The sequence below is a fragment of the Vulcanithermus mediatlanticus genome (genome assembly GCF_055385885.1).
In genome coordinates this window covers 1,819,090-2,042,290 of the sequence record NZ_AP042385.1, presented here as the reverse complement: position 1 = coordinate 2,042,290, position 223,201 = coordinate 1,819,090, and the positions used below count along the sequence as shown (strand labels likewise).

Sequence of the window (223,201 nt, the reverse complement as noted above, 5' to 3'; positions counted from 1 at the left end):
CATCGCGAAGGCTCTCTTTTCCGGAAAGGCCAGCGTCGAGGGGGTTGAGGTTCTCGGTCAGGGCCGCACCCTGCGCCTGGCCTGGCGCGACGTGGTCGTCCGAATTGGTCTGAAGCCGCTGGTGGTTTCGCTCGAGGTCGCCGGACGCCCGGGGCTCCGGTACCAGGCGGGGCGGGTGGCCGGCGAGCTGCGAATCGGCGGCCCGGGCTACAGCCTCTTGTTCAAAGGGAATGGCCGAGAGGTTGCGATCGCGGGACGGGTGCTCGGGTTCCCGGGCCTTCCGTTGGGCCTGGGCCGGGTTTCGGGGGCCGTTGGGCTGGATGGTCGCTGGACCTTCACCCTTGAGGCAGCCCAGCTTTCGTTCGCCGGTCAGGGCCAGGGTCTGACGGGTGAGGTGCGGCTTTCGGGGAAGGCCGGGCACGGGGCCATCGCTCTCGGCGCCGGCGGCGTGCAGGGGCAGGCGGAGACCCAGGGCCTAGAGCTCCTGGGTGGGCGCTTGGATCTGGCGCTGGCCGGAGCGGCGATCGACGCCGACTGGCGTGGACCGTACGGTGCGGCCTCGGCGCGAGCGACGCTCTCGGGGTTTTCGCTTTCGCGGCTCGAACTGTGGGTTCAGGGGCTGGACCTGGCGCGCGTACCCTGGGTTCACCGGTATCTCCCCCAGCTTCGGGGCCGCCTGAGCGGGGGCGGAATCTTCCAGGACGGAACGGGCCTCTTCCAGTTCGGGGCGGAAAATTTGGGAAAGGTCGGCGAGGGGTACCCCTTCTCACTCCTGGTTCGCCTCGAGGGCCAGGCGCCTCCGAGCGGCACGGTGGTTTGGGGAACGTTGCGCGCGGATTACCGGATCCAAAAGGGCCGGGTATTCCTCCAGGCCGAGGCCAATGACTTCCCCCTCGATCTGCCGCTGGCCCTGGGGCTTGGCGAGCTCGACTTCAGCGCCCGAATGACCGGTGCTTTTAAGGTCAGCCTACCCCTCAACGACCCGGCCCGGCTGAGCCTCGACCTTGCCGCCGAGCGTCTGCGCCTTGGGACCCCGAAGGGCACGCTCACCGGAACCCTGGCCCTGGTTTATGACCGGGGGACCTTGCGCTTGCGATCGCTCGACCTCGAGGGGGCCGGGACCTGGCGGGGCGCCGGCAGCTGGCGGCCCGGTCAGGGAGGCGACTTGCGGCTCGTTTTTCGAGACACCGATTTCTCCCCTTTCCTGAGGATCTTCCCGGCGCTCAAACCCTACCGCATCGAGGTTCGGGGCGACCTCGATGCCAGGCTGGCCGGGCAGGCCCTCGGGCTCAAAGGCAAACTCGCTTATTCGGTTGAAGGGGTGGAGGGTGAACTCGAATTCACCCTCGACCAGGACCAGCCGGGTGATCTCCGGCTTCGCGGCAGCGGCCGGGTGCGCTCGCCGGTCACCAGCCGCTTTGAGCTTTGGGGCCAGGGCCGCTGGCGGGCCTTTCGCCTTACGCTCACGGGCGATCTCGACGCGCCGCTTTTGGCCCCGATCGATCGGGTGACGGCGGAGTTTCGCTACCCCTCGACGCGTCTTTTGGTGCGAGCGGGGAAGGCCAGGCTCGAGGGCGTGCTCAGTCCGCTGGATCTTCGCCTCGAGGGCCTTTTGCCGCTTGAGTATCCCGAGTATTACCTGGCTTCCGGCGAGGCCCGGAGCCAGGTGCGGATGCGCCTGGCGAGCGACGGCCGTTACCACGTGGACGGCGAGGTCGAGGTCTTGCGCGCGGTCCTTTCGGTTCCCGAAAGCCGCCTGCCCCGGTCGAAAAGGGCTGCCAAGGGGTCGCGCATCGTTTTCGATGGTCTGAGGCTTTATTCGCGGGGCGGGATCGTGGTCAACGAAGCGCTGGCTCAAGGTGAGCTTGCGGGTGAGGTCTTCTTGAGCGGGCCCCTCGATGACCCCTACTTGAGCGGCCGGGCGATGGCGTTGAGCGGGAGCTTTTTGCTGCTCAGCCGGCGCTTTACCTTGCTCGAGGGCTGGGCCGAGTTCTTCCCCGAACTCGGTCTCTATCCCCGCATCTACGTCCGGGCCAGGACCGAGACCCCCAAGGGGCCGCTCTACCTGGTGGCCGAAGGGCACTTCGTACGAGAAGGGCAGACGCTGCGCCTGGCCTTCGACCCTTGCCTCGCTCGCCAGCCGGTGCGGACCCTGGAGGCCTGCAAGATCCTGCCCCAGGAAGAATCGGCGAAACTCCTCCTCGGGCTTGGCGAGGGCGAGGTTGCCCAGCAGGCTGCGGACGTGGCGGTCAAGAATCTCCTCATCGGCCAGCTGGAAAAGGAACTCGCCCGCTCGCTGGGCCTCGACCTCTTGCAGATCGAAACCTCGGTCTTCAACGGCGGGGGGTTTGAGGCCACGACGTTTACGGTGGGGAAGTACGTGACCCCGGAACTCTTCCTGGCCTACCGGCTCGACCTCAAGGCCGGGTCGCGGTTTTACGCCAGTTACCGCCAGGACGGGCTGCAGTTTGAGTTCTCGACCGATCTTTCTCCGAACCCGAGCCCCACCTTCTCGCTTTCCTATGCGCTCACCCCCGATGTCGCCTTCTTTACCCGGCTCTCTGAGTCGGAGCTTAAGCTTGGTTTAGAGTGGAAACCTTAGCCAATAGAGAGCAGGTTCGTTAAAATGAAACTCGGGGGGTGGTGATGATGAGCAAGACCGAGGGCATTCCGGAAGTGGAGGCTTTGAAGGCCGATCTGGCGAAGATCCGCGAAGATCTGTCGCGTTTAAAGGATGTGCTCAAGGAGAGCGGGCGCGAAGAACTCGCCGCGGCCCGGGAACGGCTTGAGCGCGAGGCGAAGAAGCTGATGGAGGAGCTGAAGCGCTCAAGCGCTAAGGTGACCGATGAAGGCCGGCGGCAGATCGAGCGCATCGAACGCGAGATCGAATCCCACCCGCTGCAAAGCCTGGGCCTGGCCTTTGGCATCGGGCTGCTCCTGGGCGTTCTCTTTGGCCGGAGGGCGTGATGTGCGCCGGTTCATTCGACTGCTCTCGGCTTTGTTGAATTATCTCAGGCTCGAGGCCCGGGAGCTCGGGCAGGGTGTGGTCCGGGTGACCTGGGCCGTTTTGATGCTGGTCGTGGCCGCGATGCTCGTGTTCGTCGGCCTCGCCTTCCTGGTCGCCGCCGCCTATTTTGCGGCCACGACCGTCGTGGCCAGGCCGCTGGCGGCGCTGATCGCCGCAGGTGCGGCTTTGATCCTCGCCGCCCTGGTCTTTGCCCTTGCCCGCCGGCAGGTGAGGCGCTAGGGCGCAACGATCAACGGGCTGCCGGCGGGCGCAGCCCCCGGGTCCGGTTCACTTTCCGACGCAGAAGTTCTTGAAGACCCGCTCGAGGACCGCGGGAACCACCGCCTTGCCGGTGATTCGGGCCAGCGCCTCGAGGGCGGCTTCGATCGAAAGTCCCATCAGGTCGTCAGGCGCGCCGAGCGCCGCCTCGAGGTGCGTCTTGGCTTCACGCAGGGCCTCGGCCTGGCGGTCCGAGGTGAGCCAGGCCTCCTCCTCGGCGGCTTCGGCGTAAAGCCGCTGGCGGATTTCGTGCTTCAGGGCCTCGATGCCCTGACCGGTTTTGGCCGAGACCGGGAGGTAGGCCGCGTCCTCCCAGGCGGCGGGAAGGTCGGCCTTGCTGGCGATGCGCAGGACCCGCCCCTCGGGAAAGGCGGGCTCGGGCGGTTTGGGGGCCGACCGATCGGCGATCCAGAGGATCAGGTCGGCCGATTCGCTGAGCTCGAGGGCCATCTCCACGCCGGCGCGCTCGATGGGGTCGTCGGTTTCCCGGATCCCGGCGGTGTCGACGAGGGCGATGGGCACGCCGTCGATTTCCATGGGGGCCTCGAGGTAGTCGCGGGTGGTTCCGGGGAGGGGGGTGACGATGGCCCGTTCGTAACCGAGCAGCGCGTTCAAAAGGCTCGACTTGCCCGCGTTCGGCGGACCGAGGAGGGCGAGCTTGGCCCCGTGCTGGGCGATTTTGGCCGCCTTTTCGGTTTTGAGGAGACTGTCGATGGCCGAGATGGTGGCCTTGAGGGTCCTTTCCGCCCGGTGGGGTTCCACCCCCTCCTCCGGGTAGTCGAGGAGCGCCTGGATGTGGGCCAGAAGGTCGATGAGCTGGTGCTCGATGGCCTCGATGCGCTGGGTGAGCGACCGCGACAACCCCTTTCGCGCCTGGCGACGGGCAGCCTCCGAACGGGCCTCGATGAGGGCGAGGACGCTTTCGGCCTGGGCCAGGTCCATCTTCCCGTTCAAATAGGCGCGGAGGGTGAACTCCCCTGGCTCGGCGAGCCGGGCCCCGGCCGCGAGGAGCACCGCCAGCCCCCGTCGCAGGACCGCCGGCGACCCGTGGAGCTGGAACTCGACGCTGTCTTCCCCGGTGTAGGAACGGGGGGCCCGGAAGACGAGCACCAGGCCCTCGTCGATGACCTCACCGCTTTGGGGGTCGATGAGCTCGCCGTAGGCGAAGCGGCCCCCGGCCATCCTCGAGGGCGACCGGCCCCGCCACACCCTGGAGGCGATCTCCAGCGCATTCGGCCCTGAAAGGCGCAGGATGCCGATCGCCCCTTTGCCCGCCGGCGTGGCGATGGCCGCGATGGTGTCGGATCTGGACCGCATCGCCTAGGCAAAGGCCTGGCTCGCCGCCTCCGCCGTGGCTTCGATCAGCGCCGGCTCGTGGGCGACGGAAAGGAACGCCGCTTCGTAGGCGCTGGCGGGCCAGTAGACCCCCCGCTGCAAAAGGCCGTGGAAAAACCGCGAGAAGAGCCGGGTATCGGTGGTTTGCGCCTCCTCGTAGCTTTCCACCGGTGACTCGGTGAAAAAGACGGTGAGCATGGACCCGACCCGGTTGATGCGGTGCGGGACCCCGGCGCCGCTGAGGGCAGCCGTCAGCGCAGTCTCCAGCTGCTGGCCGAGGGTCTCCAGGCGCTGGTAGAACTCGGGGTGCTCGGCGAGCAGGCGGAGGGTGGCGGTGCCGGCGGCCATGGCCAGAGGGTTGCCCGAAAGGGTGCCGGCCTGGTAGACCGGGCCCAGGGGGGCCAGGTGCTCCATGATCCGGGCGGGGCCGGCATAGGCCGCCGAGGGGAGACCGCCGCCCATGATCTTGCCGAGGGTGATGAGGTCGGGCTCGAGGCGGTAGCGCTCGGTGGCGCCGCCAAACGCGAGGCGGAAGCCGGTCATCACCTCGTCGACGATGAGCAGGGCGCCATATTCGCGCGTGAGGTCGCGGAGGGCCTCGAGGAACGCCGCTTTGGGCGGGATGACCCCGCTGTTGCCGACCACGGGCTCGAAGATCACGGCAGCGATCGCCTCGCCGTGGGTTTTGAAGAGGGCCTTAAGGCTTTCCGGATCGTTGTAGCGGGCCACCAGGGTGAGGCGGGCGTAGCTTTCGGGAACCCCGGAGGATGAGGGGTGGCCGAAGGTGAGGGCGCCCGAGCCGGCCTCGACCAAAAGCCCGTCGGCGTGGCCGTGGTAGTTGCCCCGGAACTTGACCACCAGGTCGCGACCGGTATAACCCCGGGCCAGCCGCAGGGCGCTCATGGTCGCTTCGGTCCCCGAGTTCACGAAGCGGATCCGTTCGGCCATGGGGTAGGCCTTTTGGATCAGCCGGGCCAGCTCGAGTTCATCCGGGTGGGGGGCGCCGAACGATAACCCCCGGCCCGCGGCTTTTTGCACCGCCTCGACCACCGCCTCGTGGGCGTGCCCGAGGATCATGGGCCCCCAGGAGAGGACGTAATCCACGTAACGGTTCCCCTCGACGTCCCACACATAGGGGCCCTGACCGCGAACCAAAAAACGAGGGGTTCCGCCGACCGCCCCGTAGGCGCGGACCGGGCTTGACACTCCGCCGGGCAGGAGCTTTTGCGCCTGTTCGAAGAGCTCTCTGTTCGTCACCACGGCCTTAGTCTAAGCGGCGGTTGTGGCTCGCGCTACGCGTCGGGGGGCCGGCGCCTTAGACTGAAGACATGCGCTTGACTCGTGAGCAACTTATGGCCCTGGAAGATCGGGCCTTGGCGCCCTACGCGGTCCGCTCATCGGAGAGCCGGGGTCGGGCCCACCCCGAGCCGGAGTCGCGCTACCGAACCCCCTTTCAAAAGGACCGCGACCGGGTCATCCACACCACCGCCTTTCGTCGGCTCGAGTACAAGACCCAGGTGTTCGCCAATTACGAGGGCGACTACTACCGCACCCGTCTGACCCATACCCTCGAGGTCGCCCAGGTGGCCCGCAGCCTGGCCCGGGCGCTCGGGCTGAACGAGGACCTTGCCGAAACCGTGGCCCTCGCCCACGACCTCGGGCACCCGCCTTTCGGCCATGCCGGGGAGCGGGTTCTGGCTGAGCTCATGGCCGGGCACGGCGGCTTTGACCACAACGCTCAGTCGCTTCGGATCGTGACCCATCTGGAACGCCGCTATCCCGGGTTCCGCGGCCTCAACCTCACCTGGGAGGTTCGCGAGGGCATCGCCAAGCACGAGACCAGCTACGACGTCCCGAACCCGGACTTCGACCCCGAGATGCGGCCCAGCCTCGAGGCCCAGATCGTTAACCTGGCTGACGAGATCGCCTACAACGCCCACGATCTGGACGATGGTTTGCGCAGCGGGCTTTTGCAACCCTCCCAGCTCGGCGAGGTGAGCCTTTTGGTCGAGGTGGCCGAGGAGGCGGGCATCGATCTTCTTCGGCTCGGCGAGTTCGAACGCCGGGTCCTGATCCGCGAGCTGCTCGGGTACATGATCACCGACGTGGTGGAGGCCACCCACGCCCGGATCGAGGCGGCTGGGGTGGGTACGCTGGAGGATGTCAGGCGTGCGACGACGCCGCTCGCCGGTTATTCGCAACCAGCGCGGAAAAAGATTTCGGAGCTGCGGGCGTTCCTCTATCACAACTTCTATCACCACTACCGGGTGGTGCGGCAGGTTGGGAAGGCCCGCCACGTTTTGATCCGGCTGTTCGAGGCCTACGTCGAGATGCCCCAGATGCTTCCGCCCACGGTCCAGCAAGCGGTCGAAGAGGAGGGGCTCCACCGGGCGGTCTGCGACTACATCGCGGGCATGACCGATCGCTTTGCGCTGGAGGAGTACGCGCGGCTCTTTGACCCCTACGGACGTTGATCCGGCCACCAAAGCGCCATGGCCTTGATGGGCAGGCCGATCTCGATGGCTTCGGTTTTTTCGCCCTCGATCCGGAAGAGGGTTTTCGCGCCCCGGCGCACGGCGTAGATCACGCCTTCAGGTGTTTCCGCCAGGTCGACGAGGGCAAGCCCCGTGCCGTTGTGGTTGGGCAGGGGGTGGCTTGAGAGGAGGGCCCGTTTGGGCGAGACCTTGCGGATGCGGTAGGCGTCCTGATCGTAGATGAGCACGTTGCCGTCACTGGCCGGGCCGAGTCCGGTGAGCAGCCGGGGCGCCGGGTTTTCCGGCCCCTGAGCGAGGACGATACGGTCCAGGTAGTTGCCGTTTTCATCGAGGCGCTGGACCTCCCGGCGTCCGTAGTCGAGGACGAAGAGCGACCCGCCGCTTTGCGTCATGGCCCGGGCATCTTCGAAACTGCCCTTGCCCTTTCCGGCACCGCCGAAACGCACCTCGGCGTGGCCCTCGAGGTCGAGCCGGGTGATGCTCTGATTGTCGGCGTCCAGGACGTAGACCTTCTGCGCCGAATCGGCAGTGATGGCGATGGGGCGGAGGAACTCGCCGAGTTTCAGGCCGTAGCTGCCGTAGCTCGCGATCGGGTCGCCGCTTGGGGTGTAGCGGGTGAGCATTCCCCCTCTTTCGCCCGGGTTGTACGACAGGGCCCAGATCGCCCCACTGGCGTCGATGGCGACATCATCCACCGGGCTTTGGCCGAAGGCCTTGATCGGACGGAAGGCGGGGTCGAGGATCCGGATCGGGGTGTCCGCATCGTCCACGGCCAGGACCAAAAAGAGCGACGCTTCCGGCAGTGGCGGGCTCTCCGGTGGGGAGGCGAGGGCCTCGATGACCTCATCGATGCTGGGGCGTTCGTCGGGGTTTTTGGAGAGCATGCGCATGACCAGGTCGTTGATGCGAGGGGGGACCTTGGGGTTTTTCTGGATTGGGGGCACGGGACGGGCGTTGATGTGCTTTTGCACCACCTCGCCATAGCTTCCCCCGAACGGCGGTTCTCCGACCAGGGCTTCGTAGAGGACCACGCCCAGGCTGTAGATGTCGCTCTTGTCCTCGAGGGGCTCGCTCTTTGCTTGCTCAGGGCTCATGTAGGTCGGGGTGCCGACCCGGGAGCCCAGGTGGGTGAGTTTGGGGTGCTCGCGGCCCGAGGCGATTCCGAAGTCCATGAGACGAACGCCCGAAGGGTCGACCTTGCCCTTTTGCAGGGCTTCGCGCTTGATCATGATGTTGCTGGGCTTGATGTCGCGATGGATGATTCCCTGGGCGTGGATGTGCTTGAGGGCCCGGGCCACCGGGAGCAGGATCTGGAGGGCGAGCTCGGGGGTGAGCTTGCGTTGTTCGATCAGCTGCTCCAGGCTCACCCCGTCGACGAGTTCCATGGCGATGAAGTGCGTTTCTCCCGCTTTGCCGTGCTCGTAGACCTTGATCACGTTGGGATGATCGAGCCGCTTGAGGACTTCGGCCTCGCGGTGCAGGCGGCGCAAAAACCTGGGTTCGTGGGCGTAACGGTCCTGGGGAATCTTCAAAGCGGCCATCAGGCCGTCGGCCTTGCGTTTGGCTCGATAGACCGTGGCCATGCCGCCGCTACCGATCCGGCCCAGGATCTGGTAGCGGGCCTCGAGGGGCTCGCGCTCTGAGGGGGGAAGGAGCCGTTTTCTGCGGCGAACCAAGAGACCTTCTCCGCTACGGCGGGGCATGAGGACGATCGCGCCCCCGAGCATCACCAAGGCCAGCATGCCCCACCAGGCGCCGCCGACGGCGGCGAGAAAGGCCAAGTTGGCGAGGAGGACGAGCGCGCTGACCACCGCCAGCAGCAATGGGTTGAGCTCGAAAAACAGGCCCAAGGAAACGAGGAAGAAGATGATCGCGAGGGCGAACGGGGACATGGCAGTTCCATCTTAACGGTCACGACCGTGCTCGCTAGGCAAGAACCAGTACAATATTTGCGAGCCATGTTCAGAGCGTTGCGACATCCTCATTTCAAACGCCTGTTTTTTGCAGCCTTGGTCAACGAATCCGGGAATAAGATTCACCGGATTGCCTTGATGGTGCTCGTCTACACCCTGACCGAAAGCGCGGGGACGGTGGCCTTGATCATGAGCGCCGAGCTGGTCGTGAGCGCGGTCTTTGCCCCGATACTCACGGCCTGGGCCGACACCCTCGAGCGCCGCCGGGTGCTGGTTGGGGTTCAGCTCGGTCAGGCTGCGCTCGTGATCTGGATTCCCATCATCGGCGAGCGATCACTGTTGCTCCTTTGGCTTTTGGTCTTTGCCGTCCAGGTCCTCCAGAGCGTCGAGCGGCCCCTGATCGCGGCCGCCACCCCCGAGCTCGTTCCCGAGTCCTCGCTCGACCACGCGAACGGGCTAATCTCCTTTGCCGAACGTTTTTCCGAGGTCGCGTTCGTGGGGCTGGCCGGTTTGCTGGTGGCTGCCGTGGGTCCGGAGCCGGCCTTTTACATCGACGCCGTCACCTTCGTCACCTCGGCGACGTTGCTTTCGGGCCTGCCCTCGCTCCGGCCGCCGCAAACCGATTCCAACGGGTATTGGGGGCGGGTGGTGGAAGGTTACCGCTATCTCCTGAGCGTGGTCCCGCTCAGACGCACCACACTGGCCCTGGCCAGCGCCGCGCTCTTTGGGTCGGTAGAGAACGTCCTCGGTGTGGTCTTGGCCCTCGGGGTCTTGAAGGTGGGTTCTGCTGGTTACGGGGTGATCGAGATGGCCATGGCCGCGGGGGCGGTTGCCGGCGCCCTCCTCATTGCTTCTCTCCTCGACCGCTATCGCCGGGGACGGGTGTTCTTAATCTCCATGCTGGTGTTTGGATTTTTCATCGCCTCGGTCGGGGCCTGGCCGATCTTTTGGTGGGTCATGGTCGCCTATTTTCTGAGCGGGCTTTTGAACATGGGCTTTTTGATCCCCGCCCGGGGGATTCTCCAGACCCACACCCCGCCCGAGCTGCGGGCCAGGATCTTCGGGGCGGTTGGGTCGGCGGCCCAGACCGCCGTTTTGGTGGGCGTGGTGTTTGGCGGCGCCATCGCCGATGTGATCGGGGTGACGACCACCTACCTCCTCGCCGGAATCTGGGTGAGTTTGGTAGCGCTGGCCATGTCCCTGACCGGCGGTTTGGAGCCGGCCGCCGAGAGCAGCGAGCTTTCTTAAGCGCCCCGCCCATGGCGGGGCCCGGGAAGCGTTGGGCGACCGGCGGTCGCAGGGCGGACCGCGGGCGCTTGCTCAGCCCGCCTTGAGCCAGCCGGCTGCCTCGGTGGCGTGGTAGGTGAGGATGAACGCTGCGCCCGCCCGGCGCAGCCCAGTCAGCGTTTCCAGCACCACCCGGCGTTCGTCGATCCACCCCGCTTGCGCCGCGGCTTTGATCATGCTGTACTCGCCCGAGACCAGGTACGCCCCGATCGGCTTGGAAAACTCTTCTTTCAGCAGCCGGATCAGGTCGAGGTAGGCCATCGCCGGTTTGACCATGAGCATATCGGCGCCCTCGGCGTCGTCGATCGCGGCTTCCCTGCGGGCGTCCCAAGTCCCGGCTGCGGGGTCCATTTGGTAGCTGGCGCGGTCTCCGAAGGCCGGGGCGCTCTCCGCCGCCTCCCTGAAGGGCCCGTAGAAGGCCGAGGCGAACTTGACGGCGTAGGAGAGGATGGGGGTGTGGGCATAGCCGGACTCGTCGAGCGCGCGCCGGATGGCGGCGACCTGCCCGTCCATCATCGCGCTGGGGGCGATGATGTCGGCGCCGGCACGGGCCTGGCTCACCGCGGTCTTGGCCAAAAGCGCCAGGGTGGCGTCGTTGTCCACCGTGTGGCCGCTGACGACGCCGCAGTGGCCGTGGGACGTGTACTCGCAAAGGCAGGTATCGGCGATGAGCAAGAGTTCCGGAAGCTGCTGCTTAAGGTGCCGGAGAGCCTGCTGAACCACCCCTTCTTCGTCGTAGGCTCCCTGCCCGAGGTCATCCTTGGCCTCGTCGGGGAGCACGCCGAAGAGGATCACCCCGCCGACGCCGGCCTCGTACGCTTTCTGGGCGGCCTCGAGGAGGCTCTCCAACGAATGGCGCCACTGGCCGGGCATGGAGGCGATCGGCACCGGATCCTTGCCCAGGTGGACGAAGAGGGGCTGGATGAGGTTCCTCGGTTCGACGGACACTTCGCGCACCAGCCGGCGGATCTTGGCGTGCATTCGAAGTCTGCGAGGGCGTTCCATGACATGCCCAGTTTACGGCAACACCTATAATGGGAGGTCGGAGGGACGATGAACCTAAAGAAGCTCATGAAGGAAGCGCAGCGTGCCCAAGCTCGAGCCGCGGAGATCCAGGAAAAGCTCGAGCAGACGGAAGTGGTGGGGCGCGCCGGGGGCGGACTGGTGGAGGTTGTTGCCAACGGCCACGGTCGTGTGCGAGCGGTGAAAATTCAGCCCGAGGCCGTGGATCCCGATGACGTGGAAGCGCTGGAGGACCTGGTTCTCCTTGCGATCCAGGACGCCCAGGCCAAGGCGAGCGCGCTGGCCCAGGAGGAAATGGCCGGCACGCTCGGGCAGCTCGGCGGGCTCTTGGGAGGGGGCTTTTGAAGTACCCGCGGCCTCTGGCCGAGCTTTCAAGGGCGCTGGCACGGCTCCCGGGTGTTGGACCGAAAACCGCGCAGCGACTCGCGCTTTTTTTGTCGCTCAATCCGGAAACGGCCGAGGTCCTGGAGCGTGCTTTGCTCGAGGTCCGCTCGAAGATCGGCTTTTGCCGGCACTGTGGCAACTTGGCCGAGGGCGAGCTCTGTCCGATCTGTCTCGATGACACCCGGGATCGCGGTCTGATCGCGGTGGTGGAGACCCCGGCGGAGGTGGTCGCGCTTGAGCGCAGTGGCGAGTTCCACGGGCTCTACCACGTCCTTGGCGGCGTGCTCAACCCGCTGGAGGGGGTCGGTCCGGAGCAACTTCGCATCGAAGCGTTGCTGGAGCGTTTGGACGGGGTGCGGGAGGTGCTGGTGGCCACGTCGATGACGGTGGAAGGCGAGGCGACGGCAGCTTATTTGGCCGAGGTCTTAAAGGGAAGGGGCGTCCGGGTCACCCGACCCGCCTACGGGCTGCCGGCGGGCGGAAGTCTGGACTATGTCGACGAAGTGACCCTTGGCCGGGCGCTCGCCCATCGCCGGCCGGTGTCAGAAGGCTAACGGGGGCGCGGCATGCACGGTCTGGTTGAGTTGGCGAGGATTCCTTCGGTGTTGAGGGTGGTGGTCACCGGGCCTGATGGTTTGGTCATCGAAGCCGCAGGGGCGAAGGGACCAGACCCCGAGTTTCTCGCCGCCGAGATTGCGGGACTGGCCCGGGCCATGGGGGGCTTTGCCGAGGCTCTGCGCGACCCCCTTCGCCGCTTCGTGGTGACGCTTGGCGAGCGGGAGCTGCTGGTGGTCTGCGAGGGGGATGTCTGCCTGGGGGCGCTGATCCGCCGGGGCCCGGAGCGCAAACGCGTTGGCCAGGAACTGAGCCGTCTGGCCTCGGCCCTGGCGCGCGAGTACGGAGGTGAGGGTCGGTGAGTCTGACCGAAGTTCTGGCCCCGCTCTCGGAAACCCCGGGTGTGGAGGCCTGGGTGCTGGTGGGCGAGGAAGGGTTCCCGCTCGAGGCCTTTTCCCGGAGCAGCCAGAGGGAGCTCGGGGCTCTGGCCGGGGTGGCCTCGAGCGTCCTGGCCTCGGCCCGGGCCGTGGCCGAGGAACTGGGGCGGGGGCCTTTGGAAGAGGTGATGGTCGAGTATGACCTGGGGCCGGTGGTGCTCCTCCCGGTACGGGGCGGGGCGGTGCTCGTGGTGCTCCTCGATGCCATCGCCAGTTTGGGGCGCGTGCGCCTCGCGCTGAAGCGTTTGATCCCCGAGCTCAAGGAGGCCCTGGCATGAGCGAGCTGAAGATCGATATCGATCGCGAGACGGCCAAGGGGCGTTACGCCAACCTCGCGGTGATCGCCCACAGCAAGCACGAGTTCATCATTGACTTCGCCCTGGTTCAGCCCCAGGGCGACGCTCTGGTGGTGGCCCGCGTGCTCATGAGCCCGGCCCATGCCAAGGCGTTTTTGGATTCGCTGGCCGAGAACATCCGGCGCTACGAGGCCGATCACGGCCCCATCGAGCCCGGCACGGCGCCGGGGATGCCCTGGGGCGAGGCCTGAACGTCGCGGCGGGATGCTCAGTCGCGAAGCAAGGGCAGCTCGGGGCCCTCGAGGCCCGGGAGCTCGTCGAGGCTTTGCAGGCCGAAGACCTCGAGGAAGCGCTGGGTGGTGCCGTAGAGCTTCGGCCGGCCGATGGTTGCCTTCTCGCCCACCACGCTCACCAGGCCGCGGGCCTCGAGGCCCTCGAGGACGGCGTCGGAGTTCTTGCCCCGGATGGCCTCGATCTCGGCCCGGGTAATGGGCTGCCGGTAGGCGACAATGGCCAAAACCTCAAGCGCCGCCCGGCTCAGCCGGGGCGGTCTTGGACGTAGGGCCCGGTGGACCGCGGGGTGGTGCTTTGGATGGACGACCAGGCGCCACCCGCCGGCGACCTCTTCCAGGGTCACGCCGAACGCTCCGGCCTCGAGGGTGCGGCCTAAAGACGCGAGCGCCTTTTTGACCTCGGCCTCGGGCTGCACCAACCCCCGTGAGAGTTCGGCGATCGAGACCGAACGGCCCGCCGCGAAAAGAATGGCCAGGATCTGGGCGGCGAGGGGATTCACCGTTCCTCCAAGCCGAGTACGGCCGAGATCTCGGCCTTGGGAATGGCGCCTTCACGCAGGACGTCCCCCCGGGTCAGGTCGAAGACGGTCGAGGCGACGCCGGGGGGATTCGGCCCCGCGACCACGTAGTCGACGCCGGGAAAACGCTTCGCTTCTTCGAGGGATTGAACCGGCGGTTCGCCGCTTCGGTTCAGACTGCTGGCGGCGGCTGAGCCTCCGATGCGGCGGAGCAAGGCCCGCAGCGGCTCGCTCTTTGGCAGGCGTAAGCCCACCGTTGCTTCGGCGCCGAGCCAGGGCATCGGGCGGCGGCTCGGGGCCACGATGGTGAGCGCGCCCGGCCAGAAGGTCTTCGCGAGGCGGAGGAAAGGCTTTGGATCCGGGTTGAGATCGGCCAGCGCCAAGGCGGTCTCGAGATCGGCCACCAGGAGTTGCAGCGGCTGCGACGGCGCCCGACCCTTGAGGCGGAAGAGCTTGGCGCAGGCCTCGGGGTTTTGGCTGTGGGCCAGAAGCCCCCAGACGGTGTCGGTGGGGAAGGCCACGATCCCTCCGGAGCGCAGAACTTCGGCGGCCTCTGAAAGCGCTTCTCTCATCCGGCGCTATACTATAGGACACGATGCCGGTCTACCACTATCGCGCCCGGGACCGCCACGGTCGGACGGTCGCCGCGGTGATCGAGGCGACCGACGTGAGAAGCGCGGTGCGCATCCTTCGCGAGAAGGGCTTTTACGTCACGGAAATCAAGGAGCCGCCCCGCGGCTTGCAACTTGAGATTAACCTCTCGTTTTTGGAGTCGGGACCGAGCCTGAAGGATATCGCCATCTTCAGCCGGCAGCTCGCCACGATGCTGGCTTCGGGGCTGCCGATCGTTCAGGCCTTGCAGGTGCTGGAAAAGCAGACCGAGAACAAAAAGTTTAAGGCCATCATTCGAGCCGTCCGGACCGACGTCGAGGGTGGAAGCCCATTCTCCGAGGCGCTCGCGAAGCACCGGATCTTCAGTCGCCTTTACATCAACCTGGTCCGGGCCGGGGAGGCTTCAGGCGCCCTTGATTCCATCCTCGACCGGCTGGCCACCTTCCTCGAAAAGGATCTGGCGATCCGGGGCAAGGTCAAATCGGCGATGACGTACCCGGCCGTGGTCTTCAGTTTCGCCATCTTGGTGACGTATTTCCTCCTCACCACCATCGTGCCCCAGTTCGCCCAGATCCTGACCGAACTGGGCTCGGGTCTGCCTCCGCTGACACGACTTCTGATCGCGCTCTCGGACCTCATGCGCAAAAGCGGGTTGTTTCTGCTCCTCTTGCCGGCAGCGCTTTATGGCCTTTATGTCCTCGCCTATCGCAGGCCCAAGGGTCGTCGCGTCATCGACGGTTTTAAGCTCCGCATGCCGGTCTTCGGAACCCTCGCAAAAAAGAGCGCCTTGGCGCGATTTTCCCGTACGCTCGGACTTTTGCTCTCCAGCGGCGTGAATATTGTAGAGGCGGTCGAGATCACCAAAGGTACGGCCGGAAACGCGGTCATCGAGGAGATCCTCGACGAAACCCGGGAAAACATCGAGGTCGGAGAGTCGATTCACTCGACGCTGGCCCGCTACCCAAAGGTCTTTCCGCCCATGGTCGCTTCCATGGTGGCCATCGGCGAGGAGACCGGCGCCCTCGACGCGATGCTGGAAAAGGTCGCCGATTTCTACGAGCGCGAGGTCGACGAGACGGTGAGTAGCCTGACCGCCCTCATTGAGCCGGTGATCATCATTTTCCTGGGATTGATCGTCGGTACCATTGTGGCCGGCATGTTCCTGCCCCTCTTCCAGATCATCAACACCCTCTCGGCCCAGTAGTCCCCGTCTGGGGCCCGCCTTCGCCCCGATCGAGGTAGGATGATCGGGGAGGTTTTCGATGCGTGAAGTGTATGTCGTCTCCGCGGTGCGGACGCCGATTGGCCGTTTTGGTGGGACGCTCAAGGACCTTTCGCCGGCAGATCTGGCCGCACACGCCATGCGCGCGGCCCTCGACCGGGCGGGCGTGGGCGGTGAGGCGATCGACCTCTACATCTTCGGGAACGTTTTGCGCGGTGGCCACGGCCAGCTCATCCCCCGCCAGGCGGCGTTCAAAGCCGGGATCCCCGAAGATAAGGACGGCTATGCGGTGGACATGGTGTGTTCTTCCGGCATGATGGCGGTGATGAATGCCGCCACCGCGATCCGGGCCGGTGAAGCCGACCTCGTGCTCGCGGGTGGGACCGAGTCAATGAGCCAGGCCGGCTTTGCGCTTTCTCACCGCGCGCGCTGGGGCTACAAATTCCTGCTTGGCGCTCCCGAAGAGGTGAAGGACCTCCTGCTCCACGACGGTCTCACCGACCCGATGAACGGCGAGGCCATGGGGGTCGAGACCGAGCGGCTCGCCGCCGAGTTCGGCGTGGACCGGGCGGCGCTCGACGAGGTGGCCTATCTCTCCCAAAAGCGTGCGACCGAAGCCACCGAAAAGGGGCTTTTTGCCAGCGAAATCGTTCCCATTGAGGTCAGAACGAAAAAGGGCTCCAGGGTTTTGGACCGGGATGAAGGGATCCGACCGGACACCACCCCCGAATCCCTCGCCGGGCTGCGGCCGGCGTTCAAAAAGGACGGTGTGCTGACGGCGGGGAACTCGAGCCAGATCTCCGATGGTGCCGCCGCGCTGCTCCTCGCCAGTCCGGAAGCGGTGGAAAAATACGGCCTCAAGCCCCTGGCCCGTATTCTGGGGGGTGCGTGGAGCGCGGGGACGACCTGGCGTTTTCCGGAGGCCCCGATCCCCGCGGTCAAGAAGCTGCTCGATAAACTCGGTATGACGATCCGGGATTTTGATCTCTTTGAGAACAACGAGGCCTTCGCTCTCAATAACGTGCTCTTTCACCGCTTGCTCGGTGTGCCTTTTGAAAAACTCAACGTTCACGGTGGCGCGATCGCGCTCGGGCACCCGATCGGGGCTTCCGGGGCACGGATCGTCGTCACCCTCCTCCACGCTCTGGCGAGCCGCGACGCCCAGCTGGGGCTGGCCGCAATCTGCCACGGCACGGGCGGGGCGACGGCGCTGGCGCTGGAGCGGGTGGCCAAGGATTAAGGCCAGACCGGGCCCTGTGGCGGCTTCTGCCGAGGCAGGGCGGTCAGCTGCCTTCGGCGGACATCTCCCAGTGCACGACTTCGAGGCGCTCTTCCCGCACCTCGAAGTCGCCGTTTTCCAGCAAAAAGCGAGCCGCCTTGCGCAGCGTTTCCTCGACCCAGCGCGGGTCGGCTCCGATGAGGGTGAAGCCCACGACCTCCCAGCCGTGGGCTTCGATGCCCTCCAGGCGCGCCGCTGACACCGGAAAGCGGGACTTCAGCCGCTCCATGACCGGCCGCACGAGGGCCCGCTTTTCCTTCAAGCTGCGAACCCACGGCATTTCCAGCCGGGCGGTGTAAAGGCCCACGTACGCTTTCACGGCCGAACGTGCTTGAGCGCCTCCTCCAGCCAGGCGATGAGGTCGGTGGGAGCTTCCAGACCCACGCTGAGCCGGAGCAGGCCCGGGGTCACCCCGGCTTCGCGTCTTTGGGGCTCGGGAATGTTGCTGTGGGTGGTGGTCCAGGGGTGGATGATCAGGGTTCGGACGTCGCCGACGTTTGGGGCCTGGAGCATGTTGAGGTGGGCCAGGAAGCGGCTCGCAGCCGGAAGCCCGCCCTCGAGGGTAAAGGAAACCATTGACCCGGAGAGGCGGAGATACTTCTCCGCCCGGGCCCGGGCGGCTCCCGTGGCGAGGCCGGGGTAGGCCACCCGTTCGACTTCAGGCCTTCCCGCCAGCCACTCGGCGATCATCGCCGCGGTTTGAGAGGCGCGCTCCAGACGTACGGCCAGCGTTTCCAGACCCTGGAAGATCAGGTAGGCGTTGAAGGGGGAGAGGGCCATGCCGCCGAGGCTCAGCCCGAGTTGGCGGGCGCGGGCAAGGAGTGCCGCTTCACCGAACGCTTCCCAGGCCGAAGGTCCGGTCGGGAGCGGCTGGGTGAGGGTGGGGATGTTGGACCACAGCGTGGTCGGGCGGCTGAGGAGCGCCCCACCGAGGATTGAGCCGTGGCCCGAGGCCCATTTGGTCAGGCTCTCCACCACCACGTGCGCCCCCCAGCGGAGCGGCTGGACCAGGTAGCCGGCGGCGCCGAAGGTGTTGTCGACGACGAAAACCGAACCGTTGGCCTCGGCGATCTCGGCCAGCGCCTCGAGGTCGGGAACCTCGAGCGCGGGGTTGGAGAGGGTTTCCACGAAAAGCACCCGGGTGTTTGGCCCGATCGCCGCTCGGTAATCGTCGACCGTGGCCGTTGCCGGCAGGTAACGGACCCGGATGCCGAAGGCCGAGAGGATCTGGTTGAAAAGGCCGATGGTTTGCCCGAAGAGGTTGGTGCTGGCGAGGATTTCGTCCCCGGGCCGGACCAGGGCGAGCATGGCGGTGAAGGTCGCGGCCTGGCCGCTGGCGGTGGCCAGCGCCCCGTCTGCGGCCTCGAGCGCGGCCAGGCGACGTTCCAGTGCGGTGACGGTTGGGTTTTTGGCCCGGGCGTAGACGTAGGCCGTACTCTCCTTGAAGCGGCGTTCGCCCTCCTCGAGGGTTTGAAAGGCATGGGCCACGGCGGCGTAGATGGGAAGGCCGACGATCGAATGGGGGTCTTCGGGAAGCCCGGCGAGTACGGCTTGGGTTTCGTACTCCATGCCCAAAGCATAGCAAAGGCCCCGGCATTCCCGGGGCCCATGCGGCGCAGAGTGAAACGGGCTCAGACTGTGGCTTCTTCCTTGAGCAGATTGCGCAGCACGGTGTGGAGGATGCCCCCGTTTTTGAAGTACTCGACCTCGACGGGTGTGTCGAGTCGGGCCACGACTTCGAAGGTGATTTGGCTCCCGTCCTCGCGCGTTGCCCTTACCTTGAGGGTCTTCCTTGGGGCGATGTCGGCGATGCCCTCGATATCAAAGGTTTCGCGCCCGGTGAGCCCGAGGGATTTCCAGGACTCTCCGGGCATGAACTCCAGCGGCAGCACGCCCATGCCCACCAGGTTCGAGCGGTGGATGCGCTCGAAGCTCTCGGCGATCACCGCTTTGACACCGAGCAGCGCGGTGCCCTTCGCCGCCCAGTCTCGCGACGAGCCGGTGCCGTATTCCTTCCCCGCCAGGATGACGAGCGGCGTCCCCTCGGCCTTGTACTTCATGGCCGCGTCGTAGATCCACATCTTTTCACCCTCGGGGAACTTGATGGTGTAACCGCCCTCGACGCCGTCGAGCAGGAGGTTTTTGATGCGGATGTTGGCGAAGGTGCCCCGCATCATGACTTCGTGATTGCCGCGGCGGGAACCGTAGGTGTTGAAGGCCTCGACCGGCACGCCGCGTTCGAGGAGGTAGCGGCCGGCGGGGCTGTCCTTGGGGATGGCGCCGGCGGGGGAGATGTGGTCGGTGGTGATCGAATCGCCGAAGAGGCCCAGGACCCGGGCGCCGCGGATATCCCCCGGTTCTTGGGGATTAAGGTCCATCTCCTGGAAGAAGGGCGGCTCCTGGATGTAGGTGGAGTTCGGGTCCCACTCGTAGAGCGCACCCGAAGGGGCCTCGAGCTTCTTCCAGCGCTCGTCGCCCTCAAAGACACGGGCGTATTCGCTTTTGTACATCTCGGGGTCGAGGCTCTCGCGGATGGCCTGCTGGATCTCCTCCTGGCTCGGCCAGATGTCCCGGAGGTAGACCGGGTTGCCGTTGGGGTCGTAGCCGAGGGGTTCGTTTTGCAGATCGATGTCCACCCGGCCGGCCAGCGCAAACGCGACCACCAGCATCGGCGAGGCCAGGTAGTTGGCCTTGACGTGGGGGTTGACCCGGCCTTCAAAGTTCCGGTTGCCGGAGAGCACGGCGGCCACCACCAGATCACCCTTTTCCACCGCCTCCCGGATGTCGTCGGGAAGGGGGCCAGAGTTGCCGATGCAGGTGGTGCACCCGTAGCCGACCACGTGGAAGCGCAGGGCCTCGAGGAAGGGGAGCAAGCCGCTGGCGTTCAGGTAATCGGTGACCACCTTGGAGCCCGGCGCCAGGCTCGACTTGACCCAGGGTTTGGTATCGAGCCCCGCCTCCACCGCCTTTTTGGCCAGTAGCCCGGCCCCGATCATGACCGAGGGGTTCGAGGTGTTGGTGCAGGAGGTGATGGCGGCGATGGCCAGCGAGCCGTGGGTGAGTTCGAAGGTCTCGCCATGGCGATTGACCAAAACACGCTTTTCGAGATCGTCTTTCTCAAGTCCAAAACCCCGCTCGCTAAAGGGCTTGGTGAGGTGGGCTTGAAAGCTCGACTTGAGCTCCTGGAGCCGGACCCGGTCCTGGGGACGCTTGGGGCCGGCGAGGCTTGGCTCGACGGTGGACATGTCGAGCTCGAGGTGCTCCGAGTAAACGATCGACTCGCTGCCCTCCCGGAAGAGCCCCGTGGCCCGGGTGTAGCGCTCGACCAGGTCGATGAGCCATTCGGGGCGCGCCGTAAGCCGGAGATAAGCCAAGGTTTCCTCGTCGACGGGGAAAAAGCCCATCGTGGCCCCGTATTCGGGCGCCATGTTGGCGATGGTGGCCCGGTCGGCGAGGGGAAGCTTGGAGACCCCGGGGCCGTAGAACTCGACGAACTTGCCCACCACCCCGTGCTTGCGGAGCATCTCGGTGATGGTGAGCACCAGGTCGGTGGCCGTGGCCCCCTCGGGGAGCTCACCGGTGAGCTTGAAGCCTACGACCTTGGGCGCGAGCATGTAGTAGGGCTGACCGAGCATGACCGCCTCGGCTTCGATCCCGCCGACGCCCCAGCCCAGCACGCCGAGCCCGTTGATCATCGTGGTGTGGCTGTCGGTCCCCACCAGGGAGTCGGGGAAGGCGATGGTTTCGCCGTCGCGCTTGGCGGTCATGACCACCTTGGCCAGGTGCTCGAGGTTGACCTGATGGATGATGCCCTGGCCGGGTGGGACGACGCGGAAATCGTCGAGCGCGCTCTGACCCCACTTAAGGAGCTGGTAGCGCTCGCGGTTCCGTTCATACTCGAGGTCGGTGTTCCGTAAGAGGGCATAGCCGCTCCCGAAGAAGTCGACCTGGACCGAGTGGTCGATGACCAGATCCGACGTGACCTGGGGATTGATCTTAGCGGGATCTTTGCCAAAACGGGCCATCGCGCTTCGCATCGCCGCCAGGTCCACGACCGCCGGGACACCGGTGAAGTCCTGGAGCACGACGCGAGCGGGCTTGTGGGGCACGTTGATCTCGCCTGGCTCCGGCTGCCAGCGGGCGAGGTTCACCACGTCCTCTTCGGTGACCTGGAAACCGTCGACGTTCCTGAGGATGGCCTCGAGGAGAATCCGGATCGAAAACGGAAGCTTTGAGACCTCGGCGATCCCCTGGGCCTCGAGCGCCATGACATCGTAGTAGGTCAGCTTGCCCTCGCGGGTCTCCAGTGTCTTCTTTGCGCCAAAAACATCCTTTTGCATACCGCTCCTTCCTCCCCCGGGAAAAGGGGGGTTGCCTTGAGTCGAACTGAGGGGGAAGTTTCGCTCCGGCGGGGAGCGCCCCACCGGCTACGCTCAAGTCTACCACATGGCGCGATGGTGCCTTGGTGCGAGATCGGCGGCCACTCGCCTGCGCCCGTGGGCGCTTAGAGCATCCCAGCCAGATACCCCTTTTCGCGGACGGCGCGGATGAGGTCCATGACCGTCAGGCGGTGGGGGTCGTAGGCGACAACGATCTGACCGGGGTGGCTGGTTTCGACGTTGGCCACGCCCTCGAGGGCTTTGAGCGCTTCCAGCACTTCCTGCATCTGGCTTTCGGTCTTTGCCCCGCGAACGCCAAGGAGCACGCGATTCATAGGTTCATTCTAAAACGCCCCCGGGATCGGGCCGCCTTCCCAGGCGCTTTCGGGCTAAAACCAGGGGACCGACCTGGAATTCCATCGAAGCGGCCGCCCGGGCGAGCGGGGTGGCCTCGCGGATGAAAAGGGCGACCTCGTAGACCCCGGCGTCGTGGGCGGACTTGACCAGGGCTCGCAGAAGGGCTTGGTAAGCGGTTTCGTCCGCCGCCAGGATGCGGCTTACGAGAACGGTCGCCCAGGCCCCTTGCCAGACCGCCTGCGCCAGGACGAAGCCGCGCGGTTCGCCCTGTCGCGTCTCGGCGATGAAGCTGTGGCCGCTCCTGGCGAAGTGCCGGAAGGCGGCGAGCGAGGCCTTTTCCGGCAGTTGGGGATCGAGGTGCTCGCGTTCGAAGGCTTGGATGCGGGGAAAATCCTCTTCGCTCAGGTGGCGTACGATCATACGACGAGTCTATTCCCTTCCCGCCGGACGGAGAGCCAGCGTTCCAAACCCAGCACCAGTGCGGCGGTGACGAAAAGCCAGCTGCCGATGGGACGCCGCTCGCCGTCTTGGGGAAGGGTGCTGGACTCTTTGCTGGGAAGCAGGGTTTCGCCGGGCGACTCGAGCACGTAGGCGACGTTCGCCCGAACCTGAGGCGAGAGCACGCCATCGGTCCCCAGAGGTTTGGCCGCCCTCAGGTGGGGGGCGAGGAAGTTATAGACGAGTACGGGGAAGGCGGGCATGTTGGCCAGGCGCTCGATGGGAGGAAGGTAGAGGCTCGGCCCGTTGGCATAGATCAGCCCCCGCCCCTTTCCGTCGACCGCGATCGGTTTCCACCCCGGCGGCGGGGGCGGTGGCAGCGGCAACGCGCTGCCAATCAGGCGGACGCCGCGGAGCGCAGGGTGGTCGGGGTCCCGATCGACGACGGTGGTCGTCGCACCTTCGGCGCCTTCGGGCGTGAAGTAGAGGGTTGGGACGGAGGGTGTTTCCGTGGGCCGTGCGATTCGGACCGCGAGTGGCGCTGGAGGTCGGGGCACCGGTCGGACCTCGAGGAGACGGAAGACGCGAAGCAGGGCAGGGCGGGGCTGTGGGAGAACGATCCGGGGATGGGCGCGGATCCAAAATGACCGGTCATCGAGCTCCAGGTCGCCTCCGTTTTCGAGGGCCGCGACCAGGTCGCCCGAGGCTTCGATCCTGCGCCAGGCAAAGCCCTGGGCAGGCACCTCGATGGGGTAGGCTTTGCCGTTGATCTTGACCGATCCCCGCCAGAGGCCGGGCCCGGTGTTGCCAAGGGCCACGAATCCCGGTCGCAGGGCGGTGATGCCCACGTTGCGTTCCTCGCCGGCGACGTTCAGATAAAAGGTGCGGAGGCCCAAAGGTGGCGGCGCGTCGGTGATGAGGAGCGTTTGCGCGCCCGGCAGCTGGCGCTGGCCGGTGCGAATGGCCAGGGCGAGATCGGCGCTGGCATCGCCCGGCCTGAGCGCGTCGAGCGTCGCCAGAAGATCCCGTCCCGGTGCCGGACCGAAGACCGTGGGGTTGAGCCCGGCCCGAACCACCACCGCCCGCTGGGCTTTCCCGAGCTGGGCTCGAGCCTCGTCGATGGCCCGGGTCCAGCGACCACCGGCGGCCATGGAGGCGGAGGCGTCGAGCACGATCACCCATTGCTGGGGCCGAGTTTGCCGCAGCCAGGGCTTTGCCAGCGCGGCGATGGCGGCAGCGGAGGCCAGGAGCAGCAGGAGCAGGGAGAGGTCAACCCGGCGGCTACGGCGGCCACCTCCGCTCGCCCGTTGCCAGAGAAAGAGGCCCCCGACCTCACGTAGAGGCGGGGTCCGCCTTCGGTGCAGGAGGTAGAGGATCAGCCAGACGGGGGGGATGAGGGCCAGCGTGAGCGGTTGCCAAAACCCTACCAACGCACCTCCGTGAGCCCTTCGGTGACGAGCGTGTTGTCCTGAGCCCGGGTGTAACTGAGCGAAGCACCGCTACGTTCGGCCACGAAACTCAAAAAGGCGCTCAGGCGTTGCATGAAACGCATGGTTTTTTGCAGCGATTCTCCGTTTTGCGCCAGCATGGGCGTGGTTGCGAGCAGCTGCTCGGCGGCCAGTTTCCAGGCCCGTCGATTGTCGGAAAAGCTTAGCTGCAAGGCGGTATCGGGATAAAAGTCGGCCTTGGCCCGGAACTCGGGGTTTTCACCCAGACGGGGGCCAAAGAGGGCTTCGGCCGCCGTCTTGCTCGTGGCCAGGGCCACCCGGTCTCCCAGGTTGAAGAGGTAGACCTCGCCCATCATCCCGACCTGAACGGCCTTTGCCGTTTGGCCGGCGATGGTGGTTTGGCGAAGGGCAAAGCCTCCGCTGCCCTCGGGCGTCGCGCTGGCGGCGGCCATCTGCAGCCAGGCCAGGAGGTTGGCCTCGGCCGTGAGGGCGTCGCTCGCCTCGAGGATGACCAGCAAGTCCCCGGCCGGATTCTGCATGGCCATGACCGCCGTGTTCGACTGGCCTTCGACGTTGATCAGGGCCAGCCGGTTCCCGAAGGCGGAGAGGTCGATCTGAAGCCCCATGCCGGACTGGCCGAGGAGGTTCGAGAGATATTCGCCAAGCTGGGGCAGGGGCAGGTAGAGACTCGTGACCGAGATGCCTTGCGGCAGTGCCGCAAGGGGCCAGGGCCGACCGTGATTCAGGAAGAGGGCTTTGAGGGCCCGGTCGCCCTCCGGGGCAAAGGCGAATTCACTCTTGGATACGATCCCGGCTTTTTCGATCGAAAGGGAAAAGGCGTAGCGCCTGGGGGTTTGGATGGCTTTGAGCAGGGACGGCGGCAGTCCTTCTCCCTCAAACACCGAAGAGAGCATCGGTCCGAGCGGCTCCAGGTCGAGGAAGTAGACCAGATCCCCCCCGAGTGGCAGGGAAAGCCCCTTGGGGCTCGATGGGTCGAGGAACCGCTCGAACGCGGGCTCGCTCGCGACAAGCAGCGTGTCCTGGCTGTACCCGGCGACGATCGCCGACCCCGACTCGCTGGGGTAGTGCTTTACCGTCCACGCCCCTTCTTTTTGGGCGTCTTTGAGGAGCGTTTTGACGGTTTCAAATATCCGGCTCCGGTCTTTGGGCGAAGGTCGGGCCAGGGCCAAAAAGGTGCCGTCGGGGTAGGCCACAGCCAGCCCTTCCTGCCCTACGAGGTCGATGCTCATAAGCTTCAGCAACGGTCGAATCTCGCTGAGGTCGGATGGCGCGTCGTTTGCGAATTCGTTGATGAGGTCGTCGAGCGTGAGCTGCTGCCGCTTGAGTTCGATTTGGAAATCGATGAGGAAGGCCTTTTTAATCGCTAGGTTGCGGGCATACAGCCCTGTCACCGCACCGGTCGGGACCAGGGCAGGCAAGCTGGCCGCCAGTGCGGCGCCGGCGAAGAGGAGCATGCTCAGGAGGATACGTATGATTTTCATCTCACCGTATTGTAGCTGAGATGGCTAGAGGTAGTGGGGCGCAATGCCGCGCTCGCCGCGTCGGAGCTTTTCGATCGCGATCCAGGCCAGCGCCATCCCGGATGGGGGCGAGTCCACGAGGTGGCAGCCCGGGAGCTCGGCATACGCCCTGGCGTCGAGTTTGGCCGGTGGCTTGAGAACCTCGATTGTTTCGCCCACTTCGTAAAGTCCGGCGTAGCGAAGGCCGTTGCGCGCCGTGATCGCGGGCGCGACCCGTCCTCTCTTGCGCGCCGCGATCGCCATGAGGGTGTCGACACCGACCAGGGGGACCCCGAGGGATCGGGCAAAGCCCTGGGCGAAGGCGAGCCCCACGCGAACCCCCGTGTACGAGCCCGGACCCTGCCCCACGGCCACGGCGTCGATATCCGCGGGTCGGAGACGATGTTGGGAAAGGAACGTCTCGGCCCACCCCACGATGGCCTCGCCATGGCGTCGTTCCAGGTGGACGCTGAGCTCGGCGTGGGGAAGACCGAGAACCAGGTAGGGGGTCGCGGTGTCGAGGGCCAGGACCAGCATCAACCCGACGCTACACCATGCCCCTTCGGTTTGGGGAGGGGTGATGGTCCGGGCGGAAATCGATAGAGTGAAACCATGACCTTCCAGCGCTTTTCCGAGTATCTCTCCGAGATCGAATCGGTCTCGGCGCGGTTGGAAATTATCCGCTTGCTCTCGGGTCTTTTTCGCTCGCTCGATGCCCGCGAGCTCCCCGAGGCCGTGCTTTTGCTCACCGGGAAGGTCGCCCCTTCGTTCGAGGGGCTCGAGTTCGGCGTCGCCGAGCGGGAGGCCGCCAAGGCCCTGGCGCTCGTCCTCGGCATGGAGGAGAAGGCCGTTTTGTCCCGGGTGCGAGAGTCCGGCGACATTGGCGGTCTGGCGATGCAGCTTTTGCCTGAGCGAGAGGGAACGCTTTCGATTGGCGAGGTTTACGCTGCCTTGCGTGCCCTCGCCGAGGATTCCGGCGTCGGTTCACAGCAACGCAAGCGTGAGCGTTTGGGAAAGCTGCTCGAAAGTTCCAGCCCCCTCGAGGCCCGCTACATTCTCAGAATCGTGACCGGAAAACTGCGGCTCGGCGTTGGCGAAGCGACGATCCTCGAGGCCCTCGCCGAGGCCATCCTGGGGTCCCGGAAAAAGCGCCCGTTGCTCGAACGCGCCTACAACCTGACTTCGGACCTGGCCTATGTTGCCCGTCTGGCGCCTGAGGGCGAGGAGGCGCTCAAGCGGGTCAAGGTGACGGTCGGAAAGCCAGTCAGGATGATGCTCGCTGAACGCCTGCCGGGGGCCGGCGCCATCATCGAGAAACTCGGGCCCCATCTGGCCGAGTTCAAGTATGACGGCGAGCGGGTCCAGATCCATTACAACGGCGAGCGTTTCTGGGTTTTTTCCCGGCGAACCGAGAACATTACCCACCAATATCCCGACTTGCTCGAAGCCCTGGCTGGAGTGGTCACGAGGTCATTCATCCTCGAGGCCGAGGCCGTGGTGATCGACCCGGAGAGCGGGGAGATGCGCCCCTTCCAGTACGTTTTAAACCGCAAGGTCAAACATCTGACTCCCGAGCTCGTGGCCCGTTACCCGGTCAAGGCCTTCGCCTTCGAGCTCCTCTACCTCGACGGCGAGCCCTTGGTGGACCTGCCCTATGAGACCAGGCGTCAGCGACTGGAGGCCTTCCTTCCTCGAAGCGAGCGCTTCGAGATCGCGACCGGGCGTCGCATTGCCACCATCGATGAGCTCGAGGCCTTCTTCGAGCAGGCCTTGGATTCGGGGTGCGAGGGGCTGATGTGCAAGCGGCTCGACGCCGGATACGAAGCGGGAAAACGAGGCTTCAAGTGGGTGAAATTCAAGGGCGAGCTGGGAGGACGTCTGCCCGACACCTTCGACACGGTCGTGGTGGGGGCCTGGTGGGGTCGCGGGCGCCGGAGCGGAACCTTTGGCAGTTTGCTGGTGGCGACCTATAACCCGGAAGCCGGTCGTTTTGAAACCGTGAGCAAACTGGGCTCGGGATTTACCGATGAAGACCTGCTGAGTGCCCTGCCAGATCGGCTCCTGCCCCACCGAGTTGAAGCCCCGCCCCCCCGGGTTCAGGCGCTTTTGACTCCCGATGTGTGGTTTGAGCCCGCGGTGGTGGTGGAGGTGGAAGCCCAGGAGATTACCCTGAGCCCCAACCATACCTGCGCCTACGGCGCCATCAAGGCCGACCGGGGGCTTGCGCTGCGCTTTCCCCGTTTTGTTCGTTTTCGTGACGATAAGGGGGCGACCGAGGCCACGACCTCGGAGGAGGTGGCCGCCCTCTACCGCAGGCAGTGGGCGTAAAGCCCCGGTCCTTTTGTGGGAGAATGGTTCGCATGCAGAGGACACTCTTTGGGGTACTGGTCGTCGTCGCACTGGTTGTGATCGGCGGTGTGTGGTTCTTGGGTCGCTCCAAAGCCCCGGCGGGCACCGCTTCCGGCGGTATTCAAAACCCGGATCCGTTGCTCCAGGCCCGGATCGTTTACGGCGCCCCGGACGCGCCGGTCACCGTGGTGGATTTTTCCAACTACCGGTGCCCGCACTGCCGAAACCACGCCCTCAATGCGCTGCCCAAGATCTTCGCCCGGTACGTCGATTCCGGTAAGGTCCGTTACGTTTTCCGGGCGCTGCCCTTTTCCGGTCAGACCGACGTGTTCGATATGAGCGTCGCTTCCGCCTGCGTCTACGAGCAAGATCCCGAGAGGTTCGTGGCCTACCACGAACTGCTCTTCCGGGCGGTTGACGATTGGGCTGGCAAAACCGGGGAGGCGTTGATCGGGCGGGCGCTGGACTATGCGCGGCAGCTCAGCCTGGACACCGGTCGGCTCAAAGCGTGCATCGAGGAGGGCAAGACCCGCGAGGAGGTCGCCTTCGATCAAAAACTTGCGGCCTCGCTCGGAGTTGACGGTACGCCCACCTTCTTCATTAACGGCAAGAAATACGTTGGATTCATGCCGTTTGAGAAATGGCAAACGATCCTCGGCCCATGAAGCCTCGCCTTGCGTGTTTTGCGGCTGGCTGGTAGGGTGTATGGGTGTGCGCACGACCACGACCGTGCGCCGGGGAGGAAACGATGAAACAAGGTTTGCATCCGAAGCTGGTTCCGGCCCGGATTATTTGCGGGTGCGGCAACGTCATCGAAACCTATTCGACCAAGCCCGAGATCCACGTCGAGGTGTGCTCGGCCTGCCACCCGTTTTTTACCGGCCAGCAGCGCTTCGTGGATACCGAGGGGCGCGTGGAGCGCTTCCAGCGCCGTTACGGAGACTCCTACAAGAAAAACCTCAAGAAGCGTTCGTGAAACCGGGGCCCTTTGGGCCCCGGCGTTTTGGGGCTGATCGATGCCACACGGTAGGATGAGCGGCGGCTGGGTCGAGATCGTCGTCGGCCCCATGTTTTCCGGAAAATCAGAAGAGCTCATTCGCCGGGTTAAGCGGGCCTTGATCGCGGGCCAAAAGGTCCAGGTGTTCAAGCCCCGGCTCGATAACCGCTATCACGATGTCGACGTGGTGAGCCACGATGGGCGGCGGGTTGAGGCGATCGCGGTGGAAAACGCTGCCGCGCTCGAGGCCGCGCTCTCGGATCCGCTTCCGGATGTGGTGGCGGTGGATGAAGTGCAGTTTTTCGACGCTGCGATCGTGCCCGTGGTGACCTCGCTGGCTGACGCTGGCGTTCGCGTGATCCTGGGCGGCCTCGATCTCGACTTTAGGGGCGAGCCCTTCGGCGTCGTCCCCGAGCTCCTGGCCCGGGCCGAGTTCGTCGAGAAGCTCACCGCGGTTTGCGTGCGCTGCGGAGCGCCTGCGACCCGTACGCAGCGACTCATCGAGGGGCAGCCGGCCTTCGAAGACGATCCCATTATCCTGGTCGGCGCCGAGGAAACCTACGAGGCCCGCTGCCGGAAGTGCCACGTGGTACGAAAAAGGGCGTAGAAGATGACGCCCATCCCCATACTGACGGGCCCGACGGCGACGGGGAAGAGCCGTCTGGCGCTCAAGCTGGCGGAGCGCTTTGGTCTGGAGATTATTAATGCCGATGCCACCCTTTTCTACCGGGGGCTGGACATTGGGACCGCGAAACCCACCCGCGAGGAGCGCGAGCGGATTCCCCATCACCTGATCGATGTTTTGGACCCGGACCAGGCGGTGAGCGTCGTCTGGTTCGTTCAGGCCGCCGAGCGTGCCATAGAGGCGGTTTTGCGCCGGGGGCGGATTCCCCTGGTCGTGGGTGGGAGCGGCTATTACATCCGCGCCCTTTCGCACGGGTTTTACCGGGTTCCCCCGCCCGATCCGGAGTTGACCCGGGCCCTCGAGGTCGAACTCGCCGAGAAGGGGTTCGCCCGACTCCACCAAGAGCTTGCCCGCGTGTCTCCCCAGGATGCGATGCGGGTTAAGGGCAATGCTCGCAGGCTTTTGCGGGCGCTCTTCGTGCTGCGCAAGACGGGCCGTCCGCCCGCCGAGCTCCCCTGGGCTTCACCCCGGTTTGCCTACCGTAAGCTCATCCTCTGGCCAGAGCGCGAGCGCTTGCTCCCCGTGATCCAGGCCAGGGCCCTGGCCCAGTTCGAAGCCGGTCTGGTCGAAGAGGTGCGCGGCCTGCTCGCGCGTTACCCGCATATGCCGACGGCCATTCAGACCATCGGCTACAAAGAGGTCGTTCGCTACTTGCGCGGTGAGATGAGCCTGGAGGCGGCGATCGAAGAGGATTGGCGCGCCGTCTGGCGCTACGCCAAACGCCAATACACCTGGTTCCGTCGCGAACCCGGTGACGTGGTTTACCTGCCCCGAATGGGCGATGAAGCCTGGGACGGCCTTCTTGCCTGGTGGATCGAGGGTTGGGCAGGGGCGAAGGCGCGGGACGGGGCGTGATATTGGCGCTATGCTGAGGGTGTGGAGGCCCGTTATCGCTACGCTTCACGATGGGTTTGGAAGCTGCGGCGTCTAGGGCAGCCCGTACCCGTACCTGTTCTGCCTGAGTGGCGAGACGGGCGATTTTTCTACGAAGATGGGCGGCTTGGGCTTTGGGAATGGCGTTATCCGTTCCCGCCCGACGGCCGGCCACTGGTTGCGATTGATATCGAGACCACCGGTCTTTCGCCGGCCCACGATGGGATTACGGAGTTTGCACTGGTACGAAGAGAGGGCGCGCACTGGGTTCGCTTTCAAAGCTTCGTTCAACCGGGGAGGCCCATCCCGCCCCGAATCCAGGCGTTGACCGGCATTCGTGAGAACGATGTTTGCGATGCTCCCACCATCGAGGAGGTTTTGGAAACGGCGAGGCCGCTTTTAGAGGACGCCACCTGGGTGATCCAAAACGCCCCCTTTGATCTCGGCTTTCTCCGGCCCCATTTGCGCAGGGTTGGGTATAAGATAGAACCCAAGGTGATAGATACACTGGGCTGGGCCCGGAAGGGGTTACCAGGGGTACGAAGGTATGGGCTTGGATCGTTGGTGGAGGTACTGCTTATCCCCGTAGCGCGCCGGCACCGAGCGCTTGCTGATGCCGAGGCAGCCATGCAGGTGGCCCACGAGCTCTACTACATCCTGAGCTCGGGAACGGCGCTTCCTTTGGAGGCACTATGAATGAGGCGAGGTATACGGTGACCTCAGCGTGTATCGGGAGCGGGAGCCTCAGGCTCACGCCCTCTTTACGACGGGTGTTTGGCGAAGCGTCCCAGGTGCAGGTTATGGGACCCGATGGCGAAACCTATGACCTGAGGGTGGACCGCGAGGCTGGAATGGTTACCGGTGCCCACGCGCTCTTTGAGGCGCTTGAGCTTGCGCCCAACCAGCAACTGAGACTCGTTCGTGAAGGGGAAGTGGTGAGCGTCGAGGTGGTCGGCCGACGGGTCCGTTCCAGGCCGGCCAGCGAGCAACGGGCAAAGGTGCTGAGCGGGGCGGTCTCCAAGCGCCAGGAAAAACCTGCCCCACCGTCGAAGCGGGTCGAGGTCACCCCGTATCCTCGTCAGGTCCTCTATCCCCAGCAAGCGGCGCCCCCGCCTTATGTTCAAGCGCTCAAGACCATAGGTCTGGAAGCTGCGGCAAAGGGGTCGTTCTGGCACCTTCGTTCCCGAATGGGGCGTAAGGCCTACACCGTCGTTGCTTGCCGTGAAGGTGAGCTGGACCCCAAGCAACTGCTCGAGGCTCAGCGGCAGCAGCAAGCGACCTACGCGCTCCTCGTAACGGCGGGCCGCTCGGCCGAGACCATCCCTCATCTCGCGGTGGCGAGCGAGGAAGCGCTCCACCGCCTTGCCGAGTTGCACCGGGCGTTTCCCCTGGGTCCTTTGGAACTCGAGCGGCTGCTCGCCAAAGGGCGAATTACCCTCGACGACCTCGAGGCCCTCGAACGCGAAGTCGAGGCGTTGCTCGGCGAGCGCGCCGCGTTTTCGGCCACCCTGCTCGGGCTTTCATCGTTCCGCAAAGGGCAGGTCTTTCTCCTGGAAGACCTCGTGGCCGAGGTGGGGGACGCACTCCCCGGAGATGTGGCCTCGCGCATGCTGGAGGTCCTTTCCGGGCCACCCTTTTTCGCCCTTCGCGCCATCGCTCCGGGCGAGTTTCAAATGCAGGTGGGTGTGGACGAGCTCCTGATGGGCCTGGCTGCGTACGCGGAACGTCTCAAGGTCCGTTTGCCGGTGTAGGACTCGGTTGGAAGACCCAGTCAAAGCTCTGCTGGGCCCGGGCCTTCAGCTGCGCCACGGCCTGCCAGTCGGGTGCGGCGCCCGAAGTGATGAAGTCGACGATTTCGCCCGGGTCGGGGTTGGTGGGCAGCACCGGCGCTTTGGTCTCCTCGAGGAATCCAAGCACCTTGGGATCGTAGTTAATTCCCAGGTAAGGCGTTCCCGCATTCGCGGCCAGGATGAGGCCGTGCAGGCGGGCGCTCACCACGTAGCTCGCCGAAGCGAGCAGGTAGTGAACGCGTCTGGGGTCGCCGCTCGCTTCCTTGGGCAGGCCGGTGAAGGCCTCGAAGGTTTCTTCGTCGGCCCCCGGTTGCATGGCGAGGACCAGAACGTCATAGCCGAGCTTCAGCAGCCGGTAGCTGGCGACGACCAGGGGTTTGGTGGGAACACCATATCTTGGGACCACGACGACCAGGCCCGGCTCGCGCCCCACGGGCGGCGGGGGGAGCAAAAGCGCCGGGTCCGCCCCGAGCCGCGCTCTCAGCCCCAGGCTCTGCGCGTACTCAAGCGAGCGCTGGTCCCGGACGATGATCATATGTTCGCCGATCGTGCGGGTGACCGCGCGCTCACCTTCGGGCGAGAGGGGCCCCAGCGATTGGTTGAAGACGATTGGCGTCGCTCCCAGCCGCCTGGCCCAGCGAAAGATCTGTAGGTAATACCAGAGGCTCCGCCGGCTGGTCCGATCCTGCAGCAACCCACCGCCGCCGAGAAGCAGCGTGTCCATTCTTCGAAAGGCGACGAGCAATCCGAGGGGGTTGAGACGGTGGGTGGTCTGGACCTTGAGGGCCGCGCGAGTGAGCCCGGGGTTTGCGCTCAGCACCAGCGGCTTCAGCCGCCTTCGCCGAAGCTCCTGAATGATCGCAGAGAGTATGGCTTCGTCGCCCGCGTTCTTGTAGCCGTAGTATCCAGCTATTCCCACAACCATTTGCGCGCCCACCGAAAGAGGACTAAAGCGAGTAACCCCAGGATAAGCCCGGCCACGATTCCATTCAAACTCCGGATGAGGGAGACCACGAGGGGGGTGTGGTAGTGGGCGAAGCTATCGAGGATCGAAGCTTCGGCGATCACGGCGATCACGATCAGCAGATTGCGGATCCAGTTGGGGATGGGTGCGAGCAGGGCGAAGACGGCGGTGGCGTGGCCAAAGATCTCTTTGAACCTGGGTCGGATCATCAGCGCCTGGAGTTGGTCGCGGAGAAGGAGCTCGATCTGGGGGACGAACGGCGCGTCGTTGCCACGGCGGAGCAGGGCGATAGCGAAGGCGGCCAGAGCGAGCCCGAGGACCATGGCCTCGACGAGGCGTATCGGTTGGTTGAGGCGCTGGACGAGGGTCTCGCGCCAACTGTCTTTTGGAAGCTGTGAAAGCAACACCAGTGCCGGGGGGATGATCAGCAAAAGGCCAACGCCTCGGAAGGTCGCAAGCGCCAGCATGCTGGCCTGGGTGCTTCCCAGAGCGCTCATGAAGATGGCCCCGAGGAGCGTGTAGCCAAGGGCCCTGAGCCAGGTGACGATGTTCCGGGGCCGGCCGAGAAATCCCAGCGCGGGAAAAGTCAGCCCGGCCAGGAGCGGCCCCGCCTGGTCCTGTCCGTAACCGAAGGCCACCACCAGCAGCCCCGCGGTCACGATCGCCGCCAGTCGGGCCGGGAAAGCGAGGGAGAGGAGAATCAGACCGGCGACCAGACCCGGCCAGGCCCATAGCCGCCACCCCGAGGGCGAAAACACGAGGGGTTTGGGCGGACCGAGCGAGATCCCCGCACGCTCGAGGCCGGCTTTGAGCTCGCCGAGGAAGCGTTCGGTGTCGGTGGCCTTGGGGTAGGGGCGGAAGTAGAGCAACCGGTGGCCCCGTTCCCGGGCGGCGAGGACGTATTTACGGGCAGCGACATCGGGCGCTAGGTTGAGCTGGTAGGCGGGGTTGAGGCTAAACAGGCGGAGAACTTCGTGGTTCTTGGTGAAGGCCCCGAGCCCCAGCTGGGGGGCGCCCTCGATGAACGCCACCGGGAGGGAAAAGCTCTGACTGGCCTGGCCGAGCCGGTCCGGCCAGCCGAGAGCCTCGTTTCCTGCGAAGGCAATGGCACGAGCCTCCGGGGGGATGGTGACCGGCCAGGGTCGGTAACGATGGTTTTGCGGCCGGTAAACGATGTAAAAGCCCATACGGTAGGCGGTCCGCAACGATTCGTTGTTGGGGCCGATTGGAATCGAGGCGATGTCTCGAGGAAAGCCGATCCAGGTGTTTCCCTGCCAGAAGACCCGGTGCTGGGGAAGGGGAATGGCTTCGACCCCCGATACCGTCGTGTAGTGCCAGCCCGCGAGGAAGCCCGCGGTGGGGAAGGCGGCGGCGAGCGTCGAGCCAGCGACGTAGAGCCCAGCCCCGCGGTTGACGCGATCGTTGACGGTTTCTTCGTAGATGCCGATGCCGGTAACCCCGGCTTCGCGGTAGTGGCGCAGGAGCGTTTGCGGGGGAAGGCCCTGGGTCCGCGCCTGGTCCAAAAGAGCCCGTCCGTCGATGACGATGGCCACCGTGTCGTTCTTTTCCGCGCTGTAACGGGTCCAGAGGCTCGGAAGGCTGAGAAGCGCCGATACAAAAAGGACCGCGTGCAGGAATCGCTTCACGATGCGGCCTCCAGGGCGTGCCGCAGCCGTAGAGCGAGGACCTCGAGGGCCGGCGTGTTCATACCCCCGTGGGGAATGATGAGGTCGGCGTAGCGCTTGCTCGGTTCGACGAAGGTCAGGTGCATGGGGCGGACGGTATCGAGGTACTGCTTGACCACCGATTCAACGCTTCGACCCCGCTCCTCGATGTCGCGAATGAGCCGCCGGATGAACCGCACGTCGGGGTCGGCGTCGACGAACACCTTGAGGTCCATTCGGGCCCTGAGTTCGGGGTCAAAAAGGGCGAGGATGCCCTCGACCACGATCACCGGGCCGGGGTCAACGCGCTGGGTCTGGGGGAGGCGGCGGTGCTCGGTGAACGAATATAGGGGCATTTCGACCGGATGTCCGGCGATGAGGGCGTCGAGATGGGCGAGTAGGAGGTCGTTGTCAAAAGCGTCTGGGTGATCGTAATTGGTTTTCTGCCGCTCTTCGAAAGGAAGGTGCCCCAGGTCACGGTAGTAGTTATCCATGGGGAGGATGGCCACGCGTGGCCCCACGATCTGACGGACGCGCTCGACCACGGTGGTTTTACCGCTTCCTGAGCCACCGGCGATTCCGAGTACGAATGGCATCTGGCCTCCGTAGAATCGGCCGCCCGAGGGGCGGCCGGGGGTTCAGGCTTCGCTGCAGGTACTCAGCCCCAAAATTCGATAAAGGGGACAGAACTTCACCCACGCCGTGAGAACGAGGATCAGGCCCACGATCCCCAGGACCCACGCCGTTGTGGCCTGGACCCAGCCGAGGAGCACTGCGAGCAACAGGACCGCCCCGATGATGAAGCGGATGATGCGATCGGTGTTGCCGACGTTACACGACATACCATCACCCCCGTATCCCATCATACCCCGGCAATGCTGAACCCGGACAGACACATGTGAGACCGAATCGATAAGAATGTGGGGACCACTCCAGGAGAGAGGAGGTCCCCACGTATGCAGCTTACAACGGTTGGCCGGGAGGTATGGAGGGGGGCGAGGAAAGCCCAGGTGCTCCAGGAGGCTGGAGCGGGCGACCCCACGGTCCAAGACCGTCTGCGAAAGCTCAAACAAGTCGAGGCGTTCCGGAAACACAAGGTGGGCTGGTCCGAGATCCAGTCCCTGGTGGGAATCAGCCGAGCCACCTACTACCGCTGGAAAAAGCGACTCAGGGAAGAAGGCCTCAAAGGCCTTGGGCCCAGATCCAAACGCCCAAGGCGGTTGCGACGAAAGCTCCACTGGACGCCCGAACTTCTCATTGCGATTGAAACTTTGAGGAAGCAAAACCCCACCTGGGGCCGCTGGCCGATCTGGCTGGCCTTGGGGAAGCAAGGCTTTGGGGTTAGCGAACGCACCGTGGGCCGCATCCTGGCCCACCTGGGAGCGCACCGTCGTGTTGAAAGCGTGGCCGCCTTCCTGGCCCGGGCGAGACGGGGGAAGGTGAAGCGAAGGCCCAGGCGCCCCTACGCCAGGAGGAAACCCAAAAGCTACGTCGCCTCCTCACCCGGCGACCTGGTTCAGGTGGACACCCTTACCGTGACCCTAGGACCCGGGGAGGTCGTCAAGCATTTTTCGGCGGTAGACCTTTACACCCGCTTTTCCCTGGCCGAGGTGCACACCCGGGCCACCGCCAACCTGGCAGCTGGCTTTCTGGCCCACCTCATCACCCAGGCCCCCTTTCCCGTCAGGGCCATTCAGGTGGACGGTGGCAGCGAGTTCATGGCCGAGTTTGAGGAAACTTGCCAACGTTTGGGTATCGAGCTCTTCGTGCTGCCCCCGAGAAGTCCCAAGCTCAATGGCCACGTGGAGCGGATGCAGCGGACCTTCAGGGAGGAGTTTTACACCCGGCCGTTGCCTTCCCGGATCCCCGAGCTCCAAAGGGAGCTCGACGCCTATCTGGACTACTACAACCGCAGGAGGCCCCATCGTGCGCTCAACGGCCTTGCGCCTCTTGAGTTCCTGGCTAGAATGCAAGCGGAGTCGGTCCCCAAAAGAGTCTCAGATGTGTTGACCGATTACAAATGCTTGACCAAAAGGGTGGCAGTGGGTAGACTCACAGCCAACGCAGGCGGCTCGCCTGCGCCCGGTCTCTTATCGAGAGCGGTGGAGGGAACCGGCCCTGTGAAGCCGCGGCAACCGGTGGGAGGAGCCACGTCGGTGCCAATGCCGGCCCGCGAACGCGGGAGCGATAAGGGAAGGGGAGATCCCCCTTCTCGTCGCAAGGGGGGAAGCTTGAAACGAACGAACAGGCCCTACACAAAACCCACCCTGCAGCCGAGCGACCTTCCCCGCGTCTTGGGGGCAGCGCTATGACCACGCTCGTCTACGAGGAATGGGGCGAGCACGAAGCCTTGTTGATCCGGCCCCGCCCGAGTGGCCCAGAGATCGAGCCGCCCGTCCCGAAAAGCGTCCGGCTCTTTCGCGAGGGGCTTTCGCTGGAGCTGGGAGGATGGCTGCCCTACGTGGACGTGCGCTTTGAGACCTACGGCCCCCGGGAGGCCAGCGCCGGGGCCACGCTCATCTTCCATGCCTTGACCGGCTCGGCGCACGCCGCCGGGACCTACCGGCCTGAAACCTTGGCCCGCCTGACGCCCCTCGAACGGGCCTTCGGCGCCAAGGGCTGGTGGAATGCCCTGGTCGGTCCGGGGAAGGCCATCGATACCGAGCGTCGGTTCGTGGTGGTCGCCAATGTGCTCGGTTCCTGTTATGGGACCACGGGGCCCCTCAGCGAGGGGCCGGATGGCGAGCCGTACGGGCCGCGTTTCCCCGCGATCACCATTCGCGATATGGCTCGCGTCCAGCGAGCGCTGCTCGATTTTCTGGGGGTGCGGCAGGTCGACGTGGTCGGTGGGAGCATGGGCGGGATGCTGGCCTTGGAGTTTGCCGTGTCCTACCCGGAGCGAACCCGCTCGCTCGCCGTGTTCGCAGCGCCCCTGCGCCACGGCGCCTGGGCCCGGGGGCTTTCAGAGCTCGGCCGCATGGCGATCCTCGAGGACCGCGAGTTCGCCTCCGGGTACTACGCCGCGCAGCCCCGCGGGCTCGCCCTTGCCCGGGCGATCGCCATGATGGGTTACCGGCATCCCCGGAGCTTCGAGCTCCGCTGGGGGCACCAGCCGCAGCAGGCGGAGAGCTATTTGCGTTACCAGGGGGATAAGTTCGTGCGCCGCTTCGACGCCAACACTTACCTCACCCTCCTCGCCGCCATGGACCGGCATGATGTGGGGCGCGGGCGCGGGGGGCTCGCCGCTGCTCTGGACCGGATCGCCCATATCCCTTCGATCATGGTTGGAATCGACAGCGACCTGCTCTATCCGGCGGAAGAGGTCAAGCGCTCGGCGCTCCTGGCCGGGTGCGAATACGCCGAGATTCGGAGCCCCCACGGCCACGACGCCTTTCTCATCGAATCCGATCAGGTGTCGCAAATCTTAACCGCTTTCGGATACTGAAGACCGCCGCGCCAGCCAGCAAGGCTCCGATGCCGATCGCCACAGACCAAGGGCGCCTGGGTTGATCGATGGAGGCCGGGACGGTGACCAGGCCCCCGCCAGGGAAAAAAAGCGTGACGGGGAGCGGCCCGCTGGCCTTGTGGGCGTCTTGGGGCAATCGGATGCGGTAGCGGGTGCGATCGCTGATCAGGCTCACGCCGTAGGGGATGGGCATCTTAGCAGTTTGCAGGTAGCCACCGGCGGTCTTCACTTCCAGAACGCCGTCCCCCATGGGGGTGACGACGATGGTGAGTGTGAGTGGTGTGTCCGTCCTAGGGTAGGCCAGCGCCAGTTCGAGGAAGTTGCCCTCCGGCGTGTGGATGACCCGGGCCTCTCGTATTTCGAGATCGCCGCCGTGGCCAAGGGCGAGGCCGAGCAGCACGACGAGGCCAAAAAGCCAGGTGCGGTTTCGGTCCTTATGTTTGCGGGCCACGGTTAAAAGCTTCCTCCGCGGGCCAGGATGTAGCGCAGGTCGGCGATGACGCCCTCGCGGTCCAAAATCGCGTCCTGACCGTAGAAGAGGCGGATGTACTGTCGGCTGTCGATGAGGGTCACGGTGGCGCTATGATCGAACAAACCCTGATCGCCTCGTTTGACGTAGATGTAGTAGCTGGCCGCGGTTTTCGCGATGGCCTTCGGCGATCCAGAAAGACCGATGAAAGCGGGGTCGAAGGCTTTGGCATAGCGGTCGGTGCTGTCGGGGCTGTCGCGCTCGGGGTCGATGGTGATCATGACCACCCGTAGGCCCTTGGGGCGCCCGAGGGCTCGGTAGATCTCGGCCAGGCGGGCCATGGTGGTGGGGCAGACATCGGGGCAGTGCGTGTAACCGAAAAAGAGCAACGCGACCTCTCCGTTGAGGTCTTTGAGGGTGAAGGGGCGGTTACCGGCGGTATAGAGCGTGAAACGTGGCGCCGGCTTCGGGTTTTGCAACACCGTGCCGTGGAACTGGAATTGGGGTCGGGACTCGTTGTTCCAGTAGAGGGCGGCGAGGCCAATCGCCACAAGGAGGATGGCCGGAATCCAGCGTCGCATCGCCGAACACTATACGCCACCGCCGTGCCCCCGGGCCTCCCTGTGGCTATACTGAAATACGGCGTGAGCCGGAATGGAAGGGAGTGACAGGTATGAAGCGAGGACTACTCATCGTCGCAGCCGTTTTTATGGGCCTGGCCATGGCCCAGGTCAGGGTTGGGATCGCCTTCGACTCGGGCGGTAAGAACGACCGGAGCTTTAACCAGATGGCCTGGGAAGGCGCGCAAAAGGCCGAGAAGGATCTCGGGGTCGAGGTCTTCGACTTCGAACCCGCCGATCCCTCCCAGGTGGGTCAGGGGATCCGGGCCTTCGCCGAGGAGGGCTTCGATCTGGTGATCGGGGTGGGCTTTGCCAATGAGCCCGGGATCACCGCCACCGCAAAGGAGTTCAAAGACGTGAACTTCGCTGTGATCGACTCGGTTAGCCCGGAGAAAGACAATGTCGCCAGCCTGGTTTTTAAAGAGCACGAGGGCTCCTTCCTGGTCGGCTATATCGCCGGGAAGCTCACCCAGACCGGGGTGGTGGCCTTCATCGGTGGCATGGACATTCCCCTGATTCACAAGTTCGAGGTCGGCTACCGCGCTGGTGTCGAGTATGCCTGCCAGGAAGACGGCATCGACTGCAAGGTGCTGGTCAACTACGTGGGGAATACCCCGCAGGCCTGGAACGACCCGGGTAAAGCCAAGGAGATCGCTGCCGCCCAGGTGGCCCAGGGCGCGGACATCATCTACTCCGCCGCCGGTGCCTCGGGCCTTGGCAACATCGACTTCATCAAACAGAAGAAGTGCCTCAAAGCCTCGGAACTCCCCTCGAACGTGAAGTTCATTCGCGATCCCTTCGCCGATGTGCCCAAGTATGCCGCCTACACCGAGGCCTGCCAGGGTGACACCCGCCCCATCTTCTTTATCGGGGTGGATGCCAACCAGAACTACCTGGGTGACACGGATAACAACCCGGAAACCCTGAACCACGGCCTGACCTCGATGCTCAAGCGGGTCGACGTGGCCACCTACTCGGTCATCAAGTCGGTGGTGCAGAACAGCTTCCAGGGCGGCGTCCACGAGTACGGCCTGGCCAACAACGGCGTGGGCTACGCTCTCGACCAGTACAACAAGGCCCTGCTCCCGAGCGCGCTGGTGGCCAAGCTCGAGGTCCTCAAGCAAAAGATCGTCCGCGGCGAAATCAAGGTGCCTTCGGCGCGGTAACCTGTGGCATCGCCAAGCTGCGCGCGGCCCGGCCGCGCGCAGCGTTTTTGATCCAGATTTTTGACGCTATCGTATACTTTGCTCGTGGCCGAGGTTGCCCTAGAACTCAAGTGCATCACCAAGCGTTATCCCCTGGTGTTGGCCAACGACTGCATCAGCTTCGACGTGCGTTGGGGTGAGGTGCACGCCGTGGTCGGGGAAAACGGTGCCGGCAAGAGCACGCTCATGAAGATCGTTTACGGGATGGTCAAGCCCGACCGGGGCGAAATCTGGGTGGACGGGAAGCGGGCCGATATCCGCTCGCCCGCGGACGCCATCGCGCTCGGGATCGGTATGGTCCACCAGCACTTCATGCTGGTGGATGTCTTTACCGTGCTGGAAAACGTCCTTCTGGGCGGGGAGCCCAAAAAGGGGCTGGCCATCGATATCGACATGGCCCGGCGGACGGTCGCGGAACTCCTGGAAGAGATTGGCTTTGAGCTCGACCTGGATGCGCGAATCGAGGATTTGCCGGTGGGGTTGCAACAGCGGGTCGAAATCTTGAAGACGCTCTACCGGAAGGCGCGGATCCTTATCCTCGACGAGCCCACCGCCGTGCTCACGCCCCAGGAATCGACCGAGCTCTTCCGCTTCCTGCGATCGTTCGTGGCCCGGGGCAACGCGGTGGTGTTCATCAGCCACAAGCTGGGGGAGGTCATGGAGGTCTCCGACCGGGTGACGGTGATTCGGGACGGCCGGGTGGTCGGGACCGTGGAGACCAAAGAGACCAGTCCCCCCGAGCTGGCCCGGATGATGGTGGGGCGCGAGGTGATCCTGACGGTGGACAAAAAGCCGGCGGAGCCGGGCGATGCGCTCCTTTCGGTCGAGGATCTCTGGGTTGAGGAAGCTGGTAAGAAGCCCCGCGTCGCCGGGGTGAGTTTCCAGGTCCGTGCGGGCGAGATCGTGGGCATCGCCGGCGTGGAGGGCAACGGTCAGAGCGAGCTGGTCGAGGCCATTACCGGCCTCCGTCCTTACCGGGGCCTTATTCGTTACCAGGGGGAGGTCATCACCCGGCCTGATGCCCGGAGGGTTCGTGAACACCGGGTCTCGCACATCCCCGAGGACCGCAACGCCCGGGGGCTGGTGCTCGATTTCCCCACCCGAGATAACGTGATCCTCGGCGATCACCACCGGCATCCGTTCACCGACACGATGGGGTTTTTCCGGGATCCCGAAATCGATCGTTACGCTCAGGAGGTGGTCGAGACCTTCGACGTTCGCCCGAGGAGTATTCAGCTTTCGGCGCGTCACTACTCGGGTGGGAACGCCCAGAAGATCATCGTGGGCCGGGAGCTCTCCCGAAAACCCAAAATTCTGATTGCCGCCCAGCCGAGCCGGGGCGTTGACATCGGCGCCATCGAGTTCATCCACCAGCGCATTGTCGAGGCCCGTGACCAGGGAATGGCGGTGTTGCTGGTGAGCGCCGACTTGAACGAGGTCATGAACCTTTCGGACCGGATCTTGGTGATGTTTGAGGGGAAGATCGTTGGCGAGGTGCGTCCCGAAGAGACCAACGAGGAGGAGATGGGGCTTTTGATGGCTGGCATCACCCCGACTCGCGCCTAAGGCGTTTGAATCTCGCCTGCGATTTGCCCGAGAACCCACAGGTCGCCGGTTTTGAGGTCGTATCGTACCCGGCGGCCTTGAATTTTCTGATCCTTGTCGCGGCTGACCACCGGATCGCCGTACAGGTAGGCCAAGCCCTGGTCCTCGAGGACCAGGGCTTGATCCGCTTCGGTCTCCCTCGGTCCCTGGCGTAAGACCACGCGGTCGAGCAGCCAGAGCTCGCCGTCCTCGAGGCGGTAGACGAGCCGGCCCGCCCGGCCCTCGAGCTTCGTTTCGCCCTCGCGGACGAAACGAAGCGGGCCCTTCAGCAAGGCGAGGCCGCGATCGTTGTCGTAACTCAGCTCGCGACCCCAGACCGTGACCTTCCCCTCGACGACGGCAACGGCGCCGTCGGCCGGTTGGGTTTGGTATCGGACCGCGTCGCGCTCGGGGTCATACGCGGCTTCGCCGTCGGTGAGGACGATCCGCGATGGGCCGCGATCCGGTTGCTCTACGAGCGCCAGGTGGCCAAAGGCCCGGGTGTCCTCGCCGAGGGTCAGCTCGACCCGATATGGGCTCGGATCGTAAAAAATAAAGCGTACGCCCTGGTCGCTGTCCTCGATCCAGGCCAGTCCGAGCTCGTCGGGGCTCGTCTTGACCACGGTGATGCGTTTGCCACGATACGTCAGGGTGGCCGTGGGGCGAAAGTCGGCCTGGGCCGTGGCCCAAAGGACGATCAGCGCCATAAAGAGCCACGGCCACCGGCGCATCAGTCCCCCTGCCTGGCGAAGCGGTCGAGGGGCAGCTCGAAGGCTTTGCCATAGAGCCGCACCCGGTGTTTGATCACGTCGTGGAGCAGGGTTCCGGCCGAGAGTGATCGCCCTTTGGCCTCATCCCGGCTCGTTGCTGGGCTGCCCACCACGATCGCCCTGCCGGTTTTGTCGTCGTAGTAGAGGGCGTCGCCGCGGGTCACCAGCTCGCCGTCTCTCAGCGTGACCCCGCCGAGAACGATGAGCGCCTTTTCCCGCACCAGGAGCCGGGCTTCCCCACCTTCGATGCGGAGCTCGCCCTCATCGCGGTGACGAATCAGGCGCACCTTCCCCGAGCTCGAGGTAAAGATGGCGAGGGCGCGGTCCTCCTCGTAGTAGACCTCGTCGGCGAAACCTTCCTGGTCGCCGCTGGTGAGGTGGACGTTGCCCCGGCTCTCCGAGGTGTCGGTATTGACGTTGAAGGTGATGGCGTCGGCCTTCAGAATCACCGTATCTTCGTCCGCCCGCTCGGGGCGTTGCTCCATGGTGACGGGCCCGGAGAGTGTTCCCTTCCCGCTTGACTCCCGGTACACGAGGCGGGTGCCCCGGGCCTCAACCCGGCCACGGCGCACCACCACCGACCCTTCGAAGGTCGCCGTTCGCTGGCCTTCAGCCGATTGCATGCTGAGGCCCTTGGGGGCTTCGAGAACCGCCTTGTCCGCCAGTATGACGAGGTTTCCCACCTGTCCCCGGATCCCTCCGGGCTCGCTCGCGGTGTAGATCCAGGGGCCGTTCCGGAGGTCGCCGCTCCGGGTGCCATTTGGGTATTCGATCACGATGGTTGAGACCGGCGACGAGCTGGCAAGCGTCAGCCAGGCGCCGAGGAGCATGACGAAAAGCGCCGTCCTAGCGCGGGCAGGTGTTTTCCTCTCCACTGGTCCAGACCTCCTTTCCCGAGCGCCAGCTGGCGTTTTTGAGCGCGAAGTCCGATTGGAACCCTTGGCCCTCGACCTCGATGCCCGGCCCTTTCAAGGTAAAACGGGGTGCGATGAACCCCCGCCGCTGAACGATCTGGACCGGTTTTCCCGGCGTGCGCTCGAGGTGAATTTCCCAGCAGGCCTCGGGCAGAAAAACCCAGGCTTCGTCCATCTGCAAGTTGTCCCAGCGATCGACTCGGACCGAGGTGGCTTTGAGCGTGAGGTCGAGCTTACCCCGGACCAGGCGCTCGCCGTCCCGGATGCCCTCGATCGTGGCGCTTTGGGTCTGAGGGTTGTAGCGAACCCGATCGGCGGCAAAGATCCACTCGGCCCTGGGGTCGGCTTCCGGGAAGAGCCGGTAGCGAACGTCCTCCAGCACCACCTCATCTGGCGCCTGCCCCCTTTCTTCATCGGCGTTCAGCCGCAGCAGGGCGCCGAGAAGGAGGGCGGCGAGGGTCGCTGCCACGAGGTATCGGGCCACGTTCTTAGCCTAATCGTGCGCGGTGAAAGCCTTATAAGACGTCCTTCCGGGTCCCCCGGGCTCGCCAGTTCATCAGGTCCTTCCGCCAGCGAAGCGCCCGCTTGAGGGGCGCGTAGAGGGGCGAGAGGGGAAGGTCGTAGGCGGGAAATCGGACCCGCACCCCGCCGAACCCCTCTTTGAAGCGATAGATCCCGTAGGCGTGCGAGGAGGGGTCGGGTATCCGGGGGACGCCCCAGAGGTCGTAGTAGCGAAAGCCGTGGGCCAGCCCCCAGCGCATGGCCGCCCAGTGCATGGCGTAAGGCGCCATGACCTCCTTCTTTTTTCGCGTGCTCCCGCCGTAGAGGTAGTCGATGCGATCCTTGAAGGCGATGAAGAGCCCTGCCGCGAGCACCTCGCCCTCGAATTCAGCCAGCGAGATGAAACTCTGGGCGTGGCGGGCGTTGAAGCGGTGGAAGACCTCGAGGTAGTAGCTCTCGTCGTGCTGGCGCAGCTTCGCCCTTTGGTTGGTTTCCTGAAAGCGCTCGAAAAAGGCCGCGAACGCCTGGTTTGCCTCAGGGTCAAAGGGCCGCACGATGCGGGTCCTGACGCCCTTGCGCGCCGAGAGGCGGATGTTATAGCGGGTCTTCGATTTCATCCGCCCGAGCACCGCCGCTTCGTCGTCGAGGAGTACCTGGAGCGAAAATTCCGGCTGGATGGTCTCCGAGCTCGAAGCGCCGGGCAGGGGGGGTGGAGGCTCGGCTTCGGGCAGCGCCAAAGGAGGCTCCACCTTTAAATAGGCCCCTTTGAGCTGGATTTTGAGGTAGCCGAGGGCCATTTCCAGCGACGCCCAGTCGTCGAAGGCGGGGCCCCGGGGCACGTAATGGAGGGTGAGGGGTCCGGCGCTCCGGCGGAGGATCTGGAGTTGGGCCAGGGGCGTTCCTTCGTGCTCGATCAAGAGCCTTTGGACCTGCCAGCCGGTGCGTTTTTTGACCTCACCCCAGCCCCAGCTTTGCAGGGCCGAGGCGTAGCGCCAGCGTTTGAGTCGCTCGTCCCACTCCTCGGATGATGTGATTTCGCGAATGTTCATCGTAGCTCCTTGAGCGCCTGCCGGATGAGGTCTTCGGTGGTGGCCTGGGGATGGGCCCTGGCGAGCTTGGCGACCACGGCCCTGACCCGGCTCTCCTTAAACCCCAGCGCGAGCAGCGCCTCGCTGGCCTCGAGGGCCGGGACCTGATCGGGCGAAATGGCCGGTGCGACCTCCGCCTCGACCTTCCCTTTGAGCTCGACGACGATGCGTTCGGCGAGGCGTTTGCCGATCCCCGGCGCTGTGGTGAGGCTTTCTAGATCTCCGCTGGCGATGGCGCCGGCGAGGGCCTCGACGCCCAGGGTCCCGAGCAGGGCCAACGCCATCCGAGGGCCGACGCCGCTCACGGAAAGGAGCCGTTCGAAGAGCGCTTGCTCGCGCCGGTCCAGGAAGCCGTAGAGGCTAAGGTCGCCCTCCCTCACGCGCAGATGGGTGTGAAAGGTGACTTCCTGGCCTTTGCTGAGCTTGGCGAGCGTCGGTTTGGTGCAATGCACGGAAAGCCCAAGCCCACCCACCCACACCACCGCGGCGTCGGATTCGATCTCGGCCACCTGGCCTTTTAAGAGACGCACCATGCCGCAGACAGTATATTGAATGGCAATGAAGATCGCCTATCAAGGGACGGAAGGCGCCTTTAGCGAGGAAGCGGCACTCGACTTTGCCCCCCAGGCCCAGCCCATCGGTTACCCGACCTTCCACCAGGTCTTCGAAGCGGTCAACGCCGGGGATGCGCACTTCGGCGTGGTTCCCGTTGAAAACGCCGTGGCCGGGAGCATCAATCAGATCTATGACCTTTTACTGGAGAGCGACCTGCACGTGGTCGGCGAGGTCATCCTGCGAATTCGCCACTGTCTGGTCGCGCCGGCGGGGACCCAGGTGGATGAGATTCGGGAGGTCATGAGCCACCCCCAGGCGCTGGCCCAGTGTGACGGATTCCTGGCCCGTCATGGCTTTTCCAGCCGGCCGGTGTTCGACACCGCCGGCGCCGCCAAGGCCCTGGCCGAGAATCCCGAGCCTGGTCTGGCTGCGATCGCGAGCGAACGGGCGGCGAAGCGCTACGGGCTTTCGGTCCTGCTGCGGGACATCGAGGATTTTGCCTTCAACTACACCCGCTTTTTCGTGCTCGGCCGGGAAGAGGCGCCGCGAGGCGAGGGGGCGTACAAAACCAGCGTGGTCTTCGCCGTGCGCCACCGGCCGGGCGGGCTTTACCTGGCGGTGGGCGCCTTTGCCGAGGCCGGGGTGAACCTGACCAAGCTCGAGTCGCGCCCGAGGAAAGACCGGCCCTGGAGCTACGTTTTCTACCTCGACTTTGAGGGGCACGTTGAGGATCCCGCCCCCTCGAAGGCACTGGTGAACCTTTTGCGCCGGGCCGCCTTCGTCAAGGTACTGGGCTCGTACCCCGCCGCGCCCGAAAACGGGACATGAGGCGCCGGTCGGGGCATGCCCCGACCGGCGCCTGGCGTTCCTCGATTTAGAGGATTCCGAGCTCGTCGACCTTCTGCACCAGCTCGCGGACGTGATTGGCGCTTGCGCGCAGGGCTTCAAGCTCGTCGGGCTTTAAGGGGACTTCCCAAACCTTCTCGACGCCGTTTTTGCCCAGGACCGCCAGCACGCCCACGAACAGCCCTTCGATGCCGTAGTGGCCCTCGAGGTGAACCGCCACCGGCAGGATGCGCTTTTCGTCTTTAAGGATCGCCTTGACCATCTCCCAGGTTGCGGCCGAAGGGGCGTAGTAGGCCGACCCGGTTTTGAGGAGGTTCACGATCTCGGCGCCGCCCTTGCGGGTGCGCTCGACGATGGCCTCGATGCGGTCGGGGGGCAAGAGCTCGGGGAGGGGAACGCCCCCGACGGTGGTCAGCCGGGGCAGGGGCACCATGCTGTCGCCGTGACCGCCGAGCACGAAGCCCTGGACATCGCGCACGCTCACCCCGAGCTCCTCGGCGATGAAGTAGCGGTAGCGCGCCGAGTCAAGAACCCCGGCCATGCCCATGATCTTGTTCTTGGGCGCCTGGGTGATCTCGGCGATGACGTAGGTGATGGCGTCGAGCGGGTTCGCGACCTGGATGATGATTGCGTCCGGAGCGTACTTCTTGATGTTCTCGGCCACGCTTTTTGCGATCTTGGCGTTGATCTCGATGAGGTCATCCCGGCTCATGCCCGGCTTCCTGGGGACGCCCGAGGTGGTTACCACGATGTCGGACCCCTCGATCTCGGCGTAGTCGTTGGTCCCGACGATCCCGACGTCATTCCCCACGACGGGCCGGGCCTCCGAGAGGTCCAGCGCCTTGCCCTGCGGCATCCCCTCGACGATGTCCACCATGACCACGTCCGCCAGGGCGCTCTCGGCAATCCGCATCCCCAGGGTCGCACCGACGTTCCCGGCACCGATGATGCTGACTTTAGGCTTTCCTATGCGTCCCATAGCACCTCCCTTTTTACCTTAGTGCATTTTGCTCAAAAGCCAACAGTACTGTCCATCGGACACGGGACATACGCCTTTGCGCCTTCGTGGGGGCATAGAATGAAGGATATGGCTAGGGTGAGCAAGTACTACGACGTCAAGCGCGACGCTTCCGGCAACCGTTACCTCGAGGTCTACGTGAGCGGTTTCCTGTTGACCCGCATCCCCCTTTTGAATAAGGGGACGGCGTTCACCCAGGGCGAGCGTACCTTGCTGGAGCTCGACGGGCTCATTCCTCCCCACGTCGCCACCATCGAGGAACAAAAGGAGCGCAACTACCGTCGTTTCCGGTTGCTGCAGACCGACTTGGAAAAGCACATCTTCCTCCGCGACCTCCAAGACCGCAACGAGGTCCTCTTCTACGCGCTTTTGGCCGAGCACCTCGAGGAGATGCTCCCCGTCATTTACACGCCGACGGTCGGCGAAGCGGTGCGGCTTTTCAGCCACATCTACCGCCTACCCCGGGGCTTGACCGTGTCCACCGAGAACATCGGCCGCATCGAGCCGGTGCTCGAGGACGTGCCGCTTGAGGACGTGCGCCTCGTCGTCGCCACCGACTCATCGGCGATTTTGGGCATCGGCGACCAGGGCTATGGCGGCATGGCCATCGCCATTGGAAAGCTCTCGATCTACACCGTCGCCGGCGGCGTGGCCCCGGATAAAACCCTGCCCGTCGAACTCGACGTCGGCACCGACCGCGAGGACCTCCTGCTCGACCCCCTCTACCTCGGCGTACGCCACCGCCGGCTGCGGGGCCAGGCCTACCTGCGCTTCATGGACCGGTTCGTCGAGGCCATCCGTGAACGCTACCCCAAGGTGATCATTCAGTGGGAAGATCTCTCGAAGGACGTTGCTTTTACCGTTTTGGAGCGCTACCGCAAGCGCATTCCCTCGTTTAATGACGACATTCAGGGCACCGGGGCGGTGGCGCTTGCGGGTTTGCTCTCGGCGGTTCGCATGAAGGGCGAAAAGCTCACCGACCAGCGCTTCGTGATCTTCGGTGCCGGGGCGGGGGGGATTGGCGTGGCTCGCGCGATCAAGGCCGGCTTGATGCGCCAGGGGCTCGACGAGATTGAGGCGCTGGCGAGGATCTTCGTCATCGACTCCAAGGGGCTTTTGCTCAAAAACCGCGCCATGGAGCCCTATAAGGCCGAGTTTGCCCACGACCCCAAGGATGTCGAGGGCTGGCGGTTTTCCGGGCGCGCGCCAGGGCTTTTGGAGACGATCCGGGGCGCCCGTGCCACCGCGCTCCTCGGCCTTTCCGGTCAGAGCGGCGCCTTCAACGAGCCGGTGGTCAAGGCGATGCTGGAGAACGATTCCCGCCCCATCATCTTTCCCCTCTCAAACCCCACCTCGAACTCGGAGGCCATTCCCGAAGACCTCATCGCCTGGACCGAAGGCAAGGCCATCGTCGCCACCGGAAGCCCTTTCCCGCCCGTGAGCTACGGGGGCCGAACCTACGTCATCGGCCAGGGCAACAACGCTTTTGTTTTCCCCGGTATCGGTTTCGGTGCGGTGCTGGCCCGGGCCCGGGAGATTACTGACGGCATGATCCTCGAGGCCGCCGATGCTTTGGCTTCGTTGGTGACCGAGGCGCACCTCGCCGAGGGAACCGTCTACCCCCATGTTCACGAGATGCGGGAGGTGAGCCAGTACGTTGCCGCTCGGGTGATTCAGCGGGCGGTGGAGGAAGGGGTGGCTCAGGACGATCGGGTCCGCGGCCTCGATATCGACGCCCTCCTCGACTACGTGCGCCAGCGCTTCTGGCATCCCCGTTACCTACCCTTTGTCAAGGCACCGACGGCGTCGTAGCCTTTTTCGGGAAAAGCCCATCGAGACAGCGCCGGCGCGCGCCACGCTGTCTCGTTTATTGAAATATTGTTTTATTGTCCGTTGCACGAACTTTTATAATAGAAGTATAAAATTGGTTGGACCTCGAGGAGGTATGGCATGAGCAAGGACCGTCCCGTGTACGTGATCAGCGTAGCTGCCGAGCTTGTCGAGATGCACCCCCAGACGCTGCGGCTTTACGAGCGAAAGGGGCTGATCCGGCCCAAGCGGAGCGCGGGGAAGACGCGTCTTTACTCGGAGCGGGACATCGAGCGATTGCGGGAGATCCGCCGGCTGACGCAGGAGCTGGGGGTGAACCTGGCCGGGGTGGAGGAGATCATGCGGCTGCGGGAAGAGCTCGAGCGTCTGCGCGAACGCTTTCTGCGCGAGCGGGAGGCCCTCAGGCAGCGATACGGCGCCTGGTATCAGCAGGCGCTTTCCGCCCCGGCGCTGCCGCCACCGAGCCAGCCGCCCGCGCCCGAGCGCCCGGTGTACGTGATCAGCGTAGCTGCCGAGCTTGTCGAGATGCACCCCCAGACGCTGCGGCTTTACGAGCGAAAGGGGCTGATCCGGCCCAAGCGGAGCGCGGGGAAGACGCGTCTTTACTCGGAGCGGGACATCGAGCGATTGCGGGAGATCCGCCGGCTGACGCAGGAGCTGGGGGTGAACCTGGCCGGGGTGGAGGAGATCATGCGGCTGCGGGAAGAGCTCGAGCGTCTGCGCGCCCGCTACCGCCTCGAGGTGCTCCGGGTCCGGACCCAGGTGGAAAAGCAGGCTGGGGCTCGCTGATATGCTTTGAACTATGAGCAAGCATCTGGAAGCCCTGATCGAACTGCTCAGGATCCCCTCGGTCTCCACCGACCCCGAGCACAAAACCGACGTGGCCCGGGCGGCCGCTTGGCTCGCCGAGCGTTTGGAGGGACTCGGCTTTGTTGCCGAGATCGTCCCCACGCCGGGCCATCCCGTGGTCTACGCCGAGCGGATGGTCAACCCCAAGGCCCCGACCGTGCTGGTGTATGGCCATTATGACGTTCAGCCCCCCGACCCTCTGGAGCTCTGGGAGAGTCCACCCTTTGAACCCGAGGTGCGGGACGGGCGAATCTACGCCCGCGGCGCCTCCGACGACAAGGGTCAGCTCTACATCCACGTCGCCGCCGCCGAGGAGCTCGGTCACAACTTGCCGGTGAACCTCAAGTTCGTGATCGAGGGCGAGGAGGAAATCGGCTCGACGAACCTCTTCCTTTTCCTGAAGGAGCGAAAAGAACAGCTCGCCGCCGACGTGGTGCTGGTGTCCGACGGGGCGATGTTCGCCCCCGGCTGGCCCACCCTGACCTACGGCTTGCGGGGCCTGGCCTATCTCGAGGTCGAGGTTGAGGGCACGAAAAGCGATCTGCATTCCGGGATCCACGGGGGCGCGGTCCCCAACGCCGCCCACGCCGCCGCCGAGATGATCGCGGCGCTGAAGAGCCCCGAGGGGTGGATTCGGATCCCCGGGTTTTACGACCGGGTGCGTCCGCTTGACCCCGAGGAGCGGGCGATGTGGATGAAGCTGCCGTTCGACGAGACGGCCTACCGGGAACAGCTGGGCGCGACCAAACTGCCGGGCGAGCCCGGTTACGGGGTGCTCGAGCGGCGCTGGGCCCGCCCCACCCTCGATGTCAACGGCATGTGGTCTGGCTGGACGGGGCCCGGCTCGAAGACGGTCATTCCTGCCAAGGCGGGCTTCAAATTTTCCATGCGGTTGGTCCCGGACCAGGATCCCGACGAGATTGCCGAGCGGGCGCGGCGCTACCTCGAGACGATCGTGCCCGAGGGCTACCGGCTCAAGGTCACGGTCCACCAGGGGGCGAGGCCGGTCCTCGTCGACCGTCACGCGCCCCCGGTTCGCATCGCGGCCAAAGCGCTGGAGGCGGCGTTCGGCCGGGAGACGATCTTCACCCGCGAAGGCGGTTCAATCCCCATCGTCGGCGCCTTTGTCGAGACGCTCGAAGCCCCGGTGGTCCTCATGGGCTTTGGGTTGCACGACGACAACCTCCATGCGCCCAATGAGAAGTTCGAGCTCGAAAACTTTGAAAAGGGGATCCAGGCGGTCACGGCCTTCCACCGCCTTTTCGCCCGGGAGGCAGGCGCGTGATCCTCACCACCACGCCGAGCGTTGAGGGGCGCAGGATCGCCGAATACCTGGGCATTGTGCACGGCGAGGCGATCCTCGGGGCCAACGTTTTTCGCGACCTGATGGCCTCGGTCCGCGATATCTTCGGGGGTCGGGCGGGCGCCTACGAGAGCGAACTCAAAAGGGCCCGTGAGACGGCCCTTGAAGAGCTCGCCGAGGCGGCCCGGGACCTCGGCGCCGACGCGGTGGTGGGGATCGACATCGACTACGAGGTCGTGGGCCAGAGCATGCTCATGGTGACCGCGAGCGGCACCGCGGTTCGGCTGGGCTGAGCGTTTCGCGGGGCCGGCGATCACCGCCCGAGTCGTGGCAACGCGGTAAGCTCCGGTCAAAGGGGGTTCAGTATGCGGACCGAACCAGCGAAGTACGGCAATACGGTGATCGCCGGCCACCTGATCGGCGGTGAGGAGGTCTTCGAAGGCCCCGAGTTCGAGGACCAAAACCCCTCGGACCTCGAGGACCTGGTGGGGATTTTCCCTGAGGGCAACGCGGGCACCCTGCGCAAGGCGATCGCCGCCGCCCGGGCGGCCTACCCCGAATGGTCGGCCACCCCGGCGCCGGTGCGGGGGGGCGTCCTCCTTAACCTGGCCAAGATCCTGGAGCGGGAAAAGGAAACCCTCGCCCGGCTCATGGTTCGGGAGGTGGGCAAGACCCTGAAAGAGGCCCGGGGCGATGTGCAGGAGGCGATCGACACCGCAGTCTTCTTTGCCAGCGAGGGGCGGCGCCTCTACGGACAAACGGTCCCGAGCGAGCTCACAAAAAAAGATCTCTTCACCTTCCGACGCCCGCTCGGGGTGGTGGGGATGATCACCGCCGGCAACTTCCCCATCGCCGTGCCCGCCTGGAAGCTCATTCCCGCGGTGTTGACCGGGAACACCGTGGTGTGGAAGCCCTCGGACGATTCGCCGGTGCTCTCCTTCGTCTTCGTCAGGCTCTTTGAGGAAGCGGGGCTGCCGCCCGGGGTGATCAACGTGGTCTTCGGCGGCGGCAAGGCCTCGACCGGGGAGGCGCTGGTGAACCTGATCGACGAGGGGCTCTTCGATAAGGTGGCTTTTACCGGGAGCACCCGGGTGGGGCGCATCATCGGTGAGAAGGCGGGACGGGCGCTCATCAAAGCGACGCTGGAGCTCGGGGGGAAAAATCCGCTGGTGGTGATGCGGGACGCCGATCTGGACCTCGCCGTTCACGGCGCGTGGTGGAGCACCTTTGCCACCGGCGGTCAGCGCTGCACCTCGGCCGGCAACATCATCGTCGACGCCCCGATCTACGAGGCGTTCAAAAAACGCTTTTTGGAGATGGCCGCCGCGACCAAAATCGGAAACCCGCTGCGCTACGAGGACGTGACCTACGGTCCCTTCATCAACCAACGCCTTTTTGAGCGCTGGCTCGAACACTACCGCTGGGGGCAGAGGGAAGGTGCTACGCTGCTCCTCGGGAAAAAGCGCATCACCTCGGATAACCCCTACCCCCACTTCGCGGGCGATCCTGAGGCCGGGCTTTTTGGCTGGCCCACGGTGTGGGAAGCCCGGCGGGGGATGACCCAGACCCGGGAGGAGATCTTCGGGCCAACGGTCAACCTGATCAAGGTCGATGGCATCGAGGAAGCGATCGAGGCCGCGAACGACCACCCCTACGGTCTTTCCTCGGCGATCTACACCCAAAACCGTCTCTGGGCCTACCAGTTCCGCACCCGCATTCAGGCCGGGATGGTCAACATCAACAACACCACCGTCGGGGCCGAGGCCCACATGCCCTTTGGCGGGGTCCGCTCAAGCGGCAATGGGGCCCGGGAATCGGGGGTCTGGGTCCTCGAGGAATACACCGTCTGGCAGGCGGTCAACGACGAGTATTCGGGGAAACTCCAGCTCGCGCAGATGGATACCGACTACACGGCCCCGAAGGCCGGCCAGGACTGGCGGCGGGTCCTCGGACTGAGCGGGTCGGAGGCGGGCGATGGCGGCGTTTGACGCTGTTGTCGTTGGGGCCGGGATCATCGGGGCGAGCGTCGCTTTTCGCTTGGCCGAACGTGGCCTTCAGGTGCTGGTCCTGGAGAAAAACTCGGCCCCGGCCATGGGCTCCACCGGAAAGAGCGCGGCCGGGGTCCGGGTCCAGTTCTCGGAGATCGCCAACGCTCGGCTTTCCTGGCAAAGCATCCAGGAATACCGGACGTTCAAGGAACGCTACGGCTTCGACGCCGGCTACCGGCCGATCGGCTACCTGTTCTTGATCCCGGCACCGAGCTGGCCCGGCTGGAAAGACGCCATGGCGCGCGTGGGGGCGATCGGCGCACCGGTCGAACTGCTCGATCTTGAGAGCGCCGGGGGCATCGTACCCTTCGTCGCCGACGGCCTCGGCGGGGCCAGCTTCGGTCCCGCCGATGGCATCATCGACCCCCACGCGGTGACGCTGGCCTATTTGCGCCTGGCCCGCGAGCACGGGGCGGTCATCGCCCTGTCCGAGGCCTTCTTGGCGGCCCGGCGCCGGGACGGGGTGTGGCGGGTTGAGACCTCGCGCGGGCGCCACGAAGCTCCGATCGTCGTGAACGCCGCTGGGGCCTGGGCCGGCAAGGTGGCCCGCAGCGCGGGATTTGAGCTTCCGATTGAGCCCGTGCGGCGTATGGTTTTCCTCACCGCGCCCGCGACAAAGCGGGCCTGGCCCATGGTGATCGACGCCGGGAGCGGGTTTTACTTCCGCCCCGAGGGGCCTCGGTTGCTCTTTGGACGTTCGAATCCCGACGAGTCGCCGGGGTTTCGGGAGGGGATGGACTGGGCCTGGCTTGAGCCCACCCTCGAGGCCGCCCTCTTTCGCTTCCCCTGGTTCGAGGGTTACGCCCTCGACCGGAAGGCGTGCTGGTGGGGCTATTACGAGGAAACACCGGATAAAAATCCGATCCTGGGCTCGATGCCGGGCCAGGAAGGCTGGTTCAACGCCGCCGGCTTCTCCGGCCACGGCGTGCAGCAAGCGGCGGCCGTGGGTGAGGCCATTGCCAGCGAGGTTCTCACCGGACACAGCCCGGAACTGGATCCGTTTCGCTACCAGCGTTTCTTGCATGGGCGCACGCTGGGGGAGGGGGCGATTGTCTGATAGAATCCATGGGCATGGATAAGGTCTTCTACGTCACCACGCCGATCTATTACGTCAACGCCGAGCCCCATATCGGGCACGCCTATTCCACCATCGTCGCCGACTTCCTGGCCCGCTTTTACCGTCTCGATGGCTACGACACCTTCTTTTTAACCGGGACCGACGAGCACGGCGAGAAGATCGCCCAGGCCGCGGCGCGCTCGGGGATGAGCCCCAAGGCGTTCGTCGACCGAGTGGCGGGGCGCTTTAAGGAGGCCTGGGCGTTGCTGGATATTTCCTACGACGACTTCATCCGCACCACCGAACCCCGGCACAAGCGGGTGGTGCAGATGGTGCTCCAGCGAGTGTACGACGCCGGTGACATTTATTACGGAGAGTACGAAGGCCACTACTGCGTGGGGTGTGAGCGCTTCCTCACCGACAAAGAACTCGTCGACGGCAAGTGCCCCGACCACGGTGTGGTTCCCGAACTGCGGCGCGAGGGCAACTACTTTTTCCGCATGGAAAAGTACCGCCCCTGGCTGCGGGAATTCCTCGCCGAGAACCCGGAGTTCATCTGGCCCGAGGGCTACCGACACGAGGTCCTGGCCATGCTCGCCGAGCCTGTGGGTGACCTTTCGATCAGCCGGCCAAAGCATCGCGTGCCCTGGGGTATCCCCCTCCCGTGGGATGAGGATCACGTCACCTACGTTTGGTTCGACGCCCTGATCAATTACCTCTCGGCGCTTGGCTATCCGGATGGCGAGCGCTACCGTCGCTACTGGCCCGCCGCCCATCACCTGGTGGGCAAGGACATCTTGAAACCGCACGCCATTTTCTGGCCGACGATGCTGAAGGCGGCGGGCATTCCCCTCTACCGGCGGCTTAATGTCGGCGGCTATCTGCTCGGGCCCGACGGCCGCAAGATGTCCAAGTCCTTGGGGAACGTGGTCGACCCCTTCGCCCTGGCCAAGAAATACGGGGCCGACGCGGTCCGCTATTACCTCCTGCGCGAGATCCCCTACGGTCACGACGGTTCGGTGGGCGAAGAGGGGCTTTTGGAACGCTACAATGCCGAACTGGCCAACGATCTCGGTAACCTCGTGCAGCGGGTCCGGGTCATGGTGCAAAAGTACGCCGGTGGCATGGTGACCCGAGTCGAACCCGGCCCCGAGGATCGCCCCCTCATCGAGGCCGCGACCTCGCTGGCCGGTTGTTGGCGGGCCTGGGTGCGGGAGATGCGATTGCACCAGGCGCTCGAGGCCACGATCGAGTTCGTCCGCCTGCTCAACCGCTACGTCAACGAGAACCGGCCCTGGGAACTGGCGAAGAAGGGGCAGACCGAGCGCCTTTCGCAGGTGCTTTATAACCTCCTCGAGGGCCTGCGCATCGCCAGCGTTTTCCTCGAGCCGGCGATGCCCACCAAGGTGGCCGAGCTGCGAAAAGCCCTGGGTCTGCCGGGTTCGACGCTCGCCGAGACCGAGCGCTTTGGGGTGCTGGCCCAGGCGACGCTGCCAAAGGAAGCGCCGGTCCTCTTCCCAAAGCCCGAAAAAGCAGTCCCCGCCCAAGAAACCAAGCCCAAGGTCGCCCCGGTGGACTACGAAGACTTCGCCAAGCTCGATCTCAGGATCGCCGAGGTCATCTCGGCCCAAAAGCACCCCAACGCCGACCGGCTTCTGGTTCTCAAACTCAAGATCGCCGACGAAGAGCGGACGGTGGTGGCCGGTCTGGCCGAGCACTACGCCCCCGAGAGCCTCGTCGGGCGTCGGGTGTTGGTGCTGGCCAATCTCAAGCCGCGTAAGCTTCGGGGCGTGGTGTCCGAGGGAATGGTGCTGGCGGCCGAGGATCCCGAGGGTCGGCTTGCCCTTTTGACCCCCGAGCGCCCGGTTCCCGCCGGGGCCAAAGTCCGCTAAGCGCCCTCGTACCAGGCCACCACGCCCGCGCCAACCGCGCTCAGGGTTTCGAGCTCCGGGGACAGGGTATAGGCGAGAAGTTCGCCCTGGCCCCGGATCACCCGGCTCGCGGCCAAGGCGGAGCCAAGCGCGTCGATGTGGGTTTGGTTCTGCTGGGCCTTGAGGTCTTGGAAGGCCGCTTCGAATTCGCCCCGGGCCAGCTGCCGCAGGTAGCTGAGGTCGGTTCGTCTGGCCCGATCGGCGAGCGCGCGGTTGATCGGCCCGTGGCCGAAGCGTCCCCCGACGTGCGAGAGGTCGACCGCGAGCAGCGGGAAAAAGGGGTGGCTCTTTTGCAGCAGGGCGAGGGCTTCGGCGAGCTCCCGCAGGGCCAGCCGGTCGTCGCTGGCGACGATGAGCGGCAGGATCTTGCTGCTGGGCCAGCGTGCTTTCACAAAGACGGCCGGAAACTCGACCGAGTGCTCTTCCTTGAAGGCCAGCGGGGTGTTGAAGAGCTCGAAGCCGATGAGCGCGTCCAGGGCTAAAAGGGCCTCGGTGTCGGCGGCGAGCTCACCCAGCGGGGTCTCGAAAGGAAGGGCCAGCGCCGCTGCGGGGGCCGCGATGGGTCGGTGGGCGACGCCGAGAATGAGGACCCGATCCGGCGGCGGCGTGTGCTTGAGCACGGCGAGGGCGGCGCCGTAGACCTCGGGGACGCGCCGGGGCTCGAGGTGGGGCATGAGCAGGGCCCGGGCGGGTCTGGGTTCGATCTCCGGGGCGAAGGCGGCGAAGGCCTCGAGGAAAGCCTCAAATCCCTCCTGGGTCTTGGGGTAGCTCATCTCGGCGAGCGCCATCGGCCGGGGGTTTTTCAAGAAGGCTTCTTCCGCGGCGCGGAGCCTGGCCTGTGTCGTCTCATCCTCTAGAAAACCGGCCTTTTCCAAGGCTTCGACCAGTTCCTGGAGCTTTTCCTTGGGAACGAGCGAGCCGCTTTCGCGGAGCAGAAGGGCCTGCAGGTCGGTAAGGTCGCGCTCGCCGTTGAGGAGGCTTGCGATGTACATCGCCTCCGGGCTGAGCACCAGCACCTCGCGAGAAACGCCGTAGGGATCCCTGAGGGCGAATCCTTCAGGGGTGGGTTGGATGTCGAGCACTCGCAGCTTGGGCTTCATACCATGATTGTATAAAAACCTTAGCTTCTTCCTGTGAATGAACGGCGCCCAGCGCCTGGGCTTCGCGGAGCGCGGCCAGTGCGGCGCCCACCAAAGGACCCGGTTTCAGCCCCAGCAGGGCCATCACGTCGTCGCCGGTCAACAGCGGTTTTTGCGAGCGCTGGGCAGTTTTGAGCTCGCTGACCACCCCGATCAGGGCCTGGAGCTGGTGCGGTTCGTCGGGGTTTGCGCGGGGGCCTCGGGTTGCCGCCCGGTCCGCGCACTGCAGCTTGAGGAGGTCGGGGAGGAACGCTTGGTGCTGGAAGACCCAGCGCCGAAGCGCGGGCCCGCCGGAGGCGGGCGGCAGCCGCATGTGGCGGCGGACGAGCTGGGTCACGCGTTGTTCGACCTGGCGGGAAAACCGCAGCCGGCGGACGATGCCTTGGGCGACCCTGGCCCCGACCTCGTCGTGGAAGAAAAAACGGTAATATCCGCGCCTTTCGTCCCACTGACGGACCAGGGGTTTGGCGACGTCGTGGAGGAGCACGGCCAGCCGCAACGAGAGATCGCTCTCCGGGAAGCGCCACCCCAGGTAGGCGAGGGCCTCGAGGGTATGCCCCCAGACATCGAGGTGGTGGTGGCCGTACTGGGCCACGCCTACGCCGGCGGCGAGCTCGGGCAGGTAAACGGCCAGGAGGCCGCTCTTTCTCAGGGCCTCAAGGCCGAAGGCCGCCCGGGGATGCATCAAGATCGCGGCCAGCTCATCCCGGACCCGCTCCCAGGCTGGCCGGCGGCGGAACCTGAGACCCTCGGCGTGCGCCTGAATCCAAGCCCAAGTTCTGGGTTCGGGGCGGAGACCGTGGGTGACCCAGAGCCGGATGCCCCGCAGCGAGCGGAGATCGTCGGCCTCGAGGTTTTCCCGGCGAACCGCGCGCAAGGTTTTGCTGACCAGATCGGATCGCGCCGGCCCGATTCCAAAGACCACCCCCCGCTGGTTCATGGCCAGGGCGTTCACGGTGTAGTCGCGACGCAAAAGATCCGCCGCGAGGCCGGTTGGGGGGAGGGGCGAGAAGTCGATGACCCCGGCGTCGGTCACCAGGCGCACAAGGCCTTCCTTAAGTTCGAAGACATGACCCCCGAGCGCTTTCCGCAGCCGTTCGGCTTCGGCGCGCGGATCCGGCACCGCGAAGTCGAGGTCTTTGGGTTTTTGCCCGAGCCAGAGATCGCGGACCGCGCCCCCGACGAGCCACCCTTCCCTCGGCCAAACCCGTGGCCGTGCGTTCAGCTTCCCCAGGGCGCGCACGGGCCCATTATAGTGAAGTCCGTGAAGATCATCGGACTCACGGGGCCCATCGGGGGTGGCAAGAGCACGGTGGCCGCGGTGTTGGCAGAGGCGGGGGTGCCGGTCATCGACGCTGACCGTCTTGCGCACGAGGCCCTCGAGGTGCGTTCGGATGAAATCTGCCGGGCCTTCCCCGAGGCCTGCACGGCCGGCACGCCGGACCGGAGCCAGCTGGCCCGGATCGTCTTCCAAAGCCCCGAGCGGAGAGCACGCCTCGAGGGCATCATCCATCCTTACGTGCAAAAGCGGATCGACGAGCTCTTGGATCGCTACCGGGCGCAGGGGGCAGGGGTGGTGGTGGTCGAGATCCCCCTGCTCTTCGAGAAGGGATGGGAGCGCCGGTTGGACGGCGTCTTGGTGGTGAACGCGCCCTGGCAGGTGCGCCGGCGCCGGTTGCTGGCGCGGGGGCTCGATCCGGAAGACGCCGAGCGACGGGAGGCGAGCCAGATGCCAGCGGAGGAAAAGGTGCGGCGCGCAACCTGGGTGATTGACAATAGCGGGGGCCTCGAGGCCCTGAAGGAAAAGACCCTGGCCTGGTTGAGGGAGGTGCTGTGAAACTCAGGCATGAATGGCTTGGCGAAATGGAAATCCCGACGCGACCCCGCCGGATCGTCTCGCTGGCCCCGAGCGTGACCGACACGCTCTTTGCCCTGGGGGTGGGCGATCTGGTGGTGGGACGGAGCGCCTTTTGCTGGCGTCCCTCGGCGGCCGAGTCGTTGCCGGTGGTCGGCAGCTACACCAAGATCCGCTGGTCGCTGCTGGAAGAGCTCGAGCCCGACCTCGTTTTCACCACCACCGCCGTGCAACACCAGGCCACGCTCGACCTCAAGGCCCGGGGTTATGCCGTTTGGCCGGTTCCCCTTCCCCAAAGCCCCTGGGGCATCATCGAAAATGTCACCCTGGTCGGCGCCTTGCTGGGCGTTGAGGCCGAGGGCGCGGCCGCCGGGTTGGCGCGGCGTTACCTGGACCTCGCGGGAAGTTTCCCCGGCCTTCGGGTCTACTTCGAGTTCGACCTCGGCGGCCCGATCACCATTGGTCGGGGCAGCTACCTCCATTCGGCGCTCGCCCACCTCGGGCTCAAAAACGTCTTCGGCGAGCATCCCGAGGCCTACTTCGCGCCGCCGATTGAGCGCGTTCCCGGCCTCGACCCTCAGCTCGTCATCTTTGAGCCCAAGCGCATTCGGAACCGAAAGGCTCAAGCAGAAGGTGTGCGCCGCTTGCTTCTCGAGCGTGGGTGGGACTATCCGGCGGTGATCACCGAGGGCGATGCGCTCGCCCATTTTGGCCCCACCTTCTTTACCTACCTCGAGCAGCTCGTGTCGCAGCTCGCCCAGGTGATCTCGGGCAACCGCTACACCTAATTCAAAAGGCCGCCGGATGGCCGGCGGCCTGATTGGCGGAGAGGGCGGGATTCGAACCCGCGGTACCCCGGTGGGGGTACACACGCTCTCCAGGCGTGCCCCTTCAACCGCTCGGGCACCTCTCCAAGCCAAAAACAGCCTAGCAAAAGGGCGAAAGAGCGTCAAACTTCTGTAATCGGTCAACACATCTGAGACTCTTTTGGGGACCGACTCCTTTTGGATCATAGCCAGGAACTCAAGAGGCGCAAGGCCGTGTAATCGGTCAACACATCTGAGACTCTTTTGGGGACCGACTCCTTTTGGATCATAGCCAGGAACTCAAGAGGCGCAAGGCCGTTGAGCGCACGATGGGGCCTCCTGCGGTTGTAGTAGTCCAGGTAGGCGTCGAGCTCCCTTTGGAGCTCGGGGATCCGGGAAGGCAACGGCCGGGTGTAAAACTCCTCCCTGAAGGTCCGCTGCATCCGCTCCACGTGGCCATTGAGCTTGGGACTTCTCGGGGGCAGCACGAAGAGCTCGATACCCAAACGTTGGCAAGTTTCCTCAAACTCGGCCATGAACTCGCTGCCCCCGTCCACCTGAATGGCCCTGACGGGAAAGGGGGCCTGGGTGATGAGGTGGGCCAGGAAGCCAGCTGCTAGGTTGGCCGTGGCCCGGGTGTGCACCTCGGCCAGGGAAAAGCGGGTGTAAAGGTCTACCGCCGAAAAATGCTTGACGACCTCCCCGGGTCCTAGGGTCACGGTAAGGGTGTCCACCTGAACCAGGTCGCCGGGTGAGGAGGCGACGTAGCTTTTGGGTTTCCTCCTGGCGTAGGGGCGCCTGGGCCTTCGCTTCACCTTCCCCCGTCTCGCCCGGGCCAGGAAGGCGGCCACGCTTTCAACACGACGGTGCGCTCCCAGGTGGGCCAGGATGCGGCCCACGGTGCGTTCGCTAACCCCAAAGCCTTGCTTCCCCAAGGCCAGCCAGATCGGCCAGCGGCCCCAGGTGGGGTTTTGCTTCCTCAAAGTTTCAATCGCAATGAGAAGTTCGGGCGTCCAGTGGAGCTTTCGTCGCAACCGCCTTGGGCGTTTGGATCTGGGCACAAGGCCTTTGAGGCCTTCTTCCCTGAGTCGCTTTTCCCAGCGGTAGTAGGTGGCCCGGCTGATTCCCACCAGGGACTGGATCTCGGACCAGTCCACCTTGTGTTTCCGGAACGCCTCGACTTGTTTGAGCTTTCGCAGACGGTCTTGGACCGTGGGGTCGCCCGCTCCAGCCTCCTGGAGCACCTGGGCTTTCCTCGCCCCCCTCCATACCTCCCGGCCAACCGTTGTAAGCTGCATACGTGGGGACCTCCTCTCTCCTGGAGTGGTCCCCACATTCTTATCGATTCGGTCTCACATGTGTCTGTCCGGGTTCAACTTCCCCGCGCTCGACCAGACGGAAGAAGGCCTCGACCACGCGTGGATCGAACTGCTTCCCGCTTTCCTCGCGAAGATACCGGAGCGCCTCTTCCCGGGACCAGGCCTTGCGGTAGGGCCGGTCCGAGGTCAGGGCGTCGAAGACGTCGGCCACGGCGAAGATGCGAGCGGCCAGGGGGATCGCTTCGCCGGCGAGGCCCCGGGGATATCCCGAGCCATCCCAGCGCTCGTGATGCGCCCAGGGGATCGCGATCGCTTTCTTGAGAAAGGGAACCTCTTTGAGCCACTCGTAGGCATAGACGGGGTGCTGTTTCATAATGGCCCACTCCTGTTCGTTCAGCGGGCCGGGCTTGAGGAGGATCCCGTCGGGGATGGCGATCTTGCCGACGTCGTGGAGGATCGCGCCCCGCCGCAGGTGTTCGAGCGCCTCTTCGGAAAGGCCCAGTTCCCGCCCGAGCTTGAGCGTGATCTCGGTGACCCGCCGGGTATGCCCGGCGGTTTCCTGGTCGCGGAGCTCGACCGCCTTGGCCCAGCCTTCGATGGTGAGATCGTAGGCGAGCTCGATGGCGGCCTTTGCCTGGTGGAGGTCTTCGAAGAGGCGTCGCTGCTCGAGGGCGATGGCGGCCTGGGTGGCGAGGGCGCTGAGGAAGTTTTCGTCCTCCAGGGAAAGCTGGAGCGGCCCCTTTCGGGAAAACAGGGCCAGGATCCCCAGCAACTCACCCTTCATCTGCAAGGGGAGGGCCCGCATGCCGATGAACCCCTCGCGCTGGACCAGGGTTTGCGGATGGAAGCCGGGCTGGACCCTGAGGTCCCTGACCTCGACCGGCTGCTTGGTGATCGCGGCCTTGCCCGTATGACCCTGGCCCAGGGGGATGATCACCCGCCCCAGCTCGAGGGCGGGGGTGTGAAACCCCTTGGCCGCGGCAAAGCGCAGTCCTTGGAACACCGGGTCGTAGAGGCGGACCGAGGCGGCGTCGATGGGCAGCATGCGCATCGCTTCTTCCAGCAGGGCTTCGATCACCGTCTGAGCGTCGGCGTTTTGTACCAGAACCTGGTCGATCCGGCGGAGTGATTCGAGCTCGGCAATCTGGCGCTCGAGTTTTTTGCGCAGCGAGAGCCGGTAAACGGCGCTGCCAACGACCTCCGCGATCTCGGCCAGGACCCTGACGTCGGCTTCGCTGAAGGTTCGGGGGTGGGGTACGGCGATGGTCATGACCCCCATCACCTCACCGCCCGCGAGCAGAGGGACCACAGCGCCGCCCCACCCTTGGGGCAGGAAGCCCTTCGAGGCGGGGTGGGTCTGAGGATCGTTTTGGAAGTCAAGCGCGAGGTAGGGTTTTTTGTGTTCGAGGACCCAGCGAATGATCGAGGGTTCGTTGGGCGAGGGGGTGGGGATGGAGACGATCCAACCCTGGCCGGCGTAGGCTTGCCAGCGCTTTTTTTCCGGGTCGTAGAGGAGGATCGAGCCCACTTCAGCGTGAATGAAGGCGAGGGTGGAGCGGAGCGCGGCCTGCAGGATCTCCCCTGGAACCTCGCTCACGCGCATGGCCTTGGCCACCTGATCCCTGGCCTCGAGGACGCGCCGCTTTTCCACGGCCTCGGTCACGTCGATCCCCACCCCGAGCAGGGCGGGGCCGTTTGGGAGCTGGATCCGAGTCGCCGAGAGGTCGAGCCAGCGGATTTCGCCGTTCTTGGTCAGGATACGGAAGGTGTAGCGAGCGGTGACTTTCTTCCCCGACATCCGGGCCCTGGCCCGGCGCCGGACCAGCGCCCGGTCCTCGGGGTGGACGAGGTCGAAGGGCGACATCTGGGCCAGTTCTTCCCGGCGGTAGCCGGTGACCCGGCTCATCTCCTCGTTGGTCCAGACAAAGCGATCGGGTTGGAAAACGTAGATGAGGGCGGGGACGGTCTCCACCAGCGCTCTGAGGCGTTCCTCGCGCTCGGAGAGCGCCGCTTTGGCTTTGACCTCTTCGGTGACGTCGCGTACGTTGAGGACGACCCCCTCGATCGAGGGGTCGTGGAGGAGGTTTTTCCCCCAGACCTCGACCCAGCGCACCCGCCCATCGGCGTCGAAGATCCGCCCCTGGAAGGTTTGGGTTTCGCCCGGGGAGGCGAGGATTCGCTTCCAGACCGCCTCCGCTTGGGGCCGGTCCTCGGGGTGAACGAAGCCGATCGCGGAGAGGCGCTGCGTACGATAACCCTCATCGCTGTAGCCCAGAACCTGGGTCACGTTCGGGCTGACGTACTTCAAGACCCCTTCGGCATCGACGATGTAAATGACGTCGGACGCGTTCTCGACCAGGGCCTGGAAGCGCCGGGCCTGGGTTTCAAAGCGGGTGATGTCGATCCAGAGCCCATGGCAGCTCTTTCGGCCGAGTTTTTGTAGCCGGGCCTCGATCCAAAGCGCTTTTTCGCCGTGTTGGCCGAGCGAAAACTTCGAGCGCATCGACGCTTCCGGCCCTCGCAAAAAGCGCCGCCAGGCTTGGCGGGTGGTCTTGGGAAGGAAACCGAGGAGGGAGTGGCCCAAAAGCGCTTCGGGGTCCCGGCCCAATATAGCGGCGAGTTCTTCGCTGAGCTCGAGGATCTTGCCTTCGAGGTCGATCCGAAAAAACCCCACCGTGAGGGCATTTGTGATGTCGGTTTCCATTCGCTTTCCATTCTACGATAGCCGGCGTTGTTACCATGTGAAGAAATGATGATGGCTGGTTTTTACCTTCGCTTGGGGCAGGGGCTCGACCCCAGGGCCAACGCCAGGGTGCACGCCCTGGCCCGGGCCTTGCTGGAAAGCCCCCCGCCCGGGGTGACCGACGTGATCCCCGGTTACGCGACCCTCTACCTCGAGTTCGACCCCCGGCGGACGAATCGGCGGGCGATCCTCAGAGGGTTGGCTCGCTTGAGTGGTGCCGAGCCCCCCGAAGGACGGGAGGTTCGCATTCCGGTTCGCTACGATGGGCCGGACCTCGACGAGGTTGCCCGCTGGGCGGGGCTTACGAACGACGAGGTCATCCGGGCCCATGCCGGGCGCAGCTACCGCGTCTTTGCCATCGGGTTTACGCCGGGCTTCCCCTTCATGGCTGAGGTCGATGCCCGGATTGCCAAGCCCCGGCGAGCGGCGCCCCGGTCGCGGGTGCCCGCCCACGCCGTGGGCATCGCCGGGCGCCAGACTGGGGTGTATCCCCTCGAGAGCCCGGGCGGGTGGAACTTGATCGGGCGAACGCTGGTCCGCATATACGATCCCAACCGGGATGCGCCTTTTTTGCTCGCGCCCGGCGACCGGGTGCGCTTCGTCCCCGAGGTCGGGGAAGCACCGGCACCGCCCGAGGCCCTCGCCCTGCTCCCCGAGACGCCGCGTCGACCGGTGCTCGAGGTTCTTTCCCCCGGCCTTTTGGATCTCGTGCTCGACCAGGGGCGTTTCATGGCCGGGCGCTTTGGCCTCGCCCGGTCGGGACCGGCGGATGCCCCTTCGGCGGCGGTGGCGAACCGCCTGGTCGGCAACCCGCCGGGAGCCCCGCTCTTGGAGATGAGCCTCCGGGGGCCCGAGATGCTGGTCCTGGCCCCGGCGGTGCTGGCTTTTGCCGGCTACGGGCTCCGCCCTTTGCGAAACGGCGAGCCGGTCCCGCCGTGGACGAGTTTCGCCGTGTTCCCGGGAGACCGGCTGAGCTTCGTCCCCGATGCCGGAGGGGTGCGGGGGTACCTGGCCGTTGCCGGCGGTTTTGAAGTCGGCCGTTTTTGGGGCAGCGCTTCCGTGGATTTAAAGGGCATGATCGGCGCCCCGCTGGTCGAGGGGGTTCGTCTTGGCCTGGCCAGGGAAGCCCCGGTGCGCCCCGGGCGTTCGTTCGTCCCGTACACCCGAGGCGCGGACCAAAACCGCCGGATCCGGATTCTCCCCGGGCCCCAGGCGACGCCCGAGGCCCTCGAGGCCCTCACCGCCGCCACCTTCGTCGTGCGCCAGGCGGATCGCATGGGCGTTCGCCTCGAGGGGCCGGAGGTCCCGGGCGGGGAGGTCACGAGCGAGGCCGTGCCCATCGGCGCCATCCAGGTGCCGCCGGGCGGCGAGCCCATTGTGCTCCTAGTGGATCGGGGCACGCTTGGCGGCTACGCCAAGCCGGCGCTGGTGCATCCTGCGGACCTGCCCCGTATGGCCCAGCTGCGGGCGGGTGACGAGGTGCGATTTGCACTGACGGGTCGCCGGACGGGCGTCGTGTTCGACTTTGACCAAGTTGAAAAAGCACCCTTCCCCGCGTAAACTCTTCGCTATGAAACTCGCCATCGTGGGGTTGGGTCGCATGGGGCAGAGCCTGCTCAAGGGGGTGCTCGAGGCAGGCCTGCTCGAGGCGAACGCGATCGGGGTGTTGGAAGCCACCCCTTCGCTCACCGAGGCCCGGGCCCGGGCGTTCGGGGTCCGCCCCCTGGAGGAAGGCGACCTCAAGTCGGCCGAGCGGGTGCTGGTGGCGGTCAAGCCCCAGGATTTCCCCGCGCTCGCGCCGAAGATCGCCCACGCCGGCGTCGGTTACATCTCGATCATGGCCGGGGTCCCCACCGGGGTGATCGCCGAGCTTTTGGGCACCCGGCGCGTGGTCCGGGCCATGCCCAACGTGGCGGCCACCATCAAGCGGAGCACGACCGTGCTCACCGCCTACCCCGAGGCCGAGGAGGCCGAAGACCTGGCGTTTGCCCGGCGCCTCTTTTCCACCGTGGGCAACGTCTACCGATTGAGCGAGCACCTTTTCGACGCCTTTACCGCCATGTCGGCCTCGGCCCCCGCTTACCTGGCGCTGATCGCCGAGGCTCTCGCCGACGGCGGGGTCAAGATGGGGATCCCCCGCGATCAGGCCCTGGCCTTCGCCGCCGAGGTCCTGGTGGCCACCGGCGAGCTCTTGCAAAGGGAGCACCCGGCGGTGCTCAAGGACCAGGTCGCAAGCCCCGGCGGCACCACGATTTTTGGGCTCGGTGCCCTCGAGGCCCGCGGGGTGAGGGCGGCGCTGATCGAGGCCGTTGAGGCCGCGACCGAGCGCGGGCGCACGCTTGGAAGGAGGGTCTAAAGGTGCCAAGACTCCCGCGCGCCTTTTTGGGGCTTGCCCTATTCTTCGCTCTGGCCCTGGGGCGGGGCGGTCCGGATGCCCGCGCCTACTTCCCCCACGCGCTCGGTATGCGCTGGGTCTACACCTCGGGTGAGGTCCAGACCTTCGTCGAGGTCAAGGCGCTCGGTGGGGTCGAGGTCTGGATGCTCGAACACCGCTACCCGAGCGGGGCGAAGATGACCGAGGCCTTCTCCTTTGGCGATGGGGTCTGGCTGCACGCCCTGGTGACCGAGGGCCGGACGCTGGTCTACGACCCGCCGATCCGGCTCTACCCAGCAGCCCCCCTCGAGGTGGGCATGAGCTGGGAAAACACGACCACCCTCGCCGGCGAGCGGGTCCTGACCCAGGCCAAGGTGGTGGCCCTGGAGGGGGTTTCGGTGCCCCTCGGCCGCTTCAACGCCTTCCGGATACGCTCGACCGTCCGCACCCTGAATGGGGGGCTGAGCACCGTCGACTATTACTTTGCGCCGGGGGTCGGGGTGGTGCGCTACGCGACCCCCGACGGCGGCGTCATCGATCTCTCCGAGTTTTCGCCTTGAGGGCGTAGCGAAGCACTTCGAAATACATCCGCATTCGGTGGAGGGCCCCTTTAAGGAACCCCCGCTTTTCCTCCTTCATCACCTGCGAAAGCCCGGTCAGGGGGAGGTATCGGGTCCGCCAGCCTCCCGCCTTCGCTGCCTGCGTGATCAGGAGCTCGACGTCGTAGCGGGCCTCCGCCAGACCCGGGACCCTCCGCAGTCGCTCGGTCGCGAGCGCGCGCTGGCCGGAAAGAAAAGGCGTGATTCTGTTCCCGATGTCGGTGAGCAGCCGCCCGCCGCGAAAAACCCCCACCGTCATGTCGGCCTCGCCCTCGAGCACCGGTTGCAAGAGCGCCTGCAGGTGATCCTTCCGCAGGCCCACCAGATCGGCGTCGAGGAGGATGACGTAGGGCGTGTGCACGTGCTTGAGGCCTTCGGCGTAGGCCCCGCCCTTGCCCGAATTCTTTTTCAGCTGGATCACCGTCGCGCCGGCGCGGGCCGCGGCGTCGGCGGTGCCGTCGGTCGAACCGTCGTCGACGACGACCACCGGAAACCCGCCCTCCCGGGCCACGCGGACGACCGCCTCGATGGTGGCCGCTTCGTTGTACGCCGGAATCAGTACCGTGGCGCTCATGGCTGGAAAAGGCGCCCCAGGTCCTGTGCGGTGATCATCACCAGCAGCAGCAGGACGAAGGCCAGGCCGATGAAGTTGACCCAGGCTTCACGCTCGGGGGTGAGCCTGCCGGGCAGGATGCGCCCCAGCACCAAGAGCAAGAGCCGCCCGCCGTCGAGCCCCGGAATGGGCAGCAGGTTGAAGACCGCGAGCGAAAGGTTGATGGTGGCTGCGAGCTGGGCCAGGGCCAAAAGACCCTGGCGCGCGGCCTCGCCGGTCATGGCCACGATGCCCACCGGCCCCACCAGATCCGGTGAGGGGCGGCCGCTGATGACGCCGGTGATGCCGCTGACGAAGGCCTTGACCATGGCGGGAAAGGCCTTGATGGTGAAGGAGACCGAAAAGGCCAGCGCCTCGGGATACGTCAGGGGCACCATCTCGACCCGGGGTCCGTAGCGGACCCCGATCTGCCTGGCGTCTTCGCGCCAGACGAGGGTCAGGGTCTCGGTTTGTCCGTCGCGCAGCACCGTGATCTTGTGCTCGCCGGGCCGGGCTTTAATCCGGGTCAGCTCGGTGTAGTCCTTGAGTGGCTGGCCGTCGATGGCCACGATCACGTCTCCCGGCAAAAGGCCGCTCGCCTCGGCCAGGCTCTGCGGCAACACCTCGATGATCTCGGCCTGGGCGGGAACGACCTTCGGCGCCCCGCGTTGGCTGAAGACGAGCCCCAAAAGAAGCCAGGCCAGGAGCAGGTTCATGAAAACGCCGCCCACCAAGATCAGCGCCTTGCCCCAAAACCCGAGGCGGGCATAGCCCTTCGGCGGGCCTTCCTCTTCCTCGACCATGCCCTCGATGAGGGCGTAGCCGCCGAGGGGGATGAGGCCGATACGCCATTCGGTCTCTTTCCAGACGAATCGCAAAAGGGCTGGTCCAAAGCCGACCGAAAAGGCCGGCACCTTCACGCCCTGGGCGCGTGCGGCCAGATAGTGCCCGAGCTCGTGGACGAAGATGCTCAGACCGATGATGACGGCAAACCAAAAAAGGCTCATACCAGCTCCCTTGCCCGTTTCCTGGCCCAGGCATCGACCTCGGCCAGTGCTTCCCAGCTTAACCGACCCGCGGGGGCTTCCTCCAGGACCTGGAACAGGATTTTGGGGATGTGCGTGAAGGGGATCGCCCCGGTGAGAAAGGCCTCGACCGCGACCTCGTCGGCGGCGTTGACCGCGACCTGGGCCAAAGACCCCCGGCGCCCGGCCTCGTAGGCCGCGAGCAGGGCGGGGAAACGCTCGGTGTCCGGGGGAAGGAACTCGAGCCGTTCGGGAATGGGCAGGTCGGAAAGCGGCGTCGGGGCCCGGTCGGGGTAGGTCAGGGCGTACTGGATGGGAAGGCGCATGTCGGTCGGCCCCAGCTGGGCTTTGAGCGAGCCGTCGACGAAGCGGACGATACCGTGCACGTAGGCCTGAGGATGGATGAGGACCTTGATCCGTTCCAGGGGGAGACGGAAGAGCTCTTTGGCCTCGAGGACCTCAAGCCCCTTGTTGAAGAGGGTCGCGGAATCGACGGTGACCTTGGCCCCCATACGCCACTTGGGGTGCTTGAGGGCCATTTCGGGCGTCACCGCGCTGAGGTCGCTGGGGCCGTGGAGAAAAGGACCGCCGGAGGCGGTGAGGATGAGTTCAGCCACGTCCTGGCCCCGCTCGCCGAGGAGTGCCTGGAAAAGGGCCGAGTGCTCGGAATCCACGGGGATGATGCTGGCCGCGGCGCTCTCGGCGATGGCCCAGAGCAAGGGCCCGGCCGCCACCATGGCTTCCTTGTTGGCCAGGGCGACGCGCTTGCCGGCCTCGAGGGCCGCCCGCACCGGCAAAAGCCCGGCCAGCCCGGGGATGGCGGCGACCACGGTCTCCACCTCCGGGTGGGCCGCCACCTCTTCCGCCGAGTCCACCCACCGCAGGTGAGGGAAGAGGGGTTTCAGCAGGGCCCGGGTCTCGGGGTGGGCATAGACGACCTCGGGGCGTGTCTTTTGAATCTGGCGCGCCAGCGCCTCGGCGTTTTTGCCGGCGGCGAGGCCGATGATGCGGGCCTTTCGCCAGCGGGCGACCTCGAGGGCCTGCCGTCCGATGGAACCGGTAGAACCGAGAATCGCGAGTTTCATGTGAAGAGCACCATGAGGTAGTAGGTGAGGGGAACCGAGAAGATGAGGCTATCGAGCCGATCTAGGATGCCGCCGTGACCGGGGAGGATGGTACCCGAGTCCTTGACCCCGCAGTAGCGCTTGAGCATGGACTCGGTGAGGTCGCCGAGCTGGGCGGCGACGGAGATCAAGAGGCTCACCAGTAAAAGCTCGACCCAGCCAAAGGGAAAGGCCCGCCGGACCAGGGCGGTGAAGACGAGAAGGGAGAGGAAGGAGGCCAGGATGCCGCCGAGCGTGCCCTCGAGGGTTTTCCCGGGGCTGATCTTGGGGGCGATCTTGATCCGCCCCCAGCGCTTGCCGACGAAAAAAGCCCCGATATCGGTGGCGAAGGTTGCGATCAGGGGCAGGGTCAGGGTCCAAACGCCCAGATTTTCGTTCGGGGCGTAGCGCAGGAGCAAGACGTAGCCCAGGGTCCAGGGGAGGTAGAGGAAGCCGAAGAGGCTGTGGACCAGTCGGGGGATGTTGGCTCCGGCCACCAGCTCGTAGATGAAAGCCCCCATCAGGGCGAGCCCCAGCGCCACCTCGCGCCAGGGGATGTCGGGGTAGCGCGCGGCCAGCTGGGGCATCGAGGCGACGAGCATGACGATGCCCCCGTAACGAAGAAAACCGAGGTTGAGCTTGATCCCCCGGTGCGCGAACATCGCCGCCAGTTCGCCGCTGCCGATCCAAACCAGGGCCACGAGCAGTGGAGCGAGCAGCGGGAGCCCGACGGCGATCACCACCACGAGCCCGGCCAGACCGATGGCAGCGGTCTTGATCCTAGCGCTGAGGGACGCCTCCGAAGCGTCGCTCCCGTTCTCGGTAGGCGGTAATGGCGCGTGCAAAGTCCTCCTCGGTAAAGTCTGGCCAGTACTTTTCCGTCACCCAGAGTTCGGAATACGCCGACTGCCAGAGCAAAAAATTGGAGACCCTGAGTTCCCCGCTGGTACGGATGACCAGGTCGGGGTCGGGGAGTTCGGGCAGGTAGAAGGCCCGGCGCAGGTTGGCTTCGTTGATCTCCAGGCCCGAGGCGGCGAGCCGTTTGATGGCCCGCAGGATCTCCTGCCGTCCTCCGTAGTTGATCGCGGTGACGAGGTGGAGGCGCTGACCGCCGACCGAGGCTTCCTCGGCGTAGCGGATGGCCTCCAAAAGCGACGGTGGCAGCCCTTCCCGCTCCCCGATGACCGAGATCTTCACCCCTTCGGTGACCAGCCTCGGCGTCTCTTCCCAGAGCACTTCCTCAAAGAGGCGAAAGAGCAGCTCGACTTCTTCCTGGGGGCGCCGCCAGTTCTCGGTCGAAAAGGCGTAGAGGGTGAGCCAGGGGACGTTGTGCTTGATGGCGGCGCGAACCACGTTGCGGATGGCTTCCCGGCCCGCGGCGTGGCCAGCGGCCCGGGGCAGCCCCCGGGCGGTGGCCCAGCGGCCGTTTCCGTCCATGATGATGGCAACGTGGCGCGGGTCCGGTTGCATCACTCGCCGAGAATTTCCTTCTCTTTTCGCTCGAGCAGCTCACCGATGCGCTCGATGTACTCGTCGGTGAGCTTTTGTACTTCGGCCTTGGCCCGATGCTCGTCGTCTTCGGAGAGGTGCTCTTCCTTGGCCTTTTTGCGCACCTCCTCAAGCGCTCCCCGCCGGATGTTGCGCACGGCGATCCTGGCTTCCTCGGCGAGCTGGTGGGCGGTGCGAACCAAATCCTTGCGGCGCTCTTCGGTGAGCGGGGGAATGTTGATGTAGATGGCGTCGCCCTTGTTGTTGGGGTTGAGGCTGAGGTCGGATTCGCGAATGGCCTTTTCGATGGCGGGCAGGGCGCCGGCGTCCCAGGCCTGGATCACCAGGGTGCGGGCGTCCGGGGCGCTGATTGACGCCAGCTGGTTGAGCGGCATTTCGCTGCCGTAGTACGACACCTTGACGTGCGCCAGGAGTTCGGGGTTGGCGCGTCCGGTGCGGAGCGAGGCCAAATGACTCTGGAAGACCTCCACCGCTTTTTCCATGTGATCTCGAGTTTCCTTGATGATCTCCTTAAACATTCCGGACCCCCCTTAACCATGGATCAGTGTACCAACCGTTTCTCCCTTGAGGATCTGCACCAGGGCGCCGCTTTGGAAAATGTCGAAGACCAGGATCGGCAACGCGGCTTCCATGCAGAGCGTCACCGCGGTGGGGTCCATGACCCCGAGGCCTTTGGAGAGGACCTCCATGTAAGCGAGGCGGTCGAACTTCACGGCGTCGGGGTGCTTCCTCGGGTCCTTATCGTATACCCCGTCGACCTTGTTCTTGGCCATGAGCACCGCCTCGGCTCCGATCTCGAGCGCCCGGAGGGCGGCGGCGGTGTCGGTGGAGAAATAGGGGTTGCCGGTGCCACCGCCGAAGATCACCACCCGCCCTTTTTCCAGGTGGCGCAACGCGCGGCGACGGATGTAGGGCTCGGCGACCTCGGTGATGGTCAGGGCGGTTTGGACCCGGGTTTCAAGGCCCTGGGCCTCGAGAGCATCCTGCAACGCCAGCGCGTTCATGATCGTGGCCAGCATGCCGATGTAATCGGCGGTGGCCCGGTCCATCCCAACCCCCTGACGTGCCCCGCGCCAGAGGTTCCCGGCCCCCACCACCACCGCGATCTCAGCCCCGGTCTCGGCCTTGGCCCGGGCGACTTCTTGCGCCAGCGCCCGCGTGGCTTCGGGGCGGATACCGAATCCGTTGCCGGAGAGAAACTCTCCCGAGAGTTTGAGCAGCACCCGTTTGTAGGCCATGCCTCACTCCTGACCGAGAAGAATGGGGCCCGATGGGCCCCATTCACTCCTCAGCGCCGAGCTCGAAGCGACAGAACCTTCGCACCACGATGTTCTCGCCGATTTTGGCGATGGCTTGCTTTAAGAGCTCGCCGACGGTGATCGAGTCGTCCTTGACGTAGGGCTGCTCGAGCAGCACCACTTCCTGGACGTACTTTTTGATCCGCCCCTCGGCGATTTTCTGCGCGATCTGTTCGGGCTTACCCTCGGCCAGCGCGGCCTTGATGTAGATCTCGCGTTCTTTTTCCAGCTCCTCAGACGGGATCTGATCAACCGAAACGTACTTCGGGGCCGCCATGGCGATGTGCATAGCGATGTTCTTGGCCAGCGACTGGAAGTCCTCGGTACGGGCGACGAAGTCGGTTTCGCAGTTGACCTCGAGCATCACCCCGAGCCGCTGGTTGTGGTGGATGTAGGAGACGATGAGGCCTTCCTGGGCCACGCGGTCGGCCTTTTTGGCCGCCTTGGCGGCGCCCCGCTCGCGCAGGAGCTGAATGGCTTTCTCTTCGTCCCAGCCCGCGTCCTCGAGGGCCTTCTTGACGTCCATCATGCCCGCCCCGGTGGCGGCGCGCAGCTTTTTGATGCGTTCGATCTGGCTCATTTCATGCCTCCTCGGTGGTTTCCTCTTCGCTCTCCTCGCTTCCGCTGCCGCCCTTGGCCTCGATCAGTGCGTCGGTGATGCGGCTGGTCACCAGCTGGATGGAGCGGATGGCGTCGTCGTTGCCGGGGATGATGTAGTCGATCAGATCCGGGTCGGCGTCGGTGTCGGCATAGGCGATCACCGGGATGCCCAGCTTCCCCGCCTCGCGAACCGCGATCTCCTCTTTCACCGGGTCGACCACGTAGAGCGCGTCCGGAAGCCGTTTGAGCTTCCGGAACCCGCCGAGATACTTTTGCAGGCGGTCGAGTTCCCGGCGCAGGCGCACCTGCTCCTTCTTGGGCCGGTCGTTGATCTCTTCGGACTCGAAGAGGGCCTCGAGTTCCTCAAGCCGCTTGACCCGGCTGGAGATGGTCTTGAAGTTGGTCAGCATGCCGCCGAGCCAGCGCTGGTTGATGTAGGGCATGCCCACGCGGTCGGCCTCGATCTGGATGATTTCCTGGGCCTGCTTTTTGGTCCCGACGTAGAGAATGACCCCGCCTCTGGACACGAGGTCGACCGCGAACTCGCAGGCCTTTTGCATGAGCGGGAGGGTTTTTTGCAGGTCGATGATGAAGATACCGCCCCGCTCGGCGTAGATGTACTTCTTCATCTTGGGGTTCCAGCGCTTGGTCTCGTGACCGAAGTGAACCCCGGCTTCCAAAAGCTCTTTGATCGTGATGTTACAAGCCATGTCACTCCTCTTCCGGGGGGCGTTGAGGTCGGCGTTCGCCGGGCGCTTTCGGTCGCTTCCGAGAGACACCCCCCTGCCCTCGGGACCTACCGGCGCACCGAAGGGGCATTATAGCACCAGGGCATAGGCAAGGCCAGCACGTTGACCCTGCGCCTGCGCTTTGCGTAGAATGCCCGTGGCCGCATGGGGCCGTAGCTCAGCGGGAGAGCACCCGCCTTGCAAGCGGGAGGTCAGGGGTTCAAATCCCCTCGGCTCCACCATCAAGCCCGGGCCTTTTGGCTCGGGGCCTTCCTTTACCAGGGGAGCTTTTTCGCTTCGTAGCGCAGGTAGCCGCCGCAGTCGCCCTCGCCAAAGCTCAGCTTGACCCGCACCGCTTTCAGCGGGCCCTTGTGGGTCAGGTTGATCCACAATGTGCGGGTTTTCTCGTCCCAGTAGAGCTGCCACGCCTGTTTTGGCGCCTCTTTGCAGGTTTCGGACCGGCCGTCGTTCATGCAGATCTTCACCAGGCCGATCTGGGTCTGGGGAAAGGGGAGGGCGTGCTTGAGCCGAATGCGGACCGGCTCGCCCCTTTGGAAGACGTACTTCACCTTAAGCCGCCAGTCAGCGCGGCGGTAGGGAAGGGCCAGGCGCAAAAGGCTTCCCTTGCGGAACGCTTTGAGGGGAAAGGGGTTGCCCTCGATAACGTAGACGCCGTTTGGGCAGTAGAGGGCTCCGGCGACGTCGTTGCTCGGCAGGAAGGTGATGGCGCTGGCCACGAGCAAAGCAAAGAGCGGCGGCACGGCTCAAGCATACCCCACCCCTTGCCAGGGAGCGGTGATGAGGCTAGGGTAGGGGCGTGCGAAAGTCTCAGCGGGTACGCACGCCAAGGCGTTTTAAACTCGCGTTGCATCCCCTCTAGCCGCTTGCGGCGAATGAAGTGCGGGTTCCAGGTGCAGTTCGATTGGGAGGGATGTGACGATAAAAGGAGTGCCGATGTTTGAGTTCGAGGATTACCCAGTGCCCGATGCGCGGGGGCGTTTTGGGGTCTATGGCGGCCGTTACGTGCCGGAAACCTTGATCCCGGCCCTTGAGAGGCTCGAGGCCGCTTATGAAGAAGCCAGGCAGGATCCTGAGTTCCGAGTCACCTTTGTCGAATATCTCCAGCGTTACGCCGGGCGACCGACGCCGCTTTATTTCGCCCGGAACCTGACCCGGCATTGGGGCGGGGCCAGGGTCTACCTCAAGCGAGAGGATTTGGCCCACACCGGCGCGCACAAGATCAATAACACCTTGGGGCAGGCGCTTTTGGCGATGCGGATGGGGAAAAAGCGGGTGATCGCCGAAACCGGGGCCGGTCAGCATGGGGTAAGCGTGGCCACGGTGGCGGCTATGTTCGGGCTCCGGGCGGTCATTTACATGGGAGCGGAGGACGTCCGCCGCCAGGCGCTGAACGTGTTCCGGATGGAGTTGCTCGGCGCCGAGGTGGTTCCGGTCCATTCGGGCACCAAAACCCTGAAGGACGCAACCAACGAGGCCATACGCGATTGGGTCACGAACGTCCGCGACACCTTCTACATCCTGGGTTCGGTGGTGGGCCCGCACCCGTACCCCCGTATGGTGCGGGACTTCCAGAGCGTGATCGGGCAGGAGCTCAGGGTTCAGCTCGCTGAGCTCGAGGGCCGCGAGGTCCCCGATGTCATCATCGCCTGCGTTGGCGGGGGATCGAACGCCATCGGCGCGTTCGCGCCCTTTGCCTACCGGAGCCCCCGTCCGCGGTTGATCGGCGTCGAGGCCGCGGGACGGGGTCTCGAAAGCGGCCACCACGCGGCCAGCATCAGCGCTGGCAGGCGCGGGGTGCTGCACGGGAGCTACATGTACCTCCTCCAGGACGAAGACGGCCAGATCTCGCCGGCGCACTCGGTCTCGGCCGGACTCGACTACCCCGGGGTCGGGCCCGAGCACAGCTACCTCGCCGACGCTGGGACGGTCGAGTACGTCTCGGTGACCGACGACGAGGCCCTCGAGGGCTTCCGCCTCCTTTCTCGCCTCGAGGGCATCATCCCCGCGCTCGAGTCGGCGCACGCGGTGGCGCACGCGGCCAAGGTGGTTCCCGAGATGGACCGCGACGCGGTGGTGGTGATCAACATCTCCGGTCGGGGCGACAAGGACGTTCGCGAGGTACAGCGACTCTTGCAGAAGGGGGGAGTTTTGTGAATCCCGTTCACGAAGCCTTTGCCAAGGCCGCTGGCGAGGGACGGGCCGCGGTCATCCCCTACCTCACCGCGGGATATCCCGATCCGGAGACTTTCTTATCGTTGGCCACGAGGCTTGCCCAGGTCGCCGACCTCTTCGAGATCGGACTGCCCTACTCCGACCCCCTCGGCGACGGGCCGGTGATCCAGCGGGCGAGCGAGACCGCGCTGGCGAAGGGCGTGCGGACGCAGAAGACCCTGGCCCTGGTGGAAGCGCTCGCACGCCGGGTCGAGGTGCCCCTCTTGCTCATGACCTACATCAACCCGGTGCTCGCCTGGGGGCCCGAGCGTTTCTTCTCGGCCTTCCGGGCGGCCGGCCTGGCCGGGGTGATCCTCCCCGACCTCCCGCCCGATCAGGATCCCGAGCTCGTGGCCGCGGCGAAGGGGGCGGGGTTGGAAACCGTCTTCCTCCTCGCCCCCACCTCGACCGACGCCCGGATCCGGACCGTGACCGGTTACACCACCGGGTTCGTCTACACCGTGAGCGTGACTGGGGTGACCGGGGCCCGCGATCGCTTGCCATCGGAACTCGCTTCACTGGTCCGGCGCATCAAGAGTGCGACTGACCTTCCGGTGGCGGTGGGGTTTGGCATCTCGGGACGGTCGACCGCGGCCCAGGCCGCGGCCGAAGCCGACGGTGTGGTGGTGGGTTCGGCGCTCATCCGCGCGATCGAGGCCGGCCGGGACCCGCTTGCGGTCCTGGGCGATGTCCGCGCGGGGGCCAAGAAAACGAGGTGAAGCGATGGAGCACTTTTTCATCGGCGACTTTGAGGTCTACCTGCTCACCGACGGCACCTTCTGGCTCGACGGCGGGGCTATGTTCGGGGTGGTGCCGAAGGCGCTGTGGTCCCGGATGGTCGAAGTCGATGAGCAAAACCGCATTCCCCTGGTCATCCGGCCGATGCTGGTTCGGGCGGGCGGGAAGTGGATCTTGGTCGAGACCGGGATCGACGAGAAGCCCGGGGAAAAGCACCGGAAGATCTACAAGATCGACCGTCGCCATAACCTGCTTTCCCAGCTCAACGCCCTGGGTCTTGCGCCGGATGATATCTCGGTGGTGGTCAATACCCACCTCCATTTCGATCACGCCGGGCTCAACACCGTCCTCGAGGACGGGCAGATCCGGCCCCTTTTCCGGCAAGCCCGCTACTTCGTCCAGCGCCAGGAGCTCTACGACGCCACCCACCCCCACGAGCGCAACCGGGGCAGTTACTTTCCGGAAAACGTCGAGCCGGTGCTGGAGGCCGGCCTTTTCGAGGTGGTCGAGGGAGAGGTGGAGATCGTCCCTGGATTCCGCCTCATTCCCCTGCCCGGACACACCCTGGGCCAGCAGGGGGTCATGTTGACCTCGGAGGGGGCGACGTTGGTCTACACCGCCGACCTCCTTCCCACCTTCGCGCACGTGAGCCTTCCTTACATCATGGCGTTCGATCTCTACCCGGTGACGACCCTCGAGGTCCGAAAACGCCTTTATCCCGAGTGGGCGGCCTCGGGCGCGGTCCTGGTGACGCCCCACGACCCAAAGCTCGGCCGGGCCCGACTCAAAGAGGGGCCGAAAGGTTGGCAGGCCGAACCGGTACGCTGAGGGCCATTAGGACCCGAGCCACCGCCTGAGGGTGCGGAGGTTTTCCTCGAAGGTCGAGGGGGGAACCTCGCTGATCATGGGGATCTTCGCCAGGCGGGGGTCCCGTACCAGCGCGGCCAGGGCCTCGCCGATCGCGCCTTGACCGAGGCTGGCATGGACGTCGCGGTGGCTGCCCAGAGGGTGCGGCGTGTCGTTGAGGTGAACGAGCTTCAGACGATCGAGGCCCACCCGGCGTGCCACGGCGTCGATCAAACCGGCAATCGGGTAGCCGGCCAGGTGGGCGTGGGCGGTGTCGAGGGCGAGGCCGAAAGGGGTTCCGTCGAGGATTTCCGCCAGGGCCTCGAGGCTGGCCCCTTGCCGCTTCCCGCCGCCGGCTGTGTTTTCCACCAGGAGCTGTGCTTGACTTGGCGCGAGTCGCCGGGCGAGGAAAAGCCCCTTTCGGATATTTTCGATCGAACCGCTCCCGGGGTGAACGACGACCATGTCCGCCCCCAGCATCCGCGCCTTTTCTAGGTCATCGGCGAGCGAGAAAACGCTTTTTTCAAAGAGTTCGCCGTCGGCACCGAGGTTGATGAGATAACTGGCGTGGATGATGACGGCTTCGATTCCGAGTGATTCCCGCTCGGCCCGGAAGCGGTCGGCCTCGCTTGGCGGAAGGGCTTTTTTACGCCACTGGCGGGGGCTTTTGGCGAAGATCTGTACCGCCCTGACCCCCAGCGCCTGGGCTTCCTCGAGTGCTCGCAAAAACCCCTTCGAACCGGCGATCGAAAAATGGAACCCGTAGATCATGGCAGGGTGTAAAGCCTCACCTCCGTTACGCCCGAGCGGTCGAGCCCGATGGCTCTGGCCGCGGCCCTCGAGAGATCGATGATTCGGCCCGGAATAAAAGGCCCCCGGTCGTTGATCCGCACCACCACCGTCTCACCGCTGTCCACCCGGTAGACCAGGACCCGGGTGCCGAAAGGAAGGCGCTTGTGGGCCGCGGTCAGGGCGTTTTGGTCGAAGCGTTCGCCGCTGGCGGTCGGCTTGCCGTGAAAGCCCGGCCCGTACCAGGAAGCAAGGCCCCGCTGGTAGAAGCGCGCCGCCTCGGGCCAGGGATAGGTAAGTACCTGCCCGACGCGGATTTCTGTGGACCGCAGGCCGTTGGCGGCCATCAGCGCGTCGGCGCTCACACCGAAGTAGAGTCCGATCCGAAACAGGGTGTCCCCGGGCCGGACCACGTGCTTGAGTGCCGGCGGGGCCGGTGGCCCCGCGCCGCTGGTCGGGCGCGGGGCGCAGGCGGTGAGCGAGAAGAGGAGTAGGGCGAGGGTAGAGAACCGGATCAGCGTGCGCATGCGAGAAAAAATTCACAAACCTATGGGCGTGACCTTGAGCTCAAATCCCCAGCCAACGCCCTCGGGGCCTGGGTCAGCACCCGGTGACCTTCCTCGGTGACCAGAACCAGATCTTCGACCCGGGCTCCGCCCACCCCGGGCACGTACACGCCAGGCTCGATGGTGATCACCATCCCCGGTTCGAGCACGCCGGCATCCCCCCGGCCCAGCCGGGGCCCCTCGTGAACGGCCAGACCGACGCCGTGCCCCAACGCGTGGATGAAGCGGTCTTCCAGGCCGTAGCTGGCGAGGACCTGGCGGGCCAGAGCGTCGAGCTCGCTGCCTTTGATCCCGGGGCGCACCGCCTCCAGCGCCGCGGCTTCGGCCTCGCTGACGGCGCGGAGAATTTGGGCCAAGGGCTCAGGCGGCTCGCCGAGGGCGTAGGTCCGGGTGGCGTCTGAGTGGTAGCCGCGGTAGGTCGCACCCCAGTCGATGGTGACGAGCTCGCCTTCGGCGAGCCTCCGCTCGCTGGCCTCGGCATGGGGATAGGCACCCCGCTCGCCCGAAGCCACGATGATGTCGAAGGCGGCGCCCTCGGCCCCGAGGCGCTTCATGCTGCACTCGAGCGCCAGGGCGATGTCTCGTTCGCTGGTGCCCGGCTTGAGCATGGGCAAGACTTCGGCCAGGGCCTGATCGGCGATGCGGGCGGCGGTGGCGATGGACTCGACTTCTTCGGTGCTTTTTCGGATTCGGAGGGGGCTGAGCGGATCTTCGAGGGGGACGAGCTCGGCAGGCCAGGCCGCTTGCAGGCGGCGATACTGGGCAAAACTCAAGGCGTCGGCCTCGAACCCGATGCGGCCGTTGGCGATCGCTTTGAGTGCCTCGGCCCAGTCGCGGGTCTTGAGGATCCGGTAGGGGAGAGGCGAGCCCTCGAGCTCGTTTTCGTAGAGCGGGCCGGCGAGCAGGGTGACGCCGTGCGCATCCACCCAGACCCAGGCGTCGTGTGGGTGGGCGAAGCCGGTGAGGTAGCGGACATTCTCAGGGCTGACGATGAGGATGGCGTTCAGGTCGCGCTCCGTGTGCAGCTTATAGAGCGTTTTGGCCCTTTCAGTGAAAATATTCACGAACTATTGCGCCTCCCTTCCTTCACAAACTCGAAACAGCAAGACGAACCAGCGCCGCGAAGGCCTCAGCACGCAAGCTGGCCCCTCCAACCAGCCCGCCATCCACATTCGGCTTGGCCATGATCGCAGCGAAGTTCTCCACCTTGACCGAGCCTCCATAGAGGATGCGGACGCGGGCCGCGTAATCGGCGTCAAACCTGCGCTGGAGGGCTTCGCGTATGGCAATGGACATCGCTTCGGCGTCCTCCGGGGTTGCGCTCCGGCCCGTTCCGATGGCCCAGACGGGTTCGTAAGCGATGACGAGGCGGGTGGGGTCATTTCCCGCCAATCCCTCAAGGCTAGCGAGCAGCTGATCGACCACATAGCGTTCGGCCTCGCCGGCCGACCGTACCTCTAAGGGCTCGCCCACACACACGATCGGGGTCAGCCCCGCTTCCGCCGCCCGCCTGGCCTTTTCGGAGACGAGCGAAGAGGTTTCGCCCCAGTACTGGCGGCGTTCGGAATGACCGACGACCGCGTAACGAGCGCCGAGGCCCACCAGCTGCCAGGCCGAAACCTCGCCGGTGTAGGCGCCCCAGCGGTGGGCGCTCACGTCCTGGCTCCCTACCCGAAGCCCGCTTTCCCGGGCCTTTTCGGCGACGACGGGAATTAAGGGGAAGGCGGGGAGCACCACCGCTTCCACCCCGGAAGGTGGCTCGGGCATGCTCTGGGAAAACTGCAAAAGCCAGGCCCGGGCCTCTTCCGGCGTGAGGTGCATTTTCCAATTGCCGGCGACGATCGGCGTCCTCATCGCCACCCTCCAACCGCCTCGACGCCGGGAAGCGTCCCCTTTTCCAGAAATTCCAAGCTGGCCCCGCCCCCGGTCGACACGTGGGTGAAGGCGTTTTCCAAACCGAGACGACGCACCGCAGCCACCGAATCGCCGCCACCGACCACTGTATAGGCACCCTGCATCGCGCTCACTGCCCGAGCCACAGCCAGGGTCCCGGCATCGAAGGGTGGGACCTCAAACACGCCCATCGGCCCGTTCCAAAAGACCGTCTTCGCCGGAGCCAGGGCTTCTGCGAAGGCTTGCTGGCTTTGGGGCCCGAGATCGAGCCCCATGAGCCCTTCTGGAATGTCGAACGCCTGGGCCACCTCAGTTTTAACGCCGGGCGCAATCTCGCTGGCGGCGACGACGTCTTCGGGGAGCACGATGCGTTTACCGAGCCGCTCGGCCTCGTCGAGGATCTCTCCGGCCAAGGCGATCTTGTCCTCTTCGACGAGGCTCTTTCCAACCCGTCCCCCCAGGGCTCGAATGAAGGTGAAGGCCATGGCGCCGCCAATCAAGAGGCCATCGACCTTGGGGAGGAGACTCTTGATCACCCCAATTTTGTCGGAGACCTTGGCCCCTCCGAGCACCACCCAGTAGGGGCGTTCGTAGCCCTCGAGGAGCCTCGCCAGGGCCGTGACCTCCTTTTCTAAAAGAAAGCCCGCATAGCTCGGCAGCTTTGCCGCCACGCCCACCACCGAAGCGTGGGCCCGGTGCGCGGCGCCAAAGGCGTCGAGAACAAAGGCCTCGCCGAGCCGGGCGTAGCGCTCGGCCAGGGCCGGGTCGTTTTTGGTTTCCCCCACTTCGAAGCGGACGTTCTCCAAAAGCGCGATTTCCCCTTCCCCTAACGTTCTGACCGCTTCCAGGGTCGCGTCGTCGCTGGGAAGGGTGGGCACGTGGCGGACCGGCCGGCCGATGAGTTCGGAAAGCCTCTCGGCCACGGGCGCGGTACTGAAGTTAGGATCGACCGCCTTGGGCCGCCCCAGGTGACTCATGAGCACCACGCTGGCCCCAGAGCGGCGGAGGTGCTCGATCGTGGGCAGGCTGGCCCGAATCCGCGCATCGTCGGCGACCTTGCCCCCTGCCAGAGGCACGTTAAAATCCACGCGCACCAAAACGCGCCGACCTTTTGCATCCAGATCCCCGAGCACGCGCATGGGTTCTCCTTTCATAAAGGGCGGCGCCGGGTTGCCCCGGGCGCCCCCCGGCTGGCATCGCCAGATTCACGCACGCTGCATCAGCCGCTCGACGAGGTCGGCCACGCGATTGGCGTAGCCCCACTCGTTGTCGTACCAGGCAAAGACCTTGACCATCGGGCCCAAAACCTTGGTGAGCTTGCCATCGACGATCGAGGAATGCGGGTTCCCGACGATATCGGTCCGCACCAGGTCCTCCTCGCTGTACTCGAGGATCCCCTTGAGCGGACCCTCGGCGGCGGCTTTAAGGGCGCCGTTCACCTCCTCCACCGTCGCTTCGCGACGCAAAATCGCGGTGATATCGGAGATGGAGCCGGTTGGCGTGGGCACGCGCAGGGCTACGCCGTCGAAAACGCCCTCGAGCTGGGGCAGGGTGAGCGCCGTCGCCTTGGCCGCGCCGGTGGTGGTGGGGATGATGTTGATCGCCGCCGCCCGGGCCCGGCGCAGATCCTTGTGGGGCAGGTCGAGGATTCGCTGGTCGTTGGTGTAGGAGTGAATGGTGGTCATCATGGCCCGCTCCACGCCGAAGGCCTCGTCGAGGACCTTCATCACCGGGGCCAGGGAGTTGGTGGTGCAGGAGGCGTTGGAGATGATCCGATGCTCCGGTCGGATCTGATCGTCGTTGACCCCAAGGACCACGGTAATGTCGGGGTTTTTCGCCGGGGCGGTGATGATGACGCGCTCGGCGCCGGCTTTGAGGTGTTTTTCTGCCCCTTCCCGGCTGGTGAAACGACCGGTGGCTTCAATGACCAGCCCAACCCCAAGCTCCGACCAGGGAAGCCGGGCCGGATCGGGTTCGGCGCTCACCTGGATCTTCCGACCGTTCACCACCAGGTGTGTCTCGTCGTAGTCAACCTCGCCGGGGAACCGGCCGTAGTTGGAATCGTACTTGAGCAAATGGGCCAGGGTCTTGTTGTCGGTGAGGTCATTGATAAGGCGAACTTCGATCCCGCGGTCGAGAAGGATCCGAAAGACCTGTCGACCGATTCTGCCAAATCCGTTGATGCCGATCTTCATAAACCACCTCCAATCAAATATTACGCTGCGAAGGCCTACTGTGCCGGTATCGAAAAGGCGCCCGGGGCCACCCCAGGCGCCGAAAAATAGCCCGCCCTGGAAAAGACCAGGCGGCGACCCCTTTTAGCGGATCTGACCGCTCATCAGCTTGTCCACCAGGCTCTGTGCCCGGGCCAGGGCGTCCTCGACGCTGGCCTTGCCAAGGACGGCCTGGGTAATGGCCTGGCCGAGAATATCGAAGCGAATCTGCTCCCACTGGGGAATCGCCGGTTCGAATTTGGCGTAGTTGGCCTGCTTCAAGACGGCCTCGAAGTTGGGGTCCTCGAGGACCCGGTCCTGAAGTTCGGGTTCGTCGGCGGCCGCCGGATTTACGGGAACGTACCCGGTCGACGCCGAGAAGATCGCCTGGGCCTGCGGGCTGACCACGAAGTTCAGGAAGTCGGCGGCGATCTTTTGCTGCTCGGGGCTGGCGGATTTAAAAACGATCAGGTTCGTTCCCTGCACCACCCCGTAGCCCGGCCGATCCCCGCTGAGGCCGGGAAGGGTGGCCAGCCCCAGATCGAACTTGGCCGCCTTCAGGTAATAGCGATAGCCGGCGGAGGTGTCGGTGGAAAAGCCAAAGGTGCCCTTGCCGAAGTTCTGGTTGATATAGCCGGAGGTAATCGCCTTACCCCAGCCCTCCTTGACGCTCCTGACCATCAGCGAAAGGGCTTTTCGCGCCGCTGGGGAGTCGACGACGATCTTATCGCCCTGGCGGTACTCGCCGCCAAAGGTGAAGAACCAATAACCGAAGGTCGAGGTGTCGGGCCGGAACCAGTAGACGGGGTTGCCGACCTTTTGCGAAAGCGTCTTCGCTGTGGCTACGAATTCATCGACGGTCCGGGGCACGGCGAGACCGTACTTGCTCAGCAGGTCGCGGTTGTAATAGAGCACCAGGACCGACTTATTGAAGGGCACCCCGTAGACCAGACCCCCAAAGCGGGCGGCGTTGACGAAGGTGGGGTTCAGTCCGCTAAGGTTGACGCCAAGGGCCTGCACAGGCACCACGGCGTTGGCCTCGAGGTAGAGCGCGATCTGGTTCTCGTAGGCCTGGGCCAAAACCGGGAGCTTCCCAGCGGCGAACGCGGCCTTGATCTTGGTGGAAAGGTCGCGGTAGCCGCCCTGGTTGATGGGGCGGATGCAGCCCTTGCCTTGCTCGCGCTTGTTGAACTCGATGGCCATGTTCTCCAGCGCCGTGCGCGGCGCGCCGCCCCGGAAGGCGTGCCAGAGCTCGGCGACCACCGGAGCGTCCTTGCACTGCGCCTTGATGACGTCCTCGGGCTTTTGCGCCAGGGCCATCGTCGCGACCAGCGCGGCCGCCAACCACCACTGAATCTTCATATGGATCACCTCCACCTTATTTGATACCACTTCGCGCGATCCCTTCGATGAACTGGCGTTGCGCGAAGAAGTACCCGACAATGATGGGTAGGACCACGAGCGTGGATGCCGCCATGAGCTGGCCGTAGTCGCTCCCGGCCTCGCCGATAAAGGCCTGCAAGCCAACCTGGACCGTGCGCATCTCCGGGCTCTGGGTCACGATCAGGGGCCAGAGCAGCGCGTTATAGGCGCCGAGAAAACTGAAAAGCCCGTAGGTTACAAGGCCGGGAACCGCCAGCGGCAGGGCGATGCGAAAGAGCATGGTGAAGTGACTGGCGCCGTCGATGCGGGCAGCCTCGAAGATATCCTGGGGGAGGGCCAGGTAGAACTGGCGCAAAAGGAAGATTCCAAACACCGAGGCCAACCAGGGGACAATCAGGGCGTAGAAGGTATCGAGCCAGCCGAGCTTGGCCAGGAGGATGTAATTGGGAATCAGCAACACCTCGCCCGGCACCATCATGGTGGCGATGAAGAGGAGGAACACCCACTCCCGGCCGGGAAAGGGGATGCGGGCAAAGGCAAAGGCCGCCATGGCGGCGATGAAGAGCCCGATGGCAACCTGGGTGCCGGCCGAAACGAAGGAGACGTAGAAGTAGCGGGAAAACGGTGCCGCGTGCCAAGCCTCCCGGAAGTTGTGGAAGACGTAACCGAAGATACCGGGGGCGATGTTGTCCCACTCCAGCCGCCAGTAGCGCCCGACCGAGCGGACCGCGTCCGGTGCCAGCGCCGGGGTAAAAGCCGCGTAGGCCTTGGGGATGAAGACCACCGCCGGCAGCTGGTCAAAGTCCTGGTCCGACGCGTTGGTGAAGGTAATCTTCACCCCGCCGTCGGTGCGGAGCACCTGGATTTTGGTCTTTGAGCTCCTGGGATCGGAAAAAGCACCCGGGGGTTTGGGAACCCTGGCCCGGGGCAGGGGGCCGTCGCCCTTTAGGGCAATAAAGAGCGTCACCTGCCGCCCCTTGGCAAAACCACCCCACCAGGGGTTTCCCCCCTCGGCGCCAAGCGCAAACGCGGCCCGCCAGTTTTGGGGTTTGGCCCGCTGGGGCACCCATACCGGCTCTGCTTGCTGCGCTTCCTGGGCGCTTTTGATGCTGGTGGTGAGCATCCAGTAAAAGGGGAATCCCATCAGCACCGCTCCCCCGGTGAGGACCATGTAAATCAAAACGCGCGCCAGCCGGAGACGAAGCCTATTCACCGTAGGTCACCCGCTTTTCCAAAACCCGCTTCTGGATGAGCGTAAACACCAGGATGAGCACGAACACCACCACCGCGATGGCCGAAGCGTAGGAGAAGTCGGAATCGCGAAAGCCCTTGTTGTAGAGGTACATGGTCACCGTCAGCGTATCGTTCAAAACCCCACCCGTAGGCGTCATGACGTAGACTTGGGTAAAGACCTGGAAGGCTCCGATCAGGCCGATAATGGCCAGGAAGAAGGTCGTCGGGGACAAAAGCGGCCAGGTGATGTGCCGTTGCAGCTGCCACCAGGAGGCCCCATCGATCATGGCCGCCTCGTAGTACGAGCGGGGGATCGACTGCAGGCCGGCCAGGAGAATCACAACGTTATAGCCGAGCAGGTTCCACACGCTCATCGCCATCACCGCCACAAAAGCCACGCTGGGACCGGCGAGAAAGCCCTCGAGGGTAAAACCGAGCCGCTTCGCCGCCAGGGCGAAGATACCGTCGGGGGTGTTCAACCAGTCGAACCCCGGCGTCCCCAAAAGCCAGTTGAGCACGCCGAACTCCGGGTGGTAGATCCACATCCATACCGCCGCGGCCGCGGTCAAGGCGGTGATGTAGGGCAGGAAGTAGAGCGTGCGGTAAAGCCCCAAAAAGCGCACCTTCTCGTTGAGCAAGACCGCGATCACCGTGCCCAGGATGATTCCGGTGGGGACGGTGAAGAGCACATACCAGAAGGTGTTTTGCAGGGCTCGCCAAAAAAGAGGGTCGGAGAAAAGGATGCGGTAGTTGTTGAGGCCGACGAACTGGCTTTTGGTCACGAAGCTCACCCGATCGAAGAGGCTGATGTAGAAAGCGAAGAAGCTGGGCAGGATGTTCCACACCAAGACCAGCGCCAGGGCCGGCCAAACGAAGCTCCAGCCCCAGAAGGCGGCCGCCGCCCGCTCGGGCAGGCGTTCGCGCAGGGCAGCGTAGGCTAGAAACGCGCTGGCGACGACACCGAGTGCGGCATACGGCGTGAGCGGCCAGAACAGGCCCACCCCCGCGAGGAGCGGGATCAACCGCCTTTTGCCCGCGGGCATGATGCCAACACCGATCAGCCCCAGGCCCGCCGCCAGCAGGGCCAAAAACCAGGCCAGCCCCTGGGTGAGGGCGCCGTCGAGCCCCACCCGAGCGGCCAGCGCCGCGAGCATCAGGAGAACACCGCTGCCCTCGAGGGCCGGCAACCAGATTGTTCGATCCACCTTCACCGGGTTCAGAGTATACCGGCTTAGAATATGTCCGTGGTCATGGAGAACCGCCGGGCGCGGCGAGACTACGAGATCCTGGACACCTACGAGGCGGGGATCGCCCTGCGCGGAACCGAGGTCAAGGCGCTTCGCGCCGGCCAGGTGGACTTTACCGGCGCCTTCGCCCGCTTTCAGGGCGACGAGCTGTGGCTGGAAAACCTCTACATCGCGCCTTACGAGAAGGGGTCCTACACCAACCACGATCCCCGGCGTCCCCGTAAGCTCTTGTTGCACCGTCACGAATTGAATAAGCTCCGCGGACGGGTGGAACAGCGGGGGCTGACACTGGTTCCGCTCAAGATCTACTTCAACGAGCGCGGGTATGCCAAGCTGTTGCTCGGGCTCGGGCGCGGGCGCCGGGCCTACGAGAAAAAGGAAGTCGACAAGAAGCGGGCCATCGAACGGGAGATCAAGGCGTGGTACGACTGATGCAATGGCACGGGCGTCTTCGCGTGGCCGGCGCGGTGCTGCTGGCGGCCTTGAGCCTGGCCATGGCCCAACCCGAAAAGCCGCTCCTCGTGGGCAGCACCCAGCTCCAGGCCAGCTATCCCTTAGACCTCGGCGTGTCCTATACCCCGGCCCGGCCCTTCGCCGAGGCCCTCGGCCTTGGGTATCTCGAGTCGGAGGGGGACGTCTATCTCATCCTCGGCGCCCGGGGCCTGCGCATTCCCATCCTCCCCACCGCCAAGGAAGCGGTCCGCGCCGATCCCCCCGCCGCCTTCGTCGAGGAAGGCCGGACCATGATTCCGGTGAAACGCGCCGCCCTGGCCCTCGGCGCGACCTACGTGGGGAGCGACGCGGGGTTACGGGTGAGCCTGCCCCCGGCCCGATTTCTGGGCCAGGTGCTGGTGACCCGGGAAACCCAGGACCGGCTGACCCTGGCCTTTTCCCGTGACGTGAACGTTGTCGCCGAAGGTCAGGGGCGATTTTTGATCCTGGGGGCGCGGGGCGAGGAGGCCTTAGTGTCGCTCAGCGGGTACCATCTCTTCGGCCTGCAGATCAGCGATGCGGCCGGTGAAGGCGGTATGCGCTTCAGCCTGCTCGGCGCCGAGGGCGTCCCCGTTCGCTTCGGGCCGATGCCGAAAGGCCTTTGGGTCGAGGTCGGGGCGCCCCTGCCAAAAGCAAAGACCCCCCGGGTCGTCCTCGACGGGGGGGTTGGGGCCTACAGCCAGAGCCTCGCTGCCTGGCTCGCTGACCGGTTGCGCCAAAGCGGCATCCAGGTTGAGGTGCTCTCCCCAGAGGCCAGCCTGCGCGACAAGGCCTCGAGGATCACCACCGCCGACGTTTTCCTCTCGCTCGAAACCGCCAAAACCACGACCGTCTACACCTACCGCAAACGCGGCCAGGCCCTGGCGCTGGCGTTCGTGCAAAACGCCCGCCGGGCGATCGCCGACCAGACGGAGGTGGGAGACCTTTCGGAACAGGTGGCCCCGGAAGCGGCCTCGCTTGATCTTGCCCAGCGCCTGGCCCAGGCACTGGGCGCGACGCAGGGTCGGGCCGAGGTGGCGCTCCTGGCCTTCGTGGCCAAGGCCGGGGCGTACCTCGAGGTCGACCCCCAAAAACCGCTCGCGGAGGTGGGGGCCAAGATCGTGAGCGCAATTCTCGACGTGATCGGGGGGACACGATGAAACGCTACCTCAGCTGGATCAACCTCGTCGGCGCCGCGCTTTTCCTCGTCGGCGGGCTGGTCTTCTACCTGGGGAGCCGGCTCCCTCGCGAGCGGCTGGAAAACCCGCCCCAGATCGTGGTCGGCGCCGAGAAGGCTCCCGAGCGCGTTCGGGTGGCGCTCTATTTCGCCAAGCCCGATGGCAGCGGTTTCGTCCTGGAACGGCGCGAGGTGGCGCTTTCGCCCGGTGAAGACCGCATCAACCGGGCGCTGGCCGAGCTCGCCAAGGGGCCGACCCGAGACGGGGCGCCGGTGATTCCGCCGGGGGAGCCGCCCCCCAGGGCGTTTGAGACCGAATCGGTGATCTACATCGACCTCCCAGGACGCTACCGCCAGCTCGGATTCGGCGTACGGGGGGAGACGCTCTTGCTCTACGGCCTTGCCAACACCGCGCTCGCGAACTCGAACGCCCAGGAGGTCCGTTTTCTCGTCGACGGTCAACCCCAGGTGGCCCTTAAACACCTCTCGCTCGCCGACCCCATACGCCGGGCACGCTGACACCCTATGCGAATCGAGCGACTTATCCTTTCTGGCTTCAAATCGTTCGCCGACCGGATCGAGATCGAGCTCTTGCCCGGGGTCACGGCGATCATCGGTCCCAACGGCTCGGGAAAGTCCAACCTCATCGAAGCGATCCGTTTCGCGGCCTCGGCCCGGGCGAGAAAGCTCCGCAGCCAGGGCCACCAGGACCTGATCTTCCAGGGAAGCGCCGATCGCCGGGCCGCGGGCTTTGCCGAGGTCACGCTGGAAATGACTGGCGAGACCCCGGTCGTGGTGCGGCGCCGGGTTTATCGGGACGGTCGGCAGGAAGTGACGCTCAACGGCCAGCGTACGAGCCTGAAACAGGTGGCGCTGGCGCTGGCTGGAAGCGGCCTCGGCCCGGGCGGGGCGGCGATCATCGGCCAGGGGGAAGTGGCCCAGGTGGTCGAGGCGCCACCCGAACGTTTGCGCGACGCGCTGGTCGAGGCGGCCGGTCTCTCCGGGGTCCGGGCTTCGGCCGAAGACGCCTGGGTTCGCCTCGAGGCCGCCCGGGAACGGCTCTCGGCGCTGGAAGCGGCGCTTTCGCAAAAACGCGAGGCGCTCTCAAGGCTCATGCGTGAAGCCGAGGAGGCCCGTCGCGTCCGGGCCCTCGAGGCCGAGCGGCTCGCGGTGCGGCGGGGGCTGCTGCAGCACAAAGAACAGCAGGCGCAGGTGGCCTTTAAGAAAGCCAAGGAAGACGCCGAACGGGCTCGCGACAAAGCCGCCGCCCTCGAGGCGCGAGCGCGCGAGATCGTCGAGGAAGCCCAGCTGATCAGCGCCCGTAGGGAGGCTCTGCGCGCCCAGCTGGGTCAGTTCGCCGAGGCCCGGGCCCGCCTCCATGCTCAGCTTGAGGGCCTCAAAGCCCAGCACTCGCTCGCCGAGGATCACCGGAGGCTGCTTGCGCGCTCGTTGGCGGAAATCGAGGCCCAGCTCGCCCGACTGCCCAAAACCCCGCCCACGCCGCCCGAAGACCCGCCCCCAGCCGACGATGAGACCGCCTTACGGGAGCGCTTCAAAGCGGTCCGGAAGGCCCTCAAAAAGGCCGAGGCCGACTTCAAACGGGCGGAAGGGCGCTATGCGGCCTACCTCCGGGCCAAGAACCGCTACGAGATTGAACTCGCGGACTACCAAAAGCGCAAGGCCGAAGCCGAGGCGCTCGACCGCCGCCTGGCCGAGGCCAGGACCCGCCTGACCGAGGCCAACGAGGCCTACGCCCAAAAAAGTGCCGAGGCGGAAGAACTCGCCCAGGCCATTCGCCGCCTGCAGGCGAGGAAGGAACGCCTCGAGGCCGAGCACAGAGCCCTGGAAGCGGAAAAGCGGCGGTTGGTGGCGGCCTTGGACGAGGGCCGGGGGCTTGCCGAAGGGCCCCGGCGCCTGCTCCAGGCCGGGCTGCCCGGAGTCTTGGGCAGCGTGGCCGGGCTGCTCGCCCTGCCACCGGAGCTGGCCCCCGCCGCCGAGGCCGCGCTCGGGGGTCGGCTTTCCTGGATCGTGGTCGAGGACGAATCGGCACTCAAGTCGGCACTGGCCTGGCTTTCGCAAAAAGGACTCCGCGCCACCGTGCTGGCCAAGACCCTGGCCCGGCCACCGGCGATCCGCCCGGTCCCGACCTCGCCCGGCATCGAGGGCCTCTTGCGCGACTTCGTGCAGGTGCCGGGAGAGGATACGCTGACCCGAACCTTGCTCCGCGAGACGCTCCTGGCCCGGGACCTCGACGCCGCCCTCGCGCTCTTTCGACAGTCGCCCCGTCGCATCGTGACACGACGGGGTGAGCTGCTCGAGCCCAGCGGGGCCGTCAGCGGCGGCCGTGCCCGCAAACACGGCGTTTTGCGGGAAAAATCACGCCTGGCCGAGGTGGAGGAGAAAATCGCCGCCACCGTTTCGGCCCTGAGGCCGCTGATCGAGGAACTGGCAACGCTCGAGCGCCGGCGCTTCGATCTCACGCCGCTGCGCCAGGAGATCGAAGCGATCCGGGCCGAGGTGCGCTACCTCGAATCGCAACGCAAGCGCCACCGGCCGGGAACGCCACCGGCCCCGCCCCAACCGCTGCCCGCCCCGTCTCGCGAACCGCTCCAGCGCCTCGAGGCCGAACTCGCCGAGATCATGCAGGCGCTGGAATCGGCCTCGCGGTGGCGCGCCTACCGGGAGGCGAGCGCGGCCTATGCCCAGCGACCGGGCCTTCTCGAAAAGAAAGGCGAACTCGAGGCCGAGCTGGCGGAGGCCCAGGCCAAGGCCGGGGCGCTCAAAAAGCTGGGGGATCGGCTCTCGTCGTCGCTGGCAGCGCTCTCGGCGCTGGAAAACCAGGCCAGGCGCGCGCTCTCGGAGTTGACGAAGGCCAAAGAGGTCTTAAAGCAAAGGGCATCGGCCTTGGAGCGGGAACACCTCGACCTCAAGGCGGCGGCCGAGAACGCGCGTCTGGTCATGGCCCGCCAGGAGGTGATCATCGAGGCGACAGGGAGCGAGCTGGCCGCCCTCCCCCCGGGCCCGGCCTCGCCGGGCGGGAAAAAGCGCCTGCGGGAGATCGAAGCGGAGCTGGCCGAGATCGGGGAAGTCAACTTCCGGGCCGAGCAGGCCCTGAAGGCCCTCGAGGCCGAGGTCGAGGGGCGTCTCGCCGAGTACCGGGAGGCCCAGGCGGCCACCCAACGCCTCGAGGCGTTTCTCTCCGAGGTCAAAAAGGAGTTCGAGGACCGGCTGGCCCAGGCCGAGCGCACCCTCGGTCAGCGCTTTGCCAGCTACACCCAACGACTGCTCTCGGGCCGGGGCGAACTGCGACGGGAAAATGGGGGGCTCAGCCTGCTGTTGGCCCCGGGCGGCAAGCGGGTTCGCCGGCTGGGCTTGCTCTCGACCGGCGAGAAGACGATGGGGGCGCTGGCGCTCCTCTTCGCCCTGGCCGAGGTCCGGGAAGGGGGGCTCCCCATCGCGCTGCTCGACGAGGTGGATGCGGCCCTTGACGAGGCCAACCTGGTTCGTTTCGCCAACTTCCTCAAGGATTTCAAGGAGAACCGGCAGATCCTGCTCGTGACCCACCAGAAGCGGACCCTCGAGGCCGCCGACGCCATCGTGGGCGTGACCAGCGTCGGCGGAGTGAGTCGCGTCTACACCCTCGACCGCCAGGCCACCGCCTGAGGGTTCAGACCGGTTCCGGGTCGTCCTCGAGTTCGTCGATGAGCGCCCTGAGGTCGCCGAGGTCCATCTTGGCGTAGATGGCGCTGGTGTTCACGCTCTTATGCCCCAAAAGCCGGGCGGTGAGGTGCAGGTCTTTGGAGGCCCGGTAAAACCGGGTGCCAGCCGTGTGGCGCAGCATGTGCGCCCCGTGGTATCGGGGAGGAAACCCGAGCTCGAGGTAATAGCGGTTCAGCCGTTTTCGGACCATATCGGCGCTCGTGCGCTGGCCGCGGGCCCGGCGCCCGCCGACGTTCACGAACACCGCGCGCACCCCGGGCGCGGCAAACCCCGCCCGAAGCGCGAGCCAGCGTTCGAGGTCGGCGACCACCCCTCGCGAGAGCGGCACGCTCCGTTGCTTGCCCCCCTTGCCCTGGCGGATCACCAGCAGTCGCTCGCCGAGGAGCAGGTCCTCGAGGTCGAGCCCCACCACCTCGCTCACCCTCAAGCCAGCCTCGCCCATCAGCCGGACCATGGCCCGGTCGCGCACGCTCGCGGCGTCGTCCCCCGAAAGCGCCTTGAGCAGCTGGCGGTAGAGCGAAAGGGGCAGGGCCGGCCGCCGCTCCTCGGGCGGGGTGGGGTCGCTGGGGGCACGGACCCCCTCGGGAACCTCGGCAATGGCCCCCGCCCAGGCCAGCGCGCGGTAGAAGGCCCGGACCCCTGCCAGATAGGTCTGCACGGTGGTAGGGGAGAGGGGGCCTGCGTTCTCGCGCAAATGTCCCCCGATGGCCAAGAGCTCGCTCACCCAGCGGTCGAGGTCGTCGGCCGTTGCCTTCAGCAGGTTGACCCGTGGTCCCCGCGCCCCCGCCGGCCAGGCCCAGGCCAAAAAGTCCCGCACGCCGACCCGGTAGGTGCGGAGGGTGCGGGGGCTGGTGGCCGATTTTTTGCGGCCTTTGAGCCGGAGGTAGACCTCTAAGAGTTCCAAAAGCCGCGCTTCGTCCCGATCCGCCGCCGCCCGGACGGCCTCGAGGCGGCGCTTTTGGGGGTCATACCAGTTCGGAAGCGGGGCCAGCACAGCCTTACTTTAACGCGAATAATCGAGCCACCGTTGACCCCGGCGCCACTTGGGGGTTGACTATCGGGGTATGGTTGCGGTCCTTTCGGCGGCCCTGCTCTGGGGGCTCGGCGGCACCCTGGCCAAGGTCTTCATGCAGAGCGTACCCCCCGGGGTGCTGATCCCCTTGCGCTTTGTGCTGAGCTTTGCCATCCTCGCTCCCGTTCTCATTCGCAACCGGCCTCGGGGCGAGGCGGGGCGCTTGGTGCTGGTCGGCCTGGCCCTGGCCGGGGCCCAGGCGTTTTATTACCTGGCGATCGATGCCACCACCGTGGCCACGGGAATCTTCCTGCAGTACCTGGCTCCGGCGCTCCTCACCGTCTACGCCCTGAGCCAGGGCGAGCGCATCCTCCCCAGGGCATTCGCGGGGGTCGCCCTGGCCCTCTTCGGCGCCTACGTCTTGGTCGCCGGCCAGGTCGGGCTTTCGATCAACCCGCTCGGGATCGGCTACGGCCTGCTCGCCGCCTTTTCCTTCGCCGCCTACGCCCAGCTCTCGTCGCGTTTGAAAAGCCCGCCGCTCGTGGCCCTGGCCGTGGCCACCGGCGTCGGCGCCCTTTTCAGCGCCCCCTGGCTGATCCTGAACCAAGGGCCCCTCCGATCGCTCGGCCTTGCCGACTGGAGCGGCGTGCTCTACCTGGTGACGCTGGGAACGGTCTTGCCTTTTGCCCTCTTTCTCTACGGGGTCCGCCAGCTGAAGCCCCGCGTCGCCACCTTGCTCGCCATGCTCGAGCCGGTGGCCGGGGCGCTCTTCGCCGTCCCCCTGGCCCATGAACCGATCACCCTGTGGACCACGCTCGGCGGCGGGCTGATCCTGCTCGGCGTTTGGCTCAACACCGAGCGGCGCTGACCCGCGGGGGCTGGCCTCCCGAAGCTAATTCGTGTTAATACTCCTTAACGCGAATTTGCTACCTTTGCATTGCCTGGCCACTCCGTATTACGCTTGAGATCGTGATTCAGGCCATCCGTGGCACACGTGACCTCTTCGGCGAAGAACTCCAGTGGCACAGGACCATCGAGGCGACTACTCGCGACGTCCTCGAGGCCGCGGGGGCGATCGAGATTCAGACGCCAATCTTCGAGGACGCCGCGGTCTTCGAAAAGGGCGTCGGCGCCACCACCGATATCGTCCAGCACGAGATGTACACCTTCACCGACCGCGGCGGCCGCCGGTTGGTCTTGCGCCCCGAAGGCACCGCCGGTGTCATGCGGGCCTTCCTCGAGCACGGCATGCAGGTCTGGCCACTCCCGGTCAAGCTCTACTACCTCGGCCCCATGTTCCGCGCCGAGCGGCCGCAAAAGGGGCGCCAACGCCAGTTCCACCAGGCGGGGTTCGAGTCGATCGGCCTCGAGGCTCCGCTGGCCGACGCCGAGGCCATCGCCTTGCTGGTCGACATCCTGAAGGCGCTGGGGCTCTCACGGTTTGAACTCAAGCTGAGCTCGCTCGGCGATCCCGAGGACCGGATCCGCTACAACGATTACCTCAGGCAGGCGCTCGCGCCTTATGCCAACGAACTCAGCGACGATTCTCGGAATCGTTTGCAAAGGAACCCCATGCGCATTCTCGACTCCAAGGCAGAAGCCGACCAGGCCGTTTTGCAAAAAGCCGGGATCCGGCCCATCCTCGAGTTCTTGGGGCCGGAAGCCCGGGCGCATTTCGAAGCGGTCCAGGCCCACCTGAATCAACTGGGCATCGACTACGTCGTCGCGCCCCACCTGGTTCGCGGCCTCGACTATTACCGCCGAACCGCCTTCGAGGTTCACCACGAGGGCCTCGGCGCCCAGTCGGCGCTCGGGGGCGGCGGACGCTACGACGGACTCACCGAGCTGCTCGGGGGGCCGAGCGTGCCCGGCATCGGCTGGGCGATCGGGATCGAACGTCTGGTTCTGGCCCTCAAGGCCGAGGGCCAGCGCCCGAGAACGCGCGAACGCCGGGCCATCTACTTCGTACCGCTCGATGAGGCCGCCGTTGGCGAGGCGCTGGTTCTTGCCCAGTCGCTCCGGCCCCGGATCCGGGCCGAGTTCGCCTACGTTCCCCGGCGTCCGGCCAAAGGGATCAAGGAGGCCGAAAAGCGAGGGGCGCGCTGGGCTTGCTTCTTGGGTGAGGCGGAACGGGCGCGCGGAACCGTCACGGTCAAGGATCTGGTGACCGGCGAGCAACACGAGCTGGCGCGGGACGCGCTCGGCCAATGGGTGGAGGGACTGTGAAACGAACCCACTACTGCGGTGCCATCGGACGCGAGCACATCGGAACCCGGGTGGTCCTCGAGGGCTGGGTGAACCGGCGGCGGGATCTCGGGGGCTTGATCTTTCTCGACCTCCGCGACCGGGAGGGGCTGGTGCAGGTGGTGATCGATCCCGATTCGCCGGCCTATGGCGAGTCGGAGAAGGTGCGCGCCGAGTACGTGGTCCGGGTGAGCGGCGAGGTGCGCGCCCGACCGGAGGACCAGGTAAACCCGCGGCTGGGGAGCGGTGCGGTCGAGGTGTTCGCCGAGGCGCTTGAGATCCTCGCACCGGCGAAAACCCCGCCCTTTGCCCTCGACGCCGGCTGGCGTGGCGAGGCGGAGGCCGCGGTCAACGAGGAACTCCGGCTCAGATACCGCTACCTCGACCTGCGTCGAAAGGCGATGTTCGAGCGGCTCCGCCTGCGCCACCGGGTGGAAAAGGCCATCTGGGACTTCCTCGACCGGGAGGGTTTCCTCTACGTCGAAACCCCGATGCTCACCCGGAGCACCCCGGAAGGGGCCCGGGACTTTTTGGTGCCCTCGAGGCTCGAGCCCGGCTCGTTCTACGCTCTGCCCCAATCGCCCCAGCTCTTCAAACAGATGCTCATGGTCTCGGGGGTCGACCGCTACTTCCAACTCGCGCGCTGCTTCCGGGATGAGGATCTGCGCAAGGACCGCCAGCCCGAGTTCACCCAGCTCGATCTGGAGATGAGCTTCGTCGACCCCGAGGACATCTACGACCTCAACGAGCGACTGCTCGCCCACGTTTTCGAGGAGGCGCTCGGGGTTGAGATTCCCCGCCCCTTCCCCCGTCTCCCCTACCGCGAGGCCATGGACCGCTACGGTTCGGATAAACCCGATGTACGCTTTGGGCTTGAGCTCGAGGACGTCAGCCGCTTTTTTGCCGAGAGCGACTTCCAGGTTTTTCGGGGGGTCCTCGAGGCGGGGGGGGTCATCAAGGCCCTCGTCGTCCCCCAAGCCCTTTCGCGCAAACAGATCACGGCGCTTGAGGACGAGGCCAAGCGCCATGGCGCCAAGGGGCTCGCCTGGGCCCGGGTCGAGGCCGGCGGGGCGAGCGGGGGCATCGCCAGGTTCGTGCCCCAGCAGCTCCTTCGGGCCCTCGAGGCCCGTCCCGGCTCCACCCTGCTCTTCGTCGCCGATGCCTGGGCCACGGCGGTCACCGCGCTGGGGGCGGTTCGGAGCCTCCTCGCCGACATGCTCGAGCTTCCCCGAGAGGGCTGGGCCTTTTTGTGGGTCGTCGACTTCCCCTTGCTGGAGTGGGATGAGGAAGCGGGGCACTGGACCTACATGCACCACCCCTTCACCATGCCCCATCCCGACGACCTCGAGCGCCTGGAAGCCGACCCGGCTTCAGCCCGCGCCCTGGCCTACGACCTGGTGCTCAACGGGGTGGAGATCGGGGGTGGCTCGATCCGCATCCACCGCCCCGACATCCAGCAGCGGGTCTTCACCCTCCTTGGCATCTCCGAGGCAGAGGCCCGGGCCAAGTTCGGATTCTTCCTCGAGGCCCTCGCCTACGGCGCGCCGCCCCACGGGGGGATCGCCTGGGGGCTTGACCGGCTGTTGGCATTGATGTCCGGAGCCCCTTCGATCCGGGAAGTCATCCCCTTTCCCAAGAACAAAACCGGGAAGGATCCGCTCACCGGCGCGCCAGGTCCGGTGGAAAAAGCGCAGCTCGACGAGCTTGGGATTCGGGTGGTCCTATGAAGGTGCCATACCTTCTGGTCGACGCATTCACCGAAACACCGGGGACGGGGAACCGGGTCGCGCTCGTGCTCGACGCCCGGGGATTCGATGAGGCCACCCTTTTACGCGTGGCCCGCAAACTTCGGGTGCGCGAGGTGGCCTTCGTGACCGGGTGGCAGGGCGACGCCTTCGACGTCCGCTTCTTTACCCCGGAAAAGGAGATCGAGTTCACCGGGGCGGCGGCGATCGCCCTGGGGCTCATGCTGGTGCGCCAGGGGCAGGCCAAAAGCGGCACCGAGAAGCTCTTTTTGCGCACCCCCGTCGACACCGTCCCGGTCGAGATCCACTACCGCGACGAGGGGCCCTTTGAGGCGGTGATTCGGGAACCGGCCCCCCGCTTCCGCGATCCCCCCACCTACACCCTTCTCCGCGAGGCCATGGCCGTCCTCGGCGGTGACGAGCGCTATTTGCACCGGGGTCTTCCCGTCGGTGTGGCGTTCACCGGGCTCTGGTCGCTCTTCATTCCGGTGGTGGCACCGGGAATGATCGATGCCCTCGAGCCCGAGATGGAAGCCCTGCGTACGCTCGCGGCCAAGGTCGGGGTCAGCACCGTGCACCCCTACACCCCCCTCGGCCCGCGAACCTACTACGCGCGGGACTTCGCGCCGGGCCTCGGTATTCCCGAAGACCCGGTGACCGGCAGCGCCAACGGGGCCCTGGCTGCCCTTCTCGCCCGGGCCGGGGTGGTGCCCCGCCGGGAGGGTGAGGTGACGATCACCGTGATGCAAGGGCACCGCATGGGCGTGCCCGGCGAGGTGAAGGCCCGGGTGGAGTACACCGCCCAGGGCGAGCCCTACGCCGTCTTCGTCGGCGGCGCCGCGGTGGAGGCCGCCCGCGGTCAGGTCGAGCTGTGAAGCCCGAGACGCGGATTCGCCTGGTCTTTATCGATGCCGACGGAACCCTGGTCGGGAGGCGGGGCGTTCCCGAGTGTGCGTGGGAGGCGATCGAGCACGCCCGGGCGAGGGGCATCCGTTTTTCGCTCTCGACGGGGCGACTGGCCAGGGGGGAAACGCTCGCCTACGCCCGGCGCCTCGACCCGTCGGGCCTGCATATCTTCCACTCCGGGGCCGCCGTGGTCACGGGTGAGGGCGCGGTGGTGCAAGACTGGCCGCTTTCCCCCACCGTGTACCACCGGGCGGTGGACTTCGCCCGGGCCCGCGGCCTGCTGCTCGAAGCCTACACATCCGTCGGCGACTTCTATACCGAGCGACAAAGCCGGCTCCACGACGATCACGCCCGCCTTCTGGGCCTGGCCTCGAGGCCCGCTGACCTGCACACGGTCCCCCTCGAGGGCCGGGTGGTTCGTCTCCAGTTCATCGCCGAGGCCGCGCGCTGGCGTCGTGAGAAGCGCGGCTTATCCCTTGAGCAGGCGGTTCTGCACGAAGCGACCGCTCCGGCGACGCCCGGCGTAATCTACGCTTCGCTCACTGCGCCTGGCGTGAACAAACGCCAGGCCGCGGCCTGGGTCGCACGAAGGCTTGGGGTTGACCTCGAGACGGAAGCGGCGGCGATCGGGGATGGACTGAATGACCTGGCCCTCATCCAGGGTGTGGCCCTCGGCATCGCGATGGCCGACGCACCGGATGAGGTCAGGTACGCCGCCAGCCTCGTTGTCCCGCCCGCCGACGCCTGCGGTCTGGCCGAGGCGATCGCGCGGGTGCTCGGGAGTTGACCGATGCGAGGACTGGTCTGCCTCGACCTCGACGGCACCTTGCTCTGGGAGGGGATTTTTGCTCCCGGCGCCTGGGAGATGCTCGAACGGCTCAGGCGTGCCGGCTACACGCTCGCCGTGTGCACCGGCCGGTTGCCGGCGGGGTTCGCCCTCGAGGCCGCCCGCCGCGTCAACGCGGGCGGCAGGCACGCGTTCGCCGACGGTGCGCTCATCGCCGACGCCTGCGGTCAGATCTTTTCCCGCCAGCCTTTGAGCCCAGAAACGACGGAACGAATCCTGACCCTTATGGAGCGCTACCGGATTCCGGCCGACATCCTGAGCGCGGCCGGACGGCGGTATCACCTCCGGGGTCTCCGCCCACCCGACCTCGAAACCCGGGTGGCCCAAAACGGAACCCCTTCGTTCCCCATTTCCCCGGATGCGCTCTTCCAGGAACCGCCGGTGGTGGTGTGGCTGAGCGGGATCGCGGCCGAACTCTGGGATGAAGCGAAATCGCTCATCGGCGATGAGGTTTACGCGGAAGTGCATGGCCCCTTTGACGGTCAGCTCCACGTGGGCCTCAAGCCCCGTGGTCGCCACAAAGGGTTTGCGCTCAGGAGCCTGGCCGAATTCTACGGGGTGCCCCTAGAGCGGACGGTCATGGTCGGCGACGGGAAGAACGACGTGTGTGCCCTCGAGGCCGCGGGGCTGGCCATCGTTCCGGAGAACGCCCATCCCGAGGCCAAGGCCGTCACCGATCGGGTGGTCGCGCCGGTCGCCGAAGGGGGGCTCTACCAGGTCGTCGGGGAACTCGCCGAAGCTTTTTCTCGATAGTCAAATATCCTTGACAAGAGGACCAGGGTCCTTTACATTATGTAAAGGAGGTTTAACATGAACCCCTGGGCCGACCCCATCTCTGTCTGGCGGGAAAAGCGCCGCATGGCTGAGGAGGCGCACCGGGAACCTGCCCTCGCCTTCCTCGCCTACACAATCGAACGCTGGAGGTTGATCATGAAGAACCGGATCAGGGTCTTAAGAACCGAGCGAGGCTGGAGCCAAGCCGAGCTCGCGCAACGGCTCGGCGTTAGCCGCCAGACCGTCATCGCGATCGAGAAAGGCAAGTACGATCCCAGCCTGCCGCTCGCCTTCCGCATCGCACGTACCTTTGGCCTGCCAATTGAAGCGGTTTTCGAGTACGAGGAGAAGGGCCATGGAAAAGAAGCCTAAACAAATTTCGCTCAACCTGACTCCACTGGTTCTCGTCGCGGTCGCCGGTCTGGCGATTTGGTGGGGTGGGCAATACGCGGCCTGGGCATTGGTCTGGGTCTATGCCTTCATCATCGTTTTCGCCGCCTTAGCCGTCAGCTTCCTGACCGTCTCGGACGCAGTTTCAGATTCGTTTTCGTGGCACATCAAAAAGACAACGGTAACGCATGCGTCGCCGATAGGAAGGCGCTTACCGCTTGCGCTCTGGGCTTTTGCTTCGATGCTGGCGTTTGGCTCCCTGGCTTGGCAGGGACACCCCCTGATGGCGGTCCCTTTGCTTTCGCTGGTGGTCTTTATCATCCCCGACGCGACCGAGCTGATCGCCGACGAGTACGTCCGCCACATACTCGCGAAGGCTTCGTCGTTGGCCGGCGCACTGGCTCTTGCCTTCGGGTTGGTGATCTCGGCTGTATCCCGGCCCTCCGCGATCGAATTGCTGGTGGCGATGTTGGGGGTGTACACACTCGTTCTTGAGTGGGCGGCCTACCGCGAACTGCGATAAACTCGGCTCATGCGTCGTGTCTTCATCGAGGAAATTGCAGCGCATGTGGGCCAGGAGGTACGCCTTTTTGGCTGGCTCTTTAACCGCCGGTCCAAGGGGAAGATTCACTTCCTCATCTTGAGAGACGGAACCGGCTTTCTGCAGGCCACGGTCTTCAAAGGAGATGTCGACGAAGCGACGTTCGAGGCAGCCGATCACCTGCCCCAAGAGAGCGCCCTCGAGGTCTGGGGTGAGGTGAAGTCGGATGCCCGCGCGCCCGGGGGCGTCGAGCTCAGCGTTCGTGGCCTCAACGTGGTTTCGAAACCTCGAGACGAGTACCCGATCACCAAAAAGGACCACGGAATCGACTTCCTGATGGATCACCGCCACCTCTGGCTCCGTCACCGCCGTCCCTGGGCGGTGATGCGGATCCGTAACGAGATCGAGCTGGCGATCCACGAGTTTTTCGCCGAACGCGGTTTTTTGCGCTTCGACGCCCCGATCCTCACCCCCTCCGCCGTGGAAGGGACCACCGAACTCTTTGAGGTCGAGCTCTTCGACGGAGAAAAGGCCTACCTCTCCCAGTCGGGTCAGCTCTACGCTGAGGTCGGCGCCATGGCCTATGGTAAGGTCTACACCTTTGGGCCGACCTTCCGCGCTGAGCGCTCTAAGACCCGCCGGCACCTGCTGGAGTTTTGGATGGTCGAGCCCGAGGTGGCCTTCATGACCCACGAGGAGAACCTCGAGCTGCAGGAGGCTCTCGTCGCCCACATCGTGGGGCGGGTCCTCGAGCGGCGGACGGCGGAGCTCGAACGCCTCGAGCGCGATCCCAAAGCCCTCGAGCCCGCAGCTCAGGGGAACTACCCCAGGCTCACCTACAAGGAAGCGGTCGACCTCTTGCAAAAGATCGCCGAGAAGGAGGGCGTGGAGCCGATTCCCTACGGCGAGGACTTCGGAGCGCCCCACGAAGCCGCCATCAGCAAGCAGTTCGACCGGCCGGTGTTCATCGAGCGCTATCCGGCTAAGATCAAGGCCTTTTATATGCAACCCGACCCCGCAGACGCCGATCTCGTGCTCAACGACGACCTCCTGGCGCCGGAGGGCTACGGGGAGATCATCGGCGGGTCGGAGCGCATCTGGGACCTCGAGCTCTTAAAGCGACGCATCGCCGAGCGCGGTTTGCCGCAAGACGTTTATGACTGGTATTTGGACCTCAGGAAGTTCGGCAGCGTTCCCCATGCCGGGTTTGGCCTCGGCCTTGAGCGCACCGTGGCCTGGATCGCGGGGCTCAAGCACGTTCGCGAGGCCATCCCCTTCCCCCGGACCTACACCCGCATGCGGCCGTAAAAGCGCGCGATTGGCCCGCTTCACCCAGGACGGCGGCCGGCCTTCGGGTGCCGAGTGAGGAAACCCCCTTGGTAAAAGCCACGGGGGGGCTTGCTATGAGGCTGCCCTACCCGATTTTTGCGGTTTCCATGACTCCGGCCATTTGGGCGAACATGCGGTGGACCCTCTGGTCGTCGGTGAGCTCGGGATGGAAGGTGGTCACCATGGCCCGTTCGCCCGCCAGGAAGACCGGGTCCCCGTGGTATTGGGCGAGCATGCGGAGCGCTTCGCCGACCCGGAGGATCACCGGCGCCCGGATAAACACCGCGTGGAAGGGCCGATCAAAGCCTTCGATCGTGAGCTCGGTTTCGAAGGATTCGACCTGTCGGCCGTAGGCGTTTCGTGCCACCGTGAGATCGAGGACCCCGAGGCGGGGCTGGTGAGGGTAGCCTTCGATCTCACGGGCCAGCCATATGGCTCCGGCACACGTGCCCCAAAGGGCGAGCCGGCCCTCGAGGTAACGCTTTCGGGCGAGTGCTTCAACCCCGTATTCGCGGGCGAGCTTGCCGATGGTGGTTGACTCGCCGCCCGGGATCACCAGCCCGGTAATTCCCTCCATATCGGCAGCACTCCGGATGCGCTTGGTGGGGAGGCCGAGCTTTTGGTAGGCCAGTTCGTGTTCCCTGAAATCGCCTTGCACCGCGAGGATTCCGATCATCTTGCTCTATCCTGCGGCGGTTTTTCTTCGGCGTCAACCGGTTTTTGTGAAGAGAGTTGGCTGTACTAGTTTGTGAATATTTTCCCGTGTTCAGCCAAAAAAAAGGACGCGGGCAACCCCGCGCCAATCTACCAGCCCCGGTTCGCCAGCCGTTCCTCTTCCGAGAGCACATCGATGTTGATGCCCACCATCGGCTCGCCCAGATCCTCGCTCACCTCGGCCAGCACCTCGGGGTCGTCGTAGTGCGTCACCGCGCGAACGATGGCCCGGGCGCGTTTCCTGGGATCCCCAGACTTGAAGATGCCGGAGCCGACGAAGACCCCCTCCATCCCCAGGTGCATCATCAGCGCCGCGTCCGCAGGCGTGGCCACGCCGCCGGCGGCGAAGTTGACGACCGGCAGCTTGCCGTGCTCGTGGACCCAGCGCACCAGCTCGAAGGGGGCTTGCAGTTCCTTGGCCGCGGCCATGAGCTCCTCGGGGCGCAGCGATTGCAGCCAGCGGATCTGCTTCCACATTCGGCGGGCATGGCGCACGGCCTCGACGACGTTTCCGGTCCCCGCTTCGCCCTTGGTTCGGATCATGGCCGCGCCCTCGGCGATCCGCCTGAGAGCCTCTCCCAGATCGCGGGCGCCGTTGACGAACGGCACCTTGAACGACCACTTATCGATGTGATGCTCCTCGTCGGCCGGGGTCAGCACCTCCGACTCGTCGATGAAGTCAACGCCCAGGGCCTCGAGGATCATCGCCTCAGCGAAGTGCCCGATCCGCACCTTGGCCATCACCGGGATGGAGACCGCTGCCATGATCTCCTTGATCTTCTTGGGGTCCGCCATTCGCGCCACGCCGCCCTGGGCACGAATATCGGCCGGGACCCGCTCCAGCGCCATGACCGCCACCGCCCCGGCTTCTTCGGCGATTTCGGCCTGTTCCGGCGTGGTGACGTCCATGATGACGCCACCCTTAAACATCTCTGCAAAGCCAGTCTTCACCTTCAGCGTGCCCTTGGCTTCCATGGATTCCTCCTCCTAATTACCTGCGCGGTAGATAGTTCATGGGGTTGACCGGGCGGCGGTTCACCCGCACCTCGAAGTGCAGATGCACACCCAGCGCACCTTTCCCCGAGGCGCCGACATATCCGATCACCTGGCCCCGCTTGACGTACTGGCCGCTGCGCACCGCCAGTTTGTTCATATGGGCATAGAGCGTCTCCACGCCATCGCCGTGGTCGATCCGGACATACCTACCGAAATAGTACCCCCAACCAGCGAACACCACCCGTCCCGACTTGGCGGCGTAGATCGGCGTGCCGCGGGGGGCTGCCATATCGATGCCGGTATGGAAGTTCGAGCCGGCGACCCAAAGGTTCCGGTATCCGAAATAACTGGTCAGCCGGAACGACCGGAGCGGCCACTGGAAGCCTTTGAGCGAAGGGCCGGGTCGGTAGCTGACCCGCCTGAGCTCGGCCTGCCGTCTCGCCCGGGCAAGCTGCAACCGGCGGCGGCGCTCGGCGAGCTGCCTGCGCTCTTCCTCGCGTTTCTTTTCCAGCCGGGCTAAAACGTCTTTGGCCTGCAGATGGGGCAAGAGGACGTAATCCCCGGGCTTTAACGCTCTGGGGTCGTCGATCCCGTTGACCTCGGCCAGCAGGCCGGGGTCGATCCCGTAGCGGAGCGCGAGATCCAGCAGCGTCTCCCCTGGCGAAAGGGCGACGATACGGCCTTTTAGCCCTTCGGGAATGAGAAGCTGGCTGCCAAGCGGAAGGTGATCGAGGCTCTCAAGGGCGGGGTTGGCCGAAACGAGCTCGAGGATCGAGAGTCGGAAGCGCTTGGCGATGCCCTCGAGGGTATCGCCCTGCTGAACCCGGTAAAGGCGGACACCCGGTGGGAGGCGCGGCCCCTCGCGCTCGGGGAGCTCGAAAGGAATTCGCAGTTCCTGACCGGGTTGAATGCGCTCGCCCTTGATGCCGCTGGCCTTTTGAATGGCCTCGACGGACGTACCGTACTGGCTTGCGAGCAGCGCGAGGCTTTCACCCGGGCGGACGATGTGGAGCGCCACCCCGCGCCGTTCGTCGCGGGGTTTGGCCGTCTGGGCCGGCGTCAGCACCACCTGCGGGCGCTCAAGCTGGGAAGCGTAGTCGGCGAGAATCTTCTCGGGCGAAAACGGCAAAGTGATGAACGCGCCGGCGAGCATGAAGGTCATCCAACTAGTTCGCGCCACGGGGTGCCTCCACAACGAGGAGTATACCTATCGCGCGGCCAGCGTGGCAAGGAATTCTGCGTTGGATTTGGTCTTTGACAAGCGCGACAGGAGCATCTCCATGGCCTCGGCGGGGTCCATATCGGCGAGAACCTTCCTGAGCAGCCACATTTTGTGAATGACCTCTTCTCCCAGGAGGAGCTCCTCGCGACGGGTCCCGGACTTGAGGATGTCGATGGCAGGGAAGATGCGGCGCTCCTCGAGTCGCCGGGAGAGATGAAGCTCCATGTTGCCCGTCCCCTTGAACTCTTCGAAGATGACGTCGTCCATCCGGCTCCCGGTCTCAACCAAAGCCGTGGCCAGGATGGTCAGGGAACCGCCTCCCCGAATGTTCCGCGCCGCGCCCAGGAACTTCTTGGGGAAGTGGAGGGCAGCGGAGTCCAGACCGCCGGAGAGCGTCCTCCCCGTGGGCGGCGTCACCAGGTTGTTGGCCCGGGCAAGGCGGGTGATCGAGTCGAGGAGGATCATCACGTGACCCCCCTCTTCGACGATCCGCTTGGCGCGTTCGTGGACGAACTCGGCGACCCGGATGTGGCTTTGCGGGGGCTCGTCGAAGGTGCTGGCGATGACCTCGACCCCTTCCACCTCCTCCCGGAAGTCGGTGACTTCCTCCGGCCGCTCGTCGATGAGGAGCACGATGACCTTGATGTCGGGCTCGTTTTGCACCACTGCCCGGGCGATCTTCTTGAGCAGGGTGGTCTTACCCGCTTTGGGCGGGGCGACGATGAGACCACGCTGCCCCCGACCGATGGGCGCGAGGAGATCGATGACCCGGGTGGCCAGCTCATCGGCGGTGGTCTCGAGGCGGATTCTGCGGTCGGGGAATTGTGGGATCAGCTCGTCGAACTTCGGTCGCTGCCTCGCCGTTTCCGGATCAACGCCGTTGATCGCCTCGACCCGGATGAGGGTGCCGTAGCGCTCGTTCTCACGCGGTGCTCGGGCTTTGCCAACCACATAGTCACCACTCCGCAGCGCGAACTGCTTGATCAGCCCAGCGGAGACGATCACGCTCCGCGAATCGAGGTTGTAGACATTCTCCTGCAAGAACCCGTAGCCATCGGGGCTGATCTCCAAATAACCGCGCGCGAGCTGCAACCCCTCGCCCTCGGCCTCCTTCTCCAACAGCGCCATCACCAGCTCGTCCTTCTTCATGCGCTTGTAATTGGGAAGGCCGACCTGAGCGGCGATGAGGTGGAGCTCGGGGAGGATCTTCGACGAAAGTTCCTGGAAGGTCAGCTGCTCTGGGCTGTTTTTTTTCCGGCTCATCTTTGCCACCACTCGTTCATCCACGTAGGTCGGATTGGGCCTGACGCCAATCGGCGAGGAAACGCTCGATGCCTTTGTCGGTGAGGGGATGCTCGACCATTTGCTTCATCACCTTGTAGGGAACGGTAGCGATGTCGGCGCCGGCGAGCGCGGCATCCACCACGTGCCTGGGGTGGCGAATGCTCGCGGCGATGATCTTGGTTGGCAGGTCGTGGATTTGAAAGATTTCGGAGATCTTTTCGATGAGGGCGATCCCATCCCACGAAATGTCGTCGACACGGCCGACGAAGGGGCTCACATACCGCGCCCCGGCTCGCGCCGCGAGCAGGGCCTGCGTGGGTGAGAACACGAGGGTAACGTTCACGGGAATCCCTTCATCGGCGAGCACCCGGGTCGCGGCAAGACCCTCCGGGGTCATCGGGACCTTGATCACCACGTAGCCGGAAAGGCGCGCGAGTTCGTGCGCCTCCCGGATCATCCCCTCGGCGTCGGTGGAAATCACTTCCGCCGAAACCGGGCCCTTCACCGTTTCGGCGATCTCGACGATCACGGCCTTCAAATCACGTCCCGACTTGGCGACCAGGGTCGGGTTCGTGGTCACACCCGCAAGCACGCCCCAGCGTACGATCTCGCGGATCTCTTCGATATTGGCAGTATCCAAGTACAGCTCCATGGCAACCTCACTATTCTCGGGAACGGAATCCGGCCAAATTGACGGGCATTTTAGGGTTTTGCTAGGATGTACCCACGGTCGCCGGACTTCCGGAGGCCAATTATAGCCCCAGAAAGGGCTTTTGTAAAGGCGACGACGGGGACGAGTACGCGTTCGAGGCCCCACAGCGAGCCCGGGATGGTGAGAGCCGGGTGGGAACCGGAGCGCGGAAAATCACCCCCGAGCCGCGGGAGGAAAGGCGAGAGCCGAGTAATGCCCGCCGGGTGCGCCCGTTACAGCGCTAAAAGAGGGCGCGGTCGCAAGACCGCGAAGCGCGGTGGTACCGCGGGGCATCGCCTCGTCCGCGCGCCGAGCGCGGGCGTTTCCCGTTCTTGGAGGTGGAGATGTTCAAGGAAGTCGGTTCGCCGAACTTTCCCCAGCTCGAGGAGGCGATCCTCGAATTCTGGAAAAAGGCGCGAATCTTTGAAAAGAGTCTCGACCAGCGCCGTGGAAAGCCGCAGTTTACCTTTTACGAAGGTCCCCCGACCGCCAACGGAAGACCCGGGGTCCACCACGCCCAGGCCAGGAGCTACAAGGATCTCTTTCCCCGATTCAAAACCATGCAGGGCTACTTCGTCCCCCGCAAAGCCGGCTGGGACACGCACGGCCTTCCCGTCGAGCTCGAGGTAGAAAAGAAGCTCGGACTCAAGAGCAAACGCGACATCGAACGCTACGGCATCGAGGCCTTCAACCGGGCCTGCAAAGCCTCGGTGCTCGAATACGAAAAGGAATGGGAGCGCTTTACCGAGCGCATCGCGTTTTGGGTCGACCTGAGCGACGCCTACTACACCTTTGACAAGCGTTACATCGAGTCGGTCTGGTGGAGCCTCGGCGAGCTTTGGAAAAAGGGGCTCATCTACAAAGACTACAAAGTCGTCCCCTATTGCCCGCGCTGCGGCACACCCCTGTCTTCGCACGAGGTCGCGGAGGGGTACAAGGAAATCAGCGATCCCTCGATCTACGTCCGCTTTCCCCTGCGGGAACCTGGAAAGCTGGGGCTCGACCAGGCAAGCCTGCTGGTCTGGACCACCACGCCCTGGACGCTCACCGGAAACGCGGCCGCCGCCGTGAACCCCGAGTTCACCTATGCCGCCTTCGAATACGAGGGCGAGACCCTCATCCTTGAGATCGGCCTCGGGCAAAAGCTCTTCGGGGACAAAGCCAGGGTGAAAAAGCGCTTTCGCGGCAGGGCGCTCGAGCGCTTGGCCTACGACCCGCCCTACCGCTTCGTCGAGGCCGACAAACCGGCGCATTATGTCGTCTTGGCCGACTACGTCACCAAGGAAGACGGCACCGGCATCGTCCACCAGGCCCCAGCCTTCGGTGCTGAAGACATGGAGGTCGCCCGGCGTTACGACTTACCGGTCCTGATCACGGTCGATGAGGAAGGGAAGATCAAGGTCGGCCCCTTCCAGGGGCGCTTCTTCCGGGATGCCAACAAAGAGATCATCCGCGACCTCAAAGACCGGGGGCTCTTGCTCATGCGCCAGGACTTCCTGCACAGCTACCCCCACTGCTGGCGGTGCAAAACGCCGCTCATGTACTACGCTACCGAAACCTGGTTCATTCAAAACACCCGCTTTAAAGAGGCGCTGCTTGAAAAGAACGAACGCATCAACTGGATCCCGCCGCACATCAAACACGGACGCTACGGTGAATGGCTCAAAAACCTCGTCGACTGGGCACTTTCGCGCAACCGCTACTGGGGCACCCCGCTTCCGGTCTGGGTGTGTGAGGCCTGTGGCCACCAGCACCTGGTGAGCTCGTTCGAAGAGTTAAAGCAGCGGTCCCAGCAGCCCATCGACCCCGAATCGCCCGATTTTGACCCTCACCGCCCCTACGTCGACCGGATCACCCTCCGCTGCGAGCATTGCGGCGGCACCATGCGCCGCGTACCTTACGTGATCGACGTTTGGTACGACTCGGGCGCCATGCCCTTTGCCCAGTTCCACTACCCGTTCGAGAACGCCGAGACCTTCCAAAAGAGCTTCCCCGCCGACTTCATCGCCGAGGCCATCGACCAAACCCGCGGCTGGTTCAACTCGCTCCACCAACTCGGCGTCATGCTCTTTGATTCCGTGGCCTACCGCAACGTGATCTGTCACGGGCACATCCTCGACGAAAAAGGCGAGAAGATGTCGAAGTCCAAGGGGAACATCGTCAACCCCTGGGAAATCATCGACACCTTCGGCGCCGATGCCCTTCGCTGGTATATCTACGTCGCCGCGCCCCCCGAAGCCTCGCGTCGTTTCGGCCCCAAGCTGGTCAAGGACGCACTGCGCGATTACTTCCTGACGCTCTGGAACGTCTACAGCTTCTTCGTCACCTACGCCAACCTCGACCGACCCCGCCTCGAAAACCGCCCGCCAGTTGAAGCCCGGCCCGAGATTGACCGCTGGTTGATCGCCCGTACGCAGCACCTGATTGAAGAGGTCACCACGGGTCTTGAGGCCTTCGACCCCACCACGCCGGCCCGGAAGCTCCGCGATTTCGTCGTCCGCGACCTTTCGCAATGGTACGTCCGGCGCAACCGGCGGCGCTTTTGGAAAAACGAGGTGGTGGAGGATCGGGAAGCCGCTTACGCCACGCTCTGGGAAACGCTGGTGACCATCACCCAGCTGACCGCCCCCTTCACCCCCTTCCTGGCCGAAGCGTTGTGGCAGAACCTGGTGCGCAGCGTGGACCAAAGCGCCCCCGAAAGCGTTCACCTCAGCGACTGGCCCCGCCCCAACGAGGCCTGGACCGACCGGGCACTCATCCGCTCGATGGAGGTGGTGCTCAAGGTCGTCGATCTGGCCCGCAGCGCACGGGCGAAGTCTGGCGTCAAAACCCGAACGCCGCTCGCCACCCTGCGCCTGGTCGCGCCCGAGCCCGAGCAGCGCGAGGCCCTGCGCCACTTCGCCGGTGAAATCGCCGACGAGCTCAACGTGAAACGGGTCGAGGTCCTCTCCCCCGAAGAAGCCGGCCTCGGCTACCGGATCAAGCCCAACCTGCCCAAACTGGGGCCCAAATACGGCAAAGCGCTCGCCTCCGTCCGAAAGGCCCTCCTCGCCATGGATCCCCAGGCGGTCGCGAGCCGGGTCCTGGCGGGGCAAACGGTTGAGGTCGAAGCCGGGGGACGCCGCATTCAGCTGCTGCCCGACGAGGTGTTAATCGAACCGACCGTCCCTGCCGGGCAGCTGGCTGAAGCCGGCGATGGCTACGTCGCGATTTTGGACACCCACGTCTCCCGTAAGCTGCAGATCGAAGGGCTTGCGCGCGATATCGTACGCATGATCCAGCAGGCCCGGAAGGAAAAGCAACTACATGTGGCCGACCGCATCGTCGTGCACTACCAGGCGAGCGGGGACTACCTCGAGGCCATCGAACGTCACCGCAACCACATCTGCGAGGAAACCCTGGCCAACGCCTGTCTCAAAGCCGCGCTCACCGAAGCCGACAGCACGAAGGTTGAGGACGAGCACGGCAGCTTTACCTTCGAAATCAGGCTCGCGGACTGAGCGGGGCCAATTCGGTGGCGGCTGGAGAACGGGCTCCAGCCGCCACTTTCCTTGGGAGGAATTCAGGAAATTTTGGACGCCTCAGAGTTTGTGACCTTTTTCTCTAGTTCTGCCTGCGCCGCCGCCAGCCGGGCCGTCAGCACCCGGAAAGGCGAAGCGGAGACATAATCAAAGCCCAGACCGGCCACGAACTTCACCGACGAGGCCTCGCCCCCATGCTCGCCACAAACACCGAGCTTGAGCCCTTCCCTCGCCGCCCGGCCTTCCCGGGCCGCGATTTCAATGAGCCGGCCGACACCGGCGGCATCCAGCCGCTCGGTGGGGTCATCGGTCAAGATGCGCCGGTCGAGATAGTCCGGGAGGAACTGGCCCGCGTCGTCGCGGGAAATGCCGAAGGTGAGCTGGGTGAGGTCGTTGGTCCCGAAGCTGAAAAAGGCCACCAGCGGCGCCAGTTCACCGGCGGTGAGCGCCGCCCGTGGGGTTTCGATCATGGTGCCGAAAGGAATCCGAAGGCCGTAGCGCTCAAAGAGCGGTTCGATCACCTCGAGCGCCGCTTCCACTTCCCTGCGGTCGGCGATCAGGGGCAGCATGAGCTCGGGTCGGGGGTCGTATCCAGCCTGGAGGAGTTCCCGAGTGGCGCTGAGCAGCGCTTCGACCTGGACCTTCAGGATCTCGGGCCGGATGAGGAGCAGGCGAATGCCCCGGAAGCCCAGCATGGGGTTCATCTCGTGGAGCAAGCGAACCTTGCGCAGCAGCTGACGCTCGCCGGGCTCGAGGGCGCCGGCGGCCGCCTTCTTCTCCAGCTCGACCAGCGGCGGGAGGAATTCATGCAGCGGCGGGTCCAAGAGCCGGATGGTGACCGGCAGCCCGTCCATGGCCTTGAGGATGCCCAGGAAATCCTCCTTTTGGAATTCGAAGATCTTCTCGAGCGCGGCCTCGGCCTCTTCCTCGTCTTCGGCAAGGATCAGCGCCCGCATCCAGCGGAGCTTTTCCTCGTCGAAGAACATGTGCTCGGTGCGAACGAGCCCGATGCCCTCTGCGCCGAGCGCCCGGGCCTTCTGGGCATCCTCCGGGGTATCGGCGTTGGCACGCACCCCCAGGCTGCGGTAACGATCGGCCCAGGTGAGCAGCTTCTCCAAGTAACCGCTGGCGCCGCCCTCGACGAGGGACACCTCGCCAACGTAAACCTGCCCGGAAGAACCATCGATGCTGATCACGTCGCCCTCACGCAGCTCAAATTCCCCCAGGAAAAAGCGCTTGGCCGAGGCCTCGATCCTGAGCGACTGTACCCCCACCACCGCCGGCACGCCCATGCCCCGGGCCACCACAGCGGCGTGGCTGGTCATACCGCCGCGGGCGGTGAGGATGCCCTTGGAGATGAACATCCCGGTGACGTCCTCGGGGCTGGTCTCGGTGCGGACCAGGATGACGTCGTACCCGCGGCCGGTCCACTCCTGGGCCGCCTGGGGGCTGAGCACGGCACGACCGACCGCTGCCCCGGGGCTCGCCGGCAGCCCGCTGGCGACCGGCGCCCTGCCATCGGTGCGATCGATCCGGGCGCGGAGCAAGGCCGGCAAGGTATCGGCGTCGACGCGCAAGAGCGCCTGGCGCTCGTCGATCAGGCCCTCCTCGACCATCTCCACCGCGATCCGCACCGCCGCCTCGGGGGTCCGCTTGCCGTTTCGGGTCTGCAGCAAATAGAGCTTTCCGCGCTCGACGGTGAACTCGAAGTCCTGCATGTCGCCGAAGTGGCGCTCGAGTTTTTCCGCCACCGCCTCGAGCTCGGCATAGAGGGAGGGGTTTTCTTCGCGCAGCACCTCGAGCGACTCCGGGGTCCGCACCCCCGCCACCACGTCCTCGCCCTGGGCGTTGCGCAGGTACTCCCCGTAGAGCCTGCGCTCGCCGGTGGCCGGGTTACGGGTGAAGGCCACCCCGGTTCCCGAGTCGTCACCGAGGTTTCCGAAGACCATCGCCTGAACGTTCACCGCGGTGCCGAGGTGGTCGGGAATCCGGTAGTGGCGGCGGTAGGCCTGGGCCCGGGGATTGTTCCAGCTTTTGAAGACGGCGAGGATCGCACCCTGGAGCTGGGCCCAGGGATCCTCGGGGAAGCTGGCGCCGCTTTCCTCGATCGCGAGGCGAAAACGTTCGGCGAGCCTTTCCAGGTCGGCGGCGGAAAAATCCACATCGCGCTCGATACCGAGCCGGGCCTTCTCGGCATCGAGGATCGAGGAAAAGCGCTGGGCGGGAATGCCGAGCACCACCTCCCCGTACATTTGGATCAAGCGGCGATAGCTGTCCCAGGCAAACCGTGGACTCTGGCTGGCTTCGGAAAGCGCAGCGACCCCCTCGCGCGTCAACCCGAGGTTGAGGATGGTGTCCATCATCCCCGGCATGCTGACCGGCGCCCCCGAACGGACCGAAACCAAAAGCGGCATCCCCGGCCCGCCAAAGCGCTTCCCGGTGGCCTGCTCGAGGGCGGCGATCCCCTCACGCACCTCGTCCCAAAGCCCCTCCGGCACCGCGCCTGTCTCCAGATACACGCGGCAGGCCTCGGTGGTCACCGTCAGGCCAGGAGGCACGGGGAATCCAAGCGCCGTCATCTCGGCCAGGGCAAACCCCTTGCCCCCTAAGAGCGTCCGGTCCAAACCGCGAGCCTGCCCAAAAAGAAACGTGTACTGCATAAGTTCCTCCCCTGGGGAATAATCCACCACTCCCCAAGTCACAGCATAGTTCGCTTTTCCTCTCTAGGCCGGGGTTTGTTCCACAGTGGCCGCTTTGAGCAGGCGGTGTTTTTCGATGAGATCTTTCAGGGTGGTGTTGGAGAGGACGGTGCGGACCGCGATGTCGACCTGGCGCCAGAGCTCCTCGGTGGCGCAGGAGCCCACCTGCCAGCAAGCGCCGGGCTCGTCGAGGCATCCCACCGGAGAAACGCTGCCCTCGAGGGCCTCCACCACCTCCAGCGCCGTAATCTCCTCCGGTGGCCTGGCCAGCCGGTAGCCGCCCTTGGCCCCCCGAACGCTGCGGATAAACCCACCCCGACGCAACGCGGAGGCGATCTGTTCCAGGTAGTGCTGGCTGATGTGCTGGGCCTCGGCCACCTCCTTCAGGGGTACGGGCTCAGGCCCGCGGGCGCCGATCTCCAGCAGTGCTCTCAAACCGTACTGGGCCCGGGTCGAAATCCACATGGCTCTATTCTAACCCGTAAATCCCGCAAGGCAATCTAGGGTTTCAAACGGGCGGCCAGGAGGGCGAGCACGAAGATCCCCCCTTCAACGACGATCACCGTGGCTCCACTCGGGATATCCAGCTGGTAGGCGAGCAAAATGCCGGCCACCGTACCCAGCACCCCGAAGGCGACCGAGATGACCGTCATCTGAAAAAGCGTCTTCGACAGGAGCCTGGCGCTGGCCGCCGGGATCACCAGCACCGCCGCCACCAGCAACAAGCCCACCACTTTCAGCGCCACCACCACCACCGCGGCCACCAGGACGGAGAAGATCTGGTCGTCGCGTTCAACGCGCACCCGATCGGCCATGGCCAGATCGCGATCGAAGGTCGCGTATGCCCATCGCCCCCAAACCAAAAGCGAAGCGAACACCAGGATAAAGAGGATGGCCGCCGCCTCGATGTCCGCCGGTCCCACGGCGAGCACCGACCCGAAGAGGTAGGTAAACGCGCTCGAGGTGTAGCTCCCTTTCAGCGCCAGCAAAATGACGCCCAGGGCCACCGAGAGCGAAAACAGCACCCCGATGGCGGTGTCGCCGGCGATCGCGGTCCGGCTTTGCAGCCAGCCGATTCCGAGCGCGATCATGACCGTAAAGGGGACGGCGATTGCAAGCGGCTCAAGACCCAAAAAGATCCCCAGCGCCACACCCCCAAGCGCCGCGTGGGCCAAGCCCGAGCCCAAAAAGCTCAGCCGGCGCTGGACCACGAACACGCCAAGATAGCTGGTCATGATCCCGACCAGAACGCCCGCGAGCAACGCCCGCTGCATGAAGGGGAGCGAGAGCGCCTCAATCATCGCGTCCCCTCCGACCCACGATGGCGCCATGGGCGTGACCGGTATGGCCAAAGGCCCGTCGCAGGCAGCGCTCGCTCAGGGCGACCGATGGAGGGCCGAAACCGATCACCCGGCGGTTCAACACCAGTACGTGGGTAGCGTGGTGATAGGCCGCGTCCCAGTCGTGGGTGATCATCATGACCGTCGCCCCGTGCTGGCTTTGAAAAGCCTCGATCATCCGGTACATGTCGGATTCACCCAGGGCGTCCATCCCGGTTGCGGGTTCGTCGAGCAAAAGGAGCCTGGGCTGGCGAACGAAGGCCCGGGCCAGGTAGAGGCGTTGGAGCTCACCGCCCGAAAGCCCCGCCAGGGGGCGGTCAGCGAGGTGCGCCCCCTGGACCGGACTGAGGGCAGCCAGCGCCTGCTCGCGCTCGTGCGCGGTCACCCGGAGCGGCCATCGCTGCCGCAGCCCGCTCACCACCAGCTCAATCCCGAGCGCCGGGAATGAACGGTCCAGGGTTTTGAACTGGGGAACAAAACCAAACCATTGCGAGGGCACCTCCTGGATCGGCCGGCCAAACAGGCGGACCCCGCCCCGGCGGGGGCGGATGAGGCCCAGGACCACCCGCAAAAGTGTGCTCTTCCCTGCCCCGTTCGGGCCGACCACGGCAACGAACGCCCCCTCGGGTACGGTAAGGCTCACCTCGTCGAGCGCCACGTACCGCCCGTAACGGACTTCCACTTCCCGAAGCTCGATGGCAGGCTCCACGGCCCCAGCATAGGCGATCTTCGCTTGACCGGGCGCGAAAACCGTTCAATGATGAAAATGCACCAGCAAGGAGGGAGGTTCATGCAAGAACACGATCCCATTCTTCCCCAGGTCAAAGCGTGGCGGGCTCGTGCTGCGCGCGAGCCGGAGTCGTTCTGGGCCCAGGCCGCCGAAGGTCTGGAATGGTTCGCCCCCTGGAAGACGGTCTTCCGCTGGGAAGGCCCGCGCTTTTCCTGGTTCGAGGGCGGCATCACCAACCTGGCGGCGAACGCCCTGGACCGGCACGTCCGTCGGGGCCAGGGCGGCCGGGCGGCGTTGGTTTTTCTCAACGAGGCCGGAGAAGAGCGAACCTTTACCTATGCCCGGCTGCTCGACCTGGTGAGCACCGCCAGCAGTGCGCTCAGGGGTCTGGGGGTGAAAAAGGGCGACCGCATCACGCTTTACATGCCCCCGATCCCGGAGGCCATCATCCTCATGCTGGCAGCAACCCGGATCGGCGCCATCCACTCGGTCGTCTTCGCCGGCTTCGGGACCGGGGCGCTGCACGCCCGCATCAAGGCCAGCGGCTCCAAATACGTTTTCACCGCCGACGTCACCTATCGTCGCGGCCAGCCCGTTCCCCTCAAGCCGATCGTGGACGAGGCCCTCGAGGGCCTCGAAGACCTGGTGGAGCGTGTGGTCGTCGTCACCCGGGAAAAGAAAACCGCGGCCAACCGAGGCCCGCGCGACATGACCTGGGATGAGTTTCTGGCCCAGGCCGGCCCCTCGGGGGATGCCCAACCGATGGAGGCCAACGAGCCGGCGTTCATCCTGGCCACTTCGGGGACCACCGGCCGCCCCAAGCTCGTGGTCCACACCCACGGCGGCTACGCGGTGGGCATCCAGGCCGCCGCCCGCTGGATCTACGACCTCCGCCCCGAGGACGTGTGGTGGGCCACCTCGGACATCGGCTGGATCGTCGGCCATTCCTACATCGTCTACGCCCCCCTCCTCATCGGGGCCACCACCATCGCCTACGAGGGCGCCTACGATCACCCCGGTCCCGATGTGTTCTGGAAGGTCATCGAACGCTACCGGGTGAGCGGGGTCTTCACCTCGCCCACACTGATCCGGATGCTGATGAAGCACGGCACCGAGGCGGCCCGCGGGTTCGACCTTTCCTCGGTTCGCCGGGTGTTCTCCGCTGGAGAAGTTCTGAACCCGCCGGCCTGGGCCTGGCTGCAAGGGGAGGTTTTCCGGGACGAGGTGCCGGTCCTCGATCACTGGTGGCAGACGGAAACCGGCGGCCCGGTGATCGCCAACCCTTACGGCGTGGCCACGCTGCCGATCCGGCCCGGCGCCGCCGGCCTGCCCCTCGCCGGCATCGACGTGGCGGTGGTTGATGCCGATGGCAACGAACTTCCCCCAGGCAAAAAGGGGATCCTGGTCATCAAACGCCCATTCCCCCACCTCACCCCGACGCTCTGGGGCGAGCCTGAGCGCTACCACGAGACCTACTGGAACCGCATTCCCGGAAAGCGACTCTACTTCACCGGCGATGCAGCCATGATCGACGAAGACGGCTACGTTCACTTCGCCGGTCGGGCCGACGAAGTGATCAAGGTGGCGGCGCACCGCATCGGCACCATCGAGGTTGAAAACGCCTTCCTCAAGCACCCTGCCGTGGCCGAAGCGGGGGTCACCGGCCGGCCGGACCCCATCCGGGGTGAGGTCATCGCCGCCTTTGTGGTGCTCAAACCGGGCCACGAGCCCAGCGAAGCGCTCAAGGGCGAGCTGCTCCAAACCGTCCGGCGCGAGCTGGGTCCGGTCGCCGTGATCGGTGATCTCTTCTTCGTCAAAAGCCTCCCCAAGACCCGTTCCGGGAAGATCATGCGCCGGGTTCTCAGGGCCATCGTGACCGAGCAAGACCCCGGCGATATGAGCACCATCGAGGAACAGGGGTCGGTGACCGAGATCCAAAGCGCCTACCGGGCGCAAAAACACGACCCCGCATGAAGCTCAGGCCACCGGCGCCACCCGGAGATACTCGGCGTCGGTGGCCTTTTCGTAGGCCATGGCCAGCGAAAAGAGGCGCTCGTCCGCCAGCGCCGGCGCGATCAGCTGAACCCCGACCGGAAGTCCGTCGACAAAACCCGCCGGCACGCTGAGGGCCGGCAGCCCGGCCAGGTTCACCGCCACGGTGTTGATGTCGCTCAGGTACATGGCCAGGGGGTCTTCGAGCTTCTCACCCAATCGAAAGGCCGGGGTCGGAGTGGTCGGGGTGACGAGGACATCGGCTTGCTCGAAGGCGGCCTCGAAATCGCGAGCGATCCGGCGACGGGCCTTGAGCGCCCTCGCGTAGTATGCGTCGTAATAGCCGGAGGAAAGGGCAAACGTACCCATGAAGATGCGGCGTTTGACCTCCAGGCCGAGCATCCGGGCCCGGGTCCGCATCATCATCTCGGTCAGGGTGCCGGCTTCCGCCCGCTCGGTAAAAAGGGTGCCATCGTATCGAGCCAGGTTGGCGCTGGCCTCGCTGGTGGCGACCAGGTAATACGCGGCCAGGGCGTATTCGAGCGAAGGCAGGCTAACCTCGACCACCCGGGCGCCCAGCCGCTCAAGCTCGGCCGTGAAGGCCAGAAGCGCCTCGGCCACACCGCGATCGTTGCCGGGACCTACGCTCTCGCGAACGATTCCAATGCGCATCCCGGAAACGGGCCACGCCAGCGCTTCCTGGAAGCGGTTTTTCACCTCAAGCGTGGTGTGATCGTGGGGATCGTAGCCGGCCATGAGGTCCATCACCCGGGCCAGATCGCGCGTGCTGCGGGCAAAGGGACCTACGGCGTCGAGGCTCGAGGCGAAAGCGATCAGGCCGTAGCGCGAGACCCGACCGTAGGTCGGCTTGAATCCGAGCACCCCGGTGAAGGCCGCGGGCTGCCGGATGCTCCCCCCGGTATCCGAGCCCAGGGCCACGGGTACGAGCCCCGCCGCCACGATCGCGGCCGACCCCCCCGAGGATCCACCCGGCACCCGCGATGGGTCCCAGGGATTCCGGGTGGGACCAAAGGCCGAGTGCTCGGTTGAGGAGCCCATGGCGAACTCGTCGAGGTTGGCCTTGCCCACCACGATCGCCCCGGCCGCCTGGAGGCGGCGGACCGCGGTCGCGGTGTAGGGAGGGACGAAGCTTTGCAAAATCTTCGAACCCGCAGTGGTTCGGAGCCCGGCGGTCACCAGGTTGTCCTTCACCGCCAGGGGCACGCCGGCGAGCGGCAGCGTCTCGCCCGCCTTCAGCCGCCGCGCCAGCGCCCGGGCGGCCTCGAGGGCGCCTTCGTTCAACGTAATCAGGGCATTGAGGCGTGAATCGACAGACCCGGTCCGCTCCAAAACCTCACCGATGAACTCCACCGGGTCCATCCGGCCCGCATTCACCGCTTTCGCAATCTCGACCGCATGCATCGCGCCCATCCTAACCGAGCCGCGTTCCCCGGCAAAGCCGGCTCAAAAGAAGAAGGCCAAAAACTGGCTCTGTGCCCAAACCAACATCCACTGGATGGGCTGACGGAACACGGTGAGGATCAGCAAAAAGCTCACCCAGCTATAGCGCTCGAGTGCCCATAGCCAGGGGTGAAAACGAAGCGGAAGCAGCGACTGGAGGATCTTCGAACCGTCGAGCGGCGGAATGGGCAGCAGATTGAAAACCGCCAGCACCAGATTAATCGTCGTGAAGTAGTAGGCGGCGAGCGCCAGGGCCCCCACGCCCGAACTCACCCCAGAAAAGGCCGCGACCACCGCACGCGGATCGAGTTGAAACAGCGCCTTCAAAAAGAGGGCCCCGAGCACGGCGAGCGCGAGATTGATCACGATCCCCGCCATCGACACCACGAAAAGCCCCAAGCGGTAGGGTCGGAACCGGGCGGGGTTGATGGGGACCGGCTTGGCCCAACCGAACCCGACGAAGAGTAAAAGCAGGGTTCCCAGAGGATCGAGGTGGGCGAGGGGATTGAGCCGCAAGCGCCCCATCCGGCGCGCGGTGTCGTCGCCGAAAAAAAGTGCGGCCAGGGCGTGTCCCAGCTCGTGAAGGACGAGGGCGAACACCAGCGCCAGCGCGATGAGCGCGAATACCAGGGGGTCCGTTCGCAGAAGGTCAATCAGCATCGCATTCCCCTAGAGACCGATGATCCGCAGCAGGGTGTTGAGGAAACCGTAGAGCCCCTGCTCCACCGCCCCCAAAACGCCGGTATAGGAGAGCACCAAAAAAACGAGCAAGAAACCGATAGGACCGTAGCTCTCAAGCCGGGAAAGGAAGCGCCGCGCCTCGTAGCCGCCGAGGGCGTGCACCACCCGCGCCCCGTCGAGGGGTGGGATGGGGAAAAGGTAGACCGCGGCGTGGCGGACCATGACCAGGGCCGCGACCTGGAGCCCGTAACTGATCTGGCCCAGGCCGAGCGCGCTCGGCAGCAAGGCGGCGATCAGTAGATAGGCAAACGCGGCCAGCAAGAACCCGAGCGGCCCCATCAGAGCCACCGCCGCCTCGCGCCGACCGTAGAGCCGGTAGGGAACGAAACGCGGCCAGCCAAAACCCAGGAGCACGAGCAGCAAAATGCCCAGTGGGTCGAAGTGAACCCTGGGCTCCAGGGTCAAAAACCCATACGTGCGCGGGGTTCGATCACCGTAACGGTCGGCGAGCCAGGCTTGGGCCAGGTTGTGCAGAACCAGCCCGAAGGCGCTCGCCGCGGTGGCGACCAGGAACACCAGGGGGTTAGGAAGAAGGCTTAGCAGTCCCATAAGCTTTTATCAGTCTACGCGCCAACGTGAGTTCTTCTTCATAGGTCCGCACCTCGCCCCGGCGCCGGGCTTCGTCGATCGCCCGCAGCACCGCCCCCACCTTGGGTCCCGGTGTCATGCCCAACGCCAGGAGGTCGCGTCCGCGAAGCTTTCGCCGCTCGCCTCGCAACCACTCGCTCCGTTTCGGGTAGCGTGCCAGGAAGGCTTGGGCCAGCGCCGGGCCGAAGCGCCGGATCACCTCCGGGTCGGCCGGGGGCTCTTTGAGCAACGCACCCGCCTCGCCGATCGCCTTCGGGAAAAACCAGCGGCGGGCCCAGGCCCTGGGGTCGCTGGCGGCCGAAGCCAGGAGGTAGAGGTAGGCCTGGGGGTCGGCGCGTGATTCGGGCCTTCCCGACTCAAGGCGCGAAAGGGCCTGCCACACCCCGGGGGTGACCTCGAGCTCGAAGACACGGGTGAGCACCCCGTGCTGCCTGTACGCTTCCAGCGCTTTCAGCGGCGAGGGTTCGGAAAGCGCCGCCAGGAGTTCATCCTTCAACCGGCTCTTCGAGGTGCGCGACAGGATCTCCGGTGACAGGGCGGCCGGGATCTGTTCGAGGGCCTCTTCCGCGAGGTGGAACCCAAGCCGCGAGGCAAGGCGCAGACCTCTCAGAACCCGGCTTGGATCCTCAACGAAGGAGACCGGAGAGAGCGGCCGCAAAACGCGCTTTTTGAGGTCCTCGATGCCGCCGTAAGGGTCAAAGAGCTGCGCCGGCGGTGGGTGGAGGCGCAAAGCCATGGCGTTGACCGTAAAATCCCGCCGCCGGAGGTCGCGCTCCATCGTGCTCGGCCGAACACTGGGGAGCGCCCCCGGGTGCGCGTAGGCTTCCTCGCGGGGAAGGGCGAGGTCGAGCACGGCACCGCCCCCGAGCCTCACCCGGGCGGTCCCGAAGGCCGGGTGGGCCTCGAACTCCCCGCCGAAGCGCTCCACGAGGGAGGCCGCGACCTCGCTGGGGTGGGCGCCCTCGAGGACCAGATCCACGTCGGGGCCGACCTCACCCAGATACGCATCCCGGACCGCCCCGCCCACCAGATAGACGGTCGCACCGGGAAACGCTTCGACGATGGCGGCGATGGCCTTCCGAGCTCCAGCCGGAAGCGCCATGGCCAGGCGCTCGGCGAGCCCCGGGGCTTCGGGAATCGCCTTTTGGTAGAGGTCGGTTCGGGTAAAAATCCCTACCACCCGTCCGCCTTCCTCGACGAGAACCCGACCGGCCCCCTCCTTGAGCGCCCGTTCGGCCTGGGAAAGCGGCGCGCCGGCGGGCAGGATCACCGCCGGCTGCATGAAGCTCTTGGCCGGCGCCCCGCCCATGCCGAGCAGCTCCGCCCGCTCCAGATCGCGACGCCTGAGCATCCCGAGCACCCGGCTCCGCTCGAAGATGGGCATGCCACCAAAGCCCCGCCTGCGCATCTCGACCAGGGCCTCGCTCACGGTGGGGTTGCCGGAAAGACCTTCGACGCCGCGGGTCATCACCTCGCCGAGCTTCGGCTCGTCGCTGGCGAACGCCGGCAGCGCGGCGACGAGTCGCTCCCGGACCGCCTCCAGCGGTATATCCACCCGGGCGAACGCCGCCCAGGGATGCCCGCCACCGCGGCCCAGCACCCGGCGCAAGAGCTGGTCGACGGCCACCTCGCCCCGGCTGCGGGCGATCACCAGCCGCTGCTGACCGAGCCTCAGGAGCAAAATCACCGCGTCGGCGCCAAAAAGGTCGGCCACGGTGTGTGCGAGCGGTGCCAGCGCCGGGACATACCCCTCCTTTTGCGCCTCGGCGATCACGACCCGTCGGGACCCGGCCGCGACCACCTGAGCCGTTTCCAAGAGTTCCTCGAGGACCTCCTTGGCCTGGGGGTCGAGCGCCCCCCGGATCCAGCTTTGGACCCGGGCCGGGTCGGCCCCCGAACGCATGAGGAAGGCGGCAGCCTCGAGGTCCTCCGGTGTGGTCCCGGCGTAGGTAAACCCACCGGTATCCTCGACCAGACCGGCGTAGGCCAGCTCGGCTTCGAAGGCCCGGAGCACGACGCCCCGGTCCTCGAGCAGCTTGGCGAGGATGGTGGTGGTCGCCCCCACCACACGGATCACGCCGCCCCCGGCCAGGATGGCCTCATCCTCAGGGGGATGGTGGTCGTAGACGAAAAAGGGCACCCGCCCGATCAGTTTGGCCAAGGGACCGATCCGGCCCGGGCTTTGGGTGTCGACCACCACCACCTCCTCGACCTTTTCCAGCGGGACCTGGCTGGCGGGGATCAACGCCAGGTGATCGCCGTAGAGATTGACCGCTTCGCGGATCCGGCCCTCGAGGCCCCCGACCTGGACCAGCACCGCCCCCGGGTGCAAATGCCGCGCCAGCACCATCGCGCCCAAAGCGTCGAAGTCGAGGTTTTCATGGCCGACAATGACTCGCACCGCACGCCTCCCCGCACCCTAAGCCAAGAGCTCCAGGAGCCGCTCCACGACGTGGAGCTTTTCCGTTGGTCTCAGGCTTTTCTTCAATACCCGGAATCCCGGCGGGTACCGCGTGACCTCCACTGGAAACGGCGTCTCCTTGAGGGAGCGCGCATCGTAGTCAAAGGGCCAGGAGGCCACCGCGATCTGGATCTGGGTGAGGTCCTCGGTGATCGATCGCACGCCGCGACGCTCGGCCAGGAGGCGCAGACGGCTGAGCCGCAAGAAGTTCTCCGCTTCTTCCGGCAGTGGGCCGTAGTCATCGATCAATGCTCGCCGGATCCGGCTCAGCTCGGCGAGCCGCTTGGCCCGGGCCAGCCGGGAATAAACGCGACTCCTGGCGATCTCGTCGGAAATATAGTCCGGCGGAAGGTAGGCCGACACCTTGAGGTCGATGGTCGCGTGCGGGGCCTTGGGTTCCGGCGTCCCCTGGAGTTTCCGCACCGCCTCGGCGACCATCTCGGCATAGACCTCCAAAGAGACGGCTCGAACGTGCCCGTGCTGCTCGGGCCCGAGCAGGTTGCCCACGCCGCGAATCTCCATATCGCGCTCGGCGAGCAGGTGGCCGGTCCCGAGGTCGGAGAGGTCGGCGATCGCCGCCAGCCGCTTCTCCGCGCTTTCGGTCAGCCTTTCGGGATGGAAGAGGTAGGCCCAGGCCTCCCGCTCGCGCCGACCTACCCGTCCCCGGAGCTGGTAGAGCTGAGCGAGCCCCAGGCGATCGGCGCGCTCGATCACGATGGTATCGGCCATGGGCACGTCAAGGCCGGACTCAACGATGGTGGTCGCGACCAGCACGTCGAAGGCACCGCGCTCGAACTCGAGCATGACCTCCTCGATCGCGCTCGCCGGCATCTGACCGTGCACCACCCCAATTCTGGCTTCGGGCACCAGACGCGAGAGCCAGCGGGTGCGCTTTTCGATCGAGGCCACCCGGTCGTGGACGTAAAAGACCTTGCCTCCACGCTCGATTTCGAAGAGGATGGCCTCGCGGACCAAAAGGGGATCAAAGGGGGCGATCACGGTGCGAATGGGCTTCCGCCCCGGCGGTGGGGTTTGGATCGAGCTGATGTCTTTGAGGCCCACGAGCGCCTGATAAAGGGTGCGGGGGATGGGGGTCGCGGAAAGGTAGAGCGTGTCCACGCCGGCCTTGAGCTCGCGAAGGCGCTCTTTCTGCGCCACGCCAAAACGATGCTCCTCGTCGACGATCAACAGCCCCAGATCCTTGAACTTCACCCCGGGCTCGAGCAAGCGGTGAGTGCCGATGACGATATCCACCGTCCCCCGGGCCAGCCCTGCCAGCACCGCCTCAACGACCGATCTCGGGGTAAAGCGGGAGAGCATCTCGACGCGCACCGGAAGTTCCCGGAAACGGTCCCGGAAGGTGCGGTAGTGCTGTTCGGCGAGGAGCGTGGTCGGAACCAGGAACACGACCTGGCGGCCGTGCCCGACCACGCGATGGGCCGCCCTCAGCGCCACTTCGGTCTTGCCAAACCCCACGTCCCCCGAAATCAGGCGGTCCATCGGCCTCGGCGCTTCCAGGTCGCGCATGACGTCCTCGAGGGCCTGCTTTTGGTCAGCGGTGAGTTCGTAGGGGAAGTTCGCCTCGATCAGCGGATCCCACTCGGCAAGCGGTGGGTAGCTGTGCCCCTTTTGGGCTTGACGCTTGGCGTAGAGCACCACCAGCCGCTGGGCCAGCGCCTCCGCCGAGCGGCGGGCACGCTCCTTGGTTCGCTTCCAGTCCTTTTTCGCGAGCGAGGAGAGTTCCGGCGGCTCGTCGGAGGTCGCCGGGTGTCGCCTGAGAAAGGGGAGGTCCTCGACCGGAACGTAGAGCTTGCCCTCATCGCGGTATTTCAGAACCAGGTAGTCCCGCTTCACGCCCAGGACCTCGCGGGTCTCAAGGCCGAGAAAGCGTCCGATGCCGTGCTCGGGGTGGATCAGATAGTCCCCCTCCGAGAGCAGGTCGGGATCGCTGATCCCCTCGCCCCGGATCCAGCCCCGGCGCACCGAGCTGGCGCCGGCAAATCCGTAGAGCAATGCCTCTGTCAGGTAGACGATGCCCGCTTCTCGGTCAACAAAGCCACCCTCGAAGGGGCCCGGAACCAATAGAAGACCTTCGAACTCGACCACGACCTCGCTGACCCGGGTGGGAAACGCCTGGAGGTGGGTGCGAAGCAGGTAGTCCCTGGCCCGGTCGTGTTTGTAGAAGAAAACAACCTTGAGGCCTTGATCCAACCACCCCCGAAGGTCGCGGACAAACCGCGAGACCTGGCCCCGGTAAGCGGCCAAGGGCTCGACCGGCAGGCTCGTTTTCGCTCCCCCCCGAATGGCGCCGTAAGCGAAAACGTCCCGCCCCTCCAGCGCCGATTCCACCTCGGGGGGAAGAAGCGAGGGTTGATCCAGGAACACCGGCCCTTGAAAAACCTCGAGGAAGGGCACGGTGGGGACGTTTTCCAAAACCTCCGCCCTCGCCCGAAGCACCCAACGCGATTCGGGCTTTCCCCCAACGACGATACGTTCGATAACGTCGCCGAAGAATTCAAGCCGGGCCTCACCGATCTCGACGACCTCGCCGAGGACCCTGACCTCGCCCTCGCGTTCGTACCCCAGCCGCCTGAGGTCCTCAAGCAGGTCCTCGCGGGGGTAGCTGGCGCCGACCTCGAAGACCGCCCTTGCCCCTCCCGGGACCACCGGCACCGGTCTGAGCGCCGATTCGAAGGCCAAAACAACGTGCCTGCCGCTGTCAATGGCCTCGAGGTCCGGCGAAAAAACGGCGCCGGCGCCGAACGCCGACAGCCCCTGGTAGAGCCCGAGCTGGAACTCGGGTACGAGCAAGAGCGCCGGCGCTCGCTGCCGGGCAAAGTGCCAGGCCCGGGCCACCTGGGGCAAGCCTGGGTAGAATCGGCGCTTTTCGTCTATCAACATGCGCTCCACTGCCACAGCCCATTCTATAGAATGGCCTTTGTGCTTCTCGTCGTCTCCAACGGCCACGCCGAAGACGCCATCGCGGCCCGGGTCGCCGCTTTGGTGAATCATCCCACCCTCGCGCTCCCGGTGATGGGCAAAGGCAGCCCTTATGAGGGTCTGGCCCAAGTCGAGCTCCTCGAGCCACGCTGGGCACCCCCCTCGGGCGGCTTTCCCTTTGCCAGCGCGAAGAATCTGATCGACGACCTCAAGGCCGGTCTCCTCACCATCGTTCCCAGGCAGATCCGGGCCGTGCAGCAGGTGCGCAGCCGTGTGAAAGCTGTCCTGGCCGTTGGGGACGCCTACGCTCTGTTTCTCGGCTGGCTCGCGAGCGCTCGCGGTCACAAACCGCTCTTCCACCTCCAGCCCTTGATCTCGGCCCACTATCTGAAAGGAAGACACTGGCTGGACCGGCTCCGGCATCTCAACGAACTCGGGGCCGAGGATTTCCTGTGGTTCGAGCGCTGGTTGCAACGAAGCGCCAGGAAAGTCTACGTCCGCGACCGCCTCACCGAATCGAGGGCGCAAAATCTTGGAATTGCCCAGGCGGTGTTCTATGGTAGCTTCGCCATGGATATGCTGGGCCCTCCGGAGCGACCTCTTGACTGCTCAAAACCGGTCATCGCCCTGCTCCCGGGAACGCGGGCGGATGCCAGCTTCAGCCTCCCCATCATGATCCAGGCGGCATCCCTCCTCCCCGAATTCGAGGCCGTGGTCGCCTGGGCGCTGCCGTGGGAAAAGGTCATGCTCCCGCCAGGCTTTTCGCTCCACATCAAAAGCCACGGCCAAGCCCTGGCGACGAACGGGAAAGTATCGGTTCGCCTTGAAAAAGGCGCGTTTTCCGCGATCCTGCACGTCGCGCGCGTGGCCATCGGAACCGCAGGAACCGCGAACGAACAGGCGGCGGGTCTCGGGATCCCCGTCGTGGGCTTTCCCACGCCGGGCCCGCAGTACACCCGCGCGTTTGCCGAACGACAGAAACGGCTGCTCGGAGATGCGCTCCATCTCGTCGCAGCAGATCCTGAAAGCATTGCCGAAGCAGCGCAACGCCTTGTAAAGCCGGGCGAGGCCCGAAAGCGGGCAAGCTCTGCCGCCAGGGAAAGGCTTTGGCCCAAAGGGGCGCTGCCACGGATCGCGTGTGAGCTCAAGGAGGCACTTTGACCCAGTCAGTGGCCTTCATCACCGACGCCCCCAGGATCGCAGGGAGCGAGATCTGGCTGCGGGATACCTTACCAATGCTCGCCGAGCTCGGATTTGAGGTCACGCTCCATTTACCTGCCCACGAAAGCTTGAGGCCCCTCATCGAACACCTCGAGGCACATTCGGTGGGCGTCCGCCCCTACCATCACCTATCCGAACCGGCAGCGAGCACCCAAAGCGCAGACCTCCGTATTCTCCAAGCGTGGTTTCCCCAAACCTATCAAAACCTGGTGGGGAGGTTAAAACGACCCTGGTGGGTTTTCGTCCACGATCAGCTCGAATACAATTACCCACTCGGTCTGCGACGGGTCTTCCGGAGCATTTATGCCGCGACAAAAGCCCGACACCTCCGAAAAGCAGACGGCGTTCTCGTGGGCACACGGTGGGCGGCTCGGCACCTTTGGCAACACTTCCGGGTTCGCGCAACGGCCATTCCGCTGGGGGTCGACCTCGATCGTTTCCATCCAGCCGAAGACTCACGCCGGGCGCACCTGAGAGAAAAATTTGGTCTGACGCGCTTTACCCTCATCAACCCCTCGCGATTCACGCTCGAAAAGAACCAATGGGCTATCGTGCAGACCGCGAGGCTCGTTCCCGAGGCCGATTTTCTCCTGGTGGGAAGTGGGGATGCACGGCGCCTCCTCGAACGCTATGTTCAGCGGTCTGGCATCACGAACGTTCGCTTTTTGGGGCACAGAACCGACATCGCCCAGCTCTATCAAGCCGCCGATGCCGTGATCTTTCCCACGCTCGGCGACAATCCAGGTCTCGTGATCCTCGAGGGCATGGCTTCAGGCCTCCCAGTGATCGCAAGCAACTTCCCGCCTCAAGCCGAAGTACTTACCGCCGAAGAAGGCTTGCTCGTGGCACCGAGGCCACATCACCTGGCCAAAGCTGTGCGCGCCCTGATCACATCCCCATCGCTCGCCAAATCGATGGGGATGCGGGGTCGGCTTCGGGCAGAGCAGAACCATGACCTCAGACAAAGTGTCATGGCGCTGGCAAAGGTTTTGCATGAGGTAAAGTGAGAGAGAATGCGCCTGTTTAGGATCGGCCTCTTCACCGACGTCTACTTCCCGAGCAAGAACGGCGTCTCTACCAGCGTATACCTCCTTTGGCGGGAACTGAGGCGGATGGGACACGACGCCTGGGTCATCGCCCCGGCCTGGCCCGAAGCCAGCGGTTCGGAGGAGGGGATCGTGCGGGTCAAGAGCGTCCCCTACCCTTTCTTCGAGGACTACCGCCTGGGCCTGCCCAGCACCAAAGCGCTGCCCAAGACCTTCGAAATCATCCACTCCCATGCTCCGCTCACCATGGGGTTTTGGGCGCTCCAGCTGGCCCAAAAATGGCACGTGCCCCACGTCTCCACCTTTCACACCCACTACGAGAAATATGCCCACTACGTCCCGGGCCTCGCCTTTCTCGACCGTTATACCCACCTGATCCCGCGCCTGGTGCGCGCCTACTACAACCGGGTCGAACTGGTGGTGACCCCGACCCACCCCGTGAAGGCCTTGGTGGAATCGTACGCCATCGAGCGACCTATACGGGTTATCCCCACCGGCATCGACACCGAGCTGTTGCAAAGCGCTCCTCGCCCGGACCCATCCCCCTGGCCCCCGGGCCGCCGCCGGTTGCTCACGGTGAGCCGGCTGGGAAAGGAAAAAAACCTCGACGTCGCGGTCAGGGCCTTCGCCGAAGTTGCCAAGCGCTTCGACGTCCACTGGGTGATCGTCGGGGAAGGCCCCGAGGAGGAATCCCTCAGGTCGCTGATCGCCCAGCTCGATCTTTCCGATCGGGTCACCTTCGTGGGTGCCGTCCCCTACGATCACATCGGCGGTTATTACCGCCAGGCGGAGCTCTTTTTGTTCGCCAGCGAAACCGAAACCCAGGGGCTCGTCCTTTGGGAAGCCCAGGCCATGGGGGTTCCGGTCGTGGCCGTTGGCGCTGAGGGAACGCTTGAAAGCGTCAGCCACGGTCGTAGCGGCTATCTCGCCCCTCCGGGCGACGCCAAGAATCTCGCCGACAAAGCGGCCCTGCTTTTAAGCGACGAATCCCGGCGCCGGCGCATGGCCGAGGCCGCCCGTCGGTTCGCCCTGCAAAGAAGCGCCACCCGCATCGCAGAGGATATGGTCGCGGCCTACGAGGAGGCTGAAGAAATTCTCAGAGCCGAGCCGCAAAAGCTCCTGCTCAGTTTCCCCTCGCTCCCAAGGGAAAATTAAGTGACCTTACGCGAGCATCCCGGCATGCCAGGGGGAAATCGGCCGCCGTTCACGTTTTCTCGGGTCGCCGCCGTGGCATGGCCGCGTCAGAGTCGTTCGAAGCGCGGTTATAATCGGCCGCGTGGTCGGAGTCTCCGTCGTGGTTCCCGCCCGCAACGAAGAAGCCTACATCGGGGCCTGCCTGGCCGCGATCTTCTCACAATCTCCCCCACCCGATGAGGTAATCGTCGTCGACAACGCCTCTTCCGACCAAACCGCAGAGCTGGCGCGTCGCATGGGGGCCCGGGTGATCCAGGTCGAAACCCCTGGCGTCCATCTGGCTCGCCAAGCCGGCCTCAACGCCGCCAAAAGCCCAGTCGTTGCCTTTACCGACGCCGATAGCCAACCGCTTTCGGGATGGATCAAAGCCATACAGGAGGCCTTTCAGGACCCGTCGGTGGTCATCAGCTACGGCCCGGTTGAGTTTTACGAGGCGCCGCTTTTGGACACTCTGCTGGCCCGCTACGGGTTTCCTCTCTTCTTGAGTTTGCTCGCGAAGTTCGGGCACCCCAACCCCGCCGGCGCCAACATGGCCGTGGTTCGGTCTAAGGCCCTCGAGGTCGGCGGCTTCGACCGCCCCTTTGCCGAGGATATCCACCTCGCGCTCAAACTGAAGGGCAGAGGGAGACTCGTCTACCGCCCCGACCAGCGGGTACGCACCTCGGGTCGGAGGCTCAAAAAGGGCCGCTGGCGAATGTACGCCCTTCACGCCAAAAACGTTTACCGCCGGTTGCGCGGACTGCCCGAAGACTACGGGAGCGATTACTTCGCCGACCGCGAGAAAGGATCCTCGAGGTGATACCCTGGCACCGACCCTGGACGGTCTTGCGCCTTGCCACCGCGCTAATGCTCACCGAGATCGTGCGAAGCGGCTTTTTCGTCGGCTTTTTCCCCTTGTTCGCGTCCGAACAGCTCTCCTTGAGCGTTTCGGTCATCGGTCTCATCGCCTCGGCACACTACCTCTCCGACGCCATCGCCAAAAGCGCCGGTGGCTGGCTCTCGGAGCGCGTGCGGCTCGGGTGGGTCATGCTGGCGGCGGGGCTGATGACCGCCCTCGCTGTGGTCACCCTTCCCCGGGGTGGCGTCGCTTGGATGATCATCCTCTCCGCGCTCTGGGGCATCACCGTCAGCCCGCTCTGGCCCTCGATCCTCACCTACGTCAGCCGCGACAGCAGGCCCGGTTGGGAGGCCCGGGGGGTGACGCTGGCCACCGCCGGGATCGGCCCCGCTTTCGGCGGCGCCATGCTCCTCACCGGCTATATCGCCCGTCAGAACCTCAACCTGGCTTACTGGCTCTTGCTCGCGGTCGCCGCACTCCTCCTCCTGGTGAGCGCGAGCCTCGCCCCACTCAAAGCGCACCCCGCCCGGCTTACGAGGTCGCGCTACGACTGGCGGCAGTTCTTGCTCCTGGTTCCGGCCGCGTTCGTTCAGACCATGGCCACCGGGCTGCTCTCGCCCATCCTCTTCCTTTTCATCAAGAAGATCGACCTTGGCATTCCAGTTCTGATCCTCATCGTTTTGGTCGGCGGTCTCGTGGCCCTTTCCGTCCTGCCGGGCGCCGCCCGCTGGACCGACCACAAAAACCCGCGCTATGTCCTGATCCCGGGGCTTTTGATCGCCGCCACCGGATTCGCTGCGATCGGGATCATCCCCATGACGCTGGGGGTTCGGCCCATCCCGCTGGCCCTCGCCGGCGCCTTGCTCGGCCTCGGTTTTGGCCTCTTTTTCCCGGGGTGGAACGGGCTCGTGGTCAAAACCCTACCCCAGGCTGACCGTGCCGCCGCCTGGGGAGCGCTGATGAGCGTGGAAGCCCTCGGTTTCGCCGTGGGGCCCACCATCGGCGGCCTCACCTGGGACCTCGGGGGGCCCGCTGGCCCCTTCGTCGCCGGCGGTTTGCTCATGGCCATCACCGGAGGGTATTACCTGTGGCAGCTCTGGCGATACTCGCGATCCTAGGCCTCGCCCTCTACCTCCTCAGCGACCTCCTGTTTCGCTGGATGGGCTGGGGCGCCCTGGCCCACGGCCCCCGGGACCGGCCCCGGGTGGCCCTGACCTTCGACGACGGACCCGATCCCATCACCACCCCCGCGTTGCTTGAGATTTTGAGTCGCCACGGGGTTCGGGCCACCTTCTTCCTCACCGGGAAACAGGCGATCGCGAATCCGGAACTGGTCGAGAAGATCCATGCCTCGGGGCACGAGATCGCATCCCACGGCCGCATCCACCGGCCGCCGATTCTCATGGCCCCCTGGACGGAATGGAGCCATACCGCCTACACTCCGCCCCACGACACCGGCCTCTACCGACCCCCCCACGGCGCCCATAGCCCCCTCACCCGCCTCATCGCGCGCCGACTCAACAGACGCATCGCACTTTGGGACGTGGAGTCGAAAGACTGGGGGCCGGAACCAGTGGAAAAACTCCTCGAGCGATTGCTGGAATACATTCACCCAGGGTCGGTCATCCTTCTCCATGACGGCGTCCCCAAAACGCCTGAGCTCGTCGATGCCCTGATCCCCAAACTCAAAGCCATGGGCTTTTCCCTCCACCCCTTCGGTGAGCTGGGAGCGCGCCCCCTCGGCTTCCGCCAGGCGCTGGCCCGGGCGCTGCAAGGCTTTGATGAACGCTACGACCAAAGCCGCGGCGTACGCAGGTGCAGGCCAAGCCACGACGGCCTCTTCCGAGCGGCCAAGGTCCGCTACTGGGGGCCGAAGATCGAGGGTGTGGCCGAGGGCGCCTGGGCCCTCGAGATTCACCTCGACAGCCGGCGGGCTTCCGCGCTCACGCCGTTCCAGGTTCTGAAGGCCTTGAGGCGGGACCTCGAGGCCATCGCCGAAATCGTCCGAGCAGATCCCGAGATCGCCCTGGTCTTCGGCCCCACGCCGCTCGAAGCCGGGGCCAGGCGGCTCGGATTTCGCACCGTCGAGCTCCGGGGGCTCCCCGGCATCATGGCCACCCTGGCGGGACACTGGTTTGAATGGCTCTACCAGGCCGACTTCAAGCCTACCCGCCTCCGGCGAAAGGCCAAGCTCATCTATATGAAGCGGGAAGAGGTCATTCAGAAGTATTCCAGGCCCTGAGCCATTCCCGCTTTCCCAGGCCCCCGGGGACCTTCTCCACCGAAAACCCCACCTCGGCGAGGGCCCGCCGAACCCAACCGGCCACCGCGTAGCTCACGAGCACACCCCCATGACGAAGCCCCCGGCGCGCTTCGGCCAGGAGATCCTTCTGCCAGGCGTCAGGGTTGGCGCTGGGGCTAAAAGGGTCATAGTAGATCGCATCGGCCCACGAAGCGGGCAGCGTCCCGGGCTGAAAAGGTACAAAGCGCACCTCGAGGCTCCAGCCCGGGCCAGCGATCGCAAAGCCCTCGGAGGCTTCCCAGGCCGCGCGTATGGCGTCTTGAACCTGGGGAAGGGTTGGGACGAGGCCGTAGTAGCGGTCGAGAATTTCCGGATGCACCGGATCGGGTTCGAACGCCAGGTATCTGAGGTTCGCCCCCCGGGCGAGGAAGCGCTCGAGCGTGACCAAAAAGTTGAGGCCGAGGCCAAAGCCGACCTCGACCACCTGGGCCTCAGGCAGGGCCGCGAGCCCGGACAGGCCGAGATACACGCGCTCGGCCTGGGAACGGGCCCCGTAATGCGAGTGGAAGGTTTGCCGGTAGCGGGGGTGGAAAAGCGAAGGGCTCCCGTCGCCGGTCCACACCAGCTTCACGACCAGAAGTCTACCCCACCCCGCGGCGTATAAAATACCGGTATGCGCCGCTGGATCACGGTCAACCTCGAGGGTCAATCGACCCAGGAAGAACCCTGGCCTAAGGACGAGATCTGGAAAGCCGGTCGTTACCGGACCGTCGAACGGCTGCTCGCGCTCAAGGCGGCGACCGCCGCCCCCCTCGCGCCCGAAAACCCCTTCGTCCTCGTCGCCGGCCCCCTGGCGGGCACCAGCTTTTCCAACGCCAACCGGCTCTCGATCGGTGCCCGGAGCCCGCTCACGGGCGGGGTCAAGGAATCGAACTCCGGGGGCACGGTGGCCTTTGCCATGGGCCAGCTGGATATCGCCGGGATTACGCTTTTAGGTCAGAGCCCTGACTGGACCGTTCTCGTCTTCTCGCCCGACGGCGTGCGTTTCGAAGACGGCCGGGAGTTCCTCGGCCAGGGCAACTACGCGGTGGTGGCCGAACTCCGGCGCCGCTACCCGAAAGCCGCGGTGGCGATCGTGGGGCCGGTGGGAGAGTATCAGGGTCTCCTGGCCGGGGTCAGCGTCACCGACACCGAAGGCCTCCCGGGACGGATCGCCGGACGCGGCGGGCTGGGGGCGGTACTGGGCGCCAAAAAGGTCAAAGCCCTGGTCTTTTATGGTGCAGGAAAAGCCCCCCGGGAAAAGAAGAAGTTCTACGAGGATCTTCGGAGCTACGCCAAGATCCTGCGGCAAAGTCCTGTCACCGGCAAGTATTACCCCGAAATCGGCACCGCGGGCATGGCCGACTACCAGAACGTCGCCGGCGGCCTGCCAGTTCGGAACTTTCGCCTCGGGCGTCTGGTGGAGGGGGAAAACCCCATCGGTGGCGAGGCGCTCCGCGCCCTCTTGCTGGCCAGAGATGGCGAGGGCAACCCCACCCACGCCTGCATGCCGGGGTGCATCATCCGCTGCTCGAACCAGTTCGCCGACCGGGATGGCCGGCTGGTGGTCAGCCCCCTCGAGTACGAGACCATCGGACTCGTCGGCTCAAACTGCGGCCTGGCTGACCTCGACGCCATCGCCCAGGTGAACGCGGCGGCCAATGACCTCGGTGTCGACACCATCGAGCTCGGGGCCACGCTGGCCGTGGCCATGGATGCGGGTCTGGCCGAGTGGGGCGATCTGAGTTGGATGCTCGAGGTCACCGAGGAATTGCGTCACGGCACGCCCGAGGGCAAAAAGTTCGCCCAGGGCACCTACCGCTTCGGCAAGGCAATCGGCCACGATCGGATTCCCACGGTGCGCAAGCAGGCCATCAGCGCCTACGACCCGAGGGTCGTCGAAGGCACGGGCGTCACCTACATGACCAGCGCCCAGGGCGCCGACCACACAGCGGGCAACCCCGCCCGGGCCGAGACCTTCGATATGGACCTCGAGGCCGTGATGAAGCTCTCCTTTGACCACCAGGTGAAGAGCGCGGCGCTCGACGCCCTGGGTCTTTGCTACATGTCAGCGGCGATCTCGGGGGAGGCCAAGGCGACGGTGGCCGACGCTATCGAGCAGCTCCACGGCGTCCGCCCGCCCGAGGGCTACATGGAATCCCTGGGACGCGAGGTCTTGCGCCTCGAGCGGGCCTTCAACCACGAGGCCGGTCTCCCCGAGATCGAGGCCCTCCCCGACTTCTTCTACCGGGAGGCGCTGCCGCCCACCAACCGGAAAGCCCGCCTCGAGCCGGGGGTCATCGCCGCCTTCTGGTCCAAGTTCCTCGGACCCAGCCAAGGATGACCAGCACCAGTGCCCCACCGAGCGCCGGGGCGTCGCCGAAGCGGACATAGGGCGTAACCGTCTGGCGAAGCGCGTACGGGGCCACCAGCACCGCCGGTCCGCCCACGGGGGCCCGGGCGACGACCCGGCCGTAGGGGTCGATGCTGGCGGTGATGCCGTCGTTGGCCGCCCTGAGGAGCCAGCGCCCGGTTTCGAGCGCCCGCATTCGGGCCATGGCCAGGTGCTGGGCCCGCCCGATCCCCACCGAAAACCAGGCGTCGTTGGAAACATTCACCAGGAGCTGTCCCCCCTGGGCGATGAGGGTCCGGGCCACCGAAGGAAAATCGGACTCGTAGCATACGTAGGCGGCGTAGACCTCGAGCGGCCGGAGGCGCATTCCGGGGCGCACCTCGCCGAGCGAGGGCAAGCCCAGCTGCGCGAAAACGAACTCATAGAGCCAGGAAAGCTCGCGTCGCCACGGGAAAAACTCGCCAAAAGGCACCAGACGCGTCTTCTCGTGAATCGCCAGGTCCCTCCCTCCCCGCCTGAGCCGGACTTGGTTTGAGGCATCGGAACCCCAGGTGCCATAGAGGGCCGTACGCGCCAGCAGCACCTCGTCTGCCCCATCGGGCCATCGGGCCACCGCCGTTTCCGGCCACACCACGAGATCAACCCCGGGATTTTGGGCAAGACCCTGCCGGGTGAGTTCAAGGTAACGCGCCCCCACCTGCCGGCCGGAGAGCTTTTCCAGCGGGCTAAGCCCGCCCTGGACCAAGAGCGCCTGCTGGTCGGCCTGAACCGGCGGCAGCGGCCAGAGCCATACCAGGCCCCAGGGGATGAGCACCCACCACCGACGATGCCAAAGGGCGTAGGCGATGAGCAACACGAGGAGTGAAAGCCCATAGACCCCGATCCAGGAAGCGATCACCCCTCCGGGCGCGTTCACCAACGAATAGCCGAGGTAGCCCCAGGGAAAGGCCAGCGTCCCCTGAGCCCAGAGGTACTCGCCGAGCACCCAAACCCCGATGGCCGCAAGAGGGGCTCGCTTTGCGAGCGCGAAAAGAGCCCCCCAGTACATGGCGAGCAGCAGCAGGAGAGGGATAAAGAGCGCGCCGCCCCAAAGCCCGAACAACCGGGTAAAGCTCGCCGGCAGCCAGGAGAGGTGCACCGCCCAAAAGCCAAGCCCCAGGAGGATGCCATAGCCAAAGCCGCGGTTTCGTGCCAGCGCCAAGGCCAGCACCACCGGCGTTAGAAAACCGAGGGGGAAGGGCACCAGGGTAAGGGCCAGAAGAATCCCGAGCCCAAGGGCAAGGCCGCTTCGCACGCCTTCGAGCATAAAAGGGGTGCCGATGAGAACGCCGAGGGCAGGGCGACGGCCTGGGGCGCCGCGGCCGCGGCAGGATCGTCAAAGCCGGTCGTACAGACGACGGGCCAGCGTTGCCACCTCGAGGTCGGAATCTCGAGCCAGCCTTAAGAGCTCGCGTCGCTCGCCGAAGGCATAGAGCGCGCGAGCGGCCGCCCGGCGGACCACCGGGCTTGGATCTTCCATTCCCATCCGGACAATGGGCATGGCGGCCGGATCTCGCAGGTTGCCGCTCACGATCAGGGCATTTCTCGCCATGGCCACGCGCCCGGTTCGGGCAAACGGCGTGCCCTCGAACCGCCGCCGGAAGGCCCGCTGAGAAAGGCCGAAAAAGGATCGCAGGTCGGGGTGGGCGAGTTCCGGATCCGGCCGCAACCGTGGCCAGGCCCCCTTCTTCGCAGCGAAGCGGTTCCAGGGGCAGGCCGATTGACAGTCGTCGCAGCCAAAGAACCAGCCACCAATCTTCGACCAGAGCGCTTCGGGAACGTCGTGGCGGTGCTCGATGGTCCAGTAGCTGATGCAAAGCCGGGCATCGAGATAGGCGCTTCCGGATTGATCCAAGGCCAAAGCCCCGGTGGGGCAAACCTCATGACAGGCCACGCAACGCCCGCAGCGCGGCGGGGCCGGGGCCCGGGGCTCGATCTCGAGGCCGGTCAGGAGCACCGCCAAAAAAGCATAGCTCCCCTCCCCTTCCCGCAGGATGAGGGTGTTCTTGCCCTGCCAGCCGATCCCGGCACGCCTGGCGAGCGTTCGCTCCAAAAGTGGACCGTGATCGACGTAGCCTTTGGCCAAAAGCCCAAGCCGGCGGGCCTCGGATTCAAGGTCCGAAAGCGCCGCCTCAAGCGCCAGGTGATAGTCGGGGCACCAGGCGTAGCGGGCCACGCGGCCGATCCGGATCCCACCTTCCGGGACTCCAGGATCCTCGTAGGCATACGGGGCCCAAAGCAAAAGCGCGCTCCTCGCCCAGGGAAAGCGAGTGGCCCGCGGGTCCATCCGCACCAACCGGGTGCGATGGAGGTAGTCCATGCCGGCATGCATGCCATTTTGCAGCCACCAAGCCAGACGCTGCCGGTCGCGCCGGGGAATCTCAAGCGGCGTCCAGGAAAAATCCAGTCCCAACCGACGCGCCGTCGCCTCGAGCCGCTCCCGGACGGCCTCACGCCGCACCCACGTCCTCCAGCACCCCGTCGAAAACCCGGGCCACGAGCCGACCGCCTTCCCAAAGCCCGAGATCGGCCAGGGCGCCGGGCGCGATCAGACCGTACTTTCGCCAGCCCGCAGCCAGGGCAGGGCCCCGGGTCATGGCGAAAAGTGCGTCCTCGAAGGTCAGCGACTCAGTGGGACTCAGCCGGTGGTGGGTGGCCTCGGCGAGCGTTTGTCCCCAGTCGGGCGGGGCAACCGGAGCGTCCGAGCCGAAAGCGAGCGGGGCGACGCGGGAAAGGCTTTTGAAGCGGTAGGCTTCATGGCGACGGTCCGGGAAAAAGCTGGCGATGAGATCGGCATCGCCAGCCAGGTGAACCGGCTGCATGGAGACGGCGAGCGGCAAGCCCCGCATCCCGGCCAGGGTTTCGTCGTCGAGATGCTGCGCGTGCTCCAGGCGAAGCGGCCTCCGGGCATGGGACCGGAGGGCCCTGAACGCCCGGACCACCCCGGCCACGGCCCGACTTCCAATGGCGTGCACGGCGAGGGTGTAACCGGCCTGGAGCGCCGAGCGCCCTTCCTCCAGGATCTCCTCCACGCTGTCCACCGCCATACCGTAGGAACCGTCCGGGTAAGCCGCCGTCATCCAGGCGGTCCGGGAGCCCAGAGCCCCGTCGGCGAAGAACTTGACGCCCCCCAAAAAGAGCCTCGAGTTCTTCCACCCCGGCTCGACTTCGCGCCACGCGCCCCGGGGAACCGCCCACCAAACCCGCACCGGAAGCTCTAGGCCAAGGGCCCAGGAAAGCGTCTCGAACGGTTCGGCGGCCATGGTGTGAACCGCGGTGTAACCACGCCGGGCAAACTCCAAAAACCCGACGAGAAGATCTTCCTTCGAAGGCTTGGGCATGACCTTGCGTAACGCCTCCAGCCCTCGCTCGACCACCCAGCCGGCTTCCCAATCGACCCAGGGCGAGCTTGGTGAGAAACCGGCCGCCCGCAAGGCGTTTTCGTTGACCCAGGCGGCGTGGAGATCGCGGGAGCGGAGCACGATGAACCGGTCGCCCCCAAGGTCATCCAGCCAGCGCCGCACCGGTTTTTCCCGGAAAAGAAAGCCGCCCCCCACCACCCAGCGCGCCCCCGGCCGGTCGGTCAGAAATGCCCGAACGCACTCCAGCACCGGGCTCGGCGCCTGCAAACCGGAGAGGTCGAGCTCCCGCATGCGAGCCCCGAACTGCAGCGGGTGGACGTGGGCGTCGGCGAGCCCCGGCGTGATCCATTCAACGCGATGGACGCGGGCGGCTGGAAATCTGGCCCGGAGCTCGGTGAGCGGTGCCACTTCACGAATCCGCCCGCCATCGATCCAGAGACCGAGCCGCTCGGTAAAGCCACGAACACCGAGGAGCTTTCCCTCAACAATCACGTCAACACCCTATACTAAGAAAGCTTTGGGACGGCGGGATTACCTCTATCGGGGAAAAATTTTGAACCTTGCCCTCGAGGACGGGCACTGGGAAGTGGTCGAGCACCGTGACGCGGTCGCGGTGCTCGCGCTCCGCGAAGGCAAGGTCCTGGCGGTGAAGCAGTACCGGGTGGCGATCGGGCGGGAAACGATCGAGCTGCCGGCCGGCCTCATCGAGCCGGGCGAGACCCCAGAAGACGCCGCGCGCCGGGAGCTGATGGAAGAAGCCGGATTCGATGCGAAACTCGAGCCCTTGCTCGGCTTTTACACCAGCCCCGGTTTTTGCGACGAGTACATCCACCTCCTCAAAGCCACCCACCTCACGCCCCAAAAACGCCCCCCGGATCCCGGTGAGGCGATCGAGGTGCTCTGGCTTGACGCCAGGGCCTTTCTCGACGGGATCCGCCGCGGCGAGATCATCACCAGCGGCCCCACGGTCGCCGGGCTTTTGACTCTGGGGATAACATGATCCTGATCAACGACATCTCAGACGCACCCAAAGGTAAGAAGATCGTGGCGATCGGCAGCTTTGACGGCGTTCACCTTGGCCACCGCGCCCTTTTGAGCCAGGCGAAACGCCTTTCCAAAGCCTCGGGCATCCCCCTTTTGGTCTACACCTTCGACCCGCCGACCAAAGTCTTCACCAAGGGCGTTCCCGTCCTCTCCACCTTGAGCGAAAAAGCTGAGCTCCTGGCCCAGGCCGGGGCCGACCTGGTCCTCGCCGTCCCCTTTAACGCTGAGTTCGCCGCCCGATCAAAAACGGGCTTCCTCGAGGACCTCAAGCGCCTTGAGCCGGAGCGAATCGTGGTGGGAGAGGATTTTCGCTTTGGCCGGGGACGCCAAGGAAGCCCCGACGACCTCCGCCAGGTCGCCCCCACCGAAACCGTCCCCCTTCTTTGCCTCCAAGGGGCCCCGGTCAAGTCGACGCGGATTCGAAAGCTCCTCGAGGCCGGCGAGGTCGAGCTGGCAAGGCACCTCCTCGGCCGGCCTTATGAGATCCGGGGCATCGTGGTCCGGGGCGAGGGGCTTGGCAAAACCCTGGGCTACCCGACCGCGAACCTGGAAACGCCACCGCAAAAGGTCCTGCCACCCGGGGTGTTCGCCGTTCGTGTCAGGCGCGGCGATGACCTTTTTGGCGGCGTGGCCAACGTCGGCACCCGCCCGACGCTACAGGGCAAGGAAAAACGTCTCGAGGTGCACATCTTCGCCCCCGTCGGTGACATCTACGGCCAGGAGCTGAGCGTCACCTTCCTCAAGCGCCTCCGCCCGGAGCAGCGCTTTGAAGGCCTAAAGGCCCTCAAAGCCCAGATCCAACGCGACATCGAGGCGGCGCACCGCCACCTCTACGGCCGAAGCACCCACTCGAATTGAGCAAGAACTACCCGCGCCGAGAACCCCGGCTCGGCGCGACCCATTCCACCATCTCGCGCTGCCCGTCGAAGCGAACGATGGCCGCCAGCCGGGCCCGGGAATACACCTGGTGCGGATGCCGGGGAATGAACGCGGTCACGACGTCGACGAAGCGGGGTTTGGCGTACTCGAGCACCACGTGCAACGGGAGCTTCAGCCGGGGGCTCACGACGATGTAGCCGAGCACCAGCATACGGGCGTCCTCTGGATACACGGCCAGTTCGCGCCCGTACTCGATGGCCCGGACCACATCGAGCTCGGTAAAACCCTCGTGGCGCATGTGGTGCGCCACGTGAGGCCCGAGGCGGTAGCGCCCTTCCCGGATGTAGGGGATGAGATCGGAAAGGCGGCGAAAACGCTTCATTGGCCCTCCCTCGAATGCCGGTCCCGCCGGTATGGGAGCGGATCGAGGCGCGCGGGATCGGCCACAGCGATGAACAAACCATACACCTCTTTGGCCCCGGCGTCCAAAAGGGCCTGGGCCGCACGGCGAAAGGTCGTCCCCGAGGTGTAGACGTCGTCGACCAAAAGCCAGGCCTCTGGACCAGACGGCCTAGCGAGGAAGACCTGCGGCAGCTCTTTGCGAAGGGTGCGACGGGTCTGGCTCGGAGTGTAACGAACCCGCCGCAGGGCCCGCCGCACCGGCAGCCCGAGGGCATCGCCGACGGCGCTCGCCAAGAGGCCCGGCGTGTATCCGCCACGCCTCCAGGCCCGCCAGAAAAAGGTGGGCACGAAGGTCACAGCCGAAAGCGGCCAGTCGGTGGCCCGCACCCTGGCGCCGAGCCGCTCGGCCACCACCTCGAGCGCCGCCCAGTGCTGGCGGTATTTCACCGCTTTCACGAGGCGTTCGAGACGGGCGTAACGTCCAAGATACACCGCGCCGCCGCGCCGCTCGGGAAAAAGCGACGCCAAGCAGGCGCTGCAAAGCCCGCGACGGTCGAGCCGAGCGCCGCAACTCGGGCAATTCAAGGCAAAGAACGCCTCGAGGTCCAACTTCATCACCGCCTATAATGATCCCGTATGGCAGGCCACAGCAAATGGGCCCAGATCAAACGGAAGAAAGCAGCCAACGACGCGAAGCGTGGCAAGTTGATCACCAAACACTTGCGTGCCATCCAAGCGGCAGCCAGGAGTGGAGGTGGCCCAGATCCCCAAGCCAACGTGGCGCTGCGAAACGCGATCGAGGCCGCGCGCCGGGACGATGTGCCCCTCGAGAACATCGAGCGCCTTCTGGCCAAGCTGCGCGGGGAAGGCGAGGGGGCAACCCAGTTTGAGGAGATCAGCTACGAAGGCTACGCCCCGGGTGGGGTGGCGGTGCTGGTGCTGGCACTGACCGATAACAGAAACCGCACCGCGGGTGAAGTCCGGCACGTCTTTGGCAAACACGGGGGTTCCCTGGGAAGCTCGGGGTCGGTCGCCTGGCAGTTCGAACGGCGCGGTCTCGTTGTGATCAAGGACACCAGCGAAGCCGCCCAGGAACTGGCGATTGAACTAGGCGCCGAGGACATCGACATCTCCGGCGACGTCCTCGAAATCTACGTGGCGCCAAGTGAGGTCTACCGGGTCGCGCAGGCGCTGGAAGAGGCCGGGAAAAAACCCGAGAGCGCCGAGATTACGATGATCCCCCAGAACACGGTGAGCCTTTCCCCCGAAGACGCGGGCAAGGTGCTCCGCCTGGTCGAGGCCCTGGAGGAACTCGACGACGTACAGAACGTCTACACCAACCTCGACCCGGAGTCGGTTCCGGTCAGCGGATGATCGTCCTCGGGGTTGACCCGGGCATTACGAACTTGGGTCTCGGGGTGGTCGGGGGTGACGCCAAAGACCCTCGGCTCCTCGAGGCCACGGTGGTGACCACCACCCCCAAGATGCCCGCCCCCCAGCGCGTGGGCAAGCTCTTCCGGGTGGTGTCGGAGGTCATCCAAACCCACCGCCCGGAGGTGGTGGCCCTCGAGGCCCAGTACTTCTACCGCCAAAACGAACGCGCGTTCCAGGTGGGCTGGGCGGTCGGCGCCGTTCTGGCAGCAGCCGATCTCGCCGGACTCCCGGTTTATGCTTACGGGCCGATGCAGATCAAAAAGGCCCTCGTTGGCGCCGGTCGGGCAAGCAAGGACCAGGTGGCCTACATGGTGCGCGTGCTCCTGAAGATGAAGCGCCCTCCTTCCCCGAGCCACGCCGCCGACGCTCTGGCGGTCGCCCTCACCCACCTCTTCCAAAACCAGATCCCACCCGAGCCCATGTAAACCCCGGTATGTGACAGTTGCCCCATCATTATCGGGAAAGTATGCTTAGCATAAAGAAACAGGAGGTGACCATGGCTCGAAAACCCGCACTGGTGGTGAGGCTCCTTGCGCTGCTTTTCCTCTTCTCGTTCCCGTTCTCATTCGCAAATTCGGTCCGGAACGCCGGTCTTGGCGGCACGATCCTACCCGGCCCTTCGGCGGCAATCTATAACCCGGCCTACGCGGCGATGCCGGACCCCTTCCCCCGGGAAGCCTGGAGCGTGCCGGTCGGCCTTTTGGGCTTCCTCATGCCCGACCGCAGCCCGCTCTACTACTTCATCGACCCCAACACCTTCATCTCCAGCTTTGACCTGCTCAGCGCCTTCGACCAGCTGACCCACCTCGACAGCTTCCTGATCAACCCGGCGAAAAGCCCCGACGAGGTTCGAATCAGCATCGACGCTGGCGGCATCACGCTCACCGACGGCCAGGGCAACCCGATCAACCTTAACTTCTTCGGCACCCAAAGCACCTCGACCCGCGAAAGCCGCTCGATCCTGACCCCTTCGCCCCTGCTTCAGTTTCCCCTGAGCACTGACCCCAACTTCTCGATCGATCTGGGCATCTTCGTGGGGCTCAATGACTTTGGCCTCGACCCCAACTCCGACCTCATCAACGCGATCCTGAACCAATCGTTGCAGCCGAACACGACCTACACCCTAAAGGCCAGCGCCACCGCGAGCGCCGGCGTCAACCTCGACTTCACCTACGCTGGCGCCCTGCCCGTGCCCCTGCCGCTCGGCGGAGAGGTCTACCTCGGCGCCCGGGGGAGGACCTTCCTCGGCCTGGCCTACGCCGACGCCAAGACCACGGTTGAGGTCACGACCGATAATAACGGCCTGCCAAATGGCAGCACCCAAACCACCGACGCCTTCTACGTGATCCCCGGGCAGGGGTACGGCTACGGGGGCCAGGTGGACGCCGGTGTGGCGGTCCAGCTCGCCGGGGCCGTTGTTGGCTTTGGCGTCACCAATCTCATGAACATGGCGACCTGGCAGGGTCAGCAACAAACCTTTGACGGCACCACCCCGACCAGCGCACCGGTGGCAAAAACCATCACCTTTACCGGTAGCGCGCCCCGGTACTTCGTTAACGGAGCCATGCCCCTACCCCTCGGGCCGATGGGCACCCTCCTCGTCGCCGCCGACGCGAGCCTTGATGCGAGCGGCACCACAAGCGCCCACGCCGGCATCGAATATGACCTCGGCCCGATCGTGCTCCGGGGTGGGGTGGGACTTGAAAACGGAACCCGCTTCGGTCTCGGCGCCGGTTTCGACCTCGGCGGAAGCACCATCGACCTGGCGCTCACCACCCACAGCGCTCCCATCAGCGGGGAAACGGTCTACGGTATCGCGATGAGCGTGGGCTTTTAGAAAGCGGGGTGAATTGCAATGAAAAAGCTCTCGATCCTGGCCCTCTTCCTGGCTCTGCTCCTCAGCGCCTGCAGCGGGCGCACGGCGTACGTGGTGAATGTCGACGTGTTGTCACTGATTGAAGCAAGCGGGGAGAGTACACAGTTTACGCTGAGCAACACGGGAAGCAACACAATCACCCTCCCATCGGCAAATGGGCAAGAACTTTCCATCCCTCTTCCTGACAACGTGATTAACGCCATTGATTCCGCCACCCTTTCGCTTGCGCTGAACGCGAGCCTTCCCAGCGGATCAACGACGATGCCAACTGTTGACGTACAGGTATGTTTCGCCCCTACTGGCACGACCGATGTTTGCGCCAATGCCTTCAAAACGTATAGCTTTCAGATCACCAGCACAGGTCCAGTTAATACCACGCCCTTCGATTTAAAGAGCATTATCTCGTCGCTGCAATCAGGGGCTGCAGTCGCCGTGAAACTCACTCTGAGCGGGAGCGGAACGGTAGACATCACAATCACCAAACTAACCCTCGAGGTCAAAGCGCACCCCTTCAACGCCATCCCCACCCAGCTGTAAGCCACGGATAGGAGGTTTTCGGTATGCGACGAACAAGACTCTTTGGGCTCGGGGCGCTCACCCTCTTCCTGCTCACCGCCTGCAACCTGCCCCCGATCACCATCGACCTCGTGTCATTGCTCCCGAGTACAGTCAAAAGTGGAGCATACAGCATCGCGGATGCAGTGGGCTCAGCAGTTCCACTGTTCACAGACAAGGACAACAACGGGCTTCCAAGCAGCGGAGATATCTTTTACGACACAACAACCTACCCAACCTGGCCAAGCAGCGATTTTCCTAATGGACTGAGCTACGTCCTGGACCTGAGCACTGGGCTCTACCTTCCCGATAACCAAGGGACACAGATTTCCCTGGGGACCGTCGCCCTCCCCGCAAGCCCAAAGCGGCTCGAGGTGAGCTATGAGGTCGATGTCGGTTTTTCCGGCACCTGCCTCCAAAGTCTTGGTGGCATCCTCACCGCCCAGCTCTACATGGCTACAACCCAAGCTGACCTCTGGAACAGCCCGCTTGGCCAAGCCCAAACGGTTGATCTGTCTCAGCTGAACCAAGGTTTAAAGGGCACCATTTCTCTCGACACTCAAAGCCTCCTGCAGGCTCTTAGCACCGGCGGCAGCCTCTACGTTGGCCTCAAGTTGACAACCCAGCAAGGCAGTCCATTAAACGCAACCTTTGATACCCAGAATTCGAGCTGCCAGACCACGGTCCTCTACGGCCAACCTTCGATCGAGGTTTGGGGCGTTAAGGTCGATGGCCAAATTAGCTACGCGTTCCGTTCACTGAAGCTCCTGGTCTACTTCTTCTAACCGGTCAGCACTAGACTTTGGCTTCATTCTGTATTATGGGCGCGAGGGAGGTGGATGGATATGCGAAGGGCGCTCATCTTCATGGTTGCCCTAGGCGCGGTGGCTTTTGCCGCGAGCGGCCAGCAAGTCTACCAGCAGTACTGCGCAGCCTGCCACCAGGCAAACGGAAAGGGGCTCCCCGGCGCCTTTCCTCCCCTAGTGGAGGAGGCTCCGGAATATGCCGCCAAAGGTGAAAAGGGGATTGATTTTCTGATCCACGTGGTCCTGTTCGGCCTGCAGGGTCAGATCACCGCCGGCGGCGCTACATATAACGGGATCATGCCCCCGTTTGGCCCCCGCCTTTCTGATGAACAAATCGCTGCCGTGCTCGACTACATCACCAAGGCCTGGGGCAACGACAAGCTTCTTCCGAAGGACTTCCAGGGCTTTAAGGCAGAAGACGTGGCCCGGGAACGTAAGAAGTCGCTCACGCCACAACAGGTCTACGCCGAGTGGAAAGCGTTGAGCGGCGAGTAGGCCCCGATCGTGAGGACGTGCGGCCCCCGCCAGGGCCGCACGTTCTTTTTTTGGAGGGAGGAGAAGACGTGACTACTGATTGAGCTTTCTCCAAACCCCGGGATTGCCACCGCCGAATCCCCTCCGCACCCCGTGACAGTTGTAACAGGGGATCAAGTCGGCATCGACGGGCCAGGTGAGTTGATAGGTCTGCGGCGTAGGGTGCGGTCCGTGACACATGAAGCAGTCGAGGTTCGCCGCCGCAGCCTGAAAGAGGCCGAAGTGAGATGCAAGGGTGGTGACATCGTAGCCGCCGGCCTGCTCCCCGGCCGCCGCTGGCCGCAACCCGTAGCCGAAGACCGCGAAAACGGTGAGCACGACCACCAGACCGAAGAGCTTTTTAACGCCGTCCATTCGTGGAGCCACCTTCATCCGACGTATCGCCCTCACCTCACTTCAGCGGGTTCACCGGATAGACCTTGATCGTCACCTGCCCGTCGTCCTTGAACACGTGGCAATCCGTACACCCCGTCTGGAAATGCAACGGGAAGAGCTTGGAGAGCTTGAGATGGCGCTTATGGATCCGCGGGGCGAGGCTGAGTGGACCCTGATGGCACGACTTACAGTCCGCGGGCACGGATTTGACCATACCGAGCTGGATGACCGGCGGATGCCCCACCTCCTTGGTGAGGGCCTCGATGGCCTTCTCGATGGGGAAACCGCCGCGGAGGTGACATCCAACACAACTGTTGGCATCAACCGCCGCTTCGACCGCCTTGGGGTAGTTGTGACAGTCGCTACAGGTCAGCTGAGGTCCGGCCGCGTGCGATTTGGTGCTGAAGTTTTCAGGGTTGATCTTGGAAGCGTCGGTTGGGGGGTGCTGGCCATGGCAATCAAAGCACTGCAACGTTGGTGCCTTTACGTGGGCTTCCTTCACCGCCACCCGACTCATCGGCACCGGAATCGACCTCGACTTCGAAGACGTCTCCGAAGCCTGCGCCAGCACGATGAAGACCAACACCCCGAGCAATCCGACCGCTAGCCAAAGGATACCTTTCCGTTTCACCCAGCCCGCCCCCTTCGCTCACTCACGATCGCCAGATCGCTACTGCTGTTTCCACACGTCCGGATTGTTCGCCCACCCCGCCGTCACATCGTGGCAGTAGAAGCAGGGCAAGGTGTCGGCGTCCGGAGGCGGGGTGCTCTGGTACGTGGAGGGCTCAGGGTGATTGCCGTGGCAGTCACCGCACTGAAGCGTCGGGGCCGCGCCGGGAGGCGGGTGATCCACCGTCGTGGTGGCCGTCTGCAAAGGCACCGAATTCAACGGCGCGCCCTGCGCGATCGCGGTGCCTCCCGTCACCCCACCGCCAGAGAACACGCCCAACAGCGCCGAGAGGCCAAACCCGACCCCGACGCCTAGGGCAATCACCATGAGCAACTTAAGCAATCCTCGAATCATCAAAACCTCCTTTCTGCCGCTTCCCATTCCATGACTCCTCCCTCGCCCCGCTTGCGAACCGCATATCTACTTCTCTTTCACCCCCTTCCTATACCCAGCTCCATACCATTTATAGAACTATTGCTAACTATAGGATAGCACCGGAATGGGAGTACGAATGACCTCAGGGCGAAACTCATTTCTTTCCTCCCTGAGTGGGTTCACCGGTCGTTGCGACAAATGGCTTCCAGACCTGATCGATGTAGTCGAGGTAAACGTAGAGCCGCCGGACGTAGTTCATCCAGGCATCCACCAGGCGGTCCATTTGAACGTCGAGTTTGTGCCTTGCCGCGATGATCAGGGCAGCGTTCCCGCCCGCCTCGGCTTTCTCAAGCGCCTGCTTCGCTTCATCGACAAAATTGGCGATCGTATCCAAACGTTGTTCGGCAAACCGCACGGCATCCAGGTAAGCGTCAAGCGTCAACGCGATGCGTGCTTTGGCCTCGTCAAAGCGGGCCCGTCGCTGCTCGAGCTCGAGTTCGGCCCGTCGGATATCGACGTAGTTCGAAACATCAAGTGGAACCGACACCCGCACGTCAAAGCCGTAGTCCCAGTTTCCACTGCCGGAGCCCGGCCGGGATGCCCGCAGACCCAGCGAAGGGCCGTCGGTGCTCGCGTTCAACAAAAGCCGTCCCTCCGGGCCACCCACGCCGGCCCAGAAAGAGACGTTCGGCATATATACGCTCCAGGCTTTCTTGAGACCCTGCTCAGCTCGTCTAAGGGCATAGAGTTCGCGCTGGTAAGCAGGAAGCGCCTCTAAATCTACCTCAGGTACCACGAAGCGCAAGGCCACAGGCTCCGCTTCGCCCTCGAGGCCATAGAGCTTCGCCGTCTCGAGGGCACGCTTGAGGTTAGCCTTTGCCTCCTCGAGGCCGAGCTCCTCCATCCGGGTGTCGCCACCCTTCGCTTTGGCTTCTTGCAATCGGATCTCAGCAAGGTCAAGGGCGATCTGGGCTTTCCACAAAGCGCCGTAAGCGAGCAATGCGTCGCGAACCCCCCGGCGACGGGCGCTTCGCACCTGCCGCCAGGCGTTTTCGGCCTGTTGCGCCTCTGAGAGCAACCGGTCCGGGGCGTATCGCCACGAGAGACTCAGCGTCGCGGAAGGCCCCAACGAATCCCTAAGCTGCAGGCCAACCCGGCCGGTGAGCCCCACCTGCTGGGCACGGTACTCGAGGTCGGTCAGGCTCGCCTGCTCTATGAGGGCATCAAGCCCTGGAGGCTCGAAGCTGAGCGCATCTTCAGGCTTGGCCGCCAAAGCCGGGACCATGGCCATCGACCCCAAAACTCCCGCTATCACCGCCAGGCATTTGACCCATCTCGTCAACATTCCAAAACTCCTCCGCGCCGTCGCCCTATGGCCTCTTCCTCAAAAGCCCCAATCCGCTGTCTCGAATACCCTTGAGCAATACCGAGGTTAGCGTACTGTGAGAAATCGAGTACAAATGCCCCCGCCGGGGAGGCCGATACATGACATCTCGGCCTTTGCCCCGCAGGGGGCAGGACATTCCTACTCTTTGCTAAGCTCTATAGTGACCGAGGAAGATGATAGGGGGGTGAAAAGGATGTTCAAGAAACTTTTCGTTACGGCACTCTTCATCGGTACGCTCGCGTTCGCGGCCAACGGTCAGCAGGTCTACCAGCAATTCTGCGCTTCCTGCCACATGGCAAACGGCGAGGGCGTTGCGGGCGCGTTCCCGCCGCTTGTTCAGGAAGTGCCGGAATACATCGAGGCAGGCACCGACGGCATCAACTACCTGATCCACGTGATCCTGTTTGGCTTGCAAGGGCAGATCACCGCGAAGGGCGTCACCTATAACAGCATGATGCCTCCGTACGCGGCCCAGCTCTCGGACGAGCAGATCGCGGCGCTCCTCGACTACATCGCCAAGGCCTGGGGCAACGACAAGCTTCTTCCGAAGGACTTCCAGGGCTTCAAGGCAGAGGACGTGGCCCGGGAACGCGCGAAGTCACTCACGCCCCAGCAGGTGTACGAAGAGTGGAAAAAGCTCGAAGGTAAGTAGACGGCCCTACCTCCTCGCTTGCACCCCCTCTGGGGGTGCATTATGCTTTTTGCGTGCGAATTTTCCTGAGCATCGCGATCGCGATGGGGCTCTTCGCCGGTGCATCCGCGGAGAGCCTGGTGGTCGGGGCCGCATCCTCACTCGGTCCGCCCCTCAAACAGCTCATCGCCGCCTTCGAACGGGAGCAAGGCACCGGGGTCAAACTGGTCCTGGCCTCATCCGGAAAATTGTTTGCGCAGATCCAAAACGGCGCACCGTTTGACATTTACATCCCCGCCGACGTTCGATATCTCCAGTCGCTCCCGCCGGGCCGGCTCAAGGCCCCGGCACGGGTCTTTGCCAAGGGTCAGCTCGCCCTTTTTTTACCCCAAAGACTCAATCTGGCGGTCCAGGATCTCACCATCCTGCGCCGCCCCGAAATTCGCAGGATCGCCGTAGCCAATCCCAAGCACGCGCCTTACGGCCGGGCAGCGATCGAAGCCCTGAAGCGCTCCCGCCTCTTCGCCGCCCTTCAAACCAAACTCGTCTACGGGCAAAACGTTGCCCAGGCGGCTCAAATGGCGGTGTTCGCCGCCGATGCCGGGCTGATCGATCTGGGATCGGCGATGAGACTCCAAGGGCAGGTTTGGGTCGTCCCTGCTTCGCTCTATGAACCGCTCGAGTATGGCGTCGGTCTCCTGAGCGAAAAACCAGCTGCCCACCGCTTCTTCGATTTCATCACCGGTCCCAAGGCCGGGCCCATCTTTCGCGCTCACGGCTTGGTCGAACCATGAGGGAAGCTCTCACGCTCAGTTTCCTGCTCGCCCTTTCGAGCACCGCCGTGCTCTTGGTGGTTGGAGGGGCGCTGGCGTACAGCTTGCGCAAGTCCTTCCCCGGCAAGCGGGTCGTCGAAAGTATTCTGCTGCTGCCGATTGCGTTGCCGCCAACCGTCATCGGCTTTTACCTGCTCATTCTCCTCGGCCCCGCGGGACCGATTCAAAAGGTGATCGGGGTCCCGCTGGCCTTTACCTTCCCCGGAATGCTTCTCGGGGCCACCCTCTTTAGCTTTCCTTTCGCTTTTACCGCCTTTCGCGAAGCTTTCCTGGCCCTCGACGACGACCTGCTGGAAACCGCCCGAACCCTGGGCGCCGGCCGCTTGCGGATCTGGCGCGAGATCATCCTGCCGCTCGTCTGGCCCGGCCTGCTCTCCGGGGCCCTGCTGGCTTTCGCCCACACCCTGGGGGAGTTCGGGGTGGTGCTGATGGTCGGCGGCAACATCCCCGGGAAAACGCAAGTCGCCTCGACATACATCTACGATCTGGTAGAAAATCTCGACTTCAAAGAGGCCAACAAAGCCTCGGCGCTCATGCTGGTGCTCGCGTTCTCGCTCATTTTCCTGACCCGGACGTTGGAGGAACGGTGGAGGTCCGTTACCGCATCACGAAACCCATCCGCCTCGAGGTAAACTTCCGCATCTCGGGGTTGACCGCCCTCCTTGGGCGCTCGGGGGAAGGCAAGACCACCACCCTGAAGGCCCTGGCGGGGTTGATTCCGGCGAGCGGCGCCCCGTATGGGGGACTCCCCCCGGAAGCCCGCCCCATCGGCTACCTTCCTCAACACCACGCGCTCTTTCCCCACATGACGGCTCTGGCCAACGTTGCCTTCCCCTTACAACACCTTCCGCCCAAGGCCCGCAAGGCCCACGCGCTCTCCCTTTTGGAGCGCTTCGGGCTCGGGGCGCTGGCTGATGCCCGCCCCGCCGAGCTCTCCGGCGGTCAGCGGCAGCGTGTCGCCCTGGCCCGTGCCCTGGCCAGGAATCCAGAGCTCTTGCTCCTCGACGAGCCCACCGCGAGCCTCGATCGCGAAGCCCGGGAGGATGTCGGCGATTTTTTGGCCTCGCTCGCCGAGGAGGAAAAAACCCGAATCCTCGTGGCCACCCACGACCCGGAGCTCGCCCAGAGTGCCCACTGGGTGGTGGTGCTCGAGAAGAATCGGGTGGTGCAGGAGGGCCCGCCCTCCGAGGTCTTTACCCACCCCGCGAACCTGGACGTGGCCCGACTGGTCGGATTCTCAAACCTTTTCCCCGGCCAAGTCTCGGGCTTTCAGGATGGATTCCTCCTGGTCGAGACCGTCGCGGGAACGCTCTGGGTTAAGGGCGAACCCTTGGCCCCGGGAACGCCGGTGACCCTCGGGGTCAGGCCCGAAGAGGTCCTCATCGTCCGCAAGGACCGTCCGCTCCGGGTCGCGCTCCGGCACAACGTGATCGCCGGGACGATCCGCCGGCTCCGACTTCAAGGTCCGTATGTCAAAGCCGAGTTCTCCGGTCCCCTAGAGCTCAAGATCCTCCTTCCCCGGCACGTTCAGGACCGACTCAAACTCAGCCCCGGTCAGGCGGTCGAGGTCACCCTCAAGCCCGCATACCTTCAGCTCTTCTCTTCGGAGTCCTTCTCTTCGCTCTCCTGAAGCCCCTTTTTAAATTCTCGGGCCGACTGACCGATGCCGCGAGCGAGCTCAGGCAGCTTTTTGGCGCCGAAGAGCAAGAGGATCAAAAGCAAAATGATCAGAATCTCCCAGATGCCAAGGTTCATTCGCCACCTCCTCCCCACGCCGGGGGGAACCTTCTCTCTCCCAGCATACCTTTACGCCAAGAACTCCCTTAGCCGATCGCGGTAAACGAGCTGGACCAGGGCGATGGCCAGAAAGACGGTGAGCAAGCTCGTCCCCCCGTAACTCACGAACGGCAACGTGATCCCAGTCGCCGGAGCAAGGCCCAAAGTCACGCCGATATTCACCAGGACCTGAAACGCGATCATGGAAAAGACGCCAACGACGACCAGCCGATCACCAAGGTGAGGCAGATCCAAAGCCAAGGAGACCAGCCGCCAGAAAAACAGGGCGTAAAGGAGCAAAAGTCCCGTCGCCCCCACGAACCCCATCTCCTCACCCAGGACGGAGAAGATAAAGTCGGTGTGCCGAAAAGGAATGAAGCCGAGCTGAGACTGCGTTCCCTGGTGATACCCCTTGCCGGAAAATCCTCCCGAGCCTATCGCGATCATCGACTGGAGGACCTGAAACCCGCTCCCCAGGGGATCGCGGGTGGGGTCGAAGGCACTCAGGATGCGTTCTTTCTGGTATGGCCGGAGCTGGGGCCAGATCACCGTGGGAAAGAGCGCCAGTGCGGCCACGAAGGCCGAGATCAAATGTTTGACCGGGAGCCCGCGGGCGAAAAACATGCCGGCCACGATCGCGGTCATCACCATGGCGCCGCCCAGGTCAGGCTCGAGGACCGTCAACCCAATCGGGGGAAGGGCGATGAGCAATGGGACGACGTAATCGCCCAGCCGGCGTAGCGGTCGGTTCACAAGCCCCCTGGCCAGGGCCAGGATGAGGGCGAGCTTTGCAAACTCCGAGGGCTGAAAACGAAGGGGCCCCACGATGAACCAAGCCCTCGCCCCGTTAATCTCGCGGCCAAAAATGAGCACCAGCAAGAGCAGGGCAACACTGAGGCCGTAGAGGACCCAGACCAAACGGTAAATGGTCTGCTTTTCCAGAAGCTGCAGCGCAGCCGCTGCCACGAGCGCAATGCCCAGCCAAAGCCCCTGACGGGCGAGAAAGGATGGCGCGGGCGCAGCGCTTGAGAGCACGAAAAGGCCAAAAAAGACCAGGCCGAGGGCCAGCGCCCAAAGCCCCCAGTCATAATCGAAGCGCAGCCTGCCCACGCTCATGGATGGACGGGAATTTCGGCAACCAAAACCGTGTTCTCGCCCCGCTCTTCGACGCGAACCTCGACCGCGCCGTCATCGGTAGGGAAATACCGTCGCAAGACCTCGAGCAGGTCAGCCTTCAAGTTCTCGATTTTTCCCGGTGAAAGCCGGGCTCGGTCGTAGGCCAAGACGAGTTTCAGCCGCTCCCGGGCCTTCTCCTTACTTCGCTTCCTGCGCCACCACATCAGCTACCCCCTCCGAGAAGCCGCCGGAGGGCGGAAAAGAAACCACGACGATCCTCAAGCGGCGGGAACGGGATTTCCTCACCGTGAATCCGGCGCGCCGTGTCCATCAGGGCTCGGGCGGAGAGGCTGTCCTGCTTGAGTACCACCGGTTCCCCCATGTTGGTCGAAACCAGGATCTGCTCGTCCTCGGGGATAATGCCGATCGGTTTCAGACCAAGGATCTCGACCACATCGTCAACGGCCAGCATGTCGCCCCGCCGAACCATGTCCGGGCGCAGTCGGTTGATCACCAGAAAGTTCTCGTTCACGTCACCGGCCTCGAGCATGCCGATGATCCGGTCAGCATCCCGGACGCTGGAAACCTCGGGGTTCACCACGACGAGGGCACCCTCTGCTGGGGCAGAGGCGGTGCGAAACCCCCGCTCGATGCCGGCGGGAGAATCGATCAGTATCCGGTCGAACCCGCCTTCCTCCAGGAGCTGGCGGATGATATCCCTGAAGACCTCGGGATCGAGCGATTCCTTGTCCTTGGTCTGGGACGCGGGCAAAAGGTAGAGGCCATCGACCCGTTTGTCGCGTACCAGTGCTTTGCGGAGCTCGACGCGACCCTCGAGGACATCGACCAGGTCAAAAACAACCCGCGACTCAAGCCCCATCACCACGTCTAGGTTGCGCAAGCCCACATCCACATCGACCACCGCCACTTTCTCACCCAATTTGGCCAGGGCCGCGCCCACATTGGCGGTGGTCGTGGTCTTGCCAACCCCACCCTTTCCCGAAGTCACCACGATGGCACGCGCCTCCACGTGTACCCCCTTTGTGGCTCTAGGATACACAGAAACGGCCGCCTGTGTCCCCAGGCTTAGACTGAGGTGATGGAACCCAAAATGACGACCCACACCAGCGTCGGACCCAAGGCCAAGGCGATTTTGGAACGCGATCGCAAGGTGGTCTCCAGCAGCTACGCGAGGCCCTACCCCTTCGTCCCCCACCGCGGTGAAGGCGTGTGGCTTTATGACGTCGACGGGAGGAAATACCTCGACTTCATGGGAGGCATCGCGGTCAACACCACCGGATATGCCCACCCCAAAGTGGTCGAGGCGGTGACCGAGCAGGCCAGGCGGTTTGCCCACGTTTGCTTTTCCGACTTTGCCCACGAACCCGCGGTGAGCCTGGCGGAACGCCTGGTCGAGAAGCTCGGTGGGGGCTATCGCGTGTATTTCGGAAATTCTGGAACCGAGGCCATCGAGGCGGCGATCAAGCTCGCCCGCTACCACACGCGCCGTCCCTACCTCCTCGCCTTCACCGGGGCCTTCCACGGCCGTACCATGGGCAGCCTCGCCCTCACCAGCTCAAACAGCAAGTACCGCGAAGGATTTGCCCCGCTTTTGCCTTACGTCATCCACGTACCCTTCCCGGACCCGTTCCGACCGCCCTTCAACGCGACCGAAGACACTGTCTCCGAAGTTGTTCTCGGCTACCTTGAGCACCTCTTCGCCACCAAGCTCCCCCCTTCCGAGGTCGCGGCCTTCTTCGTCGAACCCATCCAGGGCGAAGGCGGCTACGTACTCCCACCCCCGGGGTTTTTCAAGCGGCTCAAAACTCTCCTCGACCGTTACGGCATCCTTCTGGTCGCCGACGAGATTCAAACCGGCGCCGGGCGCACGGGGACGTTCCTGGCCATGGCCCAAGAGGGCGTCGTCCCCGACATGGTGACCCTGGCCAAGGGTTTGGCTTCGGGCTATCCCTTGAGCGCGCTCCTTTTTAGGGAAGAGCTCTCAAGTTGGCCCTCGGGCGCCCACGGCACCACGTTCGGCGGCAACCCGGTGGCGGCGGCGGCGGCCATGGCGACGCTCGACCTCCTCGAGGACGGCCTGATCGAAAACGCGCGCCGGGTAGGCGATACGCTCATGCGCGAACTCAAAACGCGGTTGACGGGACGGCCCGGCGTGGGCGACGTACGCGGCCGGGGACTCATGATCGCGATCGACTTCGTCAAAGAAGGTCGGGGCCATAACCCCGAGCTCCGAGACCGTGTCGTCAACGAAGCCTTCGCTCTCGGGCTGCTTACCCTCCCCGCCGGACCCAGCGCCCTACGGGTATCCCCGCCTTTGATCCTCTCCGAATCGGAAGCCCTGCTCGGCGCCGAACTGATCGAGCGTGCCTACGAACAGGCTCTTGAGCTGGGGTAGATCAGAAAATTTTTCTATTCTGGATAACGCCATGATACGGGTGCTGGGCATCAACGGTTCAACGCGAACGCACGGCCGAACCGCCACCTTGCTGGAAGTTGTCCTCGAGGCCGCCCGCGAAACCGGGGCCCAAACCGAGCGGATCGACCTGGCAAAAACCCCGATCCCCTATTGCGCCGCCAATTACTCCGAGGACCGTGAAAGCTGCGGCCCCGAACACTGCGTGCGCGGCGAGTGGGATGCGTGGGGGTGGGTCGCGCAAAAAATGCTCGAGGCCGACGCGCTGGTCTTCGCCACCCCCACCTACTGGTTCGCACCCTCGGCCAGGATGAAAACCCTCCTTGAGCGCATGACCTCGCTGGAAAACCAGGGTCTATTGCTGGCGGGCAAGCCCATGGCCCTGGTCGCGGTCGCGGAAGAGGACGGGGCCGCGCAGGCCATGGCCCAGCTGGCGATCCCCCTCAACTTCATGGGGCTGGCCCTGGTCCCCCTGGGCCTCGTCTACCACCACGCCCAGGCCCACCCCGAGCTGGAAAAGGACGAGGAAGCCATAGCCGATGCCCGGCGGGCCGGACGGAACCTGGTCGAGATGGCCCGCCGGCTCCGGGGCGTTGACTGGGCGGCGAACTAAACGCCCCGCGAGCTTTACGACATACCGATGCGGGAGCGACACTCGATTGTGTCCCCGCCGTGGCTTTCGCCGCAGCGGGGGACTCAGTCCCGGGGCGCAGGAACCTTCTTAAAGCCCTCCGGAATCGGGAGCACCCGCAGGTTCAGCCGGTAGCCCTGCTCGGTCTTCCGGACCAGCGGCCACCAAACGAACGTCGCCGGCCCGGCGATCTGCGTACCCTTGAGCGGGCCAAAGATCCGTGAATCCTCCGACCCTCCAAGCGTTCGGTTATCACCCATGACGAAGTAGTAACCCTCCGGGAGGTGGATGTTGCTCACGAAGCGCACCGGTCGGTCGAAGCTGGCGCGGATGACGCTCTCCGGCAAGGGGTCGAGCATCTTCACCATCGGTTTGAGGTAGTCGGGGATGTCGTCGAGGGGCAAAAAGCGCCCCGCGACCTCGAGGGCGACGATCTGCCCCCGGTACACCTGGACCACGGGGAACGAGTCGGGATAGGGCGTGAGGTAACGGGTGATATGGTCCTCGGGAACGGGATAGTCGTTCACGTAGAGCAGGCCCCGGACCACCCGCACGCGGTCGCCGGGAAGAGCGACGATGCGCTTGATAAAAAAGGGACGGAACTTAAACCCCAAAACGGGGAATGTGGCCACGGAATACGGAGCGCCGGGAGGCGGCTTGATAATCGCGATCTCTCCGCGCTTCCACTCGTCGAGCCCCAACCGGACAGCCCAGGTTCGAAACTTCGGCACCACCACCCGCTCGCCGTTTTCCAGGGTCGGGTTCATACTGCTCCCCATGACGACCACGGTGGTGAAAAGGTAGGTGGTGACGATCAGGGCGACAAGGAGCGCCTCGCCAACTTGACGAAACCAATCGTTCCATAGATAATCCCAAAACGCGCGCATCACGAACTGAGTCTAACCCTTCGGACTGAGGCTGGCGTTAGGAACGCTTATAGTATGAAGGTGTCGCTCACAGGCGCCACCTTTCTTGGCGGTTACCGGGTCCTCTACCCGATCGCAAAAGGCGCGGTCGCCACGGTCTACCTGGTCTTCGACCACCGGGGCCACCCCTACGCGCTTAAAGTGTTCCCCCGCCAGCACAAAGGCCGTGCCCAGCGGGAGTGGGAGGTCGGCCGGCGCCTCAGCCATCCCAGGATCAACGCCGTCCTCGCCCGACTCGAGGTCGAAGGCTACCCCTCGGTGCTCATGGCCCTTGCCCCGGGACTGCGGCTTTCCCAGTGGCGCGAAGCGCACCCGGACGAAGACTTTCTTCCCCTCTTCGGCCAGCTCCTGGAAGCCCTCGCCCACCTCCACGAGCGCGGCCTCGTGCACCGGGACGTGAAGCCGGAAAACTTCATCGTTGCATCCCCGACCCAGGCCAAACTCATCGATTTTGACCTCGCCGGACCGGTCGGCGAACCCCTCGGCCGCCTGCGCGTGGGGACGCCGGCGTTTCTCTCCCCGGAAGAGCTCGACGGCCATCCCCCCACGCCGGCCTCGGACATCTACGCCGCCGGAATGATCCTCCACTGGGGGATCTCGGGGGAGATCCCGCTCCACGGCCAGGCCATTTCTCCCGGTCTCTTCCCCGACGGCCGGTCCGACCTCGCCTCGTTCCTCGAGCGCATGCTGTCCCCAACCATCAAGACCCGTTTTCAGGACGCCCTCGAGGCCCTCGAGGTCTTCAGCGCGCTCGCCAATCAAGACCGGGGCTTGCCCCCGTTCCCCGAGCGTAAATAACGAACGCCGGTCGCGATCAACACCACGGCGAAGATCGCCCGCAGCTCGGCATCCGGGAAAAGGTGGGCGAGACTGCCCCCGGAGTAACTCCCGATGAAAACCCCTACGATGAGGCCGGGCAGGATCGAGCGTTCAACATTCCCCAACCGGTAGTGGGTGTAGGCCCCGACAAAGCTCGCCGGCACCATGGCGAGCAGGGCACTGCCCTGGGCCAGGTGCTGGGTCATGCCCAGCAGCAGCACCATCGAAGGCACCATCACCGTGCCCCCACCCACCCCCATCATGGCCGAGAGGAAACCGGTGACCCCGCCGGTGAGGAGCAGCACCGCGACCCGACCCCAAAGCTCCTGGGCAAGGCCCAGGGGTGGCACGTAGGGCTTGAGCAAGAGCAGGAAGGAAATCACAATGATAAAAGCGCCAAAAGCTCGCTTGAGCTTCCACTCGGGAAGACCGTTGGCATAGATGGCGCCGAACCGGGCGGTGACGATCGCGGAAAGCGCGAGCAGCACACCGGCCCACACGTCGATCGAACCCTGCATGGCGTAGGCGATAGCCCCGGCCAGGCCGGTAAACACCACCGCCACCAGACTGGTGCCGTGGGCACGATGCTGCGCCAGCCCCAGCGCCCCGACCATCAGGGGGACCATGATGACCCCACCGCCAAGTCCCACCAAACCGCCAAAAAGCCCCGCCGCCAGTCCGATGGCCAGGGCGCCGATGAACATCGGTATTTTCATCATCGAACCTCAAAGGATATCGTCACGAATGCAGGCCTTGTAGTGCCCAGGAGATACCTCCCGCAGCTCGGGCACCGCCGTCGCACACTCCGGAATCGCATACCGGCACCGCGTCCGAAACACGCACCCCGACGGCGGGTTGATCGGACTCGGAATATCCCCCTCCAGTACAATCCGCTCCCGCTTCACCGTCGGGTCCGGAATCGGTACCGCCGAAAGCAGCGCCTCCGTATAAGGGTGCTTCGGCGCCCGGTATAGCTCCCCAGCCGGCGCTAGCTCCATCACCCGCCCCAAATACATCACCGCCACTCGGTCCGAAATGTGCTCCACCACCGCCAGATCGTGGGCAATGAAGAGAAGCGTCAGCCCTAACTCCTCCTTTAAATCCTGCAAAAGGTTCACCACCTGCGCCTGAATCGATACGTCAAGCGCCGATACCGGCTCGTCAGCCACAATAAACTCCGGGTCCACCGCCAGCGCCCGCGCAATCCCAATCCGCTGCCGTTGGCCCCCGGAAAACTCGTGCGGATACCGCCGCATATGGTCCGGCGAAAGCCCCACCATCCGCAAAAGCTCCGCCACCCGCTCCACCCGCTCCTTGGCGCTCCTCACCAATCGGTGGATGATCAAAGGCTCCCCGATAATGTCCCCTACCGTCATCCGGGGGTTCAGGGAGGCAAAGGGGTCCTGGAAGATGATCTGCATCTTCCGGCGGTACGGCCGCAGTTTCCCCCGGGGCAGCTTCGCGAGATCCGTCCCACGGTAGTTGATCACACCCCCCATGGGGTCAATAAGCCGCAAAATCGTTCGCCCAACCGTCGTCTTCCCAGAACCAGACTCCCCCACTAAACCTAAAACTTCACCGCGGCGAACCGTAAAACTGACCCCGTTCACCGCCTTCACGTACCCCACCGTCCGCGACAAAATCCCACCGCGGATCGGAAACCAGGTCCGTAGGTCCCGTACCTCCAGGAGGGCCTCCCCCTTCATCCCTCAACCTCCCCCTGGATCTCCCGCCAGCGATAGCATCGCACCATGTGCCCCCCGCCAGCGTCCTCAAGCCCGGGAACCTCCCCGTCGCAAAGTCCCCCCTTCGCCCACCGGCACCTCGGGTGAAAAGTGCATCCGCTCGGTAAAAACAAAGGGTTCGGTACGTTCCCAGGAATCGCCTCCAACCGCCGCCTCCGACCCCCGCCAACGTCAACCCGCGGCACCGAGTTCAAAAGCCCCATCGTATAAGGGTGCAAAGGCCGCTTAAACGTCTCCGTAACCTCGGCCTCCTCTACCGCCCTCCCCGCGTACATCACCACCACTCGGTCCGCAATCTCCGCTACTACCCCTAAGTTGTGGGTGATGAATAAAACACTCATCCCAATCTCCTCTTGTAATTGCTTGATCAATTCCAATATCTGCGCCTGAATCGTTACGTCAAGCGCCGTGGTCGGCTCGTCGGCAATGAGAAGACTCGGGTTGCACGATAGCGCCATCGCAATCATTACCCGCTGTCGCATCCCCCCAGACATCTGGTGCGGGTAGTTCGACAAACGCTTCCGTGGCTCCGGTATCCCCACCAGCTCCAGCATCTCCGCCGCTAAGTCCAGCGCCTCCGCCTTCCCCTTCCCCTGGTGCAGCATGATCGCCTCGGCAATCTGATCCCCCACCGTGTACACCGGGTTTAAACTCGTCATCGGCTCCTGAAATATCATCGCAATGTCGTTGCCCCGAATCCGCCGCATCTCCGCCTCAGAGAGCCGAACTAGGTCCCTCTCCTTCCCGTCCTTCCCCCGAAACAGTATCTCCCCACCAACAATCCGCCCCGGAGGACTCGGTATTAACCGCATGATCGCCAGCGACGTCACCGACTTCCCAGACCCCGACTCCCCAACAACCGCCAGCGTCTCGCCCTTCTCAATGTGAAACGTTACCCCGTCAACCGCACGGACAACCCCCTCGTCCGTCCGAAACTCAACCCGTAAATCCCGTACCTCAAGTATCCTCGTCGGTCCCATCTGCTCTCCCTACCAGGCGAGCGCGAGCCCATCCGCCCGGGGCTCGCTCGCCGCGATGAACGCGCGATCCTGGTGGACGATGATCTGGCCCCGTCCAAAAGCCCCGCTTTCCGCCATGACCTGGACGCGGTGCCCGCGGTCAGCAAGGGCCAAGGCCACCGAGCGGGGCACGGCCTGCTCCAGCCACACCTCGTTCCCGGATACGAACTGCCAGCGCGGCGCGTCGAGGGCGCTTTGGGGGTTCATGCCGTAGTCCGCCATGTTGACCACCACCTGCACGTGCCCCTGCGGTTGCATCGGGCCACCCATCACGCCGAAGGGTCCGAGCGGACGGCCCTCGCGGGTGAGGAAGCCGGGGATGATGGTGTGGAAGGGGCGCTTCCTGGGGCCGGCGACGTTCGGGTGTCCCTCATCGAGCACGAAACCGGCGCCCCGGTTTTGTAGGGCGATGCCCGTGCCCGGCACCAAAATTCCCGACCCAAACCCCATGTAGTTCGATTGGATCAGGCTCACCATGAGCTCGCCGTCGGCGGCGGCCAGGTAGACGGTGCCCCCGCGAGCCAGGCCGGGTTCCGCCAAAGGAATCGCACTTTCCCCGATCAGGCTCCGCCGTTTTTCGGCGTAGGCCCTGTCGAGTAGATCCTGGTTCGAAACCTGCATGGCATCCGGGTCGGCAACGTACTCGCGAACATCGGCCAGAGCCAGCTTCATCGCTTCGATCTGAAGGTGATAGCTCTCGGCCGATTCGCGCGGCAGACGGGCGAGGTCGAAACCCTCGAGGATATTGAGCGCCATCAAGGCGGCGATCCCCTGGCCGTTTGGCGGCATCTCCCACACCGTGAGGCCCCGGTAGCTGGTTGAAATCGGATCGACCCACTCCGGGGCGTGCTCGGCGAGGTCTTCCCGGGTGAGAAGCCCGCCGGTGGCCTCCGAGAACGCAGCCATCCTTTCCGCCAGCGGTCCGGTGTAAAAGCTCTCACCGCCGCTCTGGGCCAACTCGCGCAACGTCTTCGCGTGCCAAGGGCTCCGCCAAATCTCCCCCGGCCTCGGCGCTCGCCCCGAGGGGAAGAAGACTTCCTGGAACGCCGAGTACGCCTCGCCCTCGAGCCTGAGGTAGCGCGCGGCTGCGCGCTTCCAAGCCCGTGCCGTCACCGGCGACACCGGGAAGCCCTCCTCGGCATAGCGGATGGCAGGCTCGAACAGTCGTTCAAACGGCAGTTCGCCCCAGCGTTCCCAGAGGGCGCGCCAGGCTGAAACGGCGCCGGGCACCGTGACCGGGAGCCAGCCGCTCTCGGGCATCTTCTCCAGGCCCTCGAGGCGATCGCGGGTGAGCGCCGCCGGGCTCTTTCCCGAAGCGTTCAGCCCAAAGAGCCGGCCTTCCCACACCAGGGCGAAGGCGTCCCCGCCAATACCGTTCGAAGTCGGCTCGACCACCGTCAGACAGATGGCCATGGCCACCGCGGCATCGACGGCGTTGCCACCGGCGAGCATCATCTCCATCCCGGCCAAAGCCGCGAGCGGCTGGCTCGTGGCCACCGCCCCCCGGGACCCCATCACGACCTTACGTTCAGAGGGGTAGGGGTAAGACCACAAGTTTTCCTGTCCCATAGCGAAGACCCCTTTCCACGTTCACCAGTCCCTGGGGTCGAGCGCGTCGCGCAACCCATCCCCCAACAGATTAAACGCGAGGACGGTGATAAAAATAGCGATCCCGGGCCATACCGCCATCCACGGCGCCTCGGCGAGGAAATTCTTGGCTACGTTGAGCATGCTCCCCCAGCTGGGCGCTGGCGGCTGCTGCCCGAGACCGAGGAAAGAAAGGCTGGATTCGGCGATAATGGCCGCCGCCACCGCCAGCGTGCCCTGGATCAGCAAGGGAGAAAAGGCGTTGGGGAGGACGTGCTTCAACATGATTCGGGCGTCGGAGGCTCCGAGCGCCCGCGCCGCTTGGACGAACTCCTCGACCATCACCGAGAGCACCTGCCCCCGGGCCAGACGGATGAAGGCGGGCGCGGTCGAAACGCCGATCGCGATCATGGCGTTGGTCAGGCTCGGGCCCAGCATCGCCGCCAACGCGATCGCCAAGATCAAAAAGGGGAACGCGAGCAGGGCGTCCGTGAAACGCATGATGACCTCGTCGATCCAGCCCCGGTAGTAGCCAGACAAGAGGCCCAGCGGTACGCCGAGGACCATGGCGATGGCCACCGAGACCACGCCGGCCAAAAGCGACGCCCTCGCCCCCCAGATGACCCGCGAGAGCACATCGCGTCCCAGCTCGTCGGTCCCCAGCCAGTGCTCGGGTGAAGGCGGTGCCCGCACGGCGCTCCAGTCGGTGCGAAGGGGATCGTAGGGCGCCAAATAGGGGGCAAAAACCGCCACCCCCAGGAATAAAAGCGCCAAAATCGCCCCCAGCATCGCGCCTTTTCGGCGCAGGAGCTTTCGCCAGACCCGGCTCCGGAGCGAGCGGCGCACCCCGGCGGTCATTCGCTCCCTCCCAGGCGAATGCGGGGATTAATCCAGGCATAGGCCAGATCGACCAGCAGGTTCACGAGGATATAAGCGGTTGCGGTAAAGAGCACCACCCCCTGGACCATGGGGTAATCCCGGTTGAACACCGCGTCGACGATGAGCTTGCCAAACCCGGGGATGGTGAACACCTGCTCGGTGATCACCGCCCCCGAAAGCAGCGCTCCCAGTTGCAGACCAGCCAGGGTCACGACCGGAATCAGGGCGTTCCGCAAGGCATGGCGGTAAACCACGATCCGCTCGCGCAAACCCTTGGCCCTGGCGGTACGGATATAGTCCGAGTGCAGCACCTCGAGCATCGCGCTCCGGGTCTGGCGCATGAGCGCCGCGGCCAGGCCGCTTCCCAACACGAACGCGGGCATCACCATACGCCGCAGGTTCTCACCGAGGTCCTCAAGCGGGCTCACGTACCCCGAAGCGGGCAGCCACCCCAGGCGCACAGATACGAGCAGAATCAGCATGATGCCGAGCCAGAAGTTCGGGATCGAGAGCCCGGAAAGCGCCAAAACATTGGCCAGATAATCAAAAACCGATTCCTTCCGGATGGCGGAGATCACCCCGGCCGGCAGGGCGATGGCCAGGGCAACGACCATGGAGAGCACCGCCAGCTCAATGGTCACCGGCAGCTTTTGCAAAATCACGTCGGTGACCGGCGCCTTGGTGCGGATCGACTCCCCCAAATCCCCCTTGAGCAAACGGAGCATCCAGTAGTAGTACTGGACCGGAAGGGGATCGTTCAGATGATATTTGCTCCGGATGTATGCGATGACCTCGGGATCCCGCTCTTCACCCGCGAGCACGAGCGCCGGATCCCCAGGGAGCAGCCGCTGGATCGAAAAGACCATGACGCTCACCAGGAAAAGGGTGGGGATGGCAATCATGACCCGTCTGAACAGATATGTCCCCATCGCAGACCGTTTCAAAAAACAAAAATGGAGAGTGGGGCCGCGGCCCCACTCTCGCTGTTCGCTCACTTCATCGTGACCCCGCGCAGCCGGATCAGACCGTCAGGGTAGGGGGTAAAGCCCGAAAGCCTGTTGGTGAAGGCCCAGAACCACTTGGGGTGATAGAGATAGATGATGTGGCGATCGGGAAGGTAGCGCTCGGCGGCCAGTTTGTAGTAGCGATAGCGCTCGGCGAACTCGCCCGTGCTCCGGGCCTTGTTGAGGTATTCGTCGACCTTGGGATCGCAGTAGCCGGTCTCGTTGAGGGCGGCGCCGCAGGCGTGGAAGATGTAGATGTTGCCGTCGGGGTCGATGCGACCCGACCAGCCAATCTGGAAGGCGTCGTATTTCCCCGCCTCCTGCAAATCGAGGGCGGTGGCGAATTCAACCGCGTTGAGCTTGATGTCGAAGCCGGCTTCCTTGGCCATCGACTGGATGACCTGTCCCAGCTGAATCGCCTGCGGGTTATTCGTGACCATAAGGGTGAAGCTCACCCGATCGTAGCCCGCCGCCTTGAGCAGGGCCCGGGCCCGAGCGACGTCGCGCTTTGGCATGGGGAGTTCCTTGATGTACCAGGGGCTGGTCGGCGGCACCGCCTGGTTGCCGGGAACGAACTCGCCGTTGAAGACCACCTGGTTGATGGCCTCGCGGTCGAGCGAGAGCTCAAACGCTTCCCGAACCCGGACGTCCTTGGCCAGGGGCGTGTCGAGGGGTTTGGGGTTCGACTCGTTGATGGTGATGCCCTGATAACCAAGTCCAACCGCCGAGGCCACCTTGAGACGGGCGTCCTTGCGTACCGCGCCCAGATCGGTGGGGGCAACGCGCTCGATCAGATCCAAATCGCCAGCCTGCAAGTTGGCCAGCCGGACGCTCGGATCGGGGATGGGCAGGAAGACCACCCGGTCGAACGCGAAGGCGTCTTTGTTCCAGTAGTCCTGGAACTTCTCCAATACGATCCGATCCTGAGCTACCCGCTCGACGAACTTATAGGGGCCGCTGCAGACCGGGCTGCGACCGAAGTTCTCGCCGAGTTCCCGAGCCGCCTTGGGCGAGACCATCATCCCCGCCCGGTCGGCGAGCTGGGCCAGCAAGGGGCTGAACGGCGCCTTCAAGTGGATCCGAACCGTAAAGGGGTCGACCACCTCAACCGATTCGATGGGCTTGACCTCGCTCTTGCGGTTCGAACCAGGGAGCGTCAGCGAACGCTCGAGGTTGAACTTGACCGCCTCGGCGTCGAAGGCCGTGCCGTCGTGGAACTTGACCCCCTTGCGCAGCGAAAGGGTGAGGGTTTTGCCGTCATCGGACCACGAATACCCGGTCGCGAGCTGAGGAACGATCTTGAGATCGGGGGTGATGTCGAAGAGCTTATCGCAGAGCGATGCGAAGACGATGCGGCCGACGAAGGTCCGGCCCAGATCCGGGTCGAGAATGTCGGGGTCCTCGGCCAGGCCGATCCTGAGCGTCCGGCCCTGCGCGAACACCACCAGCAAAAATGCGAGAAAAACCAGCCAGCGCCTACCTCCCATAACTAACCACCTCCACTGTCCTCACGAGGGGCATTGCCCTTGGGACCAAAGAGAAGCGATTCGACCTCCTCGATGTGCCGCCGCATGGCGTTTCGCGCCGCGTCGGCATTGCCCTCTGCCATCGCTTGAAAGATCGCCTGGTGGCCCTCGAGCGAACGCCTGGCCCTCTCCGGCGACTGGAGCGAGAGATCACGGCCCGAACGCAAATATTCCGCGAGCAGCGCCGAGACCTCCAGGGCCATCGGGTTCCCGGTCGCCCTGACCACCGTGTGGTGGAAAGCCTCGTCTTCTTCGATGGGGAATTCGCCCCGCTCGGTCCGCGCCCGTTGGCGCTCAATGATCTCTTCCAGGGCTTTGAGGTGCTCCGGGGTTGCCCGCCTCGCCGCCTCGGCGGCGAACTCGGGCTCGATCATCCGCCTGAGGTCGAAAAGGTGCCGCACGAGCTCCTTGCGAACCTCGAGCAGGGTCTCGAGCGGCTTGACCAGCGTCGCGGCGTCGAGCGCGCGAACGCGCGTGCCCTCTCCCTGACGCACCTGGACGATGCCCTTGGCCTCGAGGTAACGAATGGCGTCGCGCACCGAAACCCGGCTCACCCCCAGCATCGATGCAAGCTCACGCTCCGGCGGGAGCAGGTCGCCCGGCTTGATTTCGCCCTCGCGCATCATGCGGATCAGCTGGCTCGCGATCTCTTCGTAAATTCGACTGTGGCGAACTGGGGTGAGATGTTCCATGGATCCTCCAGTTGATGGTCCGTTGGTATGACCTTTTGCTTGACCGTACTGTATCCGCGGTTCGTCCCTTTGTCAAGAGCCGCTGCAAAGGGCGCCCGAGGGCCCCTTGCAGCGGTCAACGGGGCGTGCGATTTTTATCGCTGTTCGATCGGAACGTAGGGGCGGTCGAGCTCGCCCGTGTACTTGGCCCTCGGCCGGATCAGTCGGTTGTCTTTCTCGGTGTACTCGAGGATATGCCCCACCCAGCCCGCGATGCGCGCCACCGCGAAGACGGGGGTGAAGAACTCGGGGGGAATTCCGAGGTCCGAGTAGACCACACCCGAGTAAAAGTCGACGTTGGGGTAGATCCCCTTCGGCGCCAGCTGGCGCTCGGCCTCGCGCTCGATGGCCTCGAGAATTTCGTATTCGCGGGAGCGCCCGTGCGCCGTCGCCACCTTTTCCGCGTAGCGTTTGAGGATCCGAGCCCGGGGGTCGTAGGCCTTGTAAACACGGTGGCCCATCCCCATGATGCGCTCCTTCTTTTCCAACCGCTCGCGGAACCACTCGGGCACCTTGGCCGCATCCCCGATGCCCTGGATCATCTTCAGTACGGCCTCGTTGGCCCCACCGTGCCGCGGCCCTTTGAGCGCGCCGATCGCACCGACGATGGAGGAATAGAGATCCGAGGCCGTGGCGTGGATGACGAGCGCGGTGAAGGTTGAAGCGTTCATGCCGTGGTCGGCGTGCAGAATGAGCGCCACGTCCAGCACCCGTTCCTGCTCGGGCGAGGGGACTTCGCCGTTCAGCATGTAGTAGAAGTTCGCGGCGTGGGAAAGGTCGTCCCGGGGTTCGAGCGGGAGCTTACCCTCCCGAACGCGCTTGAGGGCCGCCACCACGGTCGGGAACTTGGCGATGAGGGCCACTCCGGTCTCGTAGAGGTTCTCCGGATCGAGATCCTCCTCCTTAGGATCGAAGAGCCCGAGCTCGCTGATGGCGGTGCGCAGCGCCGCCATGGGGTGAACGTCGCGGGGATAATCGACGAAGGAGGCCACCTTCTCGACCCGCAGCCCCCGGCGTGCCTTCAGCTTGGCCTCGAACGCGCTCAGCTCGTCCCGTGTGGGCAAGCGGCGGTGCAAAAGGAGAAAAGCCACCTCTTCGTAGCTGGATTTCTCCGCCAGCTCCTCGATGGGAATACCGAGGTAGTAAAGCTTTCCTTGCTGACCGTCGATGTAGGATAGATCGCTCTCCGTAAACACAACGCCTTCTAAACCCCTTGCGATTTCTGACATCACATCCTCCTTCCCAACCAAAAATTTTACTCCGTTTAAAGTTCAAGGACTCGGCGCCCGGCATTCGTCGATGTAGTCTACGTCGGAAAGGTCGCGAATGGACGGGGAGGCGCCGCAGACCGGGCAACGGGGATCCTTAGGGAAAGACAGCTTTTTGAACTCGGCCTCGAGGGCATCGTAAAGGAGCAGCTTCCCGGAGAGCGTCTCGCCCAGCTCGAGCAGGATCTTGAGCGCCTCGGCCGCCATGAGCGCCCCGACCGTGCCCGGGAGCACGCCGAACACGCCGGCCTCGCTGCAGGCGGGTTGGGCCTTGGGGGGCCTCGGGAAAAGGCAGCGATAGCACGGCCCGCCGCGGTGGTTGAAAACCGAGATCTGACCTTCAAAACGGAAGATCGCCCCATGCACCAGTGGTTTTCCAAAGAGCACCGCGGCGTCGTTGGCCAGGTAGCGGGTGGGGAAATTGTCGGAGGCGTCGACGATCAGATCGAATTTCGGAACCAGGCGCCGCGCGAGCTCAGGCGTGAAGCGCTCGGGGTAGGCCTCGACCTCGATGTCGGGGTTCAGCGCCAACAGCCGTGCCTTGGCCACCTCGGCCTTGGACCTTCCCACATCGGCTTCGGAGAAGAGCACCTGCCGGTTCAGGTTCGACCGGTCGACCCGGTCAAATTCGACCACCCCGATCCGCCCCACACCGGCCGCGGCGAGGTAGAGGAGCGCGGGACTCCCCAGGCCACCCGCCCCCACCACCAAAACCGAGCCGGTTTTCAGCCGACGCTGTCCCTCTTCGCCAACGCCCGGCAGCACGAAGTGCCTGGCATACCGGGCGATTTCACTCCGGCTCCACAACGACCACCACCTCCTCTCCGCTCGGCAACCGCCAAGCTCTGGCTTTGCCCTCTTGAAGCCCGACGATCAGGTAGGGCAGATCCCAGTACGCCTCTCGCCGGTCGGTCTCGCTCGGACGGGCCAGCCCCTGGGGGTGCGAGTGATAAAAGGCCAGCACCGAAAGCCCCTCGCGCTCGGCCCGCTTGAGCGTCGAGAGGAGCGCCCTGGGCTCGGCGCGATAGCCCACTTCAGGGCGAGGATGCACGTTGGGCAACGGCCAGGCGAAGCAGGCACACCCGTCCTTCCCCACCAGAGCCCCCACCGCCTCACGCGGATACGCCGACTTGGCGTGGCGCCAGATGGCGTCCCATGCCGCCCTCTTGATGCAGAGCCGAGCACGTCCCACCAGGTATACTTTACGCAAAAGGAGGCGACAACATGATTCGCACGGTTGCGCTCGTCGGACACAGCCAAAGCGGAAAGACCACGTTGGGCGAAGCGCTGCTCTTCGTCACCGGCGGCAAGGACCGCATGGGCACGGTGGAAGAGGGCACCACCACCTCCGACTACACGCCGGAGGAGAAAGCCCATCATTTCTCGATCCGTACCGCGGTCTTGCCCATCGACTACCAGGGGCACAAAATTTTTGTTCTCGACACCCCGGGCTACGCCGACTTCGTGACCGCGATTCGCGGCGCCCTTACCGCCGCCGACGGCGCGGTGGTCACGGTGAGCGCCCCGGACGGGGTTCAAATCGGGACCGAACGCGCCTGGACCGTAGCCGAGCGTCTTGACCTCCCGCGCATGGTCGTGGTCACCAAACTCGACAAAGGGGGCGACTTCTTCGCCCTGCTCGAGGACCTGCGGCAAACGCTCGGCCACATCCTCCCCGTACACTTTCCCTGGATCGAGGGCGGGCGCTGGATCGGCCTCATCGACGTCCTGCACGGCCGGGCGATCAAGTACGACGGTGAAGGGGGCCGCCAGGTGATCGAGGTCCCCCCGTCCGAGCAGGAACGCATGGCCGGTTTCCGGCAGGAGGTTTTGGAATCCATCATCGAGACCGACGAACGTCTGATGGAGGCCTATCTCGAGGGCCAAGAAATCGACGACGACGCGTTGGCCGAGGCCTTCCACCACGCGGTTCGCCAAGGGGAGCTCTACCCCGTCACCATCGCCTCCGGGAAAAACCTCTACGGTATCGAGGCCTTGCTCGAGACCTTCCTCGAGGCCTTTCCCTCGCCGAAGGAACGATTCGGCGAGGGCCCCCCGCTCGCCAAGGTTTTTAAGGTCCAGGTCGAGCCCTTCGTAGGGCAGGTGGCCTACGTACGGCTCTACCGGGGAACGCTGAACCCCGGCGACACCCTGGAGTCCGAGAACGGACCCGTGAAGCTCAACCACCTCTATGTCCCTAAGGGCCCCGAATTGATCGAGGTCGACCAGGCCGAGGGCGGCTATATCCTGGCCCTGCCCAAAGCCGACAAGCTCCACCGGGGCATGGCGCTGTGGAAGGAAAAGAAGGAACCTGTGCCGACCACCCGGCCACCAGAGCCCACCACCTACGCCGCACTGGTCCCCGCAGAAAAGACCGACGAGGCCAAGCTCGGCGAGGCGCTCAGGAAGCTCGTCGAGGAGGACCCTAGCCTGCGCTTCGTCTACGACGAGGAAACCGGCGAGATGCAGCTTTGGGGGATGGGCGATATGCACCTGGAGTGGGCCAAAGAACGTCTGGCCGACTACGGGGTCGCGGTGGAGCTCAAAACCCCGAGGATCCCTTACCGGGAGACCATCCGCAAAAAGGCCCAGGCTCAAGGGAAATATAAAAAGCAAACCGGCGGCCGCGGCCAGTACGGTGACGTGTGGCTTCGCCTGGAACCGGCCGAGGACTACGAGTTCGTGTGGGAGATCAAGGGGGGCGTCATCCCCACCAAATACAAGGAATCGGTGGAAAAGGGGATCAAGGAGGCGGCCAAATCGGGGGTCCTCGCCGGCTATCCGGTCATGGGCTTTCGGGCCGTGGTCTATGACGGCAGCTACCACGAAGTCGACTCCTCCGACCTCGCCTTCCAAGTCGCCGCCTCGATGGCCTTCAAGAACACCATGGCCAAGGCCTCACCCCTGCTCCTCGAACCGATCTATAAACTCAAGATCTTCGTGCCCCAGGACAAGGTGGGCGACATCATCTCTGACCTCCAGGGCCGCCGGGGGAAGATTTTGGGTATGGACTCTGAGGGCGCGCTGGCGGTGGTCCAGGCCGAGGCGCCGCTGGCTGAAATCCTCGAGTACAGTCGGGCCCTCCGCAGCCTCACCGGGGGCCAGGGGGCCTACTCCCTCGCCTTCTCCCACTACGCCGAGGTCCCACCGCACCTCGCCGAGCGCATCATCGCCGAAGCCGGGAACGAAGCGGCCAGCGGGTAGGCCGGAGGAAAGCGAGGGGTTTCCTTGGAGCTCAAAGCGCTGATCAACGCGCTCAATGGTGTTCTCTTCGGCCAGGAACGGACCATTAAGGCCTTGGTGGCCACCGCGATCGCCGGTGGCCATGCCCTTTTCGAGGGCCTACCGGGGCTCGGCAAAACCCTCCTGGCCGAGAGTTTCGCCCGGGCCTCGGGGCTCAGCCACAAGCGCATCCAGTTCACGCCCGACCTTCTGCCCGCCGACATCACCGGGACCGAAGTGTTCCGAAACGGGGCCTTCACCTTCGAACCCGGGCCCATCTTCGCCCAGGTGGTCCTGGCGGACGAGATCAACCGGGCGCCGCCGAAAACCCAAGCCGCCTTGCTCGAGGCCATGCAGGAAGGCATGGTGAGCACCGGCGGCACACGTCACCCGCTCCCCCAACCGTTCATGGTCCTGGCCACGGAAAACCCCATCGAGGTCGAGGGCACCTACCCCCTGCCCGAGGCCCAGCTCGACCGCTTCATGGCCAAGATCGAGATCGCCGCGCCCAGGCGCGAGGTCTGGCTCCGAATCCTTAGCGAGGAACCCGAATCACCGCCGCAGGTGGTCTCTCCAGAGGCCTTCCTCGAGGCCCGGGCCCAGGCCCAAGCGGTCAAGGTACCGAGCAGTGCCCTTGAGGCCATGATCAACACCGCCTTCCTCTCCGCCGAGGATCCAAACCTCCGCTTTGGCCTCTCGCCCCGCGGGGTCAAAGCCTGGCTCAGGCTGGCCAAGGCCTGGGCCTACCTCGAGGGCCGGGCCCACACCGAGTGGGAAGACCTGCGCACGAGCGCCACCTTTGCCCTCCCCCACCGGCTCTTCCTCACCGAGGAGGCCATGTTCGACGGGGTGCGGGTCGAGGAGGTCTTAGAGCGCCTCCTCGAGCGCAGCATGCCCAAAGCCAGGTGAGGCCGTGGCGAGAGCCAGCCGCTTTCGCATCACCCACCCTGATCAGATCCGCCGGATCGGCGAACGCCAGGCCCGGCGCGCCGGTCCGGGCGAGGGCTTTTACGACCAACGCCCTTACGTCCCCGGTGACGAGCTGCGCTTGCTCAACTGGCGGGCCTACGCGCGGACCGGCCGGCTTTATGTGCGCCAACCGATCCTAACCGGCGAGGCCAGGTTCACGCTCTGGATCGACGGCAGTGAGAGCATGCGGCTGTTTGGCAAGCTCGAATTCGCCGAGCGGGTGGCCGAGGTCTTGCGGCGGGCCGCGGTGGGCGACCGGTTACGGGTCCTCTCGCCCCAGGGGCTTAAGCGACCGGGGCGATCACTCCCCCTCGATCCCCGCGGGCCGCTGGGCATCGCCAGCCGGGGCGAGGGGACCCACATCCTCATAACCGACGCCCTCGAGGATGGGGACTGGGAAGCGCTCTTGCGAAAGCTCGCGCCCGTCCACTTGGTGGTGGTCCTGGCCCCGGAGGAGCTCCACCCCACCTTCGGCGAGGCCATCCTGCACGACGTCGAGCACCGCACCCGCCTCGAGGTGGACGCGGGCACGGTTCTGCGCTACCGCGAAGCGCTCAAAGCCCACCTCGCGCGTCTGAAACGCGCCGCCACCAGGCGCGGGAACTTCGCCCTGCTCCCGGTCGGCAGCCCCATCGTGCCCGGCCTTTTACGCCAACGCGTTATCGAACCCAGATAACGGGCTAATCGGCGTGGGGGGAGCGACCGGCGACCCGGGCTTCCCCCTCGTGGGTCAGATAAAAGGGGCGCGCGTCGGTGGAAACCAGGGTTTCCTCGGCAATCCAGGCCTTGAGGTCCTTGGGCAAAACGAACATCGCCTCGATGAAGGGGGCATCGAGGTGGCGGAGTTTGAGCTGGCGCTCCAGGATCCGGGCCTCGAGCACGCCCTCGGAGTAAGCGGAAGGGTCAAAGCCATCGGCGGCGACGATAAAGCCGTAGGTCAGGAAAAACCCGGGCACCCAGTCCCGATAGCTCCGCACGTGGCGGAACACCTCCCGTATGGTGCGATGGAGCACGGTGTGAACCTGATAGCGGTCGAGGAGGAGCATCCCTCCCTGCGTCACCACCACCCCTCCGGGGTTCAACCTGGCGCGAAGGAGCTCGTAGAACTCCCGAGTATAGAGCATCTTGGCCGGGTTATCCTCACCCACCGGATCGGTGAGGTCGAGGACGATCACGTCGAACCGTTCCTCACTCGCGGCCAGCCAGGCTCGGGCATCGGCGAAGTGGAGTTCGGTCCGGGGATCCTCAAACGCGCCCTGATGCCAGGGCTCCAGCCACTCCCTGGCCACCCGCACCAGTTCCTCGTCGATGTCCACCATCACCGCCCGCCGCACCGTGGGGTGCTTGAGGACCTCCCGCAGGGTGGCGCCTTCGCCCCCACCGACGATCAAAACCTCCCGCGGCTCGGGGTGGGCGAGCATGGCCGGGTGGACGAGCGCCTCGTGGTAGATGTATTCATCGCGCTCGGTGGACTGGACCTCGGCATCGAGCATCAGAACCTTGCCGAACCCACCGGATTCGAACAGGCAGTACTCCTGAAACGGGGTCTTCCCCGAAACCAGCACCCGGCCCATGCGCCGGATCAACGACTCGTCGGGGGTAATGTGTTCGATGAACGCCATGCCATACTGCATCAGGACCTCCCTCGCAAGCCGGCCGGCCGATCCGTGGGGCGGTGTCTACGGTAGCTGAAGGCATTCTCGCGCCGTGCCCCAAAAGCCTCGGCCAGGTGCTTGAGAACTTCGCCGGCGTCGGCTCCCTCCCGGTAGAAGTAGAGATCCAGGGTGGCCGAGGCATCGTCTTCCGGCCAGGTGTGGATCATGACCGCGGCCACGGGGCTAAGCGCGGCGGCGCTGATCCCCTGGGGGTTGAATTTATAGACCACGCTCTTGATGGTGGCATCGTCCGCCCCCAAACGGCGAACCGCGTGCCTCAGGGCGTCCTCCACCAAGCGCGGGTCCTCCAGACGCTCCACCTGGCAACCGTATATCTCACCGACCCAGCGACCACCGGCAATTTCTCCCGTCACAAGGGCCCATGCTACCACGTCCCGACCTATGCTGGGAACCATGAAGGTGCTCGTTCTTAACGCCGGATCCTCAAGCCTCAAGTTCGCCCTCACCGAAACCGAAACGAAACGCCACCTCCTTCGGGGTCAAGTCGAACGCATCGGTCGCCCGGAGGCAACGCTCCGGCTCCCCGAAGGCACGGCGGCGATCGAGGCCCCCGACCACGAGGTGGCGCTCAGAGTCATTCTCGAGCGCCTCGACCTCGATCAGGTCGACGCCATCGGCCACCGCGTGGTCCACGGGGGTGAACTCACCCAGAGCCAGATCATCGACGAAGCACTTATCGAGCGAGTCCGCGCCCTCATTCCCCTCGCCCCCCTCCACAATCCGGCGAATCTCAAGGGAATCGAAGCCGCGAGGACGCTGCTCCCCGATCTGCCCCAGGTCGCGGTCTTCGACACCGCCTTCCACCAAAGCATGCCCGAATACGCTTACCTCTATGCGCTCCCGGAACGGGCCAGGCGCGGCGGCCTGCGGCGGTACGGCTTTCACGGCACCTCACACCACTACGTGGCCCAAAGGGCAGCCGCCGTGCTCGAAAAGCCCCTCAAGGCCCTCAAACTCATCATCCTGCACCTCGGCAACGGAGCCAGCGCCTCGGCCGTGTCGGGCGGCAAGAGTGTGGACACCTCGATGGGGTTCACGCCGCTTGAGGGCCTGATCATGGGAACGAGGCCTGGCGATCTAGACCCGGGCGTGGTGCTCGCACTGGTCCGTCAATTCGGGCTGGAAGAGACCGAGCATATGCTGAGCCACGAATCGGGGCTCTTCGGGTTGTCGGGGCTCTCCCACGACCTCAGGGACCTCCACGCCGCAGCGGAGCGGGGTGACCCCAAGGCGAGCCTCGCGCTTTCGGCCTATACCTACCGGATCAGGAAGTACGTGGGCGCCTATGCCGCGGCCATGGGTGGGCTCGACGCGCTCGTCTTCACCGCCGGCGTGGGCGAGAACGACCCAATGGTGCGCGCTTCGGTCCTCGAGGGCCTGGCCTTCCTCGGCTTTCTTCTCGACCCCGAGAAAAACGCAGAGAACGCCACCTTCATCACCCGCAAAGACAGCCCCCGGGCGGCGCTCGTCATCCCGACCGATGAAGAGCTCGCCATCGCGCTCGAAACCGCCCGCGTGCTCTCGCAAGCGGCCTAGGGCCTCAGCTCGCGGGCGCGATCAGGGCCTGAAACGCCAGCATGGCCACCACCGCGAGTACCACCGCGGTGGCCATGGTCTGCCCCGAGAGGCCTTCCAGCGCGTCGGCGAGAATCTCGGAGAATACGAGCCAGAGCATGGCCCCGGCGGCAAAGCCGAAGCCCAGGGGCAAAAAGGGCGCGAATGACTGGACCAGCAAGAAGGCGGGAACGGCCATGAGCGGCTGGGGAAGGCTGCTGAAGATGCCCCAAAGGGCTGCGCTCTTCCAGGAAACCCCGCGGGCGACCAGGACCAGGGCGATGGCCAGCCCTTCGGGAACGTTGTGGGCGGCGATGGCGAGTGAAATAAACACCCCAAGTCCCTCGCCCTTTCCGAAGGCCACGCCAAGGCCGACGCCCTCGGCGAACGAATGGGCGGTCATGACCAAAACGATCATGAAGACCTTTTTCGCGTCGACAGCGGTCATCTGGCCCCATTCGAGACCGCCCTTGGCCTCGATCAGCCGGTGCGCCCAGACGATAAAAACAAGCCCCAGCAACACGCCCACGAGGACGTCGAGGGGGGCTTGGGGCAGTTCCTCGTGGACCAAGGTAAAACTCGCGGCCAGCATGAGCCCGGCGGCGACGGCGTGGAAAATCCCGAGCCAGAACCTGGAGAACTTCCGCACGAAGGCGAAGGGGACCGCGCCGAGGCCGGTCGCGAGATCGGTCAGCAACGCATAAAGAAAAACCTGCCACGCCATCGGCCGCTCCTTCCAGCTTTTTACCCGCAGTGCCCTAGCTGAGCTCGTCCTCGAGGGCGCTCAGGAGCTCGATCACCCGCTGGCCCTTGGGCGTCAGGGTGTACTCAACCCGGGGCGGGACCTCGGGGTAGGCTTGCCGCTGGATCAACCCTTGCTCGGCGAGTTCTTTAAGCCTTTCGGAGAGGGTGCGGGGACTCACCCGGGTGGCCCGCTCAAGCTGGGTAAAGCGGGTCGGCCCGACCGCCACCGCCCGCAGAATCTCCCACCCTGCTTCGCGCGAAACTGCCTTCAACACACTTTTAAACTTCGCCTCTCGGCCCATACCTGGGTCAGTATATAGAAGGCATACCACTAGAGCAACAGCAGGTCTCACAAGTTCCTACACTTCAGCGGAGGACGGGGCGCGCGCGCCCGACTTGGAAGCGCTCATTCCCATGACATACCATAAGGCGATGCCTGAGGATCCCAAGCCGGACTGGAAAGACTTTCTGGCTTTGGTGATCGCCGTCTACCAGCTCGTACTGCCGCCGATCCTCATCATTCTCTTCGCCACCGCGGCAGTCCTTTTCCTGATGCAACGACTCGGCTAAGGGAGGAACGATGCAAGGTCTCTATGAGTCTCTGCCCGAAGACTACAGGGAAAAGCTCGGCCGTCCCGGAGACTACCCCTTCACGCGGGGGGTCTACCCCCGGATGTACCTCGACCGCCTCTGGACGATGCGGCAGTACGCCGGGTTTGGCTCCGCCGAGGAAACCAACCGCCGTTTCCGCTACCTTCTGGCGCAGGGGCAAACGGGGTTGAGCGTGGCCTTCGACCTGCCGACCCAGCTCGGCCTCGATCCCGACCACCCGCTGGCCGTGGGCGAGGTGGGCCGGGTGGGGGTTTCGATCGCCACCCTCGAGGACATGGAAACCCTCTTTGCGGGCATTCCCCTCGACCGGGTGACGACCAGCATGACCATCAACGCCCCGGCCATGATGCTCCTGGCCATGTACCTCCTGGTGGCCGAAAAACAGGGTGTTTCCTGGCAACAGGTCAGCGGCACCATCCAAAACGACATCCTGAAGGAGTACATCGCCCGGGGCACCTACATCTATCCCCCGAAGCCCTCGATGCGTCTCGTAACCGACGTTTTTGAGTTTTGCGCCAGCGAGGTGCCACGATGGAACACCATCTCGATCTCCGGTTATCACATCCGCGAGGCCGGCGCCACGGCAGCCCAGGAAATCGCCTTCACCCTGGCCAACGCCAAGGCTTACGTCCGGGCCGCGGTTGAGCGGGGACTTCCCCTCGACAAATTCGCGCCCCGTCTCTCCTTTTTCTTCGCCGCCCACAACGACATCTTTGAAGAAGCGGCCAAGTTCCGTGCCGCGAGAAGGCTCTGGGCCCGGATTATGAAGGAGGAGTTCCAGGCCGAAAACCCGAGGTCGATGATGCTCCGCTTCCATACCCAAACCGGCGGCTCGACCCTCACCGCCCAGCAACCCCTCAACAACATCGTCCGCGTCGCCTACCAGGCCCTGGCGGCGGTGCTCGGGGGGACCCAGAGTCTGCACACCAACGCCTACGACGAAGCGCTCGGCCTCCCCACCGAACACAGTGCGCTCATCGCGCTCCGTACCCAGCAGATCCTGGCCTACGAATCCGGCGTCACCAAGGCCATCGACCCCCTCGGCGGTTCGTTCTACCTCGAGCACCTCACCGACCGCCTCGAGGCCGAGGCCGAGGCCATCATCGACGAGATCGAGAACCTCGGCGGCGCGGTCAGCGCCATCGAAGCCGGGTTTGTCCAAAGGGCGATCGAGGAATCCTCGTGGCGTTTCCAGCGCGAGGTCGAATCGGGGGAACGGGTCATCGTCGGGGTCAACAAGTTCACGATCGAGGAAACGGCCGAGGTGCCGATTCAAAAGATCGACCCCGAGGTCGACCGGCGCCGGGCCGAGGCCGTCAAGCGCTACCGGGCGAGCCGGGACCAAAGCGCCGTCGACGAGGCCCTGAACCGGCTTGAGGAAGCTGCCCGGCGCGATACGAACCTCTTCCCCTTTGTCCTCGAGGCCTTCCGGAAGCGGGCCACCCTGGGCGAGGTCGCCGGCACCCTGCGCCGGGTCTTTGGGGAATACCAGCCGGCCGGGTAAGCAAGAGGCCTCGATCGTTTCAAGTCGCCGTTGGGCGATTGGCCGTTGCTTTCCTTCGCCCTCGGCCCCCGCCGTGGCTTCGGCCACGGCGGGTATCAAAAACTACGGAGCTGGATCCCGCAAGAAACACGTGCCCGACGGTTTTTTCACGCTGAAACAATACCCCAAAACACAAGCAGCCCACTTATATTTTTCGCCGACCAGTACATATTTCCCTGTCAGGACCACTCGGACGGTGATAGTTTGATGAGCGAAAGGAGGCAGTATGCGCAAGCAAGTGGTCTACGCGGCGATTGGGCTTTTGGTGCTGGCCTTTTTGGGGTTTGCCGCCGAGAAAGCCCGCGACATCTATAACGGCACGCTGGAGCAACGCGTTGATGCGCTGGCCTCGATCCAGCCCGGTCTGGGCACGGTCATGATCGAATACGGTAACCGCTTCACCGACGCCTACTTCGCGGCCAAGGGCGGGAACTGGGGCCTCGCCCAGTACCAGATCAAGGAAGCGACCGAGATTCAAGAGGTGGGCGAGATCACCCGTCCCGGCAAGGCCGGACTCCTCAAAGGTTTCGAGCACACCTACCTGGACCCCCTGATGGAAGCGATCGAGGCCCAGGACTGGACGCTCTTCCAGGAACGCTTTGACGCCGCGGTGAACGGCTGCAACGGCTGCCACGCCGCCACCGGCCACCCCTACATCAAGTACACGCTGCCGGAAAAACCGGTCGAGGCTTACATCGACTTCAACTTCAAGAGCAAACCCAAGGTCAACCCCGAGGAAGGCGAAGAGGAAGGCAAGTAATCACCGGCAAACTGGCTCGCCGGCCGGGGAGCGTATCCCCGGCCTTTCCCATAAAATGCAAGGCGGAGGTGGAGTGTGAAACAACGCACCGAACGCGACTCGCTGGGTGAACTCCAGGTGCCCGCCGACGCCTACTACGGGGCCCAAACCGCCCGGGCGCTTGAAAACTTCCCCATCTCAGGTCTCCGCTTCTCGCGCACCTTCATCGAGGCCCTCGGCGCCATCAAGCACGCGGCCGCGGCGACCAACCTCGAACTCGGGCTCCTCGACGAAACGCTGGCCCGCGCCATCATGCAGGCGGCCGAGGAAGTGATCGAGGGCAAGCTCGACGACCAGTTCGTGGTGGACATCTTCCAAACCGGCTCTGGGACCTCGACCAACATGAACGCCAACGAGGTCATCGCCGGGCGGGCCAACGAGATTCTCACCGGCAAGCGCGGGGGGAAATCGCCGGTTCACCCCAACGACCACGTCAACAAGGGCCAGTCGTCCAACGACACCATCCCCACCGCCATTCACGTCGCCGCCGCCCTCGAGCTCCACCGCACCCTCTTCCCCGCCCTGCGCGGCCTGCGCGAGGCCCTGAGCGAAAAGGCCAGGGCCTGGGACGGCATCGTCAAGATCGGTCGCACCCACCTCATGGACGCCACCCCCATCCGGCTAGGGCAGGAAGTCAGCGGGTGGGCGCGCCAGGTCGAGCTCGCCATCGAGCGGCTGGAAGCGGTCCTCCCCCGCCTCTACGAGCTGGCGCAAGGCGGCACCGCGGTCGGGACCGGGATCAACACCCACCCCGAATTCGGCAGCCGGGTGGCGGAAAAGCTCAGCCAGCGGTTTGGCCTGCCCTTCCGCGAGGCCGAGAACCATTTCGAAGCCCAACACGCAAAGGATGCCGCCGCCGAGCTCGCCGGCCAGCTGAGCACGGTGGCGAGCAGCCTCATGAAGGTGGCCAACGACATCCGCTGGCTCAACTCCGGACCCCGCTGCGGCCTGGCAGAAATCCAGCTCCCCGCCGTGCAGCCGGGGTCATCGATCATGCCCGGCAAGGTCAATCCCGTGATGAGCGAGGCGTTGATGATGGTCTGTGCCCAGGTCATGGGCAACGCGACCGCTGTTCAGATCGCCAACACGCACGGCAACCTCGACCTCAACGTCATGATGCCGGTGATCGCCAAGAACCTGCTCGAGTCGATCGCCTGGCTCGGGAACGCGGTGCGCGCCTTTACCGAGAAGGCGGTCAAAGGCATGAAGGCCAACCGGGAAAAGGCCGAGAGCTACGTGGAGTGGTCGCTGGCCATGGTGACCTCGCTGGTCCCCGTTATCGGTTACGACAAGGCGGCCGAGCTGGCCAAACGCGCCATGGCCGAGAACAAGACGATCCGCGAACTGCTCCTGGAAGAAAACGTGCTCCCCGAAGACGAGGTAGCAAAACTCCTGGATCCCTCGAGCATGACCGAACCCGGCCTTCGTTGAGCCGGGACCAAGTGGGCCATTTCGCCTGGGTTCCCGCCGTGGCAAATGCCGCGGCGGGGCGCCTTGAGCGGGGGCACGGGATCCTTACCCAAGCCGCGGGCTACCCCGATTTATTTCACATTCCTGTTATGAAAAGCGGAGTAGGGTTCTGAGTGGAGGTGAAGAATGCCGTATCCATTCCAACTGCCCGAACTCGGCTATGCGTATGACGCCCTCGAACCCCACATCGATGCCCGCACGATGGAGATCCATCACACCAAGCACCACGCGGCCTACGTCAATAACCTCAACGCGGCGCTGGAGAAATACCCCGAGCTGCACAAAGCGTGTCTGAATGACCTGCTTCGAAACCTGGCGGCGCTCCCGGCCGATATCCAGACCGCGGTGCGCAACAACGGCGGGGGGCACAAGAACCACTCGCTCTTTTGGGAGATCCTGAAGCCGGGCGGGTCCAATACCCCCTCGGGTAAGCTCCAAAAAGCCATTGAGGAAACCTTTGGCGGCTTCGAGGCCTTCAAGGATCGTTTCTCCAAAGCCGCGGCCACGCGCTTTGGCTCGGGGTGGGCCTGGCTCGCGCTCGATGCCTTCGGCAAGCTGCACGTTTTCTCTACTGCGAACCAGGACAGCCCGGTCATGGAGAACTTCACGCCTATCCTCGGCCTCGATGTCTGGGAACACGCCTACTACCTCAAGTATCAAAACCGCAGGCCCGAGTACATCCAGGCCTTCTGGAACGTGGTGAACTTCGACGTCGTGGCCGAAAAGTACGAAACGGCGCTGGCCAAGCTCGGCTGAGTGTCCATTCGCGAACCGGTGCGTACGGGGGCCATGAGCCCCCGGCTTCTTTTGGTCACCGGGCGGTGCCGCGGGCTTTTCAGCGAACGCCCATGAAGCTTTCAACCTGTCGGAGCGAGCATGGCCGCCGTTCACATTTTCTAGGGCCCCCGCCGTGGCAGAAGCCACGGCGGGGACCCTAGCCTTAGGCTGGGAGCATGCGCTGGCTCACCGCCGACGAAGCCAAGGTGCTCGCCTTGCTCTGGCTCCTTTTCGCCTCGGTGCGGGGTCTGGGGCGAACCGGGCTCTTTCGCCACCTCGCGCGCCGGTTCGAAGCGGGGCGGTTCCTCGCCCTGAGGCTCGTCGTCGTGACCTTTTTCCTCTCCGCTTTGGTCACCAACGACGTGGCCCTGATCACGGTCGTACCCCTCACCCTCGAACTCAATGCCAGCGGTAAGGGGCTCATGGTGATCCTCGAAGCCCTGGCCGCCAACGCCGGATCCGCCCTCACCCCTTTCGGCAACCCGCAAAACCTCTACCTCTACTGGTACTTCCACCTCACGCCCCGCCCCTTTTTCCTCACCGTGCTGCCCTTTGTCGCTTTCTTCTTTCTTCTCCTCGCGGCAAGCTCGTTGCTGGTTCGTTCCAGATCGCTCCCTCTGGCCACACCCCCACCCGTCGCCCCCCGCGCCTCTCTCCAGCTCGTCGGGCTCTTGCTCTTGGTCTTCGTCACCCTCAAGCTGCTCCCCTTTTGGGCGGTGGGTCCAGTCCTGCTGGCGCTGGTCCTCTCCGACCCCGGCGCCCTCCGCGTCGACTACGGGCTCCTGCTGACCCTCACCGCGCTCTTTACGTTCATCAACAACCTCGAACCACGCCTACGGCTCATCTCCCAGGGCCACGTTTTCCCCCTGGCCACCCTTTCCAGCCAGATCTTGAGCAACGTCCCGGTGGCGGTCATGCTGAGCCGAGTCACGACCGACTGGCGGGCTTTGCTCCTCGGGGTGAACGCCGGCGGGTTTGGCACCCCCATCGCATCGATCGCCAACTGGATCGCCCTGAAACTCTATCTGACTTCCCAAACCGATCCTGCAAAACACCGTCGCTTTCTCCTCGCTTTCCTCGGGGCCAACGCGCTGGCCTTTGCCCTCGCCTATGGCCTGGCAAGCGCGATCCTGGGGCGGCGTTTGCCTGAACCCGGACAGACACATGTGAGACCGAATCGATAAGAATGTGGGGACCACTCCAGGAGAGAGGAGGTCCCCACGTATGCAGCTTACAACGGTTGGCCGGGAGGTATGGAGGGGGGCGAGGAAAGCCCAGGTGCTCCAGGAGGCTGGAGCGGGCGACCCCACGGTCCAAGACCGTCTGCGAAAGCTCAAACAAGTCGAGGCGTTCCGGAAACACAAGGTGGGCTGGTCCGAGATCCAGTCCCTGGTGGGAATCAGCCGAGCCACCTACTACCGCTGGAAAAAGCGACTCAGGGAAGAAGGCCTCAAAGGCCTTGGGCCCAGATCCAAACGCCCAAGGCGGTTGCGACGAAAGCTCCACTGGACGCCCGAACTTCTCATTGCGATTGAAACTTTGAGGAAGCAAAACCCCACCTGGGGCCGCTGGCCGATCTGGCTGGCCTTGGGGAAGCAAGGCTTTGGGGTTAGCGAACGCACCGTGGGCCGCATCCTGGCCCACCTGGGAGCGCACCGTCGTGTTGAAAGCGTGGCCGCCTTCCTGGCCCGGGCGAGACGGGGGAAGGTGAAGCGAAGGCCCAGGCGCCCCTACGCCAGGAGGAAACCCAAAAGCTACGTCGCCTCCTCACCCGGCGACCTGGTTCAGGTGGACACCCTTACCGTGACCCTAGGACCCGGGGAGGTCGTCAAGCATTTTTCGGCGGTAGACCTTTACACCCGCTTTTCCCTGGCCGAGGTGCACACCCGGGCCACGGCCAACCTAGCAGCTGGCTTCCTGGCCCACCTCATCACCCAGGCCCCCTTTCCCGTCAGGGCCATTCAGGTGGACGGGGGCAGCGAGTTCATGGCCGAGTTTGAGGAAACTTGCCAACGTTTGGGTATCGAGCTCTTCGTGCTGCCCCCGAGAAGTCCCAAGCTCAATGGCCACGTGGAGCGGATGCAGCGGACCTTCAGGGAGGAGTTTTACACCCGGCCGTTGCCTTCCCGGATCCCCGAGCTCCAAAGGGAGCTCGACGCCTATCTGGACTACTACAACCGCAGGAGGCCCCATCGTGCGCTCAACGGCCTTGCGCCTCTTGAGTTCCTGGCTAGAATGCAAGCGGAGTCGGTCCCCAAAAGAGTCTCAGATGTGTTGACCGATTACATTGCCTTGACGCCCGGGAGGATGCGCGTTAGATTGAGAGTCGGCCTTCGGGCCGTGGGCCCTTAGCTCAATTTGGTAGAGCAACCGACTCTTAATCGGTGGGTTGCAGGTTCGAGTCCTGCAGGGCCCACCATCTTCTTTATGATTGAGGCAATGGCACGTCTGATCCCGATTTCCGAAGAACTCATCAACGCCGACCCGCGCTTGCTCGCGCTCAAAAACGACCTCCCCCACGGTGAACCCTGGGGTTGGGCGCTGGCCCAGGCCATCCTTTCGGCCAAAACCCTGGCCAAAAAGGTCATGTCGCGGGCGCCGGCCGGGCTGCTCTCCTTAATGGACGAGGAGCTGGAAGCGCTGCGGCAGCTCCGGGAAGCCCTGCGGAAAGCCCATCCCCTTTCTGACCTCGGCACCCGGCCGGCGGTGGAAGCCGAGTGGGCGGCGCTTGAGGTCCTCGAAAAGGGCCGCGCCGAGGAACTCGTCACCCTTTACCAGAGCTTCGGCCACGCCCCTTTTGCCACCCGGGGCGCGTTCGTTTGGGACGGCGCCTTGCGAGTGGTGGCCAGACCGGATCCGGCGACGTTCGAGTGTCTCGTTGGTTACGACCAACAAATCAAACGGCTCAGGCACAATGTCGAGCGTTTTCTCTCTGGAAAACCCGGGCTCCAGACCCTGCTCTACGGGGCCCGGGGGACGGGAAAATCCACCGCCGTCCGGGCGCTGAGGACGGTCTACGAAACCTCGGGGCTGCGTCTCATCGAGCTGTTCCCGGAAGGCTTCGATTCACTGCCCGAGCTCTTCGAGGCCCTCTATGACCTCCCCCAGCGATTCATCCTCTTCAGCGACGACCTTTCATTCGATCAGGACAGCGTCGTTTTCCGAAAGTTCAAGAGCCTGCTCGAGGGCGCCCTCTTCGAACGCCCGGAAAACGTTCTGCTGATCGCAACCTCCAACCGCCGCAACCTGGTCCGGGAAACCTGGGCAGACCGCGAGGGCCCGGCCCCCTGGGAAAGCAGCGAGGAACTGCACTCGCTGGCCGACCGTTTCGGGCTGGTGCTCACCTTTCCGCCCTTCGACAAACGGCGCTACCTCGAGGCCGTCGCCTGCCACCTCGGCGGCGAACTCGACGAAGCCACGACCCAGGCGGCGCTCCGCTTCGCCCTGGAAGGCCGGGGGTTTTCCGGCCGGAGTGCCAAACAGTTCGCCGACCAATGGCGTTAGGCGACCGCCGTGGCAAATGCCACGGCGGTCGCCCACCAAAAGGCTCGCGGCTACGCGTTTAGCCGCTCGCCAGAAAGCGTCGCTGCCTTTGGAAATCGAGGGCGGCGGCGATGAAGCTCACGAACGGCGGGCTCGGCCGCATGGGCCGGCTTTTGAATTCGGGGTGCGACTGGACGCCGAGGAAGAAGGGGTGGTCGGGGAGCTCGATCGCCTCCACCAAGCCCTCGCCCCGACCCTGAAGCCCTGGCGTAACCCCGGAGACCACGAGCCCCGCCTCTTCCAGGCGCTCGACGTAGGCCGGGTTGACCTCGTAGCGGTGGCGGTGGCGCTCAGAAACCAGCGACTTGCCCCCGTACACCCGCGAGAGCAGGGTCCCCTCTCGCACCCGCATCGGCCAGTCGCCGAGCCGCATCGTCCCGCCGAGCTCCTTGACCTCGAGCTGCTCTGGCATGAGGTCGATGACCGGGTGGGGCGTGTAGGGGTCGAACTCGGTCGAGTTGGCCCGTTCAAGTCCAGCGACGTTGCGGGCGAACTCGATCACCGCCACCTGCATCCCGAGGCAGATCCCCAGGTACGGAATCCTCCGCTCACGGGCGTACTGGGCGGCGCGGATCTTGCCCTCGATGCCGCGCACGCCAAACCCGCCGGGCACCAAAATCGCGTCCACGCCGGAGAAGGCCCGGTCGAGATCCTCATGGGTGGCGAGGTCTTCGACGTCGACCCAAACGATCTCGACGTCGGCCTTATTTTTGATGCCGCCGTGGCGAAGGGCCTCCATGAGGGAGAGGTAGGCATCGGGCATCTTCACGTACTTGCCCGCCACCGCCACCCGCACCCGGTGCTCGGGCGAGCGCAGCGTCTCCACCGCATCGCGCCAGACGCCAAGGTTTGGGATGACCGGCTCCAAACCCAACTTGGCCTCGACCTTCTTGCCCAGGCCCTGTTCCTCGAGGATGAGCGGGACCTCGTAGATGAAGCCCACGTCGTAGCTGGTAAACACCGCATCCACCTCGACGTTGGTGAACAGGGCGACCTTGCGCCTCACTTCCTGGGGCACGTCGCGTTCCGAACGAAGCACGATCAGGTCGGGCTGGATACCGACCGAGCGCAGCATGGCGACCGAGTGCTGGGTCGGTTTGGTCTTGAACTCGCCGCTGGTCTTCAGATATGGCACCAGCGTCAGGTGAATGTAGAGGGTGTTCTCCACCCCCTCGTCGAAGCGCATCTGCCGGATGGCTTCCAAAAAGGGCAGGCTTTCGATGTCACCCACCGTACCCCCCACCTCGACGATGACGATCTCGGCCGCCTGTTCATGAGCCAGCGAGCGGATGCGTTCCTTAATCTCGTCGGTGATGTGGGGGATAACCTGCACCGTCTGCGACAAATAGTCACCGCGGCGCTCCTTTTGGATCACCGAGAGGTAGACCTGCCCGGTGGTGACGTTGTTCATTCGAGCCAGGTCCCGGTCCAGAAAACGCTCGTAGTGGCCGATATCCAAATCGGTCTCGGCACCATCGGCAGTCACGAAGACTTCACCGTGCTCGTAGGGACGCATGGTCCCGGCGTCGAGGTTGACGTAGGGGTCGATCTTGAGCGCACTCACACGGTAACCGCGCCCCCGGAGGATCGCGCCCAGCGAGCTCGTCACGATCCCTTTGCCCAAACTGCTCACCACGCCACCGGTCACAAAAATGTAGCGCATCCTCCTACCTCCGGGACTTCAGCATAACCCGACCACCTGCCGCCGGCACCGCTCGCCGTGCTATGCTACCCGCTGGCATGGATCGCCCACTCAAGGTCTTCTCCGGTCGTTCCAACGAAAAGCTCGCACGATCGATCGCCGAGGCCCTCGGTCTTCCGCTGGGACGGAGCACCACCGAACGTTTCGCCAACGACAACCTCTTCGTGCGCTACGAGGAATCGCTCCGGGAAGCGGACGTCTTCATCGTCCAGTCGCTCACCCCCCCGGTCCAGGACCATCTCTTCGAGCTCTTGATGATGATCGACGCCGCCAAAGGCTCCAGCGCCCACCGGGTGACCGCGGTCATACCGTATTTCTCCTACGCGCGAAGCGACAAGAAGGACGCGCCGCGGATCCCGATCACCGCGCGCCTGGTAGCCGACCTCATCGAAACCGCGGGGGCCGATCGGGTGCTGACCATGACGCTGCACTCGCCCCAGGTGCACGGATTTTTCAAGGTCCCCCTCGATCACCTCTCCGCGGAAACCGTGATCGCCAACCACTTCGCGACCCGGCTCGAGGACCTCGAGCGCGCGGTGGTCGTCGCCACCGACGCGGGCGGGATTAAGCGAGCCAGCGCCGTGGCCAAGCGACTCGACCTGCCCCTGGCCTTCATCGAGAAAGAACGCCTCTCCGATACCCAGGTCACCGCCAGAAGCCTGGTGGGCGAGGTCGAAGGTCGCATCGCCCTGATCATCGACGACGAGATCTCCACCGCCGGGTCGCTGGTGAAGGCCGCCGAGACGGTGCTCGAGGCCGGTGCCACCAGCGTGTACGCCGCGGTAACTCACGGGGTCTACGTGGGCCCGGCCATCGAGCGCATTACCGGCTCGCCAATCCTCGAGGTCGCGGCGACCGACACCTGTGCCCCGCCCGAGCCGCTGCCGGAAAAATTCAAGGTGCTCTCGGTGGGACCGCTCTTTGCCGAAGCCATCTGGCGGATCCACCGCGGGGAATCGGTTTCGGAGCTGTTCCGCTGATGCTGGATACCGCCTTTCCCGACCAGGGCAAGAAGAGGGTCAAGAAGGAACGGCGCTACGTTGGCCGGATCCCCCTCATCGTCGCCGAACCGGACCACCCACGGGGCATCGTCGTCTTCTTCCACGGTGCCGGGGCCTCAAAAGAGCGCACCGCCCGCCTCGCCGCGCCTTTCCACGCCACCGGGATGCTGACCATCCACCCCGACGCCCCTTACCACGGGGAACGGCAAGGTGGCGAAGACCCGCTGAAAGCCCGCCACCTCATCGTCAAGGCGATCGAGGAATCGATGAAGGAGTTCCCGGCACTCGCCGCCTGGGCCAGAAAGACCTACGGCCCGTTGCCGCTGGGGGTGGTGGGCGCGAGTATGGGCGGTTACGTGGTCCACGCCCTTTTGGCCAGCGGGTTCAAATTCGAGGCCGCCGCGGTGTTCATCAGCAGCGCCGAGACCCCGGCCTGGCTCCGGGGCCACCTGCCGCCCGACCACGTCGACCCCATCGACCGGGCCGCAAGCTACCCGCCAACCCCCCTTCTTCACGTCCACGGAGCCAAGGACCGGGTGGTCCCGATCGCCTCCATGGAACGCACCATCGAGGCCCTGAAACCGGCCTACGCCGGCGAGCCCGGCAAGCTGGCCAAGGTGATCTTTCCCCACCTCGGGCACGAGGTGGAACCGGAGATGGTGGCGATCGCCGCCGCCTGGTTTTGGACATGGCTGGCCTCAGGATTGGCATGATCGGCTACAAAGGAGCGGGGCCCTGGCGCACAGGGCACCCACCCTCGGCGTGGTTCCGGCGCTACCAGGACTATTTCACCACCGTCGAACTCCCTTCGACCCGGAGGCGCGTCCCCTCCAAGGCCCAGGTCCTGACCTGGAAAAAACGAGCCGGCGAAGGCTTCGTTTACAGCTTTCAGTCGCCACGCTACCTCACCTTCACACCATCGGGCGCCGAACGACGATCGCTCCGGCGCTTCCTCAAACGCCACCGGCTGCTCGGACGCGCCCGGGGCGGGGTTCGCTTCCGGCTCCCCGACGATCTCGACCCCCAGGCCTTTCAGGCCTGGCTGGCAATGCTCCGCGAACTGGACCTCCCCGGGGACTACGCCTTTGAAGGCCCGCCTGGCCTCGAGGTGCTGGCCCTCGAGGCCGGCTACGCCGCCGTCGGCCTCGGCGAGGGGCCGTTTTCCTACCTCATCGACCCGGACCCAAGCGCCCTGCCAGCCGGACCGGGCTACGTCTACTTCTCGACCTGGGAACGAGCGGAAAAGGCCCTCAGGCACGCCCGTGCTAGCGGTAGTTCGGCTTGAGGATGTACCACACACGATACGGGGTGAGGTCCACCGCCTTCCCCTTCTCGTCCTGGAGCTGGAAGCCGCCGGAGCCGAATCGCCACCGGAGCGCCACCTGCTTCCCGGCCAGGTAGAGCGTCGCCGGCCCCTGGCCAAGCTCGAGCGAAAGCCGGCCCTCCGCATCCACCACCCGGGCCCCCACCTCAACCACCACCACCGCGGCCACGAAGGCCCGCGTCCGTTCCCCGGCACGGTACCAGCGGTACCCCCCCTCTTCGAACCGGAACTCGCTCCAGTAGTCGGGCGCGAACTTCACCACCACGCGCTGGCCGGGCCTCGCCCCGGGCCCGGGGCGATACGCCGCGCCCCGGTAGCGCTTTACGCCATCGAGCCCCAGGCGTCCGAGCTCACTCCGGATCGCCCCGGCCTCGGCGTAGGCATTGTGCGGCGGCTTCCGGCGCTCGTCGCGGAAAAAGTGCTTGCGGTCATAAAGGCCATCAAAGGTCACGTAGGCCTTCTCATCCATGATCTTTTGCGCCTTGGGGCTCCCGCCCACGTGCACCAAAAACCCTCCCAGCGCGTCGGCGAGCTGGAGCAGGTAGACCCGGGCGCTCCGCACCGGACCCACGGGCCCCGCCTCGCCGCCGCGGGTTTCCAGGATCAGGCGGGTCACCCCGCCCTCAACCGGAAACTCGTAGATGCGCTGCGCCATCTCGAGCCCAGTTTGGGGAAAGCCCGCCCGGGCGTTGTCCACCGAAATCAAAAGCGGCGAATGCCAGGTAACGTCGTAGTTGCGATTCCCCTCCCCCAAGGCGGCACCCCCCTCGCTTCCGATCTGGGGTGAGGGCGGCGCCGCGCTGGGGGGAATCGGAGCCTTGATTTGGGGCGCGGATTCGGTGGGGAGCGTCCCCGGAGAAGCGGGGACCGAAGGCCCGGGCGGGAGGGGCAGGGCCGAGCGCGGCGCGGGAAGCTCAGGGGGCCGGGCTGCCGGCACGGCCTCGGGGAGCGACGGCGCGGCGGAAGCTGCCGGAGCGCGTTCGACCACAGCGGGCGCCGCTTGGGGAAGGGCAGGCTGGCTCGACGTTGGCGCCGGAGAAGTCTCAGGCTCGGGCGGGGCCTCGGAAGCCGCGGGCAGCGCGGGGGCCGGCTCCGGCTTTTCCGCCGTCGCGGGCGGGGAAGCGGCGGGAGGCGGGCTGGGCGCCGGCCCGGGCCCCACCTTCGCTGGCGGCGGCTGGATCTCCGCCTCCGGTTGTTTCGATGGCGCCTCGGGCAGCGTCGAAACCGGCGGAGAAGGCGCCTTTTCGGTCACCGTGGGGCCGGGCGGAGCAGGCGCGGGCGTTTTGACTGGAACCTCGGTCGGGGCTGTCGGTTCGGGCCGGGTCCCGGTGCTCGGTGCGGGCGTGGGCGGCGGAGCCTTGGCCGCCGTCTGCTTCGGCGCTTTCGGCGACTTGGGCGTCCGGGCGGTTCCCTGACCCGGCTTTGGCGCCTTGGGTGAGGCAACCCTCGGCGGCGCTGGGGTTTGGGCGGGGGTCGGTGACTGGGGCTCAGCCCGGCTCTTCGGCTTGGCCGGGGCCTCCGGCGTCGCCGCTGCCGGGGGCTCGGCGCGCGGGGTTGCCGGAATCTCGGGGAGCTTGGGGGCGCCCTCGAGGGCCGCGGCCGCGGGTCGCACCTCGCCGCCGGGCCCGAACTCCACGACCAGATAGCCGCTCGGTGCCACCGGGACCCGAGGGGCGACCATGGCCAAAAAGAGCAAGACCAAAAGCCCCTCGGAGATGAGTGCCAAAAGAAACGCCCTGCGCTTGACCTTCCGCTCATTCATGGCAATACGGCGATCGCGACCCTCGCAGCGCCCGCCCGGCGCAGGATGTCCAGGACCTGAACCACCCGACCATGAGGAACACGCCGGTCGGCCCGGAGTACAGCCACCTTTTTCGGTGAACGATCGAGCCGGGCCTTGACCTGGGCGAAGAGCGCCGCGTCGCTGAGGCGGCGGTTTCCGAGGTAGGCCTGTCCCTGCTCGTCGAGCACCACCACCGGCACCCCCTGGGGCTCCTCAAGACCGCTCTGCGCACTGGGCAGGTCGATGGGCAGACCGGTCTCCTGGGTAATGAAGGTCGAACTGACCATGAAAAAGATCACCAGTAGAAAGACGATATCCACCAGCGGCGCGAGGTTGATCGCCGGACTAGTGCGTCCCCGACGCCTCATAGCCCACCTCTGCCAGCACGCCCAGGAGCTCCTCCCGGCGTTGCTCGAGCTCCATGAGGATGTCGTCGACCCGCCCGGCCAGGTAGTGGTAGGCCATCAGGGTGGGGATCGCCACCACCAGGCCACCGGCGGTGGTGAAGAGCGCCTGCCCGATCCCGCCGGCGAGCAAACTGGCCGTGGTCTGCCCCTGGGCCGCGAGCACGTTGAAGGCCTGGATCATGCCGGTCACCGTCCCCAAAAGCCCAAAGAGCGGCGCGACCTGGGCGGTCACGCTCAAAACCCCAAGGCCCTTCGAAAGACGAACCTCCTCCTCCAAGAGCGCTGCCTTGAGCGCCGCGTCCACCGCCGAGACCCCGTAGGGCACGCGGGGCAGCCCGGCGAGCAAGAAGTGGCCAAGCGCTCCACCATGAACGCGCGCGGCCTCGAGCGCGGCCTCGAGTTTTCCCCGCCTGAGCGCTGCCTCCACGTCCCGCATGAGCCGCTCGCCACCGATGCGTTCACGCCTCAACGAGAGGAACCGTTCGAAGAAGACGTAGGCCGCATACAGCGTGAGCAGGAGCAAGACGACGAGGATCCAACCCCCTTGTTGCACCGTGAGCATAGCCATACGATACCCGAGTGGCGTGAGAAGTACGATATGGGCATGAGGTGGATCCGCGACGACGCGCTCAAACCGGTCGCCGAAAAAGTGCTGGCCGGGGAGCGACTCTCCTTTGAAGATGGCCTGCGCCTCTATCAAACCCGGGACCTCACCACGCTGATGCGGCTCGCCAACCGGGTTCGCGAACAACGCCACGGCGACAAGACCTACTTCGTTCACTCGCTGCGCTTTTCGCAAACCAACATCTGCTACGTAGGTTGCACATTTTGCGCCTTTGCCCGGCGCTTTGGGGAAGAGGGTGCCTGGGATTACAGCGTCGATGAGTCCATCGAATGGATCGAAGCGCGCTACCAGCCGGGCATGACCGAGATCCACATCGCCTCCGGCCACCATCCCAAGCGCCCCCTCGACTACTACGTCTCGCTGGTGGCGGCCATTCGCGAACGCTTCCCGACGCTGCAGGTCAAGGCCTTCACCGCCGCCGAGATCAGCCACATCGCCAAGGTGGCGAAGACCGATGTGAAGACCGTGCTCCAGGAACTCAAGGCCGCCGGCCTCGTCGCCCTCCCCGGCGGCGGCGCGGAGATTTTCTCTGAGCGGGTCCGCAAGGAAATCGCCCGCAGCAAGATCCCGGCCGAAACCTGGCTCGAGGTCCACCGCATCGCCCACGAGCTCGGCCTTCCCACCAACGCCACCATGCTCTATGGTCACGTAGAGACGCTCGAGGAACGCCTCGACCACATGGATCGCCTGCGGCGCCTGCAGGACGAGACCGGCGGGTTCGTAAGCTTCATCCCCCTCGCTTTCCAACCCGACGGCAACCCGCTGGCGAAAGCCCTGGGCAAGACCGAAGCCCCAAGCGCCACCGACGACCTCCGAAATCTGGCGGTCGCCCGCCTCTACCTCGATAACTTCCCCCACATCAAGGGCTACTGGGCCACGATCACCCCGGAAGTGACCCAGATCTCCCTCGACTGGGGCGTGAGCGACATCGACGGCACCCTCATCGAGGAGAAGATCGTCCACATGGCCGGGGCCAAGGCCCCCGAAGGCCTGGCCAAGGGGGCTCTGATCGAGCTCATCCAGCGGGCGGGCAGGGTTCCGATCGAGCGGGACGCCCTCTACCGCGAAATTCGCGTCTACGAGCCCGTGCCGTCATGAAACCCCGCGTCGGCCTCCCCCCCTACGCCAACGTCGCGCCGCTCAGGCACTACCTGGCCCCCCACACCTTCCGGCTGATCGAGGCCGTTCCCACCGAGCTCAACCAGGGGTTGCTCTCGGGCGAGATCGACCTTTCGCTGGTTTCGTCGGTTTTTTTCCTCGAACACCAGGATACTCTCGCCGCCCTGCCCGATTTTTCGGTCTCGGTGCTGGGGCGGGTCTACTCGGTGAACGTCTTTTCGCGGGTGCCCTTCGAGGCCATCCGAAGCCTCGCCCTCACCACCGAATCGGCCACCTCGGTCAGACTGCTCAAGCTCTTGCTCGGCCAAAACGCCACCTTCACGCCCGCAAGCGGCGGGCTTGAGCTGCTCGAGGCCTTCGACGGGGTTTTGCTCATCGGCGATCGGGCCATTCAGAGCTACGCCGCGCTACTCGATCGCCCACCGACCTCGGTCCACGAGGTCCCGGCCCGCCCCGGCGGCGTCTACGTCACCGACCTCGCCGAACGGTGGTACCAAAGGACCAAACTCCCCTTCGTCTTCGCCGTCTGGGCCTTTCGCAAGGACGATCCACCGCCTCTGGCCGTGGTCAAGGAACTCCGCCGGGCCCGGAGCCTGGGCCTTGGCCGCCTGGCCCAGGTGGCGCTCGCCGAAAGCCGCCGCCTGAATGTGAGTCCGAGGCTCCTCCAGCACTACCTCTGGAACTTCCGGTATCACCTCGAGGCCCCCGACCTCGACGGGCTGGCCGAGTTCGCCAGGGCGCTGGGCCTTTCCCTGCCGGCCCAGCTGGGCCAAGATCCCGAGTAAGGACCGGGCGCTATAATGCCGGAGAGCCCTTGCACCTCTTAGAAAACGGTGGCCCGCTCGCCGCTTTTCCCTCGTTTTCCGGGGTGCGCTGGGGGGAGGCGTGAAGGTGCGTTTGACAACCCAAGGCATGCTCGCCGGAGCCGCAGCCGGCGGGGGGCTGGCGCTCGCGCTCGAGCTGCTCCGCCGCTTGGGGATTCACCCACCGGCCACCTTCCTGATCCTGGTCATGCTCGCCGCCCTGCTCGCGACCCGCGGCAACGGCGCCGGGCTCGGAGCCGCCCTGGCCACCGTGCTCTTTATGGTCTACGCCGTCTTTATGGGATTTGCCCCCGCGGGGATCAGCCTCAACCCCGTTTACACGGTGCTTTCCATCGCCATTCTGCTGGCGGTCATCCTCCAAATCGAGCGCCAGGCCCGAAAAAACACCGAGCTCAAGGAAAACGTCATCCGTCAAAAGGCGCTCTTTGAACGGCTCTTTTCCAACGCCCCACTTCCCATCGTGATCGTTGACGCAAAGGGGAACATTCACATGGCGAACCAGGCGAGCGCCGAGGGGTTCGGCTACCGCCCAAAAGCGCTCATCGGCGAGCCGATTGAGGTCCTCCTGCCCGACGACGAAACCCTTCGCAAAGCCCACCGTAAGTACCGGGAAGATTTCATGAAAGCGCCCCAGGCCCGACCGATGGGAAAAGCCAAGCAGCTCCTGGCACGGCGCCAGAGCGGAGAACGTTTTCCGGTCGAGGTCGGGCTGGTTCCACTCGAGATCGAAGGCGAACCCTTCGTCGCCGCCTTCGTCAAGGACCTGAGCGAAATCGACCAGGTTCGGCGCGACCTCGAGGCCACCCTGGCCCAGGCCAAGGCCTTCGGGATTCGCATGCGGACCAGTCCGAGCCCGGGCTGGGAGCTCATCGGCCCGGTCGAGTCGGTGACCGGTTATCCCGCCGCATACTTTCAAAACGACCTGGGCAAGTTCCTGGCCATGGTTGACCCCAGCATCCGCGACGAGATCGAGCGCCACTTCACCGAGATCATCGAAAACGACGGCGACCTCAACCAGTTCTTCCGCTTCCAGCACGCCGACGGCGACTGGCGCTGGCTGCGCACGATCGCGCATTGCGAAAAGGGCGAGCTGGTGGTCTTCGTTCAGGACGTCACCGAGCTGGTTGAGGAGCAAACCAAGGCGCTGGCGGCAAAACGGGCCAGCGAGGAGAAAAACCGTTTCCTTTCCCGCATGAGCCACGAGCTCCGCACCCCGCTGAATGCCATTTTGGGCTTTGCCCAGCTCATGGAGATGGATGGCAAGCTCAGCGAGAGCCAGCTCGAGGCCGTCTCCCACATCCTCAAGGCGGGCAAACACCTGCTCACCCTCATCGACGAGGTCCTGGAAATCGCCAAGGCCGAATCCGGCCACGTCCACCTCTCGCTGGAGCCGGTGCAGATGGCCGAGGTGCTGAACGAAACCGTCGGGCTGGTCAAACCCATCGCGCAGCAGGAGAACATCACCCTCCACCCACCGGCGGCAGAGGCCAGGCGCCACTACGCCTTCGCCGACCGGCAGCGCCTGGTCCAGGTATTGCTCAACCTGCTGGTGAACGCGGTGCGCTACAACCACCCCGGGGGCGCGGTGTGGGTTCGCACCCGGGAAGACGACGACGAGATCGCCATCGAGGTCGAGGACACCGGCATCGGTATTCCGGCCTCGATGCGCGCGCGGGCCTTTGAACCCTTCGACCGCCTGGACCTGCCGACGAGCGAACCCGGCGGGAGCGGCCTGGGCCTCGCCATCTCCAAACGCTTCACCGAGCTCATGGGCGGGTCGCTGAGCTTTTCCAGCAAAGAGGGCCGGGGCTCGACCTTCGTCGTCCGCCTGCCCAAAGCCCAGCCGCCGCCCGAACCGGCCGATGAGCCGGGCGATCCGAACCCGGGGCAGGCGGGGGCCAAAACCGTCCTTTACATCGAGGACAACCCCGCCAACCTGAAGCTCATGCAGCGGATCCTAGCGCAGCTGACCTCGATCCGGCTCATCGCCACCACCCAGGGTCGCATGGGCATCACGCTGGCCAGGGAACACAACCCCGACCTGGTCCTTCTCGACCTCGAGCTGCCCGACATGAGCGGACTGGAAGTGCTGGCCCAGCTCAAGGGCCACCCGAAGACCCAGGCGATCCCGGTGGTGATCCTGAGCGCCAGCACCGTTCCCGAGCGCAGCGGCCGGGCGCTGGCCAGCGGCGCCTACGCCTTCCTCACCAAGCCCCTCGATGTCCGCCGCTTCATCGAGCTGACCAGCCAGATCCTCTCCGACCGGACATGACCTGTGTCATGGCCGACCGGGCCAATGCGCGCTAGGCTCGCTCTTGGAGGTATGGCTATGGAGAACACCCTCGACGTCCGAGACCTGCCGGCTGCATCGCGTCACGCCAAGATCTTCCAGGCCCTCGCCGCACTCCACCCCGGCGAACGCCTGCTGCTCATCAACGACCACGACCCCAAGCCCCTTTATTACCAGCTCCAGGCGGAACACCCGGGCCAGTTCCTTTGGAGCTACATCGAAAAGGGCCCCGAGACCTGGCGGGTCATGATCGAAAAGGTCGCCCCGGCAGCGTCGGGATCGAAGCTCGGCACCCCCAAACCCGCCTGGCTCTCGTCGCCGGTCGCACACGAACTCGACGTGCGCCCCATCCTGGCCCGAGGCGAGGAACCCTTCGAGACCATCATGCAGCACGCCCGCCAGGTGGAGGCCGGTCAGCGGCTCGTGCTCCTGGCGCCGTTCGAACCCGTTCCCCTCTACCAGGCCCTGGCCCCGCTCGGCTTTGAAGCCTGGTGCGAGCAGGAAGCGGGGCTCTACCGGGTCCACTTCTACCGCAAGGGGTAGCTCGGTAGGACGCCCACCCGGGGCATCAAGCGCCGGCCTCGAGGGCCTCGACAAGCTCTTCTAACCCCTCGATGTCGAGCTCGTAGGTGCCTCGGGTGCCCTCGATCAGCCCGCGGTCCCGTAGCTCGCTGAGGATCTGGGTGGTGGTCACGCGCGTGGTTCCGGCGAGCGAGCCGATCTCTTCCTGGGTGAGGTCGAGCCGCAGTGTAACCCAACCTTCTTTCGACTCGCTTCCAAAGCGGCGAGCGAGCACGAGGAGGACGCCCGCGACCCGCACCATCGCCGGCAGGGTGGTGCGCCTGAGCTCCTCTTCCAGCAGCTGGTTGCGCTCGGCGAGCACCGAGGCAAAAGCGAGCGCCGCTTCCGGCACCCGCCGGGCGGCCTCGAGGAACTGGTCACGGTTCACCGGGCAGACGACGGCCCGCTTGCTGATGCACACCGCTTCGCTCTTTCGCTCGCGGGCCTGAGTGAGGAAGGACTCCCCGAAAAAATCGTCGGGTCCGACGACGGCGACGACCCTCTCCCCCGCCGGGCTGGGGAGGCTGATCTTGACCCGGCCCTCGAGGAGGATAAAAAGGCTTTCGGCCGGGTCGCCGGGGCGGTAGATCGCCTCGCCCTTGCGGTAGGGGCGGGGCGGGCAGATCGAGGCAAAACCCGCCATGCTCTCGGGGTCGAGCAGCGTGCGCCAGCCGGTCTCCGGGACCACCCACACCCGACCCCGCGGCTCGGGCGCGGCCGGCTTCCGGCCAAAGGCCATGAGCACCTTGGCGAGCATGGAGGCTTGTGAAGCCATTGGGGTCAGTCTACCCCATGGGGACCTTCGTCACCTGAGACGGCCAAGACCCTGTTCGAGCCGCGCCCGGGAAAGTTCCCCCATGTACTGATCGACGATCTTGCCGCTTTTGGTAACGAAAAAGGTGGTAGGAATCGCGGCGACCCGCATGCGGTGGGCGAGGCGGCCGTCGAGGTCGAGGAGGACCCACTCGAGGTTCAACCCTTCTTTTTGCAAAAAGGCCCGCGCGGTGTCGGGGCGCTCCTGAAGGTTTACGAAGAGGAAGACCACACCCGTCTCCTTCGCCGCGTACTCGGAGAGCAGCGGCATCTCCCGACGGCAGGGAGGACACCAGCTGGCCCAGAAGTTCACCACCAAAGGGGTCCCGCGAAACTCGGCCAGGCGCACCTGCCCCCCATCCAGCCGGGGCAGCGTCCAGTCGGGCAGGGCCCTCTCGCCCTCACCCCCCCGGAACGAAAGGCCAAAAAGCGCCACCGCGACCACGAGCCCAGAAGCCAGCGGCCAAAGCGCAAGGCGCAGCTGCCCGGGCGTCCGGTGGAAAAAGTAAAGCGTGTAGGCCGCGCCAGTAAGCAGCCCCCAAAAGACGTCGAACCCCCCCTGCCAGACGTAAAAGACCGCCAGGGGCTCCTGCAAAAACGCGGCCGCGTTCTCTCCCACATACCCAAGCCGCGCCCCTAAAAGCCCGAGCAAGGCTGCGTTCCAGGCCCAGACCGCGACCCTCGGCTGTCCCTTCCTGGCCACGAGCTCGGCGACGAGCACAAAGGCCGCGATCGACAAGGCCACGTACACCCGGAAAAGCGGAACCACGAAGGGGCCGAGTTGAACGACTTCCACGGGCAAAGGCTACGGGAAAACCATGAAGCCTAGGTGAAGGCCCAGTGGGCCGGCCGAATTCCGGCCTCGACCAGCGCCTGGGCGAGGGCCTCGCGAAGGACGTCCAGGCCTTCGCCGCGGAGCGCGGAGACCGGGATACCGCCGTAGTGCTCCCGGGCCCAGTCGACATCGTAGGGGTCGGCGCGGTCCACCTTGTTGAGCGCGTGCACCAGCGGGGCCTCCACACCCAGCTCGGAAAGCAGCGCTTCCACCGCGCGCTTTCTCGCGTCGTAGCCCTCCTCCGAAACGTCGAGAACGTGCAGGAGAACGTCTGCTTCGGCGAGCTCCTCCAACGTGGCCCGAAACGCCGTAACCAAGGCCTCGGGCATGTTGCGGATGAACCCCACGGTATCGGCAAAGAGCACTTCGCCAATGCTGGGAAGGAAGCCCTTTCGCACCAGGGGCTTCAAGGTAGCGAAGAGACGATCTTCCCCGGCCTCGCCCTTTTTCGCCAGGCGGCGCGCCAGCGTGGTCTTGCCGGCGTTGGTGTAACCGACCACCGCCACGACCGGCACCCCCCGGCGGCCCCGGCGCTTCCTCGCCTCCCGCCGCCGCTTGGCGATGCGCTCGATCTCGCCTTTGAGCTGGGCGATTCTCGCCTGCAGCCGCCGGCGATCGACCTCGAGCTTGGTCTCACCCGGCCCCCGGGTCCCGATGCCGCCGCCAAGCCGGCTCATGCGCCTGCCCTGGCCCACCAACCGGGGCAAGAGGTAGCGCAGCTGGGCCAGCTCGACCTGGGCCTTGGCCTCCGGGGTGCGGGCGTTTTGGGCGAAGATGTCGAGGATCAGCTGCGTGCGGTCGAGGACTTTGAGCTGGGTGAGCTTTTCGATCTCCCGGGCCTGCGTTGGCGTGAGGTCGACGCCAAAGATCAACGTCCCGGCGTTGTTGTGATAGGCGAGCGAGACCAGCGACTCGAGCTTGCCCCGCCCCACCAGGGTCTTGGGGTCGAAGTGCGGCCGGTAAACGAGCTCCGAATGCACCACCACGCCGCCGGCGCTCCGGGCGAGCTCGGCGAGCTCAACCAGCCCCACCTCGGCCTCGGGCCCCTCACCCCGGTCGATGCCGACGAGGATCACGCGTTCACCGGCACCATCCTCCAGGGCCTGGAGCCTGGCCTGGCGACCGAGCTCTTCCTCGAGGGCCCGCACCAGCCCGCCCAGGTCGAACTCGAGGTATTGGTGGTAGGCTTTCTGGGGCAGAATGCGCCAGTCTTCCTCTTCCGAGCGGGGCGGCACCAGGTGCGCGAGATGCACCAAGCCCGGCCGGCCATCTTGAACCTCGAGTGCCACCATGGCATCCAGACGGTTGAGAAAGAGCACCGAGAGGTCAGGCCGGCTCAGACCGCCGCCCTCGAGGTGGGTGTGCACCAGGTGATACCCAGCCAGGCGCGTCTCGACCAGCGCGTGTTCGGGAATGGGGAGATCCCGGGCATCCCCGACCGCGACCCGGCGGACGTAGCCCTTCCGGTCGATCAAGAGCCCCAAAGGGCGGCCGGAGAGCTCGGTCAGCTCCGCCATCCGCTGCGCCAGCTCGGCGCTAAAGAGCCGCCCTGGCGGCACGCGCCGCCGGTAGAGCAGCGAGAGCTTTTTCAGGGTGCTTGGTTTGAGGCCTTGCGTCCTTCCGTAAACCTTTTGAATCCTCCTTCACCTCCCGGGGAATCCCCGTCGCTGTTCCTCGGCTCGCTTTATTTTAAGCGCGCCCGCGTGAGCTTTCAATGCGCGATCCAATCGCCATGACAAAGCCACCGTAGCCTCAATACCATAGAGGCATGCGCTGGCTCTGGCTCGCCCTCCTCCTCATTCCTGCCTTTGCCCAAACCCCGAAAGCGATCGTGGTTTTGGGCGCCGCCCAGTATAACGGCAGGCCTTCCCCGGTGTTCGCCGCCCGCCTGGAAGCGGCGCGCGCGCTTTTGGCGTCGGGGGCGGGCCGTCTCATCCTGGTGACCGGCGGCAAGCAAAACGGCGACCGCTATAGCGAAGGCGAAGCCGGGTGCGCCTATCTCGCCCGAAAAGGGGTGCCCAAATCCCAACTGCGCTGCGAAACCAGTAGCCGGAGTACCTGGGAAAACCTCCTGGCGGCGAGGCGGATCCTCCGCGGTTACGAGCTCGTCCTCGTCACCGACGCCCCCCACCTTCCCAGGGCGCTTTTGCTCGCGAGAAAGCTCGGCCTCAAGGTCCGCGGCTACCCGGTCCAGGGGAACTTCTCGTGGCGCTACCGCTTGCGCGAACGCCTTCTCTTCCTGGCCGCCGTCTTCGGCCTCAACCATCTTTGAGTTTGTCGAGTGAGGCCAGGTAGCTCTCCAAAAGCCCGCGAAACTGCTCGACAAAGAGCGACTTTTCCCGTCGCAGCCGCTCCATTTCCCGCTGCAGCTGCTTGAGTTGGTCCATGGCCTCTCGCAAGGCCTTTTCCTTGGCCGCCTTGGCCTCCGAGAGGATGAGCTCGGCTTCGCGCTCGGCCTGGGCCTTGACCTCGCGCGCGATCCGCTCCGCCGCCACCACCGCGCGCTTCAGCTCCGACTCCCCTTCCCTTGCCCGATCGAGTTCGGCCTCGAGCTCGGCGATTCTCTTTCGGCTGGCCTCGAGGGCCTCCTGCAGTTCGGCGACGAAATCCGCCAGGTGACCCAGGTAATCCCGGACCTCGTCGGGGTCATAGCCCCGGAGCTTGCGCTTGAACTCCTGATAGCGAATGTCCAGCGGATTAAGCCCCATCGTCCACCTCGAATACCGCCCGCCCCACCCGCACCAGCGTCGCCCCTTCCTCGACGGCGACCTCGAAGTCTTCGCTCATCCCCATCGAACGCTCGGGCAGGTCGAAGCGGTCGGCCAGAAGGGAGAGCGTTTTAAAGACCCAGCGAACCTCTTCTGGATTGTCCACTCTCGGGGCCACGGTCATCAAGCCCAAAAGCTCGAGTCGCGGCAGATCGCGCACCCGTGCCACGAGCGCGGGCAGATCTTCGGGCAGCACCCCGTGCTTTTGCGGCTCACGGGCGACGTTGACCTCGATCAAGACCGGCTGCACCCTCGTCGCACGGCGGGAGAGCGCCTCCGCGATCCGGGCGGACTCCAGCGAGTGCACCAGGGCAAAATGCCCCATCCACTTGGCCTTGTTGCGCTGCAGGGGACCGATGAAGTGAAACGGCACCTCCGGCAGGGCCTCGATCTTGGGCAGGGCTTCCTGGACCCTCGACTCACCCAGCGGGAAATTCCCAAAGGCGAGCACCCGCTCGCGAATCTCCTCGATCGTCCGCCCTTTGCTCACCACCACCAGTTTCACCCCAGCGGGATTCCGCCCCGCCCGCTTGGCCGCGGCCGCGATACGGTCGAGGACTCCGGCGAGGCTCATCCCAGGGCGGCCAAAAACGCCTTGACGAGCTGGCGGAAACGGGGACCGGTGCGCTCGGCCACGGCCAGCACCTCCGCCTCGCTGGCGTGGTGGTCGCTGTCGGGAATCGCCATGTCGGTAATGGTTGAGACCGCCACCACCCGGGCGCCGAGGTGGCGGAGCGCGATCACCTCGGGCACCGTGCTCATGCCGATGGCATCGGCTCCAAACGAACGGAGCATCCTGAGCTCGGCCCTCGAGGCGAAGCTCGGCCCCGAGATGGCCACGTAGACCCCCTCGCGCAACGGGATCCCCTCGCGAAGGGCCACCTCCCGGAAAAGACGCCTCAGCTCGGGGTCATAGGCGTCAAACATAACCGGGAAACGCGGCCCGAGCCGCTCGTCGTTCGGGCCTTTGAGCGGGTTATCCCCAATGAAGTTGATGTAGTCGGCGTGGAGCATCATATCGCCGGCGGCAAAAAGCGGATTCAGCCCACCAGCCGCCGAGGTCAGCAAGAAGGTCTTCGCCCCCAGGAAATACCCCACCCGGACCGGGAAAACCACTTCGTCCAGAGCGTAGCCCTCGTAGGGGTGCACCCGCCCCTTGTACACCGCCACCTTCCGACCGGCCAGATGTCCGAGGATCAGCTTGCCCTCGTGGCCGGGCGCGGTGGAGACGGGGAAGTTCGGCAGTTCGGCGTAAGGAATCACCGTGTCGACCTCGACCTCGTCCGCCAGGGGGCCAAGCCCCGAGCCCAGCACCAGCCCCACCTCGGGAACGAAGTCGCTCTGCGAACGAACCGCCGCCACGGCCTCCTGAATGCGCTCGTACACGTCGCCCATGCCCTTCAGTTTACTCTCACGGCCGATTCACTGGTAGAAGTTAGCATGCGAGACATGCGATACCGCTTGTTCGCACTTCTTGCCATCCTCGGTCTGGCGTTTGCCGCGCCGATCCGGGAGATCCAAGTCGTCGGCGCCGACCCGGTGCTCGCGACCCTCGCCCGAATCGCCCTGCCGGTATCGGTCGGCGACGAGGCAAAGGGCCTCTCCAGCGAAGCCCTCATCCGAGCCGTCAAGGCGACGGGCTATTTCCAGGAGGTAGAGGTCGATCTCAAGGACGGCGTGCTCACCGTACGCGTCAAGCCCAACCCGCCGATCACCTCGCTCGAGGTCCAGGCCACCGCCTTCCCCCCGAACAAGCTCGCGGACTTTCTGGCCAACCAGCTGGCCATCACCCCCGGCAGCGTTTACAACCCCAAGAAGGTCGCCGAAGCCGAACAGAAGCTCGCCGAGCTCTTCCGACAGCAAGGCTTTCCCTTCAAACCCAAGGTCAGGGGTGAAACGCGCTCTTTAGACGGGGGCGTCGCCCTCACCTTCGTGGTTGAGGAGTCGCCTCCCCTCCGCACGCTCAAGGTTCAAGGGGCCTCACTCGTCCCGAAAGACGAAATCGTCCGCTACTTCAAGCCGCTGCTCGACCTCGGTAAGTTCTCCTGGCCCCTCTACCTGCAAGCGGTGCAGCAAACGGCCCAGCGCTACGCCGAAGATGGCTACAAGGGCAGCGGGGTCGACCCAAGACGCAGCCAGCTCAAAGCCGGGGTCCTCGAGGTCCAGATCCGCGAACTCAAGGTCACCGCCGTGGATCCGGGTGACCTCGCCGAGGTGCCGGTGGCGGTCGGCGACCCCTACAACTACGACCACCTGGTCAACGCGGTGGCCGAGCTTTCACGCAAGCTGGGGCGCGAGGTCAGTTTTCAGGCCGAGGCGTTCCAGGACGGGGTCAGGATCCGCTTTCGCATCGGACAGGCCAGGTACGGCCGGATCAACACGATTGAGATCCGCGGTGCCACCGCCTTCAGCGAGGACGCGCTCAAGTCCCTGCTGGTGCTCAAGCCGGGGGACGTCTTCAACCCCCAGCTCGCGGAAGCGGATTTCGAGCGAATCTACCGCTACTACCAGGCCCAGGGCTTTGCCCTCGTCCCCAAGGCCGACTACAGCTTCCAAAATGGGGTGTACCGCCTCACCATCCGCGAAATCAAAATCGGCGGCTACACCTTGGTCTGGGAAGGACCCCACCGGACCAAGGATTTTGTGGTGCTGAGAGAGCTCCCCAAACCGGGAAGCCTCTTCTCCATCAAGGCACTTCGGGAAGGTCTGGGACGGCTCTTGCGGACCGGCATCTTCAAAACCCCCCCCGAGGTGCTCACCCAGCCGGGCGCGCGGCCGGATGAACGCCAGGTGGTGCTCAAGCTCAAGGAGAGCAAGACCCTGGTCGTGACACCCGCCATCGCCTGGTCGAGCACCTCCGGGTGGAGCGGGCAGCTCTCGCTCTCCGACAAAAACCTCTGGGGACGGGCCCACCAAGCGGACCTCGAACTCTCCTTCGTCGAGAACGACGCCGGCGACAACCTCTCGCTCAGCCTGAGCTACAAAATCCCCTGGCTCTATCTGGACTTCGCCGATTTAAAGCAGGTGCCCACCAGCATCGCCTTTGCCGCCTATTCCATCCCCTACGGCAACTTCACCCTCAACGACAACAACCAAAACCCCACCGGCTGGGAGTACACCGAGCGGCGCAGCGGTTTCAGCGCCAGCATCGGGCGGCCGCTCTTTGGGGACCCCAACTTTACCGCCACCCTGGGCCTCGAGGGCCAGTGGGTGCACACCCTGCTTGAAACCCTCATCCCACCCGCGAACCCGACCGTTGACGAGGCCACGGCAAAGAGCCTGCTCCCCCAGAGCTACGCCAACGTTTCGCTCAGCACCACCTTCGACTACGCCCGGGTCGACGACCCCGTCTACCCCACCACCGGGATGCGGGCCAGCTGGCAGGTTGGCTACGGCGTGGTCTTCCCCGCCTCCGGAGGCATCACCTACTTCGCGCCGCTTTGGGGTACCTACAAAACCTACATGCCCGAAGACGAAGCGGGCCGGGCGGTCTTCGCCGTCCGCGTGGCCGCCGGCACCCTCCTCGGCACCCCGCCCGAGAGCCGCTACTTCACCCTCGGCGGATCAGACCCGGAAATCGCCATGCTCCGGGGGTATCAGCCGAGAACGTTCAGTGGACAGCGCCTGCTCGCCGGCTCCATCGAGTACCGCTATGACTTCCGACTCTCAAGCTCCATCAGCCAAACCGTCATCGGCATTGTCTTCGCCGACGCCGGCTCGGTCTGGAACCCGGGACAAAACCCCGAGTTCCACCTCGGATACGGCGTCGGGGTACAGCTGAACCTCGGTTACGGGGCGGTAACCCTGCCAGCCATCCGGCTCGATTATGGCTTTAGCACCCAAAACCCATCCGGCGTGCTGCACTTCCGCATCGGACCCGTCTTCTAAGCGAACAGTTCGACCGCGGCCCACGCGCCCCCTGCCGCAGCGGGGGGCATCTTTATTTGGCCATCCCGATCCCCCGGGGGTAGGGTGGGTAAAATGAAGGCATGGTCCTCGAGGAAAGCCCGGACACCTTCTTCGAACGGTTCGCCGAATACGCCACCCAGCTCGACCTCCTCCCGGTGCCCGAAGGCTGGCCCTTGCTGGAAGCCCATACCCCCCTCGGCCTCATCTTCCTCTTCGACCGGGGAACACCGCCCGCGCCCCTCGGTCCCACCGACGTCCTCATTCACGGCGTGGTACGCGAGGTCCGACCCGCCGAAGGAAGGCCGAGGCTGACCCCGCGCCCGGGCGGCGCGTATACCATCTCGGGTCAGGTAAGGGGTGAACCCGAACCTGGCTTTTTCCTTTTCGATGCCGGGTTTCCCATTCTTCTCGCCTCCCAGACCCCGCTCGAGCCCGAGACCCGGATCGAGGTCGAACTCGAGCCCCCGCTGATGGCCTTCCGGAAATGAGATGCCCCAACTGCGGCCACCGGAACGACGCGCGCTTCCTCTACTGCACCCTTTGCGGGCGTGCGCTCAAACCGCTCCCCGGGAGTAAACGATTCGCCACCGTCGTCTTTTTCGACCTCTCGGGCTTTACCGCGTTCACTCACGGATACGGTCCCGACGACGCCTGGCAGCGGGTGGAGCCCATTTTGGACGCCGCCCAGCAAACCGTCACCGCCTACGGCGGCCAGGTCGAGGCCATCTACGGCGACGGTCTCCTGGCGGTCTTCGGCCTCCGCGCAAGCCCTGTCCTCAAAGCCCGCCATGCGGTCGAGGCCGCCTTGGCGATGGTGGCTCAAAACCATGAGGTCGAGGCGCGGGCCGGAGCACGTCTTCTGGCCCGGGCCGCGGTCACGAGCGGCATCGTCCTGGCCGCGCCCATGCGCAGCGAAAACGGTCGCGAGCGCCTCTTCGGCGATCCCGTCAACCGCGCCCAGCGGATCGTTCAGGCCACGCCGGCCGGGGAGGTGGTCATCGACGAAACCACCGCCGCCCTGCTCCCCGAGGCCATCTGCGAACCCCTCAAGCCACTCAAGGCCAAAGGCTTTCCCACCCCGATCAAGGCCTTCTATTTTCGTGGCTGGGGCCGGGGAGCACCCCAGCACCCCTACCCGGAACTGGCGGCCGAACTCGAAACGCGCTGGCGAACGGCCCTGGCCAGCCGCCCGACCGCCCTGGTGTTCGTCGCGCCCCCGGGATCGGGGGAACGTTCACTGATCTCAGGCTTTTTCCGTGGCGTTGAAGCGGGTCGAAAGTACTGGCTGCCACCGCTTTCGGCGGGTATTTCCCTGCGCGCCTGGTTGGGGGCGTTTTTGAAGAAGCACCCCGAAGTCGAGCACGCGCTCTTGTCCCTCCCCTTGACCTCCCACGAAGCCAGAGCGCTCGCCTTCGTCCTGGGGAAACACCGTGAGGCGCCCCCGCTGAGCCTGATCTTCCGAACCCTCGCCCAGGCGCTCGCCGTCCTCAGCCAACGGGAACCCTGGTTGCTCGTCGTCGAGAACATCCACCACGCCGCGTCCGTTTTCCGGACCTTTTTGCACGGACTCAGGAAAATCGATCGCGCCAAGCTCCTGATCATCGCCACCGCCCGAACCGGGGCCTACCCTTACGCCAAACGGATCTCACCCCTCACCCTTGAAAAGTCCCTCCGGTGGCTTCGGCAGATCAACCCCACCCTCGACGAAGAATCCTGCGCCGCCTACGCAGCCCTGGCCGACGGTCTGGCCGACCCGCTCCGCCACCTCGCCAAAACGCCGGGCGAGGCCGGCCTGGTCGCGGCCCTGCAGCCCTACTTCGACGCCGTGGGCGCCGAGGCGCGGGAAGCGCTCCTGTTCTCGGCGCTCTTGCGCGAGGTGCAACCGGCCCTGCTCGAAAGCGTCCTCGGTCTGCCGGGCGAGAAAACCCTGCAACGCCTGACCGACGAAGGCTTTTTGCAGGCCACCGGAGCGGGCGAAGGCGGGAAAACGGCCTACCGTTTCAGGACCGAAGCCTACCGGCGCGCCGCCAAAGCCCTCCTCCCCCTTTCCAAGCAGCAAAGCTGGCACCGGCAGATCGCCGACTGGCTGGCGAAAACCGGCAAGGTCGAAGCCGCCGAAAGGGTCGCCGATCACCTCGAGGCCGCCGGCGATTTCGGGCCGGCGATCCGGGTCCTCAGAGCCGCGGCCCAGCAAACCCGCGACCAGGACGTGGCCCTCCGGCTTCTCAAACGGGCCTTCTCCCTCGCCCAAAGCCCGGCTCAGCAATCGCGACTGGCCATCGACCTCGCCCGGCGCCTGCTTCCCGAGCGCCCCGGCGAGGCACTCGAGGTCCTGAACCACGCTCGGGGAACCGAGGCGCTGAAGCTTCGGGGGCTCGCCCACCTCGGGCGGGGAAACCCGGACCGGTCGAGGGCCTGCCTCGAACGCTACCTACGCGACCGCCCGAACGATCACGAAGCCCACCTGGGTCTGGGAAAAGCCTGCGCCTCACTGGGGGACCTTCCATCGGCGGCGGATCACCTTTCACGGGCCCTCGAGGCCTACCGGGGCCGGGGCGAGCGGGAAGCGGCGGCGCAAACGGCGATCGAGCTCGCGGGGGTCGCCTGGCGTGCGCGTTCTCTGGATGAGGCGATTCACCGGGTCGGTGAAGCCGAGGGGCTCGCGATTTCTCGGGAAACGAAGCTGCTCGCCAGCGCCCTCCGCGCCTCCTACGCCCTCGACCAAGGGGCCTACATCGAGGCCCAGCGCCGGCTGGAAAAACTCGCTCCCTTGCTCAAAACCCTGGCCCCTGGACCCCTTTACGCCCGAATCGCCGCCATACGGCTACGATATCTCATCGAAACCGGAAAGCTCGGGAAAGCCCTCAGCGAAGGCGAGTACGCCTGGGCGGTGAGTCCCGACCCCTGGCTCGGCGCCGTTTACGCGCTGGCCCTGGCCCTGGCCGGAAAAACGGAAGACGCCCTCCGCTTGAGCATAACCTTGGCCGGCCAAACCACCTGCCCCCACACCCAGGCCTTCCTCAACCTGGCCCAGGGGTTCGCCCAGGCCGTGGAAGGCGCGCCCATCACCGGGGCCTTCAAACGCGCCTTGAGGTATGCGCAAAAGGCCAAAAACCCCTACGCCACCTTTCTCTCGCTCGCCGCACTCGCCATCGACCACCGGGATCGGGCGCCGCAAAAGACCAGCGCCATTGCGAGCTACCTCCTCCCCCGAACCGGGCCGAACGGCTTCCTGCCGTTCTACCAGTTCGCAAGGCTCCTCAAGGCCGAGGCCAACCTCCGGCTTGGCAAGCCCGTCCTCCACCTCCTGGCGTTTGAAAGCTCCTTCGCCCCGATCGAGCTCTGGCGGCGGAGCCTGGCCGTGACCGCGGGCCGCCCGGTCCACCCCCTGCCCAAAGCCCGGCTTCTGGGCTACGGTATCCTGGGACTGTGGGCCTATAATGCCTGGAGCCAAGCATGGACCCGAGGGAGATCATCCGCAGCCGAATTAACCTCAAGGACTTCATCGGCAACTACGTCGAGTTAAAGCCGGCCGGTAAGGGCCGGTATAAGGGCCTGTGCCCCTTCCACAAGGAAAAAACGCCGTCGTTTTACGTGGACGAGGACAAGGGGCTCTTCTACTGCTTCGGCTGCAAAGCGGGCGGCGACGTGTTCTCGTTCCTGGAACGCATTGAGGGGCTCGCCTTCGCCGAAGCTCTGGAACGCCTCGCCGAACTCACCGGGGTCGAGCTGCCCCAAAAGGCGGTCAAACGCAAGGACCCGACCCTCTATGAAATCAACGCCCTGGCGCTCGCTTTCTTTCGCGAACACCTCGATGCCCGCGCCCGAGCCTACCTCGAAGGGCGGGGGATCTCCCCGGCGATGATCGAGACCTTCCAGCTCGGCTTTGCCCCCGATGGCTGGGACCATCTGACCCGCCACCTCAGGAAGGCGGGCGTCTCGCTGGAGTCGGCCGTGGCCGCGGGTGTCCTGAGCGAACGCGAGGGACGGATCTACGATCGCTTCCGGAACCGGCTGATCGTCCCCATTTTGGAACCTGGCGGACGGGTGGTCGGTTTTTCGGGGCGGACCCTCGATCCCGAAGGCCAGCCCAAGTACTTAAACAGCCCGGAGACCGAGATCTTCAAAAAGCGCGAGCTCCTTTTCGCGCTCCCTCAGGCCAAGTCCGCGATACGCGAGCGAAAGCGCGCCATCGTGGTGGAGGGGCTTTTCGACGTCATCGCCCTCCACCAGATGGGCTACCAGGAGACGGTGGCCGTGCTCGGCTCCGCGCTCACCCCCGAGCAAGCGCTGCTTTTGAAACGCCTCGGCACCGTCGACCTCTACCTGGCCTTCGACGCCGACGAAGCCGGGCGCAAGGCCACCCTGGCTGGCTTGGACCTCGAGGTCGCGCGCCGCTTTCGCGTCTATGCGGTCGTGCTCCCCGAAGGCAGCGACCCCGGCGACCTGCTCACCGCCGAGGACGGTCGGGCGCGCTTCGAAGCCGCCCTCGGCCGCGCCCTGCCCGAGGTAAACTTCCGGTTCGACGAAGCGGCGAGGGGCCGGGACCTCCAAACCCCGGAGGGCAAGCGGGCTGTGCTCGAAGCCCTGCTCCCGCGCCTGGTCGACGCCGAACCCTTCGATCCGGTGGCGGAAGCGCTCAAGGCGATCATCGTCGACCGCCTGGGGCTCAAGCCCGGGGTCCTCGAGGACCTCATCCAGAGCCGGAAACGGCGGCGGCGGGCCCCGCTCTCCACCACCGAGGTGCGGGGAATCAGTGAAAATCAGGATCAGGTTTTGCTTCTCGAGCTCGATATCGTCGCCCTGCTGCTCTCACTTCCCCCAGAAGAGATCAAGACCTGGGCTCGCTACGTCGAGGATCACACCTGGCCACCGGAGAGCTCCTTCCTGGCCGAATTCCTGCGCCTGGCCGAATCGCTGAACTACGACCCCCGGCGAATGCAGCACCGGCTTACCCAGATGGCGGTGGGGGGCACCCTCTTCGAGCGGCTGATGCTCGCGCCCAGCCTGGCCTCACCCGAGCTCCAGCGCACCCTCGATAAGGCCATGGCCCGGCTGCGGGAGGCCTATTACAAGGCCAGGCTGCGCCGGCTCAAGGAAGCGCTCCACAAAAACCCCACCCCCGCCCTTTTGCAAGAGATCCAGAGCTTACAAGAGGCCATCGAGGCCGAACGCCGCCTCTATCGCGCGGAGCTCTGAAGCGTTTACACGATCAGCATTGCATCGCCGAACGAGTAAAAGCGATAGCGCCGCCGCACCGCTTCCCGGTAGGCGTGCATCGTGCGGGCATATCCAGCGAACGCCGCGACGAGCATGAGCAGGGTCGATTTCGGCAGGTGAAAGTTGGTCAAGAGCGCGCCCACGACCTTGAATTCATAGGGCGGGTGTATAAAAAGCGCCGTTTGTCCTTCCCCGGCACGGACCTCGCCGCCCTCCCAGGCGGACTCCAGCGCCCGCACCACGGTGGTCCCCACCGCGACCACCCGCCGGCCCTCCCGCACGGCCCGGTTGACCTGGCTGGCGGTGCTGGCCGGGATGAAAAAGTGCTCCTCGTGCATCCGGTGCGACTCGATGCTCCCCTTGACCGGGCGAAACGTCCCCGGTCCGACGTGCAAAGCCAGTCGGCAGACCTGGACCCCGAGGGCCTCGATGCGCGCGAGGAGCTCGGGAGTGAAGTGAAGACCGGCCGTGGGCGCGGCCACCGAGCCCGGGCGTTTGGCGTAGACCGTCTGATAACGCTCGCTCGGTACCGCCGCTTGGATGTAGGGGGGCAGGGGGGTCTGCCCAATCTGTGCCATCTCCCGCCACACATCGCCTTCAAAACGCAGCTGGCGGGCACCGTCCGGCAAAATCGCCTCGACCCGGGCGGAAAGGCGCTCGGAAAAATGGAGCCAGTCTCCCACCTTCGCCCGCCGCCCGGGACGCACGAGCGTGCTCCAGGTGCCGGGCGCGAGCTCGCGGACGAGCAAGACCTCGAGTTTGGCCCCACTCGCCCTCCGGGCAACCATCCGCGCCGGAATCACCCGGCTCTCGTTGAGCACCACCACGTCGCCAGGGCGCAAAAACGCCGGCAGCTCGTAGACCCGGCGGTCCTCGAGGGCCCCGCTCTTCCGGTCGAGCACCATCATCCGGGCGTGATCCCTCGGCTCCACGCCCGATTGCGCGATGAGCTCACGGGGAAGCGGATAGTCGAAGGCCTCGAGATCGAGCCTGAGCGGCGAGACCACATCCGGTTTCGTTCCTAATCCATCGTTCATTCCACGACATCCAGAGCAAAGCCAAAGTGCATAAGATGGCGCGCCCGGGAGGATTCGAACCCCCGACCTACCGCTTAGAAGGCGGCTGCTCTCTCCGCTGAGCTACGGGCGCAAGTGGAGCAGGGGCGGCAGCGCCGCCCCGGTTCTGGAGCGGGAGACGGGACTCGAACCCGCGACCCTCGGCTTGGAAGGCCGATGCTCTACCAACTGAGCTACTCCCGCGTGGTCGGGGCGGCAGGATTTGAACCTGCGACATCCTGCTCCCAAAGCAGGCGCGCTGCCAGGCTGCGCTACGCCCCGTAAGGGCGGGAAGCCGGAGCTTTGGGCCGTTCCGACTCCCACAATAAACTAGCACGCACGTCCAAAAAGGGTCAACGTCGCTTACATAAAGCGTTTCCGGCGTTTATAAGCCTTCACATCCTTGAACGACTTGCGCTGGCCGGCCTTGGCCACGCCCAGGTAGAACTCTTTGACGTCGGGGTTCGTCTTGAGCTGTTCCGAGGTGCCCTCGAGGACGATCCGCCCCTGTTCCATGATGTAACCGTAGTGGGCCACCTCCAGAGCCACCGCCGCGTTTTGCTCGACCACCAGCACCGTCACCCCTTCTTCGGCATTAATCTTGGCCACGATCTCAAAGATCTCCTTCACCAGGAGCGGTGCCAGACCCAGCGAAGGCTCATCCAGCAGCAAAAGCCTGGGGTGGGCCATTAAAGCCCGACCGATGGCGAGCATCTGTTGCTCGCCGCCCGAGGTGTAACCGGCCAGTTTGTTCCGGAGCTGCCCGAGACGGGGGAAGTAGGCATAGATACGGTCGAGCTCTTCGCGGACTTTGGCGCCACGGCGGGTGATCGCACCAACCCTGAGGTTTTCTTCAACCGTAAGGTGCTTGAATACGTGACGGCCCTCGGGAACCTGAACGATGCCCAGACGAACGATGGCCTCGGGTCCCTGATTTTGAATCGGCGTTCCTTCAAAAGAGATGCGGCCATCGGTGACCTTGCCGTATTCGGGCTTGAGAAGGCCGGAAATCGCCCTCAGGGTCGTGGTCTTGCCCGCCCCGTTGGGACCCAAAAGGGCCGTAATCTGCCCGTCAGGGACCTTAATCGACACGCCCCGGAGCACCTGGATGACGTCGTGGTAGACGACCTCGATGTTGTTGACCTCGAGGAGGACCTTTCGCTCATCGCGCACACCCATCGGATGGCCTGCCTTCCCTTTTTCGCTGGGAGCGGCGAGGTGCCGCTCCCAGCACAGCACGCTTACTTGCCGTAGTGAACCTTCCGGAAGAGCTTGGACTGGAAGGGCTCGGTAATGGGAACGAACTTACCGCCCTCGGCGCGAAGCGCCCGGAGCATATCCACGCCCACGTGATCGTCCTTGCTGTAGGTGACCGGCCCAACCGCGAGCCCCGGATCGAAGGTGAGCCCCAGCAACGCCTGGTGCACGGCCTCGCGACCGGCATCCCCGGTCACCGGCTTCCCGGCTTCGTGCGCCCGGCGGATGGCCTCGATCGCGATGGCGGCGGCCAGCATCCCCGAGGGATAGTGCACGCTCTCCAACGTATCGCTCGGGCGCTTGTAGCGGGTACCGAGTTCGCGCACGAAGGCGGCACCTTTGGTGTTCTCATCGGGCATGAAGTACGAGGTCACCCAGATAAACCCTTCCGCCGCATCCCCAGCCAAGCGCAAGAGGTCCGGGCCACCGGCGTAGTGGGCGCCGGCGTGCTTGATGTTGAGCCCCAAACGCTTGGCATCCTTCACCATGGTGGCCACCGGACCGGCGACGTTCTGATAAACGATGTACTCGACGCCCTCATTGGCAAAGCGCTTCAGCGTCGCCGTGTAGTCAAGGCCCTTGGACATCTCTTGGACCTCGACGATCTCGATGCCAAGCTCTTTGGCCGCCCTTTTGGCATCCTCCACCGGGGCACGCCCAAAGGGAGAGGGGTGCACGGCGAGCGCCACCTTAGCCCCGGGTTTTTCCTTGGCGATGTACTCCAATACGGCGATCACCTGCTCCGAGTAAGAGACGATGGGGAGGAATACGTAGTTGTTGTTCGGCGGATCGATGTTGCCGATATGGTAGGAAGCCGGGATGTAGCTCATGCCCACTTCCTCAATCAGCGGCTTGAGCTGCAAGGTCCCGCCCGTCGAGTAGCCGAGGAAGACCGGGTCACCGCGTTCGATGGCCTCCTCGAAGTTCCGCTGGGTATTGGCGTTGTTGTACTGGTCGTCTCGGACCTCGCAAACGATCTTCAGCCCTCCGGTCAACCCTTCCTCGTTGGCGTACTTGCAATAATCCTCAACACCCTGCGCGTAATACTTCCCCGCATCCGAAGTCGGGCCCGTAATCGCACCCGACCACATGAGATGGACCGTCTGCCCGAATGCCAGACTCGCAGCCAAAGCTGCCATCACGGTGACCAACGTTTTCCTCATCATCCACCTCCCTGCAACACGGCCCGAGGCCGTCGTTGCCTAATACTTGAAAGGCCAGTTCTTGAAGTAGTTGCGAACCAGCCGCCACCAGTTGGCCAGACCCCTGGGTTCGAAGACCAAAAAGAGGACGATCACCAACCCGAAGGTGAGCGGACGCATCGCCGAGGCAATATCCACCCCGGGGAGGCTCATCCCCAGCGCCTTCAGCCAGTTGGCGAAATCCTCCATATTGAGGTCGAGGAGCACCAAGAACGCTGGCCCGAGGAAGCTGCCGACCATGGAACCCAGTCCCCCGACGATCGACATGGCCAAGAGCTCGATGGAAACGTTGAGCATGTAGTCCTCGATGACCACCGCCCGCGAGAGGTAGGCGTAAAGCCCCCCCGCGACCCCGGCGTAAAAAGCGCCCAGGGCAAAGGCGAAGATCTTGGTGAGCCCCGGGTGCATCCCCATGGCGTCCGCGGCCCGGTCGTTGTCGCGCACGGCGACCAACGCCCGCCCGTATTTGGTCCGAAGAAGATTGCGGAAGGCGAAGGCCAGGACGATCAGGACCACGAGGGTCACGTAGTACCAGAAGTAGTAGTGGTTCTTGTACCCGACCTTGTAGCCAGCGAAGACCACCCGAGGCATGGCGATCGCTCCACCTTGCTGCAACAGCGTGGAATGACCGACGCCCCACTCGAAGATGAGCTGGAAGGCCAGGGTGGCGATGGCGAGGTAGAGGTGCTTGATCCTGAGCGAGGGTATCCCCACAATCCCCCCGGCGATCGCCGCGGCCAAGCCACCGAGGGGAACGGTGAGCCAGAAGGGTAAGGCGGGTGCGAGCAAGGCCGCGGTATAGGCCCCGACCCCGACGAAGGCCGCATGACCGATGCTTATGAGCCCGGCGTAGCCGGTCGTGATGTTGAGACCAACAACGGCCAGCGCGTAGACCAGGATCAAATCCACGACGAACATCTGGGGTCGGGACAGGAACATCGGCAGGAGCAGCAGGGCCAAAAGGAGAAGAATCAGGGAGAGCTGCTCCGAATAGGTGGCAAAGATGGTGGTGTCCTGGCGGTAGCTCGTCCGGTAATTTCCCGTCTGCATCCAGGGATTACGCATGTTCCCTCCAAATGACGTGACCGGTAAGGACAAAGCCAGCTCGACTCATACCCGCTCGATCTCCTCGGTACCGAAAAGGCCGTACGGCTTGAACCACAAAACCAGGAGCAGCACCACGAAGGGGAAGACCCCGCCCGTACCCCCGCCGGGGACCAGGGGGTCGAGATAACCGGTGGCCAGGTTCTCCAGGATCCCGATCGCGATCCCGCCGATCACCGCGCCGGGAATGGAATCGAGCCCGCCCAGAATGACCACCGGGAATACCCGGAGTCCGATCGATACCAGGCCCCCGAGGTTGATGCCGCTCACCGTGCCGACGATGAATCCGGCTGCGGCCGCGGTGATCCCCGCCGCCGCCCAGGCGAGGGCGAAGACCTTCTCCACACTCACGCCCAGGCTCATCGCCGCCATCTGGTCGTCAGCCACGGCGCGCATGGCGATTCCGAGCGTCGAGCGCTGAAAAAACCAAGCGAACACCGCGAGAAAGATGAGGGTGAAAAACACCGCCAGGACCTGGGGGTAGCTCACCGAAATTCCGGCGAACTCGATCCCTTTTTGCGGCAGGAAGGGGGGGAAGCTGAAGTTGCCACCCCCGAACGGGGTGAGGTGAATTGCCCCCTCAAGCAGCGAGGCCAGTCCGATGGTCACCATGATGACGCTGATGATGGGCTGCCCCACCAGCGGGCGGAGGAAAACCCGCTCCACGAAGAACCCAAGCACCGCCGTGAGCAGCAGCGAAATCACCAGGGCCAGCCAGATGTTCATACCCAAATAGGCACTCAGCGCGTACACCACGAAGGCCCCCACAGCGATGAACTCCCCTTGGGCAAAGTTGATCACCCGGCTGGCTTTATAAATCAGGACGAAGCCGAGCGCCGCCAGCGCGTAGATCGAGCCAACGACAAGTCCAGAAACCACCAGCTGCACGAAGTAGCTCATCGCACCCTCCTCACGCCACGCCGGCCGTGGCCTTCTCGGCCCGGGGCACCTCGAGGATCTCCACCTCGGTCTCGACTTCCTGCACCGAACCGTCCTGGTACTTGAACACCGCTTTGAGCGACACGCGTTTTTTGTCGGAATACAAGGCCTCGACCAGGTCCTTGTACTTTTCGTGGACGAACTTGCGCCGGACCTTGCCCGTCCGGGTCAACTCATCGTCGTCGGCGTCGAGAAGTTTATAGAGCAAAACCACCCTCCGCAGGCGCAAGCCTTCGGGCAGATCTCGGTTCACCCCCTCGATCTCGGAGACGATGAGCCCCGCCACCTCGGGATTACCCGAAAGGTCCATGTAAGTTGTGTAGGCGATACCCCGTTCCTCCGCCCACTTTCCGACCGTCTGCGGGTCAATGTTGATGAAGGCCGTCAGGTAAGGCCGCTGGTTACCGAAGACCACCGCCTCCTTGATGTAGGGCGAGAACTTGAGCTTGTTCTCGATGAACTGGGGGCTAAACATCTCGCCGGCGGCGGTGTGCATCACGTCGGAAACACGGTCGATGACCACCAGGTGGCCGTCCTCGGTGAGGTAGCCGGCATCACCGGAATGGAGCCAGCCGCCCTCGAGCAGCTCCGCCGTCGCCTCGGGTTTTTTGTAATACCCGGCACACACCGCGTCCGACCTGGAGAGAATCTCGCCGCTTGAGCTGATCTGCACCTCGGTTCCCGGGATCGGCTTGCCCACGGTGTCGTAACGAACATCGCCATCGCGGTGAACGTAGGCGATACCGGTGATCTCGGTCTGGCCGTAAATCTGCTTGAGGTTGACGCCGATGGCGTGGAAAAACCGAAAGACGTCGGGGCCGAGAGCCGCTCCCCCGGTGTAGGCCCGGCGGAGGCGCAGAAAACCCAGGCGGTCTTTGAGCGGCCGGAAGAGCACGGCGTGGGCAAAGGCGTAGGCCAGTCGCAGCCCGATCGGCATCGGCCGGCCCCGCATCCGGTACTCCGCCGCCCGGTAGCCAACCTTGAGCAAGCGCTCATAAACCCAGCGGTTAAAGCGGTACGACTCGCTCATCTGCACCCAGATCCGGCTCTGGATCCCCTCCCAGACCCGCGGAGGGCTGAACATCAGGTGGGGCCCGATCTCCTTGAGGTCGTCCATCGCGGTCTCGACTTCTTCCGGAAAGTTCACGGCAAAACCACCGGTGAGCCCCATGCCGACCGTCATCATCTGCTCGCCGATCCAGGCCAGGGGCAAAAAGGAGAGGTAGTCGTCGGTCGGCTCCACCGGGTCGATCTCCTGAAGCGCGACCCCCATGTGGATCAGGTTCTTGTGGGTGATCATCGCCGCCTTTGGCTTTCCGGTGGTACCCGAGGTCAGGGAGAAGTGGGCCACGTCCTCGGGTCGGCCGGCGGCGAGGCGTTCCTCAAAGGCCTCCGGTGCCTTTTTGAGATGCCCCCGGCCCAGGTCCAAAACTTCCTCGAAGGAAATAAACCAGGGGTCATCGCGATAAGCACGCATCCCCCGGGGATCTTCGTAGATCACCTTGCGAATTTGTGGCAGCTGATCACGGATCTCGAGCAGCTTATCCGCCTGCTCCTGGTCCTCGACCAAGACCATCACCGTATCGGTGTAATCCAGGACATATGCGATCTCCGGGGGCACCGAGGAGGGGTACACGCCCACCGAAATGCCGCCAAGCCCCTGCACCGCGAGCTCGGCGTAGAGCCACTCGGGAATGTTGTCGGCGATGATGGCGAATTTCTCCCCGGGTTCAAACCCCAGCGCGAGCAGACCGTGCGCGAACTCGCGGACCTTGCCATAGTAGGTTTCAAAGGTGACCTCATTCCATATCCCAAAGTCCTTTTCGCGCAGCGCTACCCGCTCGCCTTCCCGCATCGCCCGCTCACGGAGCAGCTGTGGCAAGGTGAAGCGCTTCATCTCGTAGGAAGGCCGCAAGACCTTCATGCCGTCCCTCCCACGTAGGCCTCGAGGACCCTCGGGTTCTTGGCCACCACCTCGGGCGTGCCCTCGGCGATGACCTGTCCGAAATCGAGCACGTAGACCCGATCCGAGATATCCATTACCACCCCCAGGTCGTGCTCGATCAAAACGATGGTGGTCCCCCGCTCGGCACGGATATCGAGGATGAACCGGACCATGTCCTCTTTTTCCTCCAGGGTCATCCCGGCCATCGGCTCGTCGAGGAGCAAGAGCTTCGGCCCCAAGGTCAACGCCCGGGCCACCTCCACCCGTTTCCGCACCCCGTAAGGCAAACTGCCGACCAAGCGCTTCCGGTAAGGCTCGAGTTCCATGAAGTCGATGATCTCCTCGACGTAGGCCCGAGCCTCGACCTCTTCGCTCAAAGCACGGCCATAAAACACGGCGGCGGCGAAGAGCCCGTAGCGGAGATGGGTATGGCGTGCCAGCAACAGGTTCTCGAGCACGGTGAGGCCGGAAAAGAGCTCGATGTTTTGAAAGGCACGCGCGATGCCATAGCGGGTCGCGGTGTGGGGCGAGGCACGGGTGAGGTCGTGGCCCTCGAAGCGGATCACGCCCTCGGTGGGGTGGTAAAAACCCGAGATGCAGTTGAGCAAACTGGTCTTCCCGGCGCCATTGGGACCGATGATCGACACCAGCTCACCCTTCTCGACCGCGATCGATACCCCTGACAACGCCGCCAAGCCTCCAAACACCAACGTGAGGTTCTCAACATCCAACTGGGCCAAGGCCAACCTCCCGAGTTCGCTTTGTGGCGAAGTATATCGTCAGCCGTTTCGGACGTCAACGGATCTCTCACTTGTCGGGGAAAAAACGTTATGTTCTTGCGATCGCGTCGCGTTCTTAGGGCGTTGCCGTCTGCATAAGCATGCGCACCGCCTGCGCCAGGTCACCACCGCGCCCCGCGAGCGAGGTACCGACGAGGACCGCGTCCACCAGGCCGCGAACCGTGGCCAGGTCCTCCGGGCTGGCGTACCCGGACTCCGCCACCAGCACCCCCTCAAACCCCAGGGCCCGGGCCTGCCGCGCCAGGCGGGGTGCGGTGGTGAGATCGACCTCGAGGGTTTTGAGATTCCGGTTGTTGATGCCAACGATCCGGGCACCGGCCTCGAGGGCCAGGGTCAGCTCCACCTCATCGTGGACTTCGACCAGGGCATCGAGCCCGGCCTTTTCGACCTCGCGAAGGTAAGCCCCGGTCAACGGCCCCAAAATCCCCACGATGAGTAAGACCGCCGAGGCCCCGAGCGCCCGGGCTTCCCAGATCTGATCGGGGTGGACAACGAAGTCTTTCCGCAAAAGCGGCAGCCCCGCGACCCGGGCCGCCACGAGATCCTCGTTGCGGCCCCCGAAGTATTCCGGCTCGGTGAGCACGCTGATGGCCCTGGCACCCCCCCGGGCGTAGGCCTCGGCGGTCGCCCGGGGGTCCAGATCGGCGATCGTCCCCGCCGAGGGACTTTTGCGCTTAATCTCGGCGATCAGGCTGAGCCCGGCCTGTCGCAGCGCGCGCTCGAAGGAAGGCGGCGGCGCCTCGGGCCGGAGCCCGGTGGCGGGGCGCGAGGCGAGGACCTGGCGGAGTCGCTGCCGGGCGATTCTTCCTAAAACCCCCGGCACCTCCTCCAGCTGCGGGATCATGCCCCCACTATAACGAAAGGAAATCCTCCACCGAAAGATCGATCCCGAGCGCCTCCCGGACGAACGCCGCCAGCCGGTGGCCGAGGAATCGCTCGGGCCCCACGACCCGTTCAACGTAGGCCGAGACCTCGTTCGTCAGCGGCGCCAGGGCGAGCAGGACGTGATACGGGGCAAGGATCTCAAGCGGCAGCCGTCCGCCGCCGTAGATCACCACATCCACCGTCCTGGCCAGCGCCCGCGCCTCCGGCACGCTGGGCACGACGCGCCCCCGCTGCGCCGCTGGCAACGCCCGCACGAAGGCCTCACCCGCGGGAAGGTCGGGGCTCAGAACGTCCAGCCGCCCCACGCTTCGCAATCCGGCAGCGAGCCCCGGAATTCCAGGGCCAACCCAAAGCGCTCTCAATCCGGCAAAGCCAATTTCGGAGAGCAGGGCCTCGAGGGCCCCCGGGGCGAGGTAGGCCCCCCGGAGGCCCGCCCACTCGCAAAAGAGTGCGTCGACCCGCCCCGCTTCCCGGGCCTCGGGCTCCAGGCGGGGCAGGGACTGGGCCAGGGTCAAAGCCCACTCACCGTCGCCCACCCAGGCGCCGGCAAACCCCAGCGGGCAAAGGCCTAAAAGCGCCTTCTCCACCTGCTCGGGACGCACCGGCAGCACGCACACCTCGCGGGGGCGCAGCGCCTCGGAGAGCGCTCGGGCCCCATCCCCCTCGCCGGGCGCGAAGCAGGCGAGCGCTCTCATTCGAGACCGGCTCCCTCGTCGTCGTCGCTGCGGAAGGCAAAGCTCATCTGGGGGCTCGTACGGTGCCACACCGGTCGCCCGTCGGCGGTGACCAGGATGATGCCGCCCTCGCCACCCAGCGCTTTGGCCAGGGCCAACGCTTCATTGAGGGCGTCCTCGGGCGCCAGGTGCCGGAGCGCACTCACCGAGCGGTAGGTCACGAGCGCCCGGGCCAAAAACTCCCCTTCCCCGGTGGCGCTCGCCGCCCCGAGGCCCTTTTCGGCGTAGGTCCCGGCCCCGACCAGCGGTGTGTCGCCGATCCGCCCCACGCGCTTGTCCACGATGCCACCGGTCGAGGTCGCCGCCGCCAGCCGCCCCTGGCCATCGAGCGCCACCGCACCCACGGTGCCCGACGTCTTGAGGCCTTTCTTTCGGGCTTCACGCCAACGCGCCAAAGCCCGCTCGGTTACCAAAAGGGACGGGGGGTGATGGGGAATGCCACGTTCCCGGGCAAACACACTCGCCCCCTCGCCGCAGAGCAGAATGTGCTCCGAATTCATCACCTCGCGCGCGAGCTCGATGGGGTTTTTGACGTCGCGCACCGCGGCCACCCCGCCAAAGGCCAGGGTCTCGCCGTCCATCACCGCGGCGTCGAGCTCGGCCGCCCCCGCGCGGTTCAGAGCCGCCCCGGTGCCGGCGTTGAAGACCGGGTCGTCTTCCATCACCTTCACCGCCGCCACCACCGCATCCATCGCCGAACCGCCTTGACGGAGCACCCGCCAGCCCTCATCCCTCGCACGCTGAACGCCCTCGAGCACCGCCTCCCGCAACGCATCGGGCACACGCCCGGCACCGCCGTGTACCAAAATGACCATCAAAACACCTCCATGACGAACCCCATAGCAAAACGTGTAAAGTTCACACTCGTTCCCTGGTAGTAAGCAACTTCCCAATACGGCCGGTACCCCCGCGCGGGCAGGGCCACCCCGGCCAGGAAGACGGCGTAGGCCTGCCGCCCCAGCTCAATACGGTAAACGCCCCCGCCATCGCTCGCGGTCACGCCGATCGCCGCGCCAAATCCAAGGTAAGGCGAGACCATCGGCATCGATGCTGGAAGGATGACCACCCCCTCGGCCAAAATGCCTCCCGGCGACCCGAGGAGCAATCCGGCGCGGAGTTCGAGCCCGGGGACCTCGAGCCTCCCGCCGAGCTGGGCCATGAACTGATCGCTCCCCGCGCTGGGGACGCCGACCGAAAAGTCCAGACCGCCGGCGCGGGCCACCAAGCTGAAACCGAGGAAGAAGGCGAGGAGCCACCTCATGTTCACCATTCTCCCGAAAAACCTCCCACCTTGCCGCCAGCGATCGGCGCATCGCATCCTTTTCCCAACCTCCTTACGCGCGAACGAGTCTTTCAGACACACCGAGGCTCGACTGGCACTCGTTTGCCTTTTTTCCGGGGCCCCGCCATGGCTTTCGCCACGGTGGGGCACTTAGAAACCGACGATCTCGCGCGCCGCGCGCAAGATCTTCCCGACCTCTTCCTCACTGGGGCCTTCGGCGTAGATTCGCAACACCGGTTCGGTCCCCGAGGGCCGGAAGAGCACCCAGGCATCCTCGCCGAGGTGCCATTTGAAACCGTCAAGGTCCTCGACCTCACTCACGCGCCGGCCGGCGAGGGGGCGGGGATCGGCCAGGCGGGCCATCGCCTCGTCCCTCGCCGCCACGTCGGGCAAATGCAGATCCAGACGGTCGAAGGCGTGCTTGAAGCCGATCTCGGCCTCGATCTCCGCGAACTGAACATCCAGGGGCTTTCCGGTGTGGACCACCGACTCCAGCAGCAACAGGGCGTTGAAGATCCCGTCGCGTTCGGGCAGGTGATCGCGAACACCGATGCCCCCAGACTCCTCACCGCCGATCAGGACGTCGCCCTGTAAAAACGCCTCGGTGATGTACTTGAAACCGACGGGCGTGGTCTTCACCTCAAGCCCGAGCTTTTCCGCCAAGAGATCGATAACCTTGGAGACGGAAAAGGTCTTGACCACCCGGCCCCGGTAGCCCTTGCGGTAGAGGTGTTTGAGCAAAATGGCGAAGATCTGATGACTGTTGAAGTAGCGTCCCCCCGCCAGCACCACCCCGATACGGTCGGCATCGCCATCGGTCACCGCGGCAAACGCGGGCCCCGCCTCCGAGCGCATCACCGCCATCAGCGTCTGCAAATTGCGGGGAATGGGCTCGGGGTTCACGCCGTAAAAGAGCGGGTGGGGCACGGCGTGAAGGTCGCGGACCTCTACCCCGAGCCCCTGACGGCGCGCGAAGTCGGAGATCCATCCGCCGCCGGCGCCGCCCATGGCGTCGTGGTAGAGCACACCCCGAGAGCCACGCAGGGCCTCGAGGTCAAGCCGAGCTGCGATGTGCTCGTAGTAGGCCTTGCGCACGTCGAAGCGCTCGAGCGCCTCGCGGGCCTCCGCCTTTAGCAAGGGAGGCTTCGCGTCCAAACGGGATTCGACCTCGGCCACGATGTCGGGGGTCGCCGAGCCCCCGTAAGGCCCCTTGATCTTGAATCCGTTGTACTCAGGCGGGTTGTGGCTGGCGGTGATCATCACCCCACCCCCGGCCTCGAAGTGCCGCACCGCGAACGAGGTGACCGGGGTGGGCACGAGGCGTTTGGCCAGCTTCACCGAAAGGCCGTTCGAAGCCAGGACCAAAGCGGCCCGCTCGGCAAACATGCCGGAGAGAAAGCGGCCGTCAAACCCGACCACCACCGAGTTCGCCCCCCGATCGCGGAGGGCCCCGGCGTAGGCCTCGGCCACCCGGGCCACGTTATCGAAGGTGAAGTTGTCGGCGATCACGTCGCGCCACCCGTCGGTACCAAAGCGGATCGTCGCCATGCCCCTATCCTAAAGAAGCCGGCTGGCAAATTGGGGACGGTTGACCTAAGCTCAAGAACGTGCGGTCACGCGAGCGGGCCACGACCGAGGGCCGACTGCCCCCCACGCTGCCCTTTGGCAGGGCTTGGCTTTCCAAGCGACTGGCCAGCGAGCGCCCCGCCCCCCGGGGTCAGGTGGCCTCGGCGCTCACCGCCTTCCTCCACCGGCTCGGGGCCCCAAAAGCGAGCCTCGAGGCGGCCAGGGCGCTGGCGCACCCTCAAAGCCGCGCCGTGGTCACCGGACAACAGGCCGGACTCCTCGGAGGGCCGGCGCTCACCTTCTACAAAGCCCACACCGCGATCTCGCTGGCCAAGGCCCACCACAGCCCAAAGCGGCCGGTGGTGGCGATCTTCTGGGTGGCGTCGCAGGATCACGACACCGAAGAGGTGGCCTCGACGACACTGGTTGGCTTTGACGAAGAACCGCGCACGCTGCACCTGGCGCTGCCCCCCGCGCGGCCGGTGGGGAAAATTCCCTTCGCGCCCTACGCCGCCCAGATCGAGGCCTTCCTCAAAACGACCGGCTTTGCCTTCGAAGTGGGGACGGTGGCCGAAGTCGTCGGGGCCCTCGAGGGCGCCCGCACCTACTCGGAGGCCTTCTGCCGCCTCATGCTGCGCTACCTGGGTCCGCGGGGGCTCATTGTGCTCGATCCCATGGCCCCCGAGCTGGCGCCGCTTTTTACCCCGGTCATCGAGCACGAGCTCGAGGATCCGCTGGCCTCGAGCGAGGCCATCAACCGGGCAGGGCGAAGCCTCCGGGCGCTCGGTTTCAAGCCCGGCCTCGGCCGCGGCCAGGGGGCGACCAATGTTTTCCTCGAGGGCGACGACGGCATCCGGCGGCTCCTCCGCTACCAGGCGGGTACGTTCAGCGATGGCCAAAAGCGCTACCAAAAGCGTGACCTCCTCG

The 223,201-nt window shown here is 65.1% G+C and carries 216 protein-coding genes, 6 tRNA genes, 1 pseudogene, 1 riboswitch and 1 other annotated feature (2 of these 225 running past the window's edge); of the genes and pseudogenes, 103 read left to right on the top strand and 120 right to left on the bottom strand.

Annotated features, from left to right (window positions below; translation table 11 throughout):
- The 3 genes in view from ACZ5BT_RS11540 to ACZ5BT_RS11530 are tightly spaced (at most 44 nt apart) and all read left to right on the top strand, a layout consistent with a single transcriptional unit that may run on beyond the window.
- Positions 1–2,602: the final stretch of a translocation/assembly module TamB domain-containing protein gene (locus ACZ5BT_RS11540; protein ID WP_464884731.1), read on the top strand. Its footprint begins 5,195 nt before the window's first position; the window shows 2,602 of its 7,797 coding nt (coding positions 5,196–7,797); the start codon falls outside the window, past its left edge; the stop codon is at positions 2,600–2,602.
- 44 nt (positions 2,603–2,646) lie between these two features.
- Positions 2,647–2,967, top strand: coding sequence for an ElaB/YgaM/YqjD family protein (locus tag ACZ5BT_RS11535; protein WP_464884730.1), 321 nt, complete (start codon positions 2,647–2,649; stop codon positions 2,965–2,967).
- A 1-nt stretch (position 2,968) separates the two neighbouring features.
- On the top strand, positions 2,969–3,247 hold the full coding sequence (locus ACZ5BT_RS11530; protein WP_464884729.1) for a phage holin family protein: 279 nt from the start codon (positions 2,969–2,971) through the stop codon (positions 3,245–3,247).
- Between the two features lie 48 nt (positions 3,248–3,295).
- Here ACZ5BT_RS11530 and mnmE read toward each other — a convergent pair whose 3' ends face one another.
- Together mnmE and hemL are read right to left on the bottom strand one after the other, a co-directional pair.
- The gene (gene mnmE / locus ACZ5BT_RS11525; protein ID WP_464884728.1) at positions 3,296–4,603 is read right to left on the bottom strand and encodes a tRNA uridine-5-carboxymethylaminomethyl(34) synthesis GTPase MnmE; all 1,308 of its coding nucleotides are present in this window, start codon (positions 4,601–4,603) and stop codon (positions 3,296–3,298) included.
- Between the two features lie 3 nt (positions 4,604–4,606).
- Positions 4,607–5,881 carry a glutamate-1-semialdehyde 2,1-aminomutase gene (gene hemL / locus ACZ5BT_RS11520; RefSeq protein WP_464884727.1) on the bottom strand — a complete coding sequence of 425 codons (1,275 nt, stop codon included), beginning with the start codon at positions 5,879–5,881 and terminating at the stop codon, positions 4,607–4,609.
- A gap of 68 nt (positions 5,882–5,949) precedes the next feature.
- Between hemL and ACZ5BT_RS11515 the strand changes: the two genes are divergently transcribed.
- A complete protein-coding gene (locus ACZ5BT_RS11515) occupies positions 5,950–7,095 on the top strand; it encodes a deoxyguanosinetriphosphate triphosphohydrolase (protein WP_464884726.1) in 1,146 nt (381 codons plus the stop codon).
- On the opposite strand, the gene ACZ5BT_RS11510 is transcribed toward ACZ5BT_RS11515, so the two are convergent.
- Complete coding sequence (locus ACZ5BT_RS11510) at positions 7,083–9,008, bottom strand: protein kinase domain-containing protein (RefSeq protein WP_464884725.1); 1,926 nt, start codon at positions 9,006–9,008, stop codon at positions 7,083–7,085. The two genes, ACZ5BT_RS11515 and ACZ5BT_RS11510, sit on opposite strands and share 13 nt — an antisense overlap.
- A 66-nt stretch (positions 9,009–9,074) precedes the next feature.
- Here ACZ5BT_RS11510 and ACZ5BT_RS11505 point away from each other — a divergent pair, with 66 nt between their 5' ends.
- The gene (locus ACZ5BT_RS11505; protein WP_464884724.1) at positions 9,075–10,277 is read left to right on the top strand and encodes an MFS transporter; all 1,203 of its coding nucleotides are present in this window, start codon (positions 9,075–9,077) and stop codon (positions 10,275–10,277) included.
- 72 nt (positions 10,278–10,349) lie between these two features.
- On the opposite strand, the gene hemB is transcribed toward ACZ5BT_RS11505, so the two are convergent.
- A complete protein-coding gene (hemB, locus tag ACZ5BT_RS11500; RefSeq protein ID WP_464884723.1) occupies positions 10,350–11,321 on the bottom strand; it encodes a porphobilinogen synthase in 972 nt (323 codons plus the stop codon).
- Between the two features lie 48 nt (positions 11,322–11,369).
- Between hemB and ACZ5BT_RS11495 the strand changes: the two genes are divergently transcribed.
- From ACZ5BT_RS11495 to ACZ5BT_RS11475, 5 genes are read left to right on the top strand one after another with little or no spacing between them, the layout of a single operon-like run.
- Entirely contained in the window at positions 11,370–11,684 is a 315-nt protein-coding gene (locus ACZ5BT_RS11495; RefSeq protein ID WP_464884722.1) for a YbaB/EbfC family nucleoid-associated protein, read from the top strand.
- Positions 11,681–12,277 carry a recombination mediator RecR gene (recR, locus tag ACZ5BT_RS11490; protein WP_464884721.1) on the top strand — a complete coding sequence of 199 codons (597 nt, stop codon included), beginning with the start codon at positions 11,681–11,683 and terminating at the stop codon, positions 12,275–12,277. Before ACZ5BT_RS11495 ends, recR begins: the two co-directional genes overlap by 4 nt.
- Before the next feature lie 12 nt (positions 12,278–12,289).
- Positions 12,290–12,640, top strand: coding sequence for a roadblock/LC7 domain-containing protein (locus ACZ5BT_RS11485; RefSeq protein WP_464884720.1), 351 nt, complete (start codon positions 12,290–12,292; stop codon positions 12,638–12,640).
- Entirely contained in the window at positions 12,637–12,993 is a 357-nt protein-coding gene (locus ACZ5BT_RS11480; protein WP_464884719.1) for a roadblock/LC7 domain-containing protein, read from the top strand. Before ACZ5BT_RS11485 ends, ACZ5BT_RS11480 begins: the two co-directional genes overlap by 4 nt.
- Positions 12,990–13,262 carry a DUF3467 domain-containing protein gene (locus ACZ5BT_RS11475; protein WP_464884718.1) on the top strand — a complete coding sequence of 91 codons (273 nt, stop codon included), beginning with the start codon at positions 12,990–12,992 and terminating at the stop codon, positions 13,260–13,262. The genes ACZ5BT_RS11480 and ACZ5BT_RS11475 overlap by 4 nt, the downstream gene beginning before the upstream one ends.
- A 17-nt stretch (positions 13,263–13,279) precedes the next feature.
- On the opposite strand, the gene scpB is transcribed toward ACZ5BT_RS11475, so the two are convergent.
- Together scpB and ACZ5BT_RS11465 are read right to left on the bottom strand one after the other, a co-directional pair.
- On the bottom strand, positions 13,280–13,804 hold the full coding sequence (gene scpB / locus ACZ5BT_RS11470; RefSeq protein WP_464884717.1) for an SMC-Scp complex subunit ScpB: 525 nt from the start codon (positions 13,802–13,804) through the stop codon (positions 13,280–13,282).
- The gene (locus ACZ5BT_RS11465; protein ID WP_464884716.1) at positions 13,801–14,394 is read right to left on the bottom strand and encodes an L-threonylcarbamoyladenylate synthase; all 594 of its coding nucleotides are present in this window, start codon (positions 14,392–14,394) and stop codon (positions 13,801–13,803) included. The genes scpB and ACZ5BT_RS11465 overlap by 4 nt, the downstream gene beginning before the upstream one ends.
- A 23-nt stretch (positions 14,395–14,417) precedes the next feature.
- Here ACZ5BT_RS11465 and ACZ5BT_RS11460 point away from each other — a divergent pair, with 23 nt between their 5' ends.
- A complete protein-coding gene (locus ACZ5BT_RS11460; protein WP_464884715.1) occupies positions 14,418–15,638 on the top strand; it encodes a type II secretion system F family protein in 1,221 nt (406 codons plus the stop codon).
- Positions 15,639–15,696: 58 nt separating this feature from the next.
- Entirely contained in the window at positions 15,697–16,896 is a 1,200-nt protein-coding gene (gene phaA / locus ACZ5BT_RS11455) for an acetyl-CoA acetyltransferase PhaA (RefSeq protein WP_464884714.1), read from the top strand.
- 43 nt (positions 16,897–16,939) lie between these two features.
- Here the strand turns inward: phaA and ACZ5BT_RS11450 are convergent, their stop codons facing one another.
- The 8 genes from ACZ5BT_RS11450 to tsaB form a co-directional block, all read right to left on the bottom strand.
- Positions 16,940–17,254: a DUF503 domain-containing protein gene (locus ACZ5BT_RS11450; protein ID WP_464884713.1), complete on the bottom strand. Its 315-nt coding sequence runs from the start codon at positions 17,252–17,254 to the stop codon at positions 16,940–16,942.
- On the bottom strand, positions 17,251–18,504 hold the full coding sequence (locus tag ACZ5BT_RS11445) for an O-acetylhomoserine aminocarboxypropyltransferase/cysteine synthase family protein (protein ID WP_464884712.1): 1,254 nt from the start codon (positions 18,502–18,504) through the stop codon (positions 17,251–17,253). Before ACZ5BT_RS11445 ends, ACZ5BT_RS11450 begins: the two co-directional genes overlap by 4 nt.
- Before the next feature lie 62 nt (positions 18,505–18,566).
- A complete protein-coding gene (acnA, locus tag ACZ5BT_RS11440; RefSeq protein ID WP_464884711.1) occupies positions 18,567–21,275 on the bottom strand; it encodes an aconitate hydratase AcnA in 2,709 nt (902 codons plus the stop codon).
- 164 nt (positions 21,276–21,439) lie between these two features.
- Positions 21,440–21,649 (bottom strand): heavy-metal-associated domain-containing protein, encoded by a 210-nt coding sequence (locus tag ACZ5BT_RS11435; protein ID WP_464884710.1) that lies wholly within the window; start codon positions 21,647–21,649, stop codon positions 21,440–21,442.
- Between the two features lie 4 nt (positions 21,650–21,653).
- A complete protein-coding gene (locus ACZ5BT_RS11430) occupies positions 21,654–22,091 on the bottom strand; it encodes a DUF1999 family protein (RefSeq protein ID WP_464884709.1) in 438 nt (145 codons plus the stop codon).
- Positions 22,088–23,539, bottom strand: a complete 1,452-nt coding sequence (locus tag ACZ5BT_RS11425; protein WP_464884708.1) for a BatA domain-containing protein — start codon at positions 23,537–23,539, stop codon at positions 22,088–22,090. Before ACZ5BT_RS11425 ends, ACZ5BT_RS11430 begins: the two co-directional genes overlap by 4 nt.
- On the bottom strand, positions 23,533–25,059 hold the full coding sequence (locus ACZ5BT_RS11420) for a hypothetical protein (protein WP_464884707.1): 1,527 nt from the start codon (positions 25,057–25,059) through the stop codon (positions 23,533–23,535). The genes ACZ5BT_RS11425 and ACZ5BT_RS11420 overlap by 7 nt, the downstream gene beginning before the upstream one ends.
- 24 nt (positions 25,060–25,083) lie before the next feature.
- Positions 25,084–25,614, bottom strand: a complete 531-nt coding sequence (tsaB, locus tag ACZ5BT_RS11415; RefSeq protein ID WP_464884706.1) for a tRNA (adenosine(37)-N6)-threonylcarbamoyltransferase complex dimerization subunit type 1 TsaB — start codon at positions 25,612–25,614, stop codon at positions 25,084–25,086.
- Between the two features lie 75 nt (positions 25,615–25,689).
- Between tsaB and ACZ5BT_RS11410 the strand changes: the two genes are divergently transcribed.
- From ACZ5BT_RS11410 to ACZ5BT_RS11380, 7 genes are all read left to right on the top strand, one after another.
- Positions 25,690–27,405, top strand: coding sequence for an ATP-dependent DNA ligase (locus tag ACZ5BT_RS11410; protein ID WP_464884705.1), 1,716 nt, complete (start codon positions 25,690–25,692; stop codon positions 27,403–27,405).
- Positions 27,406–27,437: 32 nt separating this feature from the next.
- Complete coding sequence (locus tag ACZ5BT_RS11405; protein WP_464884704.1) at positions 27,438–28,091, top strand: DsbA family protein; 654 nt, start codon at positions 27,438–27,440, stop codon at positions 28,089–28,091.
- 83 nt (positions 28,092–28,174) lie between these two features.
- A complete protein-coding gene (gene rpmE / locus ACZ5BT_RS11400) occupies positions 28,175–28,402 on the top strand; it encodes a 50S ribosomal protein L31 (protein ID WP_464884703.1) in 228 nt (75 codons plus the stop codon).
- A 40-nt stretch (positions 28,403–28,442) separates the two neighbouring features.
- Positions 28,443–29,030: a thymidine kinase gene (locus ACZ5BT_RS11395; protein ID WP_464884702.1), complete on the top strand. Its 588-nt coding sequence runs from the start codon at positions 28,443–28,445 to the stop codon at positions 29,028–29,030.
- A 3-nt stretch (positions 29,031–29,033) separates the two neighbouring features.
- Positions 29,034–29,963, top strand: coding sequence for a tRNA (adenosine(37)-N6)-dimethylallyltransferase MiaA (miaA, locus tag ACZ5BT_RS11390; protein WP_464884701.1), 930 nt, complete (start codon positions 29,034–29,036; stop codon positions 29,961–29,963).
- A 21-nt stretch (positions 29,964–29,984) separates the two neighbouring features.
- The gene (locus ACZ5BT_RS11385) at positions 29,985–30,677 is read left to right on the top strand and encodes a 3'-5' exonuclease (protein WP_464884700.1); all 693 of its coding nucleotides are present in this window, start codon (positions 29,985–29,987) and stop codon (positions 30,675–30,677) included.
- A gap of 104 nt (positions 30,678–30,781) precedes the next feature.
- The gene (locus ACZ5BT_RS11380) at positions 30,782–31,732 is read left to right on the top strand and encodes a hypothetical protein (RefSeq protein ID WP_464884699.1); all 951 of its coding nucleotides are present in this window, start codon (positions 30,782–30,784) and stop codon (positions 31,730–31,732) included.
- Here ACZ5BT_RS11380 and csaB read toward each other — a convergent pair.
- Genes csaB through ACZ5BT_RS11360 form a run of 4 tightly spaced genes read right to left on the bottom strand, consistent with a single transcriptional unit; the run spans position 31,710 to position 35,241 of the window.
- A complete protein-coding gene (gene csaB, locus ACZ5BT_RS11375) occupies positions 31,710–32,696 on the bottom strand; it encodes a polysaccharide pyruvyl transferase CsaB (RefSeq protein ID WP_464884698.1) in 987 nt (328 codons plus the stop codon). The two genes, ACZ5BT_RS11380 and csaB, sit on opposite strands and share 23 nt — an antisense overlap.
- Positions 32,681–34,381, bottom strand: a complete 1,701-nt coding sequence (locus tag ACZ5BT_RS11370) for a DUF5693 family protein (RefSeq protein WP_464884697.1) — start codon at positions 34,379–34,381, stop codon at positions 32,681–32,683. The genes csaB and ACZ5BT_RS11370 overlap by 16 nt, the downstream gene beginning before the upstream one ends.
- The gene (gene udk, locus ACZ5BT_RS11365) at positions 34,378–34,995 is read right to left on the bottom strand and encodes a uridine kinase (RefSeq protein WP_464884696.1); all 618 of its coding nucleotides are present in this window, start codon (positions 34,993–34,995) and stop codon (positions 34,378–34,380) included. Before udk ends, ACZ5BT_RS11370 begins: the two co-directional genes overlap by 4 nt.
- 42 nt (positions 34,996–35,037) lie before the next feature.
- Positions 35,038–35,241 carry a YgaP family membrane protein gene (locus tag ACZ5BT_RS11360; protein ID WP_464884695.1) on the bottom strand — a complete coding sequence of 68 codons (204 nt, stop codon included), beginning with the start codon at positions 35,239–35,241 and terminating at the stop codon, positions 35,038–35,040.
- 114 nt (positions 35,242–35,355) lie between these two features.
- Between ACZ5BT_RS11360 and ACZ5BT_RS11355 the strand changes: the two are divergent.
- Positions 35,356–36,429: pseudogene (locus tag ACZ5BT_RS11355) on the top strand (integrase core domain-containing protein); the annotation flags it as partial.
- Between the two features lie 57 nt (positions 36,430–36,486).
- Positions 36,487–36,593, top strand: a riboswitch (SAM riboswitch).
- A 114-nt stretch (positions 36,594–36,707) separates the two neighbouring features.
- Positions 36,708–37,844 (top strand): homoserine O-acetyltransferase MetX, encoded by a 1,137-nt coding sequence (gene metX, locus ACZ5BT_RS11350; protein ID WP_464884694.1) that lies wholly within the window; start codon positions 36,708–36,710, stop codon positions 37,842–37,844.
- Here the strand turns inward: metX and ACZ5BT_RS11345 are convergent.
- Complete coding sequence (locus ACZ5BT_RS11345) at positions 37,795–38,316, bottom strand: hypothetical protein (protein WP_464884693.1); 522 nt, start codon at positions 38,314–38,316, stop codon at positions 37,795–37,797. The two genes, metX and ACZ5BT_RS11345, sit on opposite strands and share 50 nt — an antisense overlap.
- 2 nt (positions 38,317–38,318) lie before the next feature.
- On the bottom strand, positions 38,319–38,915 hold the full coding sequence (locus tag ACZ5BT_RS11340) for an SCO family protein (protein ID WP_464884692.1): 597 nt from the start codon (positions 38,913–38,915) through the stop codon (positions 38,319–38,321).
- A gap of 92 nt (positions 38,916–39,007) precedes the next feature.
- Here ACZ5BT_RS11340 and ACZ5BT_RS11335 point away from each other — a divergent pair, with 92 nt between their 5' ends.
- Together ACZ5BT_RS11335 and ACZ5BT_RS11330 are read left to right on the top strand one after the other, a co-directional pair.
- The gene (locus tag ACZ5BT_RS11335) at positions 39,008–40,120 is read left to right on the top strand and encodes a BMP family lipoprotein (protein ID WP_464884691.1); all 1,113 of its coding nucleotides are present in this window, start codon (positions 39,008–39,010) and stop codon (positions 40,118–40,120) included.
- Positions 40,121–40,204: 84 nt separating this feature from the next.
- Positions 40,205–41,725, top strand: coding sequence for an ABC transporter ATP-binding protein (locus tag ACZ5BT_RS11330; RefSeq protein ID WP_464884690.1), 1,521 nt, complete (start codon positions 40,205–40,207; stop codon positions 41,723–41,725).
- Here ACZ5BT_RS11330 and ACZ5BT_RS11325 read toward each other — a convergent pair.
- Genes ACZ5BT_RS11325 through ruvA form a run of 5 tightly spaced genes read right to left on the bottom strand, consistent with a single transcriptional unit; the run spans position 41,722 to position 45,549 of the window.
- Positions 41,722–42,474: a hypothetical protein gene (locus ACZ5BT_RS11325; protein ID WP_464884689.1), complete on the bottom strand. Its 753-nt coding sequence runs from the start codon at positions 42,472–42,474 to the stop codon at positions 41,722–41,724. The two genes, ACZ5BT_RS11330 and ACZ5BT_RS11325, sit on opposite strands and share 4 nt — an antisense overlap.
- Positions 42,474–43,343 carry an LptA/OstA family protein gene (locus tag ACZ5BT_RS11320; RefSeq protein WP_464885830.1) on the bottom strand — a complete coding sequence of 290 codons (870 nt, stop codon included), beginning with the start codon at positions 43,341–43,343 and terminating at the stop codon, positions 42,474–42,476. Before ACZ5BT_RS11320 ends, ACZ5BT_RS11325 begins: the two co-directional genes overlap by 1 nt.
- 16 nt (positions 43,344–43,359) lie before the next feature.
- Positions 43,360–43,911 carry a hypothetical protein gene (locus tag ACZ5BT_RS11315; RefSeq protein WP_464884688.1) on the bottom strand — a complete coding sequence of 184 codons (552 nt, stop codon included), beginning with the start codon at positions 43,909–43,911 and terminating at the stop codon, positions 43,360–43,362.
- 31 nt (positions 43,912–43,942) lie between these two features.
- Positions 43,943–44,977 carry a lipid II:glycine glycyltransferase FemX gene (locus ACZ5BT_RS11310; protein ID WP_464884687.1) on the bottom strand — a complete coding sequence of 345 codons (1,035 nt, stop codon included), beginning with the start codon at positions 44,975–44,977 and terminating at the stop codon, positions 43,943–43,945.
- Entirely contained in the window at positions 44,974–45,549 is a 576-nt protein-coding gene (gene ruvA / locus ACZ5BT_RS11305) for a Holliday junction branch migration protein RuvA (protein ID WP_464884686.1), read from the bottom strand. Before ruvA ends, ACZ5BT_RS11310 begins: the two co-directional genes overlap by 4 nt.
- A 25-nt stretch (positions 45,550–45,574) precedes the next feature.
- Here ruvA and pheA point away from each other — a divergent pair, with 25 nt between their 5' ends.
- Entirely contained in the window at positions 45,575–46,399 is an 825-nt protein-coding gene (gene pheA / locus ACZ5BT_RS11300; protein WP_464884685.1) for a prephenate dehydratase, read from the top strand.
- A 46-nt stretch (positions 46,400–46,445) separates the two neighbouring features.
- Here pheA and mdh read toward each other — a convergent pair whose 3' ends face one another.
- A complete protein-coding gene (mdh, locus tag ACZ5BT_RS11295) occupies positions 46,446–47,396 on the bottom strand; it encodes a malate dehydrogenase (RefSeq protein ID WP_464884684.1) in 951 nt (316 codons plus the stop codon).
- 108 nt (positions 47,397–47,504) lie between these two features.
- Here mdh and ACZ5BT_RS11290 point away from each other — a divergent pair, with 108 nt between their 5' ends.
- The 7 genes from ACZ5BT_RS11290 to metG all read left to right on the top strand — a co-directional run bounded on the left by ACZ5BT_RS11290 (position 47,505) and on the right by metG (position 56,414).
- Positions 47,505–49,247, top strand: coding sequence for an NAD-dependent malic enzyme (locus tag ACZ5BT_RS11290; protein WP_464884683.1), 1,743 nt, complete (start codon positions 47,505–47,507; stop codon positions 49,245–49,247).
- A 138-nt stretch (positions 49,248–49,385) separates the two neighbouring features.
- Positions 49,386–50,054 carry a heat shock protein transcriptional repressor HspR, fused homodimer type gene (gene hspR / locus ACZ5BT_RS11285; protein WP_464884682.1) on the top strand — a complete coding sequence of 223 codons (669 nt, stop codon included), beginning with the start codon at positions 49,386–49,388 and terminating at the stop codon, positions 50,052–50,054.
- Between the two features lie 13 nt (positions 50,055–50,067).
- The gene (locus ACZ5BT_RS11280; RefSeq protein WP_464884681.1) at positions 50,068–51,399 is read left to right on the top strand and encodes a dipeptidase; all 1,332 of its coding nucleotides are present in this window, start codon (positions 50,068–50,070) and stop codon (positions 51,397–51,399) included.
- Complete coding sequence (locus tag ACZ5BT_RS11275) at positions 51,396–51,710, top strand: heavy metal-binding domain-containing protein (RefSeq protein ID WP_464884680.1); 315 nt, start codon at positions 51,396–51,398, stop codon at positions 51,708–51,710. Before ACZ5BT_RS11280 ends, ACZ5BT_RS11275 begins: the two co-directional genes overlap by 4 nt.
- A 72-nt stretch (positions 51,711–51,782) precedes the next feature.
- The gene (locus ACZ5BT_RS11270) at positions 51,783–53,405 is read left to right on the top strand and encodes an aldehyde dehydrogenase family protein (protein WP_464884679.1); all 1,623 of its coding nucleotides are present in this window, start codon (positions 51,783–51,785) and stop codon (positions 53,403–53,405) included.
- Complete coding sequence (locus ACZ5BT_RS11265; protein WP_464884678.1) at positions 53,392–54,522, top strand: NAD(P)/FAD-dependent oxidoreductase; 1,131 nt, start codon at positions 53,392–53,394, stop codon at positions 54,520–54,522. The genes ACZ5BT_RS11270 and ACZ5BT_RS11265 overlap by 14 nt, the downstream gene beginning before the upstream one ends.
- 14 nt (positions 54,523–54,536) lie before the next feature.
- Positions 54,537–56,414 carry a methionine--tRNA ligase gene (gene metG / locus ACZ5BT_RS11260; RefSeq protein WP_464884677.1) on the top strand — a complete coding sequence of 626 codons (1,878 nt, stop codon included), beginning with the start codon at positions 54,537–54,539 and terminating at the stop codon, positions 56,412–56,414.
- Here the strand turns inward: metG and amrB are convergent.
- Positions 56,411–57,553, bottom strand: a complete 1,143-nt coding sequence (gene amrB, locus ACZ5BT_RS11255; RefSeq protein WP_464884676.1) for an AmmeMemoRadiSam system protein B — start codon at positions 57,551–57,553, stop codon at positions 56,411–56,413. The genes metG and amrB overlap by 4 nt on opposite strands.
- Positions 57,510–58,835, bottom strand: a complete 1,326-nt coding sequence (locus tag ACZ5BT_RS11250; protein WP_464884675.1) for an HD domain-containing protein — start codon at positions 58,833–58,835, stop codon at positions 57,510–57,512. The genes amrB and ACZ5BT_RS11250 overlap by 44 nt, the downstream gene beginning before the upstream one ends.
- A gap of 21 nt (positions 58,836–58,856) precedes the next feature.
- Between ACZ5BT_RS11250 and coaE the strand changes: the two genes are divergently transcribed.
- Complete coding sequence (coaE, locus tag ACZ5BT_RS11245; RefSeq protein ID WP_464884674.1) at positions 58,857–59,429, top strand: dephospho-CoA kinase; 573 nt, start codon at positions 58,857–58,859, stop codon at positions 59,427–59,429.
- Positions 59,426–60,235, top strand: a complete 810-nt coding sequence (locus ACZ5BT_RS11240; protein WP_464884673.1) for a helical backbone metal receptor — start codon at positions 59,426–59,428, stop codon at positions 60,233–60,235. The genes coaE and ACZ5BT_RS11240 overlap by 4 nt, the downstream gene beginning before the upstream one ends.
- Positions 60,236–60,268: 33 nt before the next feature.
- Here ACZ5BT_RS11240 and ACZ5BT_RS11235 read toward each other — a convergent pair.
- From ACZ5BT_RS11235 to ACZ5BT_RS11225, 3 genes are all read right to left on the bottom strand, one after another.
- A tRNA-Ser gene (locus ACZ5BT_RS11235) sits at positions 60,269–60,360 on the bottom strand.
- Positions 60,361–60,456: 96 nt separating this feature from the next.
- Positions 60,457–61,551, bottom strand: a complete 1,095-nt coding sequence (locus tag ACZ5BT_RS11230) for an integrase core domain-containing protein (RefSeq protein ID WP_464884672.1) — start codon at positions 61,549–61,551, stop codon at positions 60,457–60,459.
- Between the two features lie 40 nt (positions 61,552–61,591).
- Complete coding sequence (locus ACZ5BT_RS11225) at positions 61,592–64,276, bottom strand: PAS domain S-box protein (RefSeq protein WP_464884671.1); 2,685 nt, start codon at positions 64,274–64,276, stop codon at positions 61,592–61,594.
- Between the two features lie 48 nt (positions 64,277–64,324).
- On the opposite strand from ACZ5BT_RS11225, the gene pxpB reads away from it, so the two are divergent.
- From pxpB to ACZ5BT_RS11210, 3 genes are read left to right on the top strand one after another with little or no spacing between them, the layout of a single operon-like run.
- Entirely contained in the window at positions 64,325–65,875 is a 1,551-nt protein-coding gene (gene pxpB / locus ACZ5BT_RS11220; protein WP_464885829.1) for a 5-oxoprolinase subunit PxpB, read from the top strand.
- A 10-nt stretch (positions 65,876–65,885) separates the two neighbouring features.
- Complete coding sequence (gene proC, locus ACZ5BT_RS11215; RefSeq protein WP_464884670.1) at positions 65,886–66,671, top strand: pyrroline-5-carboxylate reductase; 786 nt, start codon at positions 65,886–65,888, stop codon at positions 66,669–66,671.
- Positions 66,672–66,673: 2 nt separating this feature from the next.
- On the top strand, positions 66,674–67,249 hold the full coding sequence (locus ACZ5BT_RS11210; RefSeq protein ID WP_464884669.1) for a hypothetical protein: 576 nt from the start codon (positions 66,674–66,676) through the stop codon (positions 67,247–67,249).
- Here ACZ5BT_RS11210 and ACZ5BT_RS11205 read toward each other — a convergent pair.
- Genes ACZ5BT_RS11205 through rpsB form a run of 9 tightly spaced genes read right to left on the bottom strand, consistent with a single transcriptional unit; the run spans position 67,221 to position 74,125 of the window.
- Positions 67,221–67,862: a glycosyltransferase family 2 protein gene (locus ACZ5BT_RS11205; protein ID WP_464884668.1), complete on the bottom strand. Its 642-nt coding sequence runs from the start codon at positions 67,860–67,862 to the stop codon at positions 67,221–67,223. The two genes, ACZ5BT_RS11210 and ACZ5BT_RS11205, sit on opposite strands and share 29 nt — an antisense overlap.
- A complete protein-coding gene (locus ACZ5BT_RS11200; protein ID WP_464884667.1) occupies positions 67,859–68,887 on the bottom strand; it encodes a M50 family metallopeptidase in 1,029 nt (342 codons plus the stop codon). The genes ACZ5BT_RS11205 and ACZ5BT_RS11200 overlap by 4 nt, the downstream gene beginning before the upstream one ends.
- Positions 68,884–69,990 carry a 1-deoxy-D-xylulose-5-phosphate reductoisomerase gene (gene dxr / locus ACZ5BT_RS11195; RefSeq protein ID WP_464884666.1) on the bottom strand — a complete coding sequence of 369 codons (1,107 nt, stop codon included), beginning with the start codon at positions 69,988–69,990 and terminating at the stop codon, positions 68,884–68,886. The genes ACZ5BT_RS11200 and dxr overlap by 4 nt, the downstream gene beginning before the upstream one ends.
- Positions 69,987–70,853, bottom strand: a complete 867-nt coding sequence (locus ACZ5BT_RS11190; RefSeq protein WP_464884665.1) for a phosphatidate cytidylyltransferase — start codon at positions 70,851–70,853, stop codon at positions 69,987–69,989. Before ACZ5BT_RS11190 ends, dxr begins: the two co-directional genes overlap by 4 nt.
- Positions 70,789–71,478: a polyprenyl diphosphate synthase gene (gene uppS / locus ACZ5BT_RS11185; protein ID WP_464885828.1), complete on the bottom strand. Its 690-nt coding sequence runs from the start codon at positions 71,476–71,478 to the stop codon at positions 70,789–70,791. Before uppS ends, ACZ5BT_RS11190 begins: the two co-directional genes overlap by 65 nt.
- The gene (frr, locus tag ACZ5BT_RS11180; RefSeq protein WP_464884664.1) at positions 71,478–72,035 is read right to left on the bottom strand and encodes a ribosome recycling factor; all 558 of its coding nucleotides are present in this window, start codon (positions 72,033–72,035) and stop codon (positions 71,478–71,480) included. The genes uppS and frr overlap by 1 nt, the downstream gene beginning before the upstream one ends.
- Positions 72,036–72,047: 12 nt before the next feature.
- A complete protein-coding gene (gene pyrH, locus ACZ5BT_RS11175; RefSeq protein ID WP_464884663.1) occupies positions 72,048–72,755 on the bottom strand; it encodes a UMP kinase in 708 nt (235 codons plus the stop codon).
- A gap of 43 nt (positions 72,756–72,798) precedes the next feature.
- Entirely contained in the window at positions 72,799–73,395 is a 597-nt protein-coding gene (gene tsf / locus ACZ5BT_RS11170) for a translation elongation factor Ts (RefSeq protein ID WP_464884662.1), read from the bottom strand.
- Position 73,396: 1 nt separating this feature from the next.
- Positions 73,397–74,125: a 30S ribosomal protein S2 gene (rpsB, locus tag ACZ5BT_RS11165; protein ID WP_464884661.1), complete on the bottom strand. Its 729-nt coding sequence runs from the start codon at positions 74,123–74,125 to the stop codon at positions 73,397–73,399.
- A 185-nt stretch (positions 74,126–74,310) separates the two neighbouring features.
- Here rpsB and ACZ5BT_RS11160 point away from each other — a divergent pair.
- Positions 74,311–74,385 (top strand) — tRNA-Ala (locus tag ACZ5BT_RS11160).
- 33 nt (positions 74,386–74,418) lie between these two features.
- Here the strand turns inward: ACZ5BT_RS11160 and ACZ5BT_RS11155 are convergent.
- Complete coding sequence (locus ACZ5BT_RS11155; protein ID WP_464884660.1) at positions 74,419–74,904, bottom strand: hypothetical protein; 486 nt, start codon at positions 74,902–74,904, stop codon at positions 74,419–74,421.
- Positions 74,905–75,097: 193 nt separating this feature from the next.
- Here ACZ5BT_RS11155 and trpB point away from each other — a divergent pair, with 193 nt between their 5' ends.
- The 3 genes from trpB to ACZ5BT_RS11140 are packed head-to-tail and all read left to right on the top strand — an operon-like array spanning position 75,098 to position 77,941.
- Positions 75,098–76,318 (top strand): tryptophan synthase subunit beta, encoded by a 1,221-nt coding sequence (gene trpB, locus ACZ5BT_RS11150; protein ID WP_464884659.1) that lies wholly within the window; start codon positions 75,098–75,100, stop codon positions 76,316–76,318.
- On the top strand, positions 76,315–77,094 hold the full coding sequence (gene trpA, locus ACZ5BT_RS11145; protein WP_464884658.1) for a tryptophan synthase subunit alpha: 780 nt from the start codon (positions 76,315–76,317) through the stop codon (positions 77,092–77,094). The genes trpB and trpA overlap by 4 nt, the downstream gene beginning before the upstream one ends.
- 4 nt (positions 77,095–77,098) lie before the next feature.
- Entirely contained in the window at positions 77,099–77,941 is an 843-nt protein-coding gene (locus tag ACZ5BT_RS11140) for an MBL fold metallo-hydrolase (protein WP_464884657.1), read from the top strand.
- A 6-nt stretch (positions 77,942–77,947) separates the two neighbouring features.
- Here ACZ5BT_RS11140 and ACZ5BT_RS11135 read toward each other — a convergent pair whose 3' ends face one another.
- From ACZ5BT_RS11135 to ACZ5BT_RS11095, 9 genes are all read right to left on the bottom strand, one after another.
- Positions 77,948–78,730 (bottom strand): deoxyribonuclease IV, encoded by a 783-nt coding sequence (locus ACZ5BT_RS11135; protein ID WP_464884656.1) that lies wholly within the window; start codon positions 78,728–78,730, stop codon positions 77,948–77,950.
- Complete coding sequence (locus ACZ5BT_RS11130) at positions 78,727–79,275, bottom strand: septal ring lytic transglycosylase RlpA family protein (protein ID WP_464884655.1); 549 nt, start codon at positions 79,273–79,275, stop codon at positions 78,727–78,729. Before ACZ5BT_RS11130 ends, ACZ5BT_RS11135 begins: the two co-directional genes overlap by 4 nt.
- A gap of 20 nt (positions 79,276–79,295) precedes the next feature.
- Positions 79,296–80,378: a M24 family metallopeptidase gene (locus tag ACZ5BT_RS11125; RefSeq protein WP_464884654.1), complete on the bottom strand. Its 1,083-nt coding sequence runs from the start codon at positions 80,376–80,378 to the stop codon at positions 79,296–79,298.
- Positions 80,379–80,400: 22 nt separating this feature from the next.
- Complete coding sequence (tpiA, locus tag ACZ5BT_RS11120; protein ID WP_464884653.1) at positions 80,401–81,168, bottom strand: triose-phosphate isomerase; 768 nt, start codon at positions 81,166–81,168, stop codon at positions 80,401–80,403.
- On the bottom strand, positions 81,165–82,346 hold the full coding sequence (locus ACZ5BT_RS11115) for a phosphoglycerate kinase (RefSeq protein ID WP_464884652.1): 1,182 nt from the start codon (positions 82,344–82,346) through the stop codon (positions 81,165–81,167). Before ACZ5BT_RS11115 ends, tpiA begins: the two co-directional genes overlap by 4 nt.
- A gap of 66 nt (positions 82,347–82,412) precedes the next feature.
- The gene (gene gap / locus ACZ5BT_RS11110) at positions 82,413–83,402 is read right to left on the bottom strand and encodes a type I glyceraldehyde-3-phosphate dehydrogenase (protein WP_464884651.1); all 990 of its coding nucleotides are present in this window, start codon (positions 83,400–83,402) and stop codon (positions 82,413–82,415) included.
- A 123-nt stretch (positions 83,403–83,525) separates the two neighbouring features.
- Complete coding sequence (locus ACZ5BT_RS11105) at positions 83,526–84,782, bottom strand: ABC transporter substrate-binding protein (protein ID WP_464884650.1); 1,257 nt, start codon at positions 84,780–84,782, stop codon at positions 83,526–83,528.
- Between the two features lie 16 nt (positions 84,783–84,798).
- Positions 84,799–85,947, bottom strand: coding sequence for a carbohydrate ABC transporter permease (locus tag ACZ5BT_RS11100; protein ID WP_464885827.1), 1,149 nt, complete (start codon positions 85,945–85,947; stop codon positions 84,799–84,801).
- A 61-nt stretch (positions 85,948–86,008) separates the two neighbouring features.
- Complete coding sequence (locus ACZ5BT_RS11095; RefSeq protein WP_464885826.1) at positions 86,009–87,190, bottom strand: carbohydrate ABC transporter permease; 1,182 nt, start codon at positions 87,188–87,190, stop codon at positions 86,009–86,011.
- 84 nt (positions 87,191–87,274) lie between these two features.
- Here ACZ5BT_RS11095 and smpB point away from each other — a divergent pair, with 84 nt between their 5' ends.
- Genes smpB through ACZ5BT_RS11075 form a run of 4 tightly spaced genes read left to right on the top strand, consistent with a single transcriptional unit; the run spans position 87,275 to position 92,594 of the window.
- Positions 87,275–87,715 (top strand): SsrA-binding protein SmpB, encoded by a 441-nt coding sequence (smpB, locus tag ACZ5BT_RS11090; RefSeq protein ID WP_464884649.1) that lies wholly within the window; start codon positions 87,275–87,277, stop codon positions 87,713–87,715.
- The gene (locus ACZ5BT_RS11085) at positions 87,703–88,914 is read left to right on the top strand and encodes a hypothetical protein (RefSeq protein WP_464884648.1); all 1,212 of its coding nucleotides are present in this window, start codon (positions 87,703–87,705) and stop codon (positions 88,912–88,914) included. Before smpB ends, ACZ5BT_RS11085 begins: the two co-directional genes overlap by 13 nt.
- Entirely contained in the window at positions 88,911–89,450 is a 540-nt protein-coding gene (locus ACZ5BT_RS11080) for a GerMN domain-containing protein (protein WP_464884647.1), read from the top strand. The genes ACZ5BT_RS11085 and ACZ5BT_RS11080 overlap by 4 nt, the downstream gene beginning before the upstream one ends.
- Before the next feature lie 6 nt (positions 89,451–89,456).
- Positions 89,457–92,594: an AAA family ATPase gene (locus tag ACZ5BT_RS11075; protein WP_464884646.1), complete on the top strand. Its 3,138-nt coding sequence runs from the start codon at positions 89,457–89,459 to the stop codon at positions 92,592–92,594.
- Positions 92,595–92,598: 4 nt separating this feature from the next.
- Here ACZ5BT_RS11075 and ACZ5BT_RS11070 read toward each other — a convergent pair whose 3' ends face one another.
- Positions 92,599–93,645 carry a tyrosine-type recombinase/integrase gene (locus ACZ5BT_RS11070; protein ID WP_464884645.1) on the bottom strand — a complete coding sequence of 349 codons (1,047 nt, stop codon included), beginning with the start codon at positions 93,643–93,645 and terminating at the stop codon, positions 92,599–92,601.
- Positions 93,646–93,715: 70 nt separating this feature from the next.
- Here ACZ5BT_RS11070 and ACZ5BT_RS11065 point away from each other — a divergent pair, with 70 nt between their 5' ends.
- The 9 genes from ACZ5BT_RS11065 to asnS all read left to right on the top strand — a co-directional run bounded on the left by ACZ5BT_RS11065 (position 93,716) and on the right by asnS (position 102,418).
- Complete coding sequence (locus ACZ5BT_RS11065) at positions 93,716–94,531, top strand: EamA family transporter (RefSeq protein WP_464884644.1); 816 nt, start codon at positions 93,716–93,718, stop codon at positions 94,529–94,531.
- 98 nt (positions 94,532–94,629) lie between these two features.
- Positions 94,630–95,889, top strand: coding sequence for a histidine--tRNA ligase (hisS, locus tag ACZ5BT_RS11060; RefSeq protein ID WP_464885825.1), 1,260 nt, complete (start codon positions 94,630–94,632; stop codon positions 95,887–95,889).
- Entirely contained in the window at positions 95,886–97,634 is a 1,749-nt protein-coding gene (aspS, locus tag ACZ5BT_RS11055; RefSeq protein ID WP_464884643.1) for an aspartate--tRNA ligase, read from the top strand. Before hisS ends, aspS begins: the two co-directional genes overlap by 4 nt.
- Positions 97,631–98,527: a PhzF family phenazine biosynthesis protein gene (locus ACZ5BT_RS11050; protein WP_464884642.1), complete on the top strand. Its 897-nt coding sequence runs from the start codon at positions 97,631–97,633 to the stop codon at positions 98,525–98,527. The genes aspS and ACZ5BT_RS11050 overlap by 4 nt, the downstream gene beginning before the upstream one ends.
- Positions 98,524–99,345, top strand: coding sequence for an HAD family hydrolase (locus tag ACZ5BT_RS11045; protein ID WP_464884641.1), 822 nt, complete (start codon positions 98,524–98,526; stop codon positions 99,343–99,345). The genes ACZ5BT_RS11050 and ACZ5BT_RS11045 overlap by 4 nt, the downstream gene beginning before the upstream one ends.
- 3 nt (positions 99,346–99,348) lie before the next feature.
- A complete protein-coding gene (locus ACZ5BT_RS11040; protein ID WP_464884640.1) occupies positions 99,349–100,158 on the top strand; it encodes an HAD family hydrolase in 810 nt (269 codons plus the stop codon).
- A 57-nt stretch (positions 100,159–100,215) separates the two neighbouring features.
- On the top strand, positions 100,216–100,551 hold the full coding sequence (locus tag ACZ5BT_RS11035; protein ID WP_464884639.1) for a helix-turn-helix transcriptional regulator: 336 nt from the start codon (positions 100,216–100,218) through the stop codon (positions 100,549–100,551).
- On the top strand, positions 100,535–101,092 hold the full coding sequence (locus ACZ5BT_RS11030) for a hypothetical protein (RefSeq protein ID WP_464884638.1): 558 nt from the start codon (positions 100,535–100,537) through the stop codon (positions 101,090–101,092). Before ACZ5BT_RS11035 ends, ACZ5BT_RS11030 begins: the two co-directional genes overlap by 17 nt.
- 9 nt (positions 101,093–101,101) lie before the next feature.
- On the top strand, positions 101,102–102,418 hold the full coding sequence (asnS, locus tag ACZ5BT_RS11025) for an asparagine--tRNA ligase (protein ID WP_464884637.1): 1,317 nt from the start codon (positions 101,102–101,104) through the stop codon (positions 102,416–102,418).
- Between the two features lie 106 nt (positions 102,419–102,524).
- On the opposite strand, the gene pdxT is transcribed toward asnS, so the two are convergent.
- From pdxT to fsa, 5 genes are all read right to left on the bottom strand, one after another.
- A complete protein-coding gene (pdxT, locus tag ACZ5BT_RS11020; protein ID WP_464884636.1) occupies positions 102,525–103,115 on the bottom strand; it encodes a pyridoxal 5'-phosphate synthase glutaminase subunit PdxT in 591 nt (196 codons plus the stop codon).
- 128 nt (positions 103,116–103,243) lie between these two features.
- Positions 103,244–104,128 carry a pyridoxal 5'-phosphate synthase lyase subunit PdxS gene (gene pdxS, locus ACZ5BT_RS11015; RefSeq protein ID WP_464884635.1) on the bottom strand — a complete coding sequence of 295 codons (885 nt, stop codon included), beginning with the start codon at positions 104,126–104,128 and terminating at the stop codon, positions 103,244–103,246.
- Positions 104,129–104,144: 16 nt separating this feature from the next.
- Positions 104,145–105,329 carry a peptidoglycan DD-metalloendopeptidase family protein gene (locus ACZ5BT_RS11010; protein WP_464884634.1) on the bottom strand — a complete coding sequence of 395 codons (1,185 nt, stop codon included), beginning with the start codon at positions 105,327–105,329 and terminating at the stop codon, positions 104,145–104,147.
- 27 nt (positions 105,330–105,356) lie between these two features.
- The gene (gene rho, locus ACZ5BT_RS11005; RefSeq protein ID WP_464884633.1) at positions 105,357–106,634 is read right to left on the bottom strand and encodes a transcription termination factor Rho; all 1,278 of its coding nucleotides are present in this window, start codon (positions 106,632–106,634) and stop codon (positions 105,357–105,359) included.
- A gap of 16 nt (positions 106,635–106,650) precedes the next feature.
- Positions 106,651–107,307: a fructose-6-phosphate aldolase gene (fsa, locus tag ACZ5BT_RS11000; RefSeq protein WP_464884632.1), complete on the bottom strand. Its 657-nt coding sequence runs from the start codon at positions 107,305–107,307 to the stop codon at positions 106,651–106,653.
- Between the two features lie 123 nt (positions 107,308–107,430).
- Positions 107,431–107,655 (top strand) — a binding site (T-box leader).
- 35 nt (positions 107,656–107,690) lie between these two features.
- On the opposite strand from fsa, the gene ileS reads away from it, so the two are divergent.
- Positions 107,691–110,846 (top strand): isoleucine--tRNA ligase, encoded by a 3,156-nt coding sequence (gene ileS, locus ACZ5BT_RS10995; RefSeq protein WP_464884631.1) that lies wholly within the window; start codon positions 107,691–107,693, stop codon positions 110,844–110,846.
- 62 nt (positions 110,847–110,908) lie between these two features.
- Here ileS and ppdK read toward each other — a convergent pair whose 3' ends face one another.
- The 4 genes from ppdK to ACZ5BT_RS10975 form a co-directional block, all read right to left on the bottom strand.
- On the bottom strand, positions 110,909–113,527 hold the full coding sequence (ppdK, locus tag ACZ5BT_RS10990; RefSeq protein WP_464884630.1) for a pyruvate, phosphate dikinase: 2,619 nt from the start codon (positions 113,525–113,527) through the stop codon (positions 110,909–110,911).
- Between the two features lie 63 nt (positions 113,528–113,590).
- Entirely contained in the window at positions 113,591–114,031 is a 441-nt protein-coding gene (locus ACZ5BT_RS10985; protein WP_464884629.1) for an RrF2 family transcriptional regulator, read from the bottom strand.
- A gap of 35 nt (positions 114,032–114,066) precedes the next feature.
- Positions 114,067–114,867 (bottom strand): metal ABC transporter permease, encoded by an 801-nt coding sequence (locus tag ACZ5BT_RS10980; RefSeq protein ID WP_464884628.1) that lies wholly within the window; start codon positions 114,865–114,867, stop codon positions 114,067–114,069.
- A complete protein-coding gene (locus ACZ5BT_RS10975) occupies positions 114,860–115,615 on the bottom strand; it encodes a metal ABC transporter ATP-binding protein (protein WP_464884627.1) in 756 nt (251 codons plus the stop codon). Before ACZ5BT_RS10975 ends, ACZ5BT_RS10980 begins: the two co-directional genes overlap by 8 nt.
- A gap of 81 nt (positions 115,616–115,696) precedes the next feature.
- Between ACZ5BT_RS10975 and ACZ5BT_RS10970 the strand changes: the two genes are divergently transcribed.
- Positions 115,697–117,610, top strand: coding sequence for an acetate--CoA ligase (locus ACZ5BT_RS10970; protein ID WP_464884626.1), 1,914 nt, complete (start codon positions 115,697–115,699; stop codon positions 117,608–117,610).
- Between the two features lie 3 nt (positions 117,611–117,613).
- On the opposite strand, the gene gatA is transcribed toward ACZ5BT_RS10970, so the two are convergent.
- The 5 genes from gatA to mfd are packed head-to-tail and all read right to left on the bottom strand — an operon-like array spanning position 117,614 to position 125,780.
- Positions 117,614–119,050: an Asp-tRNA(Asn)/Glu-tRNA(Gln) amidotransferase subunit GatA gene (gene gatA, locus ACZ5BT_RS10965; RefSeq protein ID WP_464884625.1), complete on the bottom strand. Its 1,437-nt coding sequence runs from the start codon at positions 119,048–119,050 to the stop codon at positions 117,614–117,616.
- 42 nt (positions 119,051–119,092) lie between these two features.
- Entirely contained in the window at positions 119,093–119,746 is a 654-nt protein-coding gene (locus ACZ5BT_RS10960) for a site-2 protease family protein (protein ID WP_464885824.1), read from the bottom strand.
- Between the two features lie 12 nt (positions 119,747–119,758).
- Positions 119,759–120,379, bottom strand: a complete 621-nt coding sequence (locus ACZ5BT_RS10955; RefSeq protein WP_464884624.1) for a site-2 protease family protein — start codon at positions 120,377–120,379, stop codon at positions 119,759–119,761.
- Positions 120,354–122,819, bottom strand: coding sequence for a CBS domain-containing protein (locus tag ACZ5BT_RS10950; protein WP_464884623.1), 2,466 nt, complete (start codon positions 122,817–122,819; stop codon positions 120,354–120,356). Before ACZ5BT_RS10950 ends, ACZ5BT_RS10955 begins: the two co-directional genes overlap by 26 nt.
- An 18-nt stretch (positions 122,820–122,837) precedes the next feature.
- Positions 122,838–125,780: a transcription-repair coupling factor gene (gene mfd, locus ACZ5BT_RS10945; protein ID WP_464884622.1), complete on the bottom strand. Its 2,943-nt coding sequence runs from the start codon at positions 125,778–125,780 to the stop codon at positions 122,838–122,840.
- 30 nt (positions 125,781–125,810) lie between these two features.
- Here mfd and ACZ5BT_RS10940 point away from each other — a divergent pair, with 30 nt between their 5' ends.
- The 6 genes from ACZ5BT_RS10940 (at position 125,811) to ACZ5BT_RS10915 (ending at position 132,360) form a co-directional block, all read left to right on the top strand.
- A complete protein-coding gene (locus tag ACZ5BT_RS10940; RefSeq protein WP_464884621.1) occupies positions 125,811–126,980 on the top strand; it encodes a lipid-A-disaccharide synthase-related protein in 1,170 nt (389 codons plus the stop codon).
- Positions 126,977–128,047 carry a glycosyltransferase family 4 protein gene (locus tag ACZ5BT_RS10935; RefSeq protein ID WP_464884620.1) on the top strand — a complete coding sequence of 357 codons (1,071 nt, stop codon included), beginning with the start codon at positions 126,977–126,979 and terminating at the stop codon, positions 128,045–128,047. Before ACZ5BT_RS10940 ends, ACZ5BT_RS10935 begins: the two co-directional genes overlap by 4 nt.
- A gap of 6 nt (positions 128,048–128,053) precedes the next feature.
- Positions 128,054–129,241 (top strand): glycosyltransferase family 4 protein, encoded by a 1,188-nt coding sequence (locus ACZ5BT_RS10930; RefSeq protein ID WP_464884619.1) that lies wholly within the window; start codon positions 128,054–128,056, stop codon positions 129,239–129,241.
- 121 nt (positions 129,242–129,362) lie between these two features.
- Positions 129,363–130,079 carry a glycosyltransferase family 2 protein gene (locus ACZ5BT_RS10925; RefSeq protein ID WP_464884618.1) on the top strand — a complete coding sequence of 239 codons (717 nt, stop codon included), beginning with the start codon at positions 129,363–129,365 and terminating at the stop codon, positions 130,077–130,079.
- Positions 130,076–131,236 (top strand): MFS transporter, encoded by a 1,161-nt coding sequence (locus ACZ5BT_RS10920; protein WP_464884617.1) that lies wholly within the window; start codon positions 130,076–130,078, stop codon positions 131,234–131,236. Before ACZ5BT_RS10925 ends, ACZ5BT_RS10920 begins: the two co-directional genes overlap by 4 nt.
- A complete protein-coding gene (locus ACZ5BT_RS10915) occupies positions 131,206–132,360 on the top strand; it encodes a polysaccharide deacetylase family protein (protein WP_464884616.1) in 1,155 nt (384 codons plus the stop codon). The genes ACZ5BT_RS10920 and ACZ5BT_RS10915 overlap by 31 nt, the downstream gene beginning before the upstream one ends.
- Here the strand turns inward: ACZ5BT_RS10915 and mnmC2 are convergent.
- Positions 132,335–132,991 carry a tRNA (5-methylaminomethyl-2-thiouridine)(34)-methyltransferase MnmC2 gene (mnmC2, locus tag ACZ5BT_RS10910; protein ID WP_464884615.1) on the bottom strand — a complete coding sequence of 219 codons (657 nt, stop codon included), beginning with the start codon at positions 132,989–132,991 and terminating at the stop codon, positions 132,335–132,337. The genes ACZ5BT_RS10915 and mnmC2 overlap by 26 nt on opposite strands.
- Positions 132,992–133,033: 42 nt before the next feature.
- Between mnmC2 and ACZ5BT_RS10905 the strand changes: the two genes are divergently transcribed.
- Positions 133,034–134,743, top strand: coding sequence for an aldehyde ferredoxin oxidoreductase C-terminal domain-containing protein (locus ACZ5BT_RS10905; protein ID WP_464884614.1), 1,710 nt, complete (start codon positions 133,034–133,036; stop codon positions 134,741–134,743).
- Here ACZ5BT_RS10905 and lnt read toward each other — a convergent pair.
- The 3 genes from lnt to ACZ5BT_RS10890 form a co-directional block, all read right to left on the bottom strand.
- On the bottom strand, positions 134,697–136,046 hold the full coding sequence (lnt, locus tag ACZ5BT_RS10900; protein ID WP_464884613.1) for an apolipoprotein N-acyltransferase: 1,350 nt from the start codon (positions 136,044–136,046) through the stop codon (positions 134,697–134,699). The two genes, ACZ5BT_RS10905 and lnt, sit on opposite strands and share 47 nt — an antisense overlap.
- Positions 136,047–136,127: 81 nt before the next feature.
- Positions 136,128–137,252 carry a tRNA epoxyqueuosine(34) reductase QueG gene (gene queG / locus ACZ5BT_RS10895; protein ID WP_464884612.1) on the bottom strand — a complete coding sequence of 375 codons (1,125 nt, stop codon included), beginning with the start codon at positions 137,250–137,252 and terminating at the stop codon, positions 136,128–136,130.
- Positions 137,242–138,645, bottom strand: coding sequence for an amidohydrolase (locus ACZ5BT_RS10890; protein ID WP_464884611.1), 1,404 nt, complete (start codon positions 138,643–138,645; stop codon positions 137,242–137,244). The genes queG and ACZ5BT_RS10890 overlap by 11 nt, the downstream gene beginning before the upstream one ends.
- Before the next feature lie 25 nt (positions 138,646–138,670).
- On the opposite strand from ACZ5BT_RS10890, the gene ACZ5BT_RS10885 reads away from it, so the two are divergent.
- Together ACZ5BT_RS10885 and ribF are read left to right on the top strand one after the other, a co-directional pair.
- Entirely contained in the window at positions 138,671–139,153 is a 483-nt protein-coding gene (locus tag ACZ5BT_RS10885; protein WP_464884610.1) for an NUDIX domain-containing protein, read from the top strand.
- Entirely contained in the window at positions 139,153–140,055 is a 903-nt protein-coding gene (gene ribF / locus ACZ5BT_RS10880) for a riboflavin biosynthesis protein RibF (RefSeq protein ID WP_464885823.1), read from the top strand. The genes ACZ5BT_RS10885 and ribF overlap by 1 nt, the downstream gene beginning before the upstream one ends.
- Positions 140,056–140,062: 7 nt before the next feature.
- Here the strand turns inward: ribF and ACZ5BT_RS10875 are convergent, their stop codons facing one another.
- Both ACZ5BT_RS10875 and ACZ5BT_RS10870 read right to left on the bottom strand, forming a co-directional pair.
- Complete coding sequence (locus ACZ5BT_RS10875) at positions 140,063–140,458, bottom strand: DUF4258 domain-containing protein (protein WP_464884609.1); 396 nt, start codon at positions 140,456–140,458, stop codon at positions 140,063–140,065.
- On the bottom strand, positions 140,455–141,096 hold the full coding sequence (locus tag ACZ5BT_RS10870; protein WP_464884608.1) for a ComF family protein: 642 nt from the start codon (positions 141,094–141,096) through the stop codon (positions 140,455–140,457). Before ACZ5BT_RS10870 ends, ACZ5BT_RS10875 begins: the two co-directional genes overlap by 4 nt.
- 18 nt (positions 141,097–141,114) lie before the next feature.
- On the opposite strand from ACZ5BT_RS10870, the gene ACZ5BT_RS10865 reads away from it, so the two are divergent.
- From ACZ5BT_RS10865 to ACZ5BT_RS10840, 6 genes are all read left to right on the top strand, one after another.
- Positions 141,115–141,852 (top strand): YebC/PmpR family DNA-binding transcriptional regulator, encoded by a 738-nt coding sequence (locus ACZ5BT_RS10865; RefSeq protein WP_464884607.1) that lies wholly within the window; start codon positions 141,115–141,117, stop codon positions 141,850–141,852.
- Positions 141,849–142,337, top strand: a complete 489-nt coding sequence (locus ACZ5BT_RS10860) for a crossover junction endodeoxyribonuclease RuvC (RefSeq protein WP_464884606.1) — start codon at positions 141,849–141,851, stop codon at positions 142,335–142,337. Before ACZ5BT_RS10865 ends, ACZ5BT_RS10860 begins: the two co-directional genes overlap by 4 nt.
- Positions 142,338–142,408: 71 nt before the next feature.
- On the top strand, positions 142,409–143,749 hold the full coding sequence (locus ACZ5BT_RS10855) for a hypothetical protein (protein WP_464884605.1): 1,341 nt from the start codon (positions 142,409–142,411) through the stop codon (positions 143,747–143,749).
- 18 nt (positions 143,750–143,767) lie between these two features.
- Positions 143,768–144,325 (top strand): hypothetical protein, encoded by a 558-nt coding sequence (locus ACZ5BT_RS10850; protein WP_464884604.1) that lies wholly within the window; start codon positions 143,768–143,770, stop codon positions 144,323–144,325.
- 23 nt (positions 144,326–144,348) lie between these two features.
- Positions 144,349–145,128, top strand: a complete 780-nt coding sequence (locus ACZ5BT_RS10845; protein ID WP_464884603.1) for a hypothetical protein — start codon at positions 144,349–144,351, stop codon at positions 145,126–145,128.
- A gap of 60 nt (positions 145,129–145,188) precedes the next feature.
- On the top strand, positions 145,189–145,644 hold the full coding sequence (locus ACZ5BT_RS10840) for a c-type cytochrome (RefSeq protein WP_464884602.1): 456 nt from the start codon (positions 145,189–145,191) through the stop codon (positions 145,642–145,644).
- Between the two features lie 72 nt (positions 145,645–145,716).
- Here the strand turns inward: ACZ5BT_RS10840 and ACZ5BT_RS10835 are convergent, their stop codons facing one another.
- From ACZ5BT_RS10835 to ACZ5BT_RS10820, 4 genes are all read right to left on the bottom strand, one after another.
- The gene (locus ACZ5BT_RS10835; RefSeq protein ID WP_464884601.1) at positions 145,717–146,037 is read right to left on the bottom strand and encodes a cytochrome c3 family protein; all 321 of its coding nucleotides are present in this window, start codon (positions 146,035–146,037) and stop codon (positions 145,717–145,719) included.
- A gap of 37 nt (positions 146,038–146,074) precedes the next feature.
- Positions 146,075–146,689 carry a cytochrome c3 family protein gene (locus ACZ5BT_RS10830; RefSeq protein WP_464884600.1) on the bottom strand — a complete coding sequence of 205 codons (615 nt, stop codon included), beginning with the start codon at positions 146,687–146,689 and terminating at the stop codon, positions 146,075–146,077.
- A gap of 39 nt (positions 146,690–146,728) precedes the next feature.
- Positions 146,729–147,082: a hypothetical protein gene (locus tag ACZ5BT_RS10825; protein ID WP_464884599.1), complete on the bottom strand. Its 354-nt coding sequence runs from the start codon at positions 147,080–147,082 to the stop codon at positions 146,729–146,731.
- A 175-nt stretch (positions 147,083–147,257) separates the two neighbouring features.
- Entirely contained in the window at positions 147,258–148,418 is a 1,161-nt protein-coding gene (locus ACZ5BT_RS10820; RefSeq protein WP_464884598.1) for a TolC family protein, read from the bottom strand.
- A gap of 265 nt (positions 148,419–148,683) precedes the next feature.
- Between ACZ5BT_RS10820 and ACZ5BT_RS10815 the strand changes: the two genes are divergently transcribed.
- The 4 genes from ACZ5BT_RS10815 to ACZ5BT_RS10800 are packed head-to-tail and all read left to right on the top strand — an operon-like array spanning position 148,684 to position 151,584.
- Positions 148,684–149,142 (top strand): c-type cytochrome, encoded by a 459-nt coding sequence (locus ACZ5BT_RS10815; RefSeq protein ID WP_464884597.1) that lies wholly within the window; start codon positions 148,684–148,686, stop codon positions 149,140–149,142.
- Between the two features lie 53 nt (positions 149,143–149,195).
- Positions 149,196–149,915, top strand: a complete 720-nt coding sequence (modA, locus tag ACZ5BT_RS10810) for a molybdate ABC transporter substrate-binding protein (protein WP_464884596.1) — start codon at positions 149,196–149,198, stop codon at positions 149,913–149,915.
- Positions 149,912–150,586: a molybdate ABC transporter permease subunit gene (gene modB, locus ACZ5BT_RS10805; RefSeq protein WP_464884595.1), complete on the top strand. Its 675-nt coding sequence runs from the start codon at positions 149,912–149,914 to the stop codon at positions 150,584–150,586. The genes modA and modB overlap by 4 nt, the downstream gene beginning before the upstream one ends.
- A complete protein-coding gene (locus ACZ5BT_RS10800; protein ID WP_464884594.1) occupies positions 150,541–151,584 on the top strand; it encodes an ABC transporter ATP-binding protein in 1,044 nt (347 codons plus the stop codon). Before modB ends, ACZ5BT_RS10800 begins: the two co-directional genes overlap by 46 nt.
- Here the strand turns inward: ACZ5BT_RS10800 and tatA are convergent.
- The 4 genes from tatA to minD are packed head-to-tail and all read right to left on the bottom strand — an operon-like array spanning position 151,545 to position 153,876.
- Positions 151,545–151,709, bottom strand: a complete 165-nt coding sequence (gene tatA, locus ACZ5BT_RS10795; RefSeq protein WP_464884593.1) for a twin-arginine translocase TatA/TatE family subunit — start codon at positions 151,707–151,709, stop codon at positions 151,545–151,547. The two genes, ACZ5BT_RS10800 and tatA, sit on opposite strands and share 40 nt — an antisense overlap.
- Positions 151,710–151,760: 51 nt before the next feature.
- Positions 151,761–152,846, bottom strand: a complete 1,086-nt coding sequence (gene rodA, locus ACZ5BT_RS10790; RefSeq protein ID WP_464884592.1) for a rod shape-determining protein RodA — start codon at positions 152,844–152,846, stop codon at positions 151,761–151,763.
- Positions 152,843–153,070: a cell division topological specificity factor MinE gene (gene minE / locus ACZ5BT_RS10785; RefSeq protein ID WP_464884591.1), complete on the bottom strand. Its 228-nt coding sequence runs from the start codon at positions 153,068–153,070 to the stop codon at positions 152,843–152,845. Before minE ends, rodA begins: the two co-directional genes overlap by 4 nt.
- Positions 153,070–153,876: a septum site-determining protein MinD gene (gene minD / locus ACZ5BT_RS10780; RefSeq protein ID WP_464884590.1), complete on the bottom strand. Its 807-nt coding sequence runs from the start codon at positions 153,874–153,876 to the stop codon at positions 153,070–153,072. The genes minE and minD overlap by 1 nt, the downstream gene beginning before the upstream one ends.
- Positions 153,877–153,945: 69 nt before the next feature.
- Here minD and ACZ5BT_RS10775 point away from each other — a divergent pair, with 69 nt between their 5' ends.
- On the top strand, positions 153,946–155,262 hold the full coding sequence (locus tag ACZ5BT_RS10775; RefSeq protein ID WP_464884589.1) for an acetyl ornithine aminotransferase family protein: 1,317 nt from the start codon (positions 153,946–153,948) through the stop codon (positions 155,260–155,262).
- A gap of 31 nt (positions 155,263–155,293) precedes the next feature.
- Entirely contained in the window at positions 155,294–155,893 is a 600-nt protein-coding gene (locus tag ACZ5BT_RS10770) for a flavodoxin family protein (RefSeq protein WP_464884588.1), read from the top strand.
- Between the two features lie 83 nt (positions 155,894–155,976).
- Here ACZ5BT_RS10770 and lepB read toward each other — a convergent pair whose 3' ends face one another.
- The gene (gene lepB, locus ACZ5BT_RS10765) at positions 155,977–156,798 is read right to left on the bottom strand and encodes a signal peptidase I (protein ID WP_464884587.1); all 822 of its coding nucleotides are present in this window, start codon (positions 156,796–156,798) and stop codon (positions 155,977–155,979) included.
- Between the two features lie 54 nt (positions 156,799–156,852).
- Between lepB and ACZ5BT_RS10760 the strand changes: the two genes are divergently transcribed.
- Entirely contained in the window at positions 156,853–157,635 is a 783-nt protein-coding gene (locus ACZ5BT_RS10760; protein ID WP_464884586.1) for a serine/threonine-protein kinase, read from the top strand.
- Here the strand turns inward: ACZ5BT_RS10760 and ACZ5BT_RS10755 are convergent.
- The 11 genes from ACZ5BT_RS10755 to ACZ5BT_RS10705 all read right to left on the bottom strand — a co-directional run bounded on the left by ACZ5BT_RS10755 (position 157,596) and on the right by ACZ5BT_RS10705 (position 168,607).
- Entirely contained in the window at positions 157,596–158,375 is a 780-nt protein-coding gene (locus ACZ5BT_RS10755; RefSeq protein WP_464884585.1) for a sulfite exporter TauE/SafE family protein, read from the bottom strand. The genes ACZ5BT_RS10760 and ACZ5BT_RS10755 overlap by 40 nt on opposite strands.
- A 6-nt stretch (positions 158,376–158,381) precedes the next feature.
- A complete protein-coding gene (locus ACZ5BT_RS10750) occupies positions 158,382–159,362 on the bottom strand; it encodes an ABC transporter ATP-binding protein (RefSeq protein WP_464884584.1) in 981 nt (326 codons plus the stop codon).
- Positions 159,359–160,381 carry an ABC transporter ATP-binding protein gene (locus ACZ5BT_RS10745; RefSeq protein ID WP_464884583.1) on the bottom strand — a complete coding sequence of 341 codons (1,023 nt, stop codon included), beginning with the start codon at positions 160,379–160,381 and terminating at the stop codon, positions 159,359–159,361. The genes ACZ5BT_RS10750 and ACZ5BT_RS10745 overlap by 4 nt, the downstream gene beginning before the upstream one ends.
- Before the next feature lie 9 nt (positions 160,382–160,390).
- The gene (locus ACZ5BT_RS10740) at positions 160,391–161,935 is read right to left on the bottom strand and encodes a gamma-glutamyltransferase family protein (RefSeq protein WP_464884582.1); all 1,545 of its coding nucleotides are present in this window, start codon (positions 161,933–161,935) and stop codon (positions 160,391–160,393) included.
- A 75-nt stretch (positions 161,936–162,010) separates the two neighbouring features.
- Positions 162,011–162,865, bottom strand: a complete 855-nt coding sequence (locus ACZ5BT_RS10735) for an ABC transporter permease (protein ID WP_464884581.1) — start codon at positions 162,863–162,865, stop codon at positions 162,011–162,013.
- Entirely contained in the window at positions 162,862–163,815 is a 954-nt protein-coding gene (locus ACZ5BT_RS10730) for an ABC transporter permease (RefSeq protein ID WP_464884580.1), read from the bottom strand. The genes ACZ5BT_RS10735 and ACZ5BT_RS10730 overlap by 4 nt, the downstream gene beginning before the upstream one ends.
- A gap of 62 nt (positions 163,816–163,877) precedes the next feature.
- Complete coding sequence (locus tag ACZ5BT_RS10725; protein ID WP_464884579.1) at positions 163,878–165,377, bottom strand: ABC transporter substrate-binding protein; 1,500 nt, start codon at positions 165,375–165,377, stop codon at positions 163,878–163,880.
- A 2-nt stretch (positions 165,378–165,379) separates the two neighbouring features.
- Entirely contained in the window at positions 165,380–166,108 is a 729-nt protein-coding gene (locus tag ACZ5BT_RS10720; RefSeq protein ID WP_464884578.1) for a FadR/GntR family transcriptional regulator, read from the bottom strand.
- A gap of 134 nt (positions 166,109–166,242) precedes the next feature.
- Positions 166,243–167,376, bottom strand: coding sequence for a citrate/2-methylcitrate synthase (locus ACZ5BT_RS10715; protein WP_464884577.1), 1,134 nt, complete (start codon positions 167,374–167,376; stop codon positions 166,243–166,245).
- A 42-nt stretch (positions 167,377–167,418) separates the two neighbouring features.
- Positions 167,419–168,222, bottom strand: a complete 804-nt coding sequence (locus ACZ5BT_RS10710) for a HesA/MoeB/ThiF family protein (RefSeq protein WP_464884576.1) — start codon at positions 168,220–168,222, stop codon at positions 167,419–167,421.
- Positions 168,206–168,607 carry a M67 family metallopeptidase gene (locus tag ACZ5BT_RS10705; RefSeq protein WP_464884575.1) on the bottom strand — a complete coding sequence of 134 codons (402 nt, stop codon included), beginning with the start codon at positions 168,605–168,607 and terminating at the stop codon, positions 168,206–168,208. Before ACZ5BT_RS10705 ends, ACZ5BT_RS10710 begins: the two co-directional genes overlap by 17 nt.
- 32 nt (positions 168,608–168,639) lie before the next feature.
- Between ACZ5BT_RS10705 and ACZ5BT_RS10700 the strand changes: the two genes are divergently transcribed.
- From ACZ5BT_RS10700 to ACZ5BT_RS10690, 3 genes are read left to right on the top strand one after another with little or no spacing between them, the layout of a single operon-like run.
- A complete protein-coding gene (locus ACZ5BT_RS10700; RefSeq protein ID WP_464884574.1) occupies positions 168,640–170,619 on the top strand; it encodes an elongation factor G in 1,980 nt (659 codons plus the stop codon).
- A 24-nt stretch (positions 170,620–170,643) separates the two neighbouring features.
- Positions 170,644–171,546 (top strand): AAA family ATPase, encoded by a 903-nt coding sequence (locus ACZ5BT_RS10695; protein WP_464884573.1) that lies wholly within the window; start codon positions 170,644–170,646, stop codon positions 171,544–171,546.
- Between the two features lie 4 nt (positions 171,547–171,550).
- Positions 171,551–172,282: a DUF58 domain-containing protein gene (locus tag ACZ5BT_RS10690; RefSeq protein ID WP_464884572.1), complete on the top strand. Its 732-nt coding sequence runs from the start codon at positions 171,551–171,553 to the stop codon at positions 172,280–172,282.
- Between the two features lie 4 nt (positions 172,283–172,286).
- Here the strand turns inward: ACZ5BT_RS10690 and speE are convergent, their stop codons facing one another.
- Both speE and speD read right to left on the bottom strand, forming a co-directional pair.
- Positions 172,287–173,240 carry a polyamine aminopropyltransferase gene (gene speE / locus ACZ5BT_RS10685; protein ID WP_464884571.1) on the bottom strand — a complete coding sequence of 318 codons (954 nt, stop codon included), beginning with the start codon at positions 173,238–173,240 and terminating at the stop codon, positions 172,287–172,289.
- The gene (speD, locus tag ACZ5BT_RS10680; protein ID WP_464884570.1) at positions 173,240–173,677 is read right to left on the bottom strand and encodes an S-adenosylmethionine decarboxylase; all 438 of its coding nucleotides are present in this window, start codon (positions 173,675–173,677) and stop codon (positions 173,240–173,242) included. The genes speE and speD overlap by 1 nt, the downstream gene beginning before the upstream one ends.
- Here speD and ACZ5BT_RS10675 point away from each other — a divergent pair.
- A complete protein-coding gene (locus ACZ5BT_RS10675) occupies positions 173,676–174,818 on the top strand; it encodes an acetate/propionate family kinase (RefSeq protein WP_464884569.1) in 1,143 nt (380 codons plus the stop codon). The genes speD and ACZ5BT_RS10675 overlap by 2 nt on opposite strands.
- Before the next feature lie 4 nt (positions 174,819–174,822).
- On the opposite strand, the gene ACZ5BT_RS10670 is transcribed toward ACZ5BT_RS10675, so the two are convergent.
- Both ACZ5BT_RS10670 and ACZ5BT_RS10665 read right to left on the bottom strand, forming a co-directional pair.
- Positions 174,823–175,560 carry a ZIP family metal transporter gene (locus ACZ5BT_RS10670; RefSeq protein WP_464884568.1) on the bottom strand — a complete coding sequence of 246 codons (738 nt, stop codon included), beginning with the start codon at positions 175,558–175,560 and terminating at the stop codon, positions 174,823–174,825.
- Between the two features lie 34 nt (positions 175,561–175,594).
- Positions 175,595–175,882, bottom strand: a complete 288-nt coding sequence (locus ACZ5BT_RS10665; protein ID WP_464884567.1) for a winged helix-turn-helix transcriptional regulator — start codon at positions 175,880–175,882, stop codon at positions 175,595–175,597.
- Positions 175,883–176,012: 130 nt separating this feature from the next.
- On the opposite strand from ACZ5BT_RS10665, the gene ACZ5BT_RS10660 reads away from it, so the two are divergent.
- The 9 genes from ACZ5BT_RS10660 (at position 176,013) to ACZ5BT_RS10620 (ending at position 184,285) form a co-directional block, all read left to right on the top strand.
- The gene (locus ACZ5BT_RS10660; protein ID WP_464884566.1) at positions 176,013–176,150 is read left to right on the top strand and encodes a hypothetical protein; all 138 of its coding nucleotides are present in this window, start codon (positions 176,013–176,015) and stop codon (positions 176,148–176,150) included.
- Between the two features lie 10 nt (positions 176,151–176,160).
- Entirely contained in the window at positions 176,161–177,696 is a 1,536-nt protein-coding gene (locus ACZ5BT_RS10655; protein ID WP_464884565.1) for an acyl-CoA mutase large subunit family protein, read from the top strand.
- 265 nt (positions 177,697–177,961) lie between these two features.
- Positions 177,962–178,495: a hypothetical protein gene (locus ACZ5BT_RS10650; protein WP_464884564.1), complete on the top strand. Its 534-nt coding sequence runs from the start codon at positions 177,962–177,964 to the stop codon at positions 178,493–178,495.
- Between the two features lie 75 nt (positions 178,496–178,570).
- Positions 178,571–179,965 carry a class II fumarate hydratase gene (locus ACZ5BT_RS10645; RefSeq protein ID WP_464884563.1) on the top strand — a complete coding sequence of 465 codons (1,395 nt, stop codon included), beginning with the start codon at positions 178,571–178,573 and terminating at the stop codon, positions 179,963–179,965.
- 165 nt (positions 179,966–180,130) lie between these two features.
- Positions 180,131–180,760, top strand: coding sequence for a superoxide dismutase (locus ACZ5BT_RS10640; protein WP_464884562.1), 630 nt, complete (start codon positions 180,131–180,133; stop codon positions 180,758–180,760).
- Positions 180,761–180,957: 197 nt separating this feature from the next.
- On the top strand, positions 180,958–181,965 hold the full coding sequence (locus ACZ5BT_RS10635) for an SLC13 family permease (RefSeq protein ID WP_464884561.1): 1,008 nt from the start codon (positions 180,958–180,960) through the stop codon (positions 181,963–181,965).
- A gap of 40 nt (positions 181,966–182,005) precedes the next feature.
- Positions 182,006–183,133, top strand: coding sequence for an integrase core domain-containing protein (locus ACZ5BT_RS10630; RefSeq protein WP_464884560.1), 1,128 nt, complete (start codon positions 182,006–182,008; stop codon positions 183,131–183,133).
- A tRNA-Lys gene (locus ACZ5BT_RS10625) sits at positions 183,124–183,200 on the top strand. Before ACZ5BT_RS10630 ends, ACZ5BT_RS10625 begins: the two co-directional genes overlap by 10 nt.
- 20 nt (positions 183,201–183,220) lie before the next feature.
- Positions 183,221–184,285 (top strand): DUF815 domain-containing protein, encoded by a 1,065-nt coding sequence (locus ACZ5BT_RS10620; RefSeq protein WP_464884559.1) that lies wholly within the window; start codon positions 183,221–183,223, stop codon positions 184,283–184,285.
- A gap of 58 nt (positions 184,286–184,343) precedes the next feature.
- On the opposite strand, the gene ACZ5BT_RS10615 is transcribed toward ACZ5BT_RS10620, so the two are convergent.
- On the bottom strand, positions 184,344–185,987 hold the full coding sequence (locus tag ACZ5BT_RS10615; RefSeq protein WP_464884558.1) for a CTP synthase: 1,644 nt from the start codon (positions 185,985–185,987) through the stop codon (positions 184,344–184,346).
- Between the two features lie 77 nt (positions 185,988–186,064).
- Here ACZ5BT_RS10615 and ACZ5BT_RS10610 point away from each other — a divergent pair, with 77 nt between their 5' ends.
- From ACZ5BT_RS10610 to ACZ5BT_RS10600, 3 genes are read left to right on the top strand one after another with little or no spacing between them, the layout of a single operon-like run.
- A complete protein-coding gene (locus ACZ5BT_RS10610; RefSeq protein ID WP_464884557.1) occupies positions 186,065–187,006 on the top strand; it encodes a ribose-phosphate diphosphokinase in 942 nt (313 codons plus the stop codon).
- On the top strand, positions 187,006–187,740 hold the full coding sequence (locus tag ACZ5BT_RS10605) for an alpha/beta hydrolase family protein (RefSeq protein ID WP_464884556.1): 735 nt from the start codon (positions 187,006–187,008) through the stop codon (positions 187,738–187,740). The genes ACZ5BT_RS10610 and ACZ5BT_RS10605 overlap by 1 nt, the downstream gene beginning before the upstream one ends.
- Positions 187,737–188,312 (top strand): DUF72 domain-containing protein, encoded by a 576-nt coding sequence (locus ACZ5BT_RS10600; RefSeq protein WP_464884555.1) that lies wholly within the window; start codon positions 187,737–187,739, stop codon positions 188,310–188,312. Before ACZ5BT_RS10605 ends, ACZ5BT_RS10600 begins: the two co-directional genes overlap by 4 nt.
- Here ACZ5BT_RS10600 and ACZ5BT_RS10595 read toward each other — a convergent pair.
- Genes ACZ5BT_RS10595 through ACZ5BT_RS10585 form a run of 3 tightly spaced genes read right to left on the bottom strand, consistent with a single transcriptional unit; the run spans position 188,293 to position 191,103 of the window.
- Positions 188,293–190,113, bottom strand: a complete 1,821-nt coding sequence (locus tag ACZ5BT_RS10595; RefSeq protein ID WP_464884554.1) for a DUF3048 N-terminal domain-containing protein — start codon at positions 190,111–190,113, stop codon at positions 188,293–188,295. The two genes, ACZ5BT_RS10600 and ACZ5BT_RS10595, sit on opposite strands and share 20 nt — an antisense overlap.
- The gene (locus ACZ5BT_RS10590) at positions 190,110–190,502 is read right to left on the bottom strand and encodes an ExbD/TolR family protein (protein ID WP_464884553.1); all 393 of its coding nucleotides are present in this window, start codon (positions 190,500–190,502) and stop codon (positions 190,110–190,112) included. Before ACZ5BT_RS10590 ends, ACZ5BT_RS10595 begins: the two co-directional genes overlap by 4 nt.
- Positions 190,480–191,103 carry a MotA/TolQ/ExbB proton channel family protein gene (locus tag ACZ5BT_RS10585; protein ID WP_464884552.1) on the bottom strand — a complete coding sequence of 208 codons (624 nt, stop codon included), beginning with the start codon at positions 191,101–191,103 and terminating at the stop codon, positions 190,480–190,482. The genes ACZ5BT_RS10590 and ACZ5BT_RS10585 overlap by 23 nt, the downstream gene beginning before the upstream one ends.
- Positions 191,104–191,145: 42 nt before the next feature.
- Between ACZ5BT_RS10585 and mqnE the strand changes: the two genes are divergently transcribed.
- From mqnE to ACZ5BT_RS10565, 4 genes are all read left to right on the top strand, one after another.
- Entirely contained in the window at positions 191,146–192,264 is a 1,119-nt protein-coding gene (mqnE, locus tag ACZ5BT_RS10580; protein ID WP_464884551.1) for an aminofutalosine synthase MqnE, read from the top strand.
- A complete protein-coding gene (locus ACZ5BT_RS10575) occupies positions 192,261–193,070 on the top strand; it encodes a menaquinone biosynthetic enzyme MqnA/MqnD family protein (protein WP_464884550.1) in 810 nt (269 codons plus the stop codon). The genes mqnE and ACZ5BT_RS10575 overlap by 4 nt, the downstream gene beginning before the upstream one ends.
- A 106-nt stretch (positions 193,071–193,176) precedes the next feature.
- Complete coding sequence (locus tag ACZ5BT_RS10570; RefSeq protein WP_464884549.1) at positions 193,177–195,381, top strand: ATP-binding protein; 2,205 nt, start codon at positions 193,177–193,179, stop codon at positions 195,379–195,381.
- A gap of 51 nt (positions 195,382–195,432) precedes the next feature.
- Positions 195,433–195,942, top strand: a complete 510-nt coding sequence (locus tag ACZ5BT_RS10565; RefSeq protein ID WP_464884548.1) for a DUF2249 domain-containing protein — start codon at positions 195,433–195,435, stop codon at positions 195,940–195,942.
- 25 nt (positions 195,943–195,967) lie between these two features.
- Here the strand turns inward: ACZ5BT_RS10565 and ACZ5BT_RS10560 are convergent, their stop codons facing one another.
- From ACZ5BT_RS10560 to hflX, 3 genes are read right to left on the bottom strand one after another with little or no spacing between them, the layout of a single operon-like run.
- Positions 195,968–196,735 (bottom strand): Crp/Fnr family transcriptional regulator, encoded by a 768-nt coding sequence (locus ACZ5BT_RS10560; protein ID WP_464884547.1) that lies wholly within the window; start codon positions 196,733–196,735, stop codon positions 195,968–195,970.
- A 30-nt stretch (positions 196,736–196,765) separates the two neighbouring features.
- Complete coding sequence (locus tag ACZ5BT_RS10555) at positions 196,766–197,569, bottom strand: TlpA family protein disulfide reductase (RefSeq protein WP_464884546.1); 804 nt, start codon at positions 197,567–197,569, stop codon at positions 196,766–196,768.
- 29 nt (positions 197,570–197,598) lie between these two features.
- A complete protein-coding gene (hflX, locus tag ACZ5BT_RS10550; protein ID WP_464885822.1) occupies positions 197,599–199,245 on the bottom strand; it encodes a GTPase HflX in 1,647 nt (548 codons plus the stop codon).
- A 131-nt stretch (positions 199,246–199,376) separates the two neighbouring features.
- On the opposite strand from hflX, the gene ACZ5BT_RS10545 reads away from it, so the two are divergent.
- Entirely contained in the window at positions 199,377–199,880 is a 504-nt protein-coding gene (locus ACZ5BT_RS10545) for a YdcF family protein (RefSeq protein ID WP_464884545.1), read from the top strand.
- On the opposite strand, the gene ACZ5BT_RS10540 is transcribed toward ACZ5BT_RS10545, so the two are convergent.
- Genes ACZ5BT_RS10540 through ACZ5BT_RS10530 form a run of 3 tightly spaced genes read right to left on the bottom strand, consistent with a single transcriptional unit; the run spans position 199,867 to position 201,771 of the window.
- A complete protein-coding gene (locus tag ACZ5BT_RS10540) occupies positions 199,867–200,316 on the bottom strand; it encodes a DivIVA domain-containing protein (RefSeq protein WP_464884544.1) in 450 nt (149 codons plus the stop codon). The genes ACZ5BT_RS10545 and ACZ5BT_RS10540 overlap by 14 nt on opposite strands.
- Positions 200,306–200,950 carry a YggS family pyridoxal phosphate-dependent enzyme gene (locus ACZ5BT_RS10535; protein WP_464884543.1) on the bottom strand — a complete coding sequence of 215 codons (645 nt, stop codon included), beginning with the start codon at positions 200,948–200,950 and terminating at the stop codon, positions 200,306–200,308. Before ACZ5BT_RS10535 ends, ACZ5BT_RS10540 begins: the two co-directional genes overlap by 11 nt.
- Positions 200,947–201,771 (bottom strand): purine-nucleoside phosphorylase, encoded by an 825-nt coding sequence (locus ACZ5BT_RS10530; RefSeq protein ID WP_464884542.1) that lies wholly within the window; start codon positions 201,769–201,771, stop codon positions 200,947–200,949. Before ACZ5BT_RS10530 ends, ACZ5BT_RS10535 begins: the two co-directional genes overlap by 4 nt.
- A 54-nt stretch (positions 201,772–201,825) precedes the next feature.
- Between ACZ5BT_RS10530 and ACZ5BT_RS10525 the strand changes: the two genes are divergently transcribed.
- The 4 genes from ACZ5BT_RS10525 to dnaG all read left to right on the top strand — a co-directional run bounded on the left by ACZ5BT_RS10525 (position 201,826) and on the right by dnaG (position 209,484).
- Positions 201,826–204,264 carry a BamA/OMP85 family outer membrane protein gene (locus tag ACZ5BT_RS10525; RefSeq protein ID WP_464884541.1) on the top strand — a complete coding sequence of 813 codons (2,439 nt, stop codon included), beginning with the start codon at positions 201,826–201,828 and terminating at the stop codon, positions 204,262–204,264.
- A gap of 101 nt (positions 204,265–204,365) precedes the next feature.
- Positions 204,366–204,773 (top strand): hypothetical protein, encoded by a 408-nt coding sequence (locus ACZ5BT_RS10520; protein ID WP_464884540.1) that lies wholly within the window; start codon positions 204,366–204,368, stop codon positions 204,771–204,773.
- On the top strand, positions 204,770–207,811 hold the full coding sequence (locus tag ACZ5BT_RS10515) for an adenylate/guanylate cyclase domain-containing protein (RefSeq protein ID WP_464884539.1): 3,042 nt from the start codon (positions 204,770–204,772) through the stop codon (positions 207,809–207,811). Before ACZ5BT_RS10520 ends, ACZ5BT_RS10515 begins: the two co-directional genes overlap by 4 nt.
- Complete coding sequence (gene dnaG / locus ACZ5BT_RS10510) at positions 207,742–209,484, top strand: DNA primase (protein ID WP_464884538.1); 1,743 nt, start codon at positions 207,742–207,744, stop codon at positions 209,482–209,484. The genes ACZ5BT_RS10515 and dnaG overlap by 70 nt, the downstream gene beginning before the upstream one ends.
- 5 nt (positions 209,485–209,489) lie before the next feature.
- Here dnaG and queA read toward each other — a convergent pair whose 3' ends face one another.
- The 15 genes from queA to ACZ5BT_RS10435 form a co-directional block, all read right to left on the bottom strand.
- Positions 209,490–210,542, bottom strand: coding sequence for a tRNA preQ1(34) S-adenosylmethionine ribosyltransferase-isomerase QueA (queA, locus tag ACZ5BT_RS10505; RefSeq protein WP_464884537.1), 1,053 nt, complete (start codon positions 210,540–210,542; stop codon positions 209,490–209,492).
- Positions 210,543–210,578: 36 nt separating this feature from the next.
- Positions 210,579–210,654 (bottom strand) — tRNA-Arg (locus tag ACZ5BT_RS10500).
- 34 nt (positions 210,655–210,688) lie between these two features.
- A tRNA-Gly gene (locus tag ACZ5BT_RS10495) sits at positions 210,689–210,764 on the bottom strand.
- A gap of 1 nt (position 210,765) precedes the next feature.
- Positions 210,766–210,842 (bottom strand) — tRNA-Pro (locus ACZ5BT_RS10490).
- An 81-nt stretch (positions 210,843–210,923) separates the two neighbouring features.
- Positions 210,924–211,739 carry an ABC transporter ATP-binding protein gene (locus ACZ5BT_RS10485; protein WP_464884536.1) on the bottom strand — a complete coding sequence of 272 codons (816 nt, stop codon included), beginning with the start codon at positions 211,737–211,739 and terminating at the stop codon, positions 210,924–210,926.
- A gap of 62 nt (positions 211,740–211,801) precedes the next feature.
- A complete protein-coding gene (locus ACZ5BT_RS10480; protein WP_464885821.1) occupies positions 211,802–212,980 on the bottom strand; it encodes an ABC transporter substrate-binding protein in 1,179 nt (392 codons plus the stop codon).
- A 39-nt stretch (positions 212,981–213,019) separates the two neighbouring features.
- Complete coding sequence (locus ACZ5BT_RS10475) at positions 213,020–214,084, bottom strand: branched-chain amino acid ABC transporter permease (RefSeq protein ID WP_464884535.1); 1,065 nt, start codon at positions 214,082–214,084, stop codon at positions 213,020–213,022.
- A gap of 45 nt (positions 214,085–214,129) precedes the next feature.
- Positions 214,130–215,023, bottom strand: a complete 894-nt coding sequence (locus tag ACZ5BT_RS10470) for a branched-chain amino acid ABC transporter permease (RefSeq protein WP_464884534.1) — start codon at positions 215,021–215,023, stop codon at positions 214,130–214,132.
- Positions 215,024–215,033: 10 nt separating this feature from the next.
- Positions 215,034–216,986 carry an AMP-binding protein gene (locus ACZ5BT_RS10465; protein WP_464884533.1) on the bottom strand — a complete coding sequence of 651 codons (1,953 nt, stop codon included), beginning with the start codon at positions 216,984–216,986 and terminating at the stop codon, positions 215,034–215,036.
- Complete coding sequence (locus ACZ5BT_RS10460; RefSeq protein ID WP_464884532.1) at positions 216,983–217,747, bottom strand: ABC transporter ATP-binding protein; 765 nt, start codon at positions 217,745–217,747, stop codon at positions 216,983–216,985. The genes ACZ5BT_RS10465 and ACZ5BT_RS10460 overlap by 4 nt, the downstream gene beginning before the upstream one ends.
- 115 nt (positions 217,748–217,862) lie before the next feature.
- Positions 217,863–218,651, bottom strand: coding sequence for an indole-3-glycerol phosphate synthase TrpC (trpC, locus tag ACZ5BT_RS10455; RefSeq protein ID WP_464884531.1), 789 nt, complete (start codon positions 218,649–218,651; stop codon positions 217,863–217,865).
- Positions 218,652–218,658: 7 nt separating this feature from the next.
- Positions 218,659–219,387 carry a hypothetical protein gene (locus ACZ5BT_RS10450; protein WP_464884530.1) on the bottom strand — a complete coding sequence of 243 codons (729 nt, stop codon included), beginning with the start codon at positions 219,385–219,387 and terminating at the stop codon, positions 218,659–218,661.
- Positions 219,384–220,241, bottom strand: coding sequence for an isoaspartyl peptidase/L-asparaginase family protein (locus ACZ5BT_RS10445; protein WP_464884529.1), 858 nt, complete (start codon positions 220,239–220,241; stop codon positions 219,384–219,386). Before ACZ5BT_RS10445 ends, ACZ5BT_RS10450 begins: the two co-directional genes overlap by 4 nt.
- Positions 220,241–220,687 (bottom strand): hypothetical protein, encoded by a 447-nt coding sequence (locus ACZ5BT_RS10440; RefSeq protein ID WP_464884528.1) that lies wholly within the window; start codon positions 220,685–220,687, stop codon positions 220,241–220,243. Before ACZ5BT_RS10440 ends, ACZ5BT_RS10445 begins: the two co-directional genes overlap by 1 nt.
- A 171-nt stretch (positions 220,688–220,858) precedes the next feature.
- A complete protein-coding gene (locus ACZ5BT_RS10435; protein WP_464884527.1) occupies positions 220,859–222,256 on the bottom strand; it encodes a phosphoglucomutase/phosphomannomutase family protein in 1,398 nt (465 codons plus the stop codon).
- 59 nt (positions 222,257–222,315) lie between these two features.
- Here ACZ5BT_RS10435 and bshC point away from each other — a divergent pair, with 59 nt between their 5' ends.
- Positions 222,316–223,201 carry the 5' portion of a bacillithiol biosynthesis cysteine-adding enzyme BshC gene (bshC, locus tag ACZ5BT_RS10430; protein WP_464884526.1) on the top strand. It continues 698 nt past the right edge of the window, so 886 of the gene's 1,584 nt are visible here — the first part of the coding sequence; it begins with the start codon at positions 222,316–222,318; its stop codon lies off the right edge, out of view.

Excerpts from the sequence above, each read along its gene's own strand:
- ACZ5BT_RS11535 (WP_464884730.1), top strand. The coding sequence starts at position 2,647 with ATGATGAGCAAGACCGAGGGCATTCCGGAAGTGGAGGCTTTGAAGGCC.
- mnmE (WP_464884728.1), bottom strand. The coding sequence starts at position 4,603 with ATGCGGTCCAGATCCGACACCATCGCGGCCATCGCCACGCCGGCGGGC.
- ACZ5BT_RS11515 (WP_464884726.1), top strand. The coding sequence starts at position 5,950 with ATGCGCTTGACTCGTGAGCAACTTATGGCCCTGGAAGATCGGGCCTTG.
- ACZ5BT_RS11510 (WP_464884725.1), bottom strand. The coding sequence starts at position 9,008 with ATGTCCCCGTTCGCCCTCGCGATCATCTTCTTCCTCGTTTCCTTGGGC.
- ACZ5BT_RS11505 (WP_464884724.1), top strand. The coding sequence starts at position 9,075 with ATGTTCAGAGCGTTGCGACATCCTCATTTCAAACGCCTGTTTTTTGCA.
- hemB (WP_464884723.1), bottom strand. The coding sequence starts at position 11,321 with ATGGAACGCCCTCGCAGACTTCGAATGCACGCCAAGATCCGCCGGCTG.
- ACZ5BT_RS11495 (WP_464884722.1), top strand. The coding sequence starts at position 11,370 with ATGAACCTAAAGAAGCTCATGAAGGAAGCGCAGCGTGCCCAAGCTCGA.
- ACZ5BT_RS11485 (WP_464884720.1), top strand. The coding sequence starts at position 12,290 with ATGCACGGTCTGGTTGAGTTGGCGAGGATTCCTTCGGTGTTGAGGGTG.
- ACZ5BT_RS11475 (WP_464884718.1), top strand. The coding sequence starts at position 12,990 with ATGAGCGAGCTGAAGATCGATATCGATCGCGAGACGGCCAAGGGGCGT.
- ACZ5BT_RS11465 (WP_464884716.1), bottom strand. The coding sequence starts at position 14,394 with ATGAGAGAAGCGCTTTCAGAGGCCGCCGAAGTTCTGCGCTCCGGAGGG.
- ACZ5BT_RS11460 (WP_464884715.1), top strand. The coding sequence starts at position 14,418 with ATGCCGGTCTACCACTATCGCGCCCGGGACCGCCACGGTCGGACGGTC.
- phaA (WP_464884714.1), top strand. The coding sequence starts at position 15,697 with ATGCGTGAAGTGTATGTCGTCTCCGCGGTGCGGACGCCGATTGGCCGT.
- ACZ5BT_RS11445 (WP_464884712.1), bottom strand. The coding sequence starts at position 18,504 with ATGGAGTACGAAACCCAAGCCGTACTCGCCGGGCTTCCCGAAGACCCC.
- acnA (WP_464884711.1), bottom strand. The coding sequence starts at position 21,275 with ATGCAAAAGGATGTTTTTGGCGCAAAGAAGACACTGGAGACCCGCGAG.
- ACZ5BT_RS11435 (WP_464884710.1), bottom strand. The coding sequence starts at position 21,649 with ATGAATCGCGTGCTCCTTGGCGTTCGCGGGGCAAAGACCGAAAGCCAG.
- ACZ5BT_RS11430 (WP_464884709.1), bottom strand. The coding sequence starts at position 22,091 with ATGATCGTACGCCACCTGAGCGAAGAGGATTTTCCCCGCATCCAAGCC.
- ACZ5BT_RS11420 (WP_464884707.1), bottom strand. The coding sequence starts at position 25,059 with ATGAAAATCATACGTATCCTCCTGAGCATGCTCCTCTTCGCCGGCGCC.
- tsaB (WP_464884706.1), bottom strand. The coding sequence starts at position 25,614 with ATGCTGGTCCTGGCCCTCGACACCGCGACCCCCTACCTGGTTCTCGGT.
- ACZ5BT_RS11410 (WP_464884705.1), top strand. The coding sequence starts at position 25,690 with ATGACCTTCCAGCGCTTTTCCGAGTATCTCTCCGAGATCGAATCGGTC.
- ACZ5BT_RS11405 (WP_464884704.1), top strand. The coding sequence starts at position 27,438 with ATGCAGAGGACACTCTTTGGGGTACTGGTCGTCGTCGCACTGGTTGTG.
- rpmE (WP_464884703.1), top strand. The coding sequence starts at position 28,175 with ATGAAACAAGGTTTGCATCCGAAGCTGGTTCCGGCCCGGATTATTTGC.
- ACZ5BT_RS11395 (WP_464884702.1), top strand. The coding sequence starts at position 28,443 with ATGCCACACGGTAGGATGAGCGGCGGCTGGGTCGAGATCGTCGTCGGC.
- miaA (WP_464884701.1), top strand. The coding sequence starts at position 29,034 with ATGACGCCCATCCCCATACTGACGGGCCCGACGGCGACGGGGAAGAGC.
- ACZ5BT_RS11380 (WP_464884699.1), top strand. The coding sequence starts at position 30,782 with ATGGGACCCGATGGCGAAACCTATGACCTGAGGGTGGACCGCGAGGCT.
- csaB (WP_464884698.1), bottom strand. The coding sequence starts at position 32,696 with ATGGTTGTGGGAATAGCTGGATACTACGGCTACAAGAACGCGGGCGAC.
- udk (WP_464884696.1), bottom strand. The coding sequence starts at position 34,995 with ATGCCATTCGTACTCGGAATCGCCGGTGGCTCAGGAAGCGGTAAAACC.
- ACZ5BT_RS11360 (WP_464884695.1), bottom strand. The coding sequence starts at position 35,241 with ATGTCGTGTAACGTCGGCAACACCGATCGCATCATCCGCTTCATCATC.
- metX (WP_464884694.1), top strand. The coding sequence starts at position 36,708 with ATGACCACGCTCGTCTACGAGGAATGGGGCGAGCACGAAGCCTTGTTG.
- ACZ5BT_RS11340 (WP_464884692.1), bottom strand. The coding sequence starts at position 38,915 with ATGCGACGCTGGATTCCGGCCATCCTCCTTGTGGCGATTGGCCTCGCC.
- ACZ5BT_RS11335 (WP_464884691.1), top strand. The coding sequence starts at position 39,008 with ATGAAGCGAGGACTACTCATCGTCGCAGCCGTTTTTATGGGCCTGGCC.
- ACZ5BT_RS11325 (WP_464884689.1), bottom strand. The coding sequence starts at position 42,474 with ATGCGCCGGTGGCCGTGGCTCTTTATGGCGCTGATCGTCCTTTGGGCC.
- ACZ5BT_RS11320 (WP_464885830.1), bottom strand. The coding sequence starts at position 43,343 with ATGCTCCTCGGCGCCTGGCTGACGCTTGCCAGCTCGTCGCCGGTCTCA.
- ACZ5BT_RS11310 (WP_464884687.1), bottom strand. The coding sequence starts at position 44,977 with ATGAACATTCGCGAAATCACATCATCCGAGGAGTGGGACGAGCGACTC.
- ruvA (WP_464884686.1), bottom strand. The coding sequence starts at position 45,549 with ATGGTGCGTCTCTTAAAAGGCCAGGTGGCCGAGATCGAATCCGACGCC.
- pheA (WP_464884685.1), top strand. The coding sequence starts at position 45,575 with ATGAAGATCGCCTATCAAGGGACGGAAGGCGCCTTTAGCGAGGAAGCG.
- mdh (WP_464884684.1), bottom strand. The coding sequence starts at position 47,396 with ATGGGACGCATAGGAAAGCCTAAAGTCAGCATCATCGGTGCCGGGAAC.
- ACZ5BT_RS11290 (WP_464884683.1), top strand. The coding sequence starts at position 47,505 with ATGGCTAGGGTGAGCAAGTACTACGACGTCAAGCGCGACGCTTCCGGC.
- hspR (WP_464884682.1), top strand. The coding sequence starts at position 49,386 with ATGAGCAAGGACCGTCCCGTGTACGTGATCAGCGTAGCTGCCGAGCTT.
- ACZ5BT_RS11280 (WP_464884681.1), top strand. The coding sequence starts at position 50,068 with ATGAGCAAGCATCTGGAAGCCCTGATCGAACTGCTCAGGATCCCCTCG.
- ACZ5BT_RS11270 (WP_464884679.1), top strand. The coding sequence starts at position 51,783 with ATGCGGACCGAACCAGCGAAGTACGGCAATACGGTGATCGCCGGCCAC.
- ACZ5BT_RS11265 (WP_464884678.1), top strand. The coding sequence starts at position 53,392 with ATGGCGGCGTTTGACGCTGTTGTCGTTGGGGCCGGGATCATCGGGGCG.
- metG (WP_464884677.1), top strand. The coding sequence starts at position 54,537 with ATGGATAAGGTCTTCTACGTCACCACGCCGATCTATTACGTCAACGCC.
- amrB (WP_464884676.1), bottom strand. The coding sequence starts at position 57,553 with ATGAAGCCCAAGCTGCGAGTGCTCGACATCCAACCCACCCCTGAAGGA.
- ACZ5BT_RS11230 (WP_464884672.1), bottom strand. The coding sequence starts at position 61,551 with ATGCAGCTTACAACGGTTGGCCGGGAGGTATGGAGGGGGGCGAGGAAA.
- ACZ5BT_RS11225 (WP_464884671.1), bottom strand. The coding sequence starts at position 64,276 with ATGGAAACCGACATCACAAATGCCCTCACGGTGGGGTTTTTTCGGATC.
- pxpB (WP_464885829.1), top strand. The coding sequence starts at position 64,325 with ATGATGGCTGGTTTTTACCTTCGCTTGGGGCAGGGGCTCGACCCCAGG.
- proC (WP_464884670.1), top strand. The coding sequence starts at position 65,886 with ATGAAACTCGCCATCGTGGGGTTGGGTCGCATGGGGCAGAGCCTGCTC.
- ACZ5BT_RS11205 (WP_464884668.1), bottom strand. The coding sequence starts at position 67,862 with ATGAGCGCCACGGTACTGATTCCGGCGTACAACGAAGCGGCCACCATC.
- ACZ5BT_RS11200 (WP_464884667.1), bottom strand. The coding sequence starts at position 68,887 with ATGAGCCTTTTTTGGTTTGCCGTCATCATCGGTCTGAGCATCTTCGTC.
- dxr (WP_464884666.1), bottom strand. The coding sequence starts at position 69,990 with ATGAAACTCGCGATTCTCGGTTCTACCGGTTCCATCGGACGGCAGGCC.
- uppS (WP_464885828.1), bottom strand. The coding sequence starts at position 71,478 with ATGCAACCGGACCCGCGCCACGTTGCCATCATCATGGACGGAAACGGC.
- frr (WP_464884664.1), bottom strand. The coding sequence starts at position 72,035 with ATGTTTAAGGAGATCATCAAGGAAACTCGAGATCACATGGAAAAAGCG.
- pyrH (WP_464884663.1), bottom strand. The coding sequence starts at position 72,755 with ATGGCCTACAAACGGGTGCTGCTCAAACTCTCGGGAGAGTTTCTCTCC.
- tsf (WP_464884662.1), bottom strand. The coding sequence starts at position 73,395 with ATGAGCCAGATCGAACGCATCAAAAAGCTGCGCGCCGCCACCGGGGCG.
- rpsB (WP_464884661.1), bottom strand. The coding sequence starts at position 74,125 with ATGGCTTGTAACATCACGATCAAAGAGCTTTTGGAAGCCGGGGTTCAC.
- trpB (WP_464884659.1), top strand. The coding sequence starts at position 75,098 with ATGTTTGAGTTCGAGGATTACCCAGTGCCCGATGCGCGGGGGCGTTTT.
- ACZ5BT_RS11140 (WP_464884657.1), top strand. The coding sequence starts at position 77,099 with ATGGAGCACTTTTTCATCGGCGACTTTGAGGTCTACCTGCTCACCGAC.
- ACZ5BT_RS11135 (WP_464884656.1), bottom strand. The coding sequence starts at position 78,730 with ATGATCTACGGGTTCCATTTTTCGATCGCCGGTTCGAAGGGGTTTTTG.
- ACZ5BT_RS11130 (WP_464884655.1), bottom strand. The coding sequence starts at position 79,275 with ATGCGCACGCTGATCCGGTTCTCTACCCTCGCCCTACTCCTCTTCTCG.
- tpiA (WP_464884653.1), bottom strand. The coding sequence starts at position 81,168 with ATGAGGACGCCGATCGTCGCCGGCAATTGGAAAATGCACCTCACGCCG.
- ACZ5BT_RS11115 (WP_464884652.1), bottom strand. The coding sequence starts at position 82,346 with ATGCGCGTGCTCGGGGATCTGGATGCAAAAGGTCGGCGCGTTTTGGTG.
- gap (WP_464884651.1), bottom strand. The coding sequence starts at position 83,402 with ATGAAGATCGGCATCAACGGATTTGGCAGAATCGGTCGACAGGTCTTT.
- ACZ5BT_RS11105 (WP_464884650.1), bottom strand. The coding sequence starts at position 84,782 with ATGAAGATTCAGTGGTGGTTGGCGGCCGCGCTGGTCGCGACGATGGCC.
- ACZ5BT_RS11100 (WP_464885827.1), bottom strand. The coding sequence starts at position 85,947 with ATGGGATTCCCCTTTTACTGGATGCTCACCACCAGCATCAAAAGCGCC.
- ACZ5BT_RS11095 (WP_464885826.1), bottom strand. The coding sequence starts at position 87,190 with ATGCTCGCGGCGCTGGCCGCTCGGGTGGGGCTCGACGGCGCCCTCACC.
- smpB (WP_464884649.1), top strand. The coding sequence starts at position 87,275 with ATGTCCGTGGTCATGGAGAACCGCCGGGCGCGGCGAGACTACGAGATC.
- ACZ5BT_RS11080 (WP_464884647.1), top strand. The coding sequence starts at position 88,911 with ATGAAACGCTACCTCAGCTGGATCAACCTCGTCGGCGCCGCGCTTTTC.
- ACZ5BT_RS11075 (WP_464884646.1), top strand. The coding sequence starts at position 89,457 with ATGCGAATCGAGCGACTTATCCTTTCTGGCTTCAAATCGTTCGCCGAC.
- ACZ5BT_RS11065 (WP_464884644.1), top strand. The coding sequence starts at position 93,716 with ATGGTTGCGGTCCTTTCGGCGGCCCTGCTCTGGGGGCTCGGCGGCACC.
- ACZ5BT_RS11050 (WP_464884642.1), top strand. The coding sequence starts at position 97,631 with ATGAAGGTGCCATACCTTCTGGTCGACGCATTCACCGAAACACCGGGG.
- ACZ5BT_RS11040 (WP_464884640.1), top strand. The coding sequence starts at position 99,349 with ATGCGAGGACTGGTCTGCCTCGACCTCGACGGCACCTTGCTCTGGGAG.
- ACZ5BT_RS11035 (WP_464884639.1), top strand. The coding sequence starts at position 100,216 with ATGAACCCCTGGGCCGACCCCATCTCTGTCTGGCGGGAAAAGCGCCGC.
- ACZ5BT_RS11030 (WP_464884638.1), top strand. The coding sequence starts at position 100,535 with ATGGAAAAGAAGCCTAAACAAATTTCGCTCAACCTGACTCCACTGGTT.
- asnS (WP_464884637.1), top strand. The coding sequence starts at position 101,102 with ATGCGTCGTGTCTTCATCGAGGAAATTGCAGCGCATGTGGGCCAGGAG.
- pdxT (WP_464884636.1), bottom strand. The coding sequence starts at position 103,115 with ATGATCGGAATCCTCGCGGTGCAAGGCGATTTCAGGGAACACGAACTG.
- pdxS (WP_464884635.1), bottom strand. The coding sequence starts at position 104,128 with ATGGAAGCCAAGGGCACGCTGAAGGTGAAGACTGGCTTTGCAGAGATG.
- rho (WP_464884633.1), bottom strand. The coding sequence starts at position 106,634 with ATGAGCCGGAAAAAAAACAGCCCAGAGCAGCTGACCTTCCAGGAACTT.
- fsa (WP_464884632.1), bottom strand. The coding sequence starts at position 107,307 with ATGGAGCTGTACTTGGATACTGCCAATATCGAAGAGATCCGCGAGATC.
- ileS (WP_464884631.1), top strand. The coding sequence starts at position 107,691 with ATGTTCAAGGAAGTCGGTTCGCCGAACTTTCCCCAGCTCGAGGAGGCG.
- ppdK (WP_464884630.1), bottom strand. The coding sequence starts at position 113,527 with ATGCAGTACACGTTTCTTTTTGGGCAGGCTCGCGGTTTGGACCGGACG.
- ACZ5BT_RS10985 (WP_464884629.1), bottom strand. The coding sequence starts at position 114,031 with ATGTGGATTTCGACCCGGGCCCAGTACGGTTTGAGAGCACTGCTGGAG.
- ACZ5BT_RS10980 (WP_464884628.1), bottom strand. The coding sequence starts at position 114,867 with ATGATTGAGGCGCTCTCGCTCCCCTTCATGCAGCGGGCGTTGCTCGCG.
- ACZ5BT_RS10970 (WP_464884626.1), top strand. The coding sequence starts at position 115,697 with ATGCAAGAACACGATCCCATTCTTCCCCAGGTCAAAGCGTGGCGGGCT.
- gatA (WP_464884625.1), bottom strand. The coding sequence starts at position 119,050 with ATGCATGCGGTCGAGATTGCGAAAGCGGTGAATGCGGGCCGGATGGAC.
- ACZ5BT_RS10955 (WP_464884624.1), bottom strand. The coding sequence starts at position 120,379 with ATGGGACTGCTAAGCCTTCTTCCTAACCCCCTGGTGTTCCTGGTCGCC.
- mfd (WP_464884622.1), bottom strand. The coding sequence starts at position 125,780 with ATGTTGATAGACGAAAAGCGCCGATTCTACCCAGGCTTGCCCCAGGTG.
- ACZ5BT_RS10940 (WP_464884621.1), top strand. The coding sequence starts at position 125,811 with ATGGCCTTTGTGCTTCTCGTCGTCTCCAACGGCCACGCCGAAGACGCC.
- ACZ5BT_RS10930 (WP_464884619.1), top strand. The coding sequence starts at position 128,054 with ATGCGCCTGTTTAGGATCGGCCTCTTCACCGACGTCTACTTCCCGAGC.
- ACZ5BT_RS10905 (WP_464884614.1), top strand. The coding sequence starts at position 133,034 with ATGCGCCGCTGGATCACGGTCAACCTCGAGGGTCAATCGACCCAGGAA.
- ACZ5BT_RS10875 (WP_464884609.1), bottom strand. The coding sequence starts at position 140,458 with ATGAAGCGTTTTCGCCGCCTTTCCGATCTCATCCCCTACATCCGGGAA.
- ACZ5BT_RS10865 (WP_464884607.1), top strand. The coding sequence starts at position 141,115 with ATGGCAGGCCACAGCAAATGGGCCCAGATCAAACGGAAGAAAGCAGCC.
- ACZ5BT_RS10860 (WP_464884606.1), top strand. The coding sequence starts at position 141,849 with ATGATCGTCCTCGGGGTTGACCCGGGCATTACGAACTTGGGTCTCGGG.
- ACZ5BT_RS10855 (WP_464884605.1), top strand. The coding sequence starts at position 142,409 with ATGGCTCGAAAACCCGCACTGGTGGTGAGGCTCCTTGCGCTGCTTTTC.
- ACZ5BT_RS10850 (WP_464884604.1), top strand. The coding sequence starts at position 143,768 with ATGAAAAAGCTCTCGATCCTGGCCCTCTTCCTGGCTCTGCTCCTCAGC.
- ACZ5BT_RS10845 (WP_464884603.1), top strand. The coding sequence starts at position 144,349 with ATGCGACGAACAAGACTCTTTGGGCTCGGGGCGCTCACCCTCTTCCTG.
- ACZ5BT_RS10840 (WP_464884602.1), top strand. The coding sequence starts at position 145,189 with ATGCGAAGGGCGCTCATCTTCATGGTTGCCCTAGGCGCGGTGGCTTTT.
- ACZ5BT_RS10835 (WP_464884601.1), bottom strand. The coding sequence starts at position 146,037 with ATGGACGGCGTTAAAAAGCTCTTCGGTCTGGTGGTCGTGCTCACCGTT.
- ACZ5BT_RS10825 (WP_464884599.1), bottom strand. The coding sequence starts at position 147,082 with ATGATTCGAGGATTGCTTAAGTTGCTCATGGTGATTGCCCTAGGCGTC.
- ACZ5BT_RS10815 (WP_464884597.1), top strand. The coding sequence starts at position 148,684 with ATGTTCAAGAAACTTTTCGTTACGGCACTCTTCATCGGTACGCTCGCG.
- modB (WP_464884595.1), top strand. The coding sequence starts at position 149,912 with ATGAGGGAAGCTCTCACGCTCAGTTTCCTGCTCGCCCTTTCGAGCACC.
- tatA (WP_464884593.1), bottom strand. The coding sequence starts at position 151,709 with ATGAACCTTGGCATCTGGGAGATTCTGATCATTTTGCTTTTGATCCTC.
- rodA (WP_464884592.1), bottom strand. The coding sequence starts at position 152,846 with ATGAGCGTGGGCAGGCTGCGCTTCGATTATGACTGGGGGCTTTGGGCG.
- minE (WP_464884591.1), bottom strand. The coding sequence starts at position 153,070 with ATGTGGTGGCGCAGGAAGCGAAGTAAGGAGAAGGCCCGGGAGCGGCTG.
- ACZ5BT_RS10775 (WP_464884589.1), top strand. The coding sequence starts at position 153,946 with ATGGAACCCAAAATGACGACCCACACCAGCGTCGGACCCAAGGCCAAG.
- ACZ5BT_RS10770 (WP_464884588.1), top strand. The coding sequence starts at position 155,294 with ATGATACGGGTGCTGGGCATCAACGGTTCAACGCGAACGCACGGCCGA.
- lepB (WP_464884587.1), bottom strand. The coding sequence starts at position 156,798 with ATGCGCGCGTTTTGGGATTATCTATGGAACGATTGGTTTCGTCAAGTT.
- ACZ5BT_RS10760 (WP_464884586.1), top strand. The coding sequence starts at position 156,853 with ATGAAGGTGTCGCTCACAGGCGCCACCTTTCTTGGCGGTTACCGGGTC.
- ACZ5BT_RS10755 (WP_464884585.1), bottom strand. The coding sequence starts at position 158,375 with ATGATGAAAATACCGATGTTCATCGGCGCCCTGGCCATCGGACTGGCG.
- ACZ5BT_RS10750 (WP_464884584.1), bottom strand. The coding sequence starts at position 159,362 with ATGAAGGGGGAGGCCCTCCTGGAGGTACGGGACCTACGGACCTGGTTT.
- ACZ5BT_RS10745 (WP_464884583.1), bottom strand. The coding sequence starts at position 160,381 with ATGGGACCGACGAGGATACTTGAGGTACGGGATTTACGGGTTGAGTTT.
- ACZ5BT_RS10740 (WP_464884582.1), bottom strand. The coding sequence starts at position 161,935 with ATGGGGTCCCGGGGGGCGGTGGCCACGAGCCAGCCGCTCGCGGCTTTG.
- ACZ5BT_RS10735 (WP_464884581.1), bottom strand. The coding sequence starts at position 162,865 with ATGACCGCCGGGGTGCGCCGCTCGCTCCGGAGCCGGGTCTGGCGAAAG.
- ACZ5BT_RS10730 (WP_464884580.1), bottom strand. The coding sequence starts at position 163,815 with ATGGGGACATATCTGTTCAGACGGGTCATGATTGCCATCCCCACCCTT.
- ACZ5BT_RS10725 (WP_464884579.1), bottom strand. The coding sequence starts at position 165,377 with ATGGGAGGTAGGCGCTGGCTGGTTTTTCTCGCATTTTTGCTGGTGGTG.
- ACZ5BT_RS10720 (WP_464884578.1), bottom strand. The coding sequence starts at position 166,108 with ATGGAACATCTCACCCCAGTTCGCCACAGTCGAATTTACGAAGAGATC.
- ACZ5BT_RS10715 (WP_464884577.1), bottom strand. The coding sequence starts at position 167,376 with ATGTCAGAAATCGCAAGGGGTTTAGAAGGCGTTGTGTTTACGGAGAGC.
- ACZ5BT_RS10700 (WP_464884574.1), top strand. The coding sequence starts at position 168,640 with ATGATTCGCACGGTTGCGCTCGTCGGACACAGCCAAAGCGGAAAGACC.
- speE (WP_464884571.1), bottom strand. The coding sequence starts at position 173,240 with ATGCAGTATGGCATGGCGTTCATCGAACACATTACCCCCGACGAGTCG.
- ACZ5BT_RS10675 (WP_464884569.1), top strand. The coding sequence starts at position 173,676 with ATGAAGGTGCTCGTTCTTAACGCCGGATCCTCAAGCCTCAAGTTCGCC.
- speD (WP_464884570.1), bottom strand. The coding sequence starts at position 173,677 with ATGGTTCCCAGCATAGGTCGGGACGTGGTAGCATGGGCCCTTGTGACG.
- ACZ5BT_RS10670 (WP_464884568.1), bottom strand. The coding sequence starts at position 175,560 with ATGGCGTGGCAGGTTTTTCTTTATGCGTTGCTGACCGATCTCGCGACC.
- ACZ5BT_RS10665 (WP_464884567.1), bottom strand. The coding sequence starts at position 175,882 with ATGGGCCGAGAGGCGAAGTTTAAAAGTGTGTTGAAGGCAGTTTCGCGC.
- ACZ5BT_RS10660 (WP_464884566.1), top strand. The coding sequence starts at position 176,013 with ATGCCTGAGGATCCCAAGCCGGACTGGAAAGACTTTCTGGCTTTGGTG.
- ACZ5BT_RS10655 (WP_464884565.1), top strand. The coding sequence starts at position 176,161 with ATGCAAGGTCTCTATGAGTCTCTGCCCGAAGACTACAGGGAAAAGCTC.
- ACZ5BT_RS10650 (WP_464884564.1), top strand. The coding sequence starts at position 177,962 with ATGCGCAAGCAAGTGGTCTACGCGGCGATTGGGCTTTTGGTGCTGGCC.
- ACZ5BT_RS10640 (WP_464884562.1), top strand. The coding sequence starts at position 180,131 with ATGCCGTATCCATTCCAACTGCCCGAACTCGGCTATGCGTATGACGCC.
- ACZ5BT_RS10635 (WP_464884561.1), top strand. The coding sequence starts at position 180,958 with ATGCGCTGGCTCACCGCCGACGAAGCCAAGGTGCTCGCCTTGCTCTGG.
- ACZ5BT_RS10630 (WP_464884560.1), top strand. The coding sequence starts at position 182,006 with ATGCAGCTTACAACGGTTGGCCGGGAGGTATGGAGGGGGGCGAGGAAA.
- ACZ5BT_RS10620 (WP_464884559.1), top strand. The coding sequence starts at position 183,221 with ATGGCACGTCTGATCCCGATTTCCGAAGAACTCATCAACGCCGACCCG.
- ACZ5BT_RS10615 (WP_464884558.1), bottom strand. The coding sequence starts at position 185,987 with ATGCGCTACATTTTTGTGACCGGTGGCGTGGTGAGCAGTTTGGGCAAA.
- ACZ5BT_RS10610 (WP_464884557.1), top strand. The coding sequence starts at position 186,065 with ATGGATCGCCCACTCAAGGTCTTCTCCGGTCGTTCCAACGAAAAGCTC.
- ACZ5BT_RS10605 (WP_464884556.1), top strand. The coding sequence starts at position 187,006 with ATGCTGGATACCGCCTTTCCCGACCAGGGCAAGAAGAGGGTCAAGAAG.
- ACZ5BT_RS10600 (WP_464884555.1), top strand. The coding sequence starts at position 187,737 with ATGATCGGCTACAAAGGAGCGGGGCCCTGGCGCACAGGGCACCCACCC.
- ACZ5BT_RS10595 (WP_464884554.1), bottom strand. The coding sequence starts at position 190,113 with ATGAATGAGCGGAAGGTCAAGCGCAGGGCGTTTCTTTTGGCACTCATC.
- ACZ5BT_RS10590 (WP_464884553.1), bottom strand. The coding sequence starts at position 190,502 with ATGAGGCGTCGGGGACGCACTAGTCCGGCGATCAACCTCGCGCCGCTG.
- ACZ5BT_RS10585 (WP_464884552.1), bottom strand. The coding sequence starts at position 191,103 with ATGCTCACGGTGCAACAAGGGGGTTGGATCCTCGTCGTCTTGCTCCTG.
- mqnE (WP_464884551.1), top strand. The coding sequence starts at position 191,146 with ATGAGGTGGATCCGCGACGACGCGCTCAAACCGGTCGCCGAAAAAGTG.
- ACZ5BT_RS10575 (WP_464884550.1), top strand. The coding sequence starts at position 192,261 with ATGAAACCCCGCGTCGGCCTCCCCCCCTACGCCAACGTCGCGCCGCTC.
- ACZ5BT_RS10565 (WP_464884548.1), top strand. The coding sequence starts at position 195,433 with ATGGCTATGGAGAACACCCTCGACGTCCGAGACCTGCCGGCTGCATCG.
- ACZ5BT_RS10560 (WP_464884547.1), bottom strand. The coding sequence starts at position 196,735 with ATGGCTTCACAAGCCTCCATGCTCGCCAAGGTGCTCATGGCCTTTGGC.
- ACZ5BT_RS10545 (WP_464884545.1), top strand. The coding sequence starts at position 199,377 with ATGCGCTGGCTCTGGCTCGCCCTCCTCCTCATTCCTGCCTTTGCCCAA.
- ACZ5BT_RS10540 (WP_464884544.1), bottom strand. The coding sequence starts at position 200,316 with ATGGGGCTTAATCCGCTGGACATTCGCTATCAGGAGTTCAAGCGCAAG.
- ACZ5BT_RS10535 (WP_464884543.1), bottom strand. The coding sequence starts at position 200,950 with ATGAGCCTCGCCGGAGTCCTCGACCGTATCGCGGCCGCGGCCAAGCGG.
- ACZ5BT_RS10530 (WP_464884542.1), bottom strand. The coding sequence starts at position 201,771 with ATGGGCGACGTGTACGAGCGCATTCAGGAGGCCGTGGCGGCGGTTCGT.
- ACZ5BT_RS10525 (WP_464884541.1), top strand. The coding sequence starts at position 201,826 with ATGCGATACCGCTTGTTCGCACTTCTTGCCATCCTCGGTCTGGCGTTT.
- ACZ5BT_RS10520 (WP_464884540.1), top strand. The coding sequence starts at position 204,366 with ATGGTCCTCGAGGAAAGCCCGGACACCTTCTTCGAACGGTTCGCCGAA.
- ACZ5BT_RS10515 (WP_464884539.1), top strand. The coding sequence starts at position 204,770 with ATGAGATGCCCCAACTGCGGCCACCGGAACGACGCGCGCTTCCTCTAC.
- dnaG (WP_464884538.1), top strand. The coding sequence starts at position 207,742 with ATGGACCCGAGGGAGATCATCCGCAGCCGAATTAACCTCAAGGACTTC.
- queA (WP_464884537.1), bottom strand. The coding sequence starts at position 210,542 with ATGAACGATGGATTAGGAACGAAACCGGATGTGGTCTCGCCGCTCAGG.
- ACZ5BT_RS10485 (WP_464884536.1), bottom strand. The coding sequence starts at position 211,739 with ATGGGTGTGCGCGATGAGCGAAAGGTCCTCCTCGAGGTCAACAACATC.
- ACZ5BT_RS10480 (WP_464885821.1), bottom strand. The coding sequence starts at position 212,980 with ATGAGGAAAACGTTGGTCACCGTGATGGCAGCTTTGGCTGCGAGTCTG.
- ACZ5BT_RS10475 (WP_464884535.1), bottom strand. The coding sequence starts at position 214,084 with ATGCGTAATCCCTGGATGCAGACGGGAAATTACCGGACGAGCTACCGC.
- ACZ5BT_RS10470 (WP_464884534.1), bottom strand. The coding sequence starts at position 215,023 with ATGAGCTACTTCGTGCAGCTGGTGGTTTCTGGACTTGTCGTTGGCTCG.
- ACZ5BT_RS10465 (WP_464884533.1), bottom strand. The coding sequence starts at position 216,986 with ATGAAGGTCTTGCGGCCTTCCTACGAGATGAAGCGCTTCACCTTGCCA.
- trpC (WP_464884531.1), bottom strand. The coding sequence starts at position 218,651 with ATGATCCCGCAGCTGGAGGAGGTGCCGGGGGTTTTAGGAAGAATCGCC.
- ACZ5BT_RS10450 (WP_464884530.1), bottom strand. The coding sequence starts at position 219,387 with ATGAGAGCGCTCGCCTGCTTCGCGCCCGGCGAGGGGGATGGGGCCCGA.
- ACZ5BT_RS10445 (WP_464884529.1), bottom strand. The coding sequence starts at position 220,241 with ATGGTCATTTTGGTACACGGCGGTGCCGGGCGTGTGCCCGATGCGTTG.
- ACZ5BT_RS10440 (WP_464884528.1), bottom strand. The coding sequence starts at position 220,687 with ATGAGGTGGCTCCTCGCCTTCTTCCTCGGTTTCAGCTTGGTGGCCCGC.
- ACZ5BT_RS10435 (WP_464884527.1), bottom strand. The coding sequence starts at position 222,256 with ATGGCGACGATCCGCTTTGGTACCGACGGGTGGCGCGACGTGATCGCC.